Annotated in this window: 202 protein-coding genes, 7 tRNA genes and 1 riboswitch (1 of these 210 cut by a window edge); of the genes, 145 read left to right on the top strand and 64 right to left on the bottom strand. The window is 70.6% G+C overall.

The window, feature by feature from the left end; all coding sequences use genetic code 11:
• The 3 genes from P2Q00_RS21380 to P2Q00_RS21370 all read right to left on the bottom strand — a co-directional run.
• Positions 1–645 carry the 5' portion of a L,D-transpeptidase family protein gene (locus P2Q00_RS21380; RefSeq protein WP_275774224.1) on the bottom strand. It extends 66 nt beyond the left edge of the window, so only the first 645 of its 711 coding nucleotides appear in the window; it begins with the start codon at positions 643–645; its stop codon lies off the left edge, out of view.
• 3 nt (positions 646–648) lie between these two features.
• Positions 649–1,236 (bottom strand): pyridoxamine 5'-phosphate oxidase family protein, encoded by a 588-nt coding sequence (locus P2Q00_RS21375; protein WP_275774223.1) that lies wholly within the window; start codon positions 1,234–1,236, stop codon positions 649–651.
• A gap of 125 nt (positions 1,237–1,361) precedes the next feature.
• Positions 1,362–2,243: a hypothetical protein gene (locus P2Q00_RS21370; RefSeq protein ID WP_275774222.1), complete on the bottom strand. Its 882-nt coding sequence runs from the start codon at positions 2,241–2,243 to the stop codon at positions 1,362–1,364.
• 193 nt (positions 2,244–2,436) lie between these two features.
• Here P2Q00_RS21370 and P2Q00_RS21365 point away from each other — a divergent pair, with 193 nt between their 5' ends.
• From P2Q00_RS21365 to P2Q00_RS21340, 6 genes are all read left to right on the top strand, one after another.
• On the top strand, positions 2,437–3,630 hold the full coding sequence (locus P2Q00_RS21365) for an argininosuccinate synthase (RefSeq protein WP_275774221.1): 1,194 nt from the start codon (positions 2,437–2,439) through the stop codon (positions 3,628–3,630).
• Positions 3,631–3,666: 36 nt separating this feature from the next.
• Positions 3,667–5,097 carry an argininosuccinate lyase gene (argH, locus tag P2Q00_RS21360; protein ID WP_275774220.1) on the top strand — a complete coding sequence of 477 codons (1,431 nt, stop codon included), beginning with the start codon at positions 3,667–3,669 and terminating at the stop codon, positions 5,095–5,097.
• A 190-nt stretch (positions 5,098–5,287) separates the two neighbouring features.
• Complete coding sequence (locus tag P2Q00_RS21355; protein WP_275774219.1) at positions 5,288–6,106, top strand: alpha/beta fold hydrolase; 819 nt, start codon at positions 5,288–5,290, stop codon at positions 6,104–6,106.
• A gap of 162 nt (positions 6,107–6,268) precedes the next feature.
• Positions 6,269–7,240 (top strand): aldo/keto reductase, encoded by a 972-nt coding sequence (locus P2Q00_RS21350; RefSeq protein WP_275774218.1) that lies wholly within the window; start codon positions 6,269–6,271, stop codon positions 7,238–7,240.
• An 86-nt stretch (positions 7,241–7,326) separates the two neighbouring features.
• Positions 7,327–7,875, top strand: coding sequence for a TetR/AcrR family transcriptional regulator (locus P2Q00_RS21345; RefSeq protein ID WP_275774217.1), 549 nt, complete (start codon positions 7,327–7,329; stop codon positions 7,873–7,875).
• Entirely contained in the window at positions 7,872–9,395 is a 1,524-nt protein-coding gene (locus tag P2Q00_RS21340) for an MFS transporter (protein WP_275774216.1), read from the top strand. The genes P2Q00_RS21345 and P2Q00_RS21340 overlap by 4 nt, the downstream gene beginning before the upstream one ends.
• A 56-nt stretch (positions 9,396–9,451) precedes the next feature.
• On the opposite strand, the gene P2Q00_RS21335 is transcribed toward P2Q00_RS21340, so the two are convergent.
• Positions 9,452–10,126 (bottom strand): lysophospholipid acyltransferase family protein, encoded by a 675-nt coding sequence (locus P2Q00_RS21335; RefSeq protein ID WP_275774215.1) that lies wholly within the window; start codon positions 10,124–10,126, stop codon positions 9,452–9,454.
• A 309-nt stretch (positions 10,127–10,435) separates the two neighbouring features.
• Between P2Q00_RS21335 and P2Q00_RS21330 the strand changes: the two genes are divergently transcribed.
• The 3 genes from P2Q00_RS21330 to P2Q00_RS21320 all read left to right on the top strand — a co-directional run bounded on the left by P2Q00_RS21330 (position 10,436) and on the right by P2Q00_RS21320 (position 12,724).
• The gene (locus P2Q00_RS21330; RefSeq protein ID WP_275774214.1) at positions 10,436–11,599 is read left to right on the top strand and encodes a glycerophosphodiester phosphodiesterase; all 1,164 of its coding nucleotides are present in this window, start codon (positions 10,436–10,438) and stop codon (positions 11,597–11,599) included.
• 74 nt (positions 11,600–11,673) lie between these two features.
• Complete coding sequence (locus tag P2Q00_RS21325; protein WP_275774213.1) at positions 11,674–12,180, top strand: sigma-70 family RNA polymerase sigma factor; 507 nt, start codon at positions 11,674–11,676, stop codon at positions 12,178–12,180.
• 46 nt (positions 12,181–12,226) lie between these two features.
• Positions 12,227–12,724 (top strand): GNAT family N-acetyltransferase, encoded by a 498-nt coding sequence (locus tag P2Q00_RS21320; protein WP_275774212.1) that lies wholly within the window; start codon positions 12,227–12,229, stop codon positions 12,722–12,724.
• Here the strand turns inward: P2Q00_RS21320 and P2Q00_RS21315 are convergent.
• Positions 12,714–13,136, bottom strand: coding sequence for a hypothetical protein (locus tag P2Q00_RS21315; RefSeq protein WP_275774211.1), 423 nt, complete (start codon positions 13,134–13,136; stop codon positions 12,714–12,716). The genes P2Q00_RS21320 and P2Q00_RS21315 overlap by 11 nt on opposite strands.
• Position 13,137: 1 nt before the next feature.
• Positions 13,138–13,497 carry a hypothetical protein gene (locus P2Q00_RS21310; RefSeq protein WP_099927514.1) on the bottom strand — a complete coding sequence of 120 codons (360 nt, stop codon included), beginning with the start codon at positions 13,495–13,497 and terminating at the stop codon, positions 13,138–13,140.
• Positions 13,498–14,035: 538 nt separating this feature from the next.
• Between P2Q00_RS21310 and P2Q00_RS21300 the strand changes: the two genes are divergently transcribed.
• The 8 genes from P2Q00_RS21300 (at position 14,036) to P2Q00_RS21265 (ending at position 25,819) form a co-directional block, all read left to right on the top strand.
• Positions 14,036–15,070 carry a methionine ABC transporter ATP-binding protein gene (locus P2Q00_RS21300; protein WP_275774210.1) on the top strand — a complete coding sequence of 345 codons (1,035 nt, stop codon included), beginning with the start codon at positions 14,036–14,038 and terminating at the stop codon, positions 15,068–15,070.
• Positions 15,067–15,801: a methionine ABC transporter permease gene (locus P2Q00_RS21295; RefSeq protein ID WP_275774209.1), complete on the top strand. Its 735-nt coding sequence runs from the start codon at positions 15,067–15,069 to the stop codon at positions 15,799–15,801. Before P2Q00_RS21300 ends, P2Q00_RS21295 begins: the two co-directional genes overlap by 4 nt.
• Before the next feature lie 68 nt (positions 15,802–15,869).
• Positions 15,870–16,706, top strand: a complete 837-nt coding sequence (locus P2Q00_RS21290; protein ID WP_275774208.1) for a MetQ/NlpA family ABC transporter substrate-binding protein — start codon at positions 15,870–15,872, stop codon at positions 16,704–16,706.
• A 142-nt stretch (positions 16,707–16,848) separates the two neighbouring features.
• Entirely contained in the window at positions 16,849–17,487 is a 639-nt protein-coding gene (locus P2Q00_RS21285; protein WP_275774207.1) for a GNAT family N-acetyltransferase, read from the top strand.
• 85 nt (positions 17,488–17,572) lie between these two features.
• The gene (cbiE, locus tag P2Q00_RS21280) at positions 17,573–18,799 is read left to right on the top strand and encodes a precorrin-6y C5,15-methyltransferase (decarboxylating) subunit CbiE (RefSeq protein WP_275774206.1); all 1,227 of its coding nucleotides are present in this window, start codon (positions 17,573–17,575) and stop codon (positions 18,797–18,799) included.
• A gap of 442 nt (positions 18,800–19,241) precedes the next feature.
• Positions 19,242–23,528, top strand: coding sequence for a nicotinate-nucleotide--dimethylbenzimidazole phosphoribosyltransferase (cobT, locus tag P2Q00_RS21275; protein WP_275774205.1), 4,287 nt, complete (start codon positions 19,242–19,244; stop codon positions 23,526–23,528).
• Between the two features lie 175 nt (positions 23,529–23,703).
• Complete coding sequence (gene cobA / locus P2Q00_RS21270; RefSeq protein WP_275774204.1) at positions 23,704–24,936, top strand: uroporphyrinogen-III C-methyltransferase; 1,233 nt, start codon at positions 23,704–23,706, stop codon at positions 24,934–24,936.
• A 64-nt stretch (positions 24,937–25,000) separates the two neighbouring features.
• Complete coding sequence (locus tag P2Q00_RS21265) at positions 25,001–25,819, top strand: TrmH family RNA methyltransferase (protein ID WP_275774203.1); 819 nt, start codon at positions 25,001–25,003, stop codon at positions 25,817–25,819.
• A gap of 216 nt (positions 25,820–26,035) precedes the next feature.
• Here P2Q00_RS21265 and P2Q00_RS21260 read toward each other — a convergent pair whose 3' ends face one another.
• Positions 26,036–27,424 (bottom strand): serine/threonine-protein kinase, encoded by a 1,389-nt coding sequence (locus P2Q00_RS21260; RefSeq protein WP_275774426.1) that lies wholly within the window; start codon positions 27,422–27,424, stop codon positions 26,036–26,038.
• A 196-nt stretch (positions 27,425–27,620) separates the two neighbouring features.
• Here P2Q00_RS21260 and P2Q00_RS21255 point away from each other — a divergent pair, with 196 nt between their 5' ends.
• The 4 genes from P2Q00_RS21255 to P2Q00_RS21240 all read left to right on the top strand — a co-directional run bounded on the left by P2Q00_RS21255 (position 27,621) and on the right by P2Q00_RS21240 (position 30,248).
• Positions 27,621–27,896: a DUF8836 family protein gene (locus P2Q00_RS21255; RefSeq protein ID WP_275774202.1), complete on the top strand. Its 276-nt coding sequence runs from the start codon at positions 27,621–27,623 to the stop codon at positions 27,894–27,896.
• A gap of 198 nt (positions 27,897–28,094) precedes the next feature.
• Complete coding sequence (locus P2Q00_RS21250) at positions 28,095–28,292, top strand: hypothetical protein (protein ID WP_275774201.1); 198 nt, start codon at positions 28,095–28,097, stop codon at positions 28,290–28,292.
• 628 nt (positions 28,293–28,920) lie between these two features.
• On the top strand, positions 28,921–29,868 hold the full coding sequence (locus P2Q00_RS21245; protein WP_275774200.1) for a phosphotransferase family protein: 948 nt from the start codon (positions 28,921–28,923) through the stop codon (positions 29,866–29,868).
• Positions 29,869–29,948: 80 nt separating this feature from the next.
• Positions 29,949–30,248: a TFIIB-type zinc ribbon-containing protein gene (locus tag P2Q00_RS21240; RefSeq protein ID WP_275774199.1), complete on the top strand. Its 300-nt coding sequence runs from the start codon at positions 29,949–29,951 to the stop codon at positions 30,246–30,248.
• 70 nt (positions 30,249–30,318) lie between these two features.
• Here the strand turns inward: P2Q00_RS21240 and P2Q00_RS21235 are convergent.
• From P2Q00_RS21235 to P2Q00_RS21215, 5 genes are all read right to left on the bottom strand, one after another.
• Positions 30,319–30,393 (bottom strand) — tRNA-Val (locus P2Q00_RS21235).
• Positions 30,394–30,422: 29 nt separating this feature from the next.
• Positions 30,423–30,494, bottom strand: a tRNA-Val gene (locus P2Q00_RS21230).
• A 19-nt stretch (positions 30,495–30,513) separates the two neighbouring features.
• Positions 30,514–30,585: transfer RNA gene (locus tag P2Q00_RS21225), tRNA-Val, on the bottom strand.
• 1 nt (position 30,586) lies between these two features.
• Positions 30,587–30,660: transfer RNA gene (locus tag P2Q00_RS21220), tRNA-Cys, on the bottom strand.
• Between the two features lie 39 nt (positions 30,661–30,699).
• A tRNA-Gly gene (locus P2Q00_RS21215) sits at positions 30,700–30,772 on the bottom strand.
• A 178-nt stretch (positions 30,773–30,950) separates the two neighbouring features.
• Here P2Q00_RS21215 and P2Q00_RS21210 point away from each other — a divergent pair.
• The 3 genes from P2Q00_RS21210 to P2Q00_RS21200 are packed head-to-tail and all read left to right on the top strand — an operon-like array spanning position 30,951 to position 33,693.
• Positions 30,951–31,997: a chorismate-binding protein gene (locus P2Q00_RS21210; RefSeq protein WP_275774198.1), complete on the top strand. Its 1,047-nt coding sequence runs from the start codon at positions 30,951–30,953 to the stop codon at positions 31,995–31,997.
• Positions 31,994–32,815, top strand: coding sequence for an aminotransferase class IV (locus P2Q00_RS21205; RefSeq protein WP_275774197.1), 822 nt, complete (start codon positions 31,994–31,996; stop codon positions 32,813–32,815). The genes P2Q00_RS21210 and P2Q00_RS21205 overlap by 4 nt, the downstream gene beginning before the upstream one ends.
• 53 nt (positions 32,816–32,868) lie before the next feature.
• On the top strand, positions 32,869–33,693 hold the full coding sequence (locus tag P2Q00_RS21200; RefSeq protein ID WP_275774196.1) for a GNAT family N-acetyltransferase: 825 nt from the start codon (positions 32,869–32,871) through the stop codon (positions 33,691–33,693).
• 32 nt (positions 33,694–33,725) lie between these two features.
• Here P2Q00_RS21200 and P2Q00_RS21195 read toward each other — a convergent pair whose 3' ends face one another.
• The gene (locus P2Q00_RS21195) at positions 33,726–34,247 is read right to left on the bottom strand and encodes a DsbA family protein (RefSeq protein WP_275774195.1); all 522 of its coding nucleotides are present in this window, start codon (positions 34,245–34,247) and stop codon (positions 33,726–33,728) included.
• Positions 34,248–34,480: 233 nt separating this feature from the next.
• On the opposite strand from P2Q00_RS21195, the gene P2Q00_RS21190 reads away from it, so the two are divergent.
• Both P2Q00_RS21190 and P2Q00_RS21185 read left to right on the top strand, forming a co-directional pair.
• Entirely contained in the window at positions 34,481–34,924 is a 444-nt protein-coding gene (locus P2Q00_RS21190) for a hypothetical protein (RefSeq protein WP_275774194.1), read from the top strand.
• Between the two features lie 155 nt (positions 34,925–35,079).
• A complete protein-coding gene (locus P2Q00_RS21185) occupies positions 35,080–35,232 on the top strand; it encodes a hypothetical protein (protein ID WP_275774193.1) in 153 nt (50 codons plus the stop codon).
• A gap of 66 nt (positions 35,233–35,298) precedes the next feature.
• Here the strand turns inward: P2Q00_RS21185 and P2Q00_RS21180 are convergent, their stop codons facing one another.
• Both P2Q00_RS21180 and P2Q00_RS21175 read right to left on the bottom strand, forming a co-directional pair.
• Positions 35,299–35,859, bottom strand: coding sequence for a CGNR zinc finger domain-containing protein (locus P2Q00_RS21180; RefSeq protein ID WP_275774192.1), 561 nt, complete (start codon positions 35,857–35,859; stop codon positions 35,299–35,301).
• A gap of 244 nt (positions 35,860–36,103) precedes the next feature.
• A complete protein-coding gene (locus P2Q00_RS21175; RefSeq protein WP_004002642.1) occupies positions 36,104–36,517 on the bottom strand; it encodes an SsgA family sporulation/cell division regulator in 414 nt (137 codons plus the stop codon).
• Positions 36,518–36,718: 201 nt separating this feature from the next.
• On the opposite strand from P2Q00_RS21175, the gene P2Q00_RS21170 reads away from it, so the two are divergent.
• The 7 genes from P2Q00_RS21170 to P2Q00_RS21140 all read left to right on the top strand — a co-directional run bounded on the left by P2Q00_RS21170 (position 36,719) and on the right by P2Q00_RS21140 (position 44,426).
• Positions 36,719–37,183 carry a TIGR02611 family protein gene (locus P2Q00_RS21170; protein WP_275774191.1) on the top strand — a complete coding sequence of 155 codons (465 nt, stop codon included), beginning with the start codon at positions 36,719–36,721 and terminating at the stop codon, positions 37,181–37,183.
• An 87-nt stretch (positions 37,184–37,270) separates the two neighbouring features.
• Positions 37,271–37,342 (top strand) — tRNA-Val (locus tag P2Q00_RS21165).
• 343 nt (positions 37,343–37,685) lie between these two features.
• Complete coding sequence (locus tag P2Q00_RS21160; RefSeq protein ID WP_275774190.1) at positions 37,686–38,975, top strand: ABC transporter substrate-binding protein; 1,290 nt, start codon at positions 37,686–37,688, stop codon at positions 38,973–38,975.
• Positions 38,976–39,118: 143 nt separating this feature from the next.
• On the top strand, positions 39,119–40,084 hold the full coding sequence (locus P2Q00_RS21155; protein ID WP_275774189.1) for a carbohydrate ABC transporter permease: 966 nt from the start codon (positions 39,119–39,121) through the stop codon (positions 40,082–40,084).
• Positions 40,081–40,974, top strand: a complete 894-nt coding sequence (locus tag P2Q00_RS21150; RefSeq protein ID WP_275774188.1) for a carbohydrate ABC transporter permease — start codon at positions 40,081–40,083, stop codon at positions 40,972–40,974. The genes P2Q00_RS21155 and P2Q00_RS21150 overlap by 4 nt, the downstream gene beginning before the upstream one ends.
• 10 nt (positions 40,975–40,984) lie before the next feature.
• A complete protein-coding gene (locus P2Q00_RS21145; protein WP_275774187.1) occupies positions 40,985–41,575 on the top strand; it encodes a hypothetical protein in 591 nt (196 codons plus the stop codon).
• Between the two features lie 115 nt (positions 41,576–41,690).
• The gene (locus P2Q00_RS21140) at positions 41,691–44,426 is read left to right on the top strand and encodes an exo-rhamnogalacturonan lyase family protein (protein WP_275774186.1); all 2,736 of its coding nucleotides are present in this window, start codon (positions 41,691–41,693) and stop codon (positions 44,424–44,426) included.
• 98 nt (positions 44,427–44,524) lie between these two features.
• Here the strand turns inward: P2Q00_RS21140 and P2Q00_RS21135 are convergent, their stop codons facing one another.
• Positions 44,525–46,924 (bottom strand): SCO7613 C-terminal domain-containing membrane protein, encoded by a 2,400-nt coding sequence (locus P2Q00_RS21135; protein WP_425579507.1) that lies wholly within the window; start codon positions 46,922–46,924, stop codon positions 44,525–44,527.
• Between the two features lie 88 nt (positions 46,925–47,012).
• On the opposite strand from P2Q00_RS21135, the gene P2Q00_RS21130 reads away from it, so the two are divergent.
• The gene (locus tag P2Q00_RS21130; protein WP_275774184.1) at positions 47,013–47,459 is read left to right on the top strand and encodes an SRPBCC family protein; all 447 of its coding nucleotides are present in this window, start codon (positions 47,013–47,015) and stop codon (positions 47,457–47,459) included.
• Between the two features lie 39 nt (positions 47,460–47,498).
• A tRNA-Val gene (locus P2Q00_RS21125) sits at positions 47,499–47,570 on the top strand.
• A 46-nt stretch (positions 47,571–47,616) separates the two neighbouring features.
• Here P2Q00_RS21125 and P2Q00_RS21120 read toward each other — a convergent pair.
• Positions 47,617–48,342 carry a 3'-5' exonuclease gene (locus P2Q00_RS21120; protein WP_275774183.1) on the bottom strand — a complete coding sequence of 242 codons (726 nt, stop codon included), beginning with the start codon at positions 48,340–48,342 and terminating at the stop codon, positions 47,617–47,619.
• Positions 48,343–48,510: 168 nt separating this feature from the next.
• Here P2Q00_RS21120 and P2Q00_RS21115 point away from each other — a divergent pair, with 168 nt between their 5' ends.
• The 3 genes from P2Q00_RS21115 (at position 48,511) to thrS (ending at position 52,398) form a co-directional block, all read left to right on the top strand.
• Positions 48,511–49,077: a DUF4365 domain-containing protein gene (locus tag P2Q00_RS21115; protein ID WP_275774182.1), complete on the top strand. Its 567-nt coding sequence runs from the start codon at positions 48,511–48,513 to the stop codon at positions 49,075–49,077.
• The gene (locus tag P2Q00_RS21110) at positions 49,074–50,300 is read left to right on the top strand and encodes a hypothetical protein (RefSeq protein WP_275774181.1); all 1,227 of its coding nucleotides are present in this window, start codon (positions 49,074–49,076) and stop codon (positions 50,298–50,300) included. The genes P2Q00_RS21115 and P2Q00_RS21110 overlap by 4 nt, the downstream gene beginning before the upstream one ends.
• Before the next feature lie 121 nt (positions 50,301–50,421).
• Positions 50,422–52,398, top strand: coding sequence for a threonine--tRNA ligase (gene thrS / locus P2Q00_RS21105; protein ID WP_275774180.1), 1,977 nt, complete (start codon positions 50,422–50,424; stop codon positions 52,396–52,398).
• 31 nt (positions 52,399–52,429) lie between these two features.
• Here thrS and P2Q00_RS21100 read toward each other — a convergent pair whose 3' ends face one another.
• Complete coding sequence (locus tag P2Q00_RS21100; RefSeq protein ID WP_275774179.1) at positions 52,430–53,086, bottom strand: potassium channel family protein; 657 nt, start codon at positions 53,084–53,086, stop codon at positions 52,430–52,432.
• A gap of 67 nt (positions 53,087–53,153) precedes the next feature.
• Here P2Q00_RS21100 and P2Q00_RS21095 point away from each other — a divergent pair, with 67 nt between their 5' ends.
• Positions 53,154–53,711, top strand: a complete 558-nt coding sequence (locus P2Q00_RS21095; protein ID WP_275774178.1) for an HIT family protein — start codon at positions 53,154–53,156, stop codon at positions 53,709–53,711.
• A gap of 3 nt (positions 53,712–53,714) precedes the next feature.
• Here P2Q00_RS21095 and P2Q00_RS21090 read toward each other — a convergent pair whose 3' ends face one another.
• Together P2Q00_RS21090 and P2Q00_RS21085 are read right to left on the bottom strand one after the other, a co-directional pair.
• The gene (locus P2Q00_RS21090; RefSeq protein WP_275774177.1) at positions 53,715–55,376 is read right to left on the bottom strand and encodes an AbeC-like domain-containing protein; all 1,662 of its coding nucleotides are present in this window, start codon (positions 55,374–55,376) and stop codon (positions 53,715–53,717) included.
• A 236-nt stretch (positions 55,377–55,612) separates the two neighbouring features.
• Positions 55,613–57,811 carry an elongation factor G-like protein EF-G2 gene (locus P2Q00_RS21085; protein ID WP_275774176.1) on the bottom strand — a complete coding sequence of 733 codons (2,199 nt, stop codon included), beginning with the start codon at positions 57,809–57,811 and terminating at the stop codon, positions 55,613–55,615.
• A gap of 282 nt (positions 57,812–58,093) precedes the next feature.
• Here P2Q00_RS21085 and pgsA point away from each other — a divergent pair, with 282 nt between their 5' ends.
• The 15 genes from pgsA to P2Q00_RS21010 all read left to right on the top strand — a co-directional run bounded on the left by pgsA (position 58,094) and on the right by P2Q00_RS21010 (position 73,668).
• Entirely contained in the window at positions 58,094–58,774 is a 681-nt protein-coding gene (gene pgsA, locus P2Q00_RS21080; RefSeq protein ID WP_275774175.1) for a phosphatidylinositol phosphate synthase, read from the top strand.
• Positions 58,771–59,700 carry a phosphatidylinositol mannoside acyltransferase gene (locus P2Q00_RS21075; protein WP_275774174.1) on the top strand — a complete coding sequence of 310 codons (930 nt, stop codon included), beginning with the start codon at positions 58,771–58,773 and terminating at the stop codon, positions 59,698–59,700. Before pgsA ends, P2Q00_RS21075 begins: the two co-directional genes overlap by 4 nt.
• Positions 59,697–60,866, top strand: a complete 1,170-nt coding sequence (locus P2Q00_RS21070; protein WP_275774173.1) for a glycosyltransferase family 4 protein — start codon at positions 59,697–59,699, stop codon at positions 60,864–60,866. Before P2Q00_RS21075 ends, P2Q00_RS21070 begins: the two co-directional genes overlap by 4 nt.
• 85 nt (positions 60,867–60,951) lie before the next feature.
• Positions 60,952–61,503 carry a LemA family protein gene (locus P2Q00_RS21065; protein ID WP_275774172.1) on the top strand — a complete coding sequence of 184 codons (552 nt, stop codon included), beginning with the start codon at positions 60,952–60,954 and terminating at the stop codon, positions 61,501–61,503.
• A gap of 117 nt (positions 61,504–61,620) precedes the next feature.
• A complete protein-coding gene (gene pdxS, locus P2Q00_RS21060) occupies positions 61,621–62,532 on the top strand; it encodes a pyridoxal 5'-phosphate synthase lyase subunit PdxS (protein WP_275774170.1) in 912 nt (303 codons plus the stop codon).
• 7 nt (positions 62,533–62,539) lie between these two features.
• Positions 62,540–63,151, top strand: coding sequence for a pyridoxal 5'-phosphate synthase glutaminase subunit PdxT (gene pdxT / locus P2Q00_RS21055; RefSeq protein WP_275774169.1), 612 nt, complete (start codon positions 62,540–62,542; stop codon positions 63,149–63,151).
• A gap of 49 nt (positions 63,152–63,200) precedes the next feature.
• Positions 63,201–63,953, top strand: a complete 753-nt coding sequence (locus tag P2Q00_RS21050) for a YebC/PmpR family DNA-binding transcriptional regulator (protein ID WP_275774168.1) — start codon at positions 63,201–63,203, stop codon at positions 63,951–63,953.
• A gap of 122 nt (positions 63,954–64,075) precedes the next feature.
• Positions 64,076–64,615 carry a crossover junction endodeoxyribonuclease RuvC gene (ruvC, locus tag P2Q00_RS21045; protein WP_099927474.1) on the top strand — a complete coding sequence of 180 codons (540 nt, stop codon included), beginning with the start codon at positions 64,076–64,078 and terminating at the stop codon, positions 64,613–64,615.
• Positions 64,612–65,217, top strand: a complete 606-nt coding sequence (gene ruvA, locus P2Q00_RS21040) for a Holliday junction branch migration protein RuvA (protein ID WP_275774167.1) — start codon at positions 64,612–64,614, stop codon at positions 65,215–65,217. Before ruvC ends, ruvA begins: the two co-directional genes overlap by 4 nt.
• A gap of 32 nt (positions 65,218–65,249) precedes the next feature.
• Entirely contained in the window at positions 65,250–66,320 is a 1,071-nt protein-coding gene (ruvB, locus tag P2Q00_RS21035) for a Holliday junction branch migration DNA helicase RuvB (RefSeq protein WP_275774166.1), read from the top strand.
• A 187-nt stretch (positions 66,321–66,507) separates the two neighbouring features.
• Complete coding sequence (gene yajC, locus P2Q00_RS21030; protein ID WP_425579511.1) at positions 66,508–66,999, top strand: preprotein translocase subunit YajC; 492 nt, start codon at positions 66,508–66,510, stop codon at positions 66,997–66,999.
• Between the two features lie 132 nt (positions 67,000–67,131).
• Positions 67,132–68,892, top strand: a complete 1,761-nt coding sequence (gene secD / locus P2Q00_RS21025) for a protein translocase subunit SecD (protein WP_275774164.1) — start codon at positions 67,132–67,134, stop codon at positions 68,890–68,892.
• A 1-nt stretch (position 68,893) separates the two neighbouring features.
• Positions 68,894–70,012, top strand: a complete 1,119-nt coding sequence (secF, locus tag P2Q00_RS21020) for a protein translocase subunit SecF (RefSeq protein WP_275774163.1) — start codon at positions 68,894–68,896, stop codon at positions 70,010–70,012.
• The gene (locus tag P2Q00_RS21015) at positions 70,009–70,548 is read left to right on the top strand and encodes an adenine phosphoribosyltransferase (protein WP_275774162.1); all 540 of its coding nucleotides are present in this window, start codon (positions 70,009–70,011) and stop codon (positions 70,546–70,548) included. The genes secF and P2Q00_RS21015 overlap by 4 nt, the downstream gene beginning before the upstream one ends.
• A 585-nt stretch (positions 70,549–71,133) precedes the next feature.
• Positions 71,134–73,668, top strand: coding sequence for a RelA/SpoT family protein (locus P2Q00_RS21010; protein WP_275774161.1), 2,535 nt, complete (start codon positions 71,134–71,136; stop codon positions 73,666–73,668).
• An 85-nt stretch (positions 73,669–73,753) separates the two neighbouring features.
• Here P2Q00_RS21010 and P2Q00_RS21005 read toward each other — a convergent pair whose 3' ends face one another.
• Positions 73,754–74,983 carry a DUF349 domain-containing protein gene (locus tag P2Q00_RS21005; protein ID WP_275774160.1) on the bottom strand — a complete coding sequence of 410 codons (1,230 nt, stop codon included), beginning with the start codon at positions 74,981–74,983 and terminating at the stop codon, positions 73,754–73,756.
• A gap of 135 nt (positions 74,984–75,118) precedes the next feature.
• Positions 75,119–75,967: a peptidylprolyl isomerase gene (locus P2Q00_RS21000; protein ID WP_275774159.1), complete on the bottom strand. Its 849-nt coding sequence runs from the start codon at positions 75,965–75,967 to the stop codon at positions 75,119–75,121.
• Between the two features lie 169 nt (positions 75,968–76,136).
• Between P2Q00_RS21000 and P2Q00_RS20995 the strand changes: the two genes are divergently transcribed.
• Complete coding sequence (locus P2Q00_RS20995) at positions 76,137–76,844, top strand: MBL fold metallo-hydrolase (RefSeq protein WP_275774158.1); 708 nt, start codon at positions 76,137–76,139, stop codon at positions 76,842–76,844.
• Positions 76,845–76,855: 11 nt separating this feature from the next.
• Entirely contained in the window at positions 76,856–78,118 is a 1,263-nt protein-coding gene (gene hisS, locus P2Q00_RS20990; RefSeq protein ID WP_275774157.1) for a histidine--tRNA ligase, read from the top strand.
• Between the two features lie 156 nt (positions 78,119–78,274).
• Here the strand turns inward: hisS and P2Q00_RS20985 are convergent, their stop codons facing one another.
• Genes P2Q00_RS20985 through P2Q00_RS20970 form a run of 4 tightly spaced genes read right to left on the bottom strand, consistent with a single transcriptional unit; the run spans position 78,275 to position 81,799 of the window.
• The gene (locus P2Q00_RS20985) at positions 78,275–78,898 is read right to left on the bottom strand and encodes a response regulator (RefSeq protein WP_275774156.1); all 624 of its coding nucleotides are present in this window, start codon (positions 78,896–78,898) and stop codon (positions 78,275–78,277) included.
• A complete protein-coding gene (locus tag P2Q00_RS20980) occupies positions 78,898–80,094 on the bottom strand; it encodes a sensor histidine kinase (RefSeq protein WP_275774425.1) in 1,197 nt (398 codons plus the stop codon). Before P2Q00_RS20980 ends, P2Q00_RS20985 begins: the two co-directional genes overlap by 1 nt.
• Positions 80,091–80,936 carry an ABC transporter permease gene (locus P2Q00_RS20975; protein ID WP_275774155.1) on the bottom strand — a complete coding sequence of 282 codons (846 nt, stop codon included), beginning with the start codon at positions 80,934–80,936 and terminating at the stop codon, positions 80,091–80,093. The genes P2Q00_RS20980 and P2Q00_RS20975 overlap by 4 nt, the downstream gene beginning before the upstream one ends.
• Positions 80,933–81,799: an ABC transporter ATP-binding protein gene (locus tag P2Q00_RS20970; protein ID WP_275774154.1), complete on the bottom strand. Its 867-nt coding sequence runs from the start codon at positions 81,797–81,799 to the stop codon at positions 80,933–80,935. Before P2Q00_RS20970 ends, P2Q00_RS20975 begins: the two co-directional genes overlap by 4 nt.
• A gap of 144 nt (positions 81,800–81,943) precedes the next feature.
• On the opposite strand from P2Q00_RS20970, the gene P2Q00_RS20965 reads away from it, so the two are divergent.
• The 3 genes from P2Q00_RS20965 to rpsD all read left to right on the top strand — a co-directional run bounded on the left by P2Q00_RS20965 (position 81,944) and on the right by rpsD (position 84,925).
• Positions 81,944–82,606 (top strand): vitamin K epoxide reductase family protein, encoded by a 663-nt coding sequence (locus tag P2Q00_RS20965; RefSeq protein WP_275774153.1) that lies wholly within the window; start codon positions 81,944–81,946, stop codon positions 82,604–82,606.
• A 44-nt stretch (positions 82,607–82,650) separates the two neighbouring features.
• On the top strand, positions 82,651–84,006 hold the full coding sequence (locus P2Q00_RS20960) for a replication-associated recombination protein A (protein WP_275774152.1): 1,356 nt from the start codon (positions 82,651–82,653) through the stop codon (positions 84,004–84,006).
• 304 nt (positions 84,007–84,310) lie between these two features.
• Entirely contained in the window at positions 84,311–84,925 is a 615-nt protein-coding gene (rpsD, locus tag P2Q00_RS20955; RefSeq protein WP_015661793.1) for a 30S ribosomal protein S4, read from the top strand.
• A 30-nt stretch (positions 84,926–84,955) separates the two neighbouring features.
• On the opposite strand, the gene P2Q00_RS20950 is transcribed toward rpsD, so the two are convergent.
• A complete protein-coding gene (locus P2Q00_RS20950) occupies positions 84,956–87,109 on the bottom strand; it encodes an ATP-binding protein (RefSeq protein ID WP_275774151.1) in 2,154 nt (717 codons plus the stop codon).
• Positions 87,110–87,261: 152 nt separating this feature from the next.
• Here P2Q00_RS20950 and P2Q00_RS20945 point away from each other — a divergent pair, with 152 nt between their 5' ends.
• The 13 genes from P2Q00_RS20945 to nusB all read left to right on the top strand — a co-directional run bounded on the left by P2Q00_RS20945 (position 87,262) and on the right by nusB (position 100,099).
• Positions 87,262–87,717 carry a DUF948 domain-containing protein gene (locus P2Q00_RS20945; protein WP_275774150.1) on the top strand — a complete coding sequence of 152 codons (456 nt, stop codon included), beginning with the start codon at positions 87,262–87,264 and terminating at the stop codon, positions 87,715–87,717.
• 8 nt (positions 87,718–87,725) lie between these two features.
• Positions 87,726–88,079, top strand: coding sequence for a hypothetical protein (locus P2Q00_RS20940; RefSeq protein ID WP_275774149.1), 354 nt, complete (start codon positions 87,726–87,728; stop codon positions 88,077–88,079).
• On the top strand, positions 88,079–90,751 hold the full coding sequence (gene alaS / locus P2Q00_RS20935; RefSeq protein WP_275774148.1) for an alanine--tRNA ligase: 2,673 nt from the start codon (positions 88,079–88,081) through the stop codon (positions 90,749–90,751). Before P2Q00_RS20940 ends, alaS begins: the two co-directional genes overlap by 1 nt.
• 2 nt (positions 90,752–90,753) lie before the next feature.
• Positions 90,754–91,218 carry a Holliday junction resolvase RuvX gene (ruvX, locus tag P2Q00_RS20930; protein WP_275774424.1) on the top strand — a complete coding sequence of 155 codons (465 nt, stop codon included), beginning with the start codon at positions 90,754–90,756 and terminating at the stop codon, positions 91,216–91,218.
• A gap of 122 nt (positions 91,219–91,340) precedes the next feature.
• Positions 91,341–93,002, top strand: coding sequence for an endolytic transglycosylase MltG (gene mltG / locus P2Q00_RS20925; protein WP_275774146.1), 1,662 nt, complete (start codon positions 91,341–91,343; stop codon positions 93,000–93,002).
• Positions 93,002–93,817 (top strand): shikimate dehydrogenase, encoded by an 816-nt coding sequence (locus P2Q00_RS20920; protein WP_275774145.1) that lies wholly within the window; start codon positions 93,002–93,004, stop codon positions 93,815–93,817. The genes mltG and P2Q00_RS20920 overlap by 1 nt, the downstream gene beginning before the upstream one ends.
• A gap of 154 nt (positions 93,818–93,971) precedes the next feature.
• Positions 93,972–95,156, top strand: a complete 1,185-nt coding sequence (gene aroC / locus P2Q00_RS20915; RefSeq protein ID WP_275774144.1) for a chorismate synthase — start codon at positions 93,972–93,974, stop codon at positions 95,154–95,156.
• Positions 95,153–95,668, top strand: coding sequence for a shikimate kinase (locus P2Q00_RS20910; protein ID WP_275774143.1), 516 nt, complete (start codon positions 95,153–95,155; stop codon positions 95,666–95,668). Before aroC ends, P2Q00_RS20910 begins: the two co-directional genes overlap by 4 nt.
• On the top strand, positions 95,665–96,756 hold the full coding sequence (gene aroB / locus P2Q00_RS20905; RefSeq protein ID WP_275774142.1) for a 3-dehydroquinate synthase: 1,092 nt from the start codon (positions 95,665–95,667) through the stop codon (positions 96,754–96,756). The genes P2Q00_RS20910 and aroB overlap by 4 nt, the downstream gene beginning before the upstream one ends.
• A gap of 165 nt (positions 96,757–96,921) precedes the next feature.
• Entirely contained in the window at positions 96,922–97,785 is an 864-nt protein-coding gene (locus P2Q00_RS20900) for a Pro-rich N-terminal domain-containing protein (RefSeq protein WP_275774141.1), read from the top strand.
• Between the two features lie 152 nt (positions 97,786–97,937).
• Positions 97,938–99,044, top strand: a complete 1,107-nt coding sequence (locus P2Q00_RS20895; RefSeq protein ID WP_275774140.1) for an aminopeptidase P family protein — start codon at positions 97,938–97,940, stop codon at positions 99,042–99,044.
• Between the two features lie 51 nt (positions 99,045–99,095).
• Positions 99,096–99,662, top strand: coding sequence for an elongation factor P (gene efp / locus P2Q00_RS20890; protein ID WP_020117452.1), 567 nt, complete (start codon positions 99,096–99,098; stop codon positions 99,660–99,662).
• A gap of 2 nt (positions 99,663–99,664) precedes the next feature.
• Positions 99,665–100,099, top strand: a complete 435-nt coding sequence (nusB, locus tag P2Q00_RS20885) for a transcription antitermination factor NusB (protein ID WP_232651492.1) — start codon at positions 99,665–99,667, stop codon at positions 100,097–100,099.
• A gap of 197 nt (positions 100,100–100,296) precedes the next feature.
• Here nusB and bldD read toward each other — a convergent pair whose 3' ends face one another.
• Positions 100,297–100,797: a transcriptional regulator BldD gene (gene bldD, locus P2Q00_RS20880; protein ID WP_030946861.1), complete on the bottom strand. Its 501-nt coding sequence runs from the start codon at positions 100,795–100,797 to the stop codon at positions 100,297–100,299.
• A gap of 253 nt (positions 100,798–101,050) precedes the next feature.
• Here bldD and pyrR point away from each other — a divergent pair, with 253 nt between their 5' ends.
• The 13 genes from pyrR to metK all read left to right on the top strand — a co-directional run bounded on the left by pyrR (position 101,051) and on the right by metK (position 115,418).
• Positions 101,051–101,641, top strand: coding sequence for a bifunctional pyr operon transcriptional regulator/uracil phosphoribosyltransferase PyrR (pyrR, locus tag P2Q00_RS20875; RefSeq protein WP_275774139.1), 591 nt, complete (start codon positions 101,051–101,053; stop codon positions 101,639–101,641).
• Between the two features lie 81 nt (positions 101,642–101,722).
• The gene (locus tag P2Q00_RS20870; protein ID WP_275774138.1) at positions 101,723–102,703 is read left to right on the top strand and encodes an aspartate carbamoyltransferase catalytic subunit; all 981 of its coding nucleotides are present in this window, start codon (positions 101,723–101,725) and stop codon (positions 102,701–102,703) included.
• A 5-nt stretch (positions 102,704–102,708) separates the two neighbouring features.
• A complete protein-coding gene (locus tag P2Q00_RS20865; protein ID WP_275774137.1) occupies positions 102,709–103,995 on the top strand; it encodes a dihydroorotase in 1,287 nt (428 codons plus the stop codon).
• Positions 103,992–104,567 (top strand): PH-like domain-containing protein, encoded by a 576-nt coding sequence (locus tag P2Q00_RS20860; protein WP_275774136.1) that lies wholly within the window; start codon positions 103,992–103,994, stop codon positions 104,565–104,567. The genes P2Q00_RS20865 and P2Q00_RS20860 overlap by 4 nt, the downstream gene beginning before the upstream one ends.
• A complete protein-coding gene (gene carA, locus P2Q00_RS20855; RefSeq protein WP_275774135.1) occupies positions 104,564–105,706 on the top strand; it encodes a glutamine-hydrolyzing carbamoyl-phosphate synthase small subunit in 1,143 nt (380 codons plus the stop codon). Before P2Q00_RS20860 ends, carA begins: the two co-directional genes overlap by 4 nt.
• Positions 105,699–109,007 (top strand): carbamoyl-phosphate synthase large subunit, encoded by a 3,309-nt coding sequence (gene carB / locus P2Q00_RS20850; RefSeq protein WP_275774134.1) that lies wholly within the window; start codon positions 105,699–105,701, stop codon positions 109,005–109,007. The genes carA and carB overlap by 8 nt, the downstream gene beginning before the upstream one ends.
• A gap of 74 nt (positions 109,008–109,081) precedes the next feature.
• On the top strand, positions 109,082–110,188 hold the full coding sequence (locus tag P2Q00_RS20845; protein ID WP_275774133.1) for a quinone-dependent dihydroorotate dehydrogenase: 1,107 nt from the start codon (positions 109,082–109,084) through the stop codon (positions 110,186–110,188).
• A complete protein-coding gene (gene pyrF, locus P2Q00_RS20840; protein WP_275774132.1) occupies positions 110,185–111,030 on the top strand; it encodes an orotidine-5'-phosphate decarboxylase in 846 nt (281 codons plus the stop codon). Before P2Q00_RS20845 ends, pyrF begins: the two co-directional genes overlap by 4 nt.
• A gap of 321 nt (positions 111,031–111,351) precedes the next feature.
• Complete coding sequence (locus tag P2Q00_RS20835) at positions 111,352–111,675, top strand: integration host factor (RefSeq protein WP_003977346.1); 324 nt, start codon at positions 111,352–111,354, stop codon at positions 111,673–111,675.
• A 59-nt stretch (positions 111,676–111,734) separates the two neighbouring features.
• A complete protein-coding gene (gmk, locus tag P2Q00_RS20830) occupies positions 111,735–112,328 on the top strand; it encodes a guanylate kinase (protein WP_275774131.1) in 594 nt (197 codons plus the stop codon).
• Between the two features lie 53 nt (positions 112,329–112,381).
• Entirely contained in the window at positions 112,382–112,654 is a 273-nt protein-coding gene (rpoZ, locus tag P2Q00_RS20825) for a DNA-directed RNA polymerase subunit omega (RefSeq protein ID WP_003977348.1), read from the top strand.
• 112 nt (positions 112,655–112,766) lie between these two features.
• Positions 112,767–113,969, top strand: a complete 1,203-nt coding sequence (gene coaBC, locus P2Q00_RS20820; protein WP_275774130.1) for a bifunctional phosphopantothenoylcysteine decarboxylase/phosphopantothenate--cysteine ligase CoaBC — start codon at positions 112,767–112,769, stop codon at positions 113,967–113,969.
• A gap of 240 nt (positions 113,970–114,209) precedes the next feature.
• Positions 114,210–115,418: a methionine adenosyltransferase gene (gene metK, locus P2Q00_RS20815; RefSeq protein WP_275774129.1), complete on the top strand. Its 1,209-nt coding sequence runs from the start codon at positions 114,210–114,212 to the stop codon at positions 115,416–115,418.
• Positions 115,419–115,475: 57 nt separating this feature from the next.
• Here metK and P2Q00_RS20810 read toward each other — a convergent pair whose 3' ends face one another.
• From P2Q00_RS20810 to P2Q00_RS20795, 4 genes are read right to left on the bottom strand one after another with little or no spacing between them, the layout of a single operon-like run.
• Positions 115,476–116,594, bottom strand: coding sequence for a hypothetical protein (locus tag P2Q00_RS20810; protein ID WP_275774128.1), 1,119 nt, complete (start codon positions 116,592–116,594; stop codon positions 115,476–115,478).
• A gap of 28 nt (positions 116,595–116,622) precedes the next feature.
• The gene (locus P2Q00_RS20805) at positions 116,623–118,542 is read right to left on the bottom strand and encodes an nSTAND3 domain-containing NTPase (protein ID WP_275774127.1); all 1,920 of its coding nucleotides are present in this window, start codon (positions 118,540–118,542) and stop codon (positions 116,623–116,625) included.
• Positions 118,539–119,216, bottom strand: coding sequence for a toll/interleukin-1 receptor domain-containing protein (locus P2Q00_RS20800; RefSeq protein WP_275774126.1), 678 nt, complete (start codon positions 119,214–119,216; stop codon positions 118,539–118,541). Before P2Q00_RS20800 ends, P2Q00_RS20805 begins: the two co-directional genes overlap by 4 nt.
• A 54-nt stretch (positions 119,217–119,270) precedes the next feature.
• Positions 119,271–120,560: a helix-turn-helix domain-containing protein gene (locus P2Q00_RS20795; protein WP_500692082.1), complete on the bottom strand. Its 1,290-nt coding sequence runs from the start codon at positions 120,558–120,560 to the stop codon at positions 119,271–119,273.
• A gap of 519 nt (positions 120,561–121,079) precedes the next feature.
• Between P2Q00_RS20795 and P2Q00_RS20790 the strand changes: the two genes are divergently transcribed.
• Positions 121,080–123,233, top strand: a complete 2,154-nt coding sequence (locus P2Q00_RS20790) for a primosomal protein N' (RefSeq protein WP_275774125.1) — start codon at positions 121,080–121,082, stop codon at positions 123,231–123,233.
• Between the two features lie 654 nt (positions 123,234–123,887).
• On the opposite strand, the gene P2Q00_RS20785 is transcribed toward P2Q00_RS20790, so the two are convergent.
• Complete coding sequence (locus P2Q00_RS20785) at positions 123,888–124,430, bottom strand: hypothetical protein (protein WP_275774124.1); 543 nt, start codon at positions 124,428–124,430, stop codon at positions 123,888–123,890.
• 270 nt (positions 124,431–124,700) lie between these two features.
• Between P2Q00_RS20785 and fmt the strand changes: the two genes are divergently transcribed.
• Both fmt and P2Q00_RS20775 read left to right on the top strand, forming a co-directional pair.
• Positions 124,701–125,633: a methionyl-tRNA formyltransferase gene (gene fmt / locus P2Q00_RS20780; RefSeq protein ID WP_275774123.1), complete on the top strand. Its 933-nt coding sequence runs from the start codon at positions 124,701–124,703 to the stop codon at positions 125,631–125,633.
• 89 nt (positions 125,634–125,722) lie between these two features.
• Complete coding sequence (locus P2Q00_RS20775; protein WP_275774122.1) at positions 125,723–127,147, top strand: RsmB/NOP family class I SAM-dependent RNA methyltransferase; 1,425 nt, start codon at positions 125,723–125,725, stop codon at positions 127,145–127,147.
• Here P2Q00_RS20775 and P2Q00_RS20770 read toward each other — a convergent pair.
• Entirely contained in the window at positions 127,128–129,287 is a 2,160-nt protein-coding gene (locus P2Q00_RS20770; RefSeq protein ID WP_275774121.1) for an MMPL family transporter, read from the bottom strand. The two genes, P2Q00_RS20775 and P2Q00_RS20770, sit on opposite strands and share 20 nt — an antisense overlap.
• Positions 129,288–129,421: 134 nt before the next feature.
• Here P2Q00_RS20770 and rpe point away from each other — a divergent pair, with 134 nt between their 5' ends.
• The 13 genes from rpe to P2Q00_RS20705 all read left to right on the top strand — a co-directional run bounded on the left by rpe (position 129,422) and on the right by P2Q00_RS20705 (position 142,674).
• Complete coding sequence (gene rpe, locus P2Q00_RS20765; RefSeq protein ID WP_275774120.1) at positions 129,422–130,108, top strand: ribulose-phosphate 3-epimerase; 687 nt, start codon at positions 129,422–129,424, stop codon at positions 130,106–130,108.
• A 78-nt stretch (positions 130,109–130,186) separates the two neighbouring features.
• Positions 130,187–131,230, top strand: a complete 1,044-nt coding sequence (locus P2Q00_RS20760; protein ID WP_275774119.1) for a sugar-binding transcriptional regulator — start codon at positions 130,187–130,189, stop codon at positions 131,228–131,230.
• Between the two features lie 41 nt (positions 131,231–131,271).
• Complete coding sequence (locus tag P2Q00_RS20755; RefSeq protein WP_275774118.1) at positions 131,272–131,643, top strand: guanyl-specific ribonuclease; 372 nt, start codon at positions 131,272–131,274, stop codon at positions 131,641–131,643.
• Positions 131,640–131,942 (top strand): barstar family protein, encoded by a 303-nt coding sequence (locus tag P2Q00_RS20750; protein ID WP_275774117.1) that lies wholly within the window; start codon positions 131,640–131,642, stop codon positions 131,940–131,942. Before P2Q00_RS20755 ends, P2Q00_RS20750 begins: the two co-directional genes overlap by 4 nt.
• 130 nt (positions 131,943–132,072) lie before the next feature.
• On the top strand, positions 132,073–133,515 hold the full coding sequence (locus tag P2Q00_RS20745) for a GuaB1 family IMP dehydrogenase-related protein (RefSeq protein ID WP_275774115.1): 1,443 nt from the start codon (positions 132,073–132,075) through the stop codon (positions 133,513–133,515).
• Positions 133,516–133,579: 64 nt separating this feature from the next.
• On the top strand, positions 133,580–133,882 hold the full coding sequence (locus P2Q00_RS20740) for a GNAT family N-acetyltransferase (protein ID WP_425579508.1): 303 nt from the start codon (positions 133,580–133,582) through the stop codon (positions 133,880–133,882).
• Positions 133,883–134,115: 233 nt separating this feature from the next.
• Positions 134,116–135,618, top strand: a complete 1,503-nt coding sequence (locus tag P2Q00_RS20735) for an amino acid permease (RefSeq protein WP_275774113.1) — start codon at positions 134,116–134,118, stop codon at positions 135,616–135,618.
• A gap of 10 nt (positions 135,619–135,628) precedes the next feature.
• Complete coding sequence (locus P2Q00_RS20730) at positions 135,629–136,081, top strand: Lrp/AsnC family transcriptional regulator (RefSeq protein ID WP_099927428.1); 453 nt, start codon at positions 135,629–135,631, stop codon at positions 136,079–136,081.
• 138 nt (positions 136,082–136,219) lie between these two features.
• Positions 136,220–137,437, top strand: a complete 1,218-nt coding sequence (locus P2Q00_RS20725) for an MFS transporter (protein ID WP_275774112.1) — start codon at positions 136,220–136,222, stop codon at positions 137,435–137,437.
• Between the two features lie 69 nt (positions 137,438–137,506).
• Entirely contained in the window at positions 137,507–139,468 is a 1,962-nt protein-coding gene (locus tag P2Q00_RS20720; RefSeq protein ID WP_275774111.1) for a sensor histidine kinase, read from the top strand.
• Positions 139,465–139,842 (top strand): DUF742 domain-containing protein, encoded by a 378-nt coding sequence (locus P2Q00_RS20715; protein ID WP_275774110.1) that lies wholly within the window; start codon positions 139,465–139,467, stop codon positions 139,840–139,842. Before P2Q00_RS20720 ends, P2Q00_RS20715 begins: the two co-directional genes overlap by 4 nt.
• A 283-nt stretch (positions 139,843–140,125) precedes the next feature.
• Complete coding sequence (locus P2Q00_RS20710; RefSeq protein WP_275774109.1) at positions 140,126–140,914, top strand: carbon-nitrogen hydrolase family protein; 789 nt, start codon at positions 140,126–140,128, stop codon at positions 140,912–140,914.
• 41 nt (positions 140,915–140,955) lie between these two features.
• Entirely contained in the window at positions 140,956–142,674 is a 1,719-nt protein-coding gene (locus P2Q00_RS20705) for a flavin monoamine oxidase family protein (RefSeq protein ID WP_275774108.1), read from the top strand.
• 9 nt (positions 142,675–142,683) lie between these two features.
• On the opposite strand, the gene P2Q00_RS20700 is transcribed toward P2Q00_RS20705, so the two are convergent.
• Entirely contained in the window at positions 142,684–143,616 is a 933-nt protein-coding gene (locus P2Q00_RS20700) for an LLM class F420-dependent oxidoreductase (protein WP_275774107.1), read from the bottom strand.
• 88 nt (positions 143,617–143,704) lie between these two features.
• Positions 143,705–144,391, bottom strand: a complete 687-nt coding sequence (locus tag P2Q00_RS20695; protein ID WP_275774106.1) for a DUF5995 family protein — start codon at positions 144,389–144,391, stop codon at positions 143,705–143,707.
• Positions 144,392–144,561: 170 nt separating this feature from the next.
• On the opposite strand from P2Q00_RS20695, the gene P2Q00_RS20690 reads away from it, so the two are divergent.
• Both P2Q00_RS20690 and P2Q00_RS20685 read left to right on the top strand, forming a co-directional pair.
• On the top strand, positions 144,562–145,692 hold the full coding sequence (locus P2Q00_RS20690) for a glycoside hydrolase family 6 protein (protein WP_275774422.1): 1,131 nt from the start codon (positions 144,562–144,564) through the stop codon (positions 145,690–145,692).
• Between the two features lie 123 nt (positions 145,693–145,815).
• Complete coding sequence (locus P2Q00_RS20685) at positions 145,816–147,075, top strand: alginate lyase family protein (protein ID WP_275774105.1); 1,260 nt, start codon at positions 145,816–145,818, stop codon at positions 147,073–147,075.
• 83 nt (positions 147,076–147,158) lie between these two features.
• Here the strand turns inward: P2Q00_RS20685 and P2Q00_RS20680 are convergent, their stop codons facing one another.
• Positions 147,159–148,370, bottom strand: coding sequence for an MFS transporter (locus tag P2Q00_RS20680; RefSeq protein WP_275774104.1), 1,212 nt, complete (start codon positions 148,368–148,370; stop codon positions 147,159–147,161).
• 142 nt (positions 148,371–148,512) lie between these two features.
• On the opposite strand from P2Q00_RS20680, the gene P2Q00_RS20675 reads away from it, so the two are divergent.
• Positions 148,513–149,757, top strand: a complete 1,245-nt coding sequence (locus P2Q00_RS20675) for an ROK family transcriptional regulator (RefSeq protein WP_275774103.1) — start codon at positions 148,513–148,515, stop codon at positions 149,755–149,757.
• A 106-nt stretch (positions 149,758–149,863) separates the two neighbouring features.
• Here P2Q00_RS20675 and P2Q00_RS20670 read toward each other — a convergent pair whose 3' ends face one another.
• Together P2Q00_RS20670 and P2Q00_RS20665 are read right to left on the bottom strand one after the other, a co-directional pair.
• Positions 149,864–150,604: an SDR family oxidoreductase gene (locus P2Q00_RS20670; RefSeq protein WP_275774101.1), complete on the bottom strand. Its 741-nt coding sequence runs from the start codon at positions 150,602–150,604 to the stop codon at positions 149,864–149,866.
• A gap of 89 nt (positions 150,605–150,693) precedes the next feature.
• Positions 150,694–151,581, bottom strand: coding sequence for an RNA polymerase sigma-70 factor (locus P2Q00_RS20665; protein ID WP_275774100.1), 888 nt, complete (start codon positions 151,579–151,581; stop codon positions 150,694–150,696).
• Positions 151,582–151,812: 231 nt separating this feature from the next.
• Positions 151,813–151,943, top strand: a riboswitch (FMN riboswitch).
• Positions 151,944–152,089: 146 nt separating this feature from the next.
• Between P2Q00_RS20665 and P2Q00_RS20660 the strand changes: the two genes are divergently transcribed.
• The 9 genes from P2Q00_RS20660 to P2Q00_RS20620 all read left to right on the top strand — a co-directional run bounded on the left by P2Q00_RS20660 (position 152,090) and on the right by P2Q00_RS20620 (position 159,390).
• On the top strand, positions 152,090–152,695 hold the full coding sequence (locus P2Q00_RS20660) for a riboflavin synthase (RefSeq protein WP_275774099.1): 606 nt from the start codon (positions 152,090–152,092) through the stop codon (positions 152,693–152,695).
• Positions 152,692–153,333 carry a nicotinamide riboside transporter PnuC gene (gene pnuC / locus P2Q00_RS20655; protein ID WP_275774098.1) on the top strand — a complete coding sequence of 214 codons (642 nt, stop codon included), beginning with the start codon at positions 152,692–152,694 and terminating at the stop codon, positions 153,331–153,333. The genes P2Q00_RS20660 and pnuC overlap by 4 nt, the downstream gene beginning before the upstream one ends.
• The gene (locus tag P2Q00_RS20650; RefSeq protein WP_275774097.1) at positions 153,330–154,619 is read left to right on the top strand and encodes a bifunctional 3,4-dihydroxy-2-butanone-4-phosphate synthase/GTP cyclohydrolase II; all 1,290 of its coding nucleotides are present in this window, start codon (positions 153,330–153,332) and stop codon (positions 154,617–154,619) included. Before pnuC ends, P2Q00_RS20650 begins: the two co-directional genes overlap by 4 nt.
• A 33-nt stretch (positions 154,620–154,652) precedes the next feature.
• Positions 154,653–155,138, top strand: coding sequence for a 6,7-dimethyl-8-ribityllumazine synthase (gene ribH / locus P2Q00_RS20645; RefSeq protein WP_003988915.1), 486 nt, complete (start codon positions 154,653–154,655; stop codon positions 155,136–155,138).
• A 34-nt stretch (positions 155,139–155,172) separates the two neighbouring features.
• Entirely contained in the window at positions 155,173–155,445 is a 273-nt protein-coding gene (locus P2Q00_RS20640; protein WP_030946750.1) for a phosphoribosyl-ATP diphosphatase, read from the top strand.
• Positions 155,446–155,496: 51 nt separating this feature from the next.
• Complete coding sequence (gene hisG / locus P2Q00_RS20635; protein ID WP_275774096.1) at positions 155,497–156,345, top strand: ATP phosphoribosyltransferase; 849 nt, start codon at positions 155,497–155,499, stop codon at positions 156,343–156,345.
• A gap of 14 nt (positions 156,346–156,359) precedes the next feature.
• Positions 156,360–156,803, top strand: a complete 444-nt coding sequence (locus P2Q00_RS20630; RefSeq protein WP_275774095.1) for a PH domain-containing protein — start codon at positions 156,360–156,362, stop codon at positions 156,801–156,803.
• A gap of 176 nt (positions 156,804–156,979) precedes the next feature.
• Positions 156,980–158,305, top strand: coding sequence for a hemolysin family protein (locus P2Q00_RS20625; protein ID WP_275774094.1), 1,326 nt, complete (start codon positions 156,980–156,982; stop codon positions 158,303–158,305).
• Positions 158,302–159,390, top strand: a complete 1,089-nt coding sequence (locus P2Q00_RS20620; protein ID WP_275774093.1) for a hemolysin family protein — start codon at positions 158,302–158,304, stop codon at positions 159,388–159,390. The genes P2Q00_RS20625 and P2Q00_RS20620 overlap by 4 nt, the downstream gene beginning before the upstream one ends.
• Positions 159,391–159,492: 102 nt before the next feature.
• On the opposite strand, the gene P2Q00_RS20615 is transcribed toward P2Q00_RS20620, so the two are convergent.
• Positions 159,493–161,355 carry an AAA family ATPase gene (locus tag P2Q00_RS20615; protein WP_275774092.1) on the bottom strand — a complete coding sequence of 621 codons (1,863 nt, stop codon included), beginning with the start codon at positions 161,353–161,355 and terminating at the stop codon, positions 159,493–159,495.
• A 427-nt stretch (positions 161,356–161,782) separates the two neighbouring features.
• Positions 161,783–162,436: a uridine kinase family protein gene (locus P2Q00_RS20610; RefSeq protein ID WP_275774091.1), complete on the bottom strand. Its 654-nt coding sequence runs from the start codon at positions 162,434–162,436 to the stop codon at positions 161,783–161,785.
• A 218-nt stretch (positions 162,437–162,654) separates the two neighbouring features.
• Between P2Q00_RS20610 and P2Q00_RS20605 the strand changes: the two genes are divergently transcribed.
• The 5 genes from P2Q00_RS20605 (at position 162,655) to P2Q00_RS20585 (ending at position 167,748) form a co-directional block, all read left to right on the top strand.
• On the top strand, positions 162,655–163,605 hold the full coding sequence (locus P2Q00_RS20605) for a hypothetical protein (protein ID WP_275774090.1): 951 nt from the start codon (positions 162,655–162,657) through the stop codon (positions 163,603–163,605).
• A 69-nt stretch (positions 163,606–163,674) separates the two neighbouring features.
• Entirely contained in the window at positions 163,675–165,129 is a 1,455-nt protein-coding gene (locus P2Q00_RS20600) for an amino acid permease (protein ID WP_275774089.1), read from the top strand.
• Between the two features lie 207 nt (positions 165,130–165,336).
• Positions 165,337–166,683 carry a C39 family peptidase gene (locus tag P2Q00_RS20595; RefSeq protein ID WP_275774088.1) on the top strand — a complete coding sequence of 449 codons (1,347 nt, stop codon included), beginning with the start codon at positions 165,337–165,339 and terminating at the stop codon, positions 166,681–166,683.
• Between the two features lie 143 nt (positions 166,684–166,826).
• The gene (locus P2Q00_RS20590; protein WP_275774087.1) at positions 166,827–166,967 is read left to right on the top strand and encodes an SCO1431 family membrane protein; all 141 of its coding nucleotides are present in this window, start codon (positions 166,827–166,829) and stop codon (positions 166,965–166,967) included.
• Between the two features lie 121 nt (positions 166,968–167,088).
• Positions 167,089–167,748 (top strand): TetR/AcrR family transcriptional regulator, encoded by a 660-nt coding sequence (locus P2Q00_RS20585; RefSeq protein ID WP_275774086.1) that lies wholly within the window; start codon positions 167,089–167,091, stop codon positions 167,746–167,748.
• A gap of 51 nt (positions 167,749–167,799) precedes the next feature.
• Here the strand turns inward: P2Q00_RS20585 and P2Q00_RS20580 are convergent, their stop codons facing one another.
• Positions 167,800–169,038: a glycoside hydrolase family 18 protein gene (locus P2Q00_RS20580; protein ID WP_275774084.1), complete on the bottom strand. Its 1,239-nt coding sequence runs from the start codon at positions 169,036–169,038 to the stop codon at positions 167,800–167,802.
• Between the two features lie 347 nt (positions 169,039–169,385).
• On the opposite strand from P2Q00_RS20580, the gene P2Q00_RS20575 reads away from it, so the two are divergent.
• Positions 169,386–170,558 carry an acyl-CoA dehydrogenase family protein gene (locus tag P2Q00_RS20575; RefSeq protein ID WP_275774083.1) on the top strand — a complete coding sequence of 391 codons (1,173 nt, stop codon included), beginning with the start codon at positions 169,386–169,388 and terminating at the stop codon, positions 170,556–170,558.
• Here the strand turns inward: P2Q00_RS20575 and P2Q00_RS51135 are convergent.
• On the bottom strand, positions 170,521–170,769 hold the full coding sequence (locus P2Q00_RS51135; RefSeq protein ID WP_275774082.1) for a hypothetical protein: 249 nt from the start codon (positions 170,767–170,769) through the stop codon (positions 170,521–170,523). The two genes, P2Q00_RS20575 and P2Q00_RS51135, sit on opposite strands and share 38 nt — an antisense overlap.
• A gap of 139 nt (positions 170,770–170,908) precedes the next feature.
• Between P2Q00_RS51135 and P2Q00_RS20565 the strand changes: the two genes are divergently transcribed.
• A complete protein-coding gene (locus P2Q00_RS20565; protein WP_275774081.1) occupies positions 170,909–172,009 on the top strand; it encodes an Rv3169 family protein in 1,101 nt (366 codons plus the stop codon).
• Positions 172,010–172,021: 12 nt separating this feature from the next.
• Positions 172,022–173,152 carry a phosphotransferase family protein gene (locus P2Q00_RS20560; protein WP_275774080.1) on the top strand — a complete coding sequence of 377 codons (1,131 nt, stop codon included), beginning with the start codon at positions 172,022–172,024 and terminating at the stop codon, positions 173,150–173,152.
• A gap of 10 nt (positions 173,153–173,162) precedes the next feature.
• Here P2Q00_RS20560 and P2Q00_RS20555 read toward each other — a convergent pair whose 3' ends face one another.
• A complete protein-coding gene (locus tag P2Q00_RS20555; protein ID WP_275774079.1) occupies positions 173,163–173,597 on the bottom strand; it encodes a hypothetical protein in 435 nt (144 codons plus the stop codon).
• Positions 173,598–173,875: 278 nt separating this feature from the next.
• Between P2Q00_RS20555 and P2Q00_RS20550 the strand changes: the two genes are divergently transcribed.
• From P2Q00_RS20550 to fxsA, 4 genes are all read left to right on the top strand, one after another.
• Positions 173,876–174,316, top strand: a complete 441-nt coding sequence (locus P2Q00_RS20550; RefSeq protein ID WP_121888443.1) for an Lrp/AsnC family transcriptional regulator — start codon at positions 173,876–173,878, stop codon at positions 174,314–174,316.
• 151 nt (positions 174,317–174,467) lie between these two features.
• On the top strand, positions 174,468–176,069 hold the full coding sequence (locus P2Q00_RS20545) for an amidohydrolase (protein ID WP_275774078.1): 1,602 nt from the start codon (positions 174,468–174,470) through the stop codon (positions 176,067–176,069).
• 544 nt (positions 176,070–176,613) lie between these two features.
• On the top strand, positions 176,614–177,408 hold the full coding sequence (locus tag P2Q00_RS20540) for a polyprenol monophosphomannose synthase (RefSeq protein ID WP_275774077.1): 795 nt from the start codon (positions 176,614–176,616) through the stop codon (positions 177,406–177,408).
• A 117-nt stretch (positions 177,409–177,525) separates the two neighbouring features.
• Positions 177,526–178,083 (top strand): FxsA family membrane protein, encoded by a 558-nt coding sequence (gene fxsA, locus P2Q00_RS20535; protein ID WP_275774076.1) that lies wholly within the window; start codon positions 177,526–177,528, stop codon positions 178,081–178,083.
• 129 nt (positions 178,084–178,212) lie between these two features.
• Here the strand turns inward: fxsA and P2Q00_RS20530 are convergent, their stop codons facing one another.
• The 4 genes from P2Q00_RS20530 to yczE form a co-directional block, all read right to left on the bottom strand.
• Positions 178,213–178,587 carry an RNA polymerase-binding protein RbpA gene (locus P2Q00_RS20530; RefSeq protein ID WP_003977404.1) on the bottom strand — a complete coding sequence of 125 codons (375 nt, stop codon included), beginning with the start codon at positions 178,585–178,587 and terminating at the stop codon, positions 178,213–178,215.
• Between the two features lie 267 nt (positions 178,588–178,854).
• Positions 178,855–180,189: an MFS transporter gene (locus tag P2Q00_RS20525; RefSeq protein WP_275774074.1), complete on the bottom strand. Its 1,335-nt coding sequence runs from the start codon at positions 180,187–180,189 to the stop codon at positions 178,855–178,857.
• 61 nt (positions 180,190–180,250) lie between these two features.
• A complete protein-coding gene (locus P2Q00_RS20520) occupies positions 180,251–181,018 on the bottom strand; it encodes a glycerophosphodiester phosphodiesterase family protein (RefSeq protein ID WP_275774073.1) in 768 nt (255 codons plus the stop codon).
• Positions 181,015–181,668, bottom strand: a complete 654-nt coding sequence (yczE, locus tag P2Q00_RS20515) for a membrane protein YczE (protein ID WP_275774072.1) — start codon at positions 181,666–181,668, stop codon at positions 181,015–181,017. Before yczE ends, P2Q00_RS20520 begins: the two co-directional genes overlap by 4 nt.
• A 100-nt stretch (positions 181,669–181,768) precedes the next feature.
• Between yczE and P2Q00_RS20510 the strand changes: the two genes are divergently transcribed.
• Positions 181,769–183,277 carry an SCO1417 family PLP biosynthesis transcription factor gene (locus P2Q00_RS20510; protein WP_275774071.1) on the top strand — a complete coding sequence of 503 codons (1,509 nt, stop codon included), beginning with the start codon at positions 181,769–181,771 and terminating at the stop codon, positions 183,275–183,277.
• Between the two features lie 431 nt (positions 183,278–183,708).
• Here P2Q00_RS20510 and P2Q00_RS20505 read toward each other — a convergent pair whose 3' ends face one another.
• Together P2Q00_RS20505 and P2Q00_RS20500 are read right to left on the bottom strand one after the other, a co-directional pair.
• Positions 183,709–185,373, bottom strand: coding sequence for a P-loop NTPase family protein (locus tag P2Q00_RS20505; protein WP_275774070.1), 1,665 nt, complete (start codon positions 185,371–185,373; stop codon positions 183,709–183,711).
• A 40-nt stretch (positions 185,374–185,413) separates the two neighbouring features.
• Entirely contained in the window at positions 185,414–185,608 is a 195-nt protein-coding gene (locus tag P2Q00_RS20500; protein WP_099934012.1) for a hypothetical protein, read from the bottom strand.
• 261 nt (positions 185,609–185,869) lie between these two features.
• Between P2Q00_RS20500 and P2Q00_RS20495 the strand changes: the two genes are divergently transcribed.
• The 5 genes from P2Q00_RS20495 to P2Q00_RS20475 all read left to right on the top strand — a co-directional run bounded on the left by P2Q00_RS20495 (position 185,870) and on the right by P2Q00_RS20475 (position 191,313).
• Positions 185,870–186,262 carry an ankyrin repeat domain-containing protein gene (locus tag P2Q00_RS20495; RefSeq protein WP_275774069.1) on the top strand — a complete coding sequence of 131 codons (393 nt, stop codon included), beginning with the start codon at positions 185,870–185,872 and terminating at the stop codon, positions 186,260–186,262.
• Between the two features lie 301 nt (positions 186,263–186,563).
• A complete protein-coding gene (locus P2Q00_RS20490; RefSeq protein ID WP_275774068.1) occupies positions 186,564–187,982 on the top strand; it encodes a HEAT repeat domain-containing protein in 1,419 nt (472 codons plus the stop codon).
• A 186-nt stretch (positions 187,983–188,168) separates the two neighbouring features.
• Complete coding sequence (locus P2Q00_RS20485) at positions 188,169–189,314, top strand: glycosyltransferase family 4 protein (protein ID WP_275774067.1); 1,146 nt, start codon at positions 188,169–188,171, stop codon at positions 189,312–189,314.
• A complete protein-coding gene (locus P2Q00_RS20480; protein WP_275774066.1) occupies positions 189,311–190,468 on the top strand; it encodes a glycosyltransferase in 1,158 nt (385 codons plus the stop codon). Before P2Q00_RS20485 ends, P2Q00_RS20480 begins: the two co-directional genes overlap by 4 nt.
• Positions 190,465–191,313, top strand: coding sequence for an SGNH/GDSL hydrolase family protein (locus P2Q00_RS20475; protein ID WP_275774065.1), 849 nt, complete (start codon positions 190,465–190,467; stop codon positions 191,311–191,313). The genes P2Q00_RS20480 and P2Q00_RS20475 overlap by 4 nt, the downstream gene beginning before the upstream one ends.
• Positions 191,314–191,389: 76 nt before the next feature.
• On the opposite strand, the gene P2Q00_RS20470 is transcribed toward P2Q00_RS20475, so the two are convergent.
• Genes P2Q00_RS20470 through P2Q00_RS20450 form a run of 5 tightly spaced genes read right to left on the bottom strand, consistent with a single transcriptional unit; the run spans position 191,390 to position 195,761 of the window.
• Positions 191,390–192,259 carry a 5-oxoprolinase subunit C family protein gene (locus P2Q00_RS20470; protein ID WP_275774064.1) on the bottom strand — a complete coding sequence of 290 codons (870 nt, stop codon included), beginning with the start codon at positions 192,257–192,259 and terminating at the stop codon, positions 191,390–191,392.
• Positions 192,256–192,873 (bottom strand): 5-oxoprolinase subunit PxpB, encoded by a 618-nt coding sequence (gene pxpB / locus P2Q00_RS20465; protein ID WP_275774063.1) that lies wholly within the window; start codon positions 192,871–192,873, stop codon positions 192,256–192,258. Before pxpB ends, P2Q00_RS20470 begins: the two co-directional genes overlap by 4 nt.
• Entirely contained in the window at positions 192,870–193,628 is a 759-nt protein-coding gene (locus P2Q00_RS20460; protein WP_275774062.1) for a LamB/YcsF family protein, read from the bottom strand. The genes pxpB and P2Q00_RS20460 overlap by 4 nt, the downstream gene beginning before the upstream one ends.
• A 19-nt stretch (positions 193,629–193,647) precedes the next feature.
• Positions 193,648–194,469: a putative hydro-lyase gene (locus P2Q00_RS20455; RefSeq protein ID WP_275774061.1), complete on the bottom strand. Its 822-nt coding sequence runs from the start codon at positions 194,467–194,469 to the stop codon at positions 193,648–193,650.
• On the bottom strand, positions 194,466–195,761 hold the full coding sequence (locus tag P2Q00_RS20450; RefSeq protein ID WP_275774060.1) for an MFS transporter: 1,296 nt from the start codon (positions 195,759–195,761) through the stop codon (positions 194,466–194,468). Before P2Q00_RS20450 ends, P2Q00_RS20455 begins: the two co-directional genes overlap by 4 nt.
• A gap of 133 nt (positions 195,762–195,894) precedes the next feature.
• Here P2Q00_RS20450 and P2Q00_RS20445 point away from each other — a divergent pair, with 133 nt between their 5' ends.
• The 4 genes from P2Q00_RS20445 to P2Q00_RS20430 all read left to right on the top strand — a co-directional run bounded on the left by P2Q00_RS20445 (position 195,895) and on the right by P2Q00_RS20430 (position 203,856).
• Positions 195,895–196,596 (top strand): GntR family transcriptional regulator, encoded by a 702-nt coding sequence (locus P2Q00_RS20445; RefSeq protein WP_275774059.1) that lies wholly within the window; start codon positions 195,895–195,897, stop codon positions 196,594–196,596.
• A gap of 133 nt (positions 196,597–196,729) precedes the next feature.
• On the top strand, positions 196,730–198,256 hold the full coding sequence (locus P2Q00_RS20440) for a hypothetical protein (RefSeq protein ID WP_275774058.1): 1,527 nt from the start codon (positions 196,730–196,732) through the stop codon (positions 198,254–198,256).
• 52 nt (positions 198,257–198,308) lie between these two features.
• Entirely contained in the window at positions 198,309–199,199 is an 891-nt protein-coding gene (locus P2Q00_RS20435) for a hypothetical protein (RefSeq protein WP_275774057.1), read from the top strand.
• 37 nt (positions 199,200–199,236) lie between these two features.
• Positions 199,237–203,856: a hypothetical protein gene (locus P2Q00_RS20430; RefSeq protein WP_275774056.1), complete on the top strand. Its 4,620-nt coding sequence runs from the start codon at positions 199,237–199,239 to the stop codon at positions 203,854–203,856.
• Positions 203,857–203,913: 57 nt separating this feature from the next.
• Here the strand turns inward: P2Q00_RS20430 and P2Q00_RS20425 are convergent, their stop codons facing one another.
• Positions 203,914–204,444 (bottom strand): hypothetical protein, encoded by a 531-nt coding sequence (locus P2Q00_RS20425; protein WP_275774055.1) that lies wholly within the window; start codon positions 204,442–204,444, stop codon positions 203,914–203,916.
• Between the two features lie 418 nt (positions 204,445–204,862).
• Here P2Q00_RS20425 and P2Q00_RS20420 point away from each other — a divergent pair, with 418 nt between their 5' ends.
• Genes P2Q00_RS20420 through P2Q00_RS20400 form a run of 5 tightly spaced genes read left to right on the top strand, consistent with a single transcriptional unit; the run spans position 204,863 to position 212,881 of the window.
• Complete coding sequence (locus tag P2Q00_RS20420) at positions 204,863–207,802, top strand: sensor histidine kinase (protein ID WP_275774054.1); 2,940 nt, start codon at positions 204,863–204,865, stop codon at positions 207,800–207,802.
• Positions 207,799–208,236 (top strand): roadblock/LC7 domain-containing protein, encoded by a 438-nt coding sequence (locus tag P2Q00_RS20415; RefSeq protein WP_275774053.1) that lies wholly within the window; start codon positions 207,799–207,801, stop codon positions 208,234–208,236. Before P2Q00_RS20420 ends, P2Q00_RS20415 begins: the two co-directional genes overlap by 4 nt.
• 9 nt (positions 208,237–208,245) lie before the next feature.
• Complete coding sequence (locus tag P2Q00_RS20410; protein WP_275774052.1) at positions 208,246–208,641, top strand: DUF742 domain-containing protein; 396 nt, start codon at positions 208,246–208,248, stop codon at positions 208,639–208,641.
• Between the two features lie 24 nt (positions 208,642–208,665).
• Positions 208,666–212,295, top strand: coding sequence for a hydantoinase B/oxoprolinase family protein (locus tag P2Q00_RS20405; protein ID WP_275774051.1), 3,630 nt, complete (start codon positions 208,666–208,668; stop codon positions 212,293–212,295).
• Positions 212,276–212,881, top strand: a complete 606-nt coding sequence (locus P2Q00_RS20400) for a GTP-binding protein (RefSeq protein WP_275774050.1) — start codon at positions 212,276–212,278, stop codon at positions 212,879–212,881. Before P2Q00_RS20405 ends, P2Q00_RS20400 begins: the two co-directional genes overlap by 20 nt.
• Before the next feature lie 70 nt (positions 212,882–212,951).
• On the opposite strand, the gene glpK is transcribed toward P2Q00_RS20400, so the two are convergent.
• The 4 genes from glpK to P2Q00_RS20380 form a co-directional block, all read right to left on the bottom strand.
• Positions 212,952–214,463, bottom strand: coding sequence for a glycerol kinase GlpK (gene glpK, locus P2Q00_RS20395; RefSeq protein ID WP_275774049.1), 1,512 nt, complete (start codon positions 214,461–214,463; stop codon positions 212,952–212,954).
• Positions 214,464–214,962: 499 nt separating this feature from the next.
• The gene (locus P2Q00_RS20390; protein WP_275774048.1) at positions 214,963–216,615 is read right to left on the bottom strand and encodes a GGDEF domain-containing protein; all 1,653 of its coding nucleotides are present in this window, start codon (positions 216,613–216,615) and stop codon (positions 214,963–214,965) included.
• A 108-nt stretch (positions 216,616–216,723) separates the two neighbouring features.
• Positions 216,724–217,914 carry a lipid-transfer protein gene (locus P2Q00_RS20385; RefSeq protein ID WP_275774047.1) on the bottom strand — a complete coding sequence of 397 codons (1,191 nt, stop codon included), beginning with the start codon at positions 217,912–217,914 and terminating at the stop codon, positions 216,724–216,726.
• The gene (locus P2Q00_RS20380; RefSeq protein WP_275774046.1) at positions 217,911–218,336 is read right to left on the bottom strand and encodes a Zn-ribbon domain-containing OB-fold protein; all 426 of its coding nucleotides are present in this window, start codon (positions 218,334–218,336) and stop codon (positions 217,911–217,913) included. Before P2Q00_RS20380 ends, P2Q00_RS20385 begins: the two co-directional genes overlap by 4 nt.
• Positions 218,337–218,434: 98 nt before the next feature.
• Here P2Q00_RS20380 and P2Q00_RS20375 point away from each other — a divergent pair, with 98 nt between their 5' ends.
• Both P2Q00_RS20375 and P2Q00_RS20370 read left to right on the top strand, forming a co-directional pair.
• Positions 218,435–219,244, top strand: coding sequence for a M15 family metallopeptidase (locus tag P2Q00_RS20375; protein ID WP_275774045.1), 810 nt, complete (start codon positions 218,435–218,437; stop codon positions 219,242–219,244).
• 47 nt (positions 219,245–219,291) lie between these two features.
• Positions 219,292–219,828 carry an NUDIX domain-containing protein gene (locus P2Q00_RS20370; protein ID WP_275774044.1) on the top strand — a complete coding sequence of 179 codons (537 nt, stop codon included), beginning with the start codon at positions 219,292–219,294 and terminating at the stop codon, positions 219,826–219,828.
• A 1-nt stretch (position 219,829) separates the two neighbouring features.
• On the opposite strand, the gene P2Q00_RS20365 is transcribed toward P2Q00_RS20370, so the two are convergent.
• Entirely contained in the window at positions 219,830–222,196 is a 2,367-nt protein-coding gene (locus tag P2Q00_RS20365; protein ID WP_275774043.1) for a glycoside hydrolase family 31 protein, read from the bottom strand.
• A 213-nt stretch (positions 222,197–222,409) separates the two neighbouring features.
• Between P2Q00_RS20365 and P2Q00_RS20360 the strand changes: the two genes are divergently transcribed.
• Positions 222,410–224,377, top strand: a complete 1,968-nt coding sequence (locus P2Q00_RS20360; protein ID WP_275774042.1) for an acetoacetate--CoA ligase — start codon at positions 222,410–222,412, stop codon at positions 224,375–224,377.
• A 10-nt stretch (positions 224,378–224,387) separates the two neighbouring features.
• Here the strand turns inward: P2Q00_RS20360 and P2Q00_RS20355 are convergent, their stop codons facing one another.
• Positions 224,388–225,707, bottom strand: coding sequence for an aminotransferase class I/II-fold pyridoxal phosphate-dependent enzyme (locus P2Q00_RS20355; protein WP_275774041.1), 1,320 nt, complete (start codon positions 225,705–225,707; stop codon positions 224,388–224,390).
• A gap of 111 nt (positions 225,708–225,818) precedes the next feature.
• Here P2Q00_RS20355 and P2Q00_RS20350 point away from each other — a divergent pair, with 111 nt between their 5' ends.
• Together P2Q00_RS20350 and P2Q00_RS20345 are read left to right on the top strand one after the other, a co-directional pair.
• Positions 225,819–227,033 (top strand): MFS transporter, encoded by a 1,215-nt coding sequence (locus tag P2Q00_RS20350; protein ID WP_275774040.1) that lies wholly within the window; start codon positions 225,819–225,821, stop codon positions 227,031–227,033.
• A 22-nt stretch (positions 227,034–227,055) separates the two neighbouring features.
• Positions 227,056–227,949 carry a DUF8829 domain-containing protein gene (locus tag P2Q00_RS20345; RefSeq protein WP_275774039.1) on the top strand — a complete coding sequence of 298 codons (894 nt, stop codon included), beginning with the start codon at positions 227,056–227,058 and terminating at the stop codon, positions 227,947–227,949.
• Between the two features lie 78 nt (positions 227,950–228,027).
• Here the strand turns inward: P2Q00_RS20345 and ptsP are convergent, their stop codons facing one another.
• Entirely contained in the window at positions 228,028–229,698 is a 1,671-nt protein-coding gene (gene ptsP / locus P2Q00_RS20340; RefSeq protein WP_275774038.1) for a phosphoenolpyruvate--protein phosphotransferase, read from the bottom strand.
• A 78-nt stretch (positions 229,699–229,776) separates the two neighbouring features.
• Entirely contained in the window at positions 229,777–230,226 is a 450-nt protein-coding gene (locus P2Q00_RS20335; protein ID WP_275774037.1) for a PTS sugar transporter subunit IIA, read from the bottom strand.
• Positions 230,227–230,686: the final 460 nt, after the last annotated feature.

Below are 230,686 nucleotides of genomic sequence, written 5' to 3'. Positions count from 1 at the left end.
AACCGCCCACTTGAGGATCGCCCGCATCGCGTCCCTGGGCATGGACACACAACCCGCCGTGGCCCCACGCCCGTTGACATGCAGGAAAATACCGGCACCGCGCCCCCGCACACGCTGGTGGTAGTTGAACCCGATGACGAACGCATACGCGTACTGCGTCCCGTACGAGGCAAGATGCTCGGACTCGGACGCACGGCAGTCGGCCGGACGCGGATCGGTCCAACGGTTGTAGGACGTCGAGGGGTTGTCCTCGCACCACCACGAACTCTGCTTCACGGGACGGTACTTGTACCGGGTCCCGCTCGGCGCGGCCTTGATGCCGAAGGCATACGGCAGGTCGTACAGCCCGGTCGGAGTGGTGTTCGTGTTCTGCTTGCGGGACGCACCCTCCACGAGCCCCTTCGCCCCGAACCGGGCGGACGCCGAACCGGCCTTCACCCACTGGCCGGCGCGCAGGTCCCACCAGGTGACCGTGCCGGTCGTCGAGCTCGTCTTCGAGGCCACGGCGGTGATCAGCTGCGTACCGCCCCCCGTGTCGGCCATCCGGGCAGGAAGGGGAGCACCGGCGGCCGACGCGGCCGGCACGGCACCGAACAGAAGAAGCGAGGCGGAAACCAGAGCGCTGGCGGCGAGAGCTGATCGCATGGCTCAGACCGTAGACGGGGGCAGGGGCAACGGCAGCCCGGGTAGGCCATCCAGGCTCGTGGCGATGTGCTCCTTCTTGGCGAAGTACTCGCTGAGCGACGCGTCGTCCTCGCGCGTGAACCGCTTGCCGTGCAGGTCGCGGTCCTCGTCGTACGTCATGAAGGGAACCGCGTAACCGCAGGAGTCGCGGACCACTTCGGCCCTCACCACGATGATTGCGCGCAGGCCGTGCGGGGTCGGATCGATGTCCGGGAAACGGGTGAGCAGCTCCTTGAAGCGGGGGTCGTCCCGGAAGACGGCCTCCCCGCGCCCGTGCACCCGCACGATGTTCGGCGGGCCCTGGAAGGCACACCACATCAGCGTGATCCGCCCGTTCTCCCGCAGGTGCGCGATCGTCTCCGCGTTGGATCCGGCGAAGTCCAGGTAGGCCACGGTGAGTTCGTCGAGCACCGCGAAGGAGCCCTGGAGGCCCTTGGGGGAGAGGTTGACCGTGCCGTCGCCGGAGAGCGGCGCGGTCGCGGTGAAGAAGATCGGCTGCGCCTCGATGAACGTGCGCAGCCTGCCGTCTATGCGTTCATAAGTCTTGCCCACGTCTGACGATTATGGACGCAAGTCGTTCGCCTGTCTAAGGAATTACGGCATCCACTTGCCGGACTCCGGCCGTGGCCGCCCCGGCCGGCGCTGAATCGGGGCGGCCACAGCGCCTGTCACACCCCTTACTTGGTGAGCGTGCAGGCGGCCAGGGAGTCCAGGCCGGTCGGCTTGGCCGCCGTACGGCCGATGGCGATCGCGATGCGGTCGACGGTCGACTTCCGCTTGTCCGCCAGCGGGCCGAGGATCGCGTTCTGCACGAAGTTCGGGCCGCCCTGGCCGACCGTCGACTGCAGCCGCTTGTTGGCCTCGTCGATCTGGGTCTGCAGGAGGGTCAGGTTGCGGGTGACCTCGGCCTGGGCGGAGGCCGGGATCGCGGGGAGCTTGGAGGCGACGTCCGGGCAGGTGATGGTGCCGGCGGCGGAGGAGCCGGTGGCGGTGCCGGCACCGGACTGCCCGCTCGCCGCGGCGGAGGCGCTCGCGCTGGGCGCGGCGGAGCCGCCCGCGTTGCTGCCCGTGTTCGCACTCCCTGTGTTGGTGCTGCCCGAGCCCGCGCCGGCGGCGTTCAGGGTGCACGGAGCCAGCGAGTCCAGGCCGGTCGGCTTGGCCGCCGTACGGCCGATCGCGGTGGCGATGCGGTTGATCGTGGCCACGCGCTTGTCCTTGAGGGGGCCCAGGATGGCGTTGTTCACGAAGTTCGGTCCGCCCTGTCCCACCGTGTCGACCAGGCGCTTGTTGGCCTCGTCGATCTGGGTCTGCAGCAGCGTCAGGTTGCGGGTGACCTCGGCCTGGGCGGAGGCCGGGATCGCGGGGAGCTTCGAGGCGACGTCCTGGCAGGTGATGGTGCCGGGAGACGCGGCCAGGGTCCGGGCGTTGTTCCCGCTGCTCTTGGACGGCGTCCCGGCAAGGGCGGTACCGGCGATGATCGCCCCGGACAGCGCCACCGCGGCAGCGCCGCCGATGATCACGACGCGACGCTTGTTGTACTTCGGAAGAGCCCTGGACATGCGGATGCCTCACTCGGGTCAGGGGTGACGGATGTGTCACTGCTGTGTGGCTGGTGTGTACAAACGCGGCGCCTGCGTTCGGCGAGAGGTACGGGAAAGCGGTTGCCGGTGTTCAAGCACCCCCGAGATTGACGAATCATGCAGAGCGCTGCATACTCATGCATGTCAGTGAATGCGGTGTGAGGAGAACCCCGTGACCGAGCGCGTCGTACTCGCCTACTCAGGCGGTCTGGACACCTCCGTCGCCATCGGCTGGATCGCCGAGGAGACGGGCGCCGAGGTCATCGCCGTCGCGGTCGACGTCGGCCAGGGCGGCGAGGACCTGGACGTCATCCGCAAGCGCGCCCTCGCCTGCGGGGCCGTGGAGGCCGAAGTGGCCGACGCCAAGGACGAGTTCGCCGAGGAGTACTGCCTCCCGGCGATCAAGGCCAACGCCCTCTACATGGACCGCTATCCGCTGGTCTCGGCGCTCTCCCGGCCGACGATCGTCAAGCACCTCGTCGCCGCCGCCCAGAAGCACGGTGCCACCACGGTCGCCCACGGCTGCACCGGCAAGGGCAACGACCAGGTCCGCTTCGAGGCCGGCATCGTCGCCCTCGCCCCCGGCCTGAAGTGCATCGCCCCGGTCCGCGACTATGCAATGACCCGCGACAAGGCGATCGCCTTCTGCGAGCAGAAGCAGCTCCCGATCGCGACCACCAAGAAGTCCCCGTACTCCATCGACCAGAACGTCTTCGGACGCGCCGTCGAGACGGGCTTCCTGGAGGACATCTGGAACGCCCCGATCGAGGACATCTACGAGTACACGTCCAACCCGGCCACCCCGCGTGACGCCGACGAGGTGATCATCACCTTCCAGCAGGGCGTCCCGGTCGCGATCGACGGCAGGCCGGTCACCGTCCTGCAGGCGATCCAGCAGCTCAACGAGCGCGCGGGCGCCCAGGGCATCGGCCGGATCGACATGGTCGAGGACCGCCTCGTGGGCATCAAGTCCCGCGAGGTGTACGAGGCCCCGGGCGCGATCGCCCTGATCACGGCCCATCAGGAGCTGGAGAACGTCACCGTCGAGCGCGAACTCGCCCGCTACAAGCGGCAGGTCGAGCAGCGCTGGGGCGAACTCGTCTACGACGGCCAGTGGTTCTCCCCGCTCAAGCGCGCCCTGGACGGCTTCATCGACGAGGCGAACCAGCACGTCAACGGCGACATCCGGATGACGTTGCACGGCGGCCGCGCGGTCGTGACGGGCCGCCGCTCCGACACGTCGCTCTACGACTTCAACCTCGCGACGTACGACACTGGTGACACCTTCGACCAGGCCGCGGCCAAGGGCTTCATCGACATCTACAGTCTGTCGTCGAAGATCGCGGCGCAGCGCGACCTGGCGTAGGCGTACCCCGACCAACCCTCTCTAGGAGCAACGCAAGTGAGCAGCAACAGCGGTGACGTACGGCTCTGGGGCGCCCGTTTCGCCGACGGTCCCGCCGAGGCCCTGGCGAAGCTGTCCGCGTCCGTCCACTTCGACTGGCGACTCGCGCCGTACGACATCGCCGGTTCGCGTGCGCACGCGCGCGTGCTGAACAAGGCGGGGCTTCTCACCGAGGACGAGCTTCAGCGCATGATCGCCGGGCTCGACCAGCTCGAAGCCGACGTCGCCGACGGCTCCTTCGTGGGCACGATCGCCGACGAGGACGTCCACACCGCCCTGGAACGGGGCCTCCTGGAGCGCCTCGGCCCGGACCTGGGTGGCAAACTCCGCGCCGGCCGCTCCCGCAACGACCAGGTCGCGACGCTGTTCCGCATGTGCCTGCGCGACCACGCCCGCACCATCGGCGGTCTGATCGCCGATCTCCAGGACGCCCTGATCGGCCTGGCGGAGGCCCATCCGAACGTGGCGATGCCCGGCCGCACCCACCTCCAGCACGCCCAGCCGGTCCTGTTCGCCCACCACGTCCTCGCACATGTGCAGTCCCTGTCCCGGGACGCCGAGCGCCTGCGCCAGTGGGACGAGCGCACAGCGGTCTCGCCGTACGGCTCGGGCGCCCTCGCGGGCAGCAGCCTCGGACTGGACCCCGAGGCGGTGGCGAAGGACCTCGGCTTCGAGCACGGCAGCGTCGGCAACTCCATCGACGGCACGGCGTCCCGCGACTTCGTGGCGGAGTTCGTCTTCATCACGGCGATGATCGGCGTCAACATCTCCCGGATCGCCGAGGAGATCATCATCTGGAACACGAAGGAGTTCTCCTTCGTGACCCTGCACGACGCCTTCTCCACGGGCTCGTCGATCATGCCGCAGAAGAAGAACCCGGACATCGCGGAACTGGCGCGCGGCAAGAGCGGTCGCCTGATCGGCAACCTCACCGGCCTCATGGCCACCCTCAAGGCCCTCCCGCTCGCGTACAACCGCGACCTCCAGGAGGACAAGGAGCCGGTCTTCGACTCCATCGACCAGCTTGAGCTCCTGCTCCCGGCCTTCACCGGCATGATGGCGACGCTCACCGTGCACCGCGAGCGCATGGAGGAGCTGGCCCCGGCCGGCTTCTCCCTCGCCACCGACGTCGCCGAGTGGCTGGTCAAGCAGGGCGTCCCCTTCCGGGTCGCCCACGAGGTCGCCGGCGAGTGCGTCAAGGCCGCGGAGGCCGAGGGCAAGGAACTCGACGAGCTGACGGACGACCAGTTCGCGAAGATCTCCGCCCATCTGACCCCCGAGGTACGGACGGTCCTGAATGTGCCCGGCGCCCTGGCTTCCCGCAACGGCCGCGGAGGTACGGCCCCGAGCGCGGTGGCGATCCAGCTGGCAGAGATGAAGGCGGACGTGGCGGCACAGCACGTGTGGGCAACGGCCAAGAAGGGCTGACCCGTTCGATCGCTGCGAAGGGCCCGGACCTGTGTCCGGGCCCTTCGTGCTGCCCGGTCGGCCCGGTAACGGTAAGAAATCGGCCACTGGCCGAAACCTTGACTTGATCTTACTCGGAGGTAACCATTCCGCTCACCGGTCGACATTGTCGAACGCCGGTTGGATCTCAGCCGAGCATGAAAGGGACGTCATGCGCGCAAGTCGTACAAGACGAACTGTCCGCCTCCTCGCCGTCACCGCCGTCGCGGCGCTCTGCGCGCTCGGCCTCACGCCCTCCGCGGGCGCCGCCGACACCCCGCCACCCGGCGCGAACAACTGGTCCTGCAAGCCGGACTCGGCCCACCCGCAGCCCGTGGTGCTGGTCAACGGCACGTTCAAGACCTCGTACGAGAACTGGCTCACCCTCTCGCCCGCGCTCGCGGACGCCGGCTACTGCGTCTTCTCCTTCGAGTACGGAGGCCTGGAGACCGCCCCGATCCCCGACTCGGCAGCGGAACTGCGCGATTTCGTGAACGCCGTGCTCGGCGCCACCGGCGCCAAGAAGGTCGACATCGTGGGCCACAGCCAGGGCGGCATGATGCCCCGCTACTACGTCAAGTTCCTCGGCGGCGCGACCAAGGTCGACGACCTCGTCGGCATCGTGCCCTCCAACCACGGCACCACCAACCCGCTCGCCCTCGCGGCCGGCGCCACCGTCTGCCCGTCCTGCGTCGACCAGACCGCCGGCTCGGACTTCCTGCAGAAGCTCAACTCCGCGCCGGAGACCCCGGTGGGCCCCGATTACACGGCCATCGCCACCAAGTGCGACGAGGTCGTGGTGCCGTACACCAGCGCCTTCCTCAACGGCCCGGACTCGTATGTGACCAACGTCCTCCTCCAGGACCGCTGCCCGCTCGACACCACCGAGCACGACCAGGCACCCAAGTCCCCGCTGGTCGAGCAATGGGTGCTCAATGCATTGCAGCGGAACGGACCGGCCGACCCGACCTTCGTGCCGCGCTGCGTCTAGGGCCTGTCCGGCGGATCAGGTCGGCTGCAGGAGACCGCGCTCGTCGGCTGGCCCGCGACGCCGAGCTGATCCGCCGGACAGGCCCTGGGGCGGGCTGAACCGCACGGGGCTGGGTAGATTGGTGCGGGATCCGCCCGCCGCCGATCGTGCAGGGAGCACCCGATGCCGTTCAGTCGCCTGGCCGCCGCGACCACGCCCACCGCGCACATCGGCCTCGGCCTCGCCGCGGTCGGCCGCCCCGGCTACATCAACCTCGGCCGCGACCAGGACCTCGGAGAGAACCGCAGCGCCGAGGCGATGCGCACCCGCACCCACGAACTCCTCGACGCCGCCTACGCCCAAGGCGTCCGCTACTTCGACGCAGCCCGCTCCTACGGCCGCTCCGAGGAGTTCCTCGCCGACTGGCTGCACGCCCGCCCCGACATCGACGACATCGTCGTAGGCAGCAAGTGGGGCTACACCTACACTGCCGGCTGGTCGGCGGACGCCGAGACGCACGAGGTCAAGGACCACAGCCTGAAGACCTACGAGCGTCAGCGCGCCGAAACCGCCGCCCTCCTCGGCGACCGACTCGACCTCTACCAGATCCATTCGGTGACCCCCGACAGTCCGGCCCTCACCGACAAGGAACTCCACGCCAAGCTGGCGGAGGCGGCCGCCCAGGGCACCACCATCGGCTTCTCCACCAGCGGCCCGGCCCAGGCCGACGCCATCCGCGCCGCCCTCGCCGTGACGGTCGAGGGCGAACCCCTCTTCCGTACCGTCCAGTCCACCTACAACGCCCTGGAGACCTCGGCCGCCCCCGCCCTCGCTGAGGCGCACGACGCCGGGCTCACGGTGATCGTCAAGGAGGGCATGGCCAACGGCCGCCTCGCGGACCCGTACGCACCGGACGCCCTGAAGGCCGTAGCCGCAGAAACGTCTCTCGGCTGCGACGCGGTCGCCCTCGCCGTGATTCTGCGGCAGCCTTGGGCCGGAGTCGTCCTCTCCGGCGCGGCGACCGCCACCCAGCTCGCCTCCAACCTGCATGCGGCGGTCGTGGACCTGGACGAGGACCAGCTGACCCGCCTCGCCGCGCTGGTGGAGGATCCGCGGGCGTACTGGGAGACGCGCGGCCGGCTGCCCTGGCACTGAAAATCCCGGCTCATGCCCCACCTCACGAGTGAGACGCACGCGCCCATAATGAGACACGTCTGTCTCATGTGGTCTATGGTTGTCTCATGGCTGTCGACCGCGACCACGTACTCCGCACCGCCGCGACCCTGCTGACCCGCAAGTCCACCGCGACGATGGATGAGGTCGCCAAGGCCGCCGGGATCAGCCGCGCCACCCTGCACCGCCACTTCGCGGGCCGCGACGCGCTCGTCCGGGCACTGGAGTCGCTCGGCATCGCGGAGTGCGAGGCGGCTCTCGACGCGGCCCGGCTGGACGAGGGATCCGCGAGCGAGGCCGTGCGCAGGCTGGTGGGCGAGATCCAGCCCGCCGCCGGCCTGCTCGCCTTCCTGTACGGCGAGCACCAGCTCTGGGAATCCGACCAGCACGCCGGCTGGTTGCGGCTCGACACCCGTATCGGTGCGGTGTTCGTGCGCGGGCAGCAGGCAGGCGAGTTCCGGATCGACCTCAGCCCTGTCTGGCTCACCGAGGCGCTCTACGGGCTGATCGCCTCGTGCGCCTGGGCCATGCAGGACGGCCGCGTCGCCCCCAAGGACTTCACCCACATGATCGCCGAGCTGTTGCTCGGCGGCGCGCTACGGAGAGAGGAATCATGACCAGCACCCTGCAGCCGGCGACCACGACCGAGGCGGTGAAGCGCCCGGGCCGCTGGCTCGCGCTCTCCGTCCTGGTGCTCGCCGTGCTGCTGGTGGCCGTCGACGCGACCGTCCTCGGTCTCGCGACCCCCTACATCAGCGAGGACCTCAAGCCGTCCGGCACCCAGCTGCTCTGGATCGGCGACGTGTATTCGTTCGTCATCGCCGGTCTGCTGGTGTCGATGGGCAGCCTCGGCGACCGCATCGGCCGCAAGCGGATCCTGCTCGGCGGCGCCACGGCGTTCGGCGTGATATCCATCCTCAACGCCTATGCAACGACACCGGAGTTGATGATCCTCGCCCGCGCCCTGCTCGGCGTCGCGGGCGCCACCCTCATGCCCGCCACCCTCGCCCTGATCCGCAACCTCTTCCACGACCCGCGCGAACGCAGCCTCGCGGTCGGCATCTGGGGCGCGACGGCCTCCGCGGGCACGGCGATCGGCCCGATAACAGGCGGCTTCCTGCTCGAACACTTCTGGTGGGGCTCGGTCTTCCTGATCAACCTGCCGGTGATGGCGGTCCTGGTCCTGGTCGGCATCCGAACCCTCCCCGAGTCCCGCAACCCCAACCCCGGCCCGTGGGACCTGACCAGCGTCGCCCTGTCCCTGGTCGGTGTGATCGCCATCGTCTACGCGGTCAAGGAGGCCGCGACACACGGCTTCGAGTGGCCGACGCTCGCCGCGGGCGCACTGGGTGCGGCGGCCCTGTACTGGTTCATCCGCCGCCAACTCACGCTCCCCACCCCCCTGTTGGACATGCGACTGTTCAGCAACCGCGGCTTCAGCGCCGCCGTCCTGGCCGACCTGCTGACCATCCTCGGCCTCTCCGGTCTGGTCTTCTTCCTCTCCCAGTACCTGCAACTCGTCCAGGGCAGGCGCCCGTTCGAGGCGGGCCTGGCCGAACTGCCCGCCGCGGTGGGCGCGGTGGCGGCGGGTCTGGTCGCCGGGCGCGCGGCCCGTCGCTTCTCCGTACGGGCGGTCGTATCGGGCGGCCTGGCAGCGGTGGGTCTCGCCCTGGCGGCCCTGACCGTGATCGACCGGTCGACCGGCTACCCGCTCCTCGGCACCGCCCTCCTGGTCGTCGGAGTCGGCGCCGGCTTCTCCTTCACACTGACGGCCGACGTCATCCTCTCCGCCGTACCGAAGGAACAGGCGGGCGCAGCATCGGCGGTCTCGGAAACGGCGTACGAACTGGGCGCGGCGCTCGGAATCGCCATCCTGGGCTCGATCGTGACGGGCGTCTACCGGGGCTTCACCGCTCCGGCGGGAACTCCGGCCGGGGCACACGAGTCACTGGGCGGCGCGGTGGAGGCGGCGGCGGGCATGCCGGCGCAGGCGGCGCAGGAGATGCTGACCTCTGCTCAAGAAGCCTTCGTCAACGGCCTCGGCGTCGCAGCGGGCGTGGGCGCGGCGGTCTTGCTGGCGACGGCGGCGGCAGCATGGTTCATGCTGCGAGACCAACGGCTGGACACCGCCCTTTAAGGGGCGCGGGGAACTGCGCGACCAGCCACAGACAACCCGCACCCGACAACGAACCCTTACGCAGCTTCCTTGGCCTTGGTCGCATACATGTCCACGTATTCCTGGCCGGACAGTCGCATGACTTCAGCCATCACAGAGTCGGTCACGGCCCGCAACACATACCGATCCCGGTCCATCCCCTCGTAACGGGAGAACTCCATCGCCTCACCGAAGCGAACGGTCACCCTCCCGGGACGGGGCATACCCGCCCCGCCCGGCTGCAACTTGTCCGTCCCGATCATCGCGAAGGGAACAACAGGCGCCCCCGTCATCAGAGTCAGCCGCGCGATACCGGTGCGCCCGCGGTACAGCCGCCCGTCGGGCGACCGCGTGCCCTCGGGGTAGATCCCGAAGACCTTGCCCTCCTCCAGCACCCGCCGCCCGGTCATCAGCGCGGCGACCCCGCCCCGGCCGCCGTCGCGGTCCACCGGGATCATGCCGACGCCGGTGAAGAACCAGGCCATCAGACGGCCCTTGAGGCTCTTGCCGGTGACGTACTCGTCCTTGCCGATGAAGAACACCTGCCGGTCGCACACGAGCGGCAGGATCATCGAGTCGATGAAGGTCAGATGGTTGCCGGCCAGGATGACCGGACCGTCGCCCGGGATGTGCTCCGCACCCTCCACCCGTGGGCGGAACATCAGGCGCATGATCGGTCCGAGCACTGCCTTGATGAGCACGAAGCGGGACAACAGGCCCTCCGGTGTCAAGGGATTCGATATGAGTATGTGCAGGTGAGGACGATACTCGCGGTCCCCGGGGTCTTGCACATCGGGTTCATCGAGGTCTTACGCACTGTTGACGCGGGTTTACCTGCGGTGACGCGATGTTGCCTGCCGGTAACAGCCAGGAACGATGTGACGGAGGTCGCGCCGCCGAACGGGCGAGCGACATTTCGAGTCACCCGCATGTTCCGGCCCAAGCCTCCCTCACGTCATGTCCACGCACCTACGATCGGCCCGCTGAAAGAAGAGATCGAGCCGACGTCAGGGGAGGCGCTCATGGGAACGCAGGGGATCGAGCAGACAGGCGGCACCGGACGACGGGCGCTCCTCGGCGCGGCGGTGCTGGGTGCGGGCGGAGCCGTACTCGGCCTGTCCGGTACGGCGAGAGCCGCGGACGCCGGATACGGGAACGGAGGCCTGAAGAGCCTGCCCAAGCCGACGATCATCGGCCACCGCGGAGCCAGCGGCTACCGGCCCGAGCACACCTTCGGCTCCTACAACCTGGCCCTCGACCTGGGCGCCGACGTCGTCGAGGCCGGCGACCTGGTCCCCACCAAGGACGGCCATCTGGTCTGCCGTCACGAGCCGGAGATCGGCGGCACGACGAACGTCGCCGACCATCCCGAGTTCGCCGACCGCAAGACCACCAAGGTGCTGGACGGCGTCTCCACCACCGGCTGGTTCACCGAGGACTTCACCCTTGCGGAGCTGAAGACGCTGCGCGCGATCGAGCGCATTCCGGCCAATCGCCCGCACAACACCCTCTACAACGGTCGCTGGGAGATACCCACCTTCGAAGAGGTCCTGAAGTGGCAGGACGAGCAGACCCGCAAGCGCGGCAAGCAGGTCTGGATCTACCCCGAGACCAAGCACCCCACCTACTTCCGCAAGCTGGGCCTGGGCCTGGAGGAGCGGGTCGCCAAGCTGCTGCACAAGTACGGCAAGGACAAACGGAACTCGCCGGTCATCCTGCAGTCCTTCGAGCCGAGCAGCATCCAGCGCCTCAACAAGCTGGTCGACAACCCGCTGGTGGTGCTCCTGTCCACCGCGAGCAGCCGCCCCTGGGACTTCGTCGAGGCGGGCGACCCGCGCACGGTAGCCGACCTCATCACCCCGAAGGGCCTCAGGGAGATCGCCGGTTACGCGCAGGGTCTCGGCCCGACCCTCGACCTGATCATTCCGAAGGACGCGAACGGCAACCTCACCACGCCGACCACCCTCGTCTCCGACGCGCACAAGGTCGGCCTGATCCTGCACCCGTACACGATGCGCAACGAGAACCCCTTCCTGCCGGCGGAGTACCGCAAGGGCACGGCCGTGGACGCGTACGGCGACCCCTTCGGCGCCTTCAAGACGTACTTCGCCACCGGCATCGATGGCGTCTTCACGGACAACGCCGACACCGGGGTGCTGGCCCGCGAGGACTTCGTCAACGGCTGAGCCCCTGGCCCCGGTTGGGGTGAACAGTCGGCCGTCCGGGCAACTCGGGCCCGGGCGGCCGCGTCGAACCGCATATGACGCACGACCTGGTTGCCGCTCTGCGCCCGCTGCTCACCGCCGAGGCCTCCGCGGAGGCGCATGCCTCCGGAACCGAGCCGGGCGACCTGGAACAGGCGGTCTGGCTCCGCCTCCTGGAACATCTGGAAGCGGACGGCCCGCCCCCCGACCCCCACAGCTGGCTGCGCAGCGCCGTCCGCGCCGAGGTGCGCCGCACCCGCCGTACGACCCGCCACGAACGGCCGTACGGCATCGAGCCGGCCGACGACATCGACCGCGACCCCGAACAGCTGGCCCTCGCGGCGGCCCGCCGCCGGGCCCTGCGGGACGCCGTGCGCCGCCTGCCCGGCCGCTGCCCCAGCCTGATGGAGGCCCTGCTGTCCCCGAAGGACCTGACATACCGGGAAATCGCGGGGGAGTTGGGTATCTCACAGGGCAGTCTCGGCCCGGAACGTTCCAGATGCCTGGGATGTCTCCGTCGTTTGCTCTCGCCGGAGGTTGCGGCCCGTGAACCGCGGGGATAGGAGTGAGGGACAACGTGGCGATCAGGTGAGCGGGAGGCGTGCGCACATGGGCATGAGCGTGACCATCTCGGTGGCGACCGAGCAGGATGCAGAGCAGATCTTCAAGCTCCAGTACCTGTGCTTCCAGAGCGAGGCGGCGCTGTACGGCAACTACCGCATCGACCCGCTCGTCCAGAGCCTGGACTCGGTCCGCCAGGAGGTGGCCGCCGACTGCGTGTACGTGGCGCGGCTCGGTGAGGAGGTCGTCGGCTCGGTCCGCGGCCGCGTCACCGAGGACGGCTCCGCCGCCATCGGCAAGCTCTGCGTCCACCCCCGTCTCCAGGGCCACGGCATCGGTGCGAGGCTGCTGCGCGCGGCCGAGTCGGCGCTGGCTGAGGAGCGCGGCGCAAAGGTGTTCCGGCTCCACACCGGCCACCGCAGCGAGGGCAATCTGCGGTTGTACCGCCGGGTGGGCTACCAGGCCGTGGGCACGTCACAGGGCAACGACGGGGTACCGATGATCGTCCTGGAGAAGCCCGCCGAGGCGTACGTGACTACTGCGTGACGGTGCGGTTCTTGCGCAGCCAGTACAGCGCGGACAGCGGCAGCAGTACGGGGATGAAGACGTACCCCATGCCGTAGTCCGACCAGACCGTCGCGTCGGGGAAGGCGGACGGCTCGACCAGCGTCCAGGTACCGACGATCAGCACACCCGCGAGTTCGGCGGCGCAGCACCACTGTGCCGCCCTGCGGGCCCGTTCACCGCCGCGGACCAGCGAGTACGTGATGAAGCCGTAGACGACACCCGCGACGGCGGACAGCGAGTAGGCGAGCGGTGCCCGGTCGAACTCGGTCGCGATCTGGAACACAGACCGCGAAACCGCTCCGACGACCATCACGCCGTAGAACCACACGAGCAGCATGCCCGGCCCGCTGATCAGCCGCGTCCTCGTGGGCTTCTCCTGCACCGAGGTCACCTCAGCCTCCCCAGATGTCGTAGAGCCGCACTTCGAGAACGGCCAGGACGATACCGCCGGCGGCCACCGTCACCGAACCCCAACGGGTGCGCTCCGCCAGTGACATGAAGCCCGCCGCCGGCACACATGCGAACGCGCCCAGCAGATACGCCACGAAGATCGTCGTGCCCTGCTCCGGCTTCTCGCCCCGCGCCAGCTGCACGATCCCGATCACCAGCTGCACCACGGCCAGCAGCGACACCACGCCCATGCCGATGAAGTGCCAGTCCTTCGTCGGCTGATCACGATAGGCGGCCCAGCCGCACCAGGCGGCGAGCAGCAGCGCGGCGACACCGGTCACCAGCGTCAGGGCATCAAGCATGCAGCGACCTTAATACGGCCCAAAAGACCTGCCGCGCCCGGCCCGGGCAGTCCACGGCCACCGTGGCCTTGACCACAACGTACGAGGCTCATGAGTCGGTCGGCGTCCTCGTGGTCAGGGACCTCCCGGCCTTGTCGGCACTGGTCACCGGCGGAGGAGCGGAGATCCCGGTCCACGACCGGCGCCTGTCCACCGCTGTCCGCCATGTGGACAGCGGTTCTTGGCCGCTCCTATGCGTCTGCTTTACTGATCTCATGACCACGACGAGCTGCCGCACCCTTGCGACCGAGGCGACCATGACGCCCGGTGCTCGTTGTATGTGTCGAATGCGTGCCTTCTAGAGGGCCCCTGCACCACCCCTGAGCCATGGGGGTGCCCCCGCTCGAGCGAAGCCGAGAGTGGGGGAGCCCCCGAAGCGAGCTGCCGCGGCATGTCCGTACGCAATGAACGCCGTACGTGAACCGAGCCGCCCGCGCATGACCTCCTCCCGTACCAGGGCACACCCACGCCTGCGTACTCGACAGTGACGGAAACCCCAGTGATCACGACTTCAGGCCTGACCAAGGTCTACCGCTCGCGCGGCCGTGAGGTCACCGCCCTGGACGGCGTCGACCTGCACGTCCGTGAAGGCGAGGTGTACGGCGTCATCGGCCAGTCCGGCGCCGGCAAGTCCTCGCTCATCCGCTGCGTCAATCTGCTGGAACGGCCCACCGCCGGGACGGTGACCGTCGCGGGGCAGGACCTCACCGCCCTCGCGGGGCGCGGGCCCCGCGCCGGCAAGGAGCTGCGGCAGGCGCGCAGCCGTATCGGCATGGTCTTCCAGCACTTCAACCTGCTGTCCTCGCGGACGGTCCAGGACAACGTCGAGCTGCCGCTCGAAATCCTCGGCAAGTCCGGCAAGGAGCGGTCGAGGAAAGCCCTCGAACTCCTCGACCTCGTCGGGCTCGCCGACAAGGCCAAGGCCTACCCCGCCCAGCTCTCCGGCGGCCAGAAGCAGCGCGTCGGCATCGCCCGCGCCCTGGCCGGCGACCCCAAGGTCCTGCTGTCCGACGAGGCCACCAGCGCCCTCGACCCGGAGACCACCCGGTCGATCCTCCAGCTGCTGCGCGACCTGAACCGGCAGCTGGGCCTGACCGTCCTGCTCATCACCCACGAGATGGACGTCGTGAAGTCGATCTGCGACTCGGCCGCCCTGATGGAGCAGGGCCGCATCGTCGAGTCCGGCACGGTCAGCGAACTGCTCGCGACCCCCGGCTCCGAGCTGGCTTCCGCCCTGTTCCCCGTGGGCGGCGAGGCCACCGACGCCGACCGCACCGTCGTCGACGTCACCTTCCAGGGCGAGGCCGCCACCCAGCCCGTCATCTCGCAGCTCTCGCGCACCTACAACATCGACATCTCGATCCTCGGCGCCGCCATCGACACCGTCGGCGGACTCCAGGTCGGCCGGATGCGCCTCGAACTGCCCGGCCGCTACGAGGACAACGTCGTGCCGATCGGCTTCCTGCGCGAACAGGGCCTGCAGATCGATGTGTTGGGCCAGGAGCCCGTTCTCCTCGGGGAGGGTGTCAAGTGAACTGGTCGGAGATGTCGCCGCTGCTGTCCCAGGCGTGTTGGGACACCCTCTACATGGTCGGCTGGTCCACGCTCATCGCCGTCGTCGGCGGACTTCCGCTCGGCATTCTGCTCGTCCTCACGGACCGGGGCGGACTGCTGCAGAACGTCCTCGCCAACAAGGTCATCGGGCAGATCGTGAACATCGCCCGGTCGATGCCGTTCATCATCCTGATGGTCGCGCTGATGACCTTCACCCGCTGGATCACCGGCACGACCATCGGCCGCGAGGCCGCCATCGTGCCGCTCGCCATCGGGGCGATCCCGTTCTTCGCGCGCCTGGTCGAGACGGCTGTCCGCGAAGTGGACGGCGGGCTCGTCGAGGCGGTGCAGTCGATGGGCGGCAACACCTGGACCGTCGTGCGCAAGGTCCTCGTGCCCGAGTCGCTGCCCTCGCTGATCTCCAGCACCACCACCACGATCGTCGCCCTCATCGGCTACTCCGCCATGGCCGGCACGGTCGGCGCCGGCGGGCTCGGCGACATCGCCATCCGCTACGGCTACCAGCGCTTCGAGACCGAACTCATGTGGATCACCGTGGCGATCCTCGCCGTCGTCATCTCGGTCATCCAGTTCGCCGGCGACTTCGCGGCCCGCGCCCTGCACCGGCGCGGCGGGCACTCCGGCGCGACGCCGAGGCTCCGCCTGCTGAAGGCCAAGGAGCCCACGCCGACTGACGGCAAGGTCGCGTAAGCACCCCCCTCAGACTCCCCGCACCACCAACCGCGGGGTCGCTGCACCCATCAGGAAAGGCACTTTTCGTGCGTAACACCGCAAAGCTCACCACTGCCGTCCTCGCCGCCGGAGCCCTCACCTTCGGGCTCACCGCCTGCGGCTCGGGCTCGGACTCCGCCTCCAGCTCCTCCGACTACAGCGGACCGCTGGTCGTCGCCGCGAGCCCGACCCCGCACGCCGAGATCCTGAACTTCGTCAAGAAGAACCTGGCGAAGAAGGCCGGACTCGACCTGGAGGTCAAGGAGTTCCAGGACTACATCGTCCCGAACACGGCGACCGAGGACGGCTCGGTGGACGCCAACTACTTCCAGAACCAGCCGTACCTCGACGACTTCAACAAGAAGCGCGGCACCCACATCGTGCCCGTCGTCACGGTGCACCTGGAGCCGCTCGGCCTCTACTCCCACAAGGTCAAGAAGGCCGACGCCCTGAAGAGCGGTGCGACGATCGCCGTCCCGAACGACGCCGTCAACGAGGCGCGCGCCCTGAAGCTGCTCGCGGCGGGCGGCCTCATCACGCTCAAGGACGGCGCGGGCAGCGAAGCGACCCCGCAGGACATCTCCAAGAACCCGAAGAACCTCAAGTTCAAGGAGGTCGAGGCGGCCCAGACCGCGCGCTCCCTGGACGACGTGGACGCCGCGGTCATCAACGGCAACTACGCCATCTCCGCCGGGATCAAGCCCGCCAAGGAGGCCCTCGTCCTGGAGTCCGCGAAGAACAGCCCGTACGGCAACTTCCTCGCCGTGAAGAAGGGCAATGAGAAGGACCCGCGCGTGAAGAAGCTCGCCAAGCTCCTCACCTCTCCCGAGGTGAAGAAGTTCATCGAGGACAAGTACCAGGGCTCGGTCATCCCGTCGTTCTGACAGCACGTATACGGCGTATCGCCACGCACGGGGTCCACTCGCTCACCGCGAGTGGACCCCGTCGTGCGGTTCAGTGGTCTCATGCTGCATGCTGGGCAGTTCAGCAGGACTTGAAGGTTTTCCGAAGGTTACGGAGCGGCGCATGACTAGCACCTTCCCCAACATCTCCATCAGCACGGAGCGGTTGGTGCTGCGTCCCCTCGACGAGGACGACGTGCCCGCACTGGCCGAGATGATGAACGACGAGCAGGTCGGCGCCTGGACCGACGTCCCCCAGCCCTACACCGAGGACCAGGCCCGCACCTGGATCACCGAGTACGCGCCGGCCGAACGCGCGGCGGGCCGCGGACTCGACCTCGCCGTCACCGAGTTCCTCACCCAGCGCCTGGTCGGCATCGTCCAGCTCGCCAAGACCAACTGGCGTGTGCGGTCCACCGAGATGTCGTACATCATCGCTCCGTGGGCACGCGGCGAGGGCTACGCCTCGGAGGCCGCGCTCGCCACCTCCCAATGGCTCTTCGGCGACCAGAAGCTGGAGCGCATCGAGCTGCGCACGGCGGCCGACAACACCGCCTCCCAGCAGGTCGCCCAGAAGATCGGCTGTATCAGCGAGGGCGTCCTGCGCAACGCCTGCATAGCCCACGTCCGCGGCGAGGACGGCACCTGGGCCGATGCGCGCACCGACTTCATCGTCTGGAGCCTGCTGCCCGAGGACCTCGACGGCGCGGGCGAGCAACTCGCCGACACCGGCGGTTTCACGACCTTCACCGACTGGAACTGAACCTTGGGGGCTCGGGGGCCCGCACCTGACACCAGGTACCCTCACGGAGCCCGACCTGCGCAAGACCCCCTGGAGACTGACGACGATGGCCGACCGCGTCACGGTGATCGGCTGGGACGGCTCGCCGCTGACCGCCGCGGCCCGCTCCGCCCTGAGCGCCGCCACGCTGGTGGCCGGTGCCGCCCACCACCTGGCGCTGCCCGAAGTGCCGCCCACCGCCGAGCGCATCCGCCTCGGCAGCGTCGCCCTCGCCGCCCGCCGTATCGCCGGCCACCGCGGCACCGCGGTCGTGCTGGCCGACGGCGACCCCGGATTCTTCGGCGTCGTACGAACCCTGCGCGCACCCGAGTTCGGCCTTGAGGTCGAGGTTGTCCCCGCCGTCTCGTCCGTGGCCGCGGCCTTCGCCCGCGCCGGCATGCCCTGGGACGACGCCCAGGTGGTCGTCGCACACCGCCGCACCCTGCGACGCGCAGTGAATGTGTGCCGCGCCCACACCAAGGTCGCCGTCCTCACGTCACCCGGCGCCGGCCCCGCCGAACTCGGCCTGCTCCTCGAAGGAGTGCACCGCACCTTCGTCATCTGCGAGGAACTCGGCACCGAGCGCGAACAGGTCACCGTCGTCACCTCCGACAAGGCCCCCGACCACACCTGGCGCGACCCGAACGTCGTCATCGTCATCGGCGGACCCGCCGCACCCGGCGTCTCCGGCGAGAGCGGCGGCTGGCTCGCCGGGCGCGACCCGGGCGCCGGACCGCGCGGCTGGACACAGCCCGCCGAGGCGTACGACGGTCCGCTGGGCGAGGGCGAGACGGATCTGCTCCGCGCGGCCCAACTCGCCCGGCTGGGACCGCGGGTGGGAGACCTCGTGTGGGACATCGGCTGCGGCAGCGGCGCCTTCGCCGCCGAGGCCGCGCGCGCCGGCGCCGCCGTCATCGCCGTGGACCGAGAACTGGAGGCGTGCGCCCGCACGGACGCCGCCGCCCGGCACTTCGGGGTCCAGCTGCAGATCGTGCAGGGAACGGCGCCGCACGTCCTGGAGAACCTCCCCGAGCCGGACGTCGTCCGCGTCGGCGGCGGGGGAGCGGCCGTGGTCTCCGCGGTCGCCGACCGCCGCCCGCAGCGCATCGTCACACACGCCGCGACCCGCGACGCGGCCGAACTCGTCGGCCGCGACCTGACGGAGCACGGCTATCAGGTGGAGTGCGCTCTGATCCAGTCCGTCGAACTCGACACCAGGGCCTGGACGGAGACGGAGCGGAGCGTCGCGTTCCTGCTCACAGCAGAACTGGGGCGGCGCGAAGCGCCTCGTTGAGGGGCGGTGGTCGGGTGGCGGGCGGGCGCACTCCCGGGGCGCGCATCGTGACCCCGGCGCCGTCCCAGTGATCCTGGTTTCTGCCGTCCCGGTGATCCTGTAGTCGTATCGCTCGCGGTAGGCTGGCCGACCGTTGTACCGCACCGGGTGGCCCGGCACTTCGTTCGTCAATGTCCGGAAAACACACCCCTTTTGGGGTGGGTGTGGTACGGCAGAACCGGAGGACGCGCAACGTGGCGCAGTCCACAGCGGGCCGTTGCGGATCAACCTGTCGTGACGGAGGAACGGCCGGGACAATGCCACTGAATGGCTTTGTCGCCTTTTACGGACGGGTCGTTCGTGCCGCTGGGCAGGCACGCTCGTTCTTCACTGCGGGGGCGGTCGGTGCGCCGCTCCCGGTGAGCTTGACGTGGAAGCACTAACCGATGGGCGAGGGGTACGCATGACCGACACCGGCCAGGTCCCGGGCGAGGGACTGCCGGAGAGCGCAGGCATGGTGGAACAGCCGGGCGTCCATGCGCACGGTGCGTACACCTACCTCTCCGAGACCACCGCCGAGGACGAAGACCTGTTGCTGCTGCCGGGCGCCCAGAGCCCGTGGGGCAACGAGGTCGCCCCGCCCGCGCCCGAGCCGGTCGTCGAGGCCGTCCACGAGCCGGGCCCGCACGAGACGGCGGGTCGCGACAGCGGCTCGGTCGACCTCGGCGGCGTCCGCCTCCCCGATGCGGCGCCCGCGCCGACGCCGGTTACGCCGCGTCGCCCGCTGCACCTGGGCCCGCAGATCCCCGACGCGTCGGCAAGCCCGGTCCGCTCCCTGGCCGACCGCGGCCCCGCGGGCGCACCCGTGCGCCAGTCCGGCCCGCCGACGACCGGCCCCGAGTACTTCGACGCCCCCCAGCTGCACGAGATGCCCCCGCAGGGCGCGGCCCCCTGGGGCGCGCCGGCCCAGGCCGCGGTGCAGGTACAGGCGCCGGTGAGCCCCGAGGCACCGGCTGCGGAAACGGTTGTTCCGGCGGCCGAGCCGAGCGCGGAGCCGGTGGGCGCGGCCCAGGCCGTCATGGCCCGAATCGCCACGGAGCCCGCTCCGGCGGCGCAGGACGGCGAGGCGGCGTATGGGGCGCAGCCGGCGGAGGCCGCCGGGATGGCGTACGGCCCGGAGAGCGGGCAGGTTCCGGTGGGGGTGTCCGCCGTGGAGGGCGGGCAGATCGCTGCGGTAGCCGCGGGTGGAGTTGTTGTCGAGGGCGGGCACATCGCCCCGGGCGGGTTCCCCGTCGCGGACGGCGGTCAGACGGCTCCGGGCGGGTTCCCTACGGACAGTGGGCAGATGGCTCCGGTGGGGTCCGTCTCCCATGGTGGGCATGAGGTTCCGGGCGGGCTTGCTGCGGAGGGCGGACCCGTCGCTCCGGGTGGCTTCGCCGCGGACGGCGGGCCCATGGACACGGCCGGGGCTGCCGCGGATGGCGGGCATGCGGCTCCAGTGGGAGCCCTCGGCGATGGCGGACCCATCGCTCCGGCCGGAGCCGGTGAGGGCGGCGAGCAGGGCGCACTTCCCCCGGTTGCTTCGGACGCCGGGCAGGATGAACTGATCGGTTCCGCTCCGCAGGCCGGGCCGACGCCGGGCGCTCCGGTCGCCCCCGAGCCCGGGCAGGCCGATGCGGCTGTGGCCGGTTCGGAGGCCGTACCGACTCCTGAGGCTGGAGCTGTGCCGGAGGCCGGGCCGGTTCATGGAGTGGCGCCCGCGCCGGCGGCAGGTCAGGTTCCGGTTCCGGAGGCGGCGCACGCTCCGGAAGGGGCGCCGACGGCTGGACTCGCGCAGGTCGCCGAGGGGCTGATCTCCGGGGGCGCGGCGATCGTCGAGGCCGTTACGTCACCCGGCGCACCGGTCGCCGAGGCGACCGCGCCCGGGAGCGTCCAGGCCGACGCGGCGGTGGCGCCCGAAGGCGCGCAGTTCGTGTCGGCGGTGGCGCCCGGCAACGAGCAGCTGCCTGAGGCAGCCGCGGAAGGGACCGGACAGTTCCCCGAGGCAGTCACCCCCGAGACCGGGCAGCTTCCTGCGGCCGCCGCCCCCGGGACGGCACCGGCACCCGAGGCCATCGCCCCCGAGCCGGCACCGGCACCCGAAGCGATCGCCCTCGATGCCGCGCAGGCACCCGAGACAGTGGCTCCGGTCGGCGGCCAGGTGGCTTACGCCGCCAACTTCGATGCGGCCCAGCCGGTCCTCCTCGAAGTCGCCCAGGCTGTCGCCGTCGAGGCTGCCCAGACCGCCCGGACGCCCGCACCCGGGACCGCGGAGGTCGCCGGAGCCGCAGCCTTCCCCGCAGCCCCGGACGCGGCGCACCCCGCGCAGTCCGCCGGAAACGTAACCGTCGCCCCCGAACTCGTGCACCAGGTCGTGGACGCGGAGCACGGACCCCAGGACGGGAGCAGTCACCCGGCCCAGTCCGCGCCGGACGCAGCGATGCCCGCCCCGGTCGCCGAAGCCCAGCCCCAGGCCACTGCCGTCGCAGACCCGGCCGCCCCCGCCGTACCCGATGCACCCCTCGTCACGGCCGGCCAACCGGCCGACTTGGGCTCCCCGACGGATCAGGCGCACCCCGTAGAACCCCTCGCGGCCGAGACGGCGCCGGCCTCCGCCGAGGCCCCGCCCGCACTCCCGGCCGACGCGGCTGCCGACGACCCGGCCCATTCCGCCCTCGGTACGGACACCGCCCAGCCGCTCGCCGCCGATCCGGCGGAACATCAACCGGACGCGTCCGTCGGCCAGTTCGTCCTCGTCGAGGGCTCCGTGCCGACCACCCCGCACCTCGCACCGACCCCGCCGCACGCCCTCGACCTCCCTCCGGAGGAAGAGCAGACGCCGGAGCCGATCATCAAGGTCCCCGCCCCCCGGGAGGCCGACGCCCCACTCGTACAGCACGCGGAGGACCTGGACACCAGGGCCGCCGACCAGGAAGAAGAGAGCACGGCCGCCGTGGAAGAAGTACGACAGTCCACCGGCCCGGCAGCGCCCGCCTACGACGAGGCCGAGCGCGAGGCCGTCATGAAGGTCATGCGCGAGCGCCGCGACATCCGCAACGGCTTCCGCAACGACCCCATCCCGCACGAGGTGCTGCTCCGCGTCCTGGAGGCCGCGCACACCGCCCCGTCCGTCGGCCACTCGCAGCCCTGGGACTTCGTCGTCATCCGCTCCGCCGACACCCGGCGCAGCATGCACGAACTGGCCATGCGCCAGCGCGACGCCTACGCCAAGTCCCTCCCCAAGGGCCGGGCGAAGCAGTTCAAGGAACTGAAGATCGAGGCCATCCTCGACACCCCGGTGAACATCGTCGTCACCGCCGACCCGACCCGCGGCGGCCGCCACACCCTCGGCCGTCACACCCAGCCCCAGATGGCGCCGTACTCCGCCGCGCTCGCCGTCGAGAACCTCTGGCTCGCCGCCCGCGCCGAGGGCCTCGGCGTCGGCTGGGTCAGCTTCTTCGACGAGCGCGAGATGGTCCGCGCCCTGGGCCTGCCCGAGCACCTCGAAGTGATCGCCTACCTGTGCGTGGGGTACGTCGACGAGTTCCCGGACGAGCCCGAGCTGATGCAGGCCGGCTGGTCCAAGCGCCGCCCGCTGTCGTGGGTCGTGCACGAGGAGACGTACGGCCGCCGTGCCCTGCCCGGCGAGGAGCCGCACGACCTGCTCGCCGAGACCGTCGCCCAGATCCGCCCGCTGGACGCCAAGGCGCTCGGCGAGGCCTGGGAGCGGCAGAAGCGGATGACCAAGCCGGCCGGGGCGCTGGGCATGCTGGAGATCATCTCCGCGCAGCTGTCCGGGCTTTCGCGCCAGTGCCCGCCGCCCATCCCGGAGCCCGCGGCCGTCGCGATCTTCGCCGGCGACCACGGCGTGCATGCCCAGGGCGTGACCCCCTGGCCGCAGGAGGTGACGGCCCAGATGGTCGCCAACTTCCTCGGCGGCGGCGCGGTCTGCAACGCCTTCGCGGGCCAGGTGGGCGCGGAGGTGTGTGTCGTGGACGTGGGTGTCGCGGCCGACCTGCCGGCGACCCCCGGCCTGCTGCCCCGCAAGGTCCGCGCGGGTACCTCCGACATGACCACCGGCCCCGCGATGACCCGTGAGGAGGCCAAGCAGGCCATCGAGGTCGGCATCGAGACGGCCCGCGACCTGGTGGCGGCCGGCAACAAGGCGCTGCTCACGGGCGAGATGGGCATCGCCAACACCACGGCGTCCGCGGCCCTGATCTCGGTCTTCACGGACACCGACCCGGCCGAGGTGACCGGCCGTGGCACCGGCATCAACGACGAGACCCTCGCCCGCAAGACCGAGGTCGTCCGCCGCGCCATCGAGGTCCATCAGCCGGATCCGGCCGACCCCATCGGCGTCCTCGCCGCGATCGGCGGCTTCGAGCACGCGGCGATGGTCGGCCTCCTGCTCGGCGGTGCCTCTCTGCGCACCCCGGTGATCCTGGACGGCGTCAGCGCCGGCGCCGCCGCCCTGGTCGCCCGCGCCATCGCCCCCGAGGTCCTCGCGGCCTGCATCGCGGGCCACCGCAGCGCCGAGCCCGGCCATGTGGCCGCCCTCAACAAGCTGGGCCTGCGCCCCCTGGTCGACCTCGACCTCCGCCTCGGCGAGGGCACGGGCGCCCTCCTGGCCCTGCCGCTCGTCCAGAGCACGGCCCGGGCGATGCACGAGGTGGCGACGTTCGACTCGGCAGGGGTAACTGAAAAGTAGGCGTCCGTGGTCCGTGGGCAGTCGTTCCGCAGGGCGGAACGGGTGGGCACGGACCACGCACCCGCAGACGGCCATGGTGCTCAACCACTGGACCACCTGAGCCGCCACACCCTCCTGCCCTTTAAAATCCGCACGTCAGGGCCACTGCACCGCCGTAAAGAGGAGCCGCACCCTCATGGCCGAAAACCCCGCCTACCCCGTAGGCCTCCGCCTCACCGGCCGCAAAGTGGTCGTCCTCGGCGGCGGCCAGGTGGCCCAGCGCCGCCTCCCGGCCCTGATCGCAGCAGGCGCGGATGTGCTCCTCGTGTCCCCCGAGGCGACCCCCTCCGTCGAGGCCATGGCGGATGCGGGCGAGATCACCTGGCAGCAGCGCCCCTACGCCGAAGGCGACCTCGCCGACGCCTGGTACGCCCTCATCGCCACCGGCGACACGGAAGCGAACACCCGGGCCTCCGCCGAAGCGCAGCGCCACCGCGTCTGGTGCGTCCGCTCCGACGACGCCGACGCCGCCACGGCCTGGACCCCGGCGACCGGCCACAGCGAAGGCGTCACCGTCGCCGTCCTCACCACCGAGGCCCGCGGCCGGGACCCCCGCCGCACCGCGGCCATCCGCGACGCGGTCGTCGAGGGCCTGCGCGACGGCACCCTCGTAGCTCCCCACCACCGCACCCGCACCCCCGGCGTCGCCCTCGTCGGCGGCGGCCCCGGCGACCCGGACCTCATCACCGTCCGCGGCCGCCGCCTCCTCGCCGAGGCCGACGTCGTCATCGCCGACCGCCTCGGCCCCCGCGACCTCCTCGCCGAACTCCCGCCGCACGTCGAGGTGATCGACGCCGCGAAGATCCCGTACGGCCGTTTCATGGCCCAGGAGGCCATCAACAACGCCCTGATCGAGCACGCCAAGCAGGGCAAGTCGGTCGTACGGCTGAAGGGCGGCGACCCCTACGTCTTCGGCCGGGGCATGGAGGAGCTGAACGCCCTCGCCGAGGCCGGTATCCCCTGCACCGTCGTCCCCGGCATCTCCAGCTCGATCTCGGTGCCGGGAGCGGCCGGCATCCCCGTCACCCACCGCGGTGTCGCCCACGAGTTCACGGTGGTCAGCGGCCACGTCGCCCCCGACGACGAGCGCTCACTCGTCGACTGGCCGTCCCTGGCCAGGCTCACCGGCACCCTCGTGATCCTCATGGGCGTCGACAAGATCGGGAAGATCGCCGAGACGCTCGTCGCACACGGCAAGCCGGCCGACACCCCGGTCGCCCTGGTCCAGGAGGGCACCACGGCCGCCCAGCGCCGCGTCGACGCGACCCTGGCGACGGTCGGCGAGACGGTGCGTACGCAGGAGGTCAAGCCGCCGGCGGTCATCGTCATCGGCGCGGTCGTCACCGTAGGCCCGCAGACATCCGCGTAACCGCGGGTAACCCAACTCGTTCCCAGCCGTTGGCACCACACCCAGGACAAGGCAGTATCACCCTGTGGCCGATCTCATCACCGTTGAGGATCCCGACGACCCGCGCCTGCGCGACTACACGGGCCTGACCGACGTCGAGTTGCGCCGCAAGCGCGAACCGGCGGAGGGCCTGTTCATCGCCGAGGGCGAGAAGGTCATCCGCCGGGCGAAGGACGCCGGGTACGAGATGCGCTCGATGCTGCTGTCCGCGAAGTGGGTCGATGTCATGCGCGATGTCATCGACGAACTCCCGGCCCCGGTGTACGCGGTCAGCCCGGACCTGGCCGAACAGGTCACCGGCTACCACGTCCACCGCGGTGCACTCGCCTCCATGCAGCGCAAGCCGCTGCCGACGGCCGCCGAGCTCCTCCAGACCACCCGCCGGGTCGTCGTCATGGAGTCGGTCAACGACCACACCAACATCGGCGCGATCTTCCGCTCGGCGGCGGCCCTGGGCATGGACGCGGTCCTGCTGTCCCCGGACTGCGCGGACCCGTTGTACCGCCGCAGCGTCAAGGTCTCGATGGGCGCGGTCTTCTCCGTCCCGTACGCCCGCCTCGACACCTGGCCCAAGGGCCTGGAGTCGGTCCGCGAGGCCGGCTACACCCTCCTCGCCCTCACCCCTGACGAAAAGGCGCGGTCCCTCGACGAGGCCGCCCCGCACAAGATGGACCGCGTCGCCCTGATGCTCGGAGCCGAGGGCGACGGCCTGTCCACCCAGGCCCTGGTCGCCGCCGACGAATGGGTCCGCATCCCCATGTCCCACGGCGTCGACTCCCTCAACGTGGGCGCGGCAGCCGCGGTCGCCTTCTACGCGGTGGCCACGGGCCGCCCGCAGGTCTGAGCGGGTCCGGCAAAGTCTGCTGCGGTACGACAGCGCCCTGAAGGGGTGCGGGGCTGCATCGATTTGTGGCTCCGCCGCGATGGGGGTCCCCCCGCTCGAGCGAAGCCGAGAGTGGGGGAGCGACCAGCCACGATGGCGCGGTAGACGGCAGACGGCACATCGCGGCCCCGCGGTGGAGCGCTTGGCCGTATCGGCCACGAACGTCGGCGTGACCCCTCAGGCCACCTGGGCGCGCCCCGGCTCCACGTGCTGTTGCTGCTGCTCCAGCGGTACGACGCCGTCGTCACCGCCCAGCCCCCGCGACGGCCCCTGGCACCCCTGGGCCGCGGCGATGCCGAGCGCCACCAGCAGCGTCACGACGACGAACACGAACAGCCGCTGCCGCAGCAACCGCGGATTGGCCGGCCGCCGCCCCGTCCCCGTGGGCCTGGGCGCCGGACGACCGGTGGCGCTACGCGGCGCGGGCCGACTGCCGGTCCCCGGGCGGGCCGGGTTCCGTGCCCCCGGCACGGGCCGGGATCCCGGACGCTGAGGCGCCGGGGGGCCACCGCGAGGGGCACCGGCGCCCCGCGGAGGAGCAGCCCCGCCCCGCACCGGAGAGGCCCCGCGAGGCCCGGCGGAAGGACCCCGCGGCGGCGGAGCCCCGTGCGAACCCTGCGTGCCCGGGGGGCGACGGTGTTCGCGCTGCTGCTCCGCCGGATAGGTGTCGGCGAGCCGCCCGGTAGGCCGGTCCGCTTCCCCGGCACGCTGCGCGGGCGGACGCGGGTCGGCGAGCCCCTGAGCCTCGCGGGCGGCGATCTCCTTGAGCCGCAGCGAGAGCTGAAGCGTGCTGGGCCGCTCCTCGGGATCCTTCGCCAGACAGGCCCGCACGAGCGGAGCCAGCGCATCCGGCACGCCGTGCAACTGCGCTTCCTCGTGTACGACGCGGTACAGCATCACCTCGGAACTGCCGTGCCCGAAGGGCGAGTCACCCATCGACGCATACGCCAGGGTCGCCCCCAGCGAGAACACGTCCGTGGCCGGGGTGACGGCGGCACCGCGCACCTGCTCCGGCGCCAGAAAACCGGGGGAGCCGACCGCCGTACCGACATGCGTAAGAGTGGAGGCCCCGGTCGCCCAGGCGATACCGAAGTCGATGATCCGCGGCCCTTTCGGGGACAGCAGGATGTTGGACGGCTTGAGATCCCGGTGCACGACGCCCGCCTCGTGCACCGCGACCAGCCCCTCCGACAGGGCGGCCCCCACGGCCGCGACGTCGGCCGCGACCAGCGGCCCCCCGTCGGCGACCTTGTCGTGCAGCGAGGGCCCGGGCACGTACTGAGTGGCGAACCAGGGCCGTTCGGCGTCGAGATCGGCAGCGACGAGCCGAGCCGTGCACCCGCCCCTGATCCGGCGCGCGGCGGAGACCTCCCGCGCGAACCGCGACCGGAACTCCTGGTCCTCCGCCAGATCCGGCCGGATGACCTTCAGCGCGACCCGCTGCCCCTTCTTGTCGGAGCCCAGGTACACGACGCCCATCCCACCCGCGCCGAGCCGTCTGTGAAGCCTGAACGAGCCGACGACGCGCGGGTCCTCGCGCCTCAGGCGCATCATCGCCATGTTCATCCCCGCTGCCCGGTCCGTGTGACGTGGCACAGCTTACGTTTCCACGGCCGCCCACGCGCAGAGGCCGCGCCCTCTCGCCCAGATCGATTGTCAGTGCCGGGTGGGAGACTTGAAGGGTGGTCAGGGGGCCTACGAACAGGCGGACTTAACCCGCGCCCGGCTCCCAACCACCCATCACAGAAGGGGGATTGAACACGTGAAGGGTGATCGCGTGGAGATAGTCGTGGACGCGGGGGACACGACCCGCACCTACGAGGTGGTGGCGAGCAGAGCGGGCCGCAGGGTGGAGACGGCGGTACGCCGAGGTGTCGTGGAAGTGAGCGAAGTCACCCGCAGCGGCTCCGTGATCCGCACGGCCCGCTTCATGGCGAACCGGGTGCTGGCCCTGGTCGAGCAGCCGATCCCCAGGGAGGACAGCTCGGAAAAGGCGGGGCACACCGGGCGCCCCTTCCGGGAAGACCCTGAGACCTAGGACCTCGTCTCCACCCAGGGGAGTACTCCCCAGCTCACGGCTCATCCTCCGGGAGGCCCGGCAATCGGTACGAGGGCATGACGTGCAGCGAGCGCCGGACGCCTAGATTTGAGGTCAAGCGGCGGGTGCAGCACTCGTCCCCCGAGGTCAGACACCCGCCGCTGCCAACGACAACTGAGAACGGTCAGGAGAGGGACCATGGCCCTAACGGCACCGCGGACACAGTTCCGCACACAGGAGCGCACCACACTCCGCCCCCGCCGCACGGGCCGCCGCCACCCCTTGGTGGCGACACTGATGGTCCTCCCCCTGGCGGCCCTGCTCTTCTTCGTCTTCGACGGCTGGGAGACAGTGGCCACACAGGCGTCGTCCGTGGGCGTGATGCTGGGGCGCTGAGCGGCGACCCCAGGCCCGGAAGAGCGGTCCGGGCGGGGACATCCACCCATGAAACCCCGTGGGGACGGGGGTGCGGCGGACGGCAAAAATGCCGGCGCAGCTGGGGAGCTGCGCCGGCATTGCTTTGCCCGCTTCCCCACCACAGGCCAGCGTCTCGCACCCCGTCCGCCGTCCGAGCCCCCACCCGCCTGCTGGGGCCGCACCCTCCAGCCGCCGGCCGGCACCTCCCAGCCCGTCCGGTGTTCGAGCCTGCTGTCGCCGTCCCGATCCCCCACCCACCTGCTGGGGTCGCACCCTCCAGCCGTCGGCCGGCACCTCCCAGCCTGTTCGGCGTCCGAGCCCGCTGTCGCCGTCCCGATCCCCACCCCACCCGCCGGGGCGCTCTAGCCGCCGGTGAGTGTCTTTCAGCCCGTCCGGCGTTTGAGGACGAGGCCGTTCAGGCCGATCGGGGGTCCAGGGGGCGGAGCCCCCTGGCGGGGTCGAAGGGGCGGAGCCCCTGGTGACGGGACGGGTAGGGGCGGCGGGGGCGAAATACCCCGCGGCCCGCAGCACCGCCGGACGCCCAAGAAACCCCACCACCGCCACCGCCGTACCCTCGCGAGAGACCCGCACCGCCCCAGGGAGCCCCGTGACCACCACCCCCTTGCTCTCCGACCTCACCGCCCGAGCCAAGGCCAAGGCCCACTCCCGCACAGAACCCTGCCCCTGCGGCGCAGCCACCCTCGCCGACCGCCCCGACGCCACCGTCGTCCGCCACGCCGACACGGTCGCCAAGGCCCACGCCCCGAACACCCCCCGCACCGACCTCACCCCCCGCCTCACCACCGCCACCCACCTCCCCGGCATCCTCCTGCCCCCACTCGCCCCGACCCCCGTCGACCTGCACGGCCGCCTCGTCACGTTCTGGCCCTACGGCACCCCCGTGGACCCGGACACCCCCGACGCCGCCCCCTGGGAGCCCGCAGCCACCCTCCTCGCCCGCCTCCACCGCACCCCCGCCCCGGCGCTCCCGACCCCCCTGCCTCCCATGCGAGGCCCCGCGAAGGCGGCCGGAGCCGTCGCCCGCCTCAACGCAACAGCCCCCGCCCACCCCGCCACCCCATCCGTCCTGCAGGCCTGGACCACCCTCCCCGCCTGGGCCCGGGCCGAGACCCCGATGCCGGACACCACCACCCTGTGCCACGGCGACCTCCACCTCGGCCAGCTCGTCCGCCACCCCGCCCCCGACGGCCCCTGGCATCTCATCGACGTCGACGACCTCGGCACCGGCGTCCCCGCCTGGGACCTGGCCCGCCCGGCGGCCTGGTACGCCTGCGGCCTGCTCCCACCCGACGAGTGGACCCGCTTCCTGGCCGCCTACCGCGCGTCCGGCGGCCCGGCCGTCCCCGCCGACGGCGACCCCTGGCCCGCCCTGGACGTCCCGGCCCGCGCCCTCACGGTGCAGACAGCCGCCCGCGCGATCACCAAGGCCACAGCGGAGAACCGCCCCCTGGACGAGATCGAGATGTCCCTGATCGACGCATGTGCCCGAATGGCTTCCCTCCCGCCGGAGTTGACCCCGACTTCCGCGAAGTAGGGTGCAACCGACCGCACCCTGACAGAGTCTGTCCTGGCGAAACGCGAAGCAGGACCGACCGGCGAGGAGTTGAGCCGACCATGCAGTGTCCGAAGTGTCATGCGCCGATGCACACGTACAACCGCAACGGTGTCCAGATCGAGCAGTGCAGCGGCTGCCGCGGCATCTTTCTCGACTACGGCGAGCTGGAGTCGCTGACCCGCCTGGAGTCCCAGTGGTCCCAGCCCGCGCCGCCGCCCCCGCCCGCCCCGCAGGCGTACCCGGCCCCGCCCGCGCCCGCCTGGGGCGCCCAGCACGGCGGCCACGGCGGTCACTACGGAGGTCACCACGGCGGTCACCACCGTCACAAGAGCTTCGGCCACATGCTGTTCTCCAGCTGACGGCGGACGGCCGGCACCGACCGGCACACGACGAAGCCCCCGACCGTACGAGACGGCCGGGGGCTTCGGCTGGTGCGCGATACTGGGATTGAACCAGTGACCTCTTCCGTGTCAGGGAAGCGCTCTCCCGCTGAGCTAATCGCGCAGGTGAACCTACATGTGGTAGGTACTGCGTGCGCGATACTGGGATTGAACCAGTGACCTCTTCCGTGTCAGGGAAGCGCTCTCCCGCTGAGCTAATCGCGCGGGGGACCCGAAGATCCAGTGGACGATACTGGGATTGAACCAGTGACCTCTTCCGTGTCAGGGAAGCGCTCTCCCGCTGAGCTAATCGTCCTTGGAGGTGGAGACGGGATTTGAACCCGTGTAGACGGCTTTGCAGGCCGTTGCCTCGCCTCTCGGCCACTCCACCAGGAGTGCAGGGGCTCGGGAAGATCCCCTGTTTCCATCGAGCGGACGACGAGGCTCGAACTCGCGACCTCAACCTTGGCAAGGTTGCGCTCTACCAACTGAGCTACGTCCGCTTGTCGTTTCGGTCCGCTCCCGCGTCCCGGCGACGAACTGAACTCTAGCGGATTCCGGGGCCAGCACAAAAACGCGTTTGCGCAGCGTGCTGCCCTGCACCTGCTCACGTACATGGTCAGGGCCCCCGAAGGGACATGCCCGGGCCACCTTCACGACACCCGCCCTAGACTCGACTGCGTGCTCGACCTCCCTCCTCTCGCCCGCTTCGGTGGCCGCGTCGCCACCGGACTCCTCGACGTCACCAGCGATCCCGCGGCCCTCGACTCCACCGGTTTCTGGGCCGTCGTGGCGGACTTCGAGGGCAGGCTGACCTGCGCCCGCTTCAGGGACGTACGAATGGAGCCCGTGCCCGCGCCGGTGCCGGGGGAGTGGCGGGGACCGGCGGTCGGTGACTGGATGTCCTCCCTCGACCGCGGTGCGTACACGGCGGGTGTGCGCCGGATCCGCGAGTACATTGCGGCCGGCGAGGTCTATCAGGCGAACCTCTGCCGGGTGCTCTCCGCGCCCGTTGCGCCCGACGCCGACGTGGATGCCCTGACCGCGCTGCTGGCCCGTGGCAACCCGGCGCCGTATGCAGGAACGATCCGGCTGCCCGGGTACGGGGTCGAGACAGCCACGGCCTCGCCCGAGCTCTTCCTCCGGCGCGACGGCCGCGTCGTCGAGTCCGGGCCGATCAAGGGCACCGGGCGCACCGAGGCGGACCTGCTGGAGAAGGACTACGCCGAGAACGTGATGATCGTGGATCTGGTCCGCAACGACATCGGGCGTGTCTGCGCCACGGGCAGTGTGAGCGTCCCCGATCTGTGCGCCGTCGAGAAGCACCCGGGGCTCGTCCATCTCGTGTCGACGGTCCGCGGCGAGCTGCGCGCGGACGCCGGCTGGCCCGAACTGCTGGATGCGACCTTCCCGCCCGGTTCGGTCACCGGCGCGCCCAAGTCCAGCGCCCTGCGGATCATCGACGCCCTGGAGACGGCGCCCCGCGGCCCGTACTGCGGCGGCATCGGCTGGGTCGACGCGGACCGGGCAGTCGGCGAGCTGGCGGTCGGCATCCGCACCTTCTGGATCGACCGCGCGGAAGGCGTCCTGCGCTTCGGGACGGGCGCCGGCATCACCTGGGGCTCCGACCCGGAGGCGGAGTGGCGGGAGACCGAGCTGAAGGCGGCCCGACTGCTCGCGGTAGCGTCGGGGACGTACGCGGTGAGTGGAGAGGGACCAGCGACGTGAAGATATGGCTCGACGGCGGGCTGCAGGACATCGAGTCCGCCCGTGTCTCCGTCTTCGACCACGGGCTGACCGTGGGCGACGGCATCTTCGAGACGGTGAAGGCGACCCACGGGAAGCCGTTCGCGCTCACCCGGCACCTCGACCGGCTGACCCGCTCCGCGCGCGGCCTCGGTCTGCCCGACCCCGACCACGACGAGGTCCGCCGCGCCTGCGCCGCCGTCCTCGAAGCCAACCTGATGCCGCTCGGCCGGCTGCGCATCACCTACACCGGCGGCCACGGCCCCCTCGGCTCCGACCGCGGCGAGCACGGCCCCACCCTTGTCGTCGCCCTGGGCGAGACCACCCGCCGCCCCGACTCCACGGCCGTGATCACGGTCCCCTGGACCCGCAACGAACGCGGCGCCCTCACCGGCCTGAAGACGACCTCGTACGCCGAGAACGTCGTCGCCCTCGCCCGCGCGCACCAACACGGCGCGTCCGAGGCCCTGTTCGCGAACACGGTCGGCCAACTCTGCGAGGGCACCGGCTCGAACGTCTTCGTCGTCCTCGACGGAGAGATCCACACCCCGCCGGTCGCCTCCGGCTGCCTCGCGGGCATCACGCGCGCGTTGGCCGTCGAATGGACCGGCGCGACCGAGACCGATCTGCCGCTGGACGTCCTGGAGCGGGCCGAGGAGGTCTTCCTCACCTCCACTCTGCGCGACGTCCAGGCCGTCCACCGTGTCGACGACCGGGAACTGGCGGCAGGGCCGGGTCCGGTCACCGCGAAGGCCATGCGGATCTTCGAGGAGCGGTCGGGGGACGACCAGGACCCGTGAGGGACCGGTAAATCGGGCTGACTCGGGCGTCCGGTGCGGGTAGAACTCCCCTGATGACGACGACACTGCGGCCGACCGAGCCGCTCCAGCGTGGAGCCGACGGGGTGCTCTCCCGCCACTACCAGGTGTGCGTGAACAGCCGCCCCGTCGGCACCGTCCACCTCTCGACCGACCCCGGCTTCGGGGCTGCGGTGGCCCGGATCGGCGATCTCCGCATCGAAGAGCCGGACCGCAGGCGCGGCAGGGGCACGGTGGCCGCGCTCGCCGCTGAGGAGGTGGCACGCGGCTGGGGCTGCAGGCACATCGAGATCGAGGTGCCGTCCGACGCGGCGGCCGCTCTGCGGATGGCCGCGGCCCTCGGCTACGTCCAGCGCAACCGCGGTATGGAGAAGCGACTCGGCACGGTCCCGCCCGAACTGCCGGAGGGCAGTCGGGGCCGCCCCATGACCGAAGCCGAGTACGAAGTGTGGCTGGAGAACGGCAAGGAGCACTACGCCCAGAGCTGGATGGACCGCGGGGTCCCCGCCGAGGAGGCACAGGCCAAGTCGCAGCGGGACTACGCTCGGCTGCTGCCCCAGGGGCCGGCCACGGAGAACATGCTGCTGAGCGTCCTGGAGCACGAGGGCACGTCTGTCGGCACCTTGTGGCTGGCGTTGCGCGAGGAGCGGGCCTTCGTCTACTACGTCACGGCCGACGAACGCTTCCGGGGCCGGGGCCACGGCCGCTCCCTGATGCTGCTGGCCGAGATCCAGGCCGTGGCCGAGGGCAGACGCGTCCTCGGCCTCAACGTGTTCGCCGGCAACACCCCGGCCGAGCGGCTCTATGAATCACTCGGCTACGAGACGACGCGTTACTCCCTCTACAAGAACCTGCTCTGAGAGGACCCGCTCTGAGAGGACCTGCTCTGAAGTCACACCTGCTCGGCCAGCAGCCGGTCCACGATCTCCTCGATCCGCTCCCGCAGCCCCTCCTGGGTCTTGCTGCCGTCCAGGCGCTCCCCGCCGATGACGTACGTCGGAGTGCCGGTCACGCCGATCGCCTTGCCCTCGGCCTGGTCGGCGTCCACGATCAGGATGTGCCGACCGTCGATCAGCGCGGTGTCGAACTCCTCGGCGTCCAGGCCGAGTTCCCCGGCCACCTCGACCAGGAAGGGTTCTCCCTTACGGTCCAGCTCCTCGACCCGGCCGAGGACTGCCTCGACGAACTCCCAGCCCTTCCCCTGCTCCAGCGCCTCCTCGGCGGCCTGCGCGCCGGCGAAGGAGTGCTTGTGCTTCTCCAGCGGGAAGTGCCGCAGCCGCAGCTCCAGCCGGTCGCCGTAGCGGGCGCGCAGGGCACGCAGATCGTCGAGGGCGCTACGGCAGTCGGGGCACTGGAGTTCGCACCAGACGTCGAGGACGGGCGCGGCGGGAGGCACGGGGGAGGACTCGCTCATGCCGCCAGTCTCCCAGTTCGGCCGCGGTCGACCCAATCGAGCTCCGGCCACGCAGACCTGCGCCCGAGACCCTGATCCACACCCCGGGGAGGGCCCGGGACCGGCACCTTCGGAGGAGCCGACCCGGAGATGTCCCTGATGTCCGCCCGGACCATGGCTTCGCGGGGGCCGGGCGGTGCAGGATGGAAGGGACGAAGTGCCCCTGCTCGATCGAGCCCTGCCTGGAGGACCGGATGATTGCCGAGACTGTCTGTTCCGCCGTCGCCGCGGCCGGCCTGGGCATCGCGGCAGTCACGGCGTACCGCAAGCGCTTCCTCTCCGCCGCCCGTATCGCCGCCTACTCGCTGGTACCCCTCGGCCTGGTGATGACGGGCACCGTGCAGTGGCTGGCGCACACCGCCTTCAGCCCCACGGCCTGGGCGGGCTTCGGCGTGCTCGGCGCCGCCTGGCTGCTGTTCTCCAGCACGCGCGCGGTGGAGCGCCGCCGCGGCGGCACCCGCAAGGAGCGCAAGGAGGCCAAGGCCGCGAGTGGACGCGAGGCGGTCGCCCCGACGGCTTCGGCGCCCTCCCTCGGCCCGGGGACCCGTCCGGCGACCCGGCCCGCGAGCGCGCCCCGGACGCAGTCGGCGGACGACTTCAGCGACATCGAGGCCATCCTGAAGAAGCACGGCATATGACCCGCGCATGACGACTGAAACGACACAGTGGATCAAGGCTGTGCCGTGAAGCGATCACGACTGGAACCGGTCTTCACGTAATCCGGCGAACTGCCGCTCACTCCGGGCGTGTTGATCGCGCCGGGGGTGCAGTCTGCGCCATCATCGCCCGCGAGATGCTGGACACGGAACAAGGCGATACCGCGCCACCCAAGGACGAGCCGCGCGGATGCCTCTTCGCCCTTTCCCAGCCACCGCTGATGATCTTCCTTGCGGTGATCGGGTGTCTGCTGCTCATGGCCTCGTTGCACGATCTGCTGATGCTGTGAGCCGTACCCGTGGTCCCCGGCGCCACCCGCCGGGGACCACGTCGACATCACTGTCCGGCCCGGGCGTCAGCCCGCCGCCTCCTTGCGCCGTGCCCGGTACGCGGCCACATGCAGACGGTTTCCGCAGGTACGGCTGTCGCAGTACCGGCGCGAGCGGTTGCGGGACAGGTCGACGAAGGCGCGCCGGCAGTCGGGGGCCTCGCAGCGGCGCAGCCGCTCCTGCTCACCGGCCACCACGAAGAACGCCAGCGCCATCCCGCAGTCGGCCGCCAGATGATCGGCGACGGAGGCACCGGGCGCGAAGTAGTGCACATGCCAGTCGTAGCCGTCGTGGTCCGTGAGACGTGGCGTCGTGCCCGCGGCGGCGACCAGGTCGTTGATCACGCCGGCGGCGGTCCGGGCGTCCGGCGCGGCGAAGACCGAGGCGAACCGCCCACGGATCTTGCGCACGGCCGAGAGGTCGAACTCCGAGAGCGCCCCCACATCGCTGATCTCGTGGTTTTGTACGAAATCCTCGAGAGCTGCGACGTCGGGCAGCCCGTCCGGGGTCGCGTTGTCCTCCGGCGCGGTGTTCACCAGATCCACCACGGTGTCGAGCGCGCACCGGGTGTCGTGGGTGATCAGCACGTTTCGCTCCCTGGCCTTGGGGTCGGGCGGACGCCCGCCTCATGCTGGCCGATGTTAGTGGCTAGTCGCCCGGGAGCGGGCGGTCGCGCCGCCGGGACGGCTTCCCGCGGTCCCCGCCGCACACACCGGCGCCGCCCCACGACGGAATCGCGGTGACGGCGCTGATGCGTACCGTATGCAGTTGTTCTGGCCCGAGCCGTCTCCCCGAGTCGACGGCGCCGGGCGGCTTGCTGGTGCCTCGCCCCTAGCTCTCCGCCAGGATGTGCGAGAGCTCCTGATCGAGATCGAAATGCCGGTGTTCCGTGCCCGGAGGCACGGCGGCGTCGGTTCGCTTCAGGAAGGACTCCAGCGCCCGCGCCGGGGCTTCCAGCAGGGCCTCGCCCTCCGGAGAGCTCAGCGCGATGCACACGACGCCCTGACCGTGACTGCGCGACGGCCAGACGCGGACGTCGCCGGTGCCCGTGGGCCGGTGGAGGCCTTCCGCGAGGAGGTCGCGGGCGAACACCCACTCGACGGTCTCCTCGGCTCCGGTGTGGAAGGTGGCGTGCACGGCGTAGGGGTCGGCCGTGTCGTACCGCAGGCCTGCGGGGACAGGCAGGGAGGACTCGCTCGACACAACGAGGCGCAGGTGCAGCTCGCAGCTGACCGTGGTGTTCATAAGCGCCAGGGCCTTTCGCTCAGTGTGCGCTCGGGGATTCGCACGTCGGCGAAATCGACATGCCACCTACGGTGCCGTTGTAAACCCCTCTGAGTGTTTTGCGTGCCTTTACGTAACTCTTCCGGCCGATGGGTCGTTCGTGCGGTACGGCCATTCCGGTGACCGGTTTCCGCTCGGTAAAGTAAGGTAAAGTTTGGCTGTATGAATACGGGGAGTAGCGGGACCGAGCGGGTGCCGGGCGAGGTCGCCGTGGTGTCGGACGAGACGAGGGCGGACGGGGTGCAGGGCGATCAGGGGCTCGGCTCCAAGGCGCCGGCGTTCATCAAGAGGCGTCGCGCACTGCATCTGAGCTGGCAGGTCGGCGTCTTCGTCGTCGGACTCGCGGTCGTGGTCGCCGGCATCGTCATGCTGCCGCTGCCCGGACCGGGCTGGGTCGTGATCTTCGGCGGCATGGCCATCTGGGCGACCGAGTTCGTGTGGGCCCAGCTGGTGCTCCGCTGGACGAAGCGCAAGGTCACCGAGGCGGCTCAGCGGGCCCTCGATCCCAAGGTGCGGCGTCGCAACATCACGCTGACGGTGATCGGTCTCGTGATCGTGGGGGTGCTGGTCGGGATCTACCTCTGGAAGTTCGGCGTCGTGATGCCCTGGAAGATCAAGGACCAGTGATCCGCGGGGGCGTGCGGGTGCCCGTCGGTGCGCCTTCGTGCTGGTCACAGGCACCCTCTGACATGGGGTAATGTTCTTCCTGCGTCCGGGCGATTAGCTCAGTGGGAGAGCGCTTCGTTCACACCGAAGAGGTCACTGGTTCGAACCCAGTATCGCCCACCCGGATCGGCGGCCCCTCTGCGAGAGCAGACGGGCCGCCGTCGTATGAGCCCCTTGAGTCCGTCGGGGCGGGCTCCGTGCTCCGGTGAGTTTCGGCCGAGCAACGTCCGTGTGCGGAAGGCCAGTTGATGTTCGGTCCGTCGGCCGTACGTGTCTCACCTGCGGTGTCGTCCCTCTCGCGGTGAGCGTCGGCCCTGGGGCGCCGTCAACTCGTCCGTGCGGCCCACAAGAAATTCCTGTCCGAATCATTGACGCACCCCGAGGCCCTCCGTAACTTGTGCCAGCAAGCGCTTACTTGAAACGATTCATGCAGGTGGCAGCGATGCCGGGGAGGGGCCCGACTGTGGGAACCAGCAGGAATGTTGAGAGGCGTACGATCCTCAAGGCCGCCGGGGCATCGGCGGCCGCGCTGGGGCTGGCCGCGACGACGGGCTGCGGCGGCGACAGCGGTACGTCCGCCGACGGGACGGTGACGATCCGTTACTCGTGGTGGGGAGCCGACGAGCGGGCCAAGAAGATCAACCAGTCCATCAAGCTCTTCGAGAAGAAGTACCCGAAGATCAAGGTGAAGACGGACTTCCAGGACTACGTGGCTTTCTGGGAGAAGTTCCAGACGCAGGCGGCCGGCGGAAATCCCCCGGACGTTTTCCAAAACGCCGTCACATTCCTTCGTAAGTACGACAAGAGAAGTGTCCTGCTCGATCTCAAGTCCCAGATCGACGCGGGCAATCTGCGCCTGGACAACTTCCGTGCCGGTGTCACCAAGGTCGGCGAGGTGGACGGCAAGCAGCTCGGCATCCCCGTCGGCTCCAACACCATGGCGCTGGTCATCGACAAGAAGGTCTTCCGGAAGGCGGGCGTCGAGCCGGCGCCGGGCTGGACCTGGGACGACTACTTCAAAGCCCTCAAGACCATCCACGACAAGACCAAGGTGCCGGGCGACACTGGCTACTTCACCATCATGTACCTGTACGACCTGTACCTGCGTCAGAACGGCAAGGCGTTCTACACCAAGGACGGACTCGGCTTCGACAAGGCCGATCTGACGGAGTGGTGGCAGGACGGCTACAGCCGCGTGAAGGCCGGGCTCGTCACCGATCCCAAGACCGTCGAGCAGGACCGGCCCAAGTCCTCGCTCTCCGCCGGGCACGGAGCCTCGGAATTCACCTGGGACAACTTCACCGTCCGCTATACGGCCGAGGGCGACAGCGAATACGGCCTCGCCCCGATCCCCACCATGGACGGAAAGCACACCGGGCAGTACCTCGCCTCCCTGATGCTGAGCGCCTCCGCGCGCACCCAGCACCCCAAGGAAGTCGCCCAGTTCATCAACTTCATGGTCCATGACCCGGAAGTCGGCAAGATCATGGGTTACGACCGGGGCATCCTCGCCAGCACCGAGCAGTACGACGCCTTCAAGCCGACCGACCCGGTCAACAAGGAGATCGCACAGTACGAGGCCGACACCGTCAAGACCGGTGTCCTCGGCACGATCACCCCGCACCCCTCCGGCGCCGACACCATAGAGGCCTCCTTCCTGCGCATCGGCGGAGACCTCGGCCTGGGCAAGGTCAAGGCCTCCGCGGCGGTGAAGCAGTTCTTCGACGAGGCGCAGGCCGCCTTCCAGGCGTAAGCGCTCCGCTGGAGGGGCCGTGGTTGTCGGCTCCCTTCTGCTGCGCCGTCTATCGATACAGCCCCGCGCCCCCATGGGGCGCTGCCGAACCGCGGTCGCCTTCGCCGGAGACCCCATGGCCTCGGAACCGATTGGGAAGCACCGTGACGCTCGTCAAGGACTCACCGCCCGCCACCCGGAAGGCCCGCTCCGCCGCCCCCGCCGCAGTCAAGCGGCGGGGGCGGCGGGAGAACCTCGCCGGCTATCTCTTCATGTCCCCGTGGATCGCGGGCTTCCTGCTCCTGACCGCGGGCCCCATGGTCGCCTCGCTGTACTTCGCGTTCACCGACTACAACCTCTTCAACACCCCGAAGTGGATCGGCTTCGACAACTTCACCAAGATGTTCGACGACCCGCGGTGGCAGAAGTCGGTCGAGGTGACGGCCAAGTACGTCATCATCGGCACGCCGCTGAAGCTGCTGCTCGCCCTCGGGGTCGCCCTGCTGCTCGCCCAGAGCCGGCGCGGACAGGCCTTCTACCGGGCCGCGTTCTACGCCCCCTCGCTCATCGGCGCCAGCGTCTCCGTCGCCTTCGTCTGGCGGTCGCTCTTCTCCGACAACGCCATCGTCGACCGTACGATGTCGGTCTTCGGCTTCCATGTCGGCGGCTGGGTCGGCAACCCCGACTGGATCCTCTACTGCCTGGTCGCACTCACCGTCTGGCAGTTCGGCGCGCCCATGGTCATCTTCCTGGCGGGGCTCAAGCAGGTGCCGAAGGAGCTCTACGAGGCCGCCGAGATGGACGGCGCCGGACCGCTGAGGCGCTTCTGGAGCATCACGCTGCCGATGATCTCCCCGGTGCTCTTCTTCAACGTCCTGCTGGAGACCATCCACTCCTTCCAGATCTTCGGCTCGGCCTACGTCGTCTCCAACACGTACTGCGGTCCGGCCGACGCCACGCTCGTCTACACCTGCTACCTCTACCAACAGGGCTTCAAGAACGCCCAGATGGGCTTCGCCTCGGCGATGGCCTGGATGCTGCTGCTCGCCGTGGCCCTGGTGACCGCCGTCCTGTTCTGGTCGCAGAAGAAGTGGGTGCATTACGAAAATGACGCGGAGGACGCCCGATGAGCGCCACCACGCCCACCACGCCCACCACGTCGAAGCCGCTCGGCGGACTCGGACGCAAGCGCGCCGGATCGCTGGCCTGGCACATCGGCTCGCTGCTGGTCCTCGCGGTCGTCCTGTATCCCGTCGTCTGGGTGATCGGCGCGTCGTTCAAGCCGAGCAAGGAGATCATCAACAGCCTGCAGCTGTTCCCCGCGCATCCCGTCCTGGAGAACTTCAAGGGCCTGGCCGACGGCATCGCCGACATCTCGATCTGGACCTTCTTCCAGAACTCGCTGATCTACGCGGGCGGTGCCGTCGTAGGAATCCTGATCTCCTGCTCGCTGACCGCGTACGCCTTCGCCAAGATCAGGTTTGCGGGCCGGAACCTGCTGTTCTCGCTGATGATCGGCACGCTCCTGCTGCCGTATCACGTGCTGCTCATCCCGCAGTACGTGATGTTCCAGAAGCTGGAGCTCGTCAACACCTATGTGCCACTGCTGCTCGGCAAGTACCTGGCCACGGAGGCCTTCTTCGTCTTCCTCATGGTGCAGTTCATGCGGAACCTGCCGAGGGAGCTGGACGAGGCCGCCCGCATCGACGGCTGCGGGCATCTGAGGATCTACTGGTCGATCGTGCTGCCGCTGTGCCGGCCCGCGCTCATCACCAGCGCCATCTTCACCTTCATCAACGCCTGGAACGACTTCATGGGCCCGCTGATCTACCTCAATGAGCCCGGCAAGTACACCGTCTCCCTCGGCATGATGATGTTCCGCGACTCCGACGGCGTCGCCGCCAACTACGGCGGCCTCATCGCGATGTCCCTGGTCGCGCTGCTGCCCGTGCTGCTGTTCTTCCTCGCCTTCCAGCGCTATCTGATCGACGGCATGGCGACCTCCGGACTGAAGGGCTGAGGCGGTCACCATGGCCGAAGTGCGGGTGAAGGCGCGCAAGGAGTCGGTGTTCGCGGAGCGGTTCGGGCTCTTCGCCGAGTGTCTGCTCACCGGGGTGTGGATCGCGGTGGCCTCGCTGGGGGTGGTGACCTTTCCGGCCGCCTTCGCCGCCGGGGCGCGGCATCTGCGCCGTCGTACGGCCCATCAGGGCGGCGGCCGGCGGGAGTTCGTCGCCGACTTTTGTACGGCCGTGCGGGGCGGATGGGCCGCCGGGCTCGCCGGGTGGGTCGCGGCGGGTCTGGTCTGGGTGGATGTCCAGGCCGTGCGGGCCGGGCTGCCCGGGGGGCCGCTCGTCGGGGCCGTCGGCCCGTTCGCGCTGATCGGTCTCGCCGTGGCCGGGCTGCGTGCGGCGGCGGTCTGGGAGCCGGGGGACAGGTGGCGGGCGCTGCTGGCCGAGGCCGGTCGGCGTACCGTGCTCGACCCCGCCGGATCCTTCCTGCTCGTCGGCGGAGTGGTCCTCGTCGTCTGTTCCGCCCTGCTGATCGCACCGTTGGCGGTCCCCGTCCTGGGAGCCGTCGCGGCGGCGGCCGTCGCCGTGGAGGAGCGGTACCGGCGCCGCTGACGGGCGGTTCCCTCGTACAAGGCCGGCGCCCCGGAGGCCGTACCTCTCTCTGTCATGCCCCTGACCAGCTGCACGGAACGAAACGTCCCGCACGGAAAGGAAAGGCTGAACTCTCATGTCTCCCATCCCCCGCAGGTCCCTCCTCAAGGCGGCCGCCGTCGCCGGAGCCGCCGCGCAGTTCAGCTGGGCCCTAGGAGCCAAGGACGCGCAGGCCGCGCCAAGAGCCGAGGCAGCGGACGCCGATCCGGTGACCCTGGACTGGCTGGAGGACGGCGGTCTGGGTGCCGCGCCCGGATCGACGGTCGGCGTGCCCTGGCCGAAGGGCGCCCACCAGCCCGACCAGACCTTCGCGCTCACGGACGCGGACGGCAAGGCCGTGCCCGTGCAGTCCTGGCCGATCGCGTACTGGCCGGACGGGTCGCTCAAGTGGTCGGCGCACGCGGTGAGTTCGGGCTCCGGCAAGCTCACCCTCGCCGCCGGTGACGCGGCCGCCCCCGACAAGAAGGTCACCGTCGACAAAAGCGGCGGCACCATCGACGTGTCGACCGGAGTCATCACCGCCAAGATCGGCAAGAACGGCTCCACACTCATCAAGTCGGTCACCCGCGGATCGACGGAGATCGCCAGGAACGGCCGTCTCGTGCTCATCCGCCAGCCCGAGATCGAGGACGAGGACCAGGGCACGGTCAAGACCGAACGCTTCGACGGCGCCATCGGCGAGGTGACGGTCGAGCAGGACGGGCCGGTCCGCGCCGTCGTCCGCATCGACGGCAAACACCGCAGGGGTGACCGGAGTTGGCTGCCGTTCTCCATCCGGCTGTACTTCTACGCCGGGGCCGACTCCTTCCGCATGGTGCACACCATCACCTACGACGGCACGCAGGAGCCGGGCAAGGCGAGCGGCGATTTCATCCGCGGGCTGGGGGTGCGCTTCAGCGTGCCGATGCGGGACGAGTCGTACGACCGGCACATCCGGATCGGCGGCGAGGGCACCGGTCTGCTGCGGGAGGCGGTCAAGGGCATCACCGGTCTGCGCCGCGACCCGGGGGCGGCCGTGCAGGCGGCCCAGTACGCCGGGCAGAAGCTGCCCGATCCGGCCACCTGGGACCAGCGGGTGACGACCCGGCTGCAGTACATCCCGGAGTGGGGCGACTACACCCTCGCCCAGCTCTCCGCCGACGGCTTCACCCTGCGCAAGCGCACCAAGAAGGGCTACGGCTGGATCGGCGCCGGCGGCGGAAAGCGCGCCTCCGGCTTCGGTTATGTCGGCGGGGCCGGCGGCGGATTCTCCTTCGGGCTGCGGGACTTCTGGGAGAAGCACCCCGCCCAGCTCGACATCCGCGACGCCCACACCGACGAGGCCGAGGTCACCCTCTGGCTCTGGTCGCCCGAGGCTCAGCCCATGGACCTGCGCTTCTACCACGACGGCATGGGCCAGGACACATACGCCAAGCAGCTCGAAGGCCTCAACATCACCTATGAGGACTACGAGCCGAAGTTCGGCACCCCCTACGGCATCGCCCGCACCTCCGAACTCCTGTTCTGGGCCAACGAGTCGACGCCCTCGGCTGAAGCCCTGGCCCAGCAGGTCGACGCCGTACGGGTGCTGCCACAGCTCGCCGCCCCGCCCAGGCAGCTGATCAAGGCCCAGGTGTTCGGGCCCGGCCTGTACTCCGAGCCCGACCGCTCCACACCCGCCAAGGCCAAGATCGAGGACCACCTCGACTTCCTCTTCACCTACTACAAGGACCAGGTGGAGCAACGCCGTTGGTACGGCTTCTGGGACTACGGCGACTTCATGCACTCCTACGACACCGTCCGCCACCAGTGGCGCTACGACGTCGGCGGCTACGCCTGGGACAACTCCGAGCTCTCGCCGGACATCTGGCTCTGGATGGCCTACATCCGCTCCGGCCGCGCGGACATCTTCCGCTTCGCCGAGGCGCTGACCCGGCACACGGGCGAGGTCGATGTGTACCACCTGGGCGACTGGGCGGGCCTCGGCACCCGGCACGGCGTGCAGCACTACGCCGACAGCGCCAAGCAGCAGCGCATCGCCAACACCACCTACCGGCGCTACTACTACTTCCTCACCGCCGACGAACGCGTCGGCGACCTCATGCACGCCAACGTCGACTCCGACGAGACCTTCCTGGTCCTCGACCCGCAGCGCAAGGTCCGCACCGACCCGTACACGCCCGATCGGCACGCCCTGTCGGTCGGCTTCGGCACCGACTGGAGCGGCCTCGTGTCGGCGTGGCTGACCGAGTGGGAGCGCAAGGGCCCCAAGTGGGAGAAGGCCAAGGCGCGCGTGCTGTCGACGATGGAGGGTATCGCCGCCCAGCCCAACGGCTTCGTCCAGGGCAGCGGGCTGTACGACCTCGACACCGGCAAGTTCGCTGTTGCCGCTGCGCCCGTGGTCTCCGTCTCGCATCTCTCGGCCGTCTTCGGCCTGGGCGAGCTGTGCGCCGAGCTCATCGACCTCGTCGACATGCCCAAGTTCAACGAGGCCTACTTCGACTACTGCCGCTACTTCAACGCCACCAAGGCCGAGCAGAAGGCGCGTTACGGCTCGGACTTCGGCAGCCTGTTGCTCTTCCAGGGCCACTCGCGCCTCGACGCGTATGCCGCCGTCCGGACGGGTGACGCTGCGCTGGCCAAGCGGGCGTGGACGAAGTTCTACAGCTCGGACGGCTATATGGAGTCCTCGCCGTGGAAGACGGAGAAGCTGAGCGGCCCGGTCACCCTGGTCGCGGGCAGCGAGGCCGCGTGGGTGTCGTCCAACGACACCGCGCTGTACGGCCTCGCCGCTATCGAGAATCTGGCGCTGCTGGGCGACAAGATGCCATAACGCTCCGCTGGGGCAGCCGGGGAACTGCGGTGATTTGCTGTCTGCAGGCCGTGTGTGGCTGGTCGCGCAGTTCCCCGCGCCCCTGTCGGGGCGGGGCTTCAGTGCATCCGTGCCAGGACGTCCCGTACTCGACGGACCTCCCGGATACGGCGCTCATACGTCGCACCGAGGGCAAGCAGCAACAGTCCGGCGAGGGCGGGAGGTACCCAGCGGGGGAGTGCGCCGGTCATCTGGACCAGGTACGGGGCGAGTTCGTGCAGTGTGTCCAGGACCAGCACCGAGCCGCCGAGCACGAGGAGCGCCTGGAGGCGGTGCCGGGCGCCCAGCAAGGTGATCAGTAGGGCCGCCGTGCCGAGCAGCAGCGGGCGCGTCCAGTGCGGGTCGTCCCAGGCTGCGGCGAGGCTCGGCAGCAGGGTGGCGGCGAGCCCGGGCCCGTATGCCGTCCAGGACGACGCCTGCCGATCGCGGGACCTGCGCCAGACGCCGACGCACAGCGCCGGGACGGTGACCGGGAGCGTGTACGCCTCGACGGTGCCGACGTCCCAGGCCGCCAGCCGCACCCAACTGGCCAGCAGGAACAGGGCGGCGGCCGCGTATCCGACGGGACGGCGGTCGGCGCGTACGGCCACCCCCGCCGCGATCACTCCGCACAGGGCCAGCACCAGGGCGAGCATCGGCGGGGCGGTGATCGCGAGGCCGACGGCCAGCAGTCCGGCGGCGGCTCCGGTCACCTCGACCGGCACGCGCGCGTGCGGCTCGCCGAGGCGCGCGGCGAGCAGGGCCGCGGCCAACGGGACCGCCAGGACCAGCAGCGCAATGTGCTGCGGCCGCCAGTCCGCTGCCGTGCCCGTGGCGCACGCGAGCGCGGTGGCGTACACGAGGGCGGCCGGGGCGGTGACGGGCGCGAGGTGCGGGCGTAGCGAGGCGGTCGCGAACAGCGCGGTCAGGACGGACAGGACGATGAGGGTGGCGGTCTGGGAGGCCAGGGAGAGGAAGGAGAGGGAGAGCGAGCCGCCGAGGGCGAGCGTGGTGCAAGTCCTCGGCAGGAGCCGGAAGGCCGCCGCCGCGAGGGCCGCTCCGGTCACCGCGCCCTGCAGCAACAGGGTGGCAGGGTAGGGGAGTTGGAGAACCGCCGGCAGCGTCACGACGGTGGCCCACGCGAGGACCGTCGCGCCGGTCCGTGCCCATGGCCGTCGGGTTTCACCGCGGACCAGCACGGCCAGTACGGCCGCGACGACCACCGGGCCGAGGAGCAGCTGCCCGGGATACGGCGGCCACGGCATGTGGACGGCCACCGCGGCACGCGCGTCCGCGGGCACACCGGTCCACCAGCGCTCCGCCCAGCCCAGCGGACCCACCAGCGCGACCACGACCAGCGGCAGCGCACAGGCCGCAGCGACCGCCTGCACCGCACCGGAGGCCTGGACGAGGCCACGCCGTACGGGCTCGGGGAGCCGTACCCGCAATGCCGCCAACAGCGCGACGCCGCAGGTCAGATACCCCGTTACGGTCCACTCGTCGGGCAGCGTCACCCGCAGCACACCGCCGCCCGCCGCGACCAGGAGCAGACCGCCCGCCACGGCGTTGCCCGCGGCCACGGCCGGCTTCGGCAGCCGCCAGGCCGCCACCAGCGCGATCGCCGCCGCAAGGGTGAGGAGCGCCGCCGCACGGGCGGCGGCGCTCGGGCCGGCTGCACCCCAGGAGAGCCAGCCGGCCGTCAATGCACCCAGGGCGCCCGTGCCGTACGCGCCGACGGAGGCGAGGACGCGTATGGACTTGGCGGTCACCCGGAGCGCCACAGCTGTGTCGAGCCCGGCCGTCACCAGCAGTACGGCCGCGATCCCGTACGACCCGGCCGTGGCCGAGATCGCCCAGAAGAACAGCGGGAGTTGGGCCGCGGCCAGCGCTGCGGGCAGCGGCAGCCGCAGCTCGGCCGCGCGCGGCAGCAGGCCGTACGCCGCCCAGAGCCCCGCCAGCAGCGCCGAAGCGACCGCCGTGTACCCCGCGCCGTCCGTCCCCATGAAGGCGACCTGCTGCAACGCGTAAGCGTCCAGCACCGTCAGCGCCAGCCCCAGGCCGGCCACCGACTCGGCCGTCGAGCGCAGCCCGCGCTTCAGCAGGAGAAACGGCACACCGAGCGCGGCCAGCGTGACCGCGCCGAGCACGACCGCCCGCCCGGCGATCCCCAGATGCCCCCAGCTGACCAGCGTGAACACCATCGCCGCGACCGTGAGCAGGACCCCGCCGAGCAGCAGCAGAACGTTCTGCACGCCGGGCGCGGTGGCCTCAGGGCGAGGCGTCCCGAGGGGCGCCTGCGGTGCCGGGTGTGCCGGGCGTGCCGGCTGGAGTGCGGCGACCAGCCAGGCGCGGCGATGGAGCAACTGGGCCCGGCGGGCGTCCAGTTGCCATAGCTCGGCGTCGAGGAGCCGCAACTCCTCGGCCGGGGGCGGAACATGCGTCATGCCTCGGAGTGTGGTCTGGGTCACGTTGTACGGCATGAGTGCACGTACTCAGAACGTACTCAGATCACGCCAGCGCGCTGTCCGGCTGCCTGGCGAACGCGCCGGATGCGGGCAGACTCCCCTCATGGACTGGACGCACTACCGCTTCCGCAGCCGCTGGGCCCTGCCCGCGTCGCCCGCCACCGTGTACGAGGCGCTGGAGCGGGCCGAGGAGTACCCCCGGTGGTGGCCCCAGGTGCGGGAGGTGACCCGGCTCGACGACACCACCGGCGTCATCCGGGTCCGCTCGCTCCTCCCGTACGACCTGCACTTCACCGCCCGCGAGACGCGCCGCGACCCTGTCGCCGGTGTCCTGGAGATCGCCATGTCCGGCGACCTCGAGGGCTGGGCGCGCTGGACGATCACCGCGGCGGACACCGGCACCCTCGCCCGCTACGAGCAGGTCGTCGACGTGAACAAGCCGTTGCTGAGGCGGCTGGCCGTACCGGGGCGGCCGGTGTTCCGCGCCAACCACCGGCTGATGATGCGGGCCGGGCGGCGAGGACTGGTCGCGTACCTCGAAGCGGTTTGAAGGAAACCCGCGAAGACCTGTATGGTTCAGTGCGTTCCCGGGCGATTAGCTCAGTGGGAGAGCGCTTCGTTCACACCGAAGAGGTCACTGGTTCGAACCCAGTATCGCCCACCGGGAAAGGCCGGTCCGCAGCAGCGGACCGGCTTTTTTGTTGCTCTCATGCCGCCGCCGGCAGATCCGGCCGCAGCGGCCACTCCGGGTTCACGATCTCCTCCGTGCCGCTCTTCGCGAACCACGCCTGCAGACCGCGCGCCTGGGCCGCGTGCCACGTCGTCTGCAGAGTGTGCAGCTCGGCGGGGGAGAGACGCTCCAGCCGGGCGGCGAAACGACGCCCGACGGCCCGTACGACATCCAGTGCGGCCTTTGCGTCCGCGGCCGCGTCATGCGCACCCTCCAGCGTGACGCCGTAGTGCGCGCACAGGTCGGTCAGGGTGCGGCGGCCCTTGCGGTAGCGGTCCAGGTGTTTGTCGAGTACGCGCGGGTCGAGCACGCGCAGCGTCGACGACTCGAACCAGCGGTCCAGCGACGAGGCGCGATGGCGGCGCAACTCGCGGTCCAGGAGCGTCAGATCGAACGGCGCGTTCATCACCACGAGCGGACGGGCCATCGCCGCCTGCTCGGCCAGTTCCTCGGCTATCTCGTACATCACGGGCGCCGGCCAGCGGCCGTTGAGCGCCAGGTGTTCGTCCGTCAGCCCGTGCACCGCCGTCGCCGCCTCCGGCACCGGCACACCCGGGTTGACCAGCCAACGGGTCACCCGGGGCCGACTGCCCGGGGCGTCCTGGACGACAACGGCGGCCGACACGATCCGGTCGGTCTCGACGTCCACGCCCGTGGTCTCCGTGTCGAAGGCGGCCAGGGGCCCCTCGTACCAGGTCGTCATGCCAACACAACTCCTCGTTCACCCAGGGCAGCTGACGTCCCGTCTTCTGCCTGTTTGGTGATACCCGGGCTGTTTGCGCCGTACGCCGGAAGGACACAACAGGAGTACGGGTCTTTGCAGTTCAGAGGCTCGCAGCGGGGAATCACTTGGCGTGGAAGGCTGTTGGTCATGGCGATAGCGCAGCCCGAGCGGGGCGGGCTGCTGCCCGAACGTACGGGCCCCCTTCGCGGCACACTCGCCACCACCGCCTGCATGGAGACATTGCAGGTGGGCTATCTGCATGCGGTCGCCGCGGCGGCCGGCTGCTCGTTGTCGCAGCCATTTCCGGACAACGGCATCGACTGGCACGTAAGTCACGGCTCACCCGGGCACACCGTCGACGACGAGGTGACCATCAAGGTGCAGCTGAAATGCACGTACCAGGTCCCGCCGAACCCACCGGGGCGTTTCTTCTCCTTCACGCTCGACAACGACCATCTGCGCAAGCTCGCGCGCACCCCGGTCTCGGTGCACAAGATCCTGGTCGTGATGCTCGTCCCGAGATCCCAGGACGACTGGCTGCGCGCCAGCCACGACCGCCTTGACCTGCGGCACTGCTGCTACTGGGTCAACCTGGCCGGCCAGCCGGTCACCGGACGGACCCGGACCACCGTGCGGATACCGACCTCACGCATCTTCGACGACCGCGCGCTGTGCGAGATCATGACGCGGGTCGGGTCGGGAGGCAGACCATGACGCACCGCCCACTGGAGGAGCCACTGCGGCCGGTGCGGCCGCACCCGGTCGAGGCCTCCTGGCACCGTCCCCCCGAGCCCGACGAGGTCGACCCCGCCGTGCTCAGCGCCCTGCTGCTCCGGCACGGCTGGCAGCGTCGCGGCGGCGCCGCCGGACGGTACGGCCGCTGGACCCCGCCCGGCCCCTCGGGCGGCGGGACGAGCCTGCTCGTGCCCGAGAGCCGCGCCTTCCCCGACAGCGACGACCTGCTCGGCGAGGCGCTCGTCGCCCTGATCCGCAGCGGCACGCCCTCCGCACGCGAGGTGCTGGTCTCCCTCGCCGTGCCCAGCGACGAGATCCGCTGGTGGCGGGATGTGCCGAGCGGTCCCGCCGACTCCGCGCCCTGGGTGGTCGAGGAGCAGCTGCGCGCCTCCGCCCGCCAGATGCTGCTCGCCGCGGCGCTCGCCACGCGCGCGCGTGCGGGCTTCTACGGCGCCCGGCACCGCCGCGCCGCCGCCGCGCTGCTGGAGAGCGTCCTGGTCGGACCGGCGGCCGGCGGCGGCCGGCTGACCGCCTTCGTGCCCGTCGGTACGGGGCGGCCGCTCGCCGTACGCCTCCACCAGGCTCTGTACGCCACCCGCGAGGCCATCGACTACCAGCGCGCCACCGGCGGCATGGACGCCTTCGACGGCGCCGTCGAGGCGGGCGTGAGCCGTGAGCTCACCGAGGCGCTGATCGCCCTCGTGCGCGGCACCGAGGGCGCGAGGATCGCCGTCGAGTGGGCGCCCGCCGCCGGGGTGCCCGAGGACTGCGCGGCGGGTGTCGAGCCGGTGGAGTTCTCGCCGGGCGACCTGACCGTGCTGCGCGAGGCCGGCGCCCGCTATCTGCGCGAGGAGCCCTCCGTGCCCGTCCGGATCACCGGCACGGTGGTGCGGATGCGCAGGTCGGGGCCGCGCGGGGAGGGCAGCGTACGGCTGCGGGTGATCGCGGGGGCCGAGGTCCCGCACGTCCGGATCATGCTGGACGAGGAGGACTACCGCATCGCCGGGCATGCCCACCTCGTAGGGTTGCCGGTGCGGCTGCACGGGCGGCTGGAGAGCCGGGGCGGCTTCCGGCGGCTGACCGGGGCCTCAGGGGTCGCACCGGTGCAGGTGGAGGAGGCCGAGCGGGACCGGCTGATGAAGTCGCTGCAGGAGAACCTCGACTTCTTCGAGGAGGCATGCAGCGGGGAGGACGACGACTGAGCGCGGGCCTGCCTGCACAAAGGGCAACCGTTTCGCGGTCGGAGGGTCGGGGTCGGTACGATCCCCTATTGCGCGCGCTCCTGGTATGGCGCCGCACCCCACCTTCAGTCAGGAGAGACCGGTGTCAGACGTCCGTGTGATCATCCAACGCGATTCCGAGCGGGAAGAGCGCGTGGTGACGACGGGCACTACGGCCGCCGAGCTCTTCGCCGGCGAGCGCTCGATCGTCGCCGCGCGCGTGGGAGGCGAGCTCAAGGACCTCGCCTACTCGCCGGCCGAGGGCGAGGTCGTGGAGCCGGTGGAGATCTCCTCCGAGGACGGTCTCAACATCCTTCGCCACTCCACCGCGCACGTCATGGCGCAGGCCGTGCAGGAGCTGTTCCCCGAGGCCAAGCTGGGCATCGGCCCGCCGGTCAAGGACGGCTTCTACTACGACTTCGACGTCGAGAAGCCGTTCACGCCCGAGGATCTCAAGGCCATCGAGAAGAAGATGCAGGAGATCCAGAAGCGCGGGCAGCGCTTCAGCCGTCGTGTGGTCACCGACGAGGCGGCCCGCGAGGAGCTGTCGAACGAGCCGTACAAGCTGGAGCTGATCGGCCTCAAGGGCTCCGCCTCCTCCGACGACGGCGCGGACGTCGAGGTCGGCGCGGGCGAGCTGACGATCTACGACAACCTGGACGCCAAGACCGGTGACCTGTGCTGGAAGGACCTCTGCCGCGGTCCCCACCTGCCCTCCACCCGGAACATCCCGGCGTTCAAGCTGATGCGCAACGCGGCCGCCTACTGGCGCGGCAGCGAGAAGAACCCGATGCTCCAGCGCATCTACGGCACCGCCTGGCCGTCCAAGGACGAACTCAAGGGCTACCTCGACTTCCTCGCCGAGGCCGAGAAGCGCGACCACCGCAAGCTCGGCTCCGAGCTCGACCTGTTCTCCATCCCGGAGCAGATCGGCTCCGGCCTCGCCGTCTTCCACCCCAAGGGCGGCATCGTCCGCCGCGTGATGGAGGACTACTCGCGCCGCCGCCACGAGGAGGAGGGCTACGAGTTCGTCTACACCCCGCACGCGACGAAGGGGAAGCTCTTCGAGACGTCCGGGCACCTGGACTGGTACGCCGAGGGCATGTACCCGCCCATGCAGCTCGACGAGGGCGTGGACTACTACCTCAAGCCCATGAACTGCCCGATGCACAACCTGATCTTCGATGCGCGCGGCCGCTCCTACCGTGAACTGCCGCTGCGCCTCTTCGAGTTCGGGACCGTGTACCGGTACGAGAAGTCCGGCGTCGTGCACGGTCTGACCCGTGCCCGCGGCTTCACGCAGGACGACGCGCACATCTACTGCACCCGTGAGCAGATGTCGGAGGAGCTCGACAAGACGCTCACCTTCGTCCTCGGCCTGCTGCGCGACTACGGCCTGACCGACTTCTACCTGGAGCTGTCCACCAAGGACCCGGAGAAGTTCGTCGGCTCCGACGAGGTCTGGGAGGAGGCGACCGAGACCCTCCGTCAGGTCGCCGAGAAGCAGGGTCTGCCCCTGGTGCCCGACCCGGGCGGCGCCGCCTTCTACGGGCCGAAGATCTCCGTCCAGACCAAGGACGCCATCGGCCGGACCTGGCAGATGTCGACGATCCAGCTCGACTTCAACCTGCCGGAGCGCTTCGACCTGGAGTACACCGGTCCGGACGGCTCCAAGCAGCGCCCGGTCATGATCCACCGTGCTCTGTTCGGCTCGATCGAGCGGTTCTTCGCGGTGCTCCTGGAGCACTACGCGGGCGCTTTCCCGGCCTGGCTGGCCCCCGTCCAGGCGGTCGGCATCCCGATCGGCGACGGGCACGTGGAGTACCTGGAGAAGTTCGCCGCGGCCGCGAAGAAGCAGGGCCTGCGGGTCGAGGTCGACTCCTCCTCCGACCGTATGCAGAAGAAGATCCGCAACGCCCAGAAGCAGAAGGTGCCCTTCATGGTCATCGCGGGCGACGAGGACATGTCGGCCGGTTCCGTCTCCTTCCGCTACCGCGACGGCTCGCAGGAGAACGGCATCCCGTTCGACGAGGCCATCGCGAAGATCGCGAAGGTCGTCGAGGAGCGGACGCAGGTCTGATCCATCGCCTTGTACGGAGGCCCTCGGGAGGTCAGCTTCCCGGGGGCCTTTCGTCGTCCTCCCGGGAGAACACCTGCAGCAGCCAGGAGGCGAAGGTGCCGGTCACCGAGCCGAGCAGCGCGAGGCCGATGGCCATCATCCCGACCGCGATCAACCGCCCCGGTCCTGTCACCGGCGTGATGTCTCCGTAGCCGACGGTTGTGAGGGTCTCGCAGGTCCACCACAGGGCGTCGCCGAACGTCTTCATGCTCGCGCCCGGCGCCCCGCGCTCCTGCTGGTAGACGGCGAGGGCGCCGGCGAAACCGAGCAGCACCGTCGCCAGCCCGGAGTACGCGATCACGCGCGCGTGCAGGGCGAGCCGGGGTTTGCCGTGCCGCCGCTGCATGGCCTCGTAGACCTTGACGATCCGCAGTGGGCGCAACAGCGGGAGCAGCAGAACCAGCGTGTCCTGCTTGTGCGTCCGTACGAAGCGCAGCCGCTGCCCGCTCAGCCGCCAGCACACCGCATAGTCGATGGCGAACAGCGCCCAGGCGGCCAGCAGCACCGCGAGACTCAGGTCCTGCCATACGTCGTGCAGGCCGGGAGCCAGGACCCGCACCGCGTACGAGGCGAGGAAGGCCAGCGAAGCCAACGCAAGCGGAAGCTCGGTGCGCTGCTGCCAGCGGACCGCTCGACTGTCATCGTCCACGGCCCCAGCTTCGCCCGGCGGGCCGATCCCACAACCCCGCCGACACGCCGCGAACGGGCGACGCCATATGCTGCATTGCATGACGAGTGAGCCGGAGCAGCAGTTGGGTGTGGGGGTCCAGGACGCCTTCCAGCGCCTGTGGACGCCCCACCGGATGGCCTACATCCAGGGCGAGAACAAGCCGACCGGCCCCGGTGCCGAGGACGGCTGCCCCTTCTGCTCCATCCCGGCCAAGTCCGACGAGGATGGACTGATCGTCCGGCGCGGTGAGCAGGTCTACGCCGTGCTCAACCTGTATCCGTACAACGGCGGCCACCTCATGGTCGTCCCCTACCGCCACGTCGCCGACTACACGGACCTCACGGACGCCGAGACCGTCGAGCTCGCCGCCCTGACCAAGCAGGCCATGACGGCCCTGCGCACTGCCTCCGGCGCCCACGGCTTCAACATCGGCATGAACCAGGGCACGGTCGCCGGCGCGGGCATCGCGGCCCACCTCCATCAGCACATCGTCCCGCGCTGGGGCGGCGACACGAACTTCATGCCGGTCGTCGGCCACACCAGGGTGCTGCCGCAGCTGCTGGCGGACACGAGGAAGATGCTGGCGGAGGCCTGGCCCTCGTAACCGCTACGCGTCGTACACGTCGGCCTTGCGCGGCATCGGGTCCTGCACAGCCGTCGACAGGAACGCCGACCTCGTACCGAACTTCTCGGTGTCCACGCCGTTCTCCTCCAGCACCCGTATGGCCGCGGCATGTACAACCCGCAGCACCGGTGTGGCCGCCCGCAGTGCGTCGTCCGCCATGAAGCGGTGGCGCCAGGGCTGGTCGGCCCAGGCGTGCCGGAGGCCGAAGGGCTCGGGCAGGGCTATCGTGCCGCCGAGCCAGTTCAGCAGGGGCGGGTACCAGGAGATCGGGGCGCGGACGGCCAGCCGTACCACCTCGTCGCTGTCGACCAGCGGCAGGTTCACCTTCCGGGTCTCCCACGGCTTGAACGACTTCTGGACTTCCTTCGTGGGAGCCTCGGGCTTGCTGGTGAACAGGGAGTTCACGGGGCCGAGCGCATGCCCGGTGACCTCGATGCGCAGCGTCTCGTGCAGCACGGTCACCGTGATCATCATGGTGATGACCAGCTGCCCGTCCCACAGCGTCCACTGCACGCCCAGGTAGTGCCGGTCGCCCGCGCCGAACTGCTGCTTGTTGCAGATGTCCTGTATCGCGTGGGACTTGACCTGGTACGCGTCCACGTCCGTGCCCTCCGGCCGGGACACCGCCGTCGCGCCCTCCCCGATCGGTGTGACGATCCAGTGCCGTACGGAGGGGGTCGGGAAGCCGCCGGTGTTGAGCGTGTTGCGCTCCAGCATGCGCAGCTGGTCGTGGATCGACCGGATGACGTCCCAGCTGCGGAAGGGGTGGATCTCCCGGGTGGGGTCGGCCGCCACCAGGTCCTCCGCCAGCTGCCAGCTGCCCCAGCGTGTGCCCATGCCGAGGATGCCCTTCGGGCCGGCGTAGAACACGGAGTTGGACTGCTGCTCGGCGCTCAGCTTGGCCAGGGACTGGCGCAGCTGGTCCGCCTTCGTCTCGCCGGGGCTGGTCGGCACCGCCTCGGGCACCTTGGCCCCGATGCTGCTGCCGGCCAGCAGGCTGTCCCAGCGCCCCCGCAGATCCTTCGCCGTGCGCTCGCAGATCTGCTTCGCCCAGAACCAGCCGATGACGGGCATGATCACCGAGGCTCGCGCATACCAGGCCCAGAAGCCCGTGAACGGCATGCGGATCAGAAAGATGACGGCCACGGCGCCCACCCCCACCAGCAGGGTGGTGGCCAGGGCGCCGGCCCGCTTGTCGTCACGCTTGGCGAGCGTCGTACGGATCTGGAAGACCAGCAGCCAGACGAGGAGTCCGGGCAGGAACAGCAGACCGCACAGCACCATGACGATGCTCAGCAGATTGTCCCGGTCCTTGCGGATGTTGTTCGCGGCCAGGCAGTGCTCGACGACGACCGGGGGCTCGGCGCCGAAGGACTGGATGAGCGGCTTGCGGCCTGAACCCACCATGCGGTCCGCCACCGCACGGGAGAAGGCCTCACCCAGGTTGGGCCGAAATATCTTTGCCCACTTCAGGCCGGGTTTCACGGTGGTCTGATGCCACTCGTTGTCGGCCTTCTTGATGTCCGCGACCGGATTGTCCCGGTAGGCCGCCGAGGCCAGCGCGAACGTCGCCGTCTGGCCCTCGTTGCCCGTGCGCGGCACCTGCGGGCCGAAGATGTCCCCGTAGCCGCTCTCAACGGTCATTCCCGCCCCCGATCGCCGCCGACCTCGCTCCTGCGGCTTTCCCGACTTCCTTGCTCCGCACACCTGTTGATCAGGTCGCCACGGTGATCCCGCGCCAACTTGATCAGGGCATCAGCGTATCCGCAGGCACCGACATTCGTCGGCGGACGGCCGAAGGCACCTCTTTCAGGCTTCGGCCGGCCGCCGACTTGGAGGGGAGCGTTCCACAGAAGCGACTTGGAAGCGCCCGTCGCCGACTACGAGGCGTCGGGCGCTTCTTCACGGATCCTTTCTGCGATCTGCGGCGGCATCGGCTCGTGCCGTGCGTAGGAGCGGTTGAAGCGGGCGGTGCCGTGCGAGAGGGAGCGCAGGTCCACGGCGTACCGTCCGATCTCGATCTCGGGCACCTCGGCCCGTACGAGCGTCCGGTTGCCGGTGGTCTGCTCCGTGCCCAGCACCCGGCCGCGCCGTCCGGACAGGTCGCTCATCACGGCGCCCACGTAGTCGTCGCCGACCAGGATGGTCACCTCCGCCACCGGTTCCAGCAGGTGGATCTTCACGTCGGCCGCCGCCTCCCGCAGCGCCAGCGCGCCGGCCGTCTGGAAGGCCGCGTCCGAGGAGTCCACGGAGTGCGCCTTGCCGTCCAGCAGGGTCACGCGGACGTCGATGAGCGGATAGCCCGCGGCAACTCCCTTGGCCGCCTGGGACCTTACGCCCTTCTCGACGGACGGGATGAACTGCCGCGGCACCGCACCGCCGACGACCTTGTCGACGAACTCGATGCCCGAACCGCCCGGCAGCGGCTCCACCTCGATCTCGCAGATCGCGTACTGCCCGTGTCCGCCGGACTGCTTCACATGCCGCCCGCGCCCGCCCGCCTTGTTCGCGAACGTCTCCCGGAGGGAGACCTTGTGCGGGATCACGTCGACCTGTACGCCGTAGCGGCTGCGCAGCCGTTCCAACGCGACGTCGGCGTGTGCCTCGCCCAGGCACCACAGCACCACCTGGTGGGTGTCCTGGTTCTGTTCGAGCCGCATGGTCGGATCCTCGGCGACCAGCCGGGAAAGGCCCTGCGAGAGCTTGTCCTCGTCCGCCTTGCTGTGCGCCTGGATGGCGAGTGGCAGCAGCGGGTCGGGCATCTGCCACGGCTCCATGAGGAGCGGGTCGTCCTTGGCCGAGAGAGTGTCGCCGGTCTCAGCGCGGTTGAGCTTCGCCACGCACGCGAGGTCGCCGGCGATGCAGTGCGTCAGCGTCCGCTGCTGCTTGCCGAAGGGCGCCGACAGGGCGCCGATCCGCTCGTCGACGTCGTGGTCCTCGTGCCCGCGGTCCGCGAGCCCGTGCCCGGAGACATGGACCGTCTCGTCGGGGCGCAGCGTGCCGGAGAAGACCCGCACCAGCGAGACCCGGCCGACGTACGGGTCGGAGGCCGTCTTCACGACCTCGGCGACCAGCGGCCCGTCCGGGTCGCACAGCTTCAGCTCGCGCGACTTGCCGTCGACCGTGGTGACCCCGGGTGCCTCGCGCTCCAGGGGGGTGGGGAAACCGCCGGTGACCAGCTCGAGCAACTCGACCGTGCCGAGCCCCTGACGGGCGCCCTCGGCCGCGGGGGCGGCGGCCAGGACCGGGAAGAAGACCCCGCGCGCGACGGCCCGCTCCAGGTCCTCGATGAGCGTCTTGACGTCGATCTGCTCGCCGCCGAGGTAGCGGTCCATGAGGGTCTCGTCCTCGCTCTCCGAGATGATCCCCTCGATCAGCCGGTTGCGGGCCTCGTCGATCTCCGGCAGCTGGTCCGCGCCCGGCTCGGACTCCTTGCGCTCCCCGGACGCGTAGTCGAACAGCTTCTGGGTCAGCAGTCCGATCAGCCCGGTCACGGGCGCGTGCCCGTCGGGCCCCTGGGGGCCGTGCAGCGGCAGGTACAGCGGGATCACGGCGTCGGGGTCGTCCCCGCCGAAGGCCTCCGCGCAGATCCGTGTCATCTCCTCGAAGTCCGCCCGGGCGGCCTCCAGGTGGGTGACGACGATCGCCCGGGGCATGCCGACGGCCGCGCACTCCTCCCACACCATGCGGGTCGAGCCGTCCACGCCGTCGGAGGCCGAGACGACGAAAAGGGCCGCGTCCGCCGCTCGCAGACCGGCCCTCAGCTCCCCGACGAAGTCGGCGTATCCGGGGGTGTCGAGAAGATTGACCTTGATGCCGTCCCATTCGACCGGTACCAGGGACAGCTGCACCGAGCGTTGCTGCCGGTGTTCGATCTCGTCGTAGTCGGAGACTGTGCCGCCGTCCTCCACGCGGCCCGCCCGGTTCACTGCTCCCGCGGTGAGTGCGAGAGCTTCCACCAATGTCGTCTTGCCCGATCCGCTGTGGCCGACCAGCACCACATTCCGTACGGACGCGGGGTGGTCGGCCGCTGTTGCCCTGCCGGCGGCTCCGGGGTGTGCGTTTGCCTTGTCGCCCATGGCCTTGCCTCCCGTGCACGGTGAGGTCACTGTGGGCGCGGGCATGCCGGGCCGCGTGCGGTGGCGGCTCCGATGACGCCCGCGGTCCTTCGAGCTTTCCACTCCCGTCACGGTGCGTCCATACGACGGACGCGATCGCGCAGCCCGCCGTCGCCCCGGGCCATCCGCCGGATCTCCGCACAGACGTCCGGGTGCCCGGCAGTCGCACATGCGCGCGCGTGGCTACGATGGGCCAGCCGGAGGCCAGCAGGGGCCTCGGCCACACCGACCGTCGGGAAGGCCATGCTGAACAAGTACGCGCGTGCATTCTTCACGCGTGTCCTCACGCCGTTCGCCGCGTTTCTCATCCGCCGGGGCGTCAGCCCCGACACGGTCACGCTCCTCGGCACCGCCGGGGTGATGGCGGGCGCGCTGGTCTTCTACCCCCGGGGCGAGTTCTTCTGGGGCACGGTCGTGATCACGCTGTTCGTGTTCTCCGACCTCGTCGACGGCAACATGGCCCGCCAGCTGGGCCGCAGCAGCCGCTGGGGCGCCTTCCTGGACTCCACGCTCGACCGGGTGGCCGACGGCGCGATCTTCGGCGGCTTCGCCCTTTGGTATGCGGGCGGCGGGGACGACAATGTTTTGTGTGCCGTGTCCATCTTCTGCCTGGCCAGTGGCCAGGTGGTGTCGTACACCAAGGCCCGTGGCGAGTCCATCGGCCTGCCGGTCGCCGTCAACGGTCTCGTCGAGCGGGCCGAGCGCCTGGTCATCTCGCTGGTCGCGGCCGGGTTCGCGGGTCTGCACAAGTTCGGTGTGCCGGGCATCCAGTACCTGCTGCCGGTCGCTCTGTGGATCGTCGCCGTCGGCAGCCTGGTGACGCTGATCCAGCGGGTGGTCACCGTCCGTCGCGAGTCGGCGGAGGCGGAGGCTGCGGCGGACGCGCCGGAGAGCGCCTCCCAGGGGAGCGAGGCGGCGAAGTGAGCCTCCGCGATCAGCTGACGGACGCGCTGTACGGCCTCGGCTGGGGCACTGTCAAGAAGCTCCCGGAGCCGGCCGCCGTACGGCTCGGCCGCTCCATCGCCGACCTGGCCTGGAAGCGGCGCGGCAAGGGCGTGCAGCGCCTGGAGAGCAACTACGCGCGCGTGCTGCCCGACGCGAGCCCGGAGCGCCTGGCCGAGCTCTCGCGCGCGGGCATGCGCTCGTATCTGCGCTACTGGATGGAGTCCTTCCGGCTCCCGGCGTGGAGCGCCGAGCGCATAAAGGGCGGCTTCGACCCCAAGGACGTGCACTACCTCACCGACGGGATCGCCTCCGACCAGGGCGTCATCCTGGCGCTCCCGCACATGGCCAACTGGGACCTCGCGGGCGCCTGGGTCACCACGAAACTCGAGACGCCGTTCACGACGGTCGCCGAGCGCCTCAAGCCCGAAACCCTCTACGACCGCTTCGTCGCCTACCGCGAGGGCCTCGGCATGGAGGTCCTGCCGCACAGCGGCGGCACCGCCTTCGGCACGCTGGCCCGGCGGCTGCGCGACGGCGGCCTGGTCTGCCTGGTCGCCGAGCGCGACCTGTCGTCCTCGGGCGTCGAGGTGGAGTTCTTCGGCGAGGCCACCCGGATGCCCGCGGGCCCCGCTCTCCTGGCCCAGCAGACCGGCGCACTGCTTCTGCCGGTCACGCTCTGGTACGACGACTCGCCCGTCATGCAGGGGCGTGTGCACCCCCCGGTCGAGGTACCCGAGACAGGTAGCCGGGCCGAAAAGACGTCTGTCATGACACAGGCGCTGGCCGATGCCTTCGCCACCGGGATCGCCGACCATCCGGAGGACTGGCACATGCTGCAGCGCTTGTGGCTCAAGGACCTCGATCCGGCGCACAAACCCCCAGCTCCCGAGAAGGGCGTGTCGTGAGGATCGGCATCGTCTGCCCGTACTCCTGGGACGTGCCGGGCGGCGTCCAGTTCCACATCCGTGACCTCGCCGAGTACTTCATCCGGCTGGGGCACGAGGTCTCGGTCCTGGCTCCCGCCGACGACGACACGCCTCTGCCGCCGTACGTCGTCTCGGCCGGCCGCGCGGTCCCGGTGCCGTACAACGGCTCGGTGGCCCGGCTGAACTTCGGCTTCCTGAGCGCCGCCCGCGTCCGGCGCTGGCTGCACGACGGCGAGTTCGACGTCGTCCACATCCATGAGCCGACCTCGCCGTCGCTGGGCCTGCTGACCTGCTGGGCGGCATCGGGCCCGATCGTGGCGACCTTCCACACCTCCAACCCGCGCTCGCGGGCGATGATCGCCGCCTACTCGATCCTTCAGGCGGCGCTGGAGAAGATCAGCGCCCGGATCGCGGTGAGCGAGTACGCCCGCCGCACGCTGGTCGAACACCTCGGCGGCGACGCGGTCGTGATCCCGAACGGCGTCGACGTCGACTTCTTCGCCCGGGCCAAGCCCAAGGCGGAGTGGCAGGGCGACACCATCGGCTTCATCGGCCGCATCGACGAGCCGCGCAAGGGCCTGCCGGTGCTCATGAAGGCGCTGCCCAGGATCCTCGCCGAGCGGCCGCAGGCCCGGCTGCTGGTCGCCGGGCGCGGGGACGAGGAGGAGGCGGTCGAGTCGCTGCCCGCCGAACTGCGTTCACGCGTGCAGTTCCTCGGCATGGTCAGCGACGAGGACAAGGCCCGCTTCCTGCGCAGCGTCGACCTGTACGTGGCGCCGAACACCGGCGGCGAGAGCTTCGGCATCATCCTCGTCGAGGCCATGTCCGCCGGCGCCCCGGTCCTCGCCTCCGACCTGGACGCCTTCGCCCAGGTCCTCGACCAGGGCGCGGCGGGCGAGCTGTTCGCCAACGAGGACTCCGACGCACTGGCCGAGGCGGCCCTGCGGCTGCTGGCGGACCCGGAGCGCCGGGCCGAGCTGCGGGAGCGGGGGAGCGCCCACGTACGCCGCTTCGACTGGTCGACCGTCGGGGCGGACATCCTGTCGGTCTACGAGACGGTGACGGCGGGCGCGGCCGCGGTCGCGGCGGCGGAGGACGAGCGGGGGCCGGGGCTGCGGGCGCGGTTGGGGCTGGCGCGGGACTGAGAGCCTGTTCCCAGGCTCTGGAGGACGGGGCCCGGCCGGCAGCTGATCGCAACGGCCCCTCGGCGCACCGCTAACCTTGCCGCCCGTGACCGCAACCCTCATCTGGATCCTCGTCGCCCTTCTCGCGATCGGCCTGTACCTGAGCTGGACGGCGGGCCGCCTGGACCGGCTGCACGCCCGCATCGACGCCGCCCGGGCCGCGCTCGACGCGCAGTTGCTGCGCAGGGCCTCAGTGGCCCAGGAACTCGCCACCTCGGGCGTCCTCGACCCGGCCGCGTCGATCGTCCTGTACGAGGCCGCGCACGCGGCCAGGCAGGCCGAGGAGGAGCAACGGGAGGTCGCCGAGAGCGAGTTGAGCCAGGCGCTGCGCGCGGTGTTCGGGGAGGCGCAGCAGGTGGAGGCGGTGCGCGAGGTACCCGGCGGCGAGGCGGCGACCGGCGAACTGACCGAGGCCGTACGGCGGGTTCCGATGGCCCGGAGGTTCCACAACGACGCCGTGGGCGCGGCACGCAGGCTCAGGGAACACCGCAAGGTCCGCTGGTTCCGACTGGCCGGACACGCGCCCTTCCCCATGGCCTTCGAGATGGACGACGAGCCGCCGGCGGCACTGGCCGACCGGGTCGCCCAGCAGCCGTAACGCCACCGTGGCCCGGAAAAGGATCCACCGGATTCCCATTGGCCCTTGCTGTGGACTGGCCCACTCACGTTTCCTCGGTGATTGCAGAAACCCTCTTTCACTTCAGTGAGGTCACCCGTGTCCAGCACGCTCTCCGAAAACCAGGCCCCCGAGACCGGCACCGCGCGCGTGAAGCGCGGCATGGCCGAGCAGCTCAAGGGTGGCGTGATCATGGACGTCGTCACGCCGGAGCAGGCGAAGATCGCCGAGGACGCGGGCGCCGTCGCCGTCATGGCCCTGGAGCGGGTCCCGGCCGACATCCGCAAGGACGGCGGCGTGGCCCGGATGTCCGACCCGGACATGATCGAGGGCATCATCGAGGCCGTCTCGATCCCGGTCATGGCCAAGTCCCGCATCGGCCACTTCGTCGAGGCCCAGGTGCTGCAGTCCCTCGGCGTCGACTACATCGACGAGTCCGAGGTCCTCACCCCGGCCGACGAGGTCAACCACTCCGACAAGTGGGCGTTCACCACCCCCTTCGTCTGCGGTGCCACCAACCTGGGCGAGGCTCTGCGCCGTATCGCCGAGGGCGCGGCCATGATCCGCTCCAAGGGCGAGGCCGGCACCGGCAACGTCGTCGAGGCCGTCCGCCACCTGCGCCAGATCAAGAACGAGATCGCCCGCCTGCGCGGCTTCGACAACAACGAGCTGTACGCCGCCGCCAAGGACCTGCGCGCCCCGTACGAGATCGTCAAGGAGGTCGCCGAGCTCGGCAAGCTCCCGGTGGTGCTGTTCTCCGCCGGTGGCGTCGCCACCCCCGCCGACGCCGCGCTGATGCGCCAGCTCGGTGCCGAGGGCGTCTTCGTCGGCTCCGGCATCTTCAAGTCCGGCGACCCGGCCAAGCGCGCCGCCGCCATCGTGAAGGCCACCACCTTCTACGACGACCCGAAGATCATCGCGGACGCGTCCCGCAACCTGGGCGAGGCCATGGTCGGCATCAACTGCGACACCCTGCCCGAGGCCGAGCGCTACGCCAACCGCGGCTGGTAATCACCCCATGTCGAACGAAGCCCCTGTCATAGGCGTCCTGGCCCTTCAGGGCGACGTACGGGAGCACCTCATCGCCCTGGCCGCGGCGGACGCCGTGGCCAGGCCGGTGCGGCGTCCCGAGGAGCTCGCCGAGGTGGACGGCCTGGTCATCCCCGGCGGCGAGTCCACCACCATCTCCAAGCTGGCCGCCCTGTTCGGCGTGATGGAGCCCCTACGCGCGCGCGTGCGCGACGGAATGCCCGTCTACGGCACCTGCGCGGGCATGATCATGCTCGCCGACAAGATCCTCGACCCGCGTTCGGGCCAGGAGACGATCGGCGGCATCGACATGATCGTGCGCCGCAACGCCTTCGGACGGCAGAACGAGTCCTTCGAAGCGGCGGTCGACGTCCGGGGTGTCGAGGGCGATCCTGTAGAGGGCGTCTTCATCCGCGCCCCCTGGGTCGAGTCCGTCGGCGCCGAGACCGAGGTGCTCGCCGAGCACGACGGCCATATCGTCGCGGTCCGCCAGGGCAACGCGCTCGCCACGTCGTTCCACCCGGAACTGACCGGCGACCACCGCGTGCACTCCCTGTTCGTCGACATAGTGCGCGCGAACCGGGCGGCGGAGTCCTTGTAGGATCTCTGGCGTTCGTTGTTTGGATGGGTTACGCGAAGGAGACAGGCAGATGTCCGGCCACTCTAAATGGGCTACGACGAAGCACAAGAAGGCCGTGATCGACGCCAAGCGCGGCAAGCTCTTCGCGAAGCTCATCAAGAACATTGAGGTGGCGGCCCGGATGGGCGGCGTCGACATCGAGGGCAACCCGACCCTCTACGACGCCATCCAGAAGGCGAAGAAGCAGTCGGTCCCCAACAAGAACATCGACTCCGCGGTCAAGCGCGGCGGCGGTCTCGAGGCCGGCGGCGCCGACTACGAGACGATCATGTACGAGGGCTACGGCCCGAACGGCGTCGCGGTGCTCATCGAGTGCCTCACCGACAACCGCAACCGCGCCGCCTCGGACGTTCGTGTCGCCATGACGCGCAACGGCGGCAACATGGCCGACCCGGGCTCGGTGTCGTACCTCTTCAACCGCAAGGGCGTCGTCATCGTCCCCAAGGGCGAGCTCAGCGAGGACGACGTCCTCGGTGCCGTGCTGGACGCGGGCGCCGAGGAGGTCAACGACCTCGGCGAGTCCTTCGAGGTGCTCAGCGAGGCCACCGACCTGGTCGCGGTCCGCACCGCCCTCCAGGACGCAGGGATCGACTACGACTCCGCCGAGGCCAACTTCGTCCCGACCATGCAGGTCGAGCTGGACGAGGAGGGCGCCAAGAAGATCTTCAAGCTGATCGACGCGCTCGAGGACAGCGACGACGTGCAGAACGTCTTCGCCAACTTCGACGTCAGCGACGAGGTCATGGAGAAGGTCGACGCGTAACGCTGCCGCGAACTGAGCGGTTTCGGCGGGCCGGGTGGGACACATCTCCCCCGGCCCGCCGCTGTTGTCGGTGGCAGCGGATAGCCTGGCGTGAAGTCAAAGATCACCGAGGGGAGGGGCGCGTGCGGGTACTCGGGGTCGACCCTGGGCTGACGCGATGTGGTGTCGGCGTCGTCGAGGGGGTCGCGGGCCGGCCGCTCACCATGGTGGGCGTCGGTGTCGTACGCACGCCCGTGGACGCCGAGTTGGGGCAGCGCCTCGTCGCCATCGAGCAGGGCATCGAGCAGTGGCTGGACGAGCACCGGCCCGAAGTCGTCGCCGTGGAGCGGGTGTTCAGCCAGCACAATGTACGGACCGTGATGGGCACCGCCCAGGCCAGCGCCGTCGCCATGCTGTGCGCCGCCCGCCGCGGCCTCCCCGTCGCCCTGCACACCCCCAGCGAGGTCAAGGCCGCGGTCACCGGCAGCGGCCGCGCCGAGAAGGCCCAGGTCGGCGCCATGGTCACCCGCCTGCTCCGGCTCGACGCACCCCCCAAACCCGCCGACGCGGCCGACGCTCTCGCGCTCGCCATCTGCCACATCTGGCGCGCCCCCGCCCAGAACCGACTCCAGCAGGCCGTCGCCCTGCACGCAGCCAACGCAACGAAAGGCCGTACGGCATGATCGCCTTCGTGAGCGGCACGGTCGCCGCACTCGCCCCCGACGCCGCCGTGGTCGAGGTCGGCGGTGTCGGCATGGCCCTGCAGTGCACGCCGAACACGCTCTCCACGCTCCGCCTCGGCCAGCCGGCCAAGCTCGCCACCTCCCTCGTCGTACGGGAGGACTCGCTGACGCTATACGGCTTCGTGGACGACGACGAGCGCCAGGTGTTCGAACTGCTGCAGACGGCGAGCGGGGTCGGCCCCCGGCTGGCGCAAGCGATGCTGGCCGTGCACACGCCCGACGCCCTGCGCCGGGCGGTGTCGACAAGCGACGAGAAAGCGCTCATCGCCGTCCCCGGCATCGGTAAGAAGGGCGCCCAGAAGCTGCTGCTGGAGCTCAGGGACCGGCTCGGCGAGCCGATCGGCGCCCGCGCCGTCGGCACGGCGGTCACCTCCGGCTGGCGCGACCAGCTGCATGCCGCCCTGATCGGCCTCGGGTACGCCACCCGCGAGGCCGACGAGGCCGTGTCCGCCGTAGCACCGCAGGCCGAGGCGGCCGAGGGCACGCCCCAGGTCGGTCAGCTGCTCAAAGCGGCCCTGCAGACCCTCAACCGCGCCCGCTGACCCACCTGCGCCACCCCAGTTAGGAGATCTCAGTGAACTGGGACGACCCGAGCGACGCCCCCGTCCCCGAGCGGCTGGTGGGCTCTGTCGCCGACCGCGAGGACCAGGCCGTCGAGGCCGCCCTGCGCCCCAAGGACCTGGACGAGTTCATCGGCCAGGAGAAGGTCCGCGAGCAGCTCGACCTGGTTCTGCGCGCCGCACGCGCGCGTGGCGCCACCGCCGACCACGTACTGCTCTCCGGCGCCCCGGGTCTGGGCAAGACCACCCTTTCGATGATCATTGCGGCCGAGATGGGCGCTCCCATCCGCATCACCAGCGGGCCCGCCATCCAGCACGCCGGCGACCTTGCCGCGATCCTCTCCTCCCTCCAGGAGGGCGAGGTCCTCTTCCTCGACGAGATCCACCGCATGTCCCGGCCCGCCGAGGAGATGCTCTACATGGCGATGGAGGACTTCCGGGTCGACGTCATCGTCGGCAAGGGCCCCGGCGCCACCGCCATCCCGCTCGAACTGCCCCCGTTCACGCTGGTCGGCGCCACCACGCGCGCGGGCCTGCTGCCGCCCCCGCTGCGCGACCGCTTCGGCTTCACCGCGCACATGGAGTTCTACGAGCCCGCCGAGCTGGAGCGCGTCATCCACCGCTCCGCCAACCTGCTCGACGTCGAGATCCAGGCCGACGGCGCCGCCGAGATCGCCGGCCGCTCCCGCGGCACACCCCGTATCGCCAACCGCCTGCTGCGCCGTGTACGGGACTACGCACAGGTCAAGGCCGACGGAATCATCACGCGGGACATCGCGGGAGCCGCGCTGAAGGTCTACGAGGTCGACGCCCGCGGCCTCGACCGTCTCGACCGCGGTGTCCTGGAGGCTCTGCTCAAGCTGTTCGGCGGCGGTCCCGTCGGCCTGTCCACCCTCGCCGTCGCGGTGGGGGAGGAGCGCGAGACCGTCGAAGAGGTCGCCGAGCCCTTTCTCGTACGAGAGGGACTGCTGGCCCGGACCCCCCGCGGCAGAGTCGCCACGCCCGCCGCATGGGCGCACCTCGGCCTCACCCCGCCCCGCTCGGCTACTGCGGGAAACGGACAACAGGACCTGTTCGGGACGTGATGCCTTTGTGACGGCGCGGGCATTGGCCGGGCCAGGAACCCAGGTGCCATGCTGAGCGTTGTTCCATGCGCGGAGACTCGCTTAGACTCCGCCGATGCCGCCTTTGTCGGCGGTATACATACCCCCATCCATGAGGCCGCTCTCCATCGCGGTCGTGCGAAGGAAATTCCGTCCCGTGAATATCACCATGCTCCTCCCGTTCATCGTGCTCATCGGGGCCATGTTCCTCATGACCCGCTCGGCCAAGCGCAAGCAGCAGCAGGCCGCGAACATGCGCAATGAGATGCAGCCCGGCAGCGGCGTCCGCACGATCGGGGGCATGTACGCGACGGTCAAGGAGGTCAACGAGGACACGGTCCTCCTCGACGCCGGCCCGGGCGTCGAGCTCCTCTTCGCGAAGAACGCCATCGGTTCCGTGCTCAGCGACGACGAGTACAACCGCATCGTGCACGGCATCGAGCACGACCTGAAGTCCGACACCGACCTGGTCCCGGACGACGCCTCCTCCCTCACCGAGACCGACGACTCCGCCGACGAAGCTGCCGCCGCCTCCGACGACAAGTCCGTCGACCTCGACAAGAAGGACGCGCCCGAGGAGCCGGCCGATGACACCCCGGCCGCCGAGGCCAAGTCGGACGAAGAGCCGAAGAAGTCCGAGGGCGACTCCGAAGCGAAGTAGGCGTGGCCCGGAGCGCGCGGGCCAGGACCGCGCGCCCCGGACCATGCGCAGCTCGAAGGGGATCCCGACACCATGTCATGGCCGCCCCGCCCGCAACCCGGCGCGAGGTGGCCCGAGAGGGAGTACGAGAAGGTGGCAGCACCTAAGAGGGGCCGGAGCGCGAGCGCCCAGAGCAAGCCGGGGCGCTCGCTGGCCCTCATTCTGATCGCCATCGTGGCGCTCACCGGAGGAATGTTCGCCTCCGGAAACACCACTCCGCGTCTCGGTATCGACCTGGCCGGTGGTACGAGCATCACGCTGCGGGCGGTCGCCGAGCCGGGCCAAGAGTCCGCGATCAACAAGACCAACATGGACACCGCGGTCGAGATCATGAACAACCGTGTCAATGGTCTTGGTGTCACGGAGGCCGAGGTTCAGACCCAGGGCAGTAAGAACATCATCGTCAACATCCCCAAGGGCACGAACTCCAAGGAGGCGCGGCAGCAGGTCGGCACCACCGCCAAGCTGTATTTCCGCCCGGTCCTCACCACCGAGATCTCCGGCGGCGCCGCGACCAGCCCGTCGCCGAGCGCCTCCGGCAGCCCCTCGGGCAAGGCGACTGAGAAGGCGACGGGCAAGTCGACCCCGTCCTCCTCCGCGACCCCGTCGGCGACCGCCACCTCGCAGGGCCGCGCCATCACGGGCGCCCTGAAGGCCGACGCGACGCCGAGCGCCACCGCCTCCTCCAGCGCGAAGACCTCCGCCTCCCCGTCCCCGAGCACCTCCTCCTCCGGCAGCGCGGCCGCCAGCAAGCTCGAGGCGCAGTACAGCGCACTCGACTGCACGAACAAGAAGCAGCGCGCCATCGCCGGCAGGGGCGCCAAGTCCAGCGACCCGACGGTCGCCTGCGGCCAGAATTCCTCGGGCCAGTGGCAGAAGTACATTCTCGGCCCCGCCGAGGTCGACGGCACCGATGTCAAGAATGCCCAAGCCCGCTTCAACACGCAGTCCGCCGCCGGCTGGACCGTCACCATGGAGTTCACGGGCAAGGGCTCCAAGAAGTTCGGTGACATCACCGGCAAGCTGGCCAAGAACCAGTCCCCGCAGAACCAGTTTGCGATCGTCCTCGACGGCAACGTCGTCTCCGACCCGTCCGTCAACCAGGCGCTGACCGGCGGCAACGCGGAGATCACCGGCAGCTTCAGCCAGCAGGAGGCCCAGAGCCTCGCCAACATGCTGTCGTATGGTGCGCTGCCGCTGACCTTCAAGGAGGACAGCGTCACCACGGTGACCGCCGCGCTCGGCGGCGAGCAGCTGCACGCCGGTCTGATCGCGGGTGCCATCGGCCTCGCGCTGGTCGTGATCTACCTGCTGATCTTCTACCGCGGCCTGTCGGTCATCGCCATCCCCTCGCTGCTGGTCTCCGCGATCCTCACCTACGCGCTTATGTCGCTGCTCGGCGAGGCCATCGGCTTCGCGCTGAACCTGCCCGCGGTCTGCGGTGCGATCGTCGCGATCGGTATCACGGCGGACTCGTTCATCGTGTTCTTCGAACGCATCCGGGACGAGATCCGCGAGGGCCGCTCGCTGCGCCCCGCCGTCGAGCGGGCCTGGCCGCGTGCCCGGCGCACCATCCTGGTCTCCGACTTCGTGTCCTTCCTCGCCGCCGCGGTGCTGTTCATCGTCACCGTCGGCAAGGTCCAGGGCTTCGCGTTCACGCTCGGTCTGACCACCGTGCTCGACGTGGTCGTCGTCTTCCTGTTCACCAAGCCGCTGATGACGCTCCTTGCCCGCAGGAAGTTCTTCTACGGCGGCCACAAGTGGTCGGGGCTCGACCCGAAGGCACTGGGCGCAAAGCCCCCGCTGCGCCGTACTCGCCGTCCCTCCGCCCCCGTCGACCCGAAGGAGGCGTGAGATGTCGAAACTCGGCAGCCTCGGCGCCCGACTGCACCGTGGCGAGGTCGGTTACGACTTCGTCGGCAAGCGCAAGATCTGGTACGGCGTCTCGATCCTGATCACCATCACGGCCATCCTGGGCCTGGCGGTGCGGGGCCTGAACATGGGCATCGAGTTCCAGGGCGGTGCCGTCTTCACCACCCCGAAGCACATGACCGCCTCGGTCGCCACGGCCGAGGGGTACGCCAAGGACGCGTCCGGTCACGACGCGGTCGTCCAGAAGCTCGGCGACGGCAGCCTGCGCATCCAGATCGCGGGCATCGACACCGACAAGTCCGACGCGATCAAGGACAAGCTCGCCAAGGACCTGAACGTCAACACCGAGAACATCAACGCCGACCTGGTCGGCCCCAGCTGGGGTGACCAGATCGCCAACAAGGCCTGGCAGGGCCTGGCGATCTTCATGGTCCTCGTGGTGATCTACCTGGCGATCGCCTTCGAGTGGCGCATGGCCCTCGCCGCGCTCGTCGCCCTGATCCACGACATCACCATCACGACCGGCATCTACGCCCTCGTCGGCTTCGAGGTCACGCCGGGCACGGTGATCGGTCTGCTCACGATCCTCGGTTACTCGCTCTACGACACGGTCGTCGTCTTCGACAGCCTCAAGGAGCAGACGAAGGACATCACCAAGCAGACCCGCTGGACCTACAGCGACGTCGCCAACCGCTCGATCAACAGCACTCTGATGCGGTCCATCAACACCACGGTGGTCGCACTGCTGCCGGTCGGCGCGCTGCTCTTCATCGGCGGTGGCTTCCTCGGTGCCGGCATGCTCAACGACATCTCGCTGTCGCTGTTCGTCGGCCTCGCGGCCGGTGCGTACTCGTCGATCTTCATCGCCACGCCGCTCGTCGCCGACCTCAAGGAGCGCGAGCCGCAGATGAAGGCGCTCAAGAAGCGCGTCCTCGCCAAGCGCGCCCAGGCCGCGGCGGAGGGCCGGCCGCAGGAGCCCGAGGTCGAGGACGAGATGCACGACGACGAGCCCGAGGACGCCGCTCACGCGGTCGTCGGCCCGCGCAACCAGCCGGCGTCGCGCAACCGCGGCCGTGGCCGTCCCTCCGGGAAGCGCCGATGACCGGCATCGAGGAGCTGCTGCTCAGCCGCATCCGTGACGTGGCCGACTACCCGGAGCCGGGCGTGATGTTCAAGGACATCACCCCGCTCCTGGCGGACCCGGCGGCCTTCACGGCGCTCACCGACGCGCTCGCCGAGATCGCCGCGAACACGGGCGCCACCAAGGTCGTCGGCCTGGAGGCCCGCGGCTTCATCCTCGGCGCCCCGGTCGCCGTCCGTGCCGGCCTCGGCTTCATCCCCGTACGCAAGGCGGGCAAGCTCCCCGGAGCCACGCTCGGCCAGGCGTACGACCTGGAGTACGGCTCGGCCGAGATCGAGGTGCACGCCGAGGACCTGACCGGCGGCGACCGCATCCTGATCGTCGACGACGTCCTCGCCACCGGCGGCACCGCCGAGGCCTCGATCCAGCTGATCCGCCGGGCGGGCGCCGAGGTCGCCGGACTCGCGGTCCTGATGGAGCTCGGCTTCCTCGGCGGCCGCGCCCGCCTGGAACCGGCTCTCACCGGAGCCCCACTGGAGGCACTGCTCACCGTCTGACCCGACGGCACCCGCCCACCACGAACGGCCGTCCCGGCCTCCCGGGACGGCCGTTCGCGTATCACCGGCGCCCAGCGCGGGCAGTCGGCCTGCATTCCGCACCGGGCCGTGCCGCGCGGTCGGCCCGCGGCTCCGCCGCAGGGTTCGGCCCGGCCCTCACCCAAGACCGCGCCGCGCAAGCGCCCCACGCTCCCGCGCGATCCACACCGGACTGCGCCACGCGCACGACCCGCCCCGGCGGAGCGTTCGGCCTGCCGCCCCCCGCGAGTCCGTGCCGTGGGGACGGTTGACTTCCGGGGGCAAGCGCCCGGCGTGCGCCCCGCGCAAGTCCGCGCTCCGCAGGCGCCGGCCTCCCTTCCCGCGCCCGGCCTCGCCCCGCGCCCTGCCCCCGCGCAAGCCCTTGGCCACCCGCAGGCCATCCCCGGATCACCCCGATGCCGCCCCCCGGAATCCGGCGGCAGCCCCTCGTGTTTCTCCGGTAGACGGCCCTCACATTGGCCTGAAGGCGATCCTGCGGCCCAGGATCGCTACCATGGGGTCTCCGGAGCCTGACCGGGGGACCCGGATCGCGCACGAGGAGTCCTCTTGCCAGACGAGGCCCAGCACCTGACCGCCGCCAAGCCCGAGTCTGCCTCGGCAGCCGCGGCGAAGCCCGCGCCGAACGCGCCGCACGCGAAGAACGACGCCCGCGGGCCGGTGGAGCACGCCCAGTCCGCGCCCGTCGACAAGTCGGCCGAGGAGTCGCGCCCCAAGCCGGTGCCACCCGAGCGGCCCACGCCCTCCCCCTCGGTCCGCCCGAACACCGGCCAGCCCGCCCGCTCCGGCTCCTCCAACCGCGTCCGCGCCCGCCTCGCCCGCCTCGGCGTCCAGCGCTCCAACCCGTACAACCCGGTCCTGGAGCCGTTGCTGCGGATAGTGCGCAGCAACGACCCGAAGATCGAGACGGCGACGCTGCGGCAGATAGAGAAGGCCTACCAGGTCGCCGAGCGCTGGCACCGCGGCCAGAAGCGCAAGAGCGGCGACCCGTACATCACGCATCCGCTCGCCGTCACCACCATCCTGGCCGAGCTGGGCATGGACCCGGCCACCCTCATGGCCGGGCTTCTCCACGACACCGTCGAGGACACCGAGTACGGCCTCGACCAACTCCGCCGCGACTTCGGCGACTCGGTCGCCCTGCTCGTCGACGGCGTCACCAAGCTGGACAAGGTCAAGTTCGGCGAGGCCGCGCAGGCGGAGACCGTACGCAAGATGGTCGTCGCCATGGCCAAGGACCCGCGCGTCCTGGTCATCAAGCTCGCCGACCGCCTGCACAACATGCGCACCATGCGTTACCTCAAGCGTGAGAAGCAGGAGAAGAAGGCGCGGGAGACGCTGGAGATCTACGCCCCGCTCGCCCACCGGCTGGGCATGAACACCATCAAGTGGGAGCTGGAGGACCTCGCCTTCGCGATCCTCTACCCCAAGATGTACGACGAGATCGTGCGGCTCGTCGCCGAGCGGGCCCCCAAGCGCGACGAGTACCTCGCCATAGTGACCGACGAGGTGCAGCAGGACCTGCGCGCGGCCCGAATCAAGGCGACCGTAACCGGCCGCCCGAAGCACTACTACAGCGTCTACCAGAAGATGATCGTCCGCGGTCGCGACTTCGCGGAGATCTACGACCTGGTGGGCATCCGAGTCCTCGTCGACACCGTCCGCGACTGCTACGCCGCCCTCGGCACCGTGCACGCGCGATGGAACCCGGTCCCCGGCCGGTTCAAGGACTACATCGCGATGCCCAAGTTCAACATGTACCAGTCGCTGCACACGACGGTCATCGGCCCCAACGGCAAGCCCGTCGAGCTGCAGATCCGCACCTTCGACATGCACCGCCGCGCCGAGTACGGCATCGCCGCGCACTGGAAGTACAAGCAGGAGGCCGTGGCCGGCACCTCCAAGGTGCGCTCGGACGCGCCCAAGAGCACCGGCAAGGACGACCACCTCAACGACATGGCGTGGCTGCGCCAGCTCCTCGACTGGCAGAAGGAGACCGAGGACCCCGGCGAGTTCCTGGAGTCCCTGCGCTTCGACCTGTCGCGCAACGAGGTCTTCGTCTTCACGCCGAAGGGCGACGTCATAGCGCTCCCGGCCGGGGCGACGCCCGTGGACTTCGCGTACGCGGTCCACACCGAGGTCGGCCACCGGACCATAGGAGCACGGGTCAACGGCCGTCTCGTACCGCTGGAGTCGACTCTCGACAACGGCGACCTGGTGGAGGTCTTCACGTCGAAGGCGGCCGGGGCCGGTCCCTCCCGCGACTGGCTCGGCTTCGTCAAGTCACCCCGCGCCCGCAACAAGATCCGCGCCTGGTTCTCCAAGGAACGCCGCGATGAGGCGATCGAGCAGGGCAAGGACGCCATCGTCCGCGCCATGCGCAAGCAGAACCTGCCGATCCAGCGCATCCTCACCGGCGACTCGCTGGTCACGCTCGCGCACGAGATGCGCTACCCGGACATCTCCGCGCTGTACGCGGCGATCGGCGAGGGCCATGTCTCCGCGCAGAACGTGGTGCAGAAGCTCGTCTCCGCGCTCGGCGGCGAGGAGGCGGCCACCGAGGAGATCGACGAGTCGGTCCCGCCGACCAGGAGCCGCAGCCGCAAGCGCCGCTCCAGCGCCGACCCGGGCGTCATCGTCAAGGGCGTCGACGACGTGTGGGTCAAACTGGCCCGCTGTTGTACGCCGGTCCCGGGCGACCCCATCATCGGTTTCGTCACGCGCGGTAGCGGAGTATCGGTTCACCGCAGCGACTGCGTCAACGTGGAGTCACTGTCCCGTGAGCCCGAGCGCATCCTCGAGGTCGAGTGGGCACCCACCCAGTCCTCGGTCTTCCTGGTCGCCATCCAGGTCGAGGCCCTGGACCGCTCCCGGCTCCTCTCGGACGTCACCCGGGTCCTGTCCGACCAGCACGTCAACATCCTCTCCGCGGCCGTCCAGACCTCCCGCGACCGCGTGGCCACCTCACGCTTCACCTTCGAGATGGGCGACCCGAAGCATCTCGGCCACGTCCTCAAGGCGGTCAGGGGAGTGGAGGGCGTGTACGACGTGTACCGCGTGACGTCGGCGCGCAACAGGTCGTAGGAGTCGTAGCCACAGAACTGAGTCATCCGGCATACGCGAAAGGGCCCCGTACCGAGCAAGGTACGGGGCCCTTCTCCGTGTCGTGTCAGCCGCCGAACTCGTGCAGGCCCTTCAGCGCCTGGTCCAGGAGTGCCTGGCGGCCCTCCAGCTCCCGCTCGAGCTTGTCGGCCTTGGCGTTGTTGCCCTGCGCCCGCGCCTGCTCGATCTGGCCCGTCAGCTTGTCGACGGCCGCCTGGAGCTGGCCGGTCAGACCCGCGGCACGCGCGCGTGCCTCCGGGTTCGTCCGGCGCCACTCGGCTTCCTCGGCCTCCTGGATGGCCCGCTCCACGGCGTGCATCCGGCCCTCGACCTTCGGCCGCGCGTCCCGCGGCACATGGCCGATGGCCTCCCAGCGCTCGTTGACCGAGCGGAACGCGGCACGCGCCGCCTTGAGGTCCGTGACCGGGAGGATCTTCTCGGCCTCCTCGGCCAGCTCCTCCTTCAGCTTCAGGTTCTCCGACTGCTCGGCGTCCCGCTCCGCGAAGACCGAGCTGCGGGCGGCGAAGAACACGTCCTGGGCGCCGCGGAAGCGGTTCCACAGGTCGTCCTCGTGCTCGCGCTGGGCGCGGCCCGCGGCCTTCCACTCCGTCATCAGCTCGCGGTAGCGCGCGGCCGTCGGACCCCAGTCCGTCGAACCGGACAGTGCCTCGGCCTCGGCGACCAGCCGCTCCTTGGCCTTGCGGGCATCCTCGCGCTGCGCGTCCAGCGAGGCGAAGTGCGCCTTGCGGCGCTTGGAGAACGCCGACCGGGCGTGCGAGAAACGGTGCCACAGCTCGTCGTCCGACTTGCGGTCGAGCCGCGGCAGCCCCTTCCAGGTGTCCACCAGGGAGCGCAGGCGCTCACCGGCCGCCCGCCACTGGTCGGACTGCGCCAGCTGCTCCGCCTCGGTGACCAGGGTCTCCTTGGCGTTCCGCGCCTCGTCGGACTGCTTTGCGCGCTGCTGCTTGCGCTCCTCACGGCGCGACTCGACCGTCGCTACGAGCTTGTCCAGCCGTGACCGCAGGGCGTCCAGGTCGCCGACCACATGGTGTGCGTCGACCTGCTCGCGGATGTGGTCGATGGCGGTCTGAGCGTCCTTCGCGGACAGGTCGGTGGTCTTCACTCGCTTCTCGAGGAGGCCGATCTCGACAACCAGGCCCTCGTACTTGCGCTCGAAGTAGGCCAGCGCCTCCTCGGGGGAGCCGGCCTGCCAGGAACCGACGACCTGCTCGCCGTCGGCCGTACGCACGTACACGGTCCCCGTCTCGTCGACGCGGCCCCACGGGTCGCTGCTCACAGCGCCTCCTCCACATGATGCCTGCGAGGGGCCTCAGTGCCCCCGGGCATCGTCCACAGTTTCGTCACGGCCAACATAGGCGACCGGCGGGTTGCCTGTCCGCATCCCGCGCGACCGAAATTTCGCACTTGACGCTCAGGATTTGGTGACCGTCGCCTTGTTGATCACCACGGTCGCATTGGGTGCCGTATTGCCCGTCGTGGGGTCGGCGGCCTGGGCGCCTGCGGCGGCGATCTTCTTGAGGACCTTCATCCCGGCCGGGGAAATCGTGCCGAACGGGGTGTAGTCGGCCGGCAGCGGACTGTCCTGGTAGACGAGGAAGAACTGGCTGCCGCCAGTGTTGCGGCCCTTCTTCGTCTGCGAGTTGTACTGGTTGGCCATCGCGACCGTACCCGCCGGGTACACCTGCCCCTTGAGGCTCTTGTCCTTGAGGTTCTCGTCCGGGATCGTGTAGCCGGGGCCGCCCATGCCGGTTCCCTGCGGGTCGCCGCACTGCAGCACGTAGATGCCCTGAGGGGTCAGCCGGTGGCACTTGGTGTGGTCCAAGTAGCCCTTGCCCACAAGGAAGTTGAACGAGTTGACGGTGTGCGGCGCCGCCGACGCCTTCAGCGCGATGTCTATGTCACCGCACGTCGTGGCGAGATTCATCGTGTACTTCGCCGACTTGTCGATGGTCATCGCCGGCTCCTTCTTCCAGCTCAGCTTCTTCACTGAGCCGGCGGCCGGCTTTGCACAAGGGTCCGGCGCCTTGCTGGTGGCCGCGGCGCTCGGCGTCGTCTGCGAGCTCGCGTCGGCCTTGTCGTCCTTGCCCTTGAGGACCCCGGTCGTGTACAGCGCCAAGCTGCCGATGACGACCACGCCGAGCACCGACGCGATCACGGAGCTGCGCATACGCGACTTGCGCCGCGCGGCCGTACGCCGCTGCTGCTGCCGCAAGAACTTCTCCCGGGCGAGCTGACGCTTCCGCTGTTCCTGGGTGACCACCGGGTTTTCTCCTCATGCGTCTCGTACGTCGACTGGGACGCGTGCGTCTTGTGAGCCGACCGCCTGCGTGTGCCCCGTACCGTATATGGGTTCGCTGAGGAATCGGCAGCGCCGGTAGGCTCTGACGACAGCTGCAGGTCCGCCCGTATCGACACAACGAAGGACGATCGTGCTCATTGCCGGGTTCCCCGCCGGGGCCTGGGGGACGAACTGTTATCTCGTCGCCCCCGCCGCCGGTGAGGAGTGCGTGATCATCGACCCGGGCCATCAGGCCGCCCAAGGAGTCGAGGAAGCGCTGAAGAAGCATCGGCTCAAGCCCGTCGCGGTCGTCCTCACCCATGGCCACATCGACCATGTGGCCTCGGTCGTCCCGGTGTGCGGCGCACACGACGTACCGGCCTGGATCCACCCCGAGGACCGCTACATGATGGCGGACCCGGAGAAGGCGCTCGGCCGCTCCATCGGCATGCAGTTGATGGGCGAGCTGACGGTGGGGGAGCCCGACGACGTCAAGGAGCTGACCGACGGCGCGAAGCTGGGGCTGGCGGGTCTGGAGTTCTCCGTCGCGCATGCGCCCGGCCATACCAAGGGGTCGGTGACCTTCCAGATGCCCGAGACCACGGAGATTCCCTCCGTGTTCTTCTCCGGGGATCTGCTCTTCGCCGGCTCCATCGGACGCACCGACCTGCCCGGCGGTGACATGGCCGAGATGCTCGACTCGCTGGCCCGCGTGTGCCTGCCGCTCGAGGACTCGACCGTGGTGCTGTCCGGCCACGGCCCCCAGACGACCATCGGCCAGGAGCGCGCCACCAACCCGTATCTGCGGCAGGTGGCCGCCGGCCAGGGAGCTTCGCCCGCTCCCCGACGAGGAATGTGACGAGACTTTCCGTGAGCACCTTCAAGGCCCCCAAGGGCACGTACGACCTGATCCCGCCGGACAGCGCCAAGTTCCTGGCGGTCCGCGAGGCGATCGCCGCCCCGCTGCGCAACTCCGGCTACGGCTACATCGAGACCCCCGGCTTCGAGAGCGTGGAGCTCTTCGCGCGCGGTGTCGGCGAGTCCACCGACATCGTGACCAAGGAGATGTACGCCTTCGAGACCAAGGGCGGCGACAGGCTGGCCCTGCGCCCCGAGGGCACGGCGTCCGTGCTGCGCGCGGCGCTGGAGGCCAACCTGCACAAGCTGGGCAACCTGCCCGTCAAGCTTTGGTACTCGGGCTCCTACTACCGCTACGAGCGCCCCCAGAAGGGCCGTTACAGGCACTTCTCGCAGGTCGGCGCCGAGGCGATCGGCGCCGAGGATCCGGCGCTGGACGCCGAGTTGATCATCCTGGCCGACCAGGCCTACCGCTCGCTGGGCCTGAGCAACTTCCGGATCCTGCTGAACAGCCTGGGCGACAAGGAGTGCCGTCCCGTCTACCGGGCCGCGCTGCAGGACTTCCTGAGCGGCCTGGACATCGACGAGGACACGCGCCGCCGTGCCGAGATCAACCCCCTGCGCGTCCTCGACGACAAGCGCGAGTCGGTCCAGAAGCAGCTGGGCGACGCCCCGCTGCTGCGCGACTACCTCTGCGACGCCTGCAAGGCGTACCACGAGGAGGTCCGCGAGCTGATCACGGCGGCGGGTGTCTCGTTCGAGGACGACCCGAAGCTGGTCCGAGGCCTGGACTACTACACCCGTACGACCTTCGAGTTCGTCCACGACGGTCTGGGCTCGCAGTCCGCGGTGGGTGGCGGCGGCCGCTACGACGGGCTGTCGGAGATGATCGGGGGCCCCGCGCTGCCGTCCGTCGGCTGGGCGCTCGGCGTCGACCGCACCGTCCTGGCGCTGGAGGCGGAGGGCGTCGAGCTCGAACTTCCCTCCACGACCAGCGTGTTCGCGGTGCCGCTGGGCGAGGAGGCCCGCCGGGTGCTGTTCGCGAAGGTCACCGAGCTGCGCAAGCTGGGTATCGCGGCGGACTTCTCCTACGGTGCCAAGGGGCTCAAGGGCGCCATGAAGAACGCCAATCGCAGCGGCGCCCGCTACACGGTCGTCGCCGGTGAACGCGACCTCGCCGAGGGTGTCGTCCAGCTCAAGGACATGGAGTCCGGCGAGCAGGCGGCGGTCGGGGTGAACGAGATCGTGGCGGAGCTGGAGTCGAGGCTGGGCTGAGGTCCGGGTTTCTTCGCCCCCGCCGCCCTACCCCGGCCGGGGCTTGGTTTTCAGCCCGTCCGGCGTTTGAGGACGAGGCCGTTCAGGCCGAAGCGGGGGTCTGGGGGCGGCAGCCCCCAGGGACGGGAAGGGTAGGGGCGGCGGGGGCGAGGGAACTCAGTCGAGCAAGCCGAATCGCATCGCGCTCGTCACCGCCGCCGTCCGGTCGTCGACCCCCAACTTGCCGAAGGCACGCAGGAGATGGGTCTTCACCGTCGACTCGCCGATGAACAGCCGGCGTCCGATCTCCGCGTTCGTGCAGCCTTCCGCCACCAGCCGCAGCACCGCCGTCTCCCGCTCCGACAGCCGCGGCAGCTCCGGCTTCGTCCGCAGCTGGTCCACCAGCCGGGCCGCCACCGACGGCGCCAGCACGGTCTCGCCGCGCGCAGCCGCCCGTACCGCCTGCGCAAGCTCCGCCCGCGGCATGTCCTTGAGCAGATAGCCCGCCGCCCCGGCCTCCACCGCCCGCAGGATGTCCCGATCCGTCTCGTACGTCGTCAGGACGATCACCCGGCACGGCAGCCCCGCTTCGCTCATCCGCACGATCGAGTCCACGCCCCCGCCGCCCGGCATCCGCAGATCCATCAGCACGATGTCGGGCCGCAACTCGGCGGCGAGGGCCTCCGCCTGCGGCCCGCTCGCCGCATCGGCCACGACCTCCAGGTCCGGCTCGGCGCTGAGCATCGCCCGCAGACCCTCCCGTACGACGGGGTGGTCGTCGGCCAGGACGATCCGGATCATCAAGAGCTCCTCAGGGGCGGAACGGGCAGGCTGACCGTCACCGTCGTACCGTCTCCCGGCATGCTGTCGATCCGCGCCGTCCCGCCGACCTCGGTGGCCCGGGCACGCAGCCCCGCCAGGCCGTAGCCGTCGCAGGGGGTGCCGGGGTCGAAGCCGCAGCCGTCGTCCCGTACGGACATGGTGAGCGTGTCGTCGGAGTACGACAGCGCGATGCCCACCGCTGCCGAACTCCCCGCGTGCTTGCGGGCGTTGGACAGGGCCTCCTGGCAGGAGCGCAGGGCGACCACCTCGGGACCGGCGGGCAGCGGGCGCACGGGACCGGACACGTCCAGCACCGCCTCGTGGCGGGCGGCGAGGCGGCGCAGTGCGTCCGGGAGGGAGGTGCCGTTCAGGTCGGCGGGCGCGGCCCCGGCGACCAGGGCGCGGGCCTCGGCGAGGTTCTGCCGGGCCGTCTCGTCCATCAGCGCCAGGTGGCGGCGGGCCTGCGGGACGTCGTGATCGAGTTCCGCCTCCACCGCCTGGATCAGCATCAGCACACTGGTGAAGCCCTGCGCGAGGGTGTCGTGGATCTCGCGGGCCATCCGCTCCCGCTCGGCCAGGGCGCCGTGCGCGGCCGAGAGACGGGAGATCTCGTGGCGGCTGGCGTCCAACTCGGCGATCAGGTCGGCGCGTTCCATGCTCTGCTCGATGATCCGGATGATCCAGCCGCCGACCACCAGCGAGAAGACGAGGGCGACCACGGAGAAGAGGACGTCGGCGAACAGGTCCTCGCCGCTGGGCCGCCACAGCAGTGCCCAGCCGGCGACCGGCACCAGGTTGATGACGATGACGGCCACCAGCGACCACCGCCTGTGCAGGGTCATGAAGCACTGAGGGATGAGCGCGAACGCCATCAGCCGGGTCTCGCCGACCAGGACGGCCGACGGGAGGAACATGGCGATCGCCCAGGCGAGATAGCGCACCGACCGCCCCTGGTCCGGCGGGTCCTCCTGGAGCAGCGGGCGGCCCACCCTCACATACCAGGGCACCAGCGGGACGAGCAGCGCCGCCGCAACCGCACGGACCATGAAGCCCGGGTGGGCCGCGTTGAGCACGAAGGCGAGGGTGGCCGCCCAGGCGACAGCGAAGTACACGTCCCAGAGCCGGATCGTCCGGTCCCAGGCGTGCTCGGCGCGGGCCACGCCCGGGCCGCTCATCCGTCGCGCCGGTTCTTCCACCGGAAGGTCAGCAGACACAGCACCAATCCTCCGACGCACCACGCCACCAGCACCAGCGCGATCCGCCCGAACTCCCAGCTGCCCGCCTGCTCCAGCACCCGCGCCGAGTCGGGCAGGAACACCCCTCGCAGCCCCTGGCACAGCCACTTCAGCGGGAACAGGGCGCCGATGTTCAGCATCCAGTCCGGGATGGTGCCGATGGAGATGTAGACCCCGGAGATGAACTGCAGGACCAGGAAGGGGAGTACGACCACGGAGCTGGCGCTCTTCGCCGACTTGGGCACCGAGCTGATCGCGATGCCGAGCAGCGAGCAGCCCGTGAGCCCGAGTACGAAGATCCAGGCGAAGTCGAACCACCGGGTGCCGTCCGAGGGCAGATCGACGCCGTACAGCGTGGTGCCGACGAGGAGGAGGATCGCCGTCTCCACGAGACCGGTGAAAAGAACCAGCCAGATCTTGCCCAGGAAGTACGAGGCCGGGGGCATCGGCGTGCCCCGCAGCCGGCGCAGCGCCTTCTCGTCCCGTTCGACGGCGATCGAGATGCCCAGCGACTGGAAGCTCGTCGACATGATGCCGGAGGCCATCATCGCGGGGACGTACAGCTGCGAGGCGGTGACACCCGCGCCCTGCACGTCGTCACTGAAGATCGACGCGAACAGGAACAGGAACACGACCGGGAACGCGAACGTGAACACCACCTGGTCGCGCTGCCGGAAGAACTGCTTGATCTCCAGGGCACCCCGGTGAAGGCCGAGCCCCCACGCCCCGGGCAGTCGCTCGGCGGCCGCCTGGGTCCTGGTCCGTACGGTGGTCGTCGTCATCGCGCGTCCTCCTGTCCGGTCAGCCGGAGGTAGACGTCCTCCAGGGTCGGGCGGGTCACCTTCAGGCCGGGGATCTCGCCGTCGAAGCGGTGCATGAGCTCGGCGACGGTCCTGGTCGGCGTGTCCGTGCGCTCGGTGCGCGGGACACCGTCCGGCTCGGTCCACTCGACGGTGGCCTCCGTGCCGTACCGCCCCCGCAGGGCGGCGGGCTCGCCCTCGGCGACGACCTGCCCCTGGGCCACGACGGCGAGCCGGTCGGCGAGCGCCTCCGCCTCCTCCAGGTAGTGCGTGGTCAGCAGGATGGTCGTGCCCTCCTCGGAGAGCAGCCGGATCAGGTCCCAGAACTGTCGCCGGGCCGCCGGGTCGAAGCCGGTCGTCGGTTCGTCCAGGAGCAGCAGCTCCGGATCGCCGATCACGCCCAGGGCAACGTCGAGACGCCTGCGCTGGCCCCCGGACAGCGACTTGATCCGGCTGCCCGCCTTCGCCTCGAGACCCACCAGGCCGATGACCTCCTCCGGGTCGCGTGGCCGCGGGTAGTAGCGGGCGAAGTGCCGTACGGTCTCCCGGACCGTCAACTCGGCGGGCGCCGATTCGTCCTGCCAGACGATTCCGACACGTGACCGCCACGCGCGCGTGCCGGACGCCGGGTCCGAACCGAGCACCGACACCTCGCCCGCGTCCCGGGTGCGGTTGCCCTGGAGGATCTCCACCGTGGTGCTCTTGCCCGCGCCGTTCGGTCCCAGCAGGCCGAAGACCTCGCCCCTGCGGATCCCGAGATCGATGCCGTCCACCGCGGTCACGTCCCCGTACTGCTTGCGCAGCCCCCGGACGTCCACCGCGAGCTCGTTCGCGTGTGTTGTCATGCCCTCAAGGCTCGGCCGGAACCGAACGCTCAGGGACCACCGTGCGTACTTCCTTATGTCCACCGAACGGTGGACAGAGGCACGAGTGCGGCACAATGGCCCTGCCCGAAGAAGGTCCAACTCTCAAGCAGACGGATCGGCGTGATGAGCAAGACCACAGTCAAGGACGTCTCCACCGAGCCCGAGCCCGCTGGCGAGCACGACTCCGCCGGACCACGGTCGGTCGGTGGCAGCCGCGCCTTCGCCCTGCTCCTGATCATCACTGGCGCGGCCGGTCTGCTCGCCGCGTGGGTCATCACGATCGACAAGTTCAAGCTGCTCGAGGCCAAGGTCGAGGGCAAGACCTTCACCCCCGGCTGCAGCCTCAACCCGGTCGTCTCCTGCGGCAGCGTGATGGAGTCCAAGCAGGCCGCCGCCTTCGGGTTCCCCAACCCGATGCTCGGCCTGGTCTGCTACGGCATCGTCATCTGCGTCGGCATGAGCCTGCTGACCCGCGCCCGCTTCCCGCGCTGGTACTGGCTCACCTTCAACTTCGGCACGCTCTTCGGTGTGGGCTTCTGCACCTGGCTGCAGTTCCAGTCGCTGTACCGCATCAACGCGCTGTGCCTGTGGTGCTCCCTGGCCTGGGTCGCGACGATCATCATGTTCTGGTACGTGACCTCGTTCAACATCCGCAACAGCTTCCTGCCCGCCCCGCGCTGGCTGAAGAGCTTCTTCGGCGAGTTCACCTGGGTCCTGCCCGTGCTGCACATCGGCATCATCGGCATGCTGATCCTGACCCGCTGGTGGGACTTCTGGACCAGCTGACCGTCCAGACCGGATTGTCAGTGCCGTGAATTAGGGTTTTGGACGTGGAGCCCGACCTGTTCACCGCAGCCGCAGAAGAACGCCAGGAGAAGGACCCGACCGGCAGTCCCCTGGCGGTGCGGATGCGCCCGCGCACCCTCGACGAGGTGGTGGGCCAGCAGCACCTGCTGAAGCCCGGATCGCCGCTGCGCCGCCTCGTCGGCGAGGGCGCGGGCGGCCCCGCCGGACCGTCCTCGGTGATCCTCTGGGGCCCGCCCGGCACCGGGAAGACGACCCTGGCGTATGTCGTCTCCAAGGCCACCAACAAGCGTTTCGTCGAGCTCTCGGCGATCACCGCGGGCGTCAAGGAGGTCCGCGCGGTCATCGACGGCGCCCGCCGGGCCACGGGCGGCTTCGGCAAGGAGACCGTCCTCTTCCTCGACGAGATCCACCGTTTCAGCAAGGCCCAGCAGGACTCCCTCCTCCCCGCGGTCGAGAACCGCTGGGTCACCCTGATCGCGGCGACGACGGAGAACCCGTACTTCTCGGTGATCTCCCCACTTCTGTCCCGCTCCCTCCTCCTCACCCTCGAACCCCTCACCGACGACGACGTCCGGGGGCTGCTGAAGCGGGCGCTGAGCGACGAGCGCGGCCTCAAGGACGCGGTCACCCTCCCCGAGGACACCGAGGACCACTTCCTGCGCATCGCCGGCGGCGACGCCCGCCGCGCCCTGACCGCCTTGGAAGCCGCCGCAGGGGCCGCCCTCGACAAGGGCGAGACAGAGATCTCCCTGACCACCCTGGAGGAGACCGTCGACCGGGCGGCGGTGAAGTACGACCGCGACGGCGACCAGCACTACGACGTCGCCAGCGCCCTCATCAAGTCCATCCGCGGCTCCGACGTCGACGCCGCCCTGCACTACCTGGCCCGCATGATCGAAGCCGGCGAGGACCCCCGCTTCATCGCCCGCCGCCTGATGATCTCGGCGAGCGAGGACATCGGCCTGGCCGACCCGGGGGCCCTGCCCATAGCCGTCGCCGCCGCCCAGGCCGTCGCCATGATCGGCTTCCCCGAGGCCGCCCTCACCCTCAGCCATGCCACCATCGCCCTCGCCCTGGCCCCCAAGTCGAACGCCGCGACGACGGCGATCGGCGCCGCCATGGACGACGTACGCAAGGGACTGGCCGGTCCGGTGCCCCCGCACCTGCGCGACGGGCACTACAAGGGCGCCGCCAAGCTCGGGCATGCGCAGGGGTATGTGTATCCGCACGACCTGGCCGAGGGCATCGCCGAGCAGCAGTACGCCCCGGACGCCCTCAAGGACCGCGAGTACTACACCCCGACCAGGCACGGAGCCGAGGCGCGATACGCGGACGCGGTCGAATGGACCAGACAGCACCTCGGTCGCAAGCGGTCCTGAGTGCCCTGTAGAATCCCTCGAAGTGCTGTGTCCCGTGCAGTCAGAACGGGACGGTCAGCCGGAGCTCCGGTCCTCGGACCGAACTCCAGGAGCGTCGCGCACCGTTCGAATGGTGTCGCGGGCAGCCCACCACCACTCGTCGTACGGCGGGAACGGTCGGTGGGCCACTCGCGTGCTGCACATATGTGCCCAGACCAGGGGAGCGGCTGCCCACCAGGCCCGGCAACGGACCCGGCGGGTTTCCCCGGCTGCGGATGCGACCTCCCTCAACCCTGACAAGCCGAACACTGAGAAATGAGAGATTGTGGCGAACCAGTCCCGCCCCAAGGTCAAGAAGTCGCGTGCCCTCGGCATTGCGCTGACCCCGAAGGCCGTCAAGTACTTCGAGGCCCGCCCCTACCCGCCGGGTGAGCACGGCCGCGGCCGCAAGCAGAACTCGGACTACAAGGTCCGTCTGCTCGAGAAGCAGCGTCTGCGCGCGCAGTACGACGTGTCCGAGCGTCAGCTCGTCCGCGCCTACGAGCGTGCCTCCAAGGTCCAGGGCAAGACCGGTGAGGCCCTGATCATCGAGCTCGAGCGCCGTCTCGACGCCCTGGTCCTGCGTTCGGGCATCGCCCGCACCATCTACCAGGCCCGTCAGATGGTCGTTCACGGCCACATCGAGGTCAACGGCCAGAAGGTCGACAAGCCCTCCTTCCGCGTCCGTCCCGACGACGTCGTGATGGTCCGCGAGCGCAGCCGCGAGAAGACCCTCTTCTCCATCGCCCGTGAGGGCGGCTTCGCCCCCGAGGGCGAGACCCCGCGCTACCTCCAGGTGAACCTCAAGGCCCTGGCGTTCCGCCTGGACCGTGAGCCGAACCGCAAGGAGATCCCGGTGATCTGCGACGAGCAGCTCGTCGTCGAGTACTACGCCCGCTGATCACCAGCCGGACGTAGTACACGCACCACCTCAGCCCGCCGTCTCCCCGCCCTTTTGGGCGCGGGAGGCGGCGGGTTCGTGCATGGTCACGCCCGCCGTCGCATGCCGGACCGGCCCCCGCGGCGACGCAGCGGCAGCCGGCGGCCGCTCCAGCGCCCGCGACACCGCCGCCTCCCGCACCAGCCGCGCCCCTTCCGCCAGGCCCTCCTCGTACCGCTCGTCGCCCAGCCGCTCCCGGGCCATCGCCTCGCACAGCTCGTGCGGAGCGTTGTAGTACGCCGAGCCGAACAGCGGCAGACCGACCGAGGGCCACATCCGGGCCGCCGCGCCCTGCAGCACCGCCGCCTCCGCCGCATCGCCCTGCACCGCCGTGACCAGGGCGAGCAGCTCGACCGCCAGCACCGAGCCGAGCAGGTCGTGGAAGGAGTGGGCGCCGGCAAGGCAGTCCGTCAGCAGGGCGCGGGCCCTTGCCGGGTCGCCGTCGGCCCAGGCCGCGTACGCCAGGACGTACAACGCGTAGGCGCGGGTCCAGCGCTCGCCGTGGTCCTCGCACACTCGGCGCACGTCCTCGCACAGCCGCACCGCGTCCGGCAGATCGCCCTGGAACGCGCGCGCCATCGCGAGCTCGACCTGGCCCATCAGCACATTGCTGTTGAGCTCGCCGATGTCCTGGTAGCGCTCCAGCGCCGAGCGCAGCAGTGTTTCCGCGCGTGCCATGTCGTCCGTGACCAGGGCCAGGCATCCGGTGCGATGTTCCGCGTACGCCACCGCCGTCGGGTCGTCGGAGCGTTCCGCCTCCTCCCGGCACTCCTGCAGTGCCGCCAGCGCGGGCACCCTGTCGCCCTGCAGGATCGCCACGTAGCCGAGCACCCACAGCGCCTTCAGCCGGGACCGCTCATGGCCGGAGTCCAGCTGCACGACCTGTTCCAGCCAGTGCCGCCCCTCCGACAGCCGCCCGCAGCCCGCCCAGTAGAACCACAGGGAGCCCGCGAGGTACTGGCCCAGATACGCCGCGTCCGGCTCGGCCAGACAGTGCTCCAGTGCGCAGCGCAGGTTCGGCAGCTCCGCCTCCACGCGCGCGGCCACCTCGTTCTGGCGCGGCGAGAACCAGTCCAGCTCGCACCAGGTCGCAAGCCCCAGGTACCAGTCACGGTGCCGCCGCCGCAGCCGGGCCGCGTCTCCTGCCGCCTCCAGCCAGTCCGCGCCGTACGCCCGGACAGTGTCCAGCATCCGATAGCGCACGCCCGCCGGCGTCTCCTCCCGCGCGAGCACCGACTGCGCGAGCAGCTCGGTGAGCACGTCGAGGACGTCGTCGGCCTCCAGACCGTGCCCGCTGCACACGTACTCGACGGCCTCCAGCTCGAACTGCCCGGCGAACACCGACAGCCGCGACCACAGCAACCGCTCCTGGGGCGCGCACAGTTCATGGCTCCAGCCGATCGCCGTCCGCAGCGTCCGGTGCCGGGGCAGGGCATCCCGTCCGCCGCCGGTCAGCAGCCGGAACCGGTCGTCCAGCCGCTCCAGCAGCCGCTCGGGGGACAGGGACCGCAGCCGCCCCGCGGCCAGCTCGATCGCGAGCGGGATCCCGTCCAGGCGCCGGCACACCTCCCGTACCTCGGGGCCGTCCGCCACCGCCGGGCCCTGCTCGGCCGCCCGGCTCAGCAGCAGCTCGACCGCCTCGTCCTCGCTCAGCGGCGCCAGCGGGAACACCCGCTCACCCGCCAGGCCCAGCGGCCTGCGCCCCACGGCGAGCACCCGCAGCCCGGGCACCTGCCTGAGCAACTCGCAGACCAGAGCGGCACATGCCTCCACCAGATGCTCGAACCCGTCCAGTACGAGCAGGAGTTGGCGCTCGGCGAGATGCGCACGCAGCGTTTCGCGTGGCAGCCGCGTCGTGTGGTCGGTCAGCCCCAGCGCCTCCACGACGGCGTAGTCGACGAACTCCGGATCGCGCACCGGCGCCAGCTCCACCCGCCACACCCCGTCGCACGGCGCGCACCGCACGGCCGCCCGCGCCGCGATCCGTGACTTGCCGACCCCGCCCGCGCCGGTCACCGTGACCAGACGCGCGGTGCCGAGCACCCGCTCCAGCGCGCCGAGTTCGGCCGAGCGCCCCACGAACGCATTGAGCTCCAGGGGCAGATTGCCGTCCACGGACCTGTCGCCGCGCTGATGATCCCGCATGGAACACGGAGCGTACTGACCCGTATTCAGTCCGTACAATCGCTTCGCGCAACCCGGCAGCGCGCGGACGGTAATGCGGTATGGAGCGGCTTCATCGGCGCGATAGGCTCGGCCCACGACTTTTCGATGTTCAGGCATGTTCCAGGGAGCGGGTGCACACGGTGTCCGGTGGAGAGGTGGCCGGGATCCTGGTGGCCGTCTTCTGGGCGATCCTGGTCTCCTTCCTCGCCGTCGCGCTGGCGAGGGTGGCCCAGACGCTCAAGGCGACCACCAAGCTGGTGGCGGACGTGACCGACCAGGCCGTTCCGCTGCTGGCCGACGCCTCCACGGCGGTGCGCTCCGCGCAGACGCAGATCGACCGGGTCGACGCCATCGCGACCGACGTCCAGGAGGTCACGTCGAACGCGTCGGCGCTGTCCACCACCGTCGCCTCCACCTTCGGCGGTCCCCTGGTCAAGGTCGCGGCCTTCGGCTACGGCGTCCGCCGGGCCCTGGGCGCCCGCCGGGACGACATGCCCGCCAAGGAGTCCAGGCGTACCGTGATCGTGGGCCGGACCGTCCCGGCCGCGCGGCGGGGCAAGCGAAACCTCCGCGGGAAGAGGGACTGAGACCAGCGATGTTCCGCCGTACGTTCTGGTTCACCACGGGCGTCGCCGCCGGTGTGTGGGCCACCACCAAGGTCAACCGCAAGCTGAAGCAGCTGACTCCCGAGAACCTTGCCGCCTCCGCGGCCAACAAGGCGCTCGAGGCCGGTCACCGCATCAAGGACCGCGCGGTCGGCTTCGCGCTGGACGTCCGGGACAACATGGCCCAGCGGGAGGAAGAGCTGGGGGAGGCCCTCGGCATCAACGCCGCTCCCGAACTCCCCGGCCCCCGGCGGTACCCCGCCATCGAGAACCGCAACAGCCCCAAGTACGTCGAGGGCTCGACGTACCAGACGTACTCGTACAACCGGAATGAGGACCACTGATGGAGTCGGCCGAGATTCGCCGCCGCTGGCTGAGCTTCTTCGAGGAGCGCGGGCACACCGTCGTCCCTTCGGCGTCGCTCATCGCGGACGACCCGACTCTGCTCCTCGTCCCGGCCGGCATGGTGCCCTTCAAGCCCTACTTCCTGGGTGAGGTCAAGCCGCCCTTCCCGCGCGCCACCAGCGTGCAGAAGTGCGTGCGTACGCCCGACATCGAAGAGGTCGGCAAGACCACGCGGCACGGCACGTTCTTCCAGATGTGCGGCAACTTCTCCTTCGGCGACTACTTCAAGGAAGGCGCCATCAAGCACGCCTGGGAGCTGCTCACCAGCCCCCAGGACAAGGGCGGTTACGGCCTGGAGCCGGAGAAGCTCTGGATCACCGTGTACAAGGACGACGACGAGGCCGAGCGCATCTGGCACGAGGTCGTCGGTGTGCCGAAGGAGCGCATCCAGCGCCTCGGCATGAAGGACAACTACTGGTCCATGGGCGTCCCCGGCCCCTGCGGCCCCTGTTCCGAGATCAACTACGACCGCGGCCCCGAGTTCGGCGTCGAGGGCGGCCCCGCCGTCAACGACGAGCGGTACGTGGAGATCTGGAACCTCGTCTTCATGCAGTACGAGCGCGGCGAGGGCATCGGCAAGGACAACTTCGAGATCCTCGGCGAACTGCCCAGCAAGAACATCGACACGGGCCTCGGCCTGGAGCGACTCGCGATGATTCTGCAGGGCGTGCAGAACATGTACGAGATCGACACCTCCATGGCGGTCATCAACAAGGCCACCGAGCTGACCGGTGTCCAATATGGCGACGCCCATGCCTCGGACGTCTCCCTGCGCGTGGTCACCGACCACATGCGTACGTCGGTGATGCTCATCGGCGACGGCGTCACCCCCGGCAACGAGGGCCGCGGCTATGTCCTGCGCCGCATCATGCGCCGCGCCATCCGCAACATGCGGCTGCTCGGTGCCACCGGCCCGGTCGTGCTCGACCTGATCGACACCGTGATCGGCATGATGGGCCAGCAGTACCCCGAGCTGGTCACCGACCGCGAGCGCATCGAGAAGGTCGCCGTCGCCGAGGAGAACGCCTTCCTCAAGACGCTGAAGGCCGGCACCAACATCCTCGACACCGCCGTGACCGAGACCAAGGCCTCCGGCTCCGCGGTCCTGCCCGGCGACAAGGCGTTCCTGCTCCACGACACCTGGGGCTTCCCGATCGACCTCACCCTGGAGATGGCCGCCGAGCAGGGCCTCTCCGTGGACGAGGACGGCTTCCGCCGCCTGATGAAGGAGCAGCGGGAGCGCGCCAAGGCCGACGCCCAGGCGAAGAAGACCGGGCACGCCGGCGCCGGTGCCTACCGTGAGATCGCCGACAAGGTCGGCGAGACCGACTTCATCGGCTACAGCGACACCGAGGGCGAGTCCACGATCGTCGGCATCCTCGTCGACGGCGCTTCCTCCCCGGCCGCCACCGAGGGCGACGAGGTCGAGATCGTCCTCGACCGCACCCCGTTCTACGCCGAGGGCGGCGGTCAGATCGGCGACACCGGCAAGATCAAGGTCGACTCCGGTGCCGTCATCGAGATCCGCGACTGCCAGAAGCCGGTTCCGGGTGTGTACGTCCACAAGGGCGTCGTCCAGGTCGGCGAGGTGACGGTCGGCGCCAAGGCCAACGCCTCGATCGACTCGCGCCGCCGCAAGGCCATCGCCCGCGCCCACTCGGCCACGCACCTCACCCACCAGGCGCTGCGCGACGCGCTCGGCCCGACGGCCGCCCAGGCCGGTTCCGAGAACCAGCCCGGCCGCTTCCGCTTCGACTTCGGCTCCCCGTCCGCCGTTCCCACGGCCGTGATGAGCGACGTCGAGCAGAAGATCAACGAGGTGCTCGCCCGCGACCTCGACGTCCGCGCCGACGTCATGGGCATCGACGAGGCCAAGAAGCAGGGCGCCATCGCCGAGTTCGGCGAGAAGTACGGCGAGCGGGTCCGTGTCGTGACCATCGGCGACTTCTCCAAGGAGCTGTGCGGCGGCACGCACGTCCACAACACCGCTCAGCTGGGCCTGGTGAAGCTGCTCGGCGAGTCGTCGATCGGCTCGGGTGTCCGTCGTATCGAAGCCCTCGTCGGTGTCGACGCCTACAGCTTCCTCGCCCGTGAGCACACGGTCGTCAACCAGCTGACCGAGCTGCTCAAGGGCCGTCCGGAGGAGCTGCCGGAGAAGGTCTCCTCGATGCTCGGCAAGCTGAAGGACGCCGAGAAGGAGATCGAGAAGTTCCGCGCCGAGAAGGTGCTCCAGGCCGCCGCCGGTCTCGTCGAGTCCGCCAAGGACATCCGCGGTGTCGCGGTCGTCACCGGCCAGGTCCCGGACGGTACGACCCCCGACGACCTGCGCAAGCTGGTCCTCGACGTGCGCGGCCGCATCCAGGGCGGACGGGCCGCCGTGGTCGCGCTGTTCACGGTCAACAACGGCAAGCCGCTCACGGTCATCGCCACCAACGAGGCCGCCCGCGAGCGCGGTCTCAAGGCCGGCGACCTGGTCCGCACGGCCGCCAAGACCCTCGGCGGCGGCGGTGGCGGCAAGCCGGACGTCGCCCAGGGCGGCGGCCAGAACCCGGCCGCGATCGGCGAGGCCGTGGACGCCGTCGAGCGGCTGGTCACGGACACCGCCAAGTGACGATGCGCAGAGGCCGTCGACTCGCCATCGACGTCGGGGACGCCCGGATCGGGGTCGCTTCGTGCGACCCCGACGGGATCCTCGCCACCCCGGTGGAGACGGTCCCCGGCCGGGACATCCCGGCAGCTCACCGACGGCTCAAGCAACTCGTCGAGGAGTACGAGCCGATCGAGGTCGTCGTCGGCCTCCCTCGCTCCCTCAAGGGGGGCGAGGGCCCCGCCGCGGTAAAGGTTCGCGGCTTCGCACAGGAGCTCGCCAAGGGCATCGCCCCCGTCCCGGTCCGGCTCGTCGACGAGCGGATGACCACGGTGACGGCCAGTCAGGGACTGCGCGCCTCGGGCGTGAAGTCGAAGAAGGGCCGCTCGGTCATCGACCAGGCCGCCGCTGTGATCATCCTCCAGCAGGCGCTCGAATCCGAACGGGTGTCAGGTAAAGCACCCGGCGAGGGCGTCGAAGTGGTCATCTGATCGCGATACGGTAACGTTCCGCGCGACTGCGCCGCTGTTCGAACAGCGGCTGCACAGCAAGAGGCGGGACGGATACCCGGCCAAAAGCCGCGTAACCGCCGCCTCGCGGCTCTAGGGGATCGATGACTGAGTATGGCCGGGGCCAAGGCTCCGAACCGTGGAATCCGGAGGACCCGTTGTACGGGGACGACGGATGGGGGGGACAGCAGGCCCAGGCGGGCCAGCAGTCCCCCTACGGCGGCCAGCCGCAGCACTATCCGCAGCAGCCGCAGCAGCAGCAGCACTACGGTGACTGGGGCGACGGCGGACAGTCCACCTACGGCCAGGCGCAGCAGCAGTATCCGCAGCAGCAGTACCAGGGCTACGACCAGCAGTACTACGCAGGTCAGGGCCAGCAGTCGTACGACCAGGGCAGCTGGGGCACCGGCACGCACACGCACGTCCAGTACACCGACCCGTCGGACCCGTACGCCCAGCAGGCCGCCGCATACGGCGGCGACCAGTCCGACTACTACGGCACGCCCGACGCCTATCCGCCGCCCGAGCCGCCCGGCCGCAGGCAGGCCGAGCCCGAGCCGCGGACCGACTGGGATCCCGGCCCCGACCAGGGAGAACACGCCTTCTTCGCCGGCGGTGAGGACGACGAGGACGAGGACGACGAACCGCGTTCCGGCCGCAAGGCCCGCGGCGGCAAGAAGCCGAAGAAGCGCCGCAGCGGCTGCGCCTGCCTCGTACTGGTGGCGATCTTCGCCGGAGGCGTCGGAGGGGTCGGCTATTTCGGCTACCACTTCTACAAGGATCGTTTCGGCGCGGCGGCCGACTACGCGGGCAGCGGGAACGGCGAGCGGGTCAACGTCACCATCCCCAAGGGTGCCGGCGGCTATGTGATCGGCCAGAAGCTGAAGGCAGCGGGCGTCGTCGAGAGTGTCGACGCGTTCGTCTCCGCGCAGCAGTCGAACCCCGACGGCAAGAAGATCCAGGACGGCGTCTACACGCTGCAGAAGCACATGTCGGCCGCGAGCGCGGTCGAGTTGATGCTCAGCAACAAGAGCCGCGACAACCTGATCCTCGCCGAGGGCATGCGCAACACGAAGATCTACGAGCTGATCGACAAACGCCTCGAAGTGGCGGACGGCACCACGGCGAAGATCGCGAAGGCGGACTACAAGAAGCTCGGCCTGCCCGCCTGGGCGCTGAACCACCCGAACCTGAAGGATCCGCTGGAAGGATTCCTCTACCCCTCCAGCTACGCGGTCACGAAGGGCCAGAAGCCCGAGGCCGTCCTGAAGGACATGGTCACCCGCGCCAACGACAAGTACGAGGAACTCGGCCTGGCGAAGAAGGCGAAGAGCCTCGGCCTCGACAGCCCCTGGCAGCTGCTCACCGTGGCGAGCCTGGCGCAGGCCGAGGGCACCAGCCACGACGACTTCCGCAAGATGGCCGAGGTCGTCTACAACCGCCTCAAGCCCGCGAACCCCGAGACCTACGGCTCACTCGAGTTCGACTCGACGTACAACTACATCAAGAACCAGACCAAGATCGACCTGAGCATCGCCGAGCTGCGCAAGTACAACAACCCGTACAACACGTACTACGTCAAGGGCCTGCCTCCTGGCCCGATCGACAACCCCGGCGAACTGGCGCTCAAGGGCGCGCTCGACCCGACGCACGACGGCTGGTACTACTTCATCTCGTTGGACGGGAAGACCAGCCAGTTCACGAAGACGCTCGCCGAGCACAACAAGCTGGTCGACGAATTCAATGCGTCGAGGAAAAAGAGCTGATGTCAGCAACCCGACGGGCGGCCGTGCTCGGCTCGCCCATCGCCCACTCCCTGTCGCCGCAGCTGCACAACGCGGCGTACCGGGCGCTCGGCCTGGACGACTGGTCGTACGACAGGTTCGAGATCGACGAGGCGGCGCTGCCCGGGTTCCTCGCGCAGCTGGGCCCCGAGTGGGCGGGGCTCTCCCTGACCATGCCGCTGAAGCGTGCGGTGATCCCGCTGCTCGACGAGATCACCGACACGGCGGCCTCGGTGGAGGCGGTCAACACCGTGGTGTTCCGGCCCGACGGGCGAAAGGTCGGCGACAACACCGACATCCCCGGCCTGCTGGCCGCGCTGCACGAGCGCGGTGTGGAGAAGACCGACTCGGCGGCGATCCTGGGCGCGGGCGCCACCGCCTCGTCGGCCCTCGCGGCGCTCGCCCGGATCTGCGTCGGCGAGGTCACCGTGTACGTGCGCAGCGAGCGGCGTGCGGACGAGATGCGGCAGTGGGGAGAGCGGCTCGGCGTACAGGTCCGCCCGGCCGACTGGGCGGACGCGGTACGGGCCTTCGACGCACCCCTGGTCATCTCGACCACGCCCGCAGGAGGCACCGACGAGCTGGCCGGGCAGGTCCCCGCGCAGGTCGGCACCCTCTTCGACGTGCTCTACGAACCCTGGCCCACCCCTCTCGCCGCGGCCTGGCAGGAGCGGGGCGGACAGGTGCTCAGCGGCCTCGACCTGCTGGTGCACCAGGCGGTCTTCCAGTTCCGCCAGTTCACCGGCGACCCGCGTTCCCCGCTCGCCTCGATGCGCGAGGCCGCGCGGCTGGGCTGATCTGTCCGTTTGTCGGACTCGGATCGGTGCCGCCTCCCGGACGTGGGAGGATCGAGGTTGGCGGGCCAGGGCCGCGCACCTGGTCGGGCCGTCGCCGTACGCGAGGACGCGCGTACGCAGGGCAGTACCAGGGCGCGAGCACTGAGGAGCATCGTTGAGCAGGCTGCGTTGGCTGACCGCGGGGGAGTCCCACGGTCCCGCACTTGTCGCGACGCTGGAGGGCCTTCCCGCCGGCGTGCCGATCACGACGGAGATGGTTGCGGACCATCTGGCGCGGCGGCGGCTCGGCTATGGCCGCGGCGCGCGCATGAAGTTCGAGCGCGACGAGGTCACCTTCCTCGGCGGCGTGCGGCACGGTCTGACCCTCGGTTCGCCGGTTGCGATCATGGTGGGCAACACCGAGTGGCCCAAGTGGGAGCAGGTCATGGCGGCCGACCCCATCGACCCGGAGATCCTCGCCGGCCTGGCCCGCAACGCCCCGCTGACCCGCCCGCGCCCCGGCCACGCCGACCTCGCGGGCATGCAGAAGTACGGCTTCGACGAGGCCCGGCCGATCCTGGAGCGGGCCTCCGCCCGGGAGACCGCGGCGCGCGTGGCGCTGGGCGCGGTGGCCCGGTCGTATCTGAAGGAGACGGCCGGCGTCGAGATCGTCTCGCACGTCGTGGAGCTGTGCTCCGTGAAGGCTCCCCAGGGTGTGTACCCCACGCCGGCCGACGTCGAGAAGCTGGACGCCGACCCGCTGCGCTGCCTGGACGCGGACGCGTCGAAGGCGATGGTGGCCGAGGTCGACCAGGCTCACAAGGACGGCGACACCCTCGGCGGTGTGGTCGAGATCCTGGCCTACGGGGTTCCGGTGGGCCTCGGCTCGCACGTGCACTGGGACCGCAAGCTGGACGCCCGGCTGGCCGGTGCCCTCATGGGTATCCAGGCCATCAAGGGCGTCGAGCTCGGCGACGGCTTCGAACTCGCGCGGGTGCCCGGCTCGAAGGCGCACGACGAGATCGTCAACACGCCCGAGGGCATCCGGCGTGTCTCCGGCCGCTCCGGCGGCACCGAGGGCGGGTTGAGCACCGGTGAGCTGCTGCGGGTGCGGGCCGCGATGAAGCCGATCGCGACCGTGCCGCGGGCCCTGCAGACCGTGGACGTGTCCACCGGCGAGGCGACCCAGGCGCACCACCAGCGCTCCGACGTGTCCGCGGTGCCGGCGGCCGGCATCGTCGCCGAGGCGATGGTCGCGCTCGTCCTGGCGGACGCGGTGGCGGAGAAGTTCGGCGGCGACAGCGTGCCCGAGACCCGCCGCAATGTGCAGTCCTACCTCGACAACCTGGCCATCCGATGACCGCTGTACAGCTGGTCCTTGTCGGTCCGATGGGCGTGGGCAAGTCCACCGTCGGGCGGCTGCTGGCCGAGCGGCTCGGCGTCGCCTACCGGGACACCGACGACGACATCGTGGCCGAGCAGGGCCGCACGATCGCGGAGATCTTCGTGGACGAGGGCGAGCCGGCCTTCCGCGCGATCGAGAAGGCCGCCGTGCACCGGGCGCTGGCCGAGCACGACGGCGTTCTCGCCCTCGGCGGCGGATCGATCCTGGACGCGGACACGCGTGCGCTGCTGGCCGGGCAGCGCGTGGTCTATCTCTCGATGGACGTCGAAGAGGCCGTCAAGCGCACCGGGTTGAACGCGGCCCGCCCGCTGCTCGCCGTCAACCCGCGCAAGCAGTGGCGCGAGCTGATGGAGGCCCGTCGCCATCTGTACGAGGAGGTCGCCACGGCCGTCGTCGCGACCGACGGCCGTACGCCCGAAGAAGTCACCCAAGTCGCCCTGGACGCACTGGAGTTGAAGGAAGCATGAGCGAGGCAGTCACCCGGATCCAGGTCGGCGGTACCGCGGGCAGCGAACCGTACGAGGTCCTGGTGGGGCGTCAACTGCTGGGCGAACTGGGCGGGTTGATCGGCGACAAGGCCAAGCGGGTCGCCATCGTGCACCCCGAGGCGCTCGCCGAGACCGGTGACGCGCTCCGTGCCGACCTGGCCGGACAGGGCTTCGAGGTCGTCGCCATCCAGGTGCCGAACGCGGAGGAGGCCAAGACCGCCGAGGTCGCCGCCTACTGCTGGAAGGCGCTCGGCCAGTCCGGGTTCACCCGCACCGACGTCATCGTGGGCGTCGGCGGCGGCGCCACCACGGACCTCGCCGGGTTCGTGGCCGCCACCTGGCTGCGCGGGGTGCGCTGGATCGCGATCCCGACCACCGTGCTGGCCATGGTGGACGCCGCGGTCGGCGGCAAGACCGGCATCAACACCGCCGAGGGCAAGAACCTCGTCGGCGCCTTCCACCCGCCCGCCGGTGTGCTGTGCGACCTGGCCGCACTGGACTCCCTCCCGGTCAACGACTACGTCTCCGGGCTCGCCGAGATCATCAAGGCGGGCTTCATCGCCGACCCGGTGATCCTGGAGCTGATCGAGGCCGACCCGCAGGCCGCCCGCTCCCCGGCGGGCCCGCACACCGCCGAGCTCATCGAGCGCTCCATCCGGGTCAAGGCCGAGGTCGTCTCGTCCGACCTCAAGGAGTCGGGCCTCAGGGAGATCCTCAACTACGGGCACACCCTGGCGCACGCCATCGAGAAGAACGAACGCTACAAGTGGCGGCACGGCGCCGCGGTCTCGGTCGGCATGCACTTCGCCGCCGAACTCGGCCGTCTCGCAGGCCGGTTGGACGACGCCACGGCCGACCGCCACCGCACGGTCCTCGAATCGGTCGGCCTCCCCCTCCACTACCGTCACGACCAGTGGCCCAAGCTGCTGGAGACCATGAGGGTCGACAAGAAGTCCCGCGGCGACCTGCTGCGCTTCATCGTCCTGGACGGCCTGGCCAAGCCGACCGTCCTGGAAGGCCCCGACCCGGCCGTCCTGCTGGCCGCATACGGCGAAGTGGGCGAGTAAGTCCACGAGGGCGTCATCCGTCCTATTTGCCTTACGGACATGGGCACTTCGGGCCGTCCCCGGCCGTTCACCAAACGGCGGCCGGGGAAGGTACCGTTCGGTAGGGAGCGGGCCTCGGACCCCGCTGCCAGCGCCAATTGCCTGTACGAGACGGAGTGGCACCGGATGCAGCACGCAGTGGGTTCTCCGCTGCCGCCGCCCCATCAGCCGGGGCACGGACCGGCCGCCGGCTGGTCGCCGGCCGCACACCAGCCGGGTCCGCATCAGGCGGGCCCGCACCAGGGCCCCGCCCCCGTGCCCCCGCCGCCCCCGGCACCGGGCTACCCCCAGGTGCCCCCGTCACCGGCCCCGCCCGCACCGCAGCACGCCCCGGCCCAGCCACCGGACACCACCGGCCATGTCCCGCTGCCACCCGGCGGCCCCGTCGCCATGCCCAGCGCACCGCCCGCCACCACAGCGCCCGATACGACCGCCACGACCCTCGCGGTGCTGCTCATCGGCCCCGCGGGCGCCGGCAAGACGAGCGTCGCCAAGTACTGGGCGGACCACCGTCGGGTCCCCACCGCCCACATCAGTCTCGACGACGTACGCGAATGGGTCCGCTCGGGCTTTGCCGACCCCCAGTCCGGCTGGAACGACAACTCCGAGGCCCAGTACCGCCTGGCCCGCCGCACCTGCGGCTTCGCCGCCCGCAACTTCCTGGCCAACGGCATCTCCTGCATCCTCGACGACGCCGTCTTCCCCGACCGCCCGGTCGTCGGCCTCGGCGGCTGGAAGCGCCACGTGGGCCCCGGCCTGCTCCCGGTCGTCCTCCTCCCCGGCCTGGAGGTCGTACTGGAACGCAATGCGGAGCGCGCCGGCAACCGCCGCCTCACCGACGAGGAGGTCGCCCGCATCCACGGCCGCATGGCGGGCTGGTACGGCTCGGGCCTCCCGATCATCGACAACAGCCAACTCGACGTCCCCCAGACGGCAAGGGTCCTGGACGACGTACTGGCACGTTCGATCGCAAGCCCCCCGAACTGGTAACCACAGGGGACTGGAGGGCTTTTTTGGGGGCGCGGGGAACTGCGCGACAAGCCCCCACTCACCCGCAGACGGCGATCAACCGTTGAGGCACCCTCATCCCCCAATCGGCACCCCAACCGGCACAAATCCCCCACCGCTCCTACGCTCATCTCATGTCAGAGGTGTACGCACTCCGCCGGGCAAGGCTGAGAGACCGCTGCAAGGCTGGCGGCAGCCAATCCGCGCTGATTTCTCGCCCCGCCAATGTCCGCTACCTCGCGGGCACCGCCCCAAGGGGCGCCGTCCTGCTCCTGGGCAGGACCGAGGACCTGCTGCTGTGCGCCGGGCCACCGGACGACCGTCCCGCAGAGGGGCGACCGGACGAGGCGCTCCGCATGCAGACCCTGCCCGGCAGCGCAGGCGATCCCGCAGTGGCCGCCGCAGACCTCGCCGAGGGGCAGCGCGCCGACACGCTCGCCGTGGAGGAACACCACCTCACCGTGGCCCGGCACCGGGAGATCCGCTCGGTGGTGCCGCGCCTGCGCCTCACCGACCTCGGCGGAGCCGTCGAGCAGCTGAGGGTCGTCAAGGACGAGGAGGAGATCTCCTGCCTCCGCATCGGCGCCGAAATCGCCGATCAGGCGCTCGGTGAACTCCTGGAGTCCATCCTCGTCGGCCGCACGGAACGGCACCTCGCCCTGGAGCTGGAGCGCCGCCTCGTCGACCACGGCGCCGACGGCCCTGCCTTCCCGACCTCGGTCGCCACCGGCCCCAACGCCGGCAGACGGGCTCACCGGCCCACCGACCGCCGCGTCGAGGAGGGCGACTTCCTCTCCGTCTGTCTGGGCGCCGCATACCGCGGCTACCGCTGCGAGATCGGCCGCACCTTCGTCATCGGCACGTCCCCCGCGGACTGGCAGATCGAGCTCTACGACCTCGTCTTCGCCGCCCAGCGCGCCGGACGAGAGTCGCTGGCGCCCGGCGCGGCCTGCCGCGATGTGGACCGCGCGGCACGTCAGGTGCTGGATTCCGCGGGGTACGCAGAGGGGCTTCCGGCCCTGACGGGGCACGGCGTGGGGCTCGAAATCGATGAGGACCCGCAGCTGGCCCCTGCGGCCATGGGTAAACTGGACGCTTGCGTGCCGGTCACCGTCGAACCGGGGGTTCACCTCCCGGGCCGGGGCGGCGTCCGGATCGATGACACGCTCGTCGTCCGCCCCGAGGCGGACGGCGGACCCGAGCTACTCACCATCACGACCAAGGAGCTGCTCGCACTCTAGGCAGGTGCGTGCGCCGGGGTCGTCCACGTCAGTCCAGGAGATTCCGCAACCGTGGCTTCCACGAACGACCTCAAGAACGGCCTTGTGCTCAAGCTCGAAGGCGGCCAGCTCTGGTCCGTCGTCGAGTTCCAGCACGTCAAGCCCGGCAAGGGCCCGGCCTTCGTGCGCACCAAGCTCAAGAACGTGCTCTCCGGCAAGGTCGTCGACAAGACCTTCAACGCCGGCGTCAAGGTCGAGACGGCCACTGTCGACAAGCGCGACATGCAGTTCTCGTACATGGACGGCGAGTACTTCGTCTTCATGGACATGGAGACCTACGACCAGCTCATGGTCGACCGCAAGGCTGTCGGCGACGCCGCCAACTTCCTCATCGAGGGCTTCACGGCCACCGTCGCGCAGCACGAGGGCGAGGTGCTCTTCGTCGAGCTCCCGGCCGCCGTCGAGCTCGTCGTCCAGGAGACCGAGCCGGGCCTGCAGGGCGACCGTTCCACCGGCGGCACCAAGCCCGCCACCCTGGAGACCGGCCACCAGATCCAGGTCCCGCTCTTCATCACCACCGGTGAGAAGATCAAGGTCGACACCCGTACGAGCGACTACCTCGGCCGGGTGAACAGCTAACCGTGGCTGCCCGCAACACGGCCCGCAAGCGCGCCTTCCAGATCCTCTTCGAGGGCGACCAGCGCGGCGCCGATGTCCTGACGGTCCTCGCGGACTGGATCCGGCTCTCCCGGGACGACACCCGGCAGCCGCCGGTGAGCGAGTACACCATGCAGCTCGTCGAGGGCTACGCGAAGCATGCGAGGCGCATCGACGAGCTGATCGCCCAGTACTCGGTCGGCTGGACGCTGGACCGGATGCCGGTCGTGGACCGCAACGTCCTGCGCCTCGGCGCCTACGAGCTGATCTGGGCCGACGAGATCCCGGACGCCGTCGTGCTGGACGAGATGGTGCAGCTGGCGAAGGAGTTCTCCACGGACGAGTCGCCCGCGTTCGTCAACGGACTGCTGGGCCGGCTCAAGGAGCTGAAGCCCTCACTGCGCCGGGACGAGGCGTAACGACCGACCTGGGGTAGCCCGGGTCGTAAGAGGCAGGCATCGCCAGGGGGCCCGCAGCGTGACTGCTGCGGGCCCCCTGGCGTTCCCATACCTCCGCGGCTCCCGAAGGCCGCAGAAAGCCGCCGGGGTGGCCGGAACCGTGAAGTTCCGGCCACCCCGGCGGCACGTTTCTGCTGAGTGCTGTCCGACCTCTTGTGTCAGACCTCTTCGTGCGCGACCGCACGGCGCGCGTCCGCGTCCAGCACGCCCCAGCTGATCAGCTGCTCGGTGAGGACCGAGGGGGACTGGTCGTAGATGACGGCGAGTGTGCGCAGGTCGTCCTGGCGGATCGAGAGCACCTTGCCGTTGTAGTCACCGCGCTGCGACTGGATCGTCGCCGCATAGCGCTGCAGCGGGCCCGCCTTCTCGGCCGGCACGGTCGCCAGCCGCTCCAGGTCCAGGACCAGCTTCGGCGGCGGCTCGGCGGCGCCGCCCGGGGTGGTGCCCGGCAGGAGCTCCTGCACCGGGACCCCATAGAAATCCGCCAGTTCGGCGAGGCGCTGTACGGTCACGGCACGGTCGCCGCGCTCGTACGAACCGACCACGACCGCCTTCCAGCGTCCCTGGCTCTTCTCCTCGACACCGTGGAGGGAAAGGCCCTGCTGGGTGCGGATGGCCCGGAGCTTGGCCCCGAGCTGTTTGGCGTATTCGCTGGACATATAGCTCCCCGGACACTGTGTCGACGCGACTGCAGAGTTTCCGAGCCGCGCGTCTGGTAACTCACTGTGAGGTTACGCAGCGTGACTCTTCTGCGTCAAGCCGAATGGTCCACACCGACTCTTCCGCGGCCGCAGTGGCCGATTACGCCATAGGGGTGATCAGGGGCGTCGGCGGGGCCTGCTACCGTGGATGGCGCAAATCCGACGTCCTTTAAGGTCCGTCCCGTGAGGCGGAGAAGGAGGTCCGTTTCATATGGACAAGCAGGACACGTCCGGAATTCCGGCGTCCGATGCCCGGCCCGTTCTCGAAGGCCCGGACATCGCGCGGGTGTTGACCCGCATCGCCCACGAGATCGTCGAGCGCGCCAAGGGCGCCGACGACGTGGTGCTCCTCGGCATTCCGACCCGAGGGGTCTTCCTCGCCCAGCGGCTCGCCGCCAAGCTCGAGGAGATCACCGACCGGAAGATCCCGGTGGGTTCGCTCGACATCACCATGTACCGCGACGACCTGCGCATGCATCCGCCGCGTGCGCTGGCCCGCACCGACATCCCCGGTGACGGCATCGACGGCCGCCTGGTCGTCCTCGTCGACGACGTGCTCTTCTCCGGCCGCACCATCCGTGCCGCCCTTGACGCCCTGAACGACATAGGGCGTCCACGCGCGGTGCAGCTCGCGGTCCTCGTCGACCGCGGCCACCGCGAACTGCCCATCCGCGCCGACTACGTCGGCAAGAACCTCCCCACGTCGCTGCGGGAGACGGTCAAGGTCCAGCTCGCCGAGGAGGACGGTCGCGACACCGTGCTGCTCGGTGCCAAGCCGGCCGCCCCGGGCGAGCAGCAGTAGCACTCGGCCGTACGACCCCGAGTGCGTTTCGCGCGCACCCATGCCCGAAATCTCCCTGAACTGCCTTACGGAGCCTGACAGATGCAGCGTCATCTCATCTCGGCCGCCGACCTCACCCGCGACGACGCCGTCCTGATCCTCGACACCGCCGAGGAGATGGCCCGGGTCGCCGACCGGCCGATCAAGAAACTGCCGACCCTGCGCGGCCGCACCGTGGTGAACCTGTTCTTCGAGGACTCCACGCGCACGCGTATCTCCTTCGAAGCCGCCGAGAAGCGCCTGTCCGCGGACGTCATCAACTTCACCGCCAAGGGGTCGAGCGTCTCCAAGGGCGAGTCCCTGAAGGACACCGCCCAGACCCTGGAGGCCATGGGCGTCGACGCCGTGGTCATCCGGCACGGCGCCTCCGGAGCCCCCTACCGCCTCGCCAACTCCGGCTGGATCGACGCGGCCGTCATCAACGCGGGCGACGGCACCCACCAGCACCCCACCCAGGCCCTGCTGGACGCGTTCACCATGCGCCGCCGCCTGGTCGGCCGGGACGCCGGGATAGGGCAGGACCTGTCCGGCAAGCGGATCACGATCGTCGGCGACGTCCTGCACAGCCGGGTCGCCCGCTCCAACGTCGACCTGCTGCACACGCTCGGCGCCGAGGTCACCCTCGTCGCGCCGCCCACCCTGGTGCCGGTCGGCGTCGGGACCTGGCCCTGCGAGGTGTCGTACGACCTGGACTCCACGCTTGCGAAGTCCGACGCGGTGATGATGCTGCGGGTCCAGCGCGAGCGCATGAACGCCGCGTTCTTCCCGACCGAGCGCGAGTACTCGCGGCGCTACGGCCTCGACGGCGACCGCATGGCGCGGATGCCCGAGCACGCCATCGTGATGCACCCCGGCCCGATGGTCCGCGGCATGGAGATCACCGCCGAGGTGGCCGACTCGGACCGCTGCACCGTCGTCGAGCAGGTCGCAAACGGAGTCTCCATCCGGATGGCCGTCCTGTACCTGCTGCTAGGCGGCAACGAACCCGCCGTCACCCACGCCCGCACCATCGAGGAGAAGTAAGAACCATGAGCAAGATCCTGATCCGTGGTGCGAAGGTGCTCGGCGGCGAGCCGCAGGACGTGCTGATCGACGGCCAGACGATCGTCGAGGTGGGCGTCGGTCTGAGTGACGAAGGCGCGGAGGTCGTCGAGGCCGCCGGCAAGGTGCTGCTGCCCGGGCTCGTCGACCTGCACACCCATCTGCGCGAGCCGGGCCGCGAGGACTCCGAGACCGTGCTGACCGGCACGCGCGCGGCGGCGAGCGGCGGTTACACGGCCGTCTTCGCCATGGCCAACACCTTCCCGGTCGCCGACACCGCCGGCGTCGTCGAGCAGGTGTACCGGCTCGGCCAGGAGCACGGCTACTGCGATGTGCAGCCCATCGGTGCCGTCACCGTCGGCCTGGAGGGCAAGAAGCTCGCCGAGCTGGGGGCGATGCACGAGTCGGCCGCCGGGGTCACCGTCTTCTCGGACGACGGCAAGTGCGTCGACGACGCCGTGATCATGCGGCGGGCGCTGGAGTACGTGAAGGCCTTCGGCGGGGTCGTCGCCCAGCACGCGCAGGAGCCGCGGCTGACGGAGGGCGCCCAGATGAACGAGGGCATCGTCTCCGCCGAGCTGGGTCTCGGCGGCTGGCCCGCGGTGGCCGAAGAATCGATCATCGCCCGGGATGTCCTGCTCGCCGAGCACGTCGGCTCCCGCGTCCACATCTGCCACCTGTCGACCGCCGGGTCCGTCGAGATCGTCCGCTGGGCCAAGTCCCGCGGCATCGACGTCACCGCCGAGGTCACCCCGCACCACCTGCTCCTCACGGACGAGCTGGTGCGGACGTACAACCCGGTCTACAAGGTCAACCCGCCGCTGCGCACCGAGCGCGACGTGTTCGCCCTGCGCGAGGCCCTCGCCGACGGCACGATCGACATCGTCGCCACCGACCACGCCCCGCACCCGCACGAGGACAAGGACTGCGAGTGGGCCGCGGCCGCCATGGGGATGGTCGGCCTGGAGACCGCGTTGTCAGTGGTGCAGGAGACCATGGTGGACACCGGGCTCCTCACCTGGGCCGGGGTCGCCGAGCGCATGTCCTACAAGCCCGCCGAGATCGGGCAGGCCAAGGGGCACGGGCGTCCCGTCTCGGCTGGTGAGCCCGCCAACCTCACGCTCGTCGACACGGCATACCGTGGGTCGGTGGACCCCGCGGGCTTCGCCTCGCGCAGCCGGAACACCCCGTACGAGGGGCGTGAGCTGCCGGGCCGTGTCACGCACACGTGGCTCCGGGGCAAGGCCACGCTCGTCGACGGGAAGCTCACGTGACACCTCTGCATCTGACGTATCTGGCCGCCGAGAAGAAGTCGGCCGAGGTCACCGACTGGGCCGCCCGCGTCGGCTGGCTCGTCGGACTCGCCCTCTTCGTCGCGCTCGTCTACTGGCTGATGCGCGAGGGCTGGAAGTGGCGCGGCACGCTCCAGGGCGACCTCCCGGAGCTGCCCACCGCGCCGGAAGAGCCCGGCGAGGCGAGACTGACGATGAGCGGCCGCTACCACGGCTCCACCACCGCCCGGCAGTGGCTGGACCGCATCGTGGCGCACGGCCTCGGCACCCGCAGCAGGGTCGAGCTCACGCTGACGGACGCGGGACTGGACGTCGTACGCCCCGGCGCCACCGACTTCTTCGTCCCGACGGAGCAGCTGCGCGAGGCCCGGCTCGACAAGGGCATCGCCGGCAAGGTGCTGACCGAGGGCGGGCTGCTCGTGGTGACCTGGGCGCACGGCGAGCGGCTGATCGACTCCGGGTTCCGCTCCGACCGTGCGGCCGAGCACACCGAGTGGGTCGAGACCCTGAACCACATGATCAACAAGAGCATCGACACGGAAGGCGCACGATGACAACCTCCACCAGGGGAGCCGCCAAGGTTCCCGCCGTACTCGTCCTGGAGGACGGCCGGATCTTCCGCGGCCGCGCCTACGGGGCCGTGGGGGTGACCTTCGGCGAAGCGGTCTTCTCGACCGGCATGACCGGCTACCAGGAGACCCTCACCGACCCGTCGTACCACCGCCAGGTCGTCGTGATGACCGCCCCGCACGTCGGCAACACCGGCGTGAACGACGAGGACCCGGAGAGCAAGCAGATCTGGGTCGCCGGCTACGTCGTGCGCGACCCCGCGCGCGTGCCGTCCAACTGGCGCGCCAAGCGCTCCCTGGACGACGAACTGCGCCACCAGGGCGTCGTCGGCATCTCCGGCATCGACACGCGCGCGTTGACGCGTCATCTGCGGGAGCGCGGCGCCATGCGCGTCGGCATCTTCTCCGGCAACGCGCTGCCCGACGAGGGCACCATGCTCGCCGAGGTCCGCCAGGCCCCCGAGATGAAGGGCGCCGACCTCTCCGCCGAGGTCGCCACCAAGGAGGCGTACGTCGTCCCCGCGATCGGCGACAAGAGGTTCACGGTCGCCGCCGTGGACCTCGGCATCAAGGGCATGACCCCGCACCGCATGGCCGAGCGCGGCATCGAGGTGCACGTGCTGCCGGCCACGGCGACCGCCGAGGACGTCTACGCCGTCAACCCCGACGGCGTGTTCTTCTCCAACGGCCCGGGCGACCCGGCCACCGCCGACCACCCGGTCTCCGTCATGCAGGCGGTCCTGGAGCGCGGCACCCCGCTCTTCGGCATCTGCTTCGGCAACCAGATCCTGGGCCGCGCCCTGGGCTTCGGCACGTACAAGCTCAAGTACGGCCACCGCGGCATCAACCAGCCCGTGCAGGACCGTACGACCGGCAAGGTCGAGGTCACCGCGCACAACCACGGCTTCGCCGTAGACGCGCCGACCGACAAGGTCTCCGACACTCCCTACGGCCGCGCCGAGGTCTCCCACGTCTGCCTGAACGACAACGTGGTGGAGGGCCTCCAGCTCCTCGACCGGCCGGCCTTCAGCGTCCAGTACCACCCCGAAGCGGCAGCGGGCCCGCACGACGCCGCCTACCTGTTCGACCGCTTCGTATCTCTGATGGAGGGCCAGCGTGCCTAAGCGCACCGATATCCAGTCCGTCCTGGTCATCGGCTCCGGCCCGATCGTCATCGGCCAGGCCGCCGAGTTCGACTACTCCGGCACCCAGGCGTGCCGCATCCTGCGCGCCGAGGGCCTGCGGGTCGTCCTCGTGAACTCCAACCCGGCGACGATCATGACCGACCCGGAGATCGCCGACGCCACATACGTCGAGCCGATCACCCCGGAGTTCGTCGAGAAGATCATCGCCAAGGAGCGCCCGGACGCGCTCCTGCCCACCCTGGGCGGTCAGACGGCCCTCAACACGGCCATCTCGCTGCACGAGGCGGGCACCCTCGAGAAGTACGGCGTCGAGCTGATCGGCGCCAACGTCGAGGCCATCAACAAGGGTGAGGACCGCGACCTCTTCAAGGACGTCGTCGAGGCCGTCCGCGGCAAGATCGGGCACGGCGAGTCCGCCCGCTCGGTGATCTGCCACTCCATGGAGGACGTGCTCGCAGGCGTCGAGACACTCGGCGGCTACCCGGTCGTCGTCCGCCCCTCCTTCACCATGGGCGGCGCCGGCTCCGGCTTCGCGCACGACGAGGAGGAGCTGCGCCGTATCGCCGGCCAGGGCCTCACGCTCTCCCCGACCACCGAGGTGCTCCTGGAGGAGTCCATCCTCGGCTGGAAGGAGTACGAGCTGGAGCTGATGCGCGACAAGCACGACAACGTCGTGGTCGTCTGCTCCATCGAGAACTTCGACCCCATGGGCGTGCACACCGGCGACTCGATCACCGTCGCCCCCGCGATGACGCTGACCGACCGCGAGTACCAGATCCTGCGCGACATCGGCATCGCCGTGATCCGCGAGGTCGGCGTCGACACCGGTGGCTGCAACATCCAGTTCGCGGTGAACCCCGAGGACGGTCGTGTGATCGTCATCGAGATGAACCCGCGCGTGTCGCGCTCCTCCGCCCTCGCCTCCAAGGCGACCGGCTTCCCGATCGCGAAGATCGCAGCCAAGCTCGCCGTCGGCTACACCCTCGACGAGATCCCGAACGACATCACGCAGGAGACCCCGGCCTCCTTCGAGCCGACGCTCGACTATGTGGTCGTCAAGGCCCCGCGCTTCGCGTTCGAGAAGTTCCCGCAGGCCGACTCCACGCTGACCACCACGATGAAGTCGGTCGGCGAGGCCATGGCCATCGGCCGCAACTTCACCGAGGCCTTCCAGAAGGCGCTGCGTTCGCTGGAGAAGAAGGGCAGCCAGTTCACGTTCGTGGGCGAGCCCGGTGACAAGACTCTCCTCCTCGAAGAGGCGGTCCGCCCGACCGACGGCCGTATCAACACCGTCATGCAGGCCATCCGCGCCGGCGCCACGCAGGAGGAGGTCTTCGAGTACACGAAGATCGACCCCTGGTTCGTCGACCAGCTCTTCCTGATCAAGGAGATCGCGGACGAGCTCGCCGAAGCGCCGGAGCTGACCCCCGACCTGCTGGCCGAGGCCAAGCGGCACGGCTTCTCGGACCAGCAGATCGGTGAGATCCGCGGCCTGCGCGAGGATGTCGTGCGGGAGGTGCGGCACGCGTTGGGCATCCGCCCGGTCTACAAGACGGTGGACACCTGCGCCGCCGAGTTCGCCGCGAAGACGCCGTACTTCTACTCCTCCTACGACGAGGAGACCGAGGTCGCGCAGCGCGAGAAGCCGGCCGTCATCATCCTGGGCTCGGGCCCGAACCGCATCGGCCAGGGCATCGAGTTCGACTACTCGTGCGTGCACGCCTCCTTCGCGCTCAGCGACGCCGGGTACGAGACCGTGATGGTCAACTGCAACCCGGAGACCGTCTCCACGGACTACGACACCTCCGACCGCCTGTACTTCGAGCCGCTGACGCTGGAAGACGTGCTGGAGATCGTCCACGCCGAGCAGCAGGCCGGTCCGGTGGCGGGTGTCATCGTCCAGCTGGGCGGCCAGACCCCGCTGGGCCTCTCGCAGGCGCTGAAGGACAACGGCGTGCCGATCGTGGGCACTTCGCCGGAGGCCATCCACGCCGCCGAGGACCGCGGCGCCTTCGGGCGCGTGCTCGCCGAGGCCGGCCTCCCGGCCCCCAAGCACGGCACCGCCACCACCTTCGCCGAGGCCAAGGCCATTGCCGACGAGATCGGCTACCCGGTTCTCGTCCGGCCGTCGTATGTCCTCGGCGGACGCGGCATGGAGATCGTCTACGACGAGACCCGGCTGTCCTCCTACATCGCCGAGTCGACCGAGATCAGCCCCTCCCGGCCGGTCCTCGTCGACCGTTTCCTGGACGACGCCATCGAGATCGACGTCGACGCGCTCTACGACGGCCAGGAGCTCTACCTCGGCGGCGTCATGGAGCACATCGAGGAGGCCGGCATCCACTCCGGCGACTCGGCATGCGCCCTGCCGCCGATCACCCTGGGCGGCTTCGACATCAAGCGCCTGCGGGCCTCCACGGAGGCCATCGCCAAGGGTGTCGGCGTCCGCGGCCTGATCAACATTCAGTTCGCGATGGCCGGCGACATCCTCTATGTCCTCGAAGCCAACCCGCGCGCGTCCCGCACCGTCCCCTTCACCTCGAAGGCGACCGCGGTGCCGCTCGCAAAGGCCGCCGCCCGGATCTCGCTGGGTGCGACCATCGCCGAGCTGCGCGTCGAGGGGCTGCTTCCGGCCAACGGCGACGGCGGCGAGCTCCCGCTCGACGCGCCGATCTCCGTCAAGGAGGCCGTCATGCCGTGGTCGCGCTTCCGCGACATCCACGGCCGAGGCGTCGACACGGTCCTCGGCCCGGAGATGCGCTCCACCGGCGAGGTCATGGGCATCGACTCCGTCTTCGGCACGGCGTACGCCAAGTCGCAGGCGGGCGCCTATGGCCCGCTGCCGACCAAGGGCCGCGCGTTCATCTCCGTCGCCAACCGCGACAAGCGATCGATGATCTTCCCGGCGCGCGAGCTGGTCGCCCACGGCTTCGAGCTGCTCGCCACCTCCGGCACCGCCGAGGTCCTCAAGCGTAACGGCATCAATGCCACCGTCGTGCGCAAGCAGTCCGAGGGCACCGGTCCGAACGGCGAGAAGACCATCGTCCAGCACATCCACGACGGCGAGGTCGACCTCATCGTCAACACCCCGTACGGCACCGGCGGCCGCCTCGACGGCTACGAGATCCGTACGGCGGCCGTGGCGCGGTCGGTCCCGTGCCTGACGACGGTCCAGGCGCTCGCCGCCGCCGTCCAGGGCATCGACGCCCTCAACCACGGTGACGTGGGCGTCCGTTCGCTCCAGGAACACGCGGAACACCTGACCGCGGCCCGCGACTAGCAGCCCACGAGGGGGACACCGGAAACGGTGTCCCCCTCTTCATGAGGTCACCTGAGACTTCAAGAGGACACTCGATGTACAAGATCTTTTTCAAGCTCGTCTTCAAACGGATGGACCCGGAGCAGGCCCATCACCTGGCCTTCCGCTGGATCCGCCTCGCCGCCCGCGTCCCCGTCCTGCGCACCTTCGTCGCCGCCGCCCTCGCGCCCCGCTACGAGGAGCTGCGTACGGAGGCCTTCGGGCTGCGTATGCACGGGCCCTTCGGGCTCGCCGCCGGCTTCGACAAGAACGCCGTCGCCGTCGACGGGATGTCGATGCTCGGCTTCGACCACGTCGAGATCGGCACGGTGACCGGGGAGCCGCAGCCGGGCAACCCCAAGAAGCGGCTGTTCCGGCTCGTGAAGGACCGTGCGCTGATCAACCGCATGGGCTTCAACAACGAGGGCTCGCTGGCCGTCGCGGCCCGTCTGGCGTCCCGTGAGCCGGTTTTCAGGACCGTCGTGGGCGTGAACATCGGCAAGACGAAGGTCGTCCCGGAGGCCGAGGCCGTCGGCGACTACGTCAAGTCGGCCGAGCGGCTGGCGCCGTACGCCGACTACCTGGTCGTGAACGTCTCGTCCCCGAACACGCCCGGCCTGCGCAACCTGCAGGCCACCGAGGCGTTGCGGCCGCTCCTGAGCGCCGTCCGCGAGGCCGCCGACCGCACGGTGACCTCCCGCCGCGTCCCGCTTCTCGTCAAGATCGCCCCGGACCTCGCCGACGAGGACGTCGACGCCGTCGCCGACCTGGCCGTCGAACTCGGCCTGGACGGGATCATCGCGACGAACACCACCATCGCGCGCGAAGGGCTCGGTTTGAAATCCGAACCCTCACTCGTGAAGGAGACCGGCGGACTGTCCGGCGCACCCCTGAAGTCCCGCTCCCTGGAGGTGCTGCGGCGCCTCTACGCGCGCGTGGGCGACCGCATCACGCTCGTGGGCGTCGGTGGCATCGAGAACGCCGAGGACGCCTGGCAGCGCATCCTGGCCGGCGCCACGCTGGTCCAGGGCTACAGCGGCTTCATCTACGAGGGCCCCTTCTGGGGGCGTGCCATCCACAAGGGTCTCGCCGCCCGCCTGAGCACCAGCCCGTACGCCACCCTCGCCGACGCGGTCGGCGCCGACGCAAGGAAGACCGCATGAGTGCTCTCGAACCCTTCGGCACCCGGCTGCGCCGGGCCATGGACGAGCGCGGGCCGCTGTGCGTCGGCATCGACCCGCATGCGTCCCTGCTGGCCGAGTGGGGCCTGAACGACGATGTCGCAGGCCTGGAGCGGTTCAGCCGCACGGTCGTCGAGGCGATGGCCGACCGGGTCGCCGTCCTGAAGCCGCAGAGCGCGTTCTTCGAGCGCTTCGGGTCGCGCGGCATCGCCGTACTGGAGAAGTCGGTGGAGGAGGCGCGGGCGGCCGGCGCGCTGGTCGTGATGGACGCCAAGCGCGGCGACATCGGCTCGACCATGGCCGCGTACGCCGAGACCTTCCTGCGCAAGGACTCCCCGCTCTTCTCGGACGCGCTCACCGTCTCGCCCTACCTCGGCTACGGATCGCTCTCCCCGGCCGTCGCGCTGGCCCGGGAGAACGGCACGGGCCTGTTCGTGCTCGCGCTGACCTCCAACCCGGAGGGCGGCGAGGTGCAGCACGCGGTGCGCGCGGACGGACGGAACATCGGGGCGACGATGCTGGCGCACCTCGCCGCCGAGAACGAGGGGGAGGAACCCCTGGGATCCTTCGGGGCCGTCGTGGGCGCCACGCTGGGCGACCTGTCGTCGTACGACCTGGACATCAACGGGCCGCTCCTGGCGCCCGGCATCGGCGCCCAGGGCGCCACCGCCGCCGACCTTCCCGGTGTCTTCGGAGCCGCCGTGCGCAATGTCGTGCCGAACGTCAGCCGGGGGGTGCTGCGGCACGGTCCCGACACCGGGGCACTGCGGGCGGCCGCGGACCGCTTCGCGGAGGAGATCAGGACCGCCGTGGCGACCGTATGAGGTTTCCGTGACGACCGTATGCGGCATTCGCGGCGGTCGTCGCGGGCGTTCGAGGTGGTCGCGCGAGTCCTGCGATGAGTGGTCAGCAGCCCGCTTGAGTCTGAATACATCCTCAAATCCGGGGCATTATGTCCTAAATGTCAGGCCTGACGGAGGCTGACCAGGACTTTTCCGCTGTTCTCGCTGACTCTGGCGGACTTGCCCGCTAGTCTCCGACGAGAGTCAACGGGCAAGCGTGTTGCTCGTGGCTCCCCAGGTGTGGGGCGACTAGGTTCCTCACCGGTCCGTATCCGACAGTTCGACATCCGAGGTGACGTAGGCGTGGCTCTTCCGCCCCTTACCCCTGAACAGCGCGCAGCCGCGCTCGAAAAGGCCGCCGCGGCTCGCCGGGAGCGGGCCGAGGTCAAGAATCGACTCAAGCACTCCGGCGCCTCCCTGCACGAGGTCATCAAGCAGGGCCAGGAGAACGACGTCATCGGCAAGATGAAGGTCTCCGCCCTGCTCGAGTCCCTGCCGGGCGTGGGCAAGGTCCGCGCCAAGCAGATCATGGAGCGTCTGGGAATCTCCGAGAGCCGCCGTGTGCGCGGGCTCGGTTCCAACCAGATCGCTTCCCTGGAGCGTGAGTTCGGCAGCACCGGCTCCTGAGTCCGGGTACTCCGGACCGGGAGTCCCGGGCACTCCGGGATTGCTGGAATAATCGCTGCATGGCTGCAACATTCCGGGGGACGACCCCCGAGCCCCCGGACGTACGTCCGCGGCTGACCGTGCTCTCCGGCCCCTCCGGGGTCGGCAAGAGCACGGTCGTCGCCCATATGCGCAAGGAACACCCCGAGGTCTGGCTCTCGGTGTCGGCGACGACCCGCGGGCCGCGCCCCGGCGAGAAGCATGGAGTCCACTACTTCTTCGTCACCGACGAGGAGATGGACAAGCTGATCGCCAACGGCGAACTGCTGGAGTGGGCCGAGTTCGCAGGCAACCGCTACGGCACGCCGCGTGCGGCCGTGCTGGAGCACCTGGAGGCCGGCGTGCCGGTCCTCCTGGAGATCGACCTCCAGGGTGCCCGGCAGGTCCGCGAGACCATGCCGGAGGCTCAGCTGGTGTTCCTGGCTCCGCCCTCCTGGGAGGAGCTGGTGCGCAGGCTCACCGGGCGGGGGACCGAGCCGCCCGAGGTGATCGAGCGCCGTCTCGATGCGGCGAAGATCGAGCTGGCGGCCGAGCCGGAGTTCGACGTGACCTTGGTCAACACCTCCGTCGAGGACGTGGCTCGCGAGCTGCTAGCCTTGATGGATGTTCTGTGATCACACGTGATGTGATCGCGACCGATCTTTTCCCATCCATCGGAAGGTAGAGCGTGTCCTCTTCCATCTCCGCGCCCGAGGGCATCATCAACCCGCCGATCGACGAGCTCCTCGAGGCCACCGACTCGAAGTACAGCCTCGTGATCTACGCGGCCAAGCGTGCCCGCCAGATCAACGCGTACTACTCGCAGCTCGGCGAGGGCCTCCTCGAGTACGTCGGTCCGCTTGTGGACACCCACGTCCACGAGAAGCCCCTCTCGATCGCCCTGCGCGAGATCAATGCGGGTCTGCTGACGTCCGAGGCCATCGAGGGTCCGGCGCAGTAGTACTTTCGTATTGCAGTTGGTTTTTCCACAGGCCCGACAGCGCGACTGTCGGGCCTGTGGTGTGTGATGGAGTCGTTGAGGGACTCGTACGTTGCCGAACCGGGGAGAGACGGTGGACAAGCCGAAGGTCGTGCTGGGGGTCAGCGGCGGCATCGCCGCCTACAAGGCCTGTGAGCTGCTGCGGAGGCTGACCGAGTCCGGCCATGACGTACGCGTCGTGCCGACCGCCTCCGCGCTGCACTTCGTCGGCGCCGCCACTTGGTCCGCCCTCTCCGGCAACCCCGTCTCCACCGAGGTCTGGGACGATGTCCACGAGGTCCCGCACGTCCGCATCGGGCAGCACGCCGACCTGGTCGTCGTCGCCCCCGCGACCGCGGACATCCTCGCGAAGGCCGCCCACGGCCTGGCCGACGACCTGCTCACGAACACGCTCCTGACCGCCCGCTGCCCGGTCGTCTTCGCACCCGCCATGCACACGGAGATGTGGGAGCACCCGGCCACCCAGGAGAACGTGGCGACGCTGCGCCGCCACGGCGCCATCGTCATCGAACCGGCCGTCGGCCGTCTGACCGGCGTCGACACCGGCAAGGGCCGCCTGCCCGACCCGACGGAGATCTACGCGATCTGCCGCCGTGTGCTGTCCCGGGGCATCACCGAGCCGGACCTCAAGGGCCGGCACGTCGTCGTCAGCGCCGGCGGCACCCGCGAGCCCCTCGACCCGGTGCGCTTCCTCGGCAACCGCTCCTCCGGCAAGCAGGGCTACGCGCTCGCCCGCACCGCCGCCGCGCGCGGCGCCCGCGTCACGCTCATCGCCGCGAACACCGGCCTGCCGGACCCGGCGGGCGTGGACGTCGTCCAGGTCGGTACGGCCGTGCAGCTGCGCGAGGCGGTGCTGAAGGCGGCTCCGGACGCCGACGCCGTCGTCATGGCCGCGGCGGTGGCGGACTTCCGGCCGCAGACATACGCGGCCGGAAAGATCAAGAAGAAGGACGGCCAGGACCCGGAGCCCATCGTGCTGGTGCGGAATCCGGACATCCTCGCGGAGATCTCGGCGGAGCGCGCCCGGCCCGGTCAGGTGATCGTCGGCTTTGCCGCCGAGACCGACGACGTCCTGGCCAATGGCCGCACCAAGCTGGAGCGCAAGGGCTGTGACCTCCTCGTCGTGAACGAGGTGGGGGAGCGCAAGACCTTCGGCTCCGAGGAGAACGAGGCGGTCGTGCTGGGCGCCGACGGCACCGAGACCCCCGTCTCGCACGGCCCGAAGGAACATTTGGCCGAAACTGTCTGGGACCTGGTGGCGGAGCGCCTCGGCTGAATGTTTCATTCGCTTCTCAGTCCCCTCAAACCTCTGCCACAGGGGTGTGGCGCCCCTGGTCAAGGCCGCTCGGAATTGGGCAGAATGCGCGTGCCGCAGGTCACAGCACTCCCGAGAGGCGAGACAGGGGGGCCGTCCGCGGAGCACGACCGATAAACTGTTCTCGGACGAGGCCGGGCGCAGCCCCCGAGCCCGTCCGCCAATGATCAGCCAGCAGCCGCTGCAACCCCAGGGAGCGTTGTGTCCCGTCGCCTTTTCACCTCGGAGTCCGTGACCGAGGGTCACCCCGACAAGATCGCTGACCAGATCAGCGACACCATTCTCGACGCGCTTCTGCGCGAGGACCCGACCTCCCGGGTCGCGGTCGAGACCCTGATCACCACCGGCCTCGTGCATGTGGCCGGAGAGGTCACCACCAAGACCTACGCGGACATCGCGACCCTCGTCCGCAACAAGATCCTCGAGATCGGCTACGACTCCTCGAAGAAGGGCTTCGACGGCGCCTCCTGCGGCGTCTCGGTCTCCATCGGCGCACAGTCCCCGGACATCGCGCAGGGCGTCGACACTGCGTACGAGTCCCGGGTCGAGGGCGACGAGGACGAGCTGGACCGCCAGGGCGCCGGCGACCAGGGCCTGATGTTCGGCTACGCGACCGACGAGACGCCCACCCTCATGCCGCTGCCGATCTTCCTGGCGCACCGTCTGGCGAAGCGCCTCTCCGAGGTCCGCAAGAACGGCACCATCCCCTACCTGCGCCCCGACGGCAAGACGCAGGTCACCATCGAGTACGACGGCGACAAGGCCGTCCGCCTCGACACCGTGGTCGTCTCCTCGCAGCACGCCTCGGACATCGACCTGGAGTCGCTGCTGGCGCCCGACATCCGGGAGTTCGTCGTCGAGGCGGAGCTGAAGGCGCTCCTGGACGACGGCATCAAGCTGGACACGGACAGCTACCGCCTCCTGGTCAACCCCACCGGCCGCTTCGAGATCGGCGGCCCGATGGGCGACGCCGGCCTCACCGGCCGCAAGATCATCATCGACACGTACGGCGGCATGGCCCGCCACGGCGGCGGCGCCTTCTCCGGCAAGGACCCGTCCAAGGTCGACCGCTCCGCCGCGTACGCGATGCGCTGGGTGGCCAAGAACGTGGTCGCCGCCGGCCTCGCCTCCCGCTGCGAGGTCCAGGTCGCGTACGCCATCGGCAAGGCCGAGCCCGTCGGCCTGTTCGTCGAGACCTTCGGCACCGCCAAGGTCGAGACCGAGAAGATCGAGAAGGCCATCGACGAGGTCTTCGACCTCCGCCCGGCCGCGATCATCCGCGACCTCGACCTGCTCCGCCCGATCTACGCCCAGACCGCGGCGTACGGCCACTTCGGCCGCGAACTCCCCGAGTTCACCTGGGAGAAGACGGACCGGGTGGAGGCGCTTCGGAGGGCGGCGGGGCTGTAAGTCCCGCATTGCACTGCGAGGCCCGGTTCCCTTCGGGGGGCCGGGCCTCGGCGTTTCTCATCCGGGCGACTCGTCCTGGGAGGGCGGGGGGAACTCGTCCTGTCCCTCGTCGAACGGTGGATTCCCGAAGTCGTCGTGGTCGGGCGAGGGCTCATACGCAGGGTCCGTGGACGCGAACGCATCGCGACGGCGCTCCAGCACCTCGGCGACTTCATGCAGCCCCGCTCCTCGTGCCGCGTCGGCGATGCGCTTGATGAAGAGCTCACGCCGCGGATCGTCTTCGTCCAACCCTGTGCCCTGGAGGAGCTCCTCCACGTACTCGTCCGGCGTTCGAGGTCCCATCCGCGCCTCCTCGCGGACCGCTGTCCCGGGCACCCTCAGTGCCGCCAGACCGGGCACGAAGCGGTGGAAGTCCTCCGGCACGGGGATGTTGTTGGCCGCTGAGGACAGCTCGGCCAGCAGCCCGATATCGGACACCGTTTTGTCGACCCGTTCGTCGTTCTTGGCCAGCCACCAGACGACGGCACTGCCAGGCGTCTTGAGGACATCGCCACTCAAGTAGGCGCGCCTGTTCTGCTCCCACTTCCGTTCGTGCTCCCACACGGCTTCGTCCTTGCGCACCGTGGCGAGTTTCTCCAATCGGTCACGATCGGAGTCGCTCAGGCTGAGCTGCACGTTCTCCGCCATGGCGACCACCCGGTTGCTGGGGTCCGGGAGCATGGTGGCCAGCGCGCCGTTCAAATGGTGCTCGGTCAGTGAACTGCGGTGGGGTGGAGCTTGCCGTGTGATGTGCCGTACACGGTCGAGGATCGCTTCGATCGCGAGACCGCCCGGGTTGACTACAGGAGCGTTGGCCGGAGCATCCAGCGGGCGCCATCGAACGGTGGCCGAGAACTGGAAGTCGTAGTCCTCTTCGAGGCTGGGCAAGCTGACCTGCTTGATCATGCGCTCCCACCGCTCGACGGGCTGAACGTCGGGTTCGAGCAGGCGTTCAGGAGGGATGTAGGGCTTGCGCCGGTGTGTGACGACCAATGACGCGGCAGCCCCGACGAGCAGGGCTCCGGCCACGATCGGCCAGGCCCACAAAGGCCAGTCGAAGATCAAGCCGATGATGACGAGCAACAGCCCGAGGATGACGGTGAGGAAGGCCGTCATCGTCCTGTGACCGGAGTGCATGTGACAGCTCCTGGAGGCGATGGGTGGTTCAGCGGGACGGGCGGAACGAGCGAATGCCCTGCGCCGCATCGATCTTGCGGAGCAGGACGGGCTCCACGGGATGGCGCACGGCCAGGGCGTAGAGGCGCCCCAGGGCGCTCGGATGTCCCCGGCAAGCGGCGACGAGGACGTCGAGCAGTTGGTCCCGCCGTCCGTCCTCCGGCTCTTCCGCGGCGGTCAGCCAGGTGTTGAGGTGGCGGCTCCACGTCGAGGGCTGCCCTGCGTGGAGGAGGGCGCTCCACCCTGTCGTCACCGCGTCGCGAACGCCGGACTGGTCGAGCAGAGCAAGGGGACGAGGCCCGGCTTCAGTGAGGGCTACAGGGTCGGTGAGAAGGACGAACAGCCTGGCGTCTGCGTCGCGTGGGCCTTGTGGGAGATAGTCCGCCAAGCGGTACAGCATCCGGCGCCGCAGATGGTGATCGCGCAGCGACAGCTCAACCAGTCGCTGCTCGGCTCCTGGGCGGTGACGAGTCTGCCGTGCCAGATGATGGAGCCGCACCATGGCCTGGTCGGGATAACGCTCGCCGAGCGGGCCTGCGCAGACGTCGATGAGGACTTGGGCCAGTTCATCGGTGAGGGAAGCGTTCCGCGACCATTGGTAGAGCCGGGCACGGACTTCGCGGCCGTGAACCGGATGTCGGACGCCGTCGGCGAGTGCTTGACCGGCGGCCAGCCGTGTGCCGGTTCCCGGGCGCCGGATCCATGCCCTGATGAGCGGCAAAAGGTCGTCGAATTGTCCGGTGCGGAGAATCTGTTCGGTCAGGTGCGCGGTCAGAGCGGCGCGGTCCCGGTCGGTGAGCGAGTCCAGCGAGACGCTTCTGCTCACCCAGCTCAGCAGTCTGGGGCGAAGGCCTGGCATGTGATTCCAGAAGTGGGTGCGCACGGCCTGGGCGTAGTCCAGTGCCGTGAAGCGCACCCGGCCGTTCACGTCCGGTGCGGCCTTGATCTCGCGGAAGCGTTGCGAGAGGTCTTCTCTCTCCAGCAGAGGGCGTTCGTCGGCGGGGAGCCGCACCGTCCGGAGCAGAGCCTCGCAGACGTCGTACACGGCGTCCGAGCGGGACTCGTCCAGCATGGCGGTGGTGAGCAGCAGAGCCTTCTGCCTGCTGTCGGCGAGAGCGACCACGTGAGCGGCGACGTCTTCGGGGAGCCGGTTGACGGCCGCCAGCGCGGTCGTGCACCACATGGCGAAGTTCGCTGTGCGGTCCGCGCGATGTGCTTCGGCGATGAGACGGCACAGTTGGGCGACGTCGAGCAGTGGCGGATCTCCGCTGAGGTAGTGATCCAGCTCCTGTGGCCATGGATCCATGGAATCCGGCGGTAGTTCCCGGTGCAGCCCCCGCCGTAGTACGACACCCGCGCTCGGCCGGGTGATGGAAACCAGGTGTGGTCCGAGTTCGGGGTGAATCGTCTTCGGGACCACGTGGGGCAGTACGACGGCCAGGCGGGCGCCCTGCTTGCGCACGGTGTCGTGGAAGGCGGGCAGCTGGTGATGGAGCGCCGCCCACTCGGCGCTGCTCTTGGCGGAAAGATCGAGCAACAGGCGCTGACCGGAGTCGATCTGGCTGCGATCGAGGAGCGGGTTGCCCGCAGTGTCCTCCGGTAGGAACTCGTGCAGTTCCCCTTGCTGTTCGGAACAGCGGTACAACAGCATGCGGGCGGTTGCGTTTCTCCCGCTCCCGGGATCGCCGTCCACCAGTACGGTGTTGGTCTGGTCAAGGACATCGAGAGCTTGCTGGAACCCCTTGGGTTCGACGAACCGTTGCCTCAGCCACGCCAGGTGGTCGAGGGCCAAGGGGCGTGTGCTCTCCGGTATGGAGGTGTCCTCGACGTTGAAGTAGTTGTTCTGTGTTCCGCTTCCGGCGAAGACGGACTGCGCGCCCGTGACCGTCGTATCGAACGAGTCGCTCATCGTCCGTCGTCCGGGAGCTTCGGCGCGTGGGTGTAATGATGGTTGTTCTGGTCGCCCTTGCCGGCGTGGATCGGGCCGCTGTTGTTCTTGATCACCGTGCCGCCCACGTCACCAGTGAAGTCGCGGCCCTGGAACACCGGGCCCTGGGTCCCGCCCGTGACCTCGTTGTGGACGCTTCCCGGCTGGCTGACCGCGGCGCCACGCTCGCGCTGGCCTGATGGCGCCAACTCCGGTACGAGTTCGACCAGTTCGGCGACGATGCGATCGAGATCGACCGGGGCGTTCTGGTTGTCGTAGCGTAGGGATTGGATCTCGGCCAGCTGGGCCAGCGGGGCGGGGAGGTCCTCACCGCGGAGGCGTTCCATCCTGCGACCGCTGAGGATGGGAATGACGGGAATGCCGCAGTCGAAGGCCTCCAGAATTTCCCTGCGTACCCAGTCCTCCTCATTACGCAGAGCGGGCGATGCGGCCCATCCGGGGCCGATGACGGCGAGCAGGACACTGGATCGGCGTACTCCGCGGAGTAGTTCCGGGGCGAACTTCTGTCCGGGCTTGATCGACTTGCTGGCCCGGAAGCCCGCGGCGGGGCCGAAGCGATGACTGAGCTCCCGGTCGAGGATCGTGGCGAGGTAATCGCCGTCACCGGTGCGGTAGTTGATGAAGACGTCGGGCATGGCGAATCGGCCTCTCTGTCGGAAGGTGCGGGACCGGAACGTGGAACCCGCGGCTCAGGGAACCGGGGCGAGGGCTGCTGCGAGGTGTGGAGCGATGGCCAGGTAGGACCGGTTGCGGGGATGGCGGGACAGCGTGCGCGACAGGCGTCGCAGGTCCCTTGCGACGGTTGCGGAGGACACATTCACCGTGAGTGGGAGCAGGCGTTCGGTGAGGGTGCAGGCGTGGTCGATCTCTCCGGCGAGTCCGTGTGCCAGGGCCCTGCGGACGCCGTAGCGGGCCCGGGTGCGCCAGGCGTCGGTGGGCAGTCGAGCGCACTCGCGGTCGAGGATCTCGGATGCCGCGCGTGGCCTGCCGAGGTCGACCAGGGACCAGCCCGTGATCATCGTGACGGGGTCGATGAGGTGGGTCGTGCCCAGGACCGGGGCTGCGGGGCTTGGGCCGGCATCCTTGGAGAGGAGCGTGCGCGCTCGGTCCAGGCCGCGCATGCAGGCGTCGTGGTCACCCGCGAGGGCGTGGCCCTGCGCCTCGCGTTGGGCGGCAAGTCCTCGAATGCGGGGAGGGAGGCGGTCGGAGCGTGCTCCCTCGGCCAGAGCCACGGTGTCTTCGGCCTCTCCGCCGTAGTACGCGATGAGCGCTCGGCGCACCAGCGCGTACGACGCCAGATCGTGGTCGCCGGAGGCCTCGGCCAGGTCTACGGCGTGCGCGGTCCAGCCCAGCGCGGCGCTCTCGTCGCCCGCCTCCTGGAACAGCCAGCCCGTGTACTCGGCGAATCGCGCGGCCAGGGCGAACAGTTCATGGCCGGGCCGGGAGCCTGTCCGTACCGCGAGGGCACGCAGCGCATGCGTCTGCTCGGTCATGACCGGAAGCACGGCGCTCGGGGGTGACATCTGGCCGAGGCGGCGGTACTGGTCCAACAGAGCGCGGTAGGTGCTCAACAGCGGCTCACCGGGGGCCGTGTTGCCGAACGCCGGTGAGCCGGGGGGTCGGGTGCCGGCCGCCATCACGTCATCGGTGGGCCCGACCGCCAGAACCGCGGCAGCTCCCACCGCGATCACCTGTCGACGTGATGGAGATCTCGGGACCCTCGTGGGTCCTTGGGGTACTTCGTCGATGTGAGGCACGGCCCCTGCGCAGGTCCTCTGCGGCCGTGCGGGAGCCAGGGCGGCCAGAGCGCCACGTGCGTCGAGTGCGGCGTCGCACAGGCGGGCCAGTTCGGGCGAGGGGCGCTTCTGACCCGTCTCGATCTTGCTCAGCTGCCCTTTGCTGTAGTGCACTGAGGACGCGAGCTGCGCCAGTGTGAGTCCGGCCGCGATACGTAGGCGCCGTAACTCCGCGCCGAACACAGGTGGCTGTTCCAGCACCTGACCCCCCTTAGACCGACGCCCCTGTTCTCAGGCCGTCCGGTCACATCAGCGTCGGACGGGTGAACGGCTCGAGCAAGGCGGGCGGCGGAGTTTCCTGTTTCCAGTTCTGATACCGAGCCGGAAGGCACCGGCAAGCATGGCTCGAAGTCGGCGGCTGAAACGATCACGGAAATGGCTGGCGGGGCGGACTTGCGGATTCGTACGCTGGTGATCTCCCGGTGTGAGAGCTTCGGTTACTTCGGTGGAGTTCGCCCCATGGTCGGGCGGTGAATCATGTACATGTGCCGATGCCGACTGGATTTCGGGAGCGACGTCGCCGCCCGGTGCGGTGGGAGTGGGTACTTCCGGGTTGACCCCTCGCAGGTTCGCATCCTGCTGCCGGTTCTGGACCGGTATGGCCGGGTGGCCCAAGGCAGCAGCCCCGTATGGCGTCAGTGATCCGCGCCCGGGGTGATCTCGGGCAGCGGCGTTGTCAGTGGGTTTTGTAAGAATGCAAGTGTGAGCAGCGAGAACGGGCGGTCGGGCGGCGGGGCGGAGGGTGCGCCGCCCGAGCAGCTTGCGCTGATCCGGGAGAGTGTGCGCAAAGCCGAGGTGCCGCGGGCCAAGCCGCGTACCTGGCGGGGGGCCGCGCTGGCCAAGGAGTTGCCTGTTGCCAGGGTGTTGGTCGACAAGGGGGTGCTGCATCTTGATCGGTACTTCGACTATGCGGTGCCCGAGGAACTTGATGCCGAGGCTCAGCCCGGGGTGCGGGTACGGGTGCGGTTCGGGGCCGGGCGGCATCGGGTGCGGGAAGGGCGGCGTGAGGGTGGCGGGCTGATCGACGGGTTTCTTGTCGAGAGGCTTGCCGAGTCCGACTACTCCGGGCCGCTGGCCGCGCTTGCCCAGGTGGTTTCGCCCGAGCGGGTGTTGAGCGAGGAGCTGCTGGGACTCGCCCGGGCCGTGGCCGATCGGTACGCGGGGAGTCTGGCCGATGTGCTTCAGCTCGCCGTGCCGCCGCGCAGTGCGCGGGCCGAGCAGCGGCCCTCGCCCGAGGCCTTGCCGCCGCCGGGTATACCTGAGGCGGGGTCCTGGGCGCGGTATGAGCGGGGGGCCGCGTTTCTGGAGTCGCTGGCGGCGGGAGGTGCGCCGCGTGCGGTGTGGAATGCGCTGCCCGGGCCCGAGTGGAGTGACGAGCTCGCGCGGGCCGTGGCGGCGACGTTGGTCTCCGGGCGCGGTGCGCTCGTCGTGCTGCCGGACGGGCGGGCGGTCGCGCGGGTCGACGCCGCACTGACCGCGCTGCTGGGGGAGGGGCGGCATGCGGTGCTCACCGCCGACGCAGGGCCCGAGAAGCGGTACCGGGAGTGGCTGGCGGTGCGGCGGGGAGCCGTGCGGGCCGTGATCGGGACGCGGGCCGCCATGTTCGCGCCCGTCCAGGATCTGGGGCTCGTCGCCATCTGGGACGACGGGGACGACAGTCACAGCGAGCAGCACGCGCCCCAGCCGCACGCGAGGGAAGTGCTGCTGCTGCGGGCCGCCCTGGACAAGTGCGGGTTCCTGCTGGGCAGTTGGAGCTGCACCGTCGAGGCGGCTCAGCTGGTCGAGACCGGCTGGGCCCGACCGCTCGTCGCCGGGCGGGAACAGGTGCGCGCCGTCGCCCCGCTCATACGGACCGTCGGGGACCAGGATCTCGCGCGGGACGAGGCCGCCCGGGCCGCCCGGCTGCCGACCCTCGCCTGGCAGGCCGTCAGGGAGGGGCTGCGGCACGGGCCGGTGCTCGTTCAGGTGCCGCGGCGGGGTTACGTCCCCCGGATGGCATGCGCCAACTGCCGGGCGCCCGCCCGGTGTCGGCACTGCTCCGGGCCGTTGGAGGGGCAGGAATCGGGGACCGCGCTGCGGTGCGGGTGGTGCGGGCGGGACGAGAGCGGCTGGCACTGCCCGGAGTGTGGCGGGTTCCGGTTGCGGGCGCAGGTCGTGGGGGCGCGGCGGACCGCCGAGGAGCTGGGGCGGGCGTTTCCCGCCGTTCCGGTGCGGACCTCGGGGCGTGAGCATGTGCTGGACACCGTGCCGGGCGCGCCCGCGCTGGTCGTGAGCACGCCGGGGGCCGAGCCCGTCGCCGAGGGCGGCTATGCGGCGGCGCTGCTGCTGGACGGTTGGGCGATGCTCGGGCGGCCCGATCTGCGCGCCGGCGAGGACGCGCTGCGGCGGTGGATCGCGGCCGCCGCGCTCGTCCGGCCGCAGGGTGCCGGCGGCACCGTGGTCGTCGTCGCCGAGCCGACCCTGCGGCCCGTGCAGGCGCTGGTGCGGTGGGATCCCGTCGGACATGCGGTGCGGGAGCTCGCCGAGCGGGCCGAGCTGGGCTTTCCGCCCGTGTCGCGGATGGCGGCCGTGTCGGGCACGGGGGAGGCGATTGCGGAGTTCCTGCAGACGGTCGAACTGCCGGGGGAGGCCGAGGTGTTGGGGCCCGTGCCGTTGCCGGTCACGACGGTCGGGCGGCCGCGGCGGGTGGGGGCGCCGCCTCCCGGGGAGCACTGGGAGCGAGCGCTCGTCCGCGTGCCGCCGGGACGTGGGGCCGCACTGGCGTCGGCGCTGAAGGCTGCGCAGGCGGCGCGGATGGCGCGGGGGGCTGGAGAGGTCTTGGTTCGGGTGCGGATCGATCCGCCTGATATCGGGTGAGGCGGTTGGGTGTTCGGGTAAGGCGGTTGGCTGGTCCGGCGGGCCGTCGGGTGTCGGTGGGGCCGTCGGACGTCGAGTGAGGCGGTCGGGTGTCGAGCGCGGTCGAACAGCGGGTGAAACCCCGTGACTTCGGTGAGGCCGTCGGGCAGCGGGCGAGGCTGCCCGGCTCGGTTGGGGGTGCGGCTGGTGTCGGGTGGGGCCGTTGGGCATGGGGCGAAGCGGGCGTTGGGCGAGACTGCGGGATGTCGGGTGAGGCCGCCGGGCAGCGGGTGGGACCACCCCACCGTGGTGGGATCGCCGGGCAGCGGGTGAGGCTGCTCGCCTGGGGTCAGGGTGGGCCGCTGCCCGGAGGCGCATCCTGACCTGCGCCCGGAGGCGCATCCCGACGTGTCCCCCAAGTCGCAGCCCGACGTGTTCCCGAAGCCGTATCCCAGTGCGCTTCCGAAGCCGTATCCCAGTGTGTTCCCGGAGTCGCATCCCAGTGTGCTCCCGAGGGGGCGTCCAGTGTGTTCCCGACCGAGCGTCCCAACCTGTTCCCGACGGAGCGTCCCGACCTGTTCCCGAAAGCGTGCCCCGACCTGTTCCCCGAGGCCTCCCCCAACGTACGTGTGCCCTCCCGGGTCCGTCCGGGAGGGCAGGAAGGGGGAACGTGGCTCAGCCGTTGCGCGGGCCGGGGAAGGCGGTGGGCCTGGCCTCGTCGCGGAGGGATGGGCTGCCGGCCGTCGGCTGGGTCGGCATGGAGCGGGCGGCGGGGACCGTGGGCACCGTCGGGATGCCGGTGTTCACGCTGACGGTCCGGGCGCCCGCCGGCTCGGTGGCGCGCTCGGTCTCGGCGGCCGCCTGGGCCGCGGCGCGACGGGCACCGTAACGTCGGTGGACCGCCTGCTTGGTGACCCCCAGCGCGGAACCCACCGCGTCCCACGAGAAGCCGAGGGAGCGGTCGAAGTCGACCGCGGCCGTGACCAGGGTCTCGACACTGTCCCGCAGCTCCTGCGCGAGACGGACCGTCGGGGCGGGAGCGCGTCCGTACACGACGAAGCCCGTTGAGGGGCCGGAGCGGCGCGGGCGGTAGACATTGCCCAGCTGCGCGGTGAGCGTGCGAAGTGCGTCCACCTGCCGGCGGACCCGCTCGATGTCCCGCACCAGCAAGTGCAGGCTGGCCCGAGCCTGGGCGTCGTGGGTTGCGTGGTCGGCCATGAACAAGCCTCTCGAACCGGCGTTGAAAAGGATCCGGGCCGCGCGATTTGCGGCCCGTTGTGGTCAACTCTTTCTTGACCAACGTGTTTTTGCTTCGGGGGTCACGGTCTGGGGGCGTAGGGGCATATGCGTACGCCCCCCACGGTGCGGGTTTGCGCCTCGGCCTGCCCTCCTCGGTGTCATTGCGGGCGTAGGCGTGGAGCTTTCCGGGCGTGGTCATAGACTTGTGCGTTGCCACAACAGCCCCCGCCCGAGAGGCCCCGCCCACCCATGAAGCTCGTCTTCGCCGGTACCCCCGAGGTCGCCGTTCCTGCTCTGGACGCTCTCATCGCCTCCGGGCGGCACGAGGTGGCCGCCGTCGTCACGCGGCCCGACGCGCCGGCCGGGCGGGGGCGCAGGCTGGTCGCGTCGCCCGTGGCGCAGCGGGCTCAGGAGGCCGGGATCGAGGTGCTGAGGCCGAACCGGCCGCGGGACCCCGAGTTCCTCGAGCGGCTGCGGGAGATCGGCCCCGACTGCTGTCCCGTCGTCGCCTACGGCGCCCTGCTGCCCCGCGTCGCCCTCGACGTCCCCGCCCACGGCTGGGTCAACCTGCACTTCTCGCTGCTGCCCGCGTGGCGGGGGGCTGCGCCTGTGCAGCACTCGATCATGGCGGGGGACGAGATCACGGGGGCTTCCACCTTCCTCATCGAGGAAGGGCTCGACTCCGGGCCCGTCTACGGCACCGTCACCGAGGAGATCCGGCACACCGACACCAGCGGCGACCTGCTGACCCGGCTCGCCTTCGCCGGCGCCGGGCTGCTCGCTGCGACCATGGACGGCATCGAGGACGGCACGCTGAAGGCCGTACCGCAGCCGAACGAGGGCGTCACCCTCGCCCCGAAGATCACCGTCGAGGACGCCCATATCGACTGGGCCACCCCGGCGCTGCGGGTCGACCGGGTGGTGCGCGGCTGCACCCCGGCGCCCGGCGCCTGGACCACCTTCCGCGGCGAGCGGCTCAAGCTCATCCATGTCACGCCCGTGCCGGAGCGGACCGACCTCGCGCCGGCGCAGCTGTCCGTAGGCAAGAACAGCGTCCACGCCGGCACCGGTTCGCACGCCGTCGAGCTGCTCTGGGTGCAGGCCCAGGGCAAGAAGCCGATGCGGGCGGCGGACTGGGCCCGCGGGGTGCGGATCGCGGACGGGGAGACGCTCGGCGGGTAGAAGAGGGGAGATGCCCGGCGGGTGGCGGGGGGACGGGCGGGACGTACCCTTGGGGCGTATCCCATTCAGACATCCGGAGCACTTTTTTCGTGAGCGACACCTCCCGGCCCCGCAAGCCCGGCAAGCCCCACCGGCGGCCCAAGAAGGACCCCGTCCGCATCCTTGCCTTCGAGGCACTCAGGGCCGTGGACGAGCGGGACGCGTATGCCAACCTCGTTCTGCCGCCGCTGCTGCGCAAGGCGCGGGAGAAGGAGGGGCCCGACAAGTTCGACGGGCGGGACGCGGCGCTCGCGACCGAGCTGGTGTACGGGACGCTGCGGCGGCAGGGGACGTACGACGCCGTCATCGCGGCTTGTGTCGATCGGCCGTTGCGTGAGGTCGATCCGCCTGTGCTGGATGTGCTGAGCCTCGGTGTGCATCAGTTGCTCGGGACGCGGATCCCGACCCATGCCGCCGTGTCCGCCTCCGTCGAGCTCGCCCGGGTCGTGCTCGGTGACGGGCGGGCCAAGTTCGTCAACGCCGTGCTGCGGAAGGTCGCGCAGGACGACCTCGACACCTGGATCGAGCGCGTCGCGCCGCCCTACGACGAGGACCCCGAGGATCACCTGGCCGTTGTGCACTCGCACCCGCGCTGGGTCGTCTCCGCGCTGTGGGACTCCCTCGGCGGCGGCCGGGCCGGCATCGAGCAGCTGCTGGAGGCCGACAACGAGCGGCCAGAGGTGACCCTGGTGGCGCGGCCCGGGCGGGCCACGACCGAGGAGTTGCTCCGGGAGGAGGCCGCGGTCGCGGGGCGCTGGTCGCCGTATGCCGTGCGGCTCACCGAAGGCGGCGAGCCCGGTGCGATCGAGGCCGTGCGGGACGGCCGCGCGGGCGTGCAGGACGAGGGCAGCCAGCTCGTGGCGCTGGCGCTCGCCAACGCTCCCCTGGACGGGCCGGACGAGAAGTGGCTCGACGGGTGTGCCGGACCCGGCGGGAAGGCGGCGCTGCTCGGTGCCCTGGCCGCCGAGCGGGGAGCGATGCTGCTCGCCTCGGAGAAGCAGCCGCACCGGGCCGGCCTGGTGGCGAAGGCGCTGCACGGCAACCCCGGGCCCTACCAGGTCATCGCCGCGGACGGGACCCGCCCGCCGTGGCGGCCCGGCTCCTTCGACCGGGTGCTGATGGACGTGCCCTGCACCGGGCTCGGCGCGCTGCGGCGGCGGCCCGAGGCGCGCTGGCGGCGCCGTCCCGAGGACCTGGACGGATTCGGGCCGCTGCAGCGCGCACTGCTGCGCACCGCGCTGGACGCCGTACGGGTCGGCGGTGTCGTCGGCTACGCCACCTGCTCGCCGCACCTGGCGGAGACCAGGGCCGTCGTGAACGACCTGCTCAAGCAGCACCCGGACGCCGAACTGATCGACGCGCGCCCGCTGTTGCCGGGTGTACCGGACCTCGGTGACGGTCCCGACGTACAGCTGTGGCCGCATCTGCACGGGACCGACGCCATGTATCTGGCGCTCATTCGGAGGACTGGCTGACCCTCGCGCCGACCGCTTCGTGGGGGTGGGACTCCCCGTCCTCGTGCGCCAGGTGGTGCGGCCACCACACCTTCTTCCCCACATCGAGGAAGAGGGAGGTGACCAGCACGGAACGCACGACGAACGTGTCCAGCAGGACGCCGAGCGCGACCGCGAAGCCGATCTCCGCGAAGCCCACCATCGGCAGGGTGCCCAGGGCGGCGAACGTGCCCGCGAGGACCAGTCCGGCCGAGGTGATCACCGCGCCGGTCGTGGCGAGGCCCGTCACCACACCGGGTCGGGTGCCCTGACGCATGGCCTCCTCGCGGATGCGGGTCGTCAGGAAGATGTTGTAGTCGATGCCCAGGGCCACCAGGAACACGAAGACGAACAGCGGGAAGGCCACGTCCTCGCCTGCGTAGTCGAAGACGTGCCGGAAGGCGAGGGCGCTCAGGCCGAGTGCCGTGGCCAGGGACAGCACGACGGTCCCGATCAGCAGCAGCGGCGCCACCAGGGCCCGTAGCAGCACGCCGAGCACGAGCAGGACGACGGTCAGGACGAGCGGGATGACCAGGTAGTTGTCGTGGGTCTGGGCGTTCTCCATGTCCAGCAGGGCGGCCGTGCCGCCGCCCACCCGGGCGTCCGCGCCGGGCACGGCGTGCACCGCGTCGCGCACCCGCTGCACGGTCGCCTTGGCCGCGTCGCTGTCGGCCGGGGCGCGCATCGTGGCCTCGAACAGCACCTGTCCGTTGTGCTCGGGCGCGGTGCCGGGCGGTACGCCGATGCTCGTCGGTACGACACCTCGGTCGGCGGCGACCGCGCGGCCCACCTGGGTGGCCTGCGCCTTGTTGGAGACGATGACGAGCGGATCGCCGGTGCCCGCCGGGAAGTAACGCGCCGACACCTTCTGCCCGACGATCGAGTCCGGAGTGTTGGTGAAGGCGTCCGCGTTGGCGATCCCCGCCGCACGCAGCTGGAAGAGGCCCAGGGACAGAGCCACCAGCGCCACGGCCGTGGCGCCCCAGACAAGACGGGGACGGCGCGCGATACGGCGGCCCATACGGGCCCACAGGCCCCCCTCTGTCGGATCGGCGGACCCGAAGTGCGGAACCGCCGGCCAGAAGATCCAGCGGCCGAAGATCAGCAGCAGGGCCGGGAAGAGCGTGAGCATGGCCAGCAGGGCGATGGTCACGCCGATGGCCGCCACCGGGCCGAGGCCGCGCGTCGAGTTCATCTCGGCGGCCAGCAGCACCAGCATGCTCAGGACGACCGTCAGACCGGAGGCGAGGACCGCCGGTCCCGCGCGATTCATGGCCAGCGCCATCGCCTCGTGGCGGTCCTCGTGCCGGCGCAGCTCCTCCCGGTAGCGGGCGACCAGCAGCAGGGCGTAGTCCGTGCCCGCGCCGAAGACGAGCACCGTGAGGATCCCGGCGCTCTGCCCGTTGACCGTCAGACCGGCGTGTTTGGCGAGGACATAGATCAGCGCCTGCGCGGTGAACAGCGCCGCCACCACACCCAGCAGCGGCACGAACAGCAGCGTCGGACTGCGGAACGTCAGCAGCAGCATCACGATCACGACGGTCATCGCGGAGAACAGCAGCGTCGTGTCGATGCCCTCGAAGGCCTTGGAGAAGTCCGCCGATGTGCCGCCGGGACCGGTGATGTGCACCGCGAGTCCACCGCCGCCCCTGCCCACCTGGTCGCGGATGGAGTCGACGGCGGGCGCGATGCGCTGCCAGCCCTGCGCGTTCATGGTGATCGGCACATAGATCTGGGCGGCGCGCGGCGCGGACTGCCGGTCGAAAACGGGGCCTTGTGTCTCGGCCCCGCGGACGCCGTGTGCCCGCAGCGCCTTGATCTGCCGGACGTCCTGGGCGATCTGCTGCCGGTCCTGCGCGGTGAGTCCGCTCGCGCGTGCGTAAATGACGACGCCGGGGATCTGCTCCGGCCTGAAGTGCTCGGAGATGTCGAGGACCTGGGTGGATTCGGCGGAGCCGGGCAGCCAGGACTGGGCGTCGTTGTCCTGGGCGCTGTTCAGCTTCGACCCGAACGGTGCCGCGATCACCAGGACCACCAGCCACAGGGCCACGACCAGCCACTTGGAGCGCCGCCCGCACACGAACCGGATGGTGTTCCGCTTCCAGGCGTCGAGCTGCCTCATGGCGACCCCCGTAGTCGTACGTGGTGCCGATCGGCCACCGAGAATGGCACGCACCGCCCGCCCGCGGCATGGGCTGAACGGCCCAGGTCTGGACCGGCGCGAACAAACGTGCCCGGACATGGCAGGCTTGGGTCATGGCCCCGCAGATCAGCCCCAGCATCCTGTCCGCCGACTTCGCCCGCCTCGCGGACGAGGCGAAGGCGGTCGAAGGAGCCGACTGGCTCCACGTCGACGTCATGGACAACCATTTCGTCCCGAACCTCACGCTCGGCGTGCCGGTCGTAGAGTCCCTGGCCCGTGCGACGGACACCCCGCTGGACTGCCATCTGATGATCGAGGGCCCCGATCGCTGGGCCCCGCAGTACGTCGAAGCGGGGGCCTCGTCCGTCACCTTCCACGTCGAGGCGGCCGCCGCGCCGGTGCGGCTCGCCCGGGAGATCCGGGCCAAGGGGGCGCGCGCCTCCATGGCACTGCGGCCCGCGACGCCCATCGAGCCGTACGAGGACCTGCTCCCCGAGCTCGACATGCTGCTGATCATGACGGTCGAGCCGGGCTTCGGCGGGCAGGCGTTCCTCGACATCATGCTCCCGAAGATTCGCCGCACCCGCGAGTTGATCAGCAAGCATGGCCTGGAGCTGTGGCTGCAGGTCGACGGCGGGGTCTCCGCGTCCACCATCGAGCGCTGCGCCGAGGCCGGCGCGGATGTCTTCGTGGCGGGTTCGGCGGTGTACGGGGCGGAGGATCCGGCGCAAGCGGTACGTGCATTGCGCACGCAGGCGGAGACGGCGACCGCCAAGGCGAGCTGGGCGTGCGACCACTGAGCCAAGACAACGTGAACGGCGCCCATCAGGGCGGATCAAGTGCGCCGGATCTGCAAGGATGAACGGCGAATCCAGAGTGTGAACAGCAGTGAGGAGATCGCCGTGTCGGGTATGTCGGCGGGCCGGTCAGCAGTGCGGATGGGACCCGCTGAGCTGGTGCAGGCGGCGGCCATGGCCCGCCGCTTCTACCTCGAGGGCAAGTCCAAGATCCAGATCGCGGAGGAGTTCGGCGTCAGCCGCTTCAAGGTGGCCCGGGTCCTGGAGACCGCTCTCGAACGGGATCTCGTACGCATCGAGATCCGCGTCCCGGCCGAGCTGGACGCCGAGCGCTCTGACGCGCTGCGCGCCCGCTACGGCCTCAGGCACGCCGTCGTGGTGGAGTCCCCGGCCGAGGCCGAGGAGTCGCCCGACCCCGAGAACCTCGGTGAGGTGGCCGCCGACCTGCTCGGCGAGCTCGTCAACGAGGGCGATGTGCTCGGCCTGGCCTGGGGCCGCTCCACCATCCACATGGCCGCGGCCCTGGACCGGCTGCCGCCGTGCACGGTGGTGCAGCTGACGGGTGTCTACGACGCCGGGACCGCCGAGCGCGGCTCGGTGGAGGCGGTACGGCGTGCCGCGCAGGTCTCGGGCGGCGACGCGCACCCCATCTACGCGCCGATGCTGCTGCCGGACGCGGCGACCGCGGCGGCGCTGCGCAACCAGACGGGGATCGCCCGGGCCTTCGAGTACTTCGACAAGGTCACCGTCGCCTGTGTCTCCATCGGCTCATGGGAGCCGGGAATCTCGACGGTGCACGACATGCTCAGCGACGAGGAGCGTGCGCACTACGCCTCCCTCGGCGTCGCCGCCGAGATGTCCGCGCACCTCTTCGACGGCCAGGGCCGCCGGGTCGGCCGGGACCTCGGCGAGCGGTGCATCACCGTCAAGGCCGACCAGCTGCGCCGTATCCCCGAGGTCGTCGCGATCGCGGGCGGGGCGCGCAAGGCGTCCGCCATCGACGCGGTGCTGCGCTCCGGGCTCGTCACCAGCCTGGTGACGGACACATCGGCCGCGGACGTGCTGATGACGGCGGGTCCGACACCGCGGCCGGCGCTCAACAGGGCGGACCCGGACGGGCCCTGACAGTGCGTCATGAGGGGACGGGCCGTGGCAGCATCGGGCGCATGGTGCTGCGGTTCGTCCCTCGTCTGCTTCTGTGTCTTCTGGTCCTCGTGGTGGGGTGTTCCGCCACCGACTCCGGATCCGGATGGGCAGACGGTCCGGCCACCGTCCGGGTGTCCCAACTCCCCGCCGAGGCACGGCAGACGCTGGCCCTCATCGACAACGGCGGCCCCTTCCCGTACGCGCGTGACGGCATCGTCTTCGGGAACTTCGAAGGTCTGCTGCCCAAGCAGAAGCGGGGCTACTACCACGAGTACACCGTGCCGACGCCGGGCTCGCGCGATCGCGGGGCCCGGCGCATTGTCACCGGGCAGGGCGGCGAGATCTACTACACCGATGATCACTACAACACGTTCAGGGCGGTACTGAGATGACGCAGCTCGTGGTCACGCTGGACCTCGACGGGGTCACGGACAAGGCGGGCCTGATGGACCGGTGCGCCCGGGACCTGCGGCTGCCGGACTATTTCGGCCACAACTGGGATGCGCTGGCCGACGTCCTCTCCGACCCGGGTGTGTGGCCCGAGGGCGCCGACGAGAAGGGTCTGCTGGTCGTCGTACGCAATTGGCGGTCGTACGCCGAGGAGCGTCCCGACGAGTGGGAGACCGCCATCGACGTGTTCTCGCACGCCTCCGCCGCGACCGTCGCGCTCGCTCTTGGAGCTTCCTCCTAAGGCACCCTGACCTGCCTGGATGATTCGTCCGGGCAACGCATTCCGGCCGACATGGGACAATGAAGTACGTGCTCTTCCCCCTGGCTGACCTGTCCGGGGGCCACCTCTGATCGACTGGGATGTGCAGCACGTGCGTTTCCTCAACGACATCCAGCCCGCGTACGACCTGACGTACGACGACGTCTTCATGGTCCCGAGCCGCAGTGCGGTCGGCTCGCGGCAGGGCGTGGACCTCAGCTCCCCGGACGGCACGGGCACCACGATCCCGCTGGTCGTCGCCAACATGACCGCCATCGCCGGCCGCCGCATGGCCGAGACGGTGGCCCGGCGCGGTGGCCTCGTCGTCATCCCCCAGGACATTCCGATCGAGGTCGTCACCGACGTCGTCTCCTGGGTGAAGAGCCGCCACCACGTCCTGGACACCCCGATCGTGCTGGCCCCGCACCAGACCGTCGCCGACGCGCTGGCGCTGCTGCCCAAGCGCGCGCACAACGCCGGCGTGGTCGTCGACGAGGACGGCCGGCCCGTCGGTGTCGTCACCGACCAGGACCTGACCGGCGTGGACCGCTTCACCCAGCTCGAGGTCGTCATGTCCCGGGATCTGCTGCTCCTGGACGCGGACATCGACCCGCGCGAGGCGTTCAACCGGCTCGACCACGCCAACCGCCGCTATGCGCCCGCCGTCGACAAGGACGGCCGCCTCGCCGGCATCCTCACCCGCAAGGGCGCCCTGCGCGCCACGCTGTACTCGCCGGCCACCGATGCGCAGGGCAAGCTGCGCATCGCCGCCGCCGTCGGCATCAACGGCGATGTCGCGGGCAAGGCCAAGCAGCTGCTGGACGCGGGCGTCGACACGCTCGTCATCGACACGGCGCACGGCCACCAGGAGTCGATGATCGGCGCGATCAAGGTGGTACGGGCGCTCGACCCGCAGGTGCCGATCGTCGCCGGCAACATCGTCGCCGCGGAGGGGGTCCGGGACCTCATCGAGGCGGGCGCCGACATCATCAAGGTCGGTGTCGGACCCGGCGCCATGTGCACCACCCGCATGATGACCGGCGTCGGACGGCCGCAGTTCTCGGCGGTCCTGGAGTGCGCGGCCGAGGCGAAGAAGTACGGCAAGCACGTGTGGGCCGACGGCGGTGTCCGCCACCCGCGCGACGTCGCGATGGCCCTCGCGGCCGGTGCGTCCAACGTGATGATCGGGTCGTGGTTCGCGGGCACCTACGAGTCGCCGGGCGACCTGCAGCAGGACGCGGGCGGCCGCCTCTACAAGGAGTCGTTCGGCATGGCGTCCTCGCGTGCGGTCCGTAACCGCACCTCCGACGAGTCGGCGTACGACCGCGCCCGCAAGGCGCTGTTCGAGGAGGGCATCTCCACCTCCCGGATGTTCCTCGACCCGGCCCGCCCCGGCGTCGAGGACCTGATCGACTCGATCATCGCGGGCGTGCGCTCCTCCTGCACCTATGCCGGCGCGGGCTCCCTGGAGGAGTTCACCGAGAAGGCCGTGGTCGGCATCCAGAGCGCGGCCGGCTACGCGGAGGGCAAGCCGCTGCACGCCAGCTGGAGCTGAGCCAAGTCCCTTGTGCGCGGCCCCCGTTGAAAATCGGGGGCCGTTCTCGTGGCCGGGCTCCACTGTGCCGGAAGTCGTCCTGGACTGCCCCGAGATCGGCGGGCTGGGCGTCCGGCCGGAGGAACTGCGCTCGCGCGGCATCGGGACCCAACTGATAGGCGCCGCCGAGGAGTTGGCGCGGGAACGCGGCCTGTACAAGGTCGGGATCGGTGTGGGCCGGGACAATCCGCGCGCCGCCGCGCTGTACGCACGGCTGGGATACCGACCGGTGGTCGACTACCTGGACCGCTGCGCCTACGTCGGCACGGACGGCGTGAAGCGCGAGTGCGTCGACCCGTGCACGTTCCTGATCAAGCGGTTGGCGTAGCCGGCCCTTCGCAACGTCCGAACACGCCCGCGCAACGAAATCACGCACGGTTGCGATGAACGCAATGATCTTGCGGACACATGCAAGGTTGCTGCATTACGCCCGTGAAGCGATGCCGCATAGGGTCAAGCGCTGTACAAGGCGTGGCGGGGACCCCGCTCGGTGGGTTCCTGCATGCGCAGGAGTGCCGCCCGTCCCCACCGCCCTGACCGAAATGACGAAGGAGTCAGCGCGTGCTCGACCAAGGCGCACCCCCGCAAGGCCGCACCACGAACGCCCCGCCGTCCCCGGGCCTCGGCGCGCGCCTCATGCGGCGCAAGCCCGTGGAACGCCTGGTCGCGGAGGGCGGCCAGGGTGAGGGAGGTACCCTGCGGCGCTCCCTCGGGCTGTGGCAGCTCACCATGATCAGCATCGGCGCGACCCTCGGCACCGGCATTTTCGTGGTCCTCGGCGAGGCCGTGCCGAAGGCCGGTCCCGCCGTCACCCTGTCCTTTGTGATCGCCGGTCTGACCGCGCTCTTCTCGGCCCTGTCCTACGCCGAGCTCGCGGGCACCATCCCGGTCGCCGGGTCCTCGTACTCGTACGCATACGCAACCATGGGCGAGCTGATCGCCTGGATCTGCGGCTGGTGCCTGGTCCTGGAATACGGCGTCTCGGTGGCCGCGGTGGCCGTCGGCTGGGGCGAGTACCTCAACGAGCTCCTGGACGGGACCATAGGCGTCACCATCCCGGACGCCCTGTCCGCCCCGCCCGGCGACGGCGGCATCTTCAACCTGCCCGCGCTGATCGTCGTCCTGCTGGCCATGGCGTTCCTGCTGGGTGGCGCCCGGGAGTCCGCCCGCGCCAACACGGTCATGGTCTGTGTGAAGATCGCCGCGCTGGTGCTGTTCTGCGCCATCGGCATCCAGGGGTTCAAGTCCGGGAACTACGCGCACTTCATGCCGCTCGGCATGGCGGGAGTGAGCGCGGCCGGTGCCACGCTCTTCTTCTCCTACATCGGCTTCGACGCCGCCTCCACCGCAGGCGAGGAGGCCAAGAACGCACAGCGCGACCTGCCGCGGGCCATCATGCTGTCGCTCGTCATCGTCACCGCGCTGTACGTCCTCGTCGCCGCCGTCGCCGTCGGTGCGAAGCCCTGGCGGCGGTTCAACGACTCGGAGGCCGCGCTCGCCCAGATCATGCGCGACGTCACCGGCCAGTCCTTCTGGGGCACCCTGCTCGCCGCCTGCGCCGTGATCGCCATCGCGAGCGTCGTGCTGACCGTGCTCTACGGCCAGACCCGCATCCTCTTCGCGATGTCCCGGGACGGGCTCGTCCCCAAGGTGTTCGCGAAGGTCCACCCCAAGACCGGGGCACCCCGCGCCAACACGGTCATCGTCTCCCTGTTCTGCGGAGTCCTCGCCGCCGCGATCCCGCTCGGCCAGCTCGCCGACGCCACCAGCATCGGCACGCTCTTCGCCTTCGGGCTGGTCAACATCGCCGTGGTCGTGCTGCGCCGGACCCGCCCGGACATGCCCCGCACCTTCCGCGTCCCGCTGTCGCCGGTCCTGCCCGCCCTGGGCTTCGCGTTCTGCGTCTGGATGATGGGCAGCCTGTCCGCCGTGACCTGGGTCGTCTTCGGTGTCTGGATGGCGGTGGGGCTCGTGTTCTACTTCGGGTACGGCTATCGCCGCTCCCGTCTTGCCACCCGAGAAGTTCCCGCAACAGAAGTTCTCGCCACACCAGAAGCGAAGTGAACCACCAGCAGTGCTGAACGATCTCGACGAACGCATCGTGCACGCCCTCGCCGAGGACGCCCGCCGCTCCTACGCGGACATCGGGCAGCTCGTCGGCCTGTCCGCGCCCGCCGTGAAGCGGCGCGTGGACCGGCTGCGCGCCACCGGGGCCATCACCGGCTTCACCGTACGGGTGGACCCGGGCGCCCTGGGCTGGGAGACCGAGGGGTTCGTCGAGATCTACTGCCGGCACAACACCTCGCCGGACACCATCCGGCGGGGCCTGGAGCGCTACCAGGAGGTCGTGGCCGCCTCCACGGTCACCGGCGACGCGGACGCGATCGTGCAGGTCTTCGCCTCCGACATGCGGCACTTCGAACGGGTCCTGGAACGCATCGCCGGGGAGCCGTTCGTCGAGCGCACCAAGTCCGTCCTGGTGCTGTCGCCGCTGCTGCGCCGCTTCTCGTCGGGCTCGCCCACGTAATTTCCCGGGCGAACGCGCCGGGTCCGCGCCTACCATCGGTGCCATGACCTGGCGACATTGATCCACCAGCCGTGCCTCCCGAGGGCCGCCTCGGACGCCGTACCTCCGGCATCCGATCCGTCCCTGCGGGAAGGCCTCATGACACTCTCACCTGCGCGCGTGCCCGCCGGCACCGGCGTCCGCCGACTCACGGCCACGCTGTACGGCTATGCGTTCCTCGACGACTTCGTCCTGCTCTACCCGGTGTACGCGCTGCTGTTCAGCGACACCGGTCTGTCCGTCTGGCAGATCTCCTCCCTGTTCGCCCTCTGGTCCCTCACCGGCGTGGTGCTGGAGGTCCCCTCCGGCGCCTGGGCCGACGCCGTCTCCCGGCGGCTGCTGCTGGTGCTCGGCCCGCTGCTCACCGCCGCCGGCTTCGCCCTGTGGGTGCTCGCCCCGTCGTACTGGGCCTTCGCCCTCGGCTTCGTCCTGTGGGGCGCGCGCGGAGCGCTCGCCTCCGGCGCGCTGGAGGCGCTGGTGTACGAGGAGCTGGAGCGGCGCGGCGAGGCCGAGCGGTACGCCAGGATCATGGGCCGGGCCCGGGCCGCCGGGCACGTCGCGGTCATGGCGGCCATGGCGCTCGCCGGACCCGTGTTCGCCTGGGGCGGCTATCTTGCCGTCGGGGCGGCGAGCGTGCTGGCCTGTCTGGCGAGCGCCGGGGTCGCGACCCGGTTCCCGGAGGACCGAGCGGTGCCCAAGGACTCGGGCGACGACTGGGCCACGGTGTTGCGGGACGGGCTCGCCGAAGTCCGCCGGCACCGGTCGCTGCGCGGAGGGCTGCTGCTCGTCCCGGCGGTCGGGGCCGTGTGGGAGGCGCTCGACGAGTACACGCCGCTGCTGGTGCGGGACACCGGCGTGGCGGAGACGACGGTCCCCTACCTGCTCCTGCTGATCTGGGCGGGAGCGACCGCCGGTGGCCTGCTGGCCGGGCCGTGCGAACGCCTGGGCACGGCGGGACTGGCGGCGGTCCTCGCGCCGGCCGCGCTGGCCATGGCCCTGGGCGCCGCGGCCGGGACGCCCGTCGCCCTCGGCCTACTGGCCGTCGCCTTCGGCGGCTTCCAGCTGGCGACGGTGCTGGCCGACGTCCGGCTCCAGCACCGCATCGACGGGATCGGCGACGCGCACCGGGCCACCCTGACCTCGGTCGCGGGCCTGGGCAGCGACCTCGCCACGGTCGCGGCGTACGGCGGGTACGCGGCGATCGAGACGCGTGCCGCGCACAGCACCGCCTTCGTGCTGTTCGCGGTGCCGTATCTGGTGACGGCGATGCTGCTGGTGCTCAGGTGGCCATTGCGGTCCCGGCGGAGCATCCCGTAGGTTGTGCGGCGTTCGCTACTGGCGGGTAACACTGGCGAGTACTGCATCATTTCGGGCAGGGGGAGAGCATTGCGCCGGCTCATCGGCCGTCCCACCACGGTCCGCGCCCGGATCGTCGCGCTCGCGCTCGCTCCGGTGCTCGCCCTGCTGGTGCTGTGGAGCTTCGCCATGGTGTCCGTCACCGGCGAGCTGCGCGCGCTGCTCCGGGTGCAGGGCGTCTACGAGGATTACGGCACCCCCGTCGACACGGCGATCGGGCAGATCCAGATCGAACGGCGGCTCTCGGCGGCGTACTTGGGCACGGGCGGTCGTACGACGGCCGTCGCCGGCCTGCTGGAGCAGCAGCGCCGCACGGACCGGGCCGTGGACGCCATGCGCGACGCGATCGGGTCCGGAGACCGGGACCGGCTCTCCGGGCGGCAGCGGCAGGCGCTGGACACCATGATGGCGACAACCGGCAGGCTGGAGGGGCTGCGGGAGCGGGTGCTGTCCCGGGACATCTCCTGGGACCGGGCCGTGAGCGAGTACAGCGCCCTCGTGGAACCCGGCTTCGACGTCGAGTCGACGCTCACCGCGCTGCAGGCCGGGCAACTGGCGCGGGAGGCCCAGGTCGTCGTCGAGCTGGTCCGGGTACGGGAGTTCGTGTCGCGGGAGGACGCGCTGGTCGCCGGTGCGCGGGCCGCCGGGACGCTGACCGACCGGCAGTACGACACGCTCACGGCGGCCATCGAGGACCGGCGGGTCTTCGAGCGGACGTATGTGCCCGATCTGCCGGGCGACTCGCGGGCGCTGTTCGAGGACTTCCAACGCGGCGAACTGCACCGGGAGTTGGTGAGCAGCGAGGACACGCTGCTGCGGGCGGGAGCGTCCGGGGCGGGCGATGCCGTGGCCGCCGACTCCTGGCGCTCCACCACCGACCGGGCGGTCAAGCGGTACATGCAGCTGTGCACCCGGTCCGCCAGGAACTCGGCAGGCCGGGGACGGGAGTTCGCCTACCGGGAGCTGGCCGAGGCCGCCGTCGTGGGGGTGGTCGGGCTGGCTGCCGTGGGGCTGTCGTCGTGGTTCGCGGTGCGGGGTGCCCGTCGGATCTCGCGGCGGCTGGAGACGCTGCGTGATGCCGCCGATCTGCTGACGACCCGTCAATTGCCCGATGTGATGGCGCGGTTGAGTGCGGGCGAGGAGGTGGATGCGGTCGCGGAGGCGCCGCCGCTGGCGGACGAGGAGGCGGGCGGCGACGAGATCGGCGACGTGGGGCGGTCCTTCAACACCGCGCGGCTCGCGGCCGTCGAGGCGGCCGTGCAGCAGGCGAAGCTGCGCCGTGGGCTCTCCGCGGTGCTGCTCAACATCGCCCGCCGCAACCAGTCCCTGGTGCACCGGCAGCTGAAGCTCGTCGACACGCTGGAGCGGCGCACGGACGACCCGGACGTTCTCCAGCAGCTCTTCCGCATCGACCACCTCACCACCCGTATGCGGCGCCACGCCGAGAACCTGATCGTCCTGTCCGGCTCGGCCCCCGGCCGCAGATGGCGGCGCCCCGTGCCCGTCGCCGACGTCGTCGCCTCCGCGGTCGGCGAGATCGAGGCGTACGCCCGGGTCGAGGTGCCGCCGATGCCCCGGGTGGGCGTCGCGGCGGACGCCGTCGCCGATGTCGTCCACCTGATCGCCGAACTCGTGGAGAACGCCACGGTGTTCTCGCCGCCGGACACCCGCGTGACCATGCGCACCGCACGGACCGACGGCGGCTTCGTCCTGCAGATCGACGACCGGGGCCTCGGCCTCGACGCCGGGCAACGGGAAGAGGCACAGCGGACGATCACGACCCCGGACGACTTCGACCCGACCCGGCATGAACGGCTCGGACTGTACGTCGTCGGCCGCCTCGCCGCCCGGCACGGGATCGAGGTCGCGCTGGGCCCGTCGCCGTACGGCGGGACGACGGCGGTGGTGTCCCTGCCGGAGGAGGTGCTGGCAGAGGTGGGGCGCGGCGCCGAGGGGGCGGAGGACGTGCCGGCGCGGACGTCCCTGCCGTGAGCGACGAGCACTGGTACGAGGACGAGACCGGGGCGATGGTGCGGCCGTACACCGTCACACGGGGCCGGACCCGGCCCTCCGACCGGCATCACATCGATCTGATGTCACAGGTCACCGCCGTGCACGGCGAGGCGCGGCCGGCTGTCGACCACGCCGGCTCCGCCCTGCTCGCCCTGGTGCGCCACCGGCCCCGGCCCGTCGTCGAGCTCGCCGCGGACGCGGATCTGCCGCTGACCGTGGTACGCGTGCTGCTCGGGGATCTGGCCGAGGCCGGGCTTGTGCGGGTCGATGTGCCGCGGCGGGTGGCGCCTGGTGGGCCGGCCGCTGATCCTGAGCTGCTGCGGGAGATCATTGAGCGGTTGCGGGAGCTTTAGCGCTCCGCGGGGTGCGTTGTGTCTTGGCTGCGGGTGCGTCGTGGCTGGTCGCGCAGTTCCCCGCGCCCCTATGGGGCGCTGGAAGCCCGGGTGCCAGGGCAGCACCCTGAGATCTCCCGTGACCGGAGCTCCGCTCAGGGGCGCGCAACGAATCGCCGCCGGACGGATGGTGCACGCAACAAACCGCTCACCGGCGCGCAACGGCTCCTTCTTGTCCGCCCGAGCTCCTCGCTCGTACCTTCTATATGGCCCCCTGAATCTTCCGTACCGGTGAGGAACACGCATGCGCACCGCCCTGCTCCAGAGCTCCGGCCGCCCCGGCTCCGTCGCCGAGAACCTCAAGGTCCTCGACGCCGCCGCGGGCCGTGCCGCCGCCGCGGGCGCCACGCTGCTGGCCGCGCCGGAGATGTTCCTGACCGGGTACGCGATCGGCGACGACATCGCCCGCCTGGCCGAGCCCGCCGACGGCGACTCTGCGGACGCGATCGCCGACATCGCCGGTCGGCACGGGCTCGCGATCGCGTACGGCTACCCGGAGCGCGACGGCGAGACCGTTTTCAACTCCGCCCAGTTGATCTCCGCCGAGGGCGTCCGCCTGGCCAACTACCGCAAGACCCACCTCTTCGGCTGCTTCGAGCACGACCACTTCACCCCCGGCGAGCAGCCGGTCGTCCAGGCCGAGCTCGGCGGACTCACCGTCGGCCTCATGATCTGCTACGACGTCGAGTTCCCGGAGAACGTCCGCGCCCACGCCCTGGCCGGCACCGACCTCCTCGTCGTGCCGACGGCGCAGATGCACCCCTTCCAGTTCGTCGCCGAGTCGATGATCCCGGTGCGCGCCTTCGAGAACCAGATGTACGTCGCCTACGTCAACCGGGTCGGCCAGGAAGGGGAGTTCGACTTCGTCGGCCTCTCCGCGCTGGCCGGTCCCGACGGGGTCGCCCGCGCCCGCGCCGGACGCGGCGAGGAGCTGGTGTTCGCCGACGCCGACCCCGCCTTCCTCACCGCCTCCCGCGCGGCGAACCCGTACCTGAAGGACCGCCGCCCCGGCCTCTACGGGTCCCTCGTCTGAATCCCTCACCCCGTACTTTCTGTGCAAGGAGTCCGTACCCCATGACGTCCACCGTGCCCAACGCCGTCGAGCACGCAGACGAGCGCCAGCTGCCGCCGATCACCATGTTCGGCCCGGACTTCCCGTACGCGTACGACGACTTCCTCGCCCACCCGGCGGGCCTCGGCCAGATACCGGCGACCGAGCACGGCGCCGAGGTCGCGGTCATCGGCGGCGGACTGTCCGGCATCGTCGCCGCGTACGAGCTGATGAAGATGGGCCTCAAGCCCGTCGTGTACGAGGCCGACCAGATCGGCGGGCGGCTGCGGACCGTCGGCTTCGACGGCCCCGACACCGAAGGCCTGACCGCCGAGATGGGCGCGATGCGCTTCCCGCCCTCCTCGACGGCCCTCCAGCACTACATCGACCTGGCCGGACTCGAGACCCGCCCCTTCCCCAACCCCCTTGCGGAGGCGACCCCTTCGACCGTCGTCGACCTCAAGGGCGAGTCCCACTACGCCGAGACCGTCGACGACCTGCCGCAGGTCTACCGCGATGTCGCCGAGGCATGGAACAAGTGCCTCGAAGAGGGCGCCGACTTCTCCGACATGAACCGCGCCCTGCGCGAGCGGGACGTGCCGCGCATCCGTGAGATCTGGGCGAAGCTGGTCGAGAAGCTCGACAACCAGACCTTCTACGGCTTCCTCTGCGACTCCGAGGCCTTCAAGTCCTTCCGCCACCGCGAGATCTTCGGCCAGGTCGGCTTCGGCACGGGCGGCTGGGACACCGACTTCCCCAACTCCATCCTGGAGATCCTGCGGGTCGTCTACACCGAGGCCGACGACCACCACCGCGGCATCGTCGGCGGCAGCCAGCAGCTCCCGCTCCGGCTCTGGGAGCGCGAGCCGGAGAAGATCGTCCACTGGCCGTACGGGACGTCCCTCAAGTCCCTGCATGTGGACGGCGCGCCCCGCCCGGCCGTGACCCGGCTGCACCGCACGGCGAACAACCGGATCACGGTGACGGACGCGGACGGCGACATCCGCACCTACCAGGCGGCGATCTTCACCGCACAGTCCTGGATGCTGCTGTCGAAGATCGCCTGCGACGACTCGCTCTTCCCGATCGACCACTGGACCGCCATCGAGCGCACCCACTACATGGAGTCCAGCAAGCTGTTCGTGCCCGTCGACCGGCCCTTCTGGCTCGACAAGGCCGTCGACGACAAGGGAAATCCGACGGGCCGGGACGTCATGTCGATGACGCTCACCGACCGTATGACGCGCGGGACCTACCTCCTCGACGACGGCCCGGACAAGCCCGCCGTCATCTGCCTCTCCTACACCTGGTGCGACGACAGCCTGAAGTGGCTGCCGCTGTCCGCGAACGAGCGGATGGAGGTCATGCTGAAGTCGCTCGGCGAGATCTACCCGAAGGTCGACATCAGGAAGCACATCATCGGCAGCCCGGTGACCGTCTCCTGGGAGAACGAGCCCTACTTCATGGGCGCGTTCAAGGCCAACCTGCCCGGCCACTACCGCTACCAGCGGCGCCTGTTCACGCACTTCATGCAGGACCGGCTGGCCGAGGACAAGCGTGGCATCTTCCTCGCCGGCGACGACATCTCCTGGACGGCGGGCTGGGCCGAAGGCGCGATCCAGACCGCGCTGAACGCGGTCTGGGGCGTCATGCACCACTTCGGCGGCGAGACGGATGCCGCCAACCCGGGGCCGGGCGATGTGTACGACGAGATCGCGCCGGTCGAGCTGCCCGAGGACTAGGGGCAGCCCCTAGATCCCGGCCGCGCGTGCCTTCTCGTACACCTCGGCGGCGAGATCCTTGAGCTCCTGTGCGTCCCGTAGGTCGTGCTGGAGGTCGATGAGGATCTCGTCCAGGCCGACCTCGGCGTGCGCGACCAGGTCCTCGACGATCTGGTCGACGCTGCCGTGGAACGGCTGACGGTCGGTACCGGCGTAACCCCCGGCCCGGTAACGGGGGTTGGCGCGCAGAACGGTCTGGATCGGCTCGGTGCGCCCGCGCTCGGCAGCCAGTTCCTGAAGTTCCTTCCACTGTGCGGCGAGCACCTCGGGGCCTCCCATGCCGACCGGCAGCCAGCCGTCGGCGTGGTCGACGAGTCGGCGCCGGGCCTTCGCCGATCCCGCCGCCAGCAGGATCGGGATGGGCCGGGCGGGCTTGGGGCCGACCACGGACGGATTGACCGTCGTGACACGCCCCTCGTACGACACCGGGTCCGGGCCCCAGACGGCCCGGCACACCTCGATCAACTCGTCCAGCACCTGGCCGCGCTCCTCGAACGGGCGGACGGAGGCGGCCGCGTACTCGTCGTGCGACCAGCCCGTGCCGAGGCCCGCGAGGACCCGCCCGCCGCTCACCGCGTCCAACGTGGCGAGCGCCTTGGCGAGTTGGAACGGCACATGCAGCGGGGCGACGAGGACGCTGGTGCCGAGCCGGGCCCGTTCGGTGGCCGCCGCGGCGAGGGTGAGGGTGACCAGGGGCTCGGCCACGCCACGGTACGAGTCCGGCCAGGGCAGGCCTTCGACGCCGTACAGGCCCTGCCGCGCGGGCTCGGGGACCAGCAGCCGCTCGTACACCCACAGACTCTCGTAGCCGATCCGCTCCGCGGTGCGTGCCACGTCGGGCACATCACGGCCGAGGTCGTACTGCTTGTTCTGGGGGAGGCCGAGTCCGAGCCGGGTCGCCATACCTGTGCTCCTTTGCAGTAGGTCCGCTCCTGTCGAACGTACAACTTTCATCTACGAGTTGAGGGACCGCTGCGCAGGAGTGGCCGGATCAGTCCGGCAGTGGCGTGAGCAGCATGCGTCCGGCGAAGCCGACCGCCGTGTCGAGCCGCTCGGTGAACTCCTGGGCCACGTCCGGGAGTCCGCGCAGCGCCCACAGTGCGCGGGCCGCCGTCCAGGTGGCGTCCCGGGCACGCTCCAGGCTCCACGAGCCGAGCAGATGGGTGAGCGGGTCGGCGATCTGGAGGAGGTCGGGGCCCGGCATCAGATCTTCGCGGATGCGCTCCTCCAGCGAGACGAGGAGGTCGCCCACGCGATCGAACTCGTCCTCCAGCTCGGCCGGTTCGCAGTCCAACGTACGACAGCTGTCCACCACGGCGAGCGCCAGATCGTGGCCGATGTGCGCATTGATGCCGGCCAGCGCGAACTGCAGCGGACGTACACCGGGATGGCGGCGGAACTGGAACAGGGGCCGCCAGCAGGCCGGTGGGCGCCGCTCGCCGGCGACCGCGGCGACAGCCGCGAGGTAGCGCTCCGCGAACCGTACGTCCAGCGTGATCGCGGCCCGCGCGTCCGTGAACCGTCCGGCGTCGATGCTCCGGTCGACCGTCTCGGTGACGGTGAGGTAGACGCGGTTGAAGACCGCGACGCCGTCCCGCTCGGGCAGGGTCGCGTCGAGGGCGCGCATACGGGAGACGACTGCGTCTACAGAAGTGGTGAACTGTTCCAATTGCGCCATGGGGGAAGGGTCCCAGTCATAGGCTGACGGGAGTGTCGGCGGGCCCGGCGCTTCCCCAGAACGGGGGAACATCGTCGCCGGCGGGGAAGGGGCAGCAGGTGTCCGGCTTACGCGCCCAACGCCTGGCCGCACGCAGGGCGGAGCGTCGGCGCGCCGCCCGGCGCAGCGCGATGGTCGCCGCAGCCTCGGTCGTCGTGGCCGTCGGCACCGCGACCGGCATGATGTCCGCCCTCGACGGCGGACGCGGTGCCCACGCTGCAAAGCCGGAGGTCACCAGCTCGCCCCGCTTGGAGCAACTGCCGGTGCTCCCGTCCCCTTCGGCGACCCGGGTATCGCTCTCGCCCTCTCCCTCCGCCTCCGCTTCCACGAAGAAGTCCGCGAGTCCCACTCCGTCCCGGACCGGGACGGAGCAGCAGCGACAGCCCGCCACCGGGTCCGCCCGCCTCTACCGCTACACCGACTCCCAGGTCCTCGACTGGGTCCGCGCCAACCCGGGCGACCCGCGCACACCGGTCATAGAGTCCCGTATCGCCGACCAGCCGGCCGCGGTGTGGTTCGCCGACTTCGCGCCGGCGACCATCGCCTCCCGCGTCCGCGCGGTCACGTCGGGCGCCGCCGCACAGGGCCGGGTGCCCGTCCTTGTGCCGTATGCGATACCGGGCCGCGACTGCGGCGGCGCCTCCAAGGGTGGCGCGCCCGACCTTTCCGCGTACGACGGCTGGATCGACGCCTTTGCGGCGGGGCTCGGCTCCGGCGAGGTCGTCGTCGTCCTGGAGCCCGACTCCATAGCCCAGTCCGACTGCCTGTCCGACCGTGCGCGCGCCGACCGCTTCGCCTCGCTGGCCCGCGCGGGCCGCGTCCTGAAGGCCGCGAATCCGAAGGCGCGGGTCTACTACGACGCCGGCCACTCCGGCTGGAAACCGGCCGCGCAGCAGGCCGCGCTGCTGAAACAGGCGGGCGCCGCCTCGGCCGTGTCCTCCGACGGGATCTTCAGCAACGTCTCCAACTTCCAGGCGACGTCCGACGAGATCGCCTACGACCGACAGGTCCTCGCCGCCCTCGGCGGCCCCGCGAGCCTGGGTGCCGTCATCGACACCAGCCGCAACGGCAACGGCGCCCCGGCCGACGGCGAGTGGTGCGACCCGGCGGGCCGCAGGATCGGCCGCGCGCCCACCCTGGGCACCGGGCAGGCGCGCATCGACGCCTACCTGTGGGTGAAGCTGCCGGGGGAGTCGGACGGCTGCAAGGGGACTGCGGGCACGTTCAGCCCGTCGTACGCCTTTGACCTGGCCTCGTCGTAGGAGGACGTGCCAAGTCCGGTCCGGACCATTGTCACGGGTATCTGGCGCCTCTACGCTCGCACGGTCCTACTCATGAACAGCGTTCACATTCCTGACCGTTCGTTCGATGGATCGGAGTGCTCGATGCGTGGAAGATCCCGTGCCGCCGCCCTGCTGGCCGCGGTGGTGACCCTCTCAGCCGTCCTCGTCCCCTCCGCGCAAGCGGCACCCCGGGCTCCCGACACCGCCGTCCTCGACGGAGCCCGGCTGCAGCGGACGAAGCTCCGCCTGGACCAAGGTGAACCCCAACTGCAGCGCGCCCTGCGGGACTTGACGGCCCGCGCCGACAACTGGCTGGACCAGGGCCCCTGGACGGTCGTCGACAAGCCGAAACCGGCACCCGGCGGCGACCTCCACGACTACCTGAGCCAGGCCCCCTACTGGTGGCCCACCACGACCCCGACCGCCGACAATCCGTGGGGCTGCCCGTACGTCCAGCGGGACGGACAGCGCAATCCCGAGGTCGACTCCGGCACCGACCGCCAGGACGTCGAGAAGGTCTTCGACTCGACGTACGACCTCTCCCTGGCCTGGTACTACACGGGAAAGCGGGCGTACGCCGAGAAGGCGGCCCAGATCCTGCGCACCTGGTTCCTCGCCCCGGCCACCCGTATGAACCCGAACCTCGACCATGCGCAGTTCATCCCCTGCAAGTACGACGGCCGGGCCATCGGCATCATCGACTTCTCCCAGTCGTACACGAGCCTGCTCGACGCCCAGGCCGTCCTCGCCACCGGCGCCCCGGGCTGGAGCGCCGAGGACCGCACCGCGATGGGCAGGTGGAACGCCGACTTCCTCGGCTGGCTGAAGGACAGCGCCTTCGGCAAGGAGGAGGGCGCGGCGGCCAACAACCACGGCACCTTCTACGACATGCAGCTCGCCGCCCTCGCATACGCCACCGGTGACCGGGCGCTGGCCCGGCGGACCGTGCTCGATGCCCGCACCAGGCGCATCGACCCGCAGATCGCGGCGGACGGCAGCCAGCCGCAGGAGCTCGCCCGGACGCGGAGCTGGCACTACTCGACCTTCGACCTGGTCGCATACGCACGGCTCGCGGCGATCGGGCGGCATGTCGGTGTGAACCTGTGGGCCTATCAAGGGCCGGACGGGCAGGGGCTGTTCAAGGCAGTGGACTATCTGCTGCCGGCCGCAACCGGGGCTTCCGCATGGCCGCACCCGGAGCTGGAGTTCCACCGCTACGCGGCGAGCGACGTCGTGCACGCGGCGGCGGACGCGGGGGACGCGGCGGCCCGGAAGGCCGTACCGAGGCTGGAGACCCCGCCCGGCGGTGACCTCTGGGCGCTGCGCCCGGCCGCCGAACAGCTGGACTCCATAGCGGGCTGACCAGGGCCTTTCCTGCGGCCCTCCCGGTCGGGGCTCCTGAGCGTCCGCTTGGGGCGGAGTGACGTGCCGTGGAGCGAGCCGGTTCAGGGCCGCGGGTCGGGAACTGCTGCGTTCGGACGGCCGACCTCCGGGCGGCTGCGGTCGCCGCTGCGCAGGACGCCCGCGAAGGCCGCAAGCCCGCACGCCAGGACCGTGACCAGCACGAACGACACCATCAGGCTCGTCGCCTGCGCCACCCCGCCGATCAGACCGGGTGCGATCAGGCCCGAGGTGTATGTGATCGTCGCGACGCCGGCGATGGCCTGGCTCGGGTTCGGGCCGCTGCGGCCCGCCGCCGCGAAGCACAGCGGCACGACGACCGCGATGCCGAGACCGAGCAGCGCGAACCCGCCCATCGCCACGGCCGGTTGGCGTGCCAGGACGATGAGCAGCCCGCCGAGGACGGCCAGTCCGCCGCCCGCCCGCACGGTGCGGACCGCGCCGAAGCGGTTGACCACCACATCGCCCACGAGCCGGGCCAGCGCCATGGTCAGCATGAAACCGGTCGTGCAGGCGGCCGCCAGGCCCGCCGAGGTGTCGAGCTGGTCGCGCAGATAGACCGCCGACCAGTCGAGGCTGGCGCCCTCCGCGAACACCGCGCAGAAGCCGACGGTGCCGATCAGCAGCGCGGACTTCGGCGGCAGCGCGAACCTCGGCGGCGGCTCCTCGTCCTCACCGGGCTGCAGGTCGAGCACCCAGCGGCAGGCCAGCACGCCGAGCAGGGTGAGGGTGGCTGCGGCCAGCGCAAAGTGCAGACGCGCGTCCGAACCCAGGTGCGCCGCGAGCGTGCCGGCCGCCGAGCCGGTCAGGGCGCCCGCGCTCCACATCCCGTGCAGGCTCGACATGATCGACTTGCCGAGCAGCCGCTCCACCTCCACGCCGAGCGCGTTCATGGCGACGTCGGCCATGCCCGCGCTCGCCCCGTACGTGAACATCGCCAGGCACAGCGTGAGCATGTTCGGCGCGAGCGACGGCAGGACGAGGGCCAGCGTCCACAGCGCGATCAGTCCGCGCAGCGCCGTACGGCTGCCGAAACGGTGACTGATCCGCCCGGCCAGCGGCATCGAACAGGAGGCGCCGAAGGCCGTGAAGGCGAGGGCGAAGCCCAGCTGGCCCGCGCTGAGGTGCGCGTGCTCCCGGATCCACGGCACCCGGGTCGCGAACGAGCCGGTGACGGCGCCGTGCACGCAGAACACGGCGGCCACCGCGTACCGGGCCCGCCTCGCCTCGCGCAGGTCGTAGACCACGTCGCTCATTCTCGGCCCCTCCCCTTTCCCTACGGCCTCCACCGGCGTCGCGTAAACTATCAGGAACCCTGCCTGATAGATAGGGAGATTAATGGCCGCCCGGGCACGGGCTCGCTGCAGCCCGGCCCCGCCGATCTGGAAGGATCCCGGCATGCCCGCATCCCCGAGCACCGCCCGGGCCATCAACGACCGGCTCGCCCTGCGTCTGCTGCAGCAGGAGGGCCCGCTGACGGCAGGGCAGTTGAAACAGCTCACCGGCCTGTCCCGGCCGACGGTCGCCGACCTCGTCGAGCGCCTCACCGCGTCCGACCTGATCACCGTGGTCGGGGAGGCGGGGGAGCAGCGGCGCGGGCCGAACGCGAAGCTGTACGGGATCGCCGCGGACCGCGCCCATCTGGCCGCGCTGGACGTGCGCACCGAGGGCGTCTCCGTGGTCGTGTCCGACCTGGTCGGCCGGGTGCTCGCCGAGGCGTCCGTGCCCATCGGCGGCGACACGGGGACGGGTCCCGCGGTGGAGCAGGCGGTCACGCTCGTCGAACGCGTGGTGAAGGAGGCCGGCGCCGACCGCCTCCACACCGTCGGGATCGGCGCCCCCGGCCTGATCGACCCCTCCACCGGCGAACTCCGCGACTCCTCGGGCCTGCCCGAATGGCACCGCCGCCTGGTCGCCGCCCTGCAGGAACGCCTCCCCGAGGCCCGCGTCAGCGTCGAGAACGAGACCAACCTCGCGGCCCTCGCCGAACAGCGCGACGGTGCCGCCCGGGACCGCGACACCTTCGTCCTGCTCTGGCTCGGTCACGGCACCGGCGCGGCCGTGGTCCTGGACGGAGCCCTGCGCCGCGGGGCCTCCGGCGGCACCGGGGAGATCGGCTTCCTGCCCGTACCGGGGACGGCCGCCCTGCCCTCGGCGACGGACTGCGAGGGGGGATTCCATTCCCTGGCGGGGTCGGCGGCGATCGTGCAGCTGGCGGGGGAGTGCGGGCTGACGGCGGCGGAGTCGGCGCGCGAGCCGGTCGCCGCAGGTGTGGTGCGGGAGGCGGCGGTGCTGGTCTCGGGGGCGCGGGCTGTGGAGGGCCTCCTCCCGGACGCCGATGCTGCCGCCCGTTTCCTCGACGCCCTCGCCGATCGCCTGGCCGTCGGTGTCGCCTCCGTGGTGGCGGTCCTCGACCCCGGCTGCCTCGTCCTCGGCGGCGAGGTCGGGCAGGCCGGCGGCGACGAACTCGCCCTCCGCGTGGCCGACCGGGTCCGCCGCTTGTCCCCGCTGCCCACCGAGGTCCGGGCCGGCGCCCTCGGTGGGGGAGCCGTACTCCGCGGAGCCCTGCTCACCGCACGGGACCGCGCTCAGGACGAACTGTTCGCACCGCCCGGGCGGTGGTCGGCGCCTTCCGGGCGCTGATCCGCGTCTCCCGCCGTCGGCCACAGCGGCACCGCCGGAAAAGCAATCCCCGTCCCCTGCGTACCTGTGAGCTGCCCGAGGCCCGTGCGGGGCCGGTCGCGTCGGCTCATCGGCGCCGCCCGGTGAGGTATTCCTCGAACGTCCCCTTCCCGACGGCGTGTTCGGGAGCGAGGTGCCCTCCGCTGCGGAACGCCCGGTACGCCTTGCCCCACAGCGGCACGCTCAGCACCGCCCGCCGGCGCCCCGTCGCCTTCAGCCAGGCGCGGGCCAGCGACTCGAACGTCCGGATCTCGGGCCCTCCCATGTCCTCGACCCGTCCCGCGGGCGCCTCGCCGGTCAGTTCGGCCAGTCGCGCCGCGACCTCGGCCACCTCGACCGGCTGGTCGCTCACACCGGCCGGCAGCAGCACGACCGGCAGCTTGGCCAGCGCCTCGAACAGCATCACAAGCAGGTCGTGGAACTGGGTCGTGCGCAGCACGGTCCAGCCCAGCCCCGACTCCTCGATCAGCTTCTCGACGGCGAACTTGGTCCGGTAGTACGGATACGGCACCCGGTCGACGCCGACGATCGAGATGTAGACCAGGTGCCGCACCTGGGCTCGCCGCGCCGCCGCGACCAGGTTTCCGGCCGCCTTCTCGTCACCGCCGGTCTGCGTCGTCGCGCAGTGCACGATCGTGTCCACGCCCGCGACCGCCGCCTCCAGCCCGGCCCCGCCCTTGCGCAGATCGACGGCGTAGGGCCGGCTGTGACGGCTCAGCACCCGCACTTCGTGCCCGTCCGCGCGCAACCGCTCGGTGACGAGTCGGCCGAGGGTTCCGGTGCCGCCGGTCACCAGGATCGTGGTCATGCTTGTCAGCCCCTTCGGACGCCGGGCGCTCCGGGTGGAGCGCCCTACGTCAGCTGAGACCGGGCAGCCGGGTGGAATGTGACATGCCACTACGACGGTGCGAGCTGACGGCGTACGAACCCCAGCTTGTCCGGGTTCAGCACGATCCGTACATGCGAGATCCGACCGTCCCGCACCTCGAATGCGACCATGCCGGCCAGTGCGTCGCCCGCCCACGCGGCCAGCCCGGTCTCGCCGTTGACCTCGGCCGCCGTGAAGTGCAGGCCGGCCGCGAAGCGCTCGGCGCCGCCCACCGCGAGCCGCGCCACCTTGTCCAGCCCCACGACCGGCCGCCGGGCGGCGCTGACCTGGCCGCCGCCGTCGCTCGACCAGACCACATCCGCCGTCAGCAACTTCTCCAGGGCGGCCAGATCACCGTCCCGGGCCGCCGTGAGGAACGACGCGACGAGCTCCTCCTGCCGTTCGGGCGCCGGCTCGAAACGGGACCGGTCCTCGCCCACCCGCTGCACCGCCCGCCGGTACAGCTGACGGCAGTTGGCCTCGGTCAGGTCCAGTACGGCGGCGATCTCACGGTGTCCGTACCCGAACGCCTCCCGCAGCACGTACACCGCCCGCTCGGTCGGGCTGAGCCGCTCCAGCAGGACCAGCATCGCCATCGACACGGCATCGCGCTGCTCGGCCGACTCCAGCGGGCCGAGCGTGCCGTCCGAGGTGACCACGGGCTCCGGCAGCCAGGTCCCGACGTACTGTTCGCGCCGCGCCCGCGCCGAGGTGAGACGGGTCAGGCAGAGGTTGGTGACCACCTTGGCCAGCCAGGCCGCCGGGTACTCGATGCCCGTGCGGTCGGCCCCGCTGAAGCGCAGATAGGCGTCCTGCACCGCGTCCTCCGCCTCGTCGGCCGAGCCCAGCATGCGGTAGGCGAGGCCGAACAGCCGCGGGCGGTGCGTCTCGAACTCGTCGGCGATCGCGCTGCTCATGCACACCACCCTGCCAGAGCCTGCAGACAGGGGAGTTGAGGGGCCCGGCGGCGGGCAAGGGCCGTCGTCACCACCGCCGGGCCGGTCCATGAAGATCCCGAAAGGACTAGACCAAAGGGTCCAGCAAGTGGGCCTGGTTGAGAAGTCCATTGACGGCCCCTGTGAGCCACCCCACACCGCTCGCCCGTCTGGACCTCGATCAGGCGTGGCACACTGGCCCTGTACCAGAAGCAGCGCACTCCGGGGTCGGTGAAAGTCCGAACCGGCGGTTACAGTCCGCGACCCGACCGCTTCCAGCGGCCGGTTGACCAGGTGAAATTCCTGGACCGACGGTTAAAGTCCGGATGGGAGGCAGTGCGCGGCGGGCGGGCATTCGTGCGCGCCGCCGTATCCGCTCGTCCTGTGGGACGAATGCGTCCGGCGTCGCCCCCGGTGTCCTCGCTCGTACATTCTGTCGTCATCGACAGGCCCCGGAGTCCGTGCCCGAAGAGGCAGGAGGACCCGGGAAGTGTTCACCGGAATCGTCGAAGAGCTGGGCGAGATCACGGCCGTCGAAAACCTCGGCGATGCCTCCCGCTTCAGGCTGCGCGGCCCCGTCGTCACCGACGGCGCAAAGCACGGCGACTCCATCGCCGTGAACGGGGTCTGTCTGACCGTCGTCGACCACGAAGGCGACGAGTTCACCGCCGACGTCATGGCGGAGACCCTCGAACGCTCCAGCCTCGGCGCCCTCGCCGTCGGCTCCCGCGTCAACCTCGAACGCCCCATGGCTGTGGGCGCCCGCCTCGGCGGCCACATCGTCCAGGGCCATGTCGACGGCACGGGCGAAGTCCTGGAGCGCAAGCCCTCCGAGCACTGGGAGATCGTGAAGATCTCCCTCCCCGCGGACCTGAGCCGCTACGTCGTGGAGAAGGGCTCCATCACGGTCGACGGCATCAGCCTCACCGTGGTCGACGCCGGCCCGGACTACTTCACCGTCAGCCTCATCCCCACCACCCTCGACCTGACCACGCTCGGCCTCAAGCAGCCCGGCGACCCGGTCAACCTAGAGGTCGACGTCGTCGCCAAGTACGTCGAGCGGCTGCTCGGGGCCGGTCAGGGGGCGGACCGGTGAACTGGCTGAACTCGGAGGCCTTCACCCTCCTCGACCAGCGCATCATCTGGTCGGACATGATCGGCAACATACTCGGCCTGATCACCCTCGCCCTCGGCTGGCGCCGCTCCCTGCTGACCTGGCCGGTGCAGTTCCTCTCCGGCCTCGTCCTGTTCATCGCCTTCTACGGCCACCTCGCCGGCAGCGCCGGCAAGCAGGTCGTCGTCATGGTCGTCGCCCTGTACGGCTGGTGGCAGTGGAACCGCAACAAGGGCAAGGCGGAGGACGGCCACATCGCCCCGCGGTTCGCCACCTGGCGCGAGCGCGGCGCGATGATCGCCGCCGCCGCTGTCGGCACGGTCGCGGTCGCCCTCCTCTTCAAGGCCTACCCGTCCCTGTCCTGGGACCCCTGGCCGGACGCCTACATCTTCGTCGGCACCGTCGTCGCCATGTACGCACAGGCGCGCGGCATGACCGAGTTCTGGATCGCCTGGCTCCTCGTCGACCTGGTCGGCGTCCCCCTCAACTTCGCCAACGGCTACGCCTTCTCCGGCTTCGTCTACGTCATCTACGGCGCACTCGTCCTGTGGGGCATGCGCGACTGGTGGCTGCGCGCCCGCAGGACGCCGCAGCCCGTCCTGGAAGGAGCGCCGGCATGACCGCGGTACCGATTCTCTACAGCACGGACGGCATCGAGGACTGGTCGCTCGACCCGGTCGAGCAGGCCATCGCCGACATCGCGGCCGGCCGCCCGATCGTCGTCGTCGACGACGAGGACCGCGAGAACGAGGGCGACCTCGTCATCGCCGCCGAGAAGGCCACCCCCGAGATCGTCGCCTTCATGATGAGCGAGTGCCGCGGCCTGATCTGCGCACCCATGGAGGCCGACGAGCTGGAGCGGCTGAAGCTCCCGCAGATGGTCGAGGACAACACCGAGTCGATGAAAACCGCGTTCACGGTCTCCGTGGACGCATCGGCAGCTCACGGTGTGAGCACCGGTATCTCGGCCTCGGACCGTGCCACCACGCTTCAGCTGCTGGCGAGCGGCACCGCCCAGGCCGACGACTTCGTCCGCCCCGGGCACATCTTCCCGCTGCGCGCCAGGTCCGGCGGTGTGCTCGTGCGCAACGGCCACACCGAGGCGGCCGTCGACCTCGCCCGTCTCGCGGGCCTGCGCCCGGCCGGCGCGATCGTCGAGATCGCCGGTGAGGACGGCCGTATGCTGCGCCTGCCCGAGCTGATCCCCTTCGCCCGCAAGCACGGCCTGACGATCATCTCCATCGAGGACCTGATCGCCTACCGGCAGACCAGCGAGCCCACCGTCCGCCGCGAGGCCGAGACCCAACTGCCCACCGCCCACGGCGAGTTCACGGCCTACGGCTACCGCTCCACCGTCGACGGCGTCGAGCACGTCGCCCTCGTCCACGGCGAGATCGGCGACGGCGAGGACGTCCTGGTCCGCGTCCACTCCGAGTGCCTGACCGGCGACATCTTCGCCTCCCTGCGCTGCGACTGCGGCCCCCAGCTCGATGCCTCCCTGGAGCGTATCCAGGCCGAGGGCAGGGGAGTGGTGGTCTATCTGCGCGGTCACGAGGGACGCGGCATCGGCCTGCTGTCCAAGCTGCGCGCCTACGAGCTCCAGGAGCGCGGCCGCGACACGCTCGACGCCAACCTGGAACTCGGCCTGCCCGCCGACGCCCGGGACTACGGCGCAGGGGCCCAGATCCTGGAGGATCTCGGCGTGCTCAGCGTGCGCCTGATGACCAACAACCCCGACAAGACCGACGCGCTCGTCCGCCACGGGCTCAAGGTCACCGGCCGTGAGCCGATGCCCGTACAGGCGGGCGAGCACAACCTCCGGTACCTGCGCACCAAGCGGGACCGGATGGGCCACGACCTGCCCTGGCTGGACACGGCCCCCGTGTCCACCTGCAGCAACCAGTAATTGCGTAATTGCACCCCTAGGAGACAAGAGAACGTGAGCGGCAAGGGCGCACCGGAACTGTCCGTACGCAACGTCGGAGACCTGCGGGTCGCCGTCATCGCGGCGCAGTGGCACGAAAAGGTGATGGACGGCCTGGTGGACGGCGCCCTGCGCGCCCTGCACGACCTCGGCATCGACGAGCCGACCCTGCTGAGGGTCCCCGGCAGCTGGGAACTCCCGGTCGTCGCCAAGGTCCTCGCGGGCCGCGGCTACGACGCGATCGTCGCCCTCGGCGTCGTCATCCGCGGCGGCACCCCCCACTTCGAATACGTCTGCCAGGGCGTCACCCAGGGCCTCACCCAGGTCTCCGTCGAGACCGGCGTCCCCGTCGGCTTCGGCGTACTGACCTGCGACACCGAGGAGCAGGCCCTGGACCGGGCCGGTATCGAGGGCTCCAACGAGGACAAGGGACACGAGGCGGTGACCGCGGCGGTGGCCACCGCCGCGACCCTCCGCTCAGTATCTGAACCGTGGCGCTGACGTATGCGGGGTTTGGCATAGGCTGAGCGTCACCATGTCCAATAAGACGTTCGAGGAGCTCTTCACCGAGCTCCAGCACAAGGCCGCCCACGGCGACCCCGCCACTTCCCGCACCGCAGAACTGGTCGGCAAGGGCGTCCATGCCATCGGCAAGAAGGTCGTCGAAGAGGCCGCCGAGGTCTGGATGGCCGCCGAGTACGAGGGCAAGGAAGCGGCCGCCGAGGAGATCTCCCAGCTGCTGTACCACGTCCAGGTGATGATGGTCGCTCGCGGCATCTCCCTGGACGACGTCTACGCCCACCTCTGAGCCGCACCCCGCACACATCCCCGTACGGAACGAACAAAGGAAGCCGACCTCATGCTGCGCATCGCCGTCCCCAACAAGGGTTCCCTGTCAGGCCCTGCGGCGGAGATGCTGCATGAGGCCGGCTACCAGCAGCGCCGCGAGTCCAAGGAGCTGCGGATCGTCGACCCGTCGAACGAGGTCGAGTTCTTCTACCTCCGCCCCCGCGACATCGCGATCTACGTCTCCTCCGGCCGCCTCGACATCGGCATCACCGGCCGCGACCTGCTGATCGACTCCGGCGCCAACGCCGAGGAGATCCTCCCGCTCGGCTTCGCCCGCTCCACCTTCCGCTACGCCACCAAGCCGGGCACGGCGAACGGCGTCGAGGACCTCAACGGCATGACGGTCGCCACCTCCTACGAGGGCATCGTCGCCAAGCACCTCGCCGACAACGGCGTCGACGCCTCCGTCGTCCACCTCGACGGCGCCGTCGAGACCGCCATCGAACTCGGCGTCGCCGAGGTCATCGCGGACGTCGTCGAGACCGGCACCTCGCTGCGCAACGCGGGCCTGGAGGTCATCGGTGAGCCGATCATGAAGTCCGAGGCCGTCGTCATCCGCCGTACCGGCGCGAACGGCGAGGAGCCCAAGGTGCAGCAGTTCCTGCGCCGTCTGCAGGGCGTCCTGGTGGCCCGGACGTACGTGATGATGGACTACGACTGCCGCGCCGAGCACCTGGAAGAGGCCGTCGCCATCACCCCCGGCCTGGAGGGTCCGACCGTCTCGCCGCTGCACAACGAGGGCTGGGTCGCCGTCCGCGCCATGGTGCCCGCCAAGGACGCCCAGCGGATCATGGACGACCTCTACGCGATCGGCGCCCGGGCCATCCTGACCACGGCCATCCACGCCTGCCGTCTCTGAGGGGCGCCCGAGAGATGTCCGATCTGCCCGTTCTTCCCGTCACTTTCCGGCCGGGCCGCACCCGGGCCGTCCTGCTCGGCGCCGGTGCCGTGATCTTCGTCGTCATCACGACGGTCGCGTTCCTGCTGGAGCAGCTCAGCCCGGGCGAGAAGCTCAGCTTCGTCTTCACCGGAGCGATCCTCTTCGGTGTGCTGGCCATGCTCGCCCGGGTGAAGGTCGTCGCCGACGAAACAGGCGTCACCGTCGTCAACATCGCCAGCAGGCGACACCTGGAGTGGGCCGAGATCCTCCATGTGAACCTGCGCCCCGGCGACCCCTGGGTCTTTCTCAACCTCAGCGACGGCACCAGCCTGCCCGCGCTCGGCATCCAGCCGGGCATCGCCAAGGAGCGAGCCATCGCCGACGCGCGCACCCTGCGAGCGCTCGCCGAGGCCCGCTCGACAAGGGATCTGCCGTAAATACCCATGTCTTGATTAATCTGTTGGCGGAGGCGTTTTCGTTGCGCCTCCGCCGCTGATGTTCCCGCCGGTCTTCAGAGGCCCCTGCTACCCGAGGAGTGACTCCCTCCAGCGATGGACGGATCGTCCTGTAGTACCTGCGCCGCCCCCTCACGACATACCGAGGCGGCGGCATCATGACCACCCCCCTGCTGCTCCTCGGAGCGGCCCTCCTGCTGATCCTGGCCAACGGCTTCTTCGTGGCCGCCGAGTTCGGCCTCGTCACGGTCGAGTCGACGGAAGCCGAGAAGGCCGCCGCCGAAGGCGACAAGCGAGCCCGCAGGGTCGCCGAGTCGCTCAGGGAGCTGTCCTTCCAGCTCTCCGGCACCCAGCTCGGCATCACCATCACGTCCCTCGTCGTCGGCATGCTCGCCGAGCCCGCACTCGCTCAGCTGCTGCACGGCCCGTTCACCGCGATCGGCATCCCCGAAGGCGCCGCCTCCGGTGTCGCGGTGGTCGTCGGCATGCTGCTGGCCTCCGCCGTGCAGATGGTCATCGGCGAACTGGTGCCCAAGAACTGGGCGGTGTCCAAGCCCATGCAGGTCGCCCGCTTCGTGGCCGGCCCGCAGCACGCCTTCGCCCGTCTGTTCCGCCCGGTCATCGCCGCGTTGAACGCGGTCGCCAACCGTCTCGTCCGCGCCCTGGGCGTCGAGCCCGCCGAGGAGCTGGCCTCCGCCCGCACCCCCGGCGAACTGGTGTCCCTGGCCCGACACTCTGCACAGGCCGGCGCCCTGGAACAGGACACCGCCGACCTGTTCGTACGCACCCTGTCGCTCGCCGAGCTCACCGCGCAGCACGTCATGACCCCGCGCGTGAAGGTGAGCGCACTGCAGTCGTCGGCCACCGCCGAGGACGTGGTCAACCTGACCCGCGCCACCGGCCTGTCCCGCTTCCCCGTCTACAAGGAGCGGATCGACGAGGTCGTCGGCATGGTCCACCTCAAGGACGCCCTGGCCATCCCGGTGCACGAGCGCCTGCGCACCCCCGTCGGCCGCATCGCCCGCCCGGCGCTGCTGGTCCCCGAGACTCTGCCCGTGCAGCCGCTCCTCGCCCAGCTGCGCAGCGAGCAGCCCATCGCCGTAGTCGTCGACGAATACGGCGGCACGGCGGGCGTGGTGACCCTGGAGGACATCGTCGAGGAGATCGTCGGCGAGGTCCGCGACGAGCACGACGGCCAGGACGTGCCCGAACTCGCCGCCGCCCCGCCGGAGGACGGCAGGCCCGCCTGGGACGCCGACGGCAGCTGCCGCGTCGACATCCTGCAGCGCATAGGACTCGACGTGCCCGAGGGGCCGTACGAGACCGTCGCCGGGCTGGTCGCCGACCGGCTCGGCCGTATCCCGGCCGTCGGCGACAAGGCCGAACTGCCCGGCTGGCGGCTGACCGTGCGCCGCGTCGGCCACTACCGCGCCGAGCGGGTCCGGCTGGTGCGGACCGGCCTGGTCGTGGAGGTCGCCCGATGAGCGTGCTCCAACTCCTGTTCGCCGGCCTGCTCGTGCTGGCCAACGGCTTCTTCGTCGGCGCCGAGTTCGCGCTCGTGTCCGTACGCCGCAGCCAGATCGAACCCCTGGGCACGGCCCGGGCCCGCCAGGTTCTCTACGGCCTGGAGCGGCTGCCGCAGATGATGGCCGCGGCCCAGTTCGGCATCACCGTCTGCTCGCTGACCCTGGGCGCGGTCGCCGAACCGACCGTCGCGCACCTGCTGGAACCGGTCTTCGAGTGGATCCACCTCCCGGACGGGATGATCCACCCGCTGGGTTACGTCATCGCGCTCGCCGCCGTCGTCTTCTTCCACCTCGTCATCGGCGAGATGGTCCCGAAGAACCTGGCGATGGCGGCCCCGGAGAAGGCCGCCGTGTGGCTCGCCCCGGGCCTGGTCGCCTTCGCCCGCGTCTGCAAGCCGATCACCGTCGCCCTCGGCGCCGTCGCCCAGGGCATCCTGCGCCTCTTCAGGGTCGAACCCAAGGACGAGGTCGAGGCGGTCTTCACCAGCGAGCAGCTCAACCGCCTGGTGGAGGACTCCGGCCAGGCGGGCCTGCTCGACCCCGAGGAGCAGGAACGCCTTGAGGACGCGCTGGAACTGGGCTCCCGCCCGGTGACGGACGTGCTCCTGGGACGCGAGTCCCTGGTGACGGTTCCCCCGTCGGTCACACCGGGCCGGATCGTCGAGCTCACCGCCCGCACCGGATACTCCCGCTTCCCTATAGCGGCGGAGAACGGCGCCTTCATGGGCTACCTGCATGTGAAGGACGTACTGGACCTGGAGGACTCGGACCGGGCGGTGCCGCAGCACCTGTGGCGCCCCATGACGACGCTGCGCTCGGAACTCCCCCTGGACGACGCCCTGACGGTGATGCGCCGCGCCGCCACGCACCTGGCCCAGGTGGCCGACGCGTCCGGCAAGGTGCTGGGCTTGGTGGCTCTGGAGGACGTACTGGAGCTGCTGGTGGGCGAGGTCACCGACCCGGCACACCGGGAGGTGCCGGAGGTACGGGTGACAGAGCCGCGGGGGAGCGGGGAGCCGGAGGAAGCACTGGCGCAGACGTAGCCTGCGGGCAGTCGTGCCGCTGGGGCGGCACGGGTGGGCGCAGGCGGCACCCCGCAAGCGCGGGCGAGCGCCCCCCCGTCCCGCACCATCAGCACCGGCACCTCACATGGCCGACGGATCCTGCGGCCCCCGCCCCGACAGCACCTCTCCATACGCCTGCATCAGGTCAGGCAACCGCAGTGTCGACAAGTCGTCCCGCGACAGCACCCCGGGATACGTCGACAACCGCAGATCCCGATACGCGCAGCTCTTCTCATACAGCGTTCGCAAAAATCGCCCGTTCCCGAGCTCGTCGATCCACCCCTGATCCACCACATGCCCGGCGATGGACCGCAGCTCGTCGAGGGCCTCCTCGTCCCACACGTCGCCGTTCTCGGCAGCCAACACCTCACCTATCGAGGTGAGTTCGAGGGGCCGGTACGACGGGAAGTCGACGCGGGTGGTGAAGCGGGACGACAGGCCGGGGTTGGCGGCCAGCAGGCGGTCCATGCCCTCGGGGTAGCCGGCCAGGATGACCACCAGGTGGTCGCGGTTGTCCTCGGCCCGCTTCAGCAGCACCTGCAGCGCCTCGTCGCCGTAGGCGTCGCCCTTGCCGTAGCCGGAGTTGGAGAGCGAGTACGCCTCGTCGACGAAGAGCACCCCGCCGATCGCGGAGTCGATCAGCTCGTTGGCCTTCACGGCGGTCTGGCCCAGATACTCGCCGACCAGGTCGGCGCGCTGGGCCTCGACCAGGTGGTCGCCGCCGAGCAGGCCGAGGGCGTAGAAGACACGGCCGAGGATGCGGGCCACCGTGGTCTTGCCGGTGCCGGAGGGGCCGGAGAAGACGAAGTGCCGTTTGGGCGGCTGCACCGGCAGGCCCTGGCCGGCGCGCAGCCGCGCCATGTTCAACTGGGCGGACAGCGCCTTGACTTGGCGCTTGACCGGCTCCAGGCCCACCATGCGCTCCAGCTCGGCGAGCGCTTCTTCGAGCAGCGCGGGGTCGGTGGGGCCGGCGGGCAGCGCGGATCCCGACGGGCCGACGGTCTTCTCGCGCACCGTCGGGTCGATCGCCGACGGCAGCGGGCCGACCGGCGGAAGGTCGGACTCGGTGAGCCTCAAGTCCCGGCCCTCGGCGAAGAGCGGGTCCAGGGCGTCGGGGCCCTCCAGGGCGTCCTGGCCGCCGGAGAGCGTGATCGCCGCGAGGTCGGTGGCCTCGTCGTACCCGTCGCCCTCGGCGATGGCGGCGAGCCGGGCCGAGGTGTCCATGAAGGCGGGGTCGACGCGGTGCACGGCCCGGTACAGGGGAAGGGCGGCGGCCGAGCGGCCCGTGCCCTCGTGGGCGCGTGCCAGCCAGTAGCGCAGCTCCTTGCGCTGGGGCTGTTCGCTGCGGCAGCGCATCAGGGCGGACGACAGCAGCGGTTCGGCCTGGCCGTACATCTCCAGGCGGACCCGCGCCATGCCGCCGAACAGGCCCGCCTCGATGCCGAGCAGGGCGTCGTCGATCAGCGGGTCGGTGTGGCGGACGAGCTGGTCCCAGTCCTTGACGAGATAGGCGCGGCAGGCGTGCAGAAAGCGGACCTGCGGGTCGGTGTCCACGGGCGGCAGGCCGGCGAGGGCCCGGTCCAGCTCCGGGACATGGCGGCCGTCCAGCCAGTGGGAGGCGTGCGCGAGCAGCAGATCGCGCGGGCTCTCCAGCACGGGCTGCACCCACCAGCCCAGCCAGTACCAGGAGTTGAGGGAGCGGCGGTGCCGGGCGCGCTGTTCGCCGAAGCGGTCCCGGTGCCGGAACATCCGTAACAGCGCGGTCGTCGTGTCGACGCGCAGCGCGTGCAGCCCGAGCCAGCCGTCGGCCATCCCGGGATCCATCCGGACCGCGGCCCTGAACTCCTCCTCCGCCTGCGGATAGGCGCCCATCGTGTAGGCATCCACACCTCGCAGCCAGGCGAGGTCGGCCGGGGCCTCGGGGCCCTGCGTGCCGAAATCCATCACGTCCCCCACAAACCGTGCCCCCGTCGGTTGACCGCCGGACCGATGTCCGCCGGCCGCCTTGATCGAACCGCCGTGCCGCGGACCGGAGTTGCGGTGCGCGCAGCCGTCCTTCAGGTCGCACCGAGGGCATCGTACCTGCGGGGGTGTCGCCCGCCGAAGGGTGCCGCACGGGCCGTTTGGCGAGGTGGGAGCAGATGGGGCGCACTTCGGACGGTGACGGTGGGTGAGCGAAACACGCCGCGGAGCGTCCGGAAAACAGGGTGCGGGCAGAACGAAGCCCCCGATCACGGGGGAACAACCGGGGGCTTCGCGACAGTGGGCGGCTTCGTATGGCCGCACATTGAGAACGTAAGTCCTGTACGGCCCCCCGGTCAAGCGGAGTTGAGGCACTCCGGGAAGTTCCCCGGCGGGCGTCTTCACAAGTTCAGCACATTGCCGATGGTCCGTCACCGTGCGTGAGCGGCTGGTCCGGTCCAACTCTCTTCGCGGGCCCCGGGAGCACCTCGTACCCCTTCTCCAACTGCCGTACCAGGAGGTCGGCGAACGGCCGTGAGGGATCCTCGGCGAAGTGTCGTCGTTCCGCCCCGACCCATCCGGCCCAGAACTCCCGCTGCTCCTCCCCGTCCCGCTGCTGTCCTCGTGTCCAGGACTCCTCGTGCGGCAGCTCCATCCACAGCAGTGCCGCCAGCTGCGGGCGCAGTGCGCGGCGGCCGGCGCCGACCCCCTCGACGAGGATCACCGGGGCGGGCGGCAGTGTGCGGGGCGGTCCGAAGCGGCGGGTGTGCCAGTCGTAGGGGGCGTAGTGGGCGCTCTCGCCGCGGCTCAGCGGTTCGATCACCTGGGCGAGCAGCCGCCCGGTCCACTCGAACAGCTCGTCGTGGCTGGCGATGTCGTCGAGGCGCAGCACGGGCGCCCCGTCCAGTGCCCGGGCCAAGTGCCCGGCGAACGTGGACTTTCCGGAGCCGGCATGTCCGTCGATGCCGATCAGGCGGACCGGGCCGCAGGACGGGGGCAGACGGCGGAGCCGGGAGGCGAGGTCGTGAATGGTCGTTCCTTGGCTGACTGGGGGCTTCGGCATATTCGGCGGGAACATTCTAGTGGTGGGCGAAATCGGGGCGAATGGGCGGGCCGAAATATAGTGCCGCATTGAACCAGTTGTTGGCTGGCTGCGAGCCAGTGTCAATCCGTCCCGAAACCTCGGACCGTCATTTCGAAAACTGCGTTCCGGTTGCGCTCGTCGCTGAGTAAGGTGCCAGGTGCACAACTGTCGCGCGTCGTACGGGGAGACAGGAGCAGATGGTCGCTGGGTTATTCGAAGGGCAGTATGTGTGGCATCCGGCGGCCGACGACCGCTTGCTCGCGAGCGTATGCGTCGACGTACGCGCCGGCCGATACCGGAGCGCCCACGAAGCCCTCGCCGAAACACGCGGCGACTACGGGCTGCGCGCCCACCGCTCCCTGGTCCTCGCCTCGGAAGCCGCCGACTCCGACCTCGCCGAGCGCTGGCTGGCCGAGGAGCCGACCCCGGAGGCGGCGCTGCTGTGGGCGCGGGTGGCCGTGCTGCGGGCGCTGCGCGCGGCCGACGCGCGCGACGACCGGGCCGGGGCCCTGGAGCGGATCGCGCTGACCGCCTGCGACCGGGCGGCGAGGGCGAACCCGGCCGATCCCACGCCCTGGGCGGCCCGACTGGCCATGGCCCGGCTGCACCGGCTGACCGACCCCGCCCCGCGCGGGCTGCTCACCGCGCCGCCCGGACCCTGGCGGCTGTTCGCGCACGTCCTGTCCCTCGACCCCTTTCACCGCGAGGCCCACCACCGCTTCCTGGCCTGCTTCTTCACCCGCCACGGCGGCTCCGTGAACGCCGCCTGGGACGTCGCGGCCTTCCTCGGCCAGCGCGCACCCGTCGACTCCCCGCTGCGACTGCTGCCCCTGGTCGCCCTCGTCGAGAGCTACAACCCGACCCAGCTGCTCGCCGACCGCGTCTGGGAGGAGCCGCAGTGGCGCTCCACCGCCCTGGCCATCTACCAGAACTGGCTGCCCACGATGCCGGGTTACCGCTTCACCCCGGTGCTCGACCTGGCCTATCTCGCGCATGCGCTGGTCATGGGCAAGCGCGAGTTCGAGGCGCGCGCGGTCTTTGCGGCGATGGGGCCGTACGCCTCCCGTATGCCCTGGTCCGCCTTCGGGGAACCGGCCGACCAGCTGTCCCGGGCCCGCCGCGCCTGCGGCCTCCCTGTCCCCCCGTAGACCCCACGCAGAGAGAAAGGCCGACCTGTGCCGGAACGGATATCGGACGACGACGCCGTACTTCATGAGATGGGTTACCCGAGAAAACTCACCCGTCGCTTTCAGGCGTTCGACAATTTCGCCATCTCATTCACGATCATCAACATCATCTCGGGAATCTTCTCCGGCTTTGGATTCGGGCTGAACGCCGGAGGACCCCGCATTCTCGTCTTCGGCTGGATCGGCGTCTCCGTCATGGTGCTCTTCGTCGGTCTTGCCATGGCGGAAGTCGCCTCCGCCTATCCGACGAGCGGCGCGCTGTATTTCTCCGCCGGGAAACTCGCCAAACGGCACAAGGGAGCCTGGTCCTGGTACACGGGCTGGCTGAACTTCGTGGGCCAGATCGGCGGCACGGCCGCCACCGGCTACGCGGCGGCCACCTTCATCCAGGCCTTCATCGCCCTGCAGTGGCACTCCTACGTGCCGACCGCCCACCAGACGGTGCTGATCACGGCACTGCTCATCGTGCTGCAGGGGCTGGCCAACACCTACACCGTCCAGTTGGTCGCCCTCCTCAACCGGATCTCCGTGTGGTGGCTGCTGATCGGGCTCGTGGTGATCGTGGGCGCGCTGATCGGCGGACCCGACCAGCACCAGTCGGCGTCGTTCGTCACGCATTTCGCGAACAACACCGGTTTCACGAGCGGGCTTTACGGCGGGATGCTCGGCCTGCTCGTCACCAGCTGGACCTTCACCGGGTTCGACGGCAGCTTCCACATGTCCGAGGAAACGGTGCGGGCGACGGTCAACGCCCCGAAGGGGATCACGCGTGCGATCGGCTACTCGGCGATCACCGGCCTGATCCTGATGCTTGCACTGGTCTACAGCATTCACGACTACGACCATGTGGCGAGCGCTTCCGCTCCGCCCGTCCAGATTCTCATCGACGGTCTGGGCCTCGGCACCGCCAAGGTGCTCCTGCTGATCGTGATCGGCGCGATGCTCTTCTGCGGTCTCGCCAATCTCACCAGCAACACCCGGCAGATCTTCGCCTTCTCCCGCGACGGTGCCATGCCCGGTTCCCGGCTGTGGCACTCGGTCTCGCCGCGGACCCGCACCCCCGTCAAGGCCGTCTGGCTCGCGGTCGCCTGCTCGCTCGCCCTCGTCGTGCCCGGCTGGTGGTCGCACACGGCGTTCACCGCCATCGTCAGCGTCAATGTCGTCGGGCTCTTCCTCGCCTACGCCGTACCGATTCTGCTCCGGCTGGGCCTGGGCGACGAGTTCCAGCCGGGGCCGTGGCACCTGGGCCGCTGGAGCAAACCCGTCGGTGTGGTCGCCGTGGCTTGGATCCTGCTCAGCAGCGTCCTGTTCATGCTCCCGCAGGCCTCGCCGATCACCGTCGACTCCTTCAACTACGCGCCGATCGCCCTCGCCGTCGTCCTGGTCGTCGCCACCGTCTGGTGGTTCGCCACGGCCCGCCGCCGCTTCCAGGGACCGGTCAGCTACGGCCGCCCCGACGAGGTCGCGGCGATGGACCTGATCTGAGCACCGGGTCCGGCGTGTCCCGTGGCGGGCGCGCCGGGCCGACGACCCAGCAGGTCATGCCAGTGGTTCAGTCCAATATTCGTGGGCGTGGCGTGGGCCGAAGTGCTGGCAGGACGTTCCTCCTGCGGCCATAGTTGGCGCACAACAGTGCAGCGCAACCGCGCATTTGGACCTGCCCGACTCGGACACCTGGGGGTCGTTCCGCCCATGAGCAGAGCCGAACAGCCGTCCCGCAGAACCGTCCTGGCCGCCGCGGTGGCCGCCGCGGTGGTGGGCCCCGCCGTCACCGCCGACGCGGCCGACGCCGAGGAGTCCGCCGTGGCCCCTACGGTCGACTACCGATCCTGGACCTCGTACAAGGACTGGCGCTCCGGCGCCGCGCAGGGCACCCGTGCCGTCGCCGGCGTCCGCCCCGGCGTGGTGATCGGCACCCCCGCGGGCACGACCGACTACACCGACCCGCACACCGGCACGACCGCCACCTGGGAGTACGCGACCTGGACGGCCCCCGTCCACAAGCTCCGCGTCCCCGCCACCGAGGTGATCGCCTCCTGGAACGCGCACACCCCGGCCGGCACCTGGCTCCAGGTCGAACTGCACGGCACGTACTCCGACGGCACGGACACCCCCTGGTATGTGATGGGCCGCTGGGCGGCCGGCGACCAGGACATCAAGCGCACCTCGGTGGACGACCAGAAGGACGGCAAGAGCACCATCTGGACGGACACCTTCGCCATCGACGACGCCACGACCGGCCTGCGCCTGGTGGCGTACCGCCTCCGGCTCACCCTCTACCGCAAGCCCGGCACCAAGCTCACGCCCACCGTGTGGCGGCTCGGCGCGATGGGCTCGGACATCCCCGACCGCTTCACGGTCCCGGCCTCCACGCCGGGCCTGGCCCGGGAACTGATCGTCCCGCGCTACTCGCAGGAGATCCACAAGGGCCAGTACCCCGAGTACGACAACGGCGGCGAGGCCTGGTGCAGCCCCACCTCCTCGCAGATGATCATCGAATACTGGGGAGGCAGGCTCACCCCCGGGCAGCTGGCCTGGGTGGACCCGAGCTACGCCGACCCGCAGGTCGACCACGCGGCCCGCTTCACCTACGACTACCAGTACGAGGGCTGCGGCAACTGGCCGTTCAACGCCGCCTACGCGGCCACGTACAAGGACCTGCAGGGCATCGTCACCCGGCTCGGCTCGCTCACCGATCTGGAGACGCTGATCGCGGCCGGCATCCCGGCCATAACGTCCCAGTCGTTCCTCAAGGGGGAGCTGACGGGGGCGGGTTACGGCACGGCCGGGCACCTGATGACCGTCATCGGCTTCACCGCCGACGGCGATGTGATCGCCAACGATCCGTTCTCGCCGAGCGACGACGCGGTGCGCCGTGTCTACAAGCGGCGGGAGTGGGAGAACATCTGGCTCAGGACCAAGCGGTACAACGCCAGTGGCAAGGTCGTCTCCGGCACCGGGGGCGTCTGCTACCTGTACTTCCCGGCGCGGCCCACACCCCGCCAGCGCAAGGCACTCGCGGCGGTCGGCGTCCGCTGAACCAAGGGCGAAGGCCCCGGGAAATCGGCGAACCGGGGCCTTTCGCCTGTGACCAACGTCTCCGCCGCAAAAGCCGTTCCAGCTGGCAAGGTGGACAGAACCCTGGGGGGAGTCCACCGCACGCCCGACCTCAGCGAGACACCATGACCGCACACTCGGCGACCGCCGCCCGCACCCGCACCGGCGGCCCCAAGGACGACGGCCCGAAAATCCTCGAACACATCATGGGCTGGACCCTCGTCGTGGTCGTCGCGATGCTCGTCGCCCAGCTCGGCCTGCTGTGATTCGACGCAGGCAGAACGCTGTCTCCCCTGCGCCCACTCGTCGATCGGACTCGAACGAGTGGACGTTGTTGTTCTGACATACTGCGGATGTCCCGCAACCTGCCCGAGACCAGGGTCGAAATTGAAGATCAGCGAACAGAGCGACGCCACCCGACCCCGGGCCCGAGGCACCGAGCGCTCGCTGGCGCGCCGCGCCGAACTCATCGCCATCGGGCGGAAGTTGTTCGCCGACAGGTCGTACGACGCGCTCTCGATGGACGACATCGCGCGGCAGGCGCATGTCGCCAAGGGACTGATCTACTACTACTTCCAGTCCAAGCGCGGCTACTACCTGGCGATCATCAACGACTCGGTCGCCGACCTGGTCACCTTCGCGGCGAGCGAGATCGAACTGGAGCAGCTGGACCGGGTCCATCGCACGATGGAGGGCTATCTGCGCTACGCCGAGCAGAACCAGGCCGCCTTCCGTGCGATCGTCAGCGGCGGCGTCGGCTTCGATGCCGAGGTGCACGCCATCCGGGACGGCGTGCGCGACGCGATAGTGGCGACCGTCGCCGAAGGGGCGTACGGCCGCACGGACATCGCCCCGCTCGCCCGCATGGGCCTGTTCTCCTGGGTGTGCGGTGTGGAGGGCGCCACCCTCGACTGGATCGACCGCCCCCAGCTCTCCCGCGAGCAGATGCGCGAACTCCTGGTCAAGACGCTCGGCGGCGCCCTGCGCGCCATCGAGGAACTGGACCCGGCCTACCCCACTCCGGCCCCGGCCCGCCGGGACGCATGAGCGAGGGGCGGAGGCTCCCGCGCCCCCGCCCCAAGTACCGTACCGCTGTGGTCAGTTGATGGCCTTGATCAGCTCACCGTTCGCGGTGTCCCCGCTCAGCTCCCAGAAGAACGTGCCGCCGAGGCCCTGCTGGTTCTTGTACGTCATCTTGGTGCCGATGGTCGCGGGCGTGTCGTAACTCCACCAGTTGTTCCCGCACTTGGCGTAGGCGTTGCCGCCCACCGTGCCGGTCGCCGGGCACTTGGTCTTGAGCACCTTGTAGTCGTCGATGCCCTGCTCGTACGTCCCCGCCGCCGGGCCGGTCGCCGTGCCGCCGGGTGCCGCCTGGGTGACTCCGGTCCACCCGCGGCCGTAGAAACCGATGCCCAGCAGCAGCTTCGAGGCCGGGATGCCGAGGCCCTTGAGCTTGGCGATGGTCGCCGAGGTGTAGAAGTTCGCCTTCGGTATGCCGGAGTAGGAGTTCAGAGGGGAGTGCGGGGCCGTCGGGCCGGTCGCGTCCCAGGCGCCGAAGTAGTCGTACGTCATCGGGTTGTACCAGTTCACGTACTGCGCCGCGCCCGCATAGTCCGCCGCGTCGATCTTGCCCCCGCCGGTGGCGTCGGCGGTGATCGCCGCGGTGACCAGTGCACTGCTCCCGAACTTCGAACGCAGCGCCCCCATCAGGTTCTTGAAGGCCTCCCGGCCGCTGGTGTCGCAGCTGTTGCCGCAGGCGTTCGGGTACTCCCAGTCGATGTCGATGCCGTCGAAGACGCCCGCCCACTTGGAGTTCTTCACCAGGTCGTAGCAGGACTGGGCGAACGCGGCCGGGTTCTTCGCGGCCTCGCCGAAACCGCTCGACCAGGTCCAGCCGCCGAAGGACCAGAGGACCTTGAGCCCAGGGTGCTTCTTCTTCAGCTTCAGCAGCTGGTTGAAGTTGCCGCGCAGCGGCTGGTCCCAGGTGTCGGCGACACCGTCCACCGACTCGGCCGCGGTGTACGCCCGGTCGGTCGCCGCGTACGAGTCGCCCATCGCGCACTTGCCGCTGGTGACGTTGCCGAAGGCGTAGTTGATGTGCGTGAGTTCGGCCGCCGAGCCGGACGTCTCGATGTTCTTGACGTAGTACTTGCGGTCGTAGGTGCCCCATTCGGTGAAGTAGCCGACGACCTTGGAGCCCGCTGCTTCCTGGGCGGACGGCTTGGCGGAGGCGGAGGCGGTGCCAGCGCCGGCCAGCAGCCCGGCGCCGAGGACCGCGCAACACGCGGCCGAGACGAGCGCCCCTAAGGAGGCGCGGGGACGGTGCGGAATGTGCATCGGGTGTCTCCTCGTGGGGGAGAGGGGAACGCGCGCCGATTGGCATGAACGCGGTAAAGCGTTGGTCAGGAACAGTAGGAGGACTAGACCAGTTCGGTCAATGGTGCGGACCAATTCCGCGGCAATTCGGCCGGGGTTCGAGCCGGGCCGGGATATTCTTGAAGTAAGCGGTCGTTAACTGGTGACGGGATGCCTGCGATCGGGCATACTCACAGCGCACAGCCGCTGGTCAGCAGCTTCCGAGACCCGGGAGAGCGAGCATCGGCCGGCCCGAGAAAGACCCGGCGGAGTCGCCCCCACCCAGGGCGCACGTCCGCCCGTGCCCGAACAGGGAGGAGAGCGTCGCCATGCCCGACCGCGCCCCGCAGCCGGTGGACCGTCAACTGCCCACGGACGAGGCCCGGGATCTGATCTCGCTCGTCCGTGACATCGCCCAGCGCGAGATCGCCCCGAAGGCGGCCGAGGAGGAGGACGCCGGACGCTTCCCGCGCGAGGTCTTCACGCTGCTGTCGGAGTCGGGACTGCTCGGCCTGCCGTACGACTCCGAGTACGGCGGCGGCGACCAGCCGTACGAGGTCTACCTCCAGGTCCTCGAGGAGCTCGCCGCGGCCCGCCTCACCGTCGGCCTCGGCGTCAGCGTGCACACGCTCGCCTCCTACGCCCTTGCCGCCTATGGCACCAAGGAACAGCAGGTCGAGCACCTGCCGGCGATGCTCGGCGGAGGGCTGCTGGGTGCGTACTGCCTCTCCGAGCCGTCGTCCGGCTCCGATGCCGCCTCCCTCCGTACGAAGGCGGTCCGTGACGGCGCCGACTGGGTGATCACCGGCACCAAGGCCTGGATCACGCACGGCGGGATCGCCGACTTCTACACGGTGATGGCCCGGACGGGGGAGGAGGGGCCGCGTGGCATCACCGCCTTCCTGGTCCCCGGCGACGCCGAGGGGCTGAGCGGTGCGGTGCCCGAGAAGAAGATGGGGATGAAGGGCTCGCCCACCGCCCAGGTCCACCTCGACGAGGTGCGTGTCCCGGACGAGCGGCGCCTCGGTGACGAGGGGCAGGGCTTCGCGATCGCGCTGGCCTCGCTCGACTCGGGCCGGCTCGGCATCGCGGCCTGTGCGATCGGCCTCGCCCAGGCGGCGCTGGACGAGGCGGTCGCGTATGCCACCGGGCGGCAGCAGTTCGGGCGGCCCATCGCCGACTTCCAGGGGCTGCGCTTCATGCTCGCCGACATGGCGACCCAGATCGAGGCGGGCCGGGCCCTGTATCTGGCGGCGGCGCGGCTGCGCGACGCGGGGCGGCCGTTCGCCAAGCAGGCGGCCATGGCCAAGCTGCACTGCACGGACACCGCGATGAAGGTGACCACGGACGCCGTCCAGGTCCTCGGCGGGTACGGCTACACCGCGGACTTCCCGGTCGAGCGCTATATGCGCGAGGCCAAGGTCCTGCAGATCGTCGAGGGCACCAACCAGATCCAGCGCATGGTCATCGCCCGTCACCTCGCGGGTCCGGAAACGCGCTGAACTGGCCCGTTGTCACCTGCGGGGCCACCAGCCTGACCCACTCCGGGTCGTGGCGGCCCGGCAGGGTGCGGCCCCGGTCGGCCCAGGCGCGCAACAGATCGCGGTAGATCGGCGGATCCTGCAGGTGCGGCGGCACCGGCGGAACCGTTCCTGCGGGCGGCGGAACGAACACTCGGCGCTGACGCCCGATCACGGCGTAGGTGGGGGTCATACCAGGGCAACGCGGAGCTAGGCGGACAGGTCACCCATCCGCGGAATCGAGCGTGAGTTCCCGGACGTCCGGCTCCCTCTCTGGCCACCGCCAGCTGTCTGACGTACCGTCAGCTCAGCCGTCCCCAGGGAGGTTTGGCGTGGCCGACGACCGCCCCGTACCACTCGACGAGTACCCCGTGCACCAGGTCCCCCTGTCCATGAAGCACGTGGCCACCGGGGACCGGAACGCCTACGACCGCTGCATCTTCCACGTCCTCGACCACGAGGGGCGCGCACTGCTGATCGTGGGTCTCGGGGTGTATCCCAACCTCGGCGTGATCGACGCGTACGCGACCCTGCGGACCGGGGACACCCTGCACGCGGTGCGCGCCTCGGACGCCCTGGGCGAGGACCGTATGCGGCTCGCCGTAGGCCCGCTCAGGATCGAGGTCGAGGAGCCGCTGCGACGGCTGCGGCTGGTGGGCGATGACGACTTCTTGTCATACGACCTCACCTGGACCGCCGGCTTCCCTGCCCTGTGGGAACCCCACCACGTCCAGCGCCGCGGCGACCGGCTCACCCTCGAAGGACGCCGCTTCGTCCAGGCGGGCAGCGCCGAGGGGGTCGTGCGCGCCGCCGGTGAGGAGTTCCGGGTCACCGCCGGTGGGTGGACCGGCACCCGCGACCGCAGCTGGGGCGTGCGGCCCATACCGGGGGAGGAGGGCGGCCGACTGGCGCAGGAGCACCCGACCGAGGGCTTCCACTGGCTGTGGTGCCCGGTCCGCTTCGAGGACCGGTTCCTCATGGTCGTCGTCCAGGAGGACGCCGACGGCTACCGCACACTGAACGACGCCACCCTGGTCCGCCCCGGCCACCGCGACCGCCAACTCGGCTGGCCCCAGCCCGAGATCACCTACCGCTCCGGCACCCGGGATCCGGAACGCGCCCTGATCCACCTGGGGGACCTCCGCAAACCGCAGCAGCTGGAGGTCGAGATCCTCACCTCCTCGCCGCTCGCCGTCGGGGCCGGCTACCCGCCCGCCGACGACTGGCAGCACGGCACCTGGCGCGGCCGCGGCTGGGCGGACCGCCGTACCTACGACCTGTCGCAGCCGCACGCCCTGGCCGCCTACGGGGTCACCGACCATGCCGCCCGCTTCCGGCTGGACGGCCGGGTCGGGCACGGCATCTTCGAGCACGGCTCGTTCGGGCGGCACGACCCGAGCGGGTTCACGGACTTCAAGTCGGTCGCACCCTAGGTGGTATGTGACATGGCACCCACGGCACCCCGCCCCCGCACCACCACCCGTGACCCGGAGGACATCGCCCGCCGCCTCACCGCCTGGCTCGGCACCCGTCTGCCCGGCGCCAAGGCGGTCGGCGTCACCGTCCCCGAGTCCAACGGCATGTCCAGCGAGACACTGCTCTTCGACGTCGAACACCCGAACCATCCTCCCCCACTCTCGGCTTCGCTCGAGCGGGAGGTGCTCCCAGCCTGCGCGTTGAGACTCGCCGCGGACCCCGCGGCGTACACCGTCTTCCCGGTGTACGACATGCCGCGTCAGTACCGCACGATGCGTGTAGTGGCGCAGTATTCGGACCTCCCCGTGCCGAAGGTGCTGTGGCTGGAGGAGGATCCCGGCCCGCTCGGGGCACCGTTCTTCGTGATGGAGCGCGTCGAGGGACGCGTGCCGCCCGATGTGATGCCCTACACGTACGAGGGCAACTGGCTGCACGCGGCGAGCGATGCCGACCGTGCACACCTGGAGGCGGCCTCGATCGGGCTGCTGGCCCGGCTGCACGACCAAGTGCCGCCCGAGGAGGCCGAGTTCCTCGTGTTCCCGGGCGAGGGTGATGCCCTCCGCCGCCATGTCACGGCCCAACGCGCCTACTACGACTGGGTCGTCGACGGACGCACCCGCTCACCGCTCATCGAGGCCGCCTTCGACCGGCTGGAGCAGCTCTGGCCCCGCAATCCGGGCCCACCGGTGCTCAACTGGGGCGACGCGCGCATCGGGAACGTCGTCTACGACGGCTTCGAGCCCGCGGCCGTCCTCGACTGGGAGATGGCGGCCCTGGCCCCGCGCGAGGTCGATCTGGGTTGGACCGTGTACCTGCACCGCTTCTTCCAGGACCTGACGGTCGCCTTCGGGCAGCGCGGTCTGCCGGACTTCCTGCGCCGCGACCGGGTCGAGGCCCGCTACGCCGAACTCACCGGCCACACACCGCGCGACATGGACTTCCACACCCTCTACGCCGCCCTGCGGCACGCGATCGTGATGCTGCGCGTCGCCTATCGGCAGGTGCACTTCGGCGAGGCGGCCGTCCCGGCGGATCCGGACACACTGATCCTGCACCACGGCAGTCTGCGGGCCATGGTGCAGGGCAGCTACTGGGATTGAGCGAGGCGGTTCAGGCGGCCTGACGGCGCATCGCCGGCACGCGCATCGGGCGCGAGCCCGGGCCGCCGACGTGCGAGAACGGCTGCGTCCGCCAGTCGAGTCCCTGAGGGAGCGTCAACAGGAGGGCCGTGTCCTGCTCCTGGGCCTTGGCCGACTCGTCCGCGGAGCGGGCCTCGGCCGCCCTGCGGCCTGTACCGGCGCAGACCGTGAGCCCGAACGGGTTCCACGGCGAGGCGCACAGTGCGTGCTCCGGCAGGACCGCCTCGTCCGCCAGCAGGGCGATGGGCTGCGCGCAGTCCGGGCAGATCACCCGGTACATCTCGAAGGTGTCGTACGCGTCGAGTTCGTCCTCGAAGGCGTCGGGTTCGACGCCCTCCGGCTCGGGCTCGACGACCGCCTGGAGCCGCTTGGGTGCGGTTCGACCAGGGCGCTTAAGACTCTGCATGGATTCTCCCCCTCGGGCTGGGCCGTTCAGGCACTGCGGCCTCGACCACAGCAAGCACTTCCCGCCCCGTCTCGGCGGTAATCACGAGAACATCACGGAGACGTCGCGGCGGCTGTGTCCTTCGTCACATGCCGCCCGCAGGTGCCCGCGGCGGACGTTTTGTCCCTCAGACGGCTCACAGGCCGCTCACGGGCAGCTCTCGGGCACATCACAAAGCGGGTATGACCTGGGCGGCTCAGGTATCCGGGGAGATCAAGCGCACTGTAAGTTCTTGCGTCATGGAGGAGCTGGACCGTCAAATCGTGCAGCTGCTCGTCAAGGACGGGCGGATGAGCTACACAGACCTGGGCAAGGCCACGGGCCTGTCCACGTCGGCCGTGCACCAGCGGGTGCGCCGGCTGGAACAGCGTGGCGTCATTCGCGGCTATGCCGCGGTGGTCGACCCCGAGGCCGTCGGGTTGCCCATGACGGCGTTCATCTCGGTCAAACCGTTCGATCCCAGCGCCCCCGACGACATCGCGGACCGCCTGGCCGGGGTCCCCGAGATCGAGGCCTGTCACAGCGTCGCGGGCGACGAGAACTACATCCTCAAGGTACGGGTGGCCACCCCGCACGAGCTGGAGGAGCTGCTGGCGCGGTTGCGGACCTTGGCCGGGGTCTCGACCCGGACGACGGTGGTTCTGTCGACGCCCTATGAGGCGCGGCCGCCGCGGATCTGAGCGTTATTGCTCGCTCGTCGGGCGCGGGTCGGTGGGGCTTGTCGCGCCCACGCGGCGGAGCCGCATATTGGTGCAGCCCCGCGCCCCTTGCAGGGACGTTGGCGGCGCCCCTCGTGCAAAGTGGTCCAGAGGACACGCGAGACTGGTCCCCATGAGTGAGCGCACCCCCGAGCCGACCACCGTCCTCCTCCGCCGCGGAGAGGTACACAGCCCCGCCGACCCCTTCGCGACCGCGATGGTCGTGGAGCGCGGCCAGGTCGCCTGGGTCGGTTCCGAGGGCGCCGCCGACGCCTTTGCGGACGGGGTCGACGAGGTGGTCGACCTGGACGGCGCGCTCGTCACCCCGGCGTTCACCGACGCCCACGTGCACACCACATCCACCGGCCTCGCGCTCACCGGCCTGGACCTGTCCGATGCACTTTCCCTGGAGGCGGCCCTCGCGCTGGTACGGGACTTCGCGGCGGCCCGCCCGCAGGACAAGGTGCTGCTCGGGCACGGCTGGGACGCCGCCCGCTGGCCCGGCGGCCGCCCCCCGGCGCGCGCGGAACTTGACGAGGCCACCGGCGGCCGCCCCCTCTACCTCTCCCGTATCGACGTCCACTCGGCGGTCGTCACCACAGCCCTGCTCGACCTGGCCCCCGGTCTCGGCACGGTGGACGGGCCGCTGACCGCCGACGCCCACCACGCCGTACGCGCCGCCGCATTCGCAGTAGTGACGCCGGCCCAGCGCGCCGAGGCCCAGCGGACCGCGCTCGCGCGCGCCGCCTCCCTGGGTATCGGGTCGGTCCACGAGTGCGCCGGCCCGGAGATCTCCTCCGAGGACGACTTCACGGACCTACTGCGCCTCGCCGCCGGGGAGCCGGGCCCGCGGGTCGTCGGTTACTGGGCGGAGCAGGATGTCGACAAGGCGCGCGAGCTGGGCGCGGTCGGTGCGGCCGGCGACCTCTTCGTCGACGGCGCCCTCGGCTCGCACACCGCCTGCCTGCACGAGCCGTACACCGACGCCGACCACACCGGCACCGCCTACCTGGACGCTGCCGCGGTCGGCGCGCACGTCGTCGCCTGCACCGAGGCAGGCCTCCAGGCGGGCTTCCACGCGATCGGGGACGCGGCCGTGGCCACGGTCGTGGAAGGAGTGCGCGCCGCCGCCGAGAAGGTCGGCCTGGCCCGCGTCCGCGCCGCCCGTCACCGCGTCGAACACGCCGAGATGCTCACCCCGGAGACGATCGCGGCCTTCGCCGAACTGGGCCTGACCGCCTCCGTCCAGCCCGCCTTCGACGCGCTGTGGGGCGGCGAGGACGGCATGTACGCCCAGCGCCTGGGCACCGGACGGGCCCGCACCCTGAACCCCTTCGCAGCCCTGCTCAGGGCCGGCGTCCCCCTCGCGTTCGGCTCCGACAGCCCGGTCACGCCGCTCGACCCGTGGGGCACGGTCCGCGCCGCCGCCTTCCACCGCACGCCCGAGCACCGGGTCTCCGTGCGCGCCGCCTTCACCGCCCACACACGCGGCGGCTGGCGGGCGATCGGGCGGGACGACGCGGGTGTCCTGGTGCCGGGCGCCCCGGCCGACTACGCCGTGTGGCGCACCGGCGAACTGGTGGTCCAGGCCCCCGACGACCGCGTCGCCCGCTGGTCCACCGACCCCCGCTCCGGCACCCCCGGCCTGCCCGACCTCGGCCCCGGCCGCGACCTCCCGGTCTGCCTGCGCACCGTGGTCGGCGGACGGACGGTGTTCGTACGGCCGGGCGAGTGATCTCCCGGGGTGGCGCGGCGCCGATCGTCGCCCACCGCGGCGTCGCACGACCTGCGTATCCTCCGCCCTGACCAGGGCATCGGCGGAAGATCCGCAGGTCAAACGGCTGTTGACAGCCGACGGCAGGGGGCCGGTAGGTTCGGCCGAGTCCACCACCGGACGCCCGACCGGGGAACTTCCGCGCACTCGTCGCAGCGCAGCTGGGTCAGGGGCGGTGTGCCGCACCGGGGCACCGCCACTGGGAGCCAGGCTCAGCGCCCGCGCCGCGACGGGGGAACGTTCCGGCCGGTCGGGGAGGTGTGACCCGGGTGGGGCCCGGGCTCAGTAGACAACGGCTTTCGGTCGACCCGCAGCCAGCGGGCCCCAGGTCGGCCCGAAGGGCGCCGGGCCCCCTCCCGTAGATCCACGAACGTGTCCAAAAGTGCGTTCTTACCCCGCTCTTGTGGAATCGACACCACTATACGAACGTCTTGTCGCGTCATCGCAGGCCGTGGCCACTATGGTGGACGCCTGCGTACGGACACGAAGGGGCAAAGGGGCAGCAGTGAACGACGGCGACGGGACCCTCGCGGCAAAGGCCCAGGGGAGGCAGTTCGGCCCGCTCGGCACGGCCTTGGTGATCATTCCGACCTACAACGAGGCGGAGAACATCAAGTCCATCGTCGGCCGGGTACGGAAGGCGGTCCCCGAGGCGCACGTCCTCGTGGCCGACGACAACAGCCCGGACGGCACCGGCAAGCTCGCCGACGAGCTGGCCGCCGAGGACGACCACGTGCAGGTCCTGCACCGCAAGGGCAAGGAAGGCTTGGGCGCCGCCTACCTCGCCGGCTTCCGCTGGGGCCTGGACAACGGCTACGGCGTCCTGGTCGAGATGGACGCCGACGGCTCCCACCAGCCCGAGGAACTGCCCCGGCTGCTCACCGCGCTCAAGAGCGCCGACCTGGTCCTCGGCTCCCGCTGGGTGCCCGGCGGCCGGGTGGTGAACTGGCCCAAGAGCCGCGAGTTCATCTCCCGCGGCGGCAGCCTCTACTCCCGCCTCGCCCTCGACCTGCCGCTGCGCGACATCACCGGCGGCTACCGGGCCTTCCGTCGCGAGACCCTCGAGGGCCTCGGCCTCGACCAGGTCTCCTCCCAGGGCTACTGCTTCCAGGTCGACCTGGCCCGCCGCGCGGTGAAGGCCGGCTATCACGTCGTCGAGGTGCCCATCACCTTCGTCGAGCGTGAACTCGGCGACTCCAAGATGAGCCGCGACATCCTCGTCGAGGCCCTCTGGCGGGTCACCGCGTGGGGCGTGGGGGAGCGGGTCGGCAAGATCACGGGCCGCGGCAAGAAGTCCTGACCGCGGTCCGCCGTCACCTGGCGGCCATTCGCCCTCACAGGGCCCGTGTACGGTCTCACAGACCCCGTTGATCATTCGCTTATGCCGCACTGAGCCGGGCCCAGGCACACTGGATGCATGACGACTGGTGCTCCGACCCCCACGTATCCCGCCCGGCCCCGGCGCTCCCGGCTGCGGACCTTCCTGCCGCTCGGCGTCGCTGCCTGGCTGGTGCTGGAGATCTGGCTGCTGACCGTGGTCGCGGGCGCGTCGAGCGGGTTCACCGTGTTCCTGCTGCTGCTCGCGGGCTTCGTGCTCGGCGCGGCGGTGATCAAGAAGGCGGGCCGGCGAGCCTTCCAGAACCTGAACGAGGCGCTGCAGCGCGGCACCGCCCCGCAGAGCGGCGGCGGCAACGGGCTGCTGATGCTCGGCGGGCTGCTCCTGATGATCCCCGGCCTGATCTCGGACGCGGTGGGTCTGCTCCTGCTGATCCCGCCGGTCCAGAAGACGCTGAGCCGCCTCACCGAGCGCACCGTGGACCGCAAGCTGCGCGCGGCCGCTCCCGGCACCTTCGGCGACGCCTTCCAGCAGGCCCGCATCCACCGCCCCGACGGCAAGGTCGTCCAGGGTGAGGTCATCAGGGACGAGCCGGGCGGCGACGCCCCGCAGGACCCGCGGCCGCCGCTGACGCGCTGAACGCGGGCAGGCCGAGAACCGGCACGCCGAGAACGCCGTACGACACACGACTGCGGGCGTCTACGTGAATCCACGTAGACGCCCGCAGTCGCTTGCGTGTGTTGTATGTCCGCCCGACCCCGGCAGGAACTAAGCCGACTTGCGGCTGTCCCGCGGGTGAACCGCGATGTTCATCGCGCCCGAACGGAGAACGGCCAGGCGCTCCTCGAGGACCTCTTCGAGTTCCTCGCGGGTGCGCCGCTCCATCAGCATGTCCCAATGCGTACGCGCGGGCTTGGCCTTCTTTTCCTCAGGGCCGTCGCCGTCAACGAGGAGTGCCTGGGCCCCGCAGACCTTGCACTCCCACTCCGGCGGGATCTCCGCCTCGACCGAGAAGGGCATCTCGAACCGGTGCCCCTTCTCGCATGCGTACTCCACGGCCTGGCGCGGGGCCAGGTCGATGCCGCGGTCCGTCTCGTAGCTGGTCACCACGAGGCGCGTGCCGCGAAGAGCTCGCTCACTCATGAATCGTGCCTCCCGGGCTTGTCGCCCACAGGACAGGTGTCGCTGTCGTCGTCATCCGGTCAACGTCCGGTCGGCGGTAAAGATTCCCGTTCCGTGTCCCGTTCCGGGTCATGCGTCGCCGTCGTAGCCGCCCCTTGTTGTACCCACCAGCGCCCGGTTTGTCACATCTGCTAGCAGATGTCACCCAGCGTTTCGGCATCTTTGACGCGCAGTAACGGTACGCCTGGCAGGCCAAACGCGTACACTACAGCCCTTTCGCCGCGAGTGCTAAATCCTCTCGGGAACCGGATTGCCCGCATCCAAGATCGCCTGCCGCACCGGAACCCGCGCGAGCAGGGCAAATCCGATGACGAAGAAGGCTACGAGCGAGATGATCGCGTCGCGATAACTTCCTGTCAGCTGGTAGGTGATCCCGAACAGAAGCGGTCCCAGCCAGCTCATGCCCCGGTCGCTCATCTCGTACGCCGAGAAGTACTCGGCTTCCTTGCCGGGCGGGACCAGATGCGAGAACAGGGAGCGGGACAGGGCCTGGCTGCCGCCCAGCACGAGACCGATCCCGGACGCCAGGACGAAGAACCACACCGGTGCCCCGGCCGGCAGGAAGTACCCGGCCGCCAAAGTCACCGTCCACGCCACCAGCGAGCCGAGGATCGTGCGCTTGGCTCCGTACGTCCGGGCCAGCCGCCCCATCCCCAGGGCTCCCGCCACCGCCAGCACCTGGACCATCAGCACGGCCGTGATGAGCGTGGACTGGCTCAGGCCCAGCTCCTGAGAGCCGTACACCGACGCCTGGGAGATCACCGTCTGGATGCCGTCGTTGTAGATGAGGTAGGCGAGGAGGAAGGCCAGGGTGAGCGGTTTGCCGCGCATGTCGCGGACGGTGGATGCCAGTTGCCGCCAGCCATGGACCGCGGGCGCCGTGGACGTCGTACGGCGGTCTCGCAGCCGCTTCAGCGGTACGAGGGTGAAGGCACCCCACCACAGGCCCGCGGAGGCCAGGCAGATGCGGACCGCCGTCGACTCGGAGACGCCGAAGGAGTCGTGCCCGGTGTACAGCACCAGGTTCACGATCAGCATCGACGAGCCGGCCCCGTAGCCGAAGGCCCAGCCGCGCGACGAGACCCGGTCGCGGTCCTCGGGCGGTGCGATCTGCGGCAGGTAGGAGTTGTAGACGACCATCGAGACGGCCACGGACGAATTGGCGACGATCAGCAGGAGACCGCCCAGGAGATAGCGGTCACCGGAGAGGAAGAACATTCCGGTGGTGGCCGTCGCTCCCACGTAGGCGCAGGCGGCGAGCAGCGGTTTCTTCCGCCCGGTGCGGTCGGCGGCCGCGCCCACCAGCGGCATCACGAGGATCGACACGATCACGGACGCGGAGACGCAGTACGCGAAGAACGAGCCGGCCCGCACCGGGATGCCCAGCGGATGCACGAAGCCGTCGGCGTCCGCCGCCGACTTGGCGACGGCCGTCAGATAGGGGCCCAGGAACACGGTGAGCACGCTCGTCGAGTAGACGGAGCACGCCCAGTCGTAGAAGTACCAGCCGCGCTGCTCGCGCTGCCGGTCGATGACTTCCGTCTGCACGGTGTCGGTGCTCACCCGTGCCCTCGCTTCCCCGCCGAAGTGCCGTGCGAAGGCTCGGGGCGGGGCCGTCGGGCGTTCAGGCCCAGACGCCGCGTTCTTCCAGGACCTTGCGCAACGTGTCGATGTGATCGGTCATGATGCCATCGACTCCCAGGTCCAGGAGGCGGTGCATGCGATCGGGCTCGTTGATGGTCCACACGTGCACCTGCAGCCCGCGCGCGTGGGCGGCGCGGACGAAGCGGTGGTCGACGACCTGGATGCCGGACTGGGACTCGGGCACCTGGGCCGCGACCGCGGAGGCGCGCAGCGCGGCCGGCACACCCCAGGAGCGCAGCCGCAGATTCAGCACACCACGCGTGCCGTACGACGTCGCCAGCCGCGGACCGGCCAGCCGCTGGGCGCGCACCACGCGCGCCTCGGAGAACGAGCCGACACAGATCCGGTCCCACGCGCGCGTGCGCTCGATCAGGTCCAGGAAGGGGTGCAGCGAGGACTCCGCCTTGAGGTCCACGTTCCAGCGCACCTCGGGGAAGGTCTCCAGCAGCTCCTCGAAGAGCGGCACCGGCTCCTTGCCCGCCACGCGCGCGTGGCTGACCTCCTGCCACGGCAGGTCCGCTATCCGCCCCGCGCCGTCCGTCACCCGGTCCAGGGTCGAGTCGTGGAAGGCGACCAGCTTGCCGTCCGCCGTGGTGTGGACGTCGGTCTCGATGTAGCGGTAGCCCGCCTCCACTGCTCGCCGGAACTGCAGCACGGTGTTCTCCAGGCCCTCCGCGGCCCCGCCCCGGTGGGCGAAGGGGATCGGGCCCGGATGGTCGAGATAGGGGTGGCGTATCGGCGTGGTCACCGTCGCAGTATCGCCCTTCGGGGTTGCCCTTCGGCAACGACCGTGCTGCCGCCGGATGCCGACGGGACGTCGAACACTCGCAGGAAGAGCTGGGCGAGCGGGCCGATCGACACCGCGTACAGGACAGTGCCGATGCCGACCGTGCCGCCGAGGGCGAAGCCGGAGGCGACGACCGCCAGCTCGATCGCCGTCCGTATCAGGCGGATCGAGCGGCCGGTGCGCCGGTGCAGGCCGGTCATCAGCCCGTCCCGCGGTCCCGGACCGAAGCGGGCGGAGATGTAGAGGCCTGTGGCCACACCGTTGAGCAGGACGCCGGCCAGGAGGAGCGGGATCCGTACGGCCAGGGAGTGCACGTCCGGGACGAGGGCGAGCGTGCCGTCCATGGCGATGCCGACCACGAAGACGTTGGAGACCGTGCCCAGCCCCGGGCGCTGGCGCAGCGGGATCCACAGGAGCAGCACCGCCGCGCCCACGACGATCGACACGACACCGATGGTCAGGCCGGTGAGCTCGGCCAGACCCTGGTGCAGCACCCCCCAGGGTTCGAGTCCCAGGCCCGCCTCGACGAGCAGCGCGGCACTCGCGCCGTACAGCACGAGGCCGACGTACAGCTGGATCAACCGTCGCCCGAGACGGTTCTTCGTGGACAAGAGGTGCCCCCCTGTGGTCGCAGTGGCCTGGTTCGTGACACCCTGTGGCTTGGGTGGAAACATCATCCATGGCCAATTCGGGGAAGGTGGACTGATTTCGATGGCGGCGTGGACCTCGGCGATGGGGGCGGCGCAGCTCGCCCGGCTGCTCAACTCCCAGCAGGACCGCCCGGCGGGCCCCGGCACCCGCCGCCCGCCCGCCTACCGCGCCCTGGCCGACGGCATCCGGCTGCTGGTCCTGGAGGGCCGCGTCCCGGTGGCCGCCCGGCTGCCCGCCGAACGTGAGCTGGCCCTGGCCCTGTCCGTCAGCCGTACGACGGTCGCGGCCGCCTACGAGGCGCTGCGCACCGAGGGATTCCTGGAGTCGCGGCGCGGGGCCGGCAGCTGGACCGCCGTACCGGCCGGGAACCCGCTCCCCGCGCGCGGCCTGGAACCCCTTCCGCCCGAGGCCCTGGGCTCGATGATCGACCTGGGCTGCGCGGCGCTCCCCGCGCCCGAGCCCTGGCTGACCCGCGCCGTCCAGGGCGCCCTGGAAGAGCTGCCCCCGTACGCCCACACCCACGGGGACTATCCGGCCGGGCTGCCCGCGCTGCGCTCGATGATCGCCGACCGGTACACCGCGCGGGGGATCCCCACGATGCCCGAGCAGATCATGGTGACCACCGGCGCCATGGGCGCGATCGACGCGATCTGTCACCTCTTCGCTGGGCGGGGCGAGCGCATCGCCGTCGAGTCGCCGTCGTACGCCAACATCCTCCAGCTGATGCGGGAGGCGGGCGCGCGGCTGGTGCCCGTGGCGATGGCCGAGGGACTGGCCGGCTGGGACATGGACCGCTGGCGGCAGGTGCTGCGGGACGCCGCGCCCCGGATCGCGTACATCGTCGCCGACTTCCACAACCCGACGGGTGCACTCGCCGACGACGACCAGCGGCGGCAGCTCGTGGAGGCGGCCCGGTCGGCGGGGACGGTGCTGATCGCCGACGAGACGATGAGCGAGCTGTGGCTGGACGAGGGCTTCGAGCAGGGGGCGATGCCGCGGCCCGTGTGCGCCTTCGACCCCGCCGGGTCCACGGTGATCACCGTCGGTTCGGCCAGCAAGGCCTTCTGGGCGGGGATGCGCATCGGTTGGGTGCGCGCGGCACCGGACGTGATCCGCAGCCTGGTCGCCGCGCGCGCGTACGCCGATCTGGGCACCCCGGTGCTGGAGCAGCTCGCCGTGAACTGGCTGTTCAGCACGGGGGGTTGGGAGCAGGCCGTGGAATTGCGGCGCGGGCAGGCCCGGGAGAACCGCGACGCTCTGGTCGCGGCGGTGCGGCGGGAGCTGCCCGACTGGGGCTTCGAGGTCCCGAGGGGCGGACTCACGCTGTGGGTGCGGACCGGGGGACTGTCGGGTTCGCGGCTCGCCGAGGTGGGGGAGCGGGTCGGGGTGCGGGTGCCTTCGGGGCCGCGGTTCGGGGTCGACGGTGCCTTCGAGGGGTATGTGCGGCTGCCGTTCACGGTCGGGGGTGCGGTCGCCGAGGAGGCGGCCGTGCGGCTGGCTGCGGCGGCGCGGTTGGTGGAGAGCGGGGCGTCGGGGAGCGGGGAGGCACCGCGGATGTTCGTGGCGTAGCCACGGGGAGGGTGCAGTGGGGACGTACGCCTCGGGGCGGCCGGTGAGGCGGCCGGTCTGTCGGCGGGCGAGTGCCGTGCGAGGGTCCGCGACGCGTTGGCGCACTGGGGACGTTCGTGGCGTAGGCACGGTCAGGGTGCAGTGGGGACGTACGCCTCGGGGCGGCCCGTGAGGCGGCCGGTCTGTCGGCGGGCGAGTGCCGCGACACCCCGGCCCACTCCACCCGCATCTGCCGCGCCCGGGAGGCGGCATCAGCCTCAATCCGCCTCGCCCGCAGCCCAGGACGGCCGCCCCGCCGGTGCGACCTGGGCCGTTTCTGACGGCTCTTGAAGCCGTCCCTGGGCGGTTGCCGGCGAACCTGGCGCGGCAGCCGGCACCTCGTGCGGCGCCGGCCCACCGGACGATGTCCGACCAAGAGCCATCAGACGCCCCTAGGGCGCCTCGCCCGCCATGGCCTCCGCGGGCACCGAAGCCGCCTCGACCGGCTCCTTGTCGATCGGCACCGCCTCCACCGGCACCGCCTCGACAGGTTTCGCCTTGACCAGCACCGCCTGGGCAGGTTCCGCCTCGACCGGCTCCAGGTCCCCCGGCGTGGTCCGCGGCGGCAGCAGTGCCAGCACCGCCTTCCGGTGCGCGTCGCTCGTCGTGTCGTCGTACGGGCACGGAGTCGACGGGACCTGAAGCCGGTGCACCGAACCCGCGCCGAGACGGGCGTAACCGCGGCCGGGCGGGACCTCGGCGGCCGGAGTCGTGGGCGGCAGAGCGCCCAGGACCCCCGCCAGCTGCTCGGCCGTGGCGGGGCCGAGGACGACACGCGCGCGTGTGTGCTGTCGTACGTCATCGCTCAGCGCGTCGGCGCTGTCGAACTGCTCGCCCACCACGACCGTCACATTCGCCGCGCGGCCGTGCCGGAGCGGGACCTGGAGCAGGGACTGCGGGTCCTTGCGGCCGTCCGCGGCGGCGAGGTGGGCGAAGGCGCTCGGGCGGTCCAGGAGGAGCCACAGGGGGCGCTTGGTGTCCTCCGGCGGCTCGTGGCCGGACTGACGGGCGCGGTTCGCGGCGATCAGGCGGCGCTCCGTCTCATGGGCGGCCCACTCAAGGCTCGTCAGCGCCCCGGTCAGTCCGCACTCGACGGCCAGCACGCCGTCGCGGCCGGTCAGACACGCGTACTCGCCGGTGCCGCCCTCGACGATCACGACATCGCCGTGCTGGAGCGCCTGCAGGGCGATGGAGCGCAGCAGGGTCGAGGTGCCGCTGCCCGGCTGACCCATGATCAGGAGGTGCGGCTCGGTGGAGCGCATGCCGGTGCGCCAGACGACCGGCGGGATGTCGCGTCTCTCCTCACCGTAGGTGAGGGGAAGCGTGCGCCGGACCTGGGTGGGGTCCGTGAATCCGAGGACCGTCTCGCCCGGCGCCGTGACGAATCGCTGGGCGGCGATGTCGGTGGGCAGTGGGGGCAGGACCGTGACCGTGAGCTCGTTGCCCTCTTCCTCCCACGCGAAGTGGTACTCGCGGCCGCGTCCCGACTTGGCATGCAGCAGCTGCTCGATCCGGGCGCGCGAATCGGCCTCGCCGTCGGTGAAGTACGCCGGATAGCGGATAACGAGGTGGGTGACACGGCCCGATTCGTCGAACTCGTACGCGGGGAAGGCCTTCTCCCACTCTCCGCCGTGGGCGTACAGGGGAGAGAGGTCCTCGGCGATCGAGAAGTACGGGATCAGCGCCTCGTACAGCGACTTGAGGCGCTGTACCTGGGACTCGTCGGGCCCTTCGGGTGCCGCCGGTTCGCGGTCCCGGCCATGCAGGGCTGCCGCCGCCATCAGACTGATGACGGCGAGCAGCGGCCCGTACGGCACGAGTGCCACGACCAGGACCACCGAGGCCACCAGGAACAGCAGCGGCCCGCGCCTGTCCTTGGGTGTGTCGGCCCACCTGCGCCGCCCGGTGGCCGCCAGTCGGCGCAGTCCGCGGGTGATCGTGATCAGCGGGTGGAGGACGTCGGTGGCGCTGTCGGCCGCGGTCCGGGCCAGCTCCCGGCTACGGGCGATCTGCGCGCTGCCGGTGGTCAGGATGCGGGGGAGGGGGCGCCGGGCCACTTGCTGTCTCCTGATGGTGCGTGCGGACGGGAGGGGCGGCTCAGAACTTGATGCCGCCGAGGAGGCTCGCGAGGCTCTCGCCGCCGGCCTTGATGCTCGGGGCGATCGCCGTGCTCGCGAGGTAGAACCCGAACAGCGCCGAGACCAGCATGTGCGACGCCTTGAGGCCGTCCTTGCGGAAGAAGAGGAAGACGATGATGCCGAGCAGGACCACGCCTGAGATGGACAAGATCATTTCATTTCTCCTGGTTCACGGGGACAGTCACCATGAGTACTTCCAGGATCACAGCATGTATCCATACTATTAAAGGTGCAATTGGGTGAATCTCGGCGAATATCCCCCATGTGGTCGAGTCGGCCCGGGTCGGCCGGGCCGGACTCTCCTGTCCCACCCGGTCTGTGGTGATCTTTACCTCCGGCGGATCGGGTCATGTGCCGCGGAAGCCAGTACTCTGGCGATTCACCTGAACGGTTGTATGGAGAGGCGGTCCGGCCGATGACAGAAGCCCCCGACCCCGAGGTCGTGGAGCTGGCGACCAAGATCTTCGATCTGGCCCGGCAGGGACAGACCGAGGCGCTCGTGGCGTACGTCGACGCGGGAGTCCCGGCAAACCTCACCAACGACCGCGGTGACTCGCTCGTGATGCTCGCCGCCTACCACGGGCACGCGGACGCGGTGCGCGCCCTGCTCGCCCGGGGCGCAGAGGGCGACCGGATCAACGACCGGGGCCAGACCCCGCTCGCCGGGGCCGTCTTCAAGGGCGAGACGGAAGTGATCAAGGCCCTCCTGGAGGGCGGCGCCGATCCGGCCGCGGGTACCCCGTCGGCCGCCGACACGGCGCGGATGTTCGGCAAGACGGAACTGCTCGAGTTGTTCGGCGCACACTGATCCGAACGTTCTGACCAGCACAAACACAGAAAACGGGGGAGGCGGTACAGGGCCGCCGAAATTTCGGTCGCGGCAGGTCGAAGTGCCGAGTCATCATGACGTCGTGATTCACGGACGCGATGGCTGGGCAGGTGTTGCCGCACCGCGCGGGCCGTGATGCGGTCCGCATGGGCCAATGACGAGAGGCAGAGGAAGATGGTCTACAGCAAGCAAGAGACGGCGGGCGCCCCGACGTTGTGTCACGCGGCCAGGTAATGCGTGTTTCCCGGTTGCGTCGAGGCTTGATGTGAGGCTGTTTCCCATGTTCGAACCGGTCATAGCGCCCAGCGGTACGCTGCTCGGCCTGCTCCAGCGGGGCCGCGGCGACGGCACGCTGCACGCGCTCACCGCCCCGCGCGCCGAGGCGCTCGCGGCGCTGAACCACTGTGTGCTGCGCGATCCCCGCCACGACTGGCAGGTGGAGAACCGCTCCCTCTACTACGCCCGTCTCTACCTCGACCTGAACGGCGAGCTGGACGAGATCGAGGCCCACCTCTTCGACGTCGAGGACGTCTTCGACACCGAGGAGTCCCGCACCGGGCTGGCCCTGGCCGTCCTCGGCCACCTCGCCTCGTACGGCAGGCGGGACGCGCTCGAACTGCTGCGCAGGTACGCGGCCTCCGGCTCCAACTGGGCCTGGGCTCTCGACGAACTGGCCCTGCGCGACGACGACGCCGGTCTACGGGCCCTCGCCGTTCCCGTGCTGGCCCGCTTCGCCACCGACACCGAGGGCGAGGCCGAACTGGCCGCCGTCGTGCGCGACGCCTTCGAGCCCCGGCCGTGGCGCCTGTGGGCCGAGGATCCGCGCGAGTCGATCGCCACGCGTGTGCGTGCCGCTCAGGAGACCGGCTGTTTCGACCGCTGGCAGCGGCAGATGCGACCGTCCGGGCCCCGTCCGGGGTGGAGCGTGCAGGCCGTGTTCGAGTGGGCCCAGCAGGGCGTCGAAAGGGGCGCCGCGCTGCACGTCCCGGCCGCCCGCTGCCTCACCGCCGTCGCAGGCCCCGAGGACCGGCCCGAGATCGTGCAGGCCGCCAAGGACGGCACCGACGGAGCCCGCTGCACCGCGCTGCGCTACCTCGCCGACAGCAATGATCCCGACGCCCTCGACCTGATCGAGGGTGCCGTGCTCACTGGCTCACCGGTCGTCGTGGAGGCCGCCGTCGACGCCTTCGAACGGATGCGCAGTGTCGCCGCCGTCGACCGGGCCCGCGGCTGGGCCCACCGGCCCGACCCCCTGGGCGCCGCCGCCGGCCGTATGCTCGCCTGCCGAGGGGGAACCGAGGACAAGGAACTGGTCCTGGGCGCCCTGCGGGAAGCCGTACGAGGCGAAGGGCCGGACACCCCGACCCTGTGGACCCTCGTCGACGGCACCGGCCGGCTCGGCATCGCCTGCGCCGCCCCCGTGCTCCGCCATATCTATCGCGAGACCGCCTCCTCCCATCTCCGCGGCCGGGCCGCCCGCGCTCTCGCCGCCACCGACCCCTCCTTCCCGGCAGGCTTCGCCGTCGAGTGCCTCTGGGACTGCGAGGAGACCACCCGCGAAATCGCCGCCCGGCATGCCGAGACCGGTGATGCACGGGTCGTCGAACAGCTCCGCCGACTCGCCGCCGATCCGGCCGAGGAAGCCGAAGTGCAGACGGCCGTACGAAGTCGGATCGCACCCGACGGGCCCGCTGTTTGAGCCAGCCACGCACGCGTACACCGGGCCGCGGCAGGGCCGCCGGATGAACAACGGGTGACCCGCGGGTCAGGCGGTCATGGACAGGGCCTGACCTGCTCGGGTGTGCAGAGGAACGCTCACGGGACGTTCATCGTTCGCAAAGATCCACGTTGACGCGACCACGTCCAGCACGGCGACAACACGGGTATGCGTGTCGTCATAGTGACCGAATCCTTTCCCCCCGACGTGAACGGCGTGGCCCACTGCGCGCTCCAGACCGCCCGGCACCTCGTAGATCGCGGTCACCTTCCGCTCGTCGTCGCCCCGGCCAGCACCGCTCTGGTCGGCCGGGCCGGGACCGGGCCCGACGCCCAGGCGCCGTGCCCCGTCGTCCGTGTCCCCTCCCTCCCGCTACCGGGCTATCCCCAGGTCCGTGTCGCCCTGCCCAGCCGGCGCCTGGCCGCGGCCGTCGCCGAACACCGGGCCGACATCGTCCACCTGGCCAGCCCCTTCGTCCTCGGCGTCCGCGGCATGGCGGTCGCCGCCCGTCTCGGCGTCCCGGCCGTGGCCGTCTACCAGACGGACCTGGCCGGATATGCCCGCACCTACATGGGCGCCGGCGAGGCCGCGGCCTGGCGGCGCATCCGCTCCGTCCACTCCGCCGCCGACCTCACCCTCGCCCCCTCCAGCGCCTCCATGCACGACCTGGAGACCCACGACGTGCCCCGGGTCAAGCTCTGGCAGCGCGGCGTGGACACCGTCCGTTTCCGCCCCCACCTGCGCGACGAGGCCCTGCGCCGCGAACTCGCCCCGAACGGTGAGCTGATCGTCGGCTACGTCGGCCGGCTCGCCCCCGAGAAGCACATCGAGCTCCTGGCCGGCGTATGCGGCCTCGAAGGAGTGAAGGTCGTGGTCGTGGGCGACGGCCCCAGCCAGCCGAGCCTCGCCGAGGCACTGCCGGGCGCTGTCTTCCTCGGCCGCCGCACCGGCGACGAACTCGCCCGGATCTACGCCTCGCTGGACATCTTCGCGCACACCGGTCCCTTCGAGACCTTCTGCCAGACCGTGCAGGAGGCCATGGCGAGCGGCGTCCCCGTCGTCGCGCCCGCCGTCGGCGGTCCCCTCGACCTGGTCGCCCACGGGCGCACCGGGCTGCTGGTGCCGCCTCATGACGCCGACGCCGTACGGGATGCCGTGCGGTCCCTGGCCGCAGACCCGGAGCGGCGGGTCACCTTCGGCGCCACCGCGCGCGCCACCGTCGAGGGACGCACCTGGGCTGCCGTGGGCGATCAGCTGATCGGGCACTACGCGGACGTGCTCGCCGCGCGGAAGAAGACGGCGGTGGCGGTATGACCTCGTTGCGGATCGTGCGTCTGGCGAACTTCGTCGCTCCCTCCTCCGGCGGTCTGCGCACCGCGCTGCGCGAACTGGGCAAGGGCTTCAAGGCCGCAGGCCACGAGCCCGTGCTCATCGTCCCCGGCGAACGCGCCGACGACCGTGACACCGAGCAGGGGCGGGTCATCACCCTGCCCGGGCCGCTGCTGCCCGGTACGGGCGGGTACCGCGTGCTCACCGACAAGCGGCGGGTGGCCCGGCTCCTGGAGGAGCTGGCGCCCGACCGCCTGGAGGTCTCCGACCGTACGACCCTCAGGTGGACCGGCAAGTGGGCGCGACGCGCCCGGGTGCCCGCCGTGATGGTCTCCCACGAGACCGCCGACGGCGTCCTGCGCACGTGGGGTCTGTCGGAGGGTGCGGCCCGCCGCGCCGCCGACGCTCTCAACGTCCGTACGGCGCACACGTACGCGCGCGTGGTGTGCACCACCGAGTTCGCCGAGCGGGAGTTCGTGCGGATCGGCGCCCGCAATGTCGTACGTGCCCCGCTGGGCGTCGACCTGGTCGAGCGGCATCCCGCGCTGCGCGACCCGGGGCTGCGTGCACGCTATGCGCGCGTGGACGAGTCGCTGCTCGTCACCTGCACCCGGCTGTCCGTCGAGAAGCGGCCCGGCACGGCGCTGGACGCCCTGGAGGCGCTGCTTCGGCGGGGCAGGCGGGCGGTGCTGGTGGTGGCCGGGGACGGGCCGCTGCGCCCGCGGCTGGAACAGCGGGCGCGGGAGCGCGGGTTGCCGGTCACCTTCCTCGGGCATGTCTCCGACCGCGGTGCGCTGGGCGCGCTCCAGGCCTCCGCCGATGTGTGCCTGGCACCCGGGCCCGCCGAGACCTTCGGGCTCGCCGCGCTGGAGGCGATGGCCTGCGGCACGCCCGTGGTGGTGAGCACGTCGTCCGCGCTGCCCGAGGTGATCGGATCCGCCGGCGCCGTCGCGGCGGACCACGGGGAAGCCTTCGCCGACGCCGTCGACATGCTGCTCGAACTCCCCGAGCGCGAGCGGCGCGAGACCGCACGCGCGCGTGCGGAGTGCTTCGGGTGGAGCACGGCCGTCGACGCGTTCCTCGCCGCGCACGACGCGACGGTACCGGTGCGTCCTTTCGTGCCCGGGGGCGTGGCATGAGACCGGTGCGTTTCGTCGCTCTCGGGGACTCGCTGACCGAGGGTGTGGGTGATCCCGTCGCCGACGGGTGGCGCGGCTGGGCCGCGCTGCTCGCCGGCGGGCTCGCCGAGGAGCCAGTGGAGTTCACCAACCTCGCCGTCAGCGGGGCGCAGACCCGGGAGGTGCTGGAGCAGCAGACGCCGGCCGGGCTCGCTCTGAAGCCGGACGTGGTGTCCGTGGTCATCGGCGTCAACGACACCCTGCGCTGCACCTTCGACATCCACGCCGTGGCCGAACGGCTCGACAAGGTGTACGCCGCCTTCACCAAGCAGGGCGCGACCCTCCTCACGGCCTGTCTGCCCGACCCCGGCTCGATGCTCGGCCTGCCGGGTTCGCTGGCCCGTCCGCTGGCCCGGCGGCAGCGGGCCGTCAACCGGGTGGTCCACGCGCTCTCCGACCGCTACGGGGCCGTCCATCTCCATGCGGCCGAGGAAGCCTGGATCACGGACCGGGCGATGTGGAGTGCGGACCGGCTGCACCCGGGCGAACAGGGGCACCGGCAGCTGGCCGTGCGCTTCCACTCGCTGCTGGCGGAAGCGGACCGTGCGGCGGGCATCGCACCGTCGCCCGAGCCGGAGTTCCCGGTGCCCACACGGTCGGCGAGCTTGTTGTGGCTGGCCACGGCAGGTACCGCGTGGGTTGCGCGGCGGTGCACCGACCTGTTGCCGCAGCTGTTGCGGCTGGCCGCGGACGAGATGCGGCATCGGGTGCGGGGGACCAGCGCGCGGCTGGATCTGCGGGCCGCTGCGGCTGTGTCGGCGGCGTTGGCTGCAGTTTCTGTTGCGGAGCAGCCGGATGCGGCGTAGCGCTGCGCGGGGGCCGGTTGGTCTTTGCGGGTCCGTTGTGGCTGGTCGCGCAGTTCCCCGCGCCCCTATCGGGGCGTTAGTGGTGCCGTGTCTTTATGAAGCGGACCGGCGTGCCCGGTGCCGCTTGGGCGGCGGCCTGAAGATCCTGTGTGCGGACGACCGCGATCACCGGGTAACCCCCGGTGGTCGGGTGGTCGGCCAGGAAGACGACCGGTCTGCCGTCCGGCGGGACCTGGACCGCGCCCAGCACCATGCCCTCGCTGGGCAGTTCACCCGGCAGGGCCCGCCCCAGCGCGGGTCCCTCCGTGCGTAGTCCGATGCGGTTGCTGGCCGGGGAGACCCGGTACGTGCGCGACGTGAACGTGCGGAAGGCGTCCGGCGTGAACCAGTCGTCGCGCGGGCCCGGCGTGACCCGCAGGACCAGTTCGGCCGGGGGCGCCGGCTGCGGAGCGACGTCCACGTGTGCGTGCAGGCCCATCGGGTTCCCCAGGGGCAGCACGGTGCCGTTCGTGAGTGGGGCCGGGCCGAGGCCGGACAGGAGATCCGTGGAGCGGCTGCCCAGCACCGGGTCGACGGTGATGCCGCCCGAGACGGCCACGTAGGCGCGTACTCCGGAGACAACTGTGCCGACGTCCAGGAGGGCGCCCGCGGGCACCCTCACCGGCGCTCCCCAGGCGACCGGCCGGCCGTCCACCGTGACCGGGCAGGGCGCGCCCCCGACCGCGACCGTGACTGTCGAACGGGGTCGTAGGGCACACCCGTTGACCGTGGTCTCCAGGACGGCTGCCTCGGGCGCGTTGCCGACCAGCCGGTTGACGAGCGCCGCCGCCGGGATGTCGAGCGCACCGGAGCGGGGTACGCCGAGGTGTGCGTGGCCGGGGCGGCCCCGGTCCTGCACGGTGCTCAGCGCTCCGGCTCGTACGACGACGAGTGCGCGGTCCGTCATGGGCACCCCACCGGGACGAAGCGCACGCGCGTGCCGGGCGACAGCAGCGCGGCCGGCACGCGCGCGTGGTCCCACAGCACGCTCTCCGTGCGCCCGATCAACTGCCAGCCGCCCGGCGACGAACGCGGGTACACGCCCGTGTAGGCGCCCGCCAGCGCAACCGAACCGGCCGGGACCGCCGTGCGCGGGGTGACGCGGCGCGGGACGTCGTACCGCGGCGGCAGGCCGGTGAGGTAACCGAAGCCCGGGGCGAACCCGCAGAAGGCGACGGTGAATTCGGTCTCCGCGTGGATACGGGCCACTTCCCGCTCGCCGACGCGCCAGTGCGCGGCCACATCGGCCAGGTCGGGACCGTCGTAGTGCACCGGGATGTCCACGACGGCCTGTTCGCGACGGGGAGCGGGGGGCACCTCGGAGGCGGTCAGTTCGGAAGCCAGTCGGACCGGGTCGTCGAGACCGTCGAGCAGGACCGTGCGGGCCGCGGGGACGATCTCGCGCACCGTGAGCAGCCCCTCCGCACGGCGGCGCAGCAACTCCGCATGCAGGGCCTGAGCCTCGTCCCCGGAGGACACCTCGACGAGCAGGGCACTGTCCCCGACGGGCAGCGCCCTCATGCGAAGGCCTCCACCCGGACCCCCGACTCCTGCAGGCGTTCCCGGACCCGTCGGGCCAGTTCGACGGCGCCCGGCGTGTCCCCGTGCAGGCACAGGGAACGCGCGCGTACGTCGATGCGGGCACCGGAGTGCGAGGTGACCGTGCCGAAGCGGGCCAGGCCCACCGAGCGCGCCACGACCGCCTCCGGGTCGGTGACCACGGCGCCGTCGTGGCCGCGCGGCACGAGCGTGCCCTGCGCGGTGTACGCGCGGTCGGCGAAGGCCTCCGTGACGGCCGGAAGGCCCGCTTTGTCGGCCAGTTCCAGCAGCCGCGAGCCGGGCAGGCCCAGCACGGGCAGCGAGGCGTCGGCGAGCCGTACGCCGTCCACGACCGCACCGGCCTGCTCCTCGTCGTGCACGACGCGGTTGTAGAGCGCCCCGTGCGGCTTGACGTACGACACGCGCGTGCCCGCCGCGCGCGCGAAGACCTCCAGGGCGCCGATCTGGTAGGCCACCTCGGCCGCGAGTTCTGCGGGCGGCACGTCCATGGCGCGCCGCCCGAACCCCGCCAGGTCCCGGTAGGAGACCTGGGCGCCGATCCGGACGCCGCGCTCGGCCGCGAGCTCGCACACCCGCCGCATGGTGGCCGCGTCCCCGGCGTGGAAGCCGCAGGCCACGTTGGCGCTGGTGACGACGGACAGCAGCCGCTCGTCGTCGGTCAGTTGCCAGCGGCCGAAGCCCTCGCCGAGGTCGGCGTTCAGATCGATCGAGGTCATGGATCCTTCGTGGTTTCTCTCAGGCCACGCGGTACTGCTCGTCGCGGGCGTCGGTCAGGAACATCTGCCCCGGTGCATGGGTGATGGCGAACGGCGGGAGCGAGGCCATCACCGCCGCCTGCGGGGTCACTCCGCAGGCCCAGAACACCGGGATGTCGTCCGGCTCGGCGTCCACCGGGTCGCCGAAGTCGGGGCGGCCGAGGTCGTCGATACCCAGCCCCGCGGGATCGCCGCAGTGAACGGGGCTGCCGTGCACCGCCGGGAGCAGACTGCTCTCCCGGATCGCCGCCGCCAGGTGCGCCGGCGGCACCGGCCGCATGGACACCACCAGGGGGCCGTGCAGCCGCCCCGCAGGCCGGCACTGACGGCTGGTCACGTACATCGGGACGTTGCGGCCCTGCTCGACGTGACGGATCGGGACGCCCGCCCCGGCCAGCGCCCACTCGAAGGTGAAGCTGCAGCCGATGAGGAAGGACACCAGGTCCTCGCGCCAGTGCGCGCGTACGTCCGTCGGCTCGTCCACCAACTCGCCGTCCTGCCACACCCGGTAGCGCGGCAGGTCGGTGCGCAGGTCCGCGCCGTCCGCGAGGACCGTGGTGACGGCGCCGGCGTCGGTGACGTCGAGCACCGGACAGGGTTTGGGGTTGCGCTGGCAGAACAGCAGCATGTCGTACGCCCAGTCGGCGGGCACCGAGATCAGGTTGACCTGGGTGTGGCCGGCCGCGACCCCGGCGGTGGCCCCGGTGAGCCCGTCCCGGAAGCGGCTCCGGGCGGTTTTCGGGCTCCACGCGTGCGCGTGCTCGTCGACGACCGTCAGCGGGCGGTCTTCCGTACGGTTCACGCGAGTTCCTTCCCGCGCGTCTCCGGCAGCCCCAGCAGCGCCAGCGCCGCGATGCCGTAACCGATTGCACCGAGCACCAGCGCGCCGCCCACGCCCCAGCTGTCGGCCAGGAAGCCGACCGTGGTGGGGAAGACGGCGCCCACGGCGCGCCCGGTGTTGTACGTGAAGCCCTGTCCCGTGCCCCGGACCGCCGTCGGGTACAGCTCACTGAGGTAGGAGCCGAAGCCGCTGAAGATCGCCGACATGCAGAACCCGAGCGGGAAACCGAGCACCAGCAGCAGGGTGTTGGCCCCGTGCGGGATGTTCGCGTACGCCAGGATGCAGACGGCCGACAGCAGGGCGAACAGCCAGATGTTGCGCTTGCGGCCCAGCCGGTCGGTGAGGTAGCCGCCGGTCAGATAGCCGAGGAACGCGCCGGAGATCAGGAACGTCAGATAGCCGCCGGTGCCGACGACCGACAGGCCGCGGTCGGTCTTGAGGTACGTCGGTACCCAGGTGGCGAGCGTGTAATAGCCGCCCTGGACGCCGGTGGAGAGCAGTCCGGCGAAGACCGTGGTGCGCAGCAGGCCGGGTTTGAAGATCGCGGTGAACGAGCCCTTCTGTGCGCTCTGTTCGCGTACGGCGGCAGCCTCCGGGGCGTCGTGCACCCGACGCCGCATCCAGATCACCAGCAGTGCGGGGAGCGCGCCCGTCCAGAACATGATGCGCCAGGCCAGATCGGCCCCGGCGAACGAGAAGACCAGGGTGTACACGATCGCGGCGAGCGCCCAGCCCACGGCCCATGAACTCTGGACCGCACCGAGGGTACGGCCGCGGTGCCTGGCGCTCGCGTACTCGGCGACGAGGATCGCTCCGACCGCCCACTCACCGCCGAAGCCGAGGCCCTGGAGGGCCCGGAAGACCAGCAGCGTCTCGTAGTTGGGCGCGAAGCCGCAGGCCACGGTGAAGACCGCGTAGGTGATCACCGTGATCATCAGTGCCCTGACCCGGCCGACGCGGTCCGCGACCACGCCTGCGACGGCGCCGCCGACCGCGGAGACCACGAGCGTGACGGTTGTAAAGAGGCCGGTCTGGCCGCTGTCCAGGCCGAAGTACGCGGCCAGCGCGACCATGCTCAGGGGCAGCGTGAAGTAGTCGTACGAGTCCAGGGCATAGCCGCCGAACGCGCCGGCGAAGGCCCGGCGGCCGCGCGGCCCCAGGGCGCGCAGCCAGCCCAACGCGCCGTCGTCGAGGGCGTGTTCATCGGTTCCGGGCTGCTTGGTCAGGGCCTGTGGTGGAGGGGTCGAGCTCATGGGCACCTCGCAGTAGGAGGACGGAGGGTGCTTCAGGGGTGAGCCGTGCCGTGCGTAGCAAGGTAGAGGATCGTTGAACGATCCTTCAATACCCATGTTGTTTCGTTCTTGTATCTGCGATTGAATTCCGGGCATGGCAGAGCAGCTGACGGGACTGGCCGACGACCGGGCTCTCCTGGGGCGCACCAGCACCGCGGAACGCGTCTCGGACATCCTGAGGGGACGTATCGCCGAGGGGTTCTTCCCGCCCGGGACCCGGCTGTCGGAGGACAGCATCGGCGGCGCGCTCGGGGTCTCCCGCAACACACTGCGCGAGGCGTTCCGGCTGCTCACACACGAACGTCTGCTCGTCCACGAGCTGAACCGGGGCGTCTTCGTCCGGGTCCTGACCGTCGAGGACGTCGAGGACATCTACCGCACCCGCCGCCTCGTCGAGTGCGCCGTCGTCCGCGGGCTCGGCGAGCCGCCGTACGGCCTGGAGACGCTCACCGAGGTCGTCGAGGAGGGGCAGGGGGCGGCGCGCGAAGGTGACTGGAAAGGCGTGGGTACCGCCAACATCCACTTCCACCGTGAGCTGGTGGCCCTCGCCGGCAGCGCCCGCACCGACGAACTGATGCGCAGCGTCTTCGCCGAACTGCGCCTCGCCTTCCACGTCGTGGACGACCCACGCCGCCTGCACGAGCCCTACCTCACGCGTAACCGGCAGATCCTGCAGGCGCTGGAGACGGGGGACCGGCCGGAGGCCGAGAAGCTGCTGGAGATCTACCTCGAGGACTCCCTGGAGCGCGTGGTCGAGGTGTACAGGCGAAGGGTGGGCGAGGACGGCGCCCCTTAAGGGGCGCGGGGAACTGCGCGATCAACCCCCACCGGCCCGCGCACGAAACTCAACCGGTAGCCGCCCGCCCAACCGCCGGAGGCAATCCGTGCCGTTTGGGCCGTTGTCAGACCGAGGACCTAGTCTGTGCACCGTGACTTCGCCTGCATCGACGGACAGCGTTCCGCCCCAGCTCAGCGCGGGGCCGCGCCCCGCACCGGGCCCGGCCGCCGACGAGGGGCTGGCGCGGCGCCTGCGCGCGCTCGCCTGCACCGCGCCGCTGCACGACCTCGATGCACGCAAGGCCAACCTCGCAGGCGAGTACTCGGTGTACGGCATGGCGGAGGTGGCCCTGGCCGCCATCGACCTGGTCACCCTGAACATGGACTTCGACACGGGCGCCGACCACGACCAGATAGTCGCCCGGCTCATCCCGCGCATCGCCGCGCAGGCCCCGCAGCGGCCGGTCGCCGAGCACGAGCGGGTGGCCCGCTGGGTCCTGGAGAACCTGATCAACGTCGGCAGCGTCGACCGCGGCTTCCGGGCTGTCTACGGCACGTTCGCGACCGACGGCAGCTATGTCCGCCGTGACTACGACTTCAAACTGATCGAGGAGGTGCCGGGCCCCGGCGGCACCGTCTACCTCCGTACGACGGACGAGGCGGTCAACGTCCTGGTCGGCGCCCTGGACACGGACGTCACCAGCGCGCAGATCGCCGCCGAGGTCAAGCTGGAGGTCCTGATCAACCGGGGCCGCCTCGCCGACGCCCAGCTCGCCGCCGAGCAGGCCCGCTACCGGACGGTGCAGTACTCGGAAACCCTGCGCAGAGCCCTGGACGCGACCCGGCGCAATGTGCGGGCGGTGGACTGGCTCAACTCCGTCCCCGACATGATCGCCGAGGCGCTGGACCACGTGGCCGACCGCTACCGCCACGAGAACGCCATCCTCACCAACATCCGCAAGGCACGGGACGAGACCGAGGACCCCGAGCACAAGCGGCGTGCGGCCGAGCTCGTCGACATCGTCAAGGACTGCATCCGCAGGCACACACAGCTGCAGTCCCGGCTGCTGGAGGCCGGGCCGCTGTTCCGCGCCGAACAGGACCGGCAGGCCTTTGCGACGCCGATGACGTCGTCGGGGATCGACCTGTACGGGCATCTGGTCTCACCGATCCTGCCGCTGCCTCTGGAGCAGGCGGTTCGTGTCACGGACGCCTTCTTCGCGCGCGGCACCGGCCTGCGCACGCCGGTGTCGGTGCGGGTGAGTGACCTTGTCGACATATTGCTGACGCCGCCGGTGGAGCGCGAGCATCTCGGCGCGGAGATGCCCGAGCCGGACCTCATCGCCACACCCGACGACAGCCGCTTCAGCGAGGAGCAGCTGGCCGCGGCGACCGAGTTGCTCGACCTGCCGGCCGATGCTCCCCGCCGACTGTCCGGACTGCTCGCCGAGGCGCGCCGCCGGGACCCCGATCTGCCGTACCTGGTGGCCCTGTTGGCCGTCCACGCGGCCAGTCCGGCGGTGGGCACCGCCTACCGCCAGGGCGAGGAGAAGCTGCTGTTCGCCGTGGACGACGGGACGGAGCTGGACGATCCCGAGTTCGGCGGGGCCGACCTGATCGTGGGCACGGCCCTGCTGGACGCGGCAGGGATGGCAGCGGACAGGACGGAGGCGGCGTGAACGGGGCCGACCGGCGTATGTACGAGTGTGAGTGCAACAAGGAGCGACAGCCGTGACCGAGCACGTCGAGTGGAGCGAGCCGGACACCGGTGCAGCGCCGGTGAGTACCGCCGTCACGCCCGCAGACGCCGCCGACGCGGCGCGGCTCGTCGCGTTCGGGCTGCAGCCCAAGCTGCAGCCCGCGCGCGACCAGGAGTACGCCGAGCTGCTGCGCCGCTACCGCGAGGACCCGCCGTTCGCGCGGCTCGCGGACGCCGTGGCCGCCGGGCTCGGGCTCGTGGTGCTTGAGGTGTCCCCGCGCGCGGGGATGGCCGTGACGGCCGCAGAGGACTCCGTGTTCGCCGTCCGCATGGGCGACTACGCGCGTCGTACGTCCGCCGACGGCAGCGACCGGTTCCTGCACGGGCTGGCCCATCTCGCCGTCGCCGCCACGGCGTTCCCGCGCCCCGAGGACCTGGCCGACGACGGATACATCGGGCGCGTGACGGTCAACGGCGTCGACGCCTTCGTACGGCAGGCCTGCCGACGGCTGGAGGAGCGCGCCGAGGAGCACGGCGACAACACCGACCCGGCCACCGACGCGCCCGGGCTGGAGGCCGCGTGGCGGATCTGGGCGAGACGCAGCGCGACCGGCGCCACCAAGGACGCGCGCAGACTCGCCGGTTCGACCACCGGCATCGTCGGCAAGGCCGCCGCGTTCCTCACCGACTCCGGATTCCTGCAGCGCACCGGCGACGAGAACGGCGGCACGTACCGGACGACCTCCCGCTATCAGCTCCAGGTGCGTGACATGGCGGGCAGCGCCGCGATGGCCGAGCTGCTGGAGCTGGGCGTGGTCCCGGTGACCGACGGCACCCCGACGCTGCTGCCCGCCGAGGGCACCGACGACCTGGAGCTGGCGGCCGACGCCGGGCTGCCGTTCCACGCGTCGTCCCACTCCTGAACCTCCCCGACCTGCCGAAGATTTACGAGAGTCCGACATGTACGAGCTGTCCCGGGTCCGCCTCTACTCCATCGGTCCCGCCGGTGCGCGCTACGCCGACACCGTGCTGGACCTGCGGGGCGTGGGCGAGCCCGTGCCCGACCCCGCGCCCACCCAGGCGGAGTTCTTCGAGGAGGAGCCCGTCGGCCCGCCGCGCCGCCCCGCGCCCGCCGGTGTGCTCTTCCTGGAGAACGGCGGCGGCAAGTCGGTGCTGCTGAAGCTGATCTTCTCGGTGATGCTGCCCGGCCACCGCAACACCCTCGGCGGCGCCAGCTCCGGCGTGCTGCGCAAGTTCCTGCTCGCCGACGACTGCGGGCACGTCGCCCTGGAGTGGCAGCACACGCTGACCGGCGAATGCGTCGTCGTCGGCAAGGTCAGCGAATGGCGCGGACGGCAAGTCTCCAACGACCCGCGGAAGTTCGCCGAGGCCTGGTACTCCTTCCGGCCCGGCCCCGGATTGTCACTGGACAATCTGCCCGTCGCCGAGGCCACTTCCGTACGGCCGCCCGTCGAGGGCCAGTCGGGCGCCCAGGGCCGCCGGCGCACCATGAAGGGCTTCCGCGACGCCCTCACCGAGGCGGGCAAGGCGTATCCGCATCTGGAGGTGCACTGGGAGGAGATCCACGACCGCTGGATCGAGCACCTCGGCGACCTCGGCCTCGACCCCGAACTCTTCCGCTACCAGCGGGAGATGAACGCCGACGAGGGCGAGGCGGCCGGCCTCTTCGCGGTCAAGAAGGACTCCGACTTCACCGACCTGCTGCTGCGTGCCGTCACCGACACGCGGGACACCGACGGGCTCGCCGACCTGGTCAGCGGCTTCGGCAACAAACTGGGGCGCCGGGCCGAGCTGATCGCCGAACGGGACTTCACCGCCGGATCGGTGGACCTGCTGGGGCGGATCGTCGAGGCCGCAGAGGCACGCGCGCGTGCGCGGGACATCCATGCCGGCGCCGAGCGCCGCACCCGCACGCTGGCCCGCCGGCTGTCGGCGCGGGGCGTGCAGGAGCGGGTGCGGGCCGCCGACCTCGCCCAGCGGGTGACGGCGGCCGCGTACGCGGCCATGCATTCCGAGGCGGCCCGGGAGCGCAGCGCGCTGATCGCCGCCGAACTCGCCTACCGAAACGCCTCATTGGCGCTGGCCGCCGCAGAGAAGTCCGCCGCCGGCCAGAAGCGCGAACTCGCCGACGCGCGCACGCTGCACTCCGCCTGGCAGGCCGCCGAGTCCGCGCTGCGCCACCGTGCCGCCGCCGACCGCGTCGCGCGCGTGGCCGCCGCCATCCAGGAGGCCGAGCGGGACGCCGCCCCCGCGCTCGCCGCCCGCGCCAAGGCCGCCGTGGATCTCGTACGGGCGCTGCATGCGGCCGCGGAGAGCGCCGAAAGCCTGGCCAACGAGGAGGAGGAGCGGTCCGCCGCCCTGCAGGAGGTCGGCGAGACCGCCTACCGCGACTCGACCGCCGCCGCCACGGAGGCGCAGCGAGCCCGCAGTGAGATCGGGCACCTGCGGCAGCGCCTCAGCGAGGTCGAGCAGGAGACCGCCGAGGCGGTGCGCGCGGGGTGGCTCGACGACAGCGCGCCCGACGCCGATCCGGCCCGCGCCGCCCTCGCGGCCAGCGATGCCGAGAAGACGGCGGTCGCCGCCTGGGACACGGTGCGTGAGGCCTCGCGCAAGGCCACGGAGCACGCGCGCGAGGCAGCCTCCGCCGAATCCCGTGCCGAGCTGACGGCCGCCCGCGCGGCGGACGCGGCGACCGCGACGCAGCGGTCGTACGAGGCCGAGCGCCGCACCGCGGAATCGCTGGCGGCCGAGGAGCGGCTGGCGGAGCTGCTGGGCCTGTCCGGCAGCAACCGGGCGCGGTCGGCGATCCCGCACCCCCGCCACGAATCGGAGAGCGAGGAAGCGGCGCTCACCGCCGAGGAGTTGGACCGCTTCGCCGACGAGCTGCGCGAACTGCTCGACGACTCGGTCTCCTCGGCCGAACGGCAGCTCTTCGAGCTGCGCACCGCCGCGGCCGACGACTCCCGGATCCTGGGCGCGCTCGGTGACGGCGGGCTGCTGCCGCCCGGGCCGGACGTGCTGGCCACCGTGGAGTTCCTGGGCGAGCACGGCATCCCGGCGCTGCCCGGCTGGCGCTATCTTGCCCAGGCCGTGGACCCCGCCGACCACGCGCGCGTGCTGGCGGCGCGGCCGGAACTGGTCGACGGCGTGATCATCACCGATCCCGACACACACGCCCGTGCCCGAGAGGCCCTCAGCGAGGCCGCGCTGCTGCCGCGATCCGCCGTGGCCGTCGGTACCGCCGCCGCCCTGCTCGCCCCCACCCCGGCCGCCGACTCGGGCGACAGCAGCGTCTTCCTCGTACCGCCGAACCCTGCCATGCACGACGAGCATGCCGCCGACGAGGAGCGGCAGGCACTGCGCGCGCGGGCGACCGAGCGGGACGAGGAGATCAGGACGCTGGCCGCCCGCCTCGGCAAGGACCGGGAGCTGGCGGCGCGGCTCGCCTCCTGGCGTACCGGCTGCCCGGCGGGACGGCTCATCGAGCTGGCTCAGGCCGCGCAGGACGCGCGTGCGTTCGCCGAGGAGGCCGAAGCCGAGCTGACCGAGGCGCGTTCGATCCGGACCGAGGCCGACGAAGCCGCCGCCGAGGCGGCCCAGGCGCGGGACGAGCGGCAGGAGGCAGCGCAGAAGGCCCGGCGCGCGGCCGACGCCCTCGCCGGGCTCGCCTTCCGGCTGCGTGAGCGGGCCGGCTGGCAGGTCAAACTGCGCGAACTGGCCGACGACGGCGTCGAGTCGGAGGCGCGCGCCCAGGTCTGCCTGGAGCGCGCCCGCGCCGCCGACGAGGACCGCCGTGGCGCCCAGCGCGCCGCCGACGACGCCCGCCGCACCGCGCGGGCACTGCGTGCCGAGCGTGCGGAGATCGCGGGCGCCCCCGACGACGTACCGGAGGACGACAGGGCAGCCCCGAAGTCGTCGCTTCCCGCCCTCCGTGAGGCCTACCGCGCCGCCTCCCAGGTCTACGAGAAGGTCGGCGTCGGCGCCGACCTGCGCGCCGAGCAGGCCCGCGCGGAGAGCGACGAGAGCGCGGCCCGCACCGAGCTGGACCGGCTCAGCAACAAGGTCCGTACGCGTGCGGAGCAGCTGCTGCAGTCGCCGGACGGGTCCGACGGGCCGTCCCGGCAGGCGGCTGCCGCCCGGGCCGAGGAGCTGGTGCAGCTCCTGGAGACCCGGATGTCGACCGCGAGCGAGCAGCTCGGGCGGCTGCGCGGCGAGGCCGAGCGGCACGCGCCCGAGGAGGGCGAGGCGCACACCGAGCTGCCCGAGGAGCTTCAGCCGCGCGACGCCGAGCACGCCCAGGCGCTGCTGCGCACGGCGACGGCCGAACTCGCCTCCCGCACCGAGGCGTTGAGCCAGGCCCGCGAGGCGCACGCCGAGCTCCTGGACGCCCACCGCGCGGCCGAGGACGCGGCCGGTGGCTTCGACGAGATCGCCGCGATGCTCCGCGACCTGCTGCGTGAACATGCCTCCGACGAGGAGCAGGAGGAGCCGGAGCCGTACCCCGGCAGTCTGGAGGAGGCCCGTCAAGCGGCCGCCGAGGCTCGCCGCTCCCTGCGCGGCTGCGCCGCCGACCTGTCGGCCGCCGAGGCTGCCGTACGAGAGGCGAGCGACGTGCTGGTCCGGCACGCCAACTCCACGCGCTACGAGCAGGTCCGCACCCCGGCCCGGCAGCAGATCCGCGAGCTGCCCGCCTCCGCCCTGCCCGAGCACGCCCAGAAGTGGGCGGACGCGTTCGCGCCCCGACTCCGTGTCCTCACCGATGAGTTGGCGCAGCTGGAGCGGAACCGGGACTCGATCGTGGACCGGCTGCGCGGGCTCGTGGAGTCGGCACTGGCGACGCTACGGTCCGCCCAGCGGCTGTCCCGGCTGCCCGAGGGGCTGGGCGAGTGGTCCGGGCAGGAGTTCCTGCGCATCCGCTTCGAGGAACCCGACCAGGCCACGCTCACCGAGCGGCTCGGCGAGGTCATCGACGAGGCGACCCGGGCGGCCGTCAAGAAGAACTCCGACCTGCGGCGCGACGGCATGTCCCTGCTGCTCCGGGGGGTGGGCGCGGCACTACAGCCCAAGGGCATCGCCGTCGAAATCCTCAAGCCGGACGCCGTGCTGCGCGCCGAGCGGGTGCCCGTCGGGCAGATGGGCGACGTGTTCTCCGGCGGGCAGCTGCTCACCGCGGCCATCGCCCTGTACTGCACGATGGCCGCGCTGCGGTCGAACGACCGGGGTCGCGACAAGCACCGGCACGCCGGCACGCTGTTCCTCGACAACCCCATCGGGCGCGCCAACGCCACCTACCTGCTGGAGCTCCAGCGGGCCGTGTCCGATGCGCTCGGCGTCCAACTCCTGTACACCACCGGCCTGTTCGACACCACGGCGCTGGCGGAGTTCCCGCTGGTGATCCGGCTGCGGAACGACGCCGACCTCCGCGCCGGCCTCAAATACATCAGCGTGGAGGAACACCTCCGCCCCGGACTGCCGCAGCAGCCCCGAGCGGAGGAGGCGGTGCACAGCGAGATCACGGCGACACGGATGTTCAAGCGCCCGGCAGCTGCAACCCCCTAGGGGCGTGGATCGCGCGGGCCGGGCCGCACCGTCCGGCCCTCGGCGAACCCGGCTCTCTCAGGAGTGCGACAACTGCCCTGTTCCACCCCGTCGCCGTATCCGCTCCTGCGCCCGCGCCTGCCGCCGTGCCCTTCGCCGCTCGCGCCGCAGAGCACGGGCGGTGCTGCTCGGGACCGACACCACGCCGTTGCGCTGGTTCCACACCTGGCGGGTCACCCAGACGTCGAGTGCACCCCACGTCGCCACCACGGTGCTCGCCACACTGCTGAGGACCATCGGGAACGCCAGCCATGATCCGGCCAGGGTGCACAGGAACGCCACCATCGCCTGGATCAGCGTCACGGCGATGATCAGCACCGCCCGCACCGCGGCCGTACGCACCGGATCGGGCATTCGGCGCCGCCGCGCGGACTCCTCGATCCACAACGGCCGGTCGTACGGCCGCTCTTCAGCCGTGGCGTGCCCGGCGGGCCCGGTCCCGCCCCTGCCCGCCTGAATGTCGTGATCCCGTGCGTCAGGGTTCCGCCGCGCCGCCAGGTGCGCCGGACCGCCTTCGGTGGGCGCCCCGCGCCGCTCCGCCGTGCCCATCAACGTGTCACTCCCCACCGCCAGCAGACCCCTCGCCCGTGTCCGAACGCACGGCTCCCCAGTGGTTGCCCGGCTTGCGCTGTTTTACGCCGCCCGGTTGCGGGATGCGGCTCGTGTGGCCGATTCCGCCCCCATTTCCCGAAGAGAAGGACGAATGAAGCGCCCAGAAGGATCCCGAGAAACGAAAAATTCCGGCCAACTGACCGGCCGCGTCGACCGGATCCGTACAGGCAGTCGCCGCACGATTGCGGGCGGCAATCTCCCGCAATGCCCGGACAACTCCCCATCTCGCCGAGCCAGTACGGAAGTTCAGCCTCCGGACCGGTCTTCGAGTTAACTGTGAGTCGGTAGTAGGCTCGCGCCGTTTGTTGACGCACATGTGTACCCCCGGCCGGCGGGGGTCGAGCTGGGGGAGGCCATGCGCTTTCGCGGGAAGTCGATCCGCCGGAAGATCGTGGCGCTGCTTCTCGTGCCGTTGGTGTCCTTGACCGCGATCTGGGGTTTCGCCACGGTACTCACGGGGCGGGCGGTCACACAGCTGTTCCAGGTGTCGACCGCCGTCGAGGACATCGGTTATCCCACCGAGGACACCGTCCGCGTCCTCCAGCAGGAACGCCGCCAGACTCTGGTCTATCTCGCCGACCCGCGGGCTTCGGACGCGCTCGCCGCGCTGCGCAGCACCCGCCACGCCTCCGACGAGGCCATCGCCAAGGTCCGCAAGAACGCGAATGATCCCGACGTCCGCGACGGACTGAACGCGGGCGACCAAGAACGCCTCACCGCCGTACTGGACGCCTTCGACGGCGTCGACTCCCTGCGCAGCAGCGCCGAGCAGGGCACGGTGACGCGCGCCGAGGCCCTGCACCTCTACAACCGCCTTGTGGACCCCTGTTACGCATTCCTGGCCAGCCTCGACGCGGTCGACAACGTGGAGATGGACCGGCAGGCCCGGGCCCTGGTCAATATCGCCCGCGCCCGCGAACTCCTCTCCCGAGAGGACGCCCTGCTCGGCTCGTCCCTGGTGGTCGGCAAGCTCACCCGGGAGGAGGTCCGAGAGGTCTCCGACCTGGTCGCCCAGCGCACCCAGCTGTTCGACATCAGCCTGCCGGTGCTGCCGTCGGCGGAGCGTGACCGCTACGACCGCTTCTGGAAGAACGCCGCCTCCGCCCCGCTGCGCTCGGCCGAGCAGTCCGTCGTCGACTCCGGCGCCGGTACGCCCCGTTCGGTCGATGCCAAGAGCTGGGACGCCGCCGCGGACAGTGCTCTCAACGAACTCGCCGGCCTGAACGACCAGGCCGGTGACCGCCTGCAGAACCGCGTGCAACCGGTCGCGATGAACGTCATCGTCAAGGCGGCAGTCGCCGGCGTCCTGGGCCTGATCGCGGTGCTGCTCTCGCTCGTGGTCTCGGCGCGCATCGGTCGCACTCTCATCCGCGACCTGCGGCAACTGCGCCTGGAGGCGCACGAGGCCTCCGGCGTACGGCTGCCCAGCGTGATGCGGCGGCTCTCCGCCGGCGAACAGGTCGACGTGGAGACCGAGGTCCCGCGCCTGGAGTACGACAGGAACGAGATCGGCGAGGTCGGGCAGGCCCTCAACACCCTGCAGCGTGCCGCCGTCGAGGCCGCCGTCAAACAGGCCGAACTGCGCGCCGGGGTCTCCGAGGTGTTCGTCAACCTCGCCCGCCGCAGCCAGGTCCTGCTCCACAAGCAGCTCACCCTGCTCGACACCATGGAGCGCCGGACCGAGGACACCGACGAACTCGCCGACCTGTTCCGCCTCGACCATCTGACCACCCGTATGCGACGGCACGCCGAGGGCCTCGTGATCCTCTCCGGCGCCGCCCCGTCCCGGCAGTGGCGCAAGCCCGTCCAGCTCATGGACGTCGTCCGGGCTGCCGTCGCCGAGGTCGAGGACTACGAACGCATCGAGGTCCGCCGTCTGCCGCGGATCGCGGTCACCGGCCCTGCCGTCGCCGACCTGACCCATCTCGTGGCCGAACTCCTGGAGAACGCCACGGTGTTCTCTCCGCCGCACACGGCCGTCCAGGTCCTGGGCGAGCGGGTCGCCAACGGCTTCACCCTGGAGATCCACGACCGCGGCCTCGGCATGGCGGCCGATGCCCTCCTGGACGCCAACCTCCGGCTCGCCGAGACACCGGAGTTCGAACTGTCCGACACCGACCGGCTCGGCCTGTTCGTGGTCAGCCGGCTCGCCCAGCGGCAGAACGTCCGAGTCTCTCTGCAGCCGTCTCCGTACGGCGGCACCACCGCGGTCCTCTTCGTCCCCGACGCGCTGCTGACGGACGACGTCCCGGACACCAATGGCATCGGCTTCCGCCTCGATCGGCTCCACCCCTCGAAGGAGGCCGAGCTGGAGGGGGGCCGCGGGACCGCGCTCTCCCGGACGCCCGTGCAGCTGCCCGGTCTGCCCGCCGCCCTCCTGGACGGCCCGGTCGAACTGGAGGCACCGGTCGACCTCGACGCCATCGAGGACTTCCCTGGCGCGCTCGACGACGAGGACAGCGAGCGCGGCGGGCTCTTCCGCCCCCGCCGCTCCATCGCCCTCGCCGAGGACGAGGCGACCGGCCGCAACAGCGGTCAGCTCCATGCCGAACCCGACAGCCGCGAACCGGCCCCCGGCGACGCCGCCGACAACAGGGGCGGGCCGGTCCCGCTGCCCCGCCGACGCACGCCCAAGCTGGTCAGCTCGCACGGACGCCCGGTCACCGAGCAGCGCTCGTGGCGCGAGAACCTCGACGACACGGACGACGAGCCGCCGACGGGCCCCGGACGCCCCGCGCCGGAAGCCGCCGCACCATTGCCGTCCCGTCGTCGGGCCGAGGAGCCGCCGGCCGGGCGGGGTCCGGGCCGGTCCGACCAGGAAGCCGCGCCACCGCTGCCGACCCGCCGGCGCGGTGCCTCACCGCTGCGCCCGGGCACGGGCGCGGCCGACCGGCCTGCTGAGCGTGCCGCATCCCCGGCCCCCGAGCGACGGGGCCGCGGGGAGAGCCCGCAGCCACCCGCTCTCCCCATGCGCAGACGCCCCAGCGCGATCGCACCGAGCGGCGAGGACACCGCCGGCCGCAGCCCCGGCACCGCACCGCAGGAGGCGGGCCCCGGCGCGGGCCCGCTGCCCCGGCGGGTGCGGCAGGCCAATCTGGCTCCGCAACTGAAGCAGAGTGCCCAGCAGCGCACGGAGGACAGCCCGGAGCTCGTGGAGCGGGACGCCGACGAGGTACGCAGTCGCATGGCCTCGCTCCAGCGCGGCTGGCAGCGCGGCCGCGACGAGAACGCCGCGGGCGACGACGCCCACAGCGGCACAGCACCACAACGAACGACAAAGGGGGACGGTCGATGACCGCACCGAAGGCGACCGGCCACACCGAGACCAACAAGTCCGGGGAGCTCAACTGGCTCCTGGACGACCTGGTGGACCGCGTCGCGAGCATCCGCAAAGCCATCGTGCTCTCCGGTGACGGCCTGCCGACGGGCGTGTCCAAGGACCTGACCCGGGAGGACAGCGAACACCTCGCCGCCGTCGCCTCCGGATTCCACAGCCTGGCCAAGGGCGTCGGCCGTCACTTCGAGGCCGGCAGCGTCCGGCAGACCGTCGTCGAGCTGGACGACGCCTTCCTCTTCGTGACGGCAGCCGGCGACGGCAGCTGCCTGGCCGTTCTGTCGGACGCCGACTCGGACGTCGGCCAGGTCGCCTACGAGATGACGCTTCTCGTCAAGCGGGTCGGTGTGCATCTGGGTGCCGCTCCGCGCACCGATCTGCCCGCAGGCGGGTAGTGGGATGTCATGAGCGCTGACGGTCAGGGAAGAAGCCACTGGTTCGACGACGAAGCGGGACCGGTCGTCCGTCCGTACGCGATGACACGCGGCCGCACCACCAGTACGGGCCAGCACCGCCTCGACCTGATCGCGGTGGTCGTCACGGAACCACACTCGGACGATCCGGACGCCGACTCGACGCTGTCCCCGGAACACGTGGACATCGTCGATCTGTGCCGTGACGCCCCGCAGTCGGTCGCCGAACTCGCCGCTGAACTCGATCTGCCCATCGGAGTGGTGCGCGTCCTCGTCGGCGACCTCGTCGCCGGGGAATTCGTCCATGTGACGCGGCCGGTACCCCCTGCCGAACTGCCGGACGAGAGTATTCTGCGCGACGTGATCAACGGCCTCCGGGCGCTGTGAGCGGCGCGGAAGCGGGGTACTGACGTGACAGGCTGGCAGTTCTGGGTCGACCGGGGCGGCACGTTCACCGACATCGTCGCGCGACGCCCGGACGGCCGCCTGCTGACACACAAGCTGCTGTCGGAGAATCCGGCGCGATACTCCGACGCAGCGGTCGCGGGCGTTCGTGAACTGCTGGACGGCTCCCAGGACCCCATCGAGGCCGTCCGCATGGGGACGACGGTCGCCACCAACGCGCTCCTGGAACGCAAGGGCGAACGCACCCTGCTCGTCGTCACCCGCGGCTTCCGTGACGCCCTGCGCATCGCCTACCAGAACCGCCCGCACATCTTCGCCCGCCGCATCGACCTCCCCGAGCTGCTCCACGAGCGGGTCCTGGAGGTCGACGAGCGCATCGCGGCAGACGGGACCGTCCTTCGCGCCCCCGACCTGGACGCCCTTGTCGGTCCCCTCCAGGAGGCGTACGACGACGGCATCCGCGCTGTCGCCGTGGTCTGTATGCACAGCCATCTGCACCCCGCCCACGAGCAGGCCGTGGGGGAGCTGGCCGCCCGCCTCGGTTTTTCGCAGATCTCGCTGTCCAGCGAGGTCAGCCCGCTGATGAAGCTCGTGCCGCGCGGGGACACCGCGGTCGTCGACGCCTACCTGTCGCCCGTGCTGCGCCGCTACGTCCAGCACGTCGCCGACGAACTCCAGGGCGTACGGCTGATGTTCATGCAGTCCAACGGCGGGCTTGCCGAGGCCGGGCAGTTCCGCGGCAAGGACGCCATCCTCTCCGGGCCGGCCGGAGGCATCGTCGGCATGGCCAGGATGTCGCAGCTGGCCGGCTTCGACCGCGTCATCGGCTTCGACATGGGCGGCACCTCCACCGATGTCTCGCACTTCGCGGGGGAGTACGAACGCGTCTTCACCACGCAGATCGCCGGCGTTCGGCTGCGCGCGCCCATGCTGGACATCCACACCGTCGCAGCCGGTGGCGGCTCGATCCTCCACTTCGACGGCTCCCGCTACCGCGTAGGGCCGGACTCGGCGGGCGCGGACCCGGGGCCTGCCTGCTATCGCGGCGGCGGCCCGCTCGCCGTCACCGACGCCAACGTCATGCTCGGCCGGATCCAACCCGACCACTTCCCCAAGGTGTTCGGCCCGGACGGCGACCAGCCTCTCGACGCGGCCCTCGTCCGCGACCGCTTCGCCGCCCTCGCGCGCGAGATCCGCACGAGGACCGGAGACGACCGCACCCCCGAGCAGGTCGCCGAGGGCTACCTGCAGATCGCCGTCGCCAACATCGCCAACGCCGTCAAGCGGATCTCCGTCCAGAAGGGCCACGACGTCACCCGCTACGCCCTGACCACCTTCGGTGGCGCGGGAGGCCAGCACGCGTGCATGGTCGCCGACTCGCTCGGCATCCGCACCGTTCTCGTACCACCCATGGCCGGTGTCCTGTCCGCGCTCGGCATCGGCCTCGCCGACACCACCGCCATGCGTGAACGGTCCGTCGAGGCACCCCTGGAGCCCGCGTCCATGCCCGCCGTCCTCAAGACGGCCGACGACCTGGAGGGAGCGGCCCGCGCGGAACTCCTCACCGAGGACGTCCCCGAGGACCGCATCCAGGTCACCCGCCGCGCACAGCTGCGCTACGACGGCACCGACACCACCCTCACCGTCGAGCTGACCGAGCCCGACACGATGCGTCACACCTTCGAAGAACGTCATCGCGCCACGTACTCCTTCACCCTCGACCGCCCGATCGTCGTCGAAGCCCTCTCCGTCGAAGCCACCGGCATCACAGACCCCCCCGATCTCTCTGTTCTCGCCCCGTACGAAGCCGCCCGCGCAGGCGGCCCGGCCGCGCCCGCGACCGTCCGCCTCCACACCGGCGGCGCCTGGCGCGACGTACCCCTCCACCGCCGAGAGGACCTCCCTCCCGGCGAAACCGTCACCGGCCCCGCGATCATCACGGAGGCCGGCGCGACGACCGTCGTCGACGACGGCTGGCAGACCGTGGCACGAGACGACGGGCATCTGGTCATGGAACGCGCGGCGATTACGCAGAGTTCCGATCTCGACACAAAAGCTGATCCGGTTCTCCTCGAGGTCTTCAACAACCTCTTCATGTCGATCGCCGAACAGATGGGCGCCCGGCTGGAGTCCACCGCCCAGTCCGTCAACATCAAGGAGCGGCTCGACTTCTCCTGCGCCCTCTTCGACCCGGACGGAAACCTGGTGGCCAACGCGCCGCACATCCCGGTGCACCTGGGCTCCATGGGCACCAGCGTCAAGGAGGTCATCCGGCGCCGGGGCACCTCGATGCGGCCCGGCGACACCTACGCCGTCAACGACCCGTACCACGGCGGCACCCATCTGCCGGACGTCACGGTGATCACCCCGGTCTTCGACACGCAGGGTGACCGAATCCTCTTCTACGTCGCCTCCCGCGGCCACCACGCCGAGATCGGCGGCATCGCCCCGGGCTCCATGCCCGCAGGCAGCCGCACCATCGAGGAGGAAGGCATCCTCTTCGACAACTGGCTCCTCGCCGAGCACGGCCGCTTCCGGGAGGAGGAGACCCTCCGCCTGCTCACCGAGGCGCCGTACCCCTCCCGCAACCCCAAGACCAACCTCGCCGACCTGCGCGCCCAGATCGCCGCCAACCAGAAGGGTGTCGACGAGGTCGCCCGCATGATCGAGAACTTCGGCCTCGACGTGGTGCAGGCGTACATGAAGCATGTCCAGGACAATGCGGAGGAGGCCGTACGCCGGGTCGTCGACGCCCTGGACGACGGCGAGTACGCCTACGAGACCGACTCGGGCGCTGTCATCCGCGTACGCGTGCGCGTGGACCGCGAAAACCGCTCCGCGACCGTCGACTTCACCGGTACGTCCCCCCAGTTGACGAGCAACTTCAACGCGCCCTTCGCAGTGGTCAACGCGGCCGTCCTGTACGTGTTCCGCACCCTCGTCGCCGATGACATCCCGCTCAACGACGGTTGCCTGCGCCCTCTCGACATCGTTGTGCCGCCCGGTTCCATGCTCGCGCCCGAGCCGCCGGCCGCGGTGGTCGCAGGCAACGTCGAGACCTCTCAGGCCATCACCGGCGCCCTCTACGCGGCGCTCGGCGTCCAGGCCGAGGGCTCCGGGACCATGAACAACGTCACCTTCGGGAACGAGCGGTACCAGTACTACGAGACCGTCGCCTCCGGGTCCGGCGCGGGCGAGGGCTTCCCCGGTGCACCCGTGGTGCAGACCCACATGACCAACTCGCGGCTCACCGACCCCGAGGTCCTGGAGTGGCGGCTGCCCGTACAACTCGACGAGTTCGCCGTCCGGCCCGGCAGCGGCGGCGCCGGACGGTGGCACGGCGGGGACGGTGCGGTGCGCCGCATCCGCTTCCACGAGCCCATGACGGTCTCCACGCTCTCCCAGCACCGCAGGGTCCCGCCGTACGGCATGGCGGGCGGCGAGCCCGGTGCGCTCGGCGCCAACCGTGTGGAGCACGCGGACGGCACCGTCACCGCGCTCGGCGGAAGCGACTCGGCGGACGTCGGCCCCGACGACGTACTCGTCATCGAGACCCCCGGCGGCGGAGGCTACGGCCCGCCGTCGTCCCACCCCCATCAAGCAGGAGAAGAGATCGATGATCTTCGGGCGTTCTGAGCGCGGGAAGCCTCCGGTCGAGCCCGTCACGCTCAAGATCCTGGTGGCCGGCGGCTTCGGCGTCGGCAAGACCACCCTCGTCGGCGCGGTCAGCGAGATCCGGCCGCTGCGTACCGAGGAACTGCTCACCGAGGCCGGCCGGCCCGTCGACGACACCAGCGGCGTGGAGGGCAAGAACACCACCACCGTGGCCATGGACTTCGGTCGCATCACACTCCGCGAGGACCTCGTGCTGTACCTGTTCGGCACGCCCGGGCAGGAGCGGTTCTGGTTCATGTGGGACGAGCTCTCCGAGGGCGCCCTCGGCGCCGTCGTGCTCGCCGACACCCGCCGCCTGGAGGACTGCTTCGCCGCCGTCGACTACTTCGAGCGGCGCTCCATACCCTTCGTCGTCGGCGTCAACTGTTTCGAGGGATCGGCCCGTTACCCGGCCGACGACGTCCGCCAGGCCCTGGACCTGGACGACGGCGTACCGCTCGTGCTGTGCGACGCCCGCGACCGGGAGTCCGTCAAGGAGGTCCTCATCGGCGTGGTCCAGCACGCGATGGCGTACGCCGGCGACCGCCGCCAGATCGTCACCACCTGAGGCACGGGTGCGGCCCGTACCCCCGCCGACCGGGGTACGGGCCGCAGTCAATGGGCACGCGCGCGTGCGCCTAGCTCTCGTCGTCCTCCTCCCAGCCGAAGCTCTTCTCCACGGCCTTGCGCCAGTTGTGGTACTGGCGGTCACGGACGGACGCCTCCATGGCAGGCGTCCATTCGACGTCCTTCTGCCAGTGGGACTTCAGTTCGTCGAGGTCGTTCCACACGCCGGTGGCGAGCCCGGCCGCGTACGCGGCGCCGAGACAGGTGGTCTCGGAGACCTTCGGGCGGACCACCGGAACGTCGAGCACGTCCGCCTGGTGCTGCATGAGCAGGTTGTTCTTGGTCATGCCGCCGTCCACCTTCAGGGTGGTGATGTGCACCCCGGAGTCCTGGTACATGGCGTCCACGACCTCGCGCGTCTGCCAGCTCGTCGCCTCCAGCACGGCCCGGGCGAGGTGCCCCTTGGTGACGTAGCGTGTCAGGCCCGTGATGACGCCGCGTGCGTCGGAGCGCCAGTACGGCGCGAACAGACCGGAGAAGGCGGGCACGATGTACGCTCCGCCGTTGTCGTCGACACTCGCCGCCAGGGGTTCGATCTCGTCGGCGGTACGGATGATGCCCAGCTGGTCGCGGAACCACTGCACGAGGGCACCCGTGATGGCTATCGACCCCTCCAGGCAGTAGACCGGCGCCTCACTCCCGATCTTGTAGCCCATCGTCGTCAGCAGCCCGCTCTTCGACGCCACCGGCCGGTTGCCCGTGTTGAGCAGCAGGAAGCTGCCTGTGCCGTACGTGTTCTTCGCCGTGCCCACGTCGTAGCAGGCCTGACCGAACACGGCCGCCTGCTGGTCGCCGAGGGCCGAGGCGACCGGCACCCCGGCCAGCTGGCCCACGGCGGTGCCGTACACCTCGGCCGACGACCTGATCTCGGGGAGGACGGCTTCGGGGATGTTCATCGCGGCGAGGATGGACGGGTCCCACTGGAGGGTCTCCAGGTTCATCAGCATGGTGCGCCCGGCGTTGGTGACGTCCGTGACGTGGTGTCCGCCGTCGGTGCCGCCCGTCAGGTTCCAGATGAGCCAGGAGTCGATGGTGCCGAAGGCGATCTCACCGTTCTCGGCGCGGGCCCTGAGCCCGGGCACGTTGTCCAGCAGCCAGGCGGCCTTGGGGCCGGAGAAGTAGGTGGCCAGCGGCAGTCCGGTCTGCTCGCGGAAACGGTCCTGCCCGTCCGAGCCGCCGAGCTGGTTGGTCAGCGCCGCGGTGCGGGTGTCCTGCCACACGATGGCGTTGTGCACGGGTTTGCCCGTGGCGCGGTCCCACAGGACCGTGGTCTCGCGCTGATTGGTGATGCCGAGCGCACTGAGCTGGTCGGCGCGCAGTCCGGCCTTGGCGATCGCTCCGGCGACCACCGCCTGCACCTTGGACCAGATCTCGGTGGCGTCGTGCTCCACCCAGCCGGGTTTGGGGAAGATCTGGCGGTGCTCGCGCTGGTCGACGGCGACGATGGCGCCGTCCTGGTTGAAGACGATGCAGCGGCTGGAGGTGGTGCCCTGGTCGATAGCGGCGACGAACTTGTCCGTCATGGCGTCCCCTTGGTCGTTCCTTCAGAAGGCTGCTTGGAATCGGAGGGTTGCTGTGAATCAGAAGGCTGCTGTGAAGACCAGCCCGGAAAGCACCCTGCCGATCAGCGGTCCGACCCCCGGGATCCGCATGCCGCGGCCTTCGCCGTGGATGTCTGCGTTGCTCATGGCGGCTCCTAGGCCTGTCCCGGGGTGATCGACCCCGGTCCTCGGTGCAGGGTGCGTTTCCCGGCGACTTCAGCCGAAGGCAGGGAAGCTCCCGCGCCCCGCCCGGCGTCCGTGACGAGCGTGCCGTCGCAGCCGAATCGCCCGTGGGGGAACGGGCCTGTTCTCCAGGCGGGGCCCGCGCGGCGCGTGCCTGGATACACCGTGTATGTACGGCGATGTCGACTGACACCGGAAGTGTTCACCGGCGCCCACGGAGCGTCAAGGTCGCCGACACCAACGGTGACAGCCGCCGTTGTGCCCGAGCGAAGGAGAGACGGTCGGTCGGTTACGACGATCAGCCTAGGCCGGGTTCCGCCACCGCGCACCCGGCCTGGGCGGGCGCGGTCCCCGAGCCGCGCCGGATCTCATGGCCGGGCAGGTCCGCCCGGCCGAGCACCCAACTCGCCCCGTGCAGCGATTTCGCTGCCTTCTTCAGCGGTGCCAGACAGGCGGCGGCCTGCCGGTGGTTCGTCACACTGCCCGGCGGACACAGGACTGTGGCCAGGGACAACGTGATGGGGCGCCCGCCCGCCGACCAGGGCGCATCCAGCACCGAGGCGGCCAGTGGATCCAGCCACTCCGGTTCGGCGAGCACCAGGAAGTCGTCCCCGCCGATGTGTCCCACTCGGGTGTTCCCGGACGCCGCCTGTTGCAGCGCCCGCCCCACCGACCGGATCAGCTCGTCGCCCGCCGCGAACCCGGCGCCGTCGTTGACCTGCTTGAAGTGGTCCACATCCAGCCAGCTCAGTGCGAATGGCCGGCCGTCCGCGATGCGGCGGTCCACCTCTGAGGTGATCGCGTCCGAGCCGGGCAGGCGCGTGAGCGGATTGAGCCCGGCGGCCTCCTCGACCCGGCTCTCGGCCAGTGCCGGCACGAGGTCTGCGAGCCGTACGACACCCACGCACCGCCCGATCCGGTCCACCACGGCCACATCGTCCGAGGTACGGCCCCGGCCGCCCACGGCCACCACGTCCAGGACCTCCCAGGCGGTGGCGTCGACGCCCACTGTCCGCGGCAGATCCCCGAGCTTGGCGGCGGGCCGGTCGGCGTACAGCGCATGTCCGTAGCGCCCCGACATCGACAGCAGGAACCGCGAGCGGTGCACCGAGCGGACGGGGAGCCCGTTCACGTCCACGAGCAGCACCCCGGACACCTCCGGAGACCCGGTCAGCAGCGCCCGTACCTGACCGGCCGACGCGGTGGCGGGCAGCAGTGCGGCGGGCCGTACGAACTCCCGCACCGAAGGCCCCGACCTCGGGACCGTCAAGGCACCGGGGGAGCGGGGCGGAACGTATACGTCCGCCGCGGGCAGCCGGGCCGGCGGTGCGAACAGCTCGCCCTGCGCCAGCTGAGCACCGGCCGAGACCGCGGCCGCGCACTGCAGTTCCGTCTCCACGCCCTCGACGGACAGGAGCGCTCCCAACTGCTCGCACAGCGTCCGCATCGCCTTCACCGCCGCCGGCCGCGCCAGCAGCGACGCGTCCAGTTTCACCAGGTCGGGCCCCATGTCGGTGAGCAACCGCAGGGGTACGTCCCCGTCCCCGACGCCGTCCGCACTGATCCGGAAGCCCTGCGCCCGCAGCCCGCTCACCGCCTCCAGCAGCGCCTGCTGCGGGACGTGCGTGTACGGCGGCCCGATGTCGATCGTCACCTCCCACGGCAGCCGTCCCGCCTCGCGCACCGCGGCATGCAGCGGGGTGAGGCCGCCGAGGTCGGCCAGGGTGCCCGCGAACACATTGACGTGCAGCGGCAGCAGCGTCTCCTTGCTGGCCGCCGCACGGACCGCCAAGACCGCCAGCCGGCCGTCGAGTTCGGGGTCTCGACGGGCCTCGGCCAGGATGTCGCCGGTCTCCGGGCGCGCAAGTATCTCCAGCCCTGCGACCCCTCCGGTGGTCAGGTTGACCACCGGCTGGAAGGCGAAGCGGAGAGTATCCGTCCAGGAGTGCACGGGAGCATGATGGCTCCGCCGGCGCACGCCCAGGCCCAGTTCATGAGACGTTCACGCAGGATTCCGGGTCGATCACGCAGCGTAGGAGAAAGGGCTTGTCCGGCTCGCTCACCGCACCGCGATCACCGCGGACCCGTGCCCGAACAGTCCCTGGTTCGCCGTGATCCCCACGCGTGCCCCCGCGACCTGCCGCCCACCGGCCTCCTCCCTCAACTGCCAGGTCAGCTCGCAGACTTGAGCAATCGCCTGAGCCGGAACCGCCTCTCCGAAGGAGGCCAGCCCACCGCTCACGTTCACCGGTATTCGCCCGCCCAGGGCCGTCGCGCCCTCCCGCAGGAGCTTCGCGCCCTCTCCCTGCCCGCACAGCCCCAGGTCCTCGTACCACTGCAACTCCAGGGCGGTGGACAGGTCGTATACCTCCGCGAGGGAGAGATCCTCGGGGCCGAGGCCCGCCTCCTCGTAGGCGGCCCGCGCGATCGACGCGCGGAACGTGTCTGCGGGGGGCTCCACCGCCACCGCGGAGTCCGTCGCGATGTCCGGCAGATCCAGCACCGTGCTGGGATAACGCGGCGTCACCGTGGACACCGCCCGGATCCGCACCGGCCGGCTCACTCCGTGCCGACGGGCGAACTCCGTGCTGGACAGCACCAGGGCAGCGCCTCCGTCCGACGTCGCGCAGATGTCGAGCAGCCGCAGCGGATCGGCGACCACCGCGGAGGCGGCGACCTCCTCGGCGGTGACCCGCTTGCGGTAGCGCGCGTTCGGGTTGAGCGCTCCCAGGGCTGAGTTCTTCACCTTGACCTGTGCGAAGTCCTCCGCCGTGTCGCCGTGCACGGCCATGCGACGGCGGGCGTACAGCCCGAAGTACGTGGGATTGGTCGCCCCCAGAACCCGGAAGCGCAGCCAGTCCGGATCGTCGGGTCGGTCTCCTCCCGCCGGCCGGAAGAAACCCTTGGGTGCCGCGTCGGCGCCCACCACGAGGACCACGTCCGCGAGGCCCGAAAGGATCTGCGCCCGCGCGGTGTTGACCGCCTGAGCCCCGGACGCGCACGCCGCGTACACGCTTGCCACCCTGGCCCCCTGCCAGCCCAGGGCCTTCGCGAAGGTCGCACCGGCCACATAGCCCGGATAGCCGCCCCGCACGGTGTCCGCGCCGACTATCGAGCCGACGTCCCGCCACTCCAGCCCAGCGTCGGCGAGCGCCGCACGGGCTGCTGCAGCCCCGTACTCGACGAAACTGCGCCCCCACTTACCCCACGGGTGCATACCCGCGCCGAGCACCGCCACGTCACCCGTCATGCCCTCTCCCCCGTCGGCCGCCAGTGCCAGGTCGTCCAGATCGTCTCCGCGTCCTCATGGAGCACCCCGGGGACGAGCTCCACCTCCATGCCCACCGTCAGATCGGCGACAGTGACCCCGGGGGTTGCCTGCCCGAGCACCACGAGCCGCTCCGCGTCCAGCTCCACAGCGATCAACGTGAATGGCTTCCAGGGAAGTTCCGGATTGCTCACATAGGGTGACGGTGGCCGGTACTGACTGTCCGTGTACGACCAGACGTGCCCGCGTCGGGAGAGCGGCACCTCCTCGAGATCGCCGCCGGCGCATCCGGGGTTTCTGCAGTGGGTGTCCTCGCGGGGGAAGAACACCGAGGCGCACCTCGCACAGCGGGTGCCGAGGAGCCTGAAGCCTTCCCCGTCGCCGGTGAACCATCCGTCGACCACGGGCGTGCGTGTACGAGACAAAGCCCCTCCCTGGCATACAATCTGACGGAACGTCAGAAGTGTGTCACGGGCATCCGGAATTGGGCAGTGCAGGAGACATGACACGTCTCTCCAGTGCAGTACGCGGTCTGATCACCGCACTCGCCGCCCTGCTGGCCGTGACCGCCGCCTCCGCCACCGCCCGGGCCTCGACCGACCCCAAGGCACCGAAGGACTTCGTGGCCCTGAGAACCGTGGACCCGACGATCATCCAAGAGATGCGCTACTTCACCCCGCACAACTTCGTCGGCGAGCGCATCGACGGCTACCAGCAGCCGATCTGCCTCCTCACCCGGCCGGCTGCCGAAGCGCTCCACAAGGCCCAGGCGAAGCTGCTGCGCAAGGGCTACACCCTCAAGGTGTACGACTGCTACCGGCCGCAGCGCGCCGTGAACCACTTCGTCCGCTGGGCCGAGGACCTCGACGACCAGGTGATGAAGGGCGAGTTCTACCCGAACGTCGACAAGACCCGTCTGTTCGAGGACGGTTACATCGCGAAGAAATCCGGCCACAGCCGCGGCTCGACCATGGACCTCACCATCGTCAGGCTCCCCGCGAAACCGACCCGGCCGTACCACCCCGGCGAGCCCCTCGTGCCCTGCTACGGGCCCAAGGGCGAGCGCTTCCCCGACAACTCCGTCGACATGGGCACCGGGTTCGACTGCTTCGACACTCTCGCCCACACCCTCGACCCACGTATCCAGGGCGAACAGCGCGCCAACAGGCTGCTCCTCAAGAACACCATGGAGGGGCTCGGATTCGTGAACCTGGCCGAGGAGTGGTGGCACTACACCTACAAGCCCGAGCCCTACCCGGACACCTACTTCGACTTCCCCGTGTCCTGGAAGTCGCTCACCAGCGGCCACTGAGCCGCCCCCGGAAGACGCTCTTCATCTGATCGGATACATTCCGCTTCGTGTCCGAAAACCAAGCCTCCATCCCCAACTCCGCGCCCGACTCCCACTGTTCGAGCTGCGGAGCGCCCTACGGAGAGGGCGTCTCCGGCTGGCCCCGCACCTGTCCGGCCTGCCACGCGGTGGCCTACCGCAACCCCCTGCCGGTGGCGATCGCGCTCCAGCCCGTCTACGACACGAAGGGCACCGCCCTGGTCGTCATCACCCGAACCGTCGCCCCCGCGCGCGGGGGCATCGCATTGCCCGGTGGCTACATAGACGACCGCGAGGACTGGCGGCAGGCCGTCGTCCGCGAGCTCAAGGAAGAGACCGGCATCGACGCGGCGAGCCGCGATGTACGGCTCGTCGACGCCATGAGCTCCCCCGACGGGCACCTGCTGCTGTTCGGGCTCCTGCCGGAGCGTCCGGCCGAGGGCCTGCCGCAGTCCGCAGCCACGGACGAAACGGAAGGCTGGCACCTCCTACGCAGACCGGAAGAGCTCGCCTTCCCCCTGCACACGCTGGCCGTACGGGCGTGGTTCGAGGGCCGGTACATCTGACTCAGCTCTCCTTGAGGCCGCGCACCCGCACCGGGTAGGGCGGCTCGCTCGCGCCGCCCCCGCCCTCCCGCTCGACCACCAGCCGCCGTCCCGTCCAACGGGAGACGTAGCGCTCGAGTTCAGGCTCGTCCCATCCGTCGCCCGCGTCCTGCACCACCAGCCCGGCCCCGCTCCGTCCCCGGGCGGGTGCCCAGACCTCCAGTTCCATCCCGCCGTCGTCCCCACGCACGGGGACGACGGCACCCGCGCGCGCGAGGACCGGAATCCGCGACAAGGGGGCGTCGAGAAGCACCTGCGCCGGCCCCTCGTACACCTGCTCCGTCACCGTGTCGTACCAGCGCCCGCGGGGCAGCTGCACCGCCCGCCGGTCCGTGCCCGGGTCGAGCACCGGCGCCACCAGCAGGCAGTCGCCCAGCAGGAAGGCGTCCTCACAGTCGCGCAACGCGCGGTCCTCGGGCGCCGCCCACCACAGCGGCCGCACATACGGCGCTCCGGTGCGCCGGGCCAGATGCGCGAGCGTCATGAAGTACGGCAGCAGCCGCCGGCGTTCGACGAGCGCCACGCGCGCGTGCTCCAGCACCTCGGCACCGAACTCCCAGGGCTCCCTGCGCCCCGCCCGCAGACTCGCGTGCGTACGGAACAGCGGCAGGTACGCGCCCAGCTGGAGCCAGCGCAGATACAACTCGGGCGACGGACTGCCGTCGAAACCGCCCACATCCGGCCCCGAATACGGCATCCCGCACAGCCCGAGCCCCATGACCAGCGACAGCGAGGCCCGCAGCCCGGGCCAGCCCGTGGCCACGTCACCGGACCATGTGCCCCCGTAGCGCTGCAGGCCGGCCCAACCGGAGCGCGAGAAGATGAACGGCCGTTCCTCGGGGGCCAGTTCGCGCAGCCCCTCGTAGGCCGCCCTGGCCATGCACAGCGCGTAGACGTTGTGCGCCTCCCGGTGGTCCCCGCCCCGTCCTTCCAGCCCGTGCCTGGCCGAACGCGGCAGCGTCGACTCCCCGAAGGCGGCGAACGAGGTGGGCTCGTTCATGTCGTGCCAGAAACCCGAGAACCCCTGGGTGAGCCGCTCCTCGTACAGACCTCCCCACCACTCACGCACACGCGCGTGCGTGAAGTCCGGGAAGACCGCCTCCCCGGGCCACACGACCCCGCGCACAAGCCGCCCCGAAGCATCCCGCACGAACGCGTCCTCGGCGGTCCCGCTGTCGTACACCGCGTTGCCCTCTGCAGCCTTGACCGCAGGATCGACGATCGACACCAGCCGGATCCCGTCCCGCCGCAGCTCCTCGGCCAGTACCGACAGCTTGGGAAAACGCTCGTGGTCGACGGTGAACACCTGGTGCTCGTCGTAGTGATCGATGTCCAGATGGACGGCGTCGAGGGGCAGCCCGCGCTCCAGGTACCCGGCGACGATCCGCCGCACCTCCTGCTCACTGCCGAAGCCCCAGCGCGCGTGGTGATGACCCAGCGCCCACGCGGGCGGCAGCGCAGGCGGACCCGTCAGCGACGCCCAGGTGAGCAGCACGCGCGCGGGGGCGCCCACGATCACCCAGCAGCGCAACGGACCGCCGTCCATCCGCAGTTCGGACGTCCCCGCCCGGTCGTGCCCGGAACCTGCGCCCTCCTCGCCCTCCCGCAGCGTCACCGTGCCGTCCCACGAGGTGTCGTGGAACACCAGATGCGTGGCCGAGTCGGCCACCACCAGCTGCACCGGCATCGTGATGTACAGCGGATCGTCGGCAGGACCGAATGGGCGCCCCGGGTCCGTGTTCCACAAGCGGTACCTTCCCGCGCGCAGCCGCGGGCCCGATGCCCGCCCCCCGAGCCCGAAGAACCGCGCGTCCGCGGCCACCTCCGACCGCTGCATCCAGCGCGCGGTACCGCCCCCGACCGGCTCCCACCACCGGGGCGGCAGATCACGGCGCAGGGTCATGCCCCCGGGAGTGAGCACCTCGACCGCGCCGTGCCGCGAGACGACGACCGTCACCCGCTCGGCCACGACCCGCCAGCCACCGTCCTTGTCCGGCTCCAGGACCGCCCGGGGATCGGGCTCCGGGCAGCGGCCCGCGAGCGCGTACGACGGCTCGGGAGAGGCCCCGTCCCAGCCCCAGAAGACCGCTCCGTTCACAGCGACGAAGATGCGCAGCTCGGATCGGCTGAACCGGACGATGCCACCGCCCGGACCGGGTTCCACCTCCTGCACGGGCCCGGGCACCCGGGCGCGCTCGGCCCCCCGCGACGGCAGCGCGGAGGCGTCGGCACGCCTCCTGCGCCACGCCGCCTTCACGGTACGCAACCCCTGGGCCGCCCTCACCGAACCGACCGCCTTTATCGAACGCACCAGGTCACGACCGTCCATGCTGCTCACCTTGCCATTGACCGCCCCACGCGCGCGTGTCGTTCAACTCCCGTTCACCCGTGCCGGGACCACATCTTCACGACACGGACTATGTGGGGCGCACCCTGGTGTAGAAGTCGATCACATGGCATCGTCCGTGTCAGCCGCGTCACGCGCACACCCCTGCACGTGCGCGACCGACGCACACGACGCGCACAGTCCGGGAGCCGCCCCATGTCGACCGTGAACCCCCAGCCGCTCTGGCGGCCAGATCCGGAACGCATCGCCCAGGCGCAGGTGACAAAGTTCCAGGCCTGGGCGGCCGAGCACCACGGCGCCCCGGCCGAGGGCGGCTACGCGGCACTGCACCGCTGGTCCGTCGACGAACTGGACGCCTTCTGGAAAGCCGTCACCCAGTGGTTCGACGTACGGTTTTCGACCCCCTACGCGCGCGTACTCGGCGACCGCTCGATGCCGGGTGCCCAGTGGTTCCCCGGGGCTACCCTGAACTACGCCGAACACGCCCTGCGCGCGGCCGCGACCCGCGCGGACGAACCGGCCCTCCTCCACGTCGACGAGACGCACGAGCCGCGCCCGGTGACCTGGTCCGAGCTGCGCCGCCAGGTCGGCTCACTCGCCGCCGAGCTGCGCGCCCTCGGCGTCCGCCCCGGAGACCGCGTCAGCGGCTACCTCCCGAACATCCCGCAGGCCGTCGTCGCGCTTCTCGCCACGGCCGCCGTGGGCGGCGTCTGGACGTCCTGCGCCCCCGACTTCGGCGCCCGCAGCGTCCTCGACCGCTTCCAGCAGGTCGAACCGGTCGTCCTGTTCACCGTGGACGGCTACCGCTACGGCGGCAAGGAGCACGACCGCCGTGACATCGTCGCCGAGCTGCGCCGCGAACTGCCCACGGTGCGTGCTGTCGTCCACATCCCCCTCCTCGGCACCGAGCCCCCCGAAGGCGCCCTGGAGTGGTCGGAACTGACCAGCGCGGACGTCGAGCCCGTCTTCGAGCGGGTCGCCTTCGAACACCCCCTATGGGTGCTCTACTCCTCGGGCACGACCGGCCTGCCCAAGGCCATCGTCCAGTCCCAGGGCGGCATCCTGGTCGAGCACCTCAAACAGCTCGGCCTGCACTGCGACCTGGGCCCCGAGGACCGTTTCTTCTGGTACACCTCGACCGGCTGGATGATGTGGAACTTCCTCGTCTCCGGCCTCCTCACCGGCACGACGATCGTGCTCTACGACGGCAGCCCCGGCTTCCCGGACACGGGCGCCCAGTGGCGCATCGCCGAACGCACCGGGGCCACCCTCTACGGCACCTCGGCGGCGTACGTCATGGCCTGCCGTAAAGCCGGCGTCCACCCGGCGCGCGACTTCGACCTCGGCAAGGTGCAGTGCGTCGCCACCACCGGATCACCGCTACCGCCCGACGGATTCCGCTGGCTGCACGACGAGGTGCGCGACGATCTGTGGATCGCGTCCGTCAGCGGCGGCACGGACGTGTGCTCCTGCTTCGCAGGAGCCGTACCGACCCTCCCGGTGTACATCGGCGAGCTCCAGGCACCCGGCCTCGGCACCGACCTGCAGTCCTGGGACCCCAGCGGCAAGCCCCTGGTGGACGAGGTCGGCGAGCTCGTGGTCACCAACCCCATGCCGTCCATGCCGATCCGCTTCTGGAACGACCCCGACGGCAGCCGCTACCACGACAGCTACTTCGACACCTACCCCGGCGTATGGCGCCACGGCGACTGGATCACCGTCACCTCCCGCGGCTCCGTCGTCATCCACGGCCGCTCCGACTCGACGCTCAATCGCCAGGGCGTACGCATGGGCTCGGCCGACATCTACGAAGCCGTCGAGCGCATCCCCGAGATCAGGGAATCCCTCGTCATCGGCATCGAACAGCCCGACGGCGGTTACTGGATGCCCCTGTTCGTGCACCTGGTCCCCGGCGCCGCCCTGGACGACGCCCTGCTGGGCCGCATCAAGCAGACCATCCGCGAACAGCTCTCACCGCGCCACGTCCCCGACGAGATCATCGAGGTACCCGGCATTCCGCACACCCTCACCGGAAAGCGCATCGAGGTCCCTGTCAAGCGCCTCCTCCAGGGCACTCCACTGGAGAAGGCCGTCAACCCGGGCTCCATCGACAACCTGGACCTGCTGCACTTCTACGAGGACCTCGCCCGCAAACGCGCCTGACAGGGGCGGCTCAACCGCCGTAGGTGGCCTCGGACTCGCCGAGCACGGCACCGAAGTCCGAGGCCAGCCGCGCCGCGTCGGCAGGCTCCAGCTCGGCCACGGAGATCCGCACCCCCGGCGGTGACGACGACCGGAACCGGGCCCCGGCAGCGACCCACCAGCCATACGAGCGCAGCCCGTTCACCACGGCCGACTCGTCCTTCACAGGCACCCACAGGTTCATCCCGCTCGCCCCGTGTGCGCCGATACCGCGCTCGCCGAGCTCGCCGAGAAGAGCGCCGCGGCGCAGCGCGTAAGTCTCCTGCGCACGCGCCACCAACGCGCGCGTGCCGCCGTCGGACAGCAACCCGTGCACGGTCTCCTGGAGGAGATGACTGACCCAGCCGGAGGTCAGCAGCAACCGCCCGTCGTGGCGGGCCAGGGTGGTCGCGTCACACGCAGCTGCCGCCCACCGCAGGTCGGTCCCGAGGAACTTGCTCACGGTGCGCACGTGCACCCAGCGCGTCAATCCGCTGCCGGTCAACGAGTGGAGGGGGGTGGCGGCGACGGCGGACGCGTGGTCGTTCTCGATGACCAGCACGTCGGGCTCGTCCCGGAGTACGTCCACGAGCGCGTCCCGGCGCTCCACCGAGAAGCAGCCGCCGTACGGATTCTGTGCCCGAGGACTGCACACCACAGCCCGCACACCCGCCCGCAGTGCCCCGCGCAGGGCCTCGGGGCGCACACCCTGGTCGTCCACGGCCACCGGCACGATGCGCAGCCCCAACGCCGTGATCAGGTCCAGCAGATGGTGGTATCCCGGGTCCTCCATTGCCACGGCGTCGCCGGGCCGCAACTCCACGGACAACAACCGCCCGATCAGATCCAGCGCCCCGTGCGCGAAGGTCACTTGCTCCACGGGCACCCCATCACCCCCCATCCAGTCACGCACGGCGTCCTCAAGCTGCGCCAGCCTCGGCGTCGAACGGTGCGACCGGGCACCGGGGGACAGACGTGACGGCGGTACGAGGGCGGGCAGCAGAGCGGGATCCGGATGCCCGCCTGACAAGTCCCGCAGTCCCTCCGGGACTTTGGGCGGCCGCCGTGACGCCACCGCGGGAGCCGGTGCCACCACGGTTCCGCCCCGCCCGCGCGTGACCACGATTCCGCGCTGCCGCAGCTCCTTGTAGGCCGTGGCGACCGTACCGGGACTGACCCCGAGGTCGTCCGCGAGCCGTCGCACGGGAGGCAGTGCGGCCTCGGGCCCCAACGATCCCTCCGCCACGGCCTGTTCGACGGACGCGGCAATTGCCTTGGCCGTCGTACCAGAGATCCCATATTGTGTTGCCACGTTGGAAATTATGTATCAGTACATAACTGAAGGTAAGGGGGAGCAGTGCATCCGATGCGCCGCGCAGCCGCATGGTCGAGCCGGATACCAGGAGGTCGCGACGGACGCAGAATGCTCACCATCGCCCTCGTCGACCGCATCGGCAGCGGGTTGTGGGCCGCCGTGTCCGTCCTGTACTTCACTTATGTCTCGGGCCTCTCCGTCGCGCAGGTCGGGACGCTCGCTGCAACCGCCGGAGCCATCGGCATCGCCGGCGCACCCCTGGGCGGCCGCCTCGCCGACCGGTTCCCGCTCACCCGCGTCCTGCTCGCCGTCCAACTCCTGCGCGCACTGGCCTCCTTGGCGCTCCTCACCACGAACGACTACGCCCTGCTCCTCGCTTTCTCCGCGGTCGGCAGCCTCGGAGACCGTGCGGCGAGCGTCCTCACCAGGCTGTACGCCACCCGCGTGGCAGGACCCGACCGCGTCCGCTACCAAGCCGTACACCGCACCATCGCCAACGCCGGCTGGGCCCTGGGCGGCCTCGTCGCCGCGACGGCCCTGGCCCTCGGCACCACCACCGCCTACCACTGGCTCCTCGCCGGCGACGCCCTCTCCTTCCTCGCCTCCGCCCTCCTCACCCTGCGCTGCGGCGAACCCCCGTCCGCCTCCCGCACCGTCACCACCTCGAAGACCCCGGCACCCGCGACCAAGCCGGCACGCGCCAATCCCTGGCGTGACCGCACCTACCTCGCCTACGTCGGCACCGAGACCGTCCTCTTCCTCGACGACGCCGTCTTCAAGGTCGGCCTGCCCCTGTGGATCGCACACGCGGGCAACACCCCGCACGGCCTCGCGCCCCTGCTGCTGGTCCTCAACAACGTGATGGTCGTGGCACTCCAAGTCCCCCTGGCACGTTTCGGGACCACCACCACGGCCGCTCGCAGGCTCCTCCTCCCCCTGTCGGCCGCCTTCGCTCTCGGCGGCATCGCCATGGCACTCTCGGCCAGCGACGGCACCGTGACCGCCACCCTGCTCCTGACCGCCTCGGCAGCCGCCTTCACCCTGGCAGAGATGCTGCACGCGGCCATCTCCTGGGAACTCTCCGTTGCCCTCGCCCCCGTCACCGCGCAGGGCGCCTACCTCGGCGTGCACGGTCTGGCTCAGTCCGCCCAACGCAGCATCGGACCACTCGCCGTCACCGCGGCCATCGCCACTGGCCCGGCGGGCTGGACCGCCTTCGGCGCCATCATCGCCCTGACCTGCCTGATTCAGCACCGCCTCGTCCGTGAGCGCCTCACTCGGACGCCATTGTCAGTGCCGCCAGTTACTGTGAGTGAGCATTGATCGACCGTGCACAGGGGGAAAGATGGCGCACACCGACCGCCAGACCATGCGACGCGTCCTGCGCCGCGAAATCGCAGGCACCATCGGCCTGCTGACCGACGAGCACGACTTCCGTGCCATGAGGCGCTACCGCAGCTTCACCTTCGACAACCACACGAGCTATCTCCAACAGGTGGAAGCGCTCCTCAAGATGCGCGCCTCCCAGGGCAGCCACACCGCGGTCGCCCTCTTCGACCCGCAGGAGTACGCCGAATTCTGCGCGGACACAGGCCTCGACCCCGACGTCCAGTCGAGCCGCACCCGCTTCACGGCAGAACTGGCGACCACAGGACCCGTCGTTCCCTACGAAGGCCAGTCCCTGGCCGACCTCGTCCCCACCCTCGTCGACGAAGCCGTCCGACAGGCCACCTGGGAGTACGCGTCCACACTCCTCGCCCGCCTCGGCGCCTGCGCCTCCTGCGGCGAGGACATCGGACGCGCCGCCTTCACCCGCGCCTCCCATCTCCTCGTACGCATCCTCGACACAGCAGGGGCAGGCAACCGCCACCTCGTCTGCAGCGTCTCGGCAACCCCGGAGACACTCGTGTCCGTCCTCCATGCAGACGAGGACGACCACGGTGCCATCCAACTCGACGAAGCCGAAGCCCTCGAATTCACCACGGTCCTGGCCCTCGGCATGGCCACCCAGAGCCCAGGCGGGCTCGTCATGCGCACCAGCGCCCCCGGGACCACCGACCGCGTCTACGGCTGGCGCCTGCGCGGAGAAGGCATCGCCCCCCTCACGGCCGGCGAGGTGTTCGACGCCTACTGCACCGACATCGAATCCGGAGACCTGATCTCCCCGGAATCGGACGTCGACTACTGCGTACCGCCGGACCTCGGGGAGGAAGGACAGATGCCCGGTCACCGCCACTGAAAGCAGAAGGGGCGCTCCACCCGCGGGTGGAGCGCCCCTCACGAACAGTCGGCGAGACAACAGCCGGCGCCGGACCGGCTACTCGCCGGACAGCACCGCCTGAGCCGCGTTGCGCGCCTCCTCGGCGCTCTCCGCAGCCCGGGCCGCCGCGGCAGCACGCTCGCATTGGGCCAGCGTGTACTTGCCAAGAGTCGCCCGCACATAAGGAATTGACGCCGCACCCATGGACAGGGAGGTGACACCAAGACCGGTCAGCACACATGCGAGCAGCGGGTCGGACGCGGCCTCACCGCAGACACCACAGCTCTTGCCCTCGGCCTTCGCCGCCTCAGCGGACAGCGCCACCAAGTCGAGCAGCGCAGGTTGCCACGGATCCTGCAGACGGGACACCGCACCCACCTGACGGTCGGCCGCGAACGTGTACTGCGCAAGGTCGTTGGTCCCCAGCGACAGGAATTCGACCTCCTGCAGAATCGACCGAGCCCGAAGCGCGGCAGAAGGAATCTCGACCATCGCGCCGAACTTCGCCTGCAGCCCCGCCTCACGGCACGCGTCCGCGAACGCCTTGGCGTCGGCACGGTCCGCCACCATCGGGGCCATGACCTCGAGGTAGACCGGCAGACCTTCGGCAGCCTTCGCGAGCGCTGTCAGCTGCGTGCGCAGAACCTCCGGATGGTCGAGCAGCGTCCGCAGACCGCGCACGCCCAGCGCCGGGTTCGGCTCGTCGGTCGGTGTGAGGAATTCCAGCGGCTTGTCCGCGCCGGCGTCGAGCACGCGTACGACGACACGGCCCTCGGGGAACGCCTCAAGAACCTGCCGGTAAGCCTCGACCTGCTTTTCCTCCGACGGGGCGTTCTTGCTGTCGTCGAGGAAGAGGAACTCGGTGCGGAACAAGCCCACACCCTCGGCTCCGGCCTCGACCGCGGCCGGCACGTCCGCGGGACCGCCGACGTTGGCCAGCAGCGGCACCTTGTGTCCGTCGGACGTGGCACCCGGACCGGTCGAGGCGGCGAGCGCTGCCTTGCGCTCAGCGGCCGCGGCCTGCAGGTGTGCCTTCTTCTCCTCGCTGGGATTCACGAAGATCTCGCCGGTGCTGCCGTCGACGGCGATCACCGTGCCCTCGGCCAGCTCGCCGGCACCCGGCAGCGCCACCACGGCCGGAACACCGAGCGCCCGCGCCAGAATCGCGCTGTGGCTGGTCGGCCCACCCTCCTCGGTGACGAAACCGAGGACCAGGGTCGGGTCCAGCAGCGCCGTGTCGGCAGGCGCAAGGTCACGTGCAATAAGAACGTACGGCTCGTCGCTGTCCGGGACGCCCGGCATCGGCACCCCGAGCAGCCGGGCGACGATACGGTTCCGCACGTCATCCAGGTCGGCCACCCGACCGGCGAGGTACTCACCGGCACCGGCGAGAAGGGCGCGGTACGCGGCAAAAGCGTCATACACGGCGCGCTCGGCCGTGCTTCCGACGGCGATACGCCGTTCGACATCCGCCATCAGCTCGGGGTCCTGGGCCATCATGGCCTGAGCCTCGAGCACCGCCTGGGCTTCGCCCCCCGCCAGATTGCCGCGCGCCATCAGATCGGCCGCCACAGCTTCCACGGCTTTGCGGGCGCGCCCCTGTTCACGCTCTGCATCCTCAGCCGGAATCTGCTTGGCAGGCGGCTCCAGCACCGCCGTTCCCATGTGCCGAACCTCGCCGATCGCCACACCATGGCTCACACCGACGCCTCGCAGCGTTGTCTCCATCTCACCCGTCTCCGATAGTGCGGCGGGTCCCGCCGCCGCTGTGGTTGTCCTACCTGCCGTCATAAGACGGCACTGCCGTCACTTCCAGACGAAGAGACTGTCGCCCGCCTTCACATCACCGTCGTCACGAAGATCGGAGAGAGCCTCGGCAGTGGCCTCGAGCGCCACGATGGGGCACACCGCGGACTTGCCGGCGGCCTCCACGGCGGCCGGGTTCCAACGCACCACACCCTGCCCCCGCGTCACGGTGTCGCCCTTGTTCACGAGCAGTTCGAAGCCGTCGCCGTTGAGCTGCACGGTGTCGATACCGAGGTGGGTGAGCACTCCATGCCCCTCCTCGTCGACAACGACAAAAGCGTGCGGATGGAGAGAGACGATGACTCCGTCCACGGGGGCGACGGCCTCGGACGGTTCGCGCACGGGGTCGATCGCCGTGCCCGGGCCCACCATGGCCCCGGAGAAGACTGGATCCGGCACTGCTGCCAGGCCGATGGCGCGTCCTGCAATCGGGGACGTCACGGTGGTCATGGGAAGCCTCCCAGAGGTGGAGATCCATGTGGGCCGTCACTGCCTGTACCGGACGGCGCACTGTGGAGCAGGGTATGTCATATGAACTGCCGGTTCCGCATGAAAGATACCGGATAGTGGTCTAGACCACCAGCCCTATCGATTTGCACCGGCTTCCCAGCCCCGTGTACAGTCGTACTCCTGCTTGAGGCCGAGCGACGCGATCAAGCGTCCTTGGCTCAGCGGCACCCACACTCGTCAGATCCTAACTCGGGATCATCTTCCGCATGTCTGCGGGAGGGTGGTCAGAGGGACGGAAAAACACTGATAGAGTTTGGAACAGCGAAGGGAAGCGCCCGGAGGAAAGCCCGAGAGGGTGAGTACAAAGGAAGCGTCCGTTCCTTGAGAACTCAACAGCGTGCCAAAAATCAACGCCAGATATGTTGATACCCCGTCTCCGGCCGGATCACCGGTTGGGACG

The organism is Streptomyces coacervatus (genome assembly GCF_029223485.1).
In the GTDB taxonomy this organism is placed as follows: Bacteria; Actinomycetota; Actinomycetes; order Streptomycetales; family Streptomycetaceae; genus Streptomyces; species Streptomyces coacervatus.
Note: the sequence above shows the minus strand (reverse complement) of the source record. Positions and strands in the feature narration are given on the sequence as shown.

Coding starts and splice junctions, on each gene's coding strand:
- P2Q00_RS21370 (WP_275774222.1), bottom strand. CDS start 2,243: ATGTCCAGGGCTCTTCCGAAGTACAACAAGCGTCGCGTCGTGATCATC.
- P2Q00_RS21355 (WP_275774219.1), top strand. CDS start 5,288: ATGCGCGCAAGTCGTACAAGACGAACTGTCCGCCTCCTCGCCGTCACC.
- P2Q00_RS21350 (WP_275774218.1), top strand. CDS start 6,269: ATGCCGTTCAGTCGCCTGGCCGCCGCGACCACGCCCACCGCGCACATC.
- P2Q00_RS21345 (WP_275774217.1), top strand. CDS start 7,327: ATGGCTGTCGACCGCGACCACGTACTCCGCACCGCCGCGACCCTGCTG.
- P2Q00_RS21340 (WP_275774216.1), top strand. CDS start 7,872: ATGACCAGCACCCTGCAGCCGGCGACCACGACCGAGGCGGTGAAGCGC.
- P2Q00_RS21330 (WP_275774214.1), top strand. CDS start 10,436: ATGGGAACGCAGGGGATCGAGCAGACAGGCGGCACCGGACGACGGGCG.
- P2Q00_RS21325 (WP_275774213.1), top strand. CDS start 11,674: ATGACGCACGACCTGGTTGCCGCTCTGCGCCCGCTGCTCACCGCCGAG.
- P2Q00_RS21320 (WP_275774212.1), top strand. CDS start 12,227: ATGGGCATGAGCGTGACCATCTCGGTGGCGACCGAGCAGGATGCAGAG.
- P2Q00_RS21310 (WP_099927514.1), bottom strand. CDS start 13,497: ATGCTTGATGCCCTGACGCTGGTGACCGGTGTCGCCGCGCTGCTGCTC.
- P2Q00_RS21285 (WP_275774207.1), top strand. CDS start 16,849: ATGACTAGCACCTTCCCCAACATCTCCATCAGCACGGAGCGGTTGGTG.
- cbiE (WP_275774206.1), top strand. CDS start 17,573: ATGGCCGACCGCGTCACGGTGATCGGCTGGGACGGCTCGCCGCTGACC.
- cobT (WP_275774205.1), top strand. CDS start 19,242: ATGACCGACACCGGCCAGGTCCCGGGCGAGGGACTGCCGGAGAGCGCA.
- cobA (WP_275774204.1), top strand. CDS start 23,704: ATGGCCGAAAACCCCGCCTACCCCGTAGGCCTCCGCCTCACCGGCCGC.
- P2Q00_RS21260 (WP_275774426.1), bottom strand. CDS start 27,424: ATGAACATGGCGATGATGCGCCTGAGGCGCGAGGACCCGCGCGTCGTC.
- P2Q00_RS21250 (WP_275774201.1), top strand. CDS start 28,095: ATGGCCCTAACGGCACCGCGGACACAGTTCCGCACACAGGAGCGCACC.
- P2Q00_RS21240 (WP_275774199.1), top strand. CDS start 29,949: ATGCAGTGTCCGAAGTGTCATGCGCCGATGCACACGTACAACCGCAAC.
- P2Q00_RS21200 (WP_275774196.1), top strand. CDS start 32,869: ATGACGACGACACTGCGGCCGACCGAGCCGCTCCAGCGTGGAGCCGAC.
- P2Q00_RS21195 (WP_275774195.1), bottom strand. CDS start 34,247: ATGAGCGAGTCCTCCCCCGTGCCTCCCGCCGCGCCCGTCCTCGACGTC.
- P2Q00_RS21190 (WP_275774194.1), top strand. CDS start 34,481: ATGATTGCCGAGACTGTCTGTTCCGCCGTCGCCGCGGCCGGCCTGGGC.
- P2Q00_RS21185 (WP_275774193.1), top strand. CDS start 35,080: ATGCTGGACACGGAACAAGGCGATACCGCGCCACCCAAGGACGAGCCG.
- P2Q00_RS21175 (WP_004002642.1), bottom strand. CDS start 36,517: ATGAACACCACGGTCAGCTGCGAGCTGCACCTGCGCCTCGTTGTGTCG.
- P2Q00_RS21170 (WP_275774191.1), top strand. CDS start 36,719: ATGAATACGGGGAGTAGCGGGACCGAGCGGGTGCCGGGCGAGGTCGCC.
- P2Q00_RS21150 (WP_275774188.1), top strand. CDS start 40,081: ATGAGCGCCACCACGCCCACCACGCCCACCACGTCGAAGCCGCTCGGC.
- P2Q00_RS21145 (WP_275774187.1), top strand. CDS start 40,985: ATGGCCGAAGTGCGGGTGAAGGCGCGCAAGGAGTCGGTGTTCGCGGAG.
- P2Q00_RS21140 (WP_275774186.1), top strand. CDS start 41,691: ATGTCTCCCATCCCCCGCAGGTCCCTCCTCAAGGCGGCCGCCGTCGCC.
- P2Q00_RS21135 (WP_425579507.1), bottom strand. CDS start 46,924: ATGCCGTACAACGTGACCCAGACCACACTCCGAGGCATGACGCATGTT.
- P2Q00_RS21130 (WP_275774184.1), top strand. CDS start 47,013: ATGGACTGGACGCACTACCGCTTCCGCAGCCGCTGGGCCCTGCCCGCG.
- P2Q00_RS21120 (WP_275774183.1), bottom strand. CDS start 48,342: ATGACGACCTGGTACGAGGGGCCCCTGGCCGCCTTCGACACGGAGACC.
- P2Q00_RS21115 (WP_275774182.1), top strand. CDS start 48,511: ATGGCGATAGCGCAGCCCGAGCGGGGCGGGCTGCTGCCCGAACGTACG.
- P2Q00_RS21110 (WP_275774181.1), top strand. CDS start 49,074: ATGACGCACCGCCCACTGGAGGAGCCACTGCGGCCGGTGCGGCCGCAC.
- P2Q00_RS21095 (WP_275774178.1), top strand. CDS start 53,154: ATGCTGCATTGCATGACGAGTGAGCCGGAGCAGCAGTTGGGTGTGGGG.
- P2Q00_RS21090 (WP_275774177.1), bottom strand. CDS start 55,376: ATGACCGTTGAGAGCGGCTACGGGGACATCTTCGGCCCGCAGGTGCCG.
- P2Q00_RS21085 (WP_275774176.1), bottom strand. CDS start 57,811: ATGGGCGACAAGGCAAACGCACACCCCGGAGCCGCCGGCAGGGCAACA.
- pgsA (WP_275774175.1), top strand. CDS start 58,094: ATGCTGAACAAGTACGCGCGTGCATTCTTCACGCGTGTCCTCACGCCG.
- pdxT (WP_275774169.1), top strand. CDS start 62,540: ATGTCGAACGAAGCCCCTGTCATAGGCGTCCTGGCCCTTCAGGGCGAC.
- P2Q00_RS21050 (WP_275774168.1), top strand. CDS start 63,201: ATGTCCGGCCACTCTAAATGGGCTACGACGAAGCACAAGAAGGCCGTG.
- ruvA (WP_275774167.1), top strand. CDS start 64,612: ATGATCGCCTTCGTGAGCGGCACGGTCGCCGCACTCGCCCCCGACGCC.
- yajC (WP_425579511.1), top strand. CDS start 66,508: ATGCTCCTCCCGTTCATCGTGCTCATCGGGGCCATGTTCCTCATGACC.
- secF (WP_275774163.1), top strand. CDS start 68,894: ATGTCGAAACTCGGCAGCCTCGGCGCCCGACTGCACCGTGGCGAGGTC.
- P2Q00_RS21015 (WP_275774162.1), top strand. CDS start 70,009: ATGACCGGCATCGAGGAGCTGCTGCTCAGCCGCATCCGTGACGTGGCC.
- P2Q00_RS20985 (WP_275774156.1), bottom strand. CDS start 78,898: ATGATCCGGATCGTCCTGGCCGACGACCACCCCGTCGTACGGGAGGGT.
- P2Q00_RS20980 (WP_275774425.1), bottom strand. CDS start 80,094: ATGAGCGGCCCGGGCGTGGCCCGCGCCGAGCACGCCTGGGACCGGACG.
- P2Q00_RS20975 (WP_275774155.1), bottom strand. CDS start 80,936: ATGACGACGACCACCGTACGGACCAGGACCCAGGCGGCCGCCGAGCGA.
- P2Q00_RS20970 (WP_275774154.1), bottom strand. CDS start 81,799: ATGACAACACACGCGAACGAGCTCGCGGTGGACGTCCGGGGGCTGCGC.
- P2Q00_RS20965 (WP_275774153.1), top strand. CDS start 81,944: ATGAGCAAGACCACAGTCAAGGACGTCTCCACCGAGCCCGAGCCCGCT.
- P2Q00_RS20950 (WP_275774151.1), bottom strand. CDS start 87,109: ATGCGGGATCATCAGCGCGGCGACAGGTCCGTGGACGGCAATCTGCCC.
- P2Q00_RS20940 (WP_275774149.1), top strand. CDS start 87,726: ATGTTCCGCCGTACGTTCTGGTTCACCACGGGCGTCGCCGCCGGTGTG.
- alaS (WP_275774148.1), top strand. CDS start 88,079: ATGGAGTCGGCCGAGATTCGCCGCCGCTGGCTGAGCTTCTTCGAGGAG.
- ruvX (WP_275774424.1), top strand. CDS start 90,754: ATGCGCAGAGGCCGTCGACTCGCCATCGACGTCGGGGACGCCCGGATC.
- mltG (WP_275774146.1), top strand. CDS start 91,341: ATGACTGAGTATGGCCGGGGCCAAGGCTCCGAACCGTGGAATCCGGAG.
- P2Q00_RS20920 (WP_275774145.1), top strand. CDS start 93,002: ATGTCAGCAACCCGACGGGCGGCCGTGCTCGGCTCGCCCATCGCCCAC.
- P2Q00_RS20910 (WP_275774143.1), top strand. CDS start 95,153: ATGACCGCTGTACAGCTGGTCCTTGTCGGTCCGATGGGCGTGGGCAAG.
- aroB (WP_275774142.1), top strand. CDS start 95,665: ATGAGCGAGGCAGTCACCCGGATCCAGGTCGGCGGTACCGCGGGCAGC.
- P2Q00_RS20900 (WP_275774141.1), top strand. CDS start 96,922: ATGCAGCACGCAGTGGGTTCTCCGCTGCCGCCGCCCCATCAGCCGGGG.
- P2Q00_RS20895 (WP_275774140.1), top strand. CDS start 97,938: ATGTCAGAGGTGTACGCACTCCGCCGGGCAAGGCTGAGAGACCGCTGC.
- bldD (WP_030946861.1), bottom strand. CDS start 100,797: ATGTCCAGCGAATACGCCAAACAGCTCGGGGCCAAGCTCCGGGCCATC.
- pyrR (WP_275774139.1), top strand. CDS start 101,051: ATGGACAAGCAGGACACGTCCGGAATTCCGGCGTCCGATGCCCGGCCC.
- P2Q00_RS20870 (WP_275774138.1), top strand. CDS start 101,723: ATGCAGCGTCATCTCATCTCGGCCGCCGACCTCACCCGCGACGACGCC.
- P2Q00_RS20865 (WP_275774137.1), top strand. CDS start 102,709: ATGAGCAAGATCCTGATCCGTGGTGCGAAGGTGCTCGGCGGCGAGCCG.
- carA (WP_275774135.1), top strand. CDS start 104,564: ATGACAACCTCCACCAGGGGAGCCGCCAAGGTTCCCGCCGTACTCGTC.
- P2Q00_RS20845 (WP_275774133.1), top strand. CDS start 109,082: ATGTACAAGATCTTTTTCAAGCTCGTCTTCAAACGGATGGACCCGGAG.
- pyrF (WP_275774132.1), top strand. CDS start 110,185: ATGAGTGCTCTCGAACCCTTCGGCACCCGGCTGCGCCGGGCCATGGAC.
- gmk (WP_275774131.1), top strand. CDS start 111,735: ATGGCTGCAACATTCCGGGGGACGACCCCCGAGCCCCCGGACGTACGT.
- P2Q00_RS20810 (WP_275774128.1), bottom strand. CDS start 116,594: ATGCACTCCGGTCACAGGACGATGACGGCCTTCCTCACCGTCATCCTC.
- P2Q00_RS20805 (WP_275774127.1), bottom strand. CDS start 118,542: ATGAGCGACTCGTTCGATACGACGGTCACGGGCGCGCAGTCCGTCTTC.
- P2Q00_RS20800 (WP_275774126.1), bottom strand. CDS start 119,216: ATGCCCGACGTCTTCATCAACTACCGCACCGGTGACGGCGATTACCTC.
- P2Q00_RS20785 (WP_275774124.1), bottom strand. CDS start 124,430: ATGGCCGACCACGCAACCCACGACGCCCAGGCTCGGGCCAGCCTGCAC.
- fmt (WP_275774123.1), top strand. CDS start 124,701: ATGAAGCTCGTCTTCGCCGGTACCCCCGAGGTCGCCGTTCCTGCTCTG.
- P2Q00_RS20770 (WP_275774121.1), bottom strand. CDS start 129,287: ATGAGGCAGCTCGACGCCTGGAAGCGGAACACCATCCGGTTCGTGTGC.
- rpe (WP_275774120.1), top strand. CDS start 129,422: ATGGCCCCGCAGATCAGCCCCAGCATCCTGTCCGCCGACTTCGCCCGC.
- P2Q00_RS20755 (WP_275774118.1), top strand. CDS start 131,272: ATGGTGCTGCGGTTCGTCCCTCGTCTGCTTCTGTGTCTTCTGGTCCTC.
- P2Q00_RS20750 (WP_275774117.1), top strand. CDS start 131,640: ATGACGCAGCTCGTGGTCACGCTGGACCTCGACGGGGTCACGGACAAG.
- P2Q00_RS20725 (WP_275774112.1), top strand. CDS start 136,220: ATGACACTCTCACCTGCGCGCGTGCCCGCCGGCACCGGCGTCCGCCGA.
- P2Q00_RS20710 (WP_275774109.1), top strand. CDS start 140,126: ATGCGCACCGCCCTGCTCCAGAGCTCCGGCCGCCCCGGCTCCGTCGCC.
- P2Q00_RS20705 (WP_275774108.1), top strand. CDS start 140,956: ATGACGTCCACCGTGCCCAACGCCGTCGAGCACGCAGACGAGCGCCAG.
- P2Q00_RS20700 (WP_275774107.1), bottom strand. CDS start 143,616: ATGGCGACCCGGCTCGGACTCGGCCTCCCCCAGAACAAGCAGTACGAC.
- P2Q00_RS20695 (WP_275774106.1), bottom strand. CDS start 144,391: ATGGCGCAATTGGAACAGTTCACCACTTCTGTAGACGCAGTCGTCTCC.
- P2Q00_RS20690 (WP_275774422.1), top strand. CDS start 144,562: ATGGTCGCCGCAGCCTCGGTCGTCGTGGCCGTCGGCACCGCGACCGGC.
- P2Q00_RS20685 (WP_275774105.1), top strand. CDS start 145,816: ATGCGTGGAAGATCCCGTGCCGCCGCCCTGCTGGCCGCGGTGGTGACC.
- P2Q00_RS20680 (WP_275774104.1), bottom strand. CDS start 148,370: ATGAGCGACGTGGTCTACGACCTGCGCGAGGCGAGGCGGGCCCGGTAC.
- P2Q00_RS20675 (WP_275774103.1), top strand. CDS start 148,513: ATGCCCGCATCCCCGAGCACCGCCCGGGCCATCAACGACCGGCTCGCC.
- P2Q00_RS20670 (WP_275774101.1), bottom strand. CDS start 150,604: ATGACCACGATCCTGGTGACCGGCGGCACCGGAACCCTCGGCCGACTC.
- P2Q00_RS20665 (WP_275774100.1), bottom strand. CDS start 151,581: ATGAGCAGCGCGATCGCCGACGAGTTCGAGACGCACCGCCCGCGGCTG.
- P2Q00_RS20650 (WP_275774097.1), top strand. CDS start 153,330: ATGACCGCGGTACCGATTCTCTACAGCACGGACGGCATCGAGGACTGG.
- P2Q00_RS20640 (WP_030946750.1), top strand. CDS start 155,173: ATGTCCAATAAGACGTTCGAGGAGCTCTTCACCGAGCTCCAGCACAAG.
- hisG (WP_275774096.1), top strand. CDS start 155,497: ATGCTGCGCATCGCCGTCCCCAACAAGGGTTCCCTGTCAGGCCCTGCG.
- P2Q00_RS20630 (WP_275774095.1), top strand. CDS start 156,360: ATGTCCGATCTGCCCGTTCTTCCCGTCACTTTCCGGCCGGGCCGCACC.
- P2Q00_RS20625 (WP_275774094.1), top strand. CDS start 156,980: ATGACCACCCCCCTGCTGCTCCTCGGAGCGGCCCTCCTGCTGATCCTG.
- P2Q00_RS20620 (WP_275774093.1), top strand. CDS start 158,302: ATGAGCGTGCTCCAACTCCTGTTCGCCGGCCTGCTCGTGCTGGCCAAC.
- P2Q00_RS20615 (WP_275774092.1), bottom strand. CDS start 161,355: ATGGATTTCGGCACGCAGGGCCCCGAGGCCCCGGCCGACCTCGCCTGG.
- P2Q00_RS20610 (WP_275774091.1), bottom strand. CDS start 162,436: ATGCCGAAGCCCCCAGTCAGCCAAGGAACGACCATTCACGACCTCGCC.
- P2Q00_RS20605 (WP_275774090.1), top strand. CDS start 162,655: ATGGTCGCTGGGTTATTCGAAGGGCAGTATGTGTGGCATCCGGCGGCC.
- P2Q00_RS20600 (WP_275774089.1), top strand. CDS start 163,675: ATGGGTTACCCGAGAAAACTCACCCGTCGCTTTCAGGCGTTCGACAAT.
- P2Q00_RS20595 (WP_275774088.1), top strand. CDS start 165,337: ATGAGCAGAGCCGAACAGCCGTCCCGCAGAACCGTCCTGGCCGCCGCG.
- P2Q00_RS20590 (WP_275774087.1), top strand. CDS start 166,827: ATGACCGCACACTCGGCGACCGCCGCCCGCACCCGCACCGGCGGCCCC.
- P2Q00_RS20580 (WP_275774084.1), bottom strand. CDS start 169,038: ATGCACATTCCGCACCGTCCCCGCGCCTCCTTAGGGGCGCTCGTCTCG.
- P2Q00_RS20575 (WP_275774083.1), top strand. CDS start 169,386: ATGCCCGACCGCGCCCCGCAGCCGGTGGACCGTCAACTGCCCACGGAC.
- P2Q00_RS51135 (WP_275774082.1), bottom strand. CDS start 170,769: ATGACCCCCACCTACGCCGTGATCGGGCGTCAGCGCCGAGTGTTCGTT.
- P2Q00_RS20560 (WP_275774080.1), top strand. CDS start 172,022: ATGGCACCCACGGCACCCCGCCCCCGCACCACCACCCGTGACCCGGAG.
- P2Q00_RS20555 (WP_275774079.1), bottom strand. CDS start 173,597: ATGCAGAGTCTTAAGCGCCCTGGTCGAACCGCACCCAAGCGGCTCCAG.
- P2Q00_RS20550 (WP_121888443.1), top strand. CDS start 173,876: ATGGAGGAGCTGGACCGTCAAATCGTGCAGCTGCTCGTCAAGGACGGG.
- P2Q00_RS20545 (WP_275774078.1), top strand. CDS start 174,468: ATGAGTGAGCGCACCCCCGAGCCGACCACCGTCCTCCTCCGCCGCGGA.
- fxsA (WP_275774076.1), top strand. CDS start 177,526: ATGACGACTGGTGCTCCGACCCCCACGTATCCCGCCCGGCCCCGGCGC.
- P2Q00_RS20530 (WP_003977404.1), bottom strand. CDS start 178,587: ATGAGTGAGCGAGCTCTTCGCGGCACGCGCCTCGTGGTGACCAGCTAC.
- P2Q00_RS20510 (WP_275774071.1), top strand. CDS start 181,769: ATGGCGGCGTGGACCTCGGCGATGGGGGCGGCGCAGCTCGCCCGGCTG.
- P2Q00_RS20500 (WP_099934012.1), bottom strand. CDS start 185,608: ATGATCTTGTCCATCTCAGGCGTGGTCCTGCTCGGCATCATCGTCTTC.
- P2Q00_RS20495 (WP_275774069.1), top strand. CDS start 185,870: ATGACAGAAGCCCCCGACCCCGAGGTCGTGGAGCTGGCGACCAAGATC.
- P2Q00_RS20490 (WP_275774068.1), top strand. CDS start 186,564: ATGTTCGAACCGGTCATAGCGCCCAGCGGTACGCTGCTCGGCCTGCTC.
- P2Q00_RS20485 (WP_275774067.1), top strand. CDS start 188,169: ATGCGTGTCGTCATAGTGACCGAATCCTTTCCCCCCGACGTGAACGGC.
- P2Q00_RS20480 (WP_275774066.1), top strand. CDS start 189,311: ATGACCTCGTTGCGGATCGTGCGTCTGGCGAACTTCGTCGCTCCCTCC.
- P2Q00_RS20475 (WP_275774065.1), top strand. CDS start 190,465: ATGAGACCGGTGCGTTTCGTCGCTCTCGGGGACTCGCTGACCGAGGGT.
- P2Q00_RS20470 (WP_275774064.1), bottom strand. CDS start 192,259: ATGACGGACCGCGCACTCGTCGTCGTACGAGCCGGAGCGCTGAGCACC.
- pxpB (WP_275774063.1), bottom strand. CDS start 192,873: ATGAGGGCGCTGCCCGTCGGGGACAGTGCCCTGCTCGTCGAGGTGTCC.
- P2Q00_RS20460 (WP_275774062.1), bottom strand. CDS start 193,628: ATGACCTCGATCGATCTGAACGCCGACCTCGGCGAGGGCTTCGGCCGC.
- P2Q00_RS20450 (WP_275774060.1), bottom strand. CDS start 195,761: ATGAGCTCGACCCCTCCACCACAGGCCCTGACCAAGCAGCCCGGAACC.
- P2Q00_RS20445 (WP_275774059.1), top strand. CDS start 195,895: ATGGCAGAGCAGCTGACGGGACTGGCCGACGACCGGGCTCTCCTGGGG.
- P2Q00_RS20430 (WP_275774056.1), top strand. CDS start 199,237: ATGTACGAGCTGTCCCGGGTCCGCCTCTACTCCATCGGTCCCGCCGGT.
- P2Q00_RS20425 (WP_275774055.1), bottom strand. CDS start 204,444: ATGGGCACGGCGGAGCGGCGCGGGGCGCCCACCGAAGGCGGTCCGGCG.
- P2Q00_RS20420 (WP_275774054.1), top strand. CDS start 204,863: ATGCGCTTTCGCGGGAAGTCGATCCGCCGGAAGATCGTGGCGCTGCTT.
- P2Q00_RS20415 (WP_275774053.1), top strand. CDS start 207,799: ATGACCGCACCGAAGGCGACCGGCCACACCGAGACCAACAAGTCCGGG.
- P2Q00_RS20410 (WP_275774052.1), top strand. CDS start 208,246: ATGAGCGCTGACGGTCAGGGAAGAAGCCACTGGTTCGACGACGAAGCG.
- P2Q00_RS20400 (WP_275774050.1), top strand. CDS start 212,276: ATGATCTTCGGGCGTTCTGAGCGCGGGAAGCCTCCGGTCGAGCCCGTC.
- glpK (WP_275774049.1), bottom strand. CDS start 214,463: ATGACGGACAAGTTCGTCGCCGCTATCGACCAGGGCACCACCTCCAGC.
- P2Q00_RS20385 (WP_275774047.1), bottom strand. CDS start 217,914: ATGACGGGTGACGTGGCGGTGCTCGGCGCGGGTATGCACCCGTGGGGT.
- P2Q00_RS20375 (WP_275774045.1), top strand. CDS start 218,435: ATGACACGTCTCTCCAGTGCAGTACGCGGTCTGATCACCGCACTCGCC.
- P2Q00_RS20365 (WP_275774043.1), bottom strand. CDS start 222,196: ATGGACGGTCGTGACCTGGTGCGTTCGATAAAGGCGGTCGGTTCGGTG.
- P2Q00_RS20360 (WP_275774042.1), top strand. CDS start 222,410: ATGTCGACCGTGAACCCCCAGCCGCTCTGGCGGCCAGATCCGGAACGC.
- P2Q00_RS20350 (WP_275774040.1), top strand. CDS start 225,819: ATGCTCACCATCGCCCTCGTCGACCGCATCGGCAGCGGGTTGTGGGCC.
- P2Q00_RS20345 (WP_275774039.1), top strand. CDS start 227,056: ATGGCGCACACCGACCGCCAGACCATGCGACGCGTCCTGCGCCGCGAA.
- ptsP (WP_275774038.1), bottom strand. CDS start 229,698: ATGGAGACAACGCTGCGAGGCGTCGGTGTGAGCCATGGTGTGGCGATC.
- P2Q00_RS20335 (WP_275774037.1), bottom strand. CDS start 230,226: ATGACCACCGTGACGTCCCCGATTGCAGGACGCGCCATCGGCCTGGCA.